The sequence below is a fragment of the Aeromonas sp. SG16 genome, assembly GCF_024436135.1.
Classification (GTDB): Bacteria; Pseudomonadota; Gammaproteobacteria; order Enterobacterales; family Aeromonadaceae; genus Aeromonas; species Aeromonas jandaei.
In genome coordinates this window covers 1-191,574 of sequence record NZ_JANFNW010000008.1, presented here as the reverse complement: position 1 = coordinate 191,574, position 191,574 = coordinate 1, and the positions used below count along the sequence as shown (strand labels likewise).

At 58.7% G+C, this 191,574-nt stretch carries 176 protein-coding genes, 3 tRNA genes and 3 pseudogenes; 70 read left to right on the top strand and 112 right to left on the bottom strand.

The features are described from left to right. From NOM67_RS17510 to NOM67_RS17500, 3 genes are all read right to left on the bottom strand, one after another. On the bottom strand, nt 1-257 hold a 257-nt coding region (locus NOM67_RS17510; RefSeq protein WP_017765121.1), incomplete at its 3' end, for a GTP-binding protein. A 173-nt stretch (nt 258-430) separates the two neighbouring features. Continuing rightward, nucleotides 431-505 (bottom strand) — tRNA-Gly (locus NOM67_RS17505). Nucleotides 506-543: 38 nt separating this feature from the next. Then, nucleotides 544-628: transfer RNA gene (locus tag NOM67_RS17500), tRNA-Tyr, on the bottom strand. Between the two features lie 264 nt (nt 629-892). Between NOM67_RS17500 and coaA the strand changes: the two genes are divergently transcribed. Continuing rightward, nucleotides 893-1,831 (top strand): type I pantothenate kinase, encoded by a 939-nt coding sequence (coaA, locus tag NOM67_RS17495; RefSeq protein WP_033114855.1) that lies wholly within the window; start codon nt 893-895, stop codon nt 1,829-1,831. Between the two features lie 100 nt (nt 1,832-1,931). Here the strand turns inward: coaA and birA are convergent, their stop codons facing one another. Beyond that, complete coding sequence (gene birA, locus NOM67_RS17490) at nt 1,932-2,897, bottom strand: bifunctional biotin--[acetyl-CoA-carboxylase] ligase/biotin operon repressor BirA (RefSeq protein WP_219276994.1); 966 nt, start codon at nt 2,895-2,897, stop codon at nt 1,932-1,934. Next, a complete protein-coding gene (gene murB / locus NOM67_RS17485; protein WP_255938949.1) occupies nt 2,894-3,931 on the bottom strand; it encodes a UDP-N-acetylmuramate dehydrogenase in 1,038 nt (345 codons plus the stop codon). Before murB ends, birA begins: the two co-directional genes overlap by 4 nt. Nucleotides 3,932-4,057: 126 nt before the next feature. Between murB and NOM67_RS17480 the strand changes: the two genes are divergently transcribed. After that, the gene (locus NOM67_RS17480) at nt 4,058-4,711 is read left to right on the top strand and encodes a TrkA family potassium uptake protein (RefSeq protein WP_041209574.1); all 654 of its coding nucleotides are present in this window, start codon (nt 4,058-4,060) and stop codon (nt 4,709-4,711) included. After that, nucleotides 4,708-6,063 carry a TrkH family potassium uptake protein gene (locus NOM67_RS17475; protein WP_255938947.1) on the top strand — a complete coding sequence of 452 codons (1,356 nt, stop codon included), beginning with the start codon at nt 4,708-4,710 and terminating at the stop codon, nt 6,061-6,063. Before NOM67_RS17480 ends, NOM67_RS17475 begins: the two co-directional genes overlap by 4 nt. 74 nt (nt 6,064-6,137) lie before the next feature. On the opposite strand, the gene NOM67_RS17470 is transcribed toward NOM67_RS17475, so the two are convergent. The 3 genes from NOM67_RS17470 to NOM67_RS17460 form a co-directional block, all read right to left on the bottom strand. After that, nucleotides 6,138-8,132, bottom strand: a complete 1,995-nt coding sequence (locus NOM67_RS17470) for a DNA topoisomerase III (RefSeq protein WP_255938946.1) — start codon at nt 8,130-8,132, stop codon at nt 6,138-6,140. 67 nt (nt 8,133-8,199) lie between these two features. After that, nucleotides 8,200-8,697 carry a response regulator gene (locus NOM67_RS17465; protein ID WP_071913853.1) on the bottom strand — a complete coding sequence of 166 codons (498 nt, stop codon included), beginning with the start codon at nt 8,695-8,697 and terminating at the stop codon, nt 8,200-8,202. A 54-nt stretch (nt 8,698-8,751) separates the two neighbouring features. Further along, nucleotides 8,752-10,716 carry an ATP-binding protein gene (locus NOM67_RS17460; protein ID WP_201909027.1) on the bottom strand — a complete coding sequence of 655 codons (1,965 nt, stop codon included), beginning with the start codon at nt 10,714-10,716 and terminating at the stop codon, nt 8,752-8,754. Between the two features lie 276 nt (nt 10,717-10,992). On the opposite strand from NOM67_RS17460, the gene NOM67_RS17455 reads away from it, so the two are divergent. Together NOM67_RS17455 and torA are read left to right on the top strand one after the other, a co-directional pair. Beyond that, nucleotides 10,993-12,123: a NapC/NirT family cytochrome c gene (locus NOM67_RS17455; protein WP_255938945.1), complete on the top strand. Its 1,131-nt coding sequence runs from the start codon at nt 10,993-10,995 to the stop codon at nt 12,121-12,123. A 21-nt stretch (nt 12,124-12,144) separates the two neighbouring features. Beyond that, nucleotides 12,145-14,625 carry a trimethylamine-N-oxide reductase TorA gene (gene torA, locus NOM67_RS17450; protein ID WP_255938944.1) on the top strand — a complete coding sequence of 827 codons (2,481 nt, stop codon included), beginning with the start codon at nt 12,145-12,147 and terminating at the stop codon, nt 14,623-14,625. Between the two features lie 376 nt (nt 14,626-15,001). Here the strand turns inward: torA and NOM67_RS17445 are convergent, their stop codons facing one another. The 4 genes from NOM67_RS17445 to NOM67_RS17430 are packed head-to-tail and all read right to left on the bottom strand — an operon-like array spanning nt 15,002 to nt 17,867. Next, nucleotides 15,002-15,463 carry a hypothetical protein gene (locus tag NOM67_RS17445; RefSeq protein WP_041209567.1) on the bottom strand — a complete coding sequence of 154 codons (462 nt, stop codon included), beginning with the start codon at nt 15,461-15,463 and terminating at the stop codon, nt 15,002-15,004. 41 nt (nt 15,464-15,504) lie between these two features. Next, a complete protein-coding gene (locus tag NOM67_RS17440; protein ID WP_042031866.1) occupies nt 15,505-16,854 on the bottom strand; it encodes a sensor histidine kinase in 1,350 nt (449 codons plus the stop codon). After that, nucleotides 16,851-17,507 (bottom strand): response regulator transcription factor, encoded by a 657-nt coding sequence (locus NOM67_RS17435; RefSeq protein WP_005339826.1) that lies wholly within the window; start codon nt 17,505-17,507, stop codon nt 16,851-16,853. The genes NOM67_RS17440 and NOM67_RS17435 overlap by 4 nt, the downstream gene beginning before the upstream one ends. A gap of 21 nt (nt 17,508-17,528) precedes the next feature. Continuing rightward, on the bottom strand, nt 17,529-17,867 hold the full coding sequence (locus NOM67_RS17430; RefSeq protein WP_033114843.1) for a PepSY domain-containing protein: 339 nt from the start codon (nt 17,865-17,867) through the stop codon (nt 17,529-17,531). 63 nt (nt 17,868-17,930) lie between these two features. On the opposite strand from NOM67_RS17430, the gene NOM67_RS17425 reads away from it, so the two are divergent. Then, nucleotides 17,931-18,179, top strand: a complete 249-nt coding sequence (locus NOM67_RS17425) for a PepSY domain-containing protein (RefSeq protein WP_041209565.1) — start codon at nt 17,931-17,933, stop codon at nt 18,177-18,179. Here the strand turns inward: NOM67_RS17425 and msrQ are convergent. Next, entirely contained in the window at nt 18,176-18,802 is a 627-nt protein-coding gene (gene msrQ, locus NOM67_RS17420) for a protein-methionine-sulfoxide reductase heme-binding subunit MsrQ (RefSeq protein ID WP_255938942.1), read from the bottom strand. The genes NOM67_RS17425 and msrQ overlap by 4 nt on opposite strands. Beyond that, complete coding sequence (gene msrP / locus NOM67_RS17415) at nt 18,793-19,797, bottom strand: protein-methionine-sulfoxide reductase catalytic subunit MsrP (RefSeq protein WP_255938941.1); 1,005 nt, start codon at nt 19,795-19,797, stop codon at nt 18,793-18,795. The genes msrQ and msrP overlap by 10 nt, the downstream gene beginning before the upstream one ends. Before the next feature lie 369 nt (nt 19,798-20,166). On the opposite strand from msrP, the gene NOM67_RS17410 reads away from it, so the two are divergent. Beyond that, nucleotides 20,167-20,649, top strand: coding sequence for a DUF1097 domain-containing protein (locus NOM67_RS17410; protein WP_041209562.1), 483 nt, complete (start codon nt 20,167-20,169; stop codon nt 20,647-20,649). Nucleotides 20,650-20,700: 51 nt separating this feature from the next. On the opposite strand, the gene NOM67_RS17405 is transcribed toward NOM67_RS17410, so the two are convergent. The 4 genes from NOM67_RS17405 to NOM67_RS17390 all read right to left on the bottom strand — a co-directional run bounded on the left by NOM67_RS17405 (nt 20,701) and on the right by NOM67_RS17390 (nt 24,098). Beyond that, nucleotides 20,701-21,981 (bottom strand): sigma 54-interacting transcriptional regulator, encoded by a 1,281-nt coding sequence (locus tag NOM67_RS17405; RefSeq protein WP_042031871.1) that lies wholly within the window; start codon nt 21,979-21,981, stop codon nt 20,701-20,703. Further along, nucleotides 21,978-22,505 carry a hypothetical protein gene (locus NOM67_RS17400; protein ID WP_370689172.1) on the bottom strand — a complete coding sequence of 176 codons (528 nt, stop codon included), beginning with the start codon at nt 22,503-22,505 and terminating at the stop codon, nt 21,978-21,980. The genes NOM67_RS17405 and NOM67_RS17400 overlap by 4 nt, the downstream gene beginning before the upstream one ends. Further along, the gene (locus NOM67_RS17395) at nt 22,502-23,902 is read right to left on the bottom strand and encodes a HAMP domain-containing sensor histidine kinase (RefSeq protein WP_041209559.1); all 1,401 of its coding nucleotides are present in this window, start codon (nt 23,900-23,902) and stop codon (nt 22,502-22,504) included. Before NOM67_RS17395 ends, NOM67_RS17400 begins: the two co-directional genes overlap by 4 nt. A gap of 103 nt (nt 23,903-24,005) precedes the next feature. Then, nucleotides 24,006-24,098 (bottom strand): YnhF family membrane protein, encoded by a 93-nt coding sequence (locus NOM67_RS17390; protein WP_005341891.1) that lies wholly within the window; start codon nt 24,096-24,098, stop codon nt 24,006-24,008. Between the two features lie 124 nt (nt 24,099-24,222). Between NOM67_RS17390 and NOM67_RS17385 the strand changes: the two genes are divergently transcribed. After that, nucleotides 24,223-24,783, top strand: a complete 561-nt coding sequence (locus NOM67_RS17385) for a 2-amino-4-hydroxy-6-hydroxymethyldihydropteridine diphosphokinase (protein WP_156854128.1) — start codon at nt 24,223-24,225, stop codon at nt 24,781-24,783. Here NOM67_RS17385 and NOM67_RS17380 read toward each other — a convergent pair. Both NOM67_RS17380 and NOM67_RS17375 read right to left on the bottom strand, forming a co-directional pair. Beyond that, nucleotides 24,709-25,413, bottom strand: a complete 705-nt coding sequence (locus NOM67_RS17380) for an SDR family oxidoreductase (protein ID WP_156854130.1) — start codon at nt 25,411-25,413, stop codon at nt 24,709-24,711. The genes NOM67_RS17385 and NOM67_RS17380 overlap by 75 nt on opposite strands. Nucleotides 25,414-25,504: 91 nt before the next feature. Then, nucleotides 25,505-26,041 carry a DUF2301 domain-containing membrane protein gene (locus NOM67_RS17375; RefSeq protein ID WP_071913830.1) on the bottom strand — a complete coding sequence of 179 codons (537 nt, stop codon included), beginning with the start codon at nt 26,039-26,041 and terminating at the stop codon, nt 25,505-25,507. 85 nt (nt 26,042-26,126) lie between these two features. On the opposite strand from NOM67_RS17375, the gene NOM67_RS17370 reads away from it, so the two are divergent. Further along, nucleotides 26,127-26,894 (top strand): ABC transporter substrate-binding protein, encoded by a 768-nt coding sequence (locus tag NOM67_RS17370; protein WP_255938940.1) that lies wholly within the window; start codon nt 26,127-26,129, stop codon nt 26,892-26,894. Nucleotides 26,895-26,902: 8 nt separating this feature from the next. On the opposite strand, the gene asnC is transcribed toward NOM67_RS17370, so the two are convergent. Then, nucleotides 26,903-27,364 carry a transcriptional regulator AsnC gene (gene asnC, locus NOM67_RS17365; protein ID WP_005339783.1) on the bottom strand — a complete coding sequence of 154 codons (462 nt, stop codon included), beginning with the start codon at nt 27,362-27,364 and terminating at the stop codon, nt 26,903-26,905. 154 nt (nt 27,365-27,518) lie between these two features. On the opposite strand from asnC, the gene asnA reads away from it, so the two are divergent. Further along, a complete protein-coding gene (asnA, locus tag NOM67_RS17360; protein WP_021231465.1) occupies nt 27,519-28,511 on the top strand; it encodes an aspartate--ammonia ligase in 993 nt (330 codons plus the stop codon). Between the two features lie 278 nt (nt 28,512-28,789). Here the strand turns inward: asnA and clpB are convergent, their stop codons facing one another. The 3 genes from clpB to rluD form a co-directional block, all read right to left on the bottom strand. Next, complete coding sequence (gene clpB / locus NOM67_RS17355) at nt 28,790-31,363, bottom strand: ATP-dependent chaperone ClpB (RefSeq protein WP_043850745.1); 2,574 nt, start codon at nt 31,361-31,363, stop codon at nt 28,790-28,792. 175 nt (nt 31,364-31,538) lie between these two features. Next, on the bottom strand, nt 31,539-32,276 hold the full coding sequence (gene pgeF / locus NOM67_RS17350) for a peptidoglycan editing factor PgeF (RefSeq protein WP_255938939.1): 738 nt from the start codon (nt 32,274-32,276) through the stop codon (nt 31,539-31,541). A gap of 146 nt (nt 32,277-32,422) precedes the next feature. After that, nucleotides 32,423-33,403: a 23S rRNA pseudouridine(1911/1915/1917) synthase RluD gene (gene rluD / locus NOM67_RS17345; protein ID WP_041209551.1), complete on the bottom strand. Its 981-nt coding sequence runs from the start codon at nt 33,401-33,403 to the stop codon at nt 32,423-32,425. A 117-nt stretch (nt 33,404-33,520) separates the two neighbouring features. Here rluD and NOM67_RS17340 point away from each other — a divergent pair, with 117 nt between their 5' ends. Beyond that, nucleotides 33,521-34,276: an outer membrane protein assembly factor BamD gene (locus NOM67_RS17340; RefSeq protein ID WP_033114826.1), complete on the top strand. Its 756-nt coding sequence runs from the start codon at nt 33,521-33,523 to the stop codon at nt 34,274-34,276. 89 nt (nt 34,277-34,365) lie between these two features. Here NOM67_RS17340 and NOM67_RS17335 read toward each other — a convergent pair whose 3' ends face one another. The 4 genes from NOM67_RS17335 to NOM67_RS17320 are packed head-to-tail and all read right to left on the bottom strand — an operon-like array spanning nt 34,366 to nt 37,967. Beyond that, entirely contained in the window at nt 34,366-34,767 is a 402-nt protein-coding gene (locus tag NOM67_RS17335; protein WP_255938936.1) for a phosphatase PAP2 family protein, read from the bottom strand. Then, the gene (locus tag NOM67_RS17330; protein WP_255938934.1) at nt 34,740-34,901 is read right to left on the bottom strand and encodes a hypothetical protein; all 162 of its coding nucleotides are present in this window, start codon (nt 34,899-34,901) and stop codon (nt 34,740-34,742) included. Before NOM67_RS17330 ends, NOM67_RS17335 begins: the two co-directional genes overlap by 28 nt. A 29-nt stretch (nt 34,902-34,930) precedes the next feature. Further along, the gene (locus NOM67_RS17325) at nt 34,931-36,613 is read right to left on the bottom strand and encodes a glycosyltransferase family 39 protein (protein WP_255938932.1); all 1,683 of its coding nucleotides are present in this window, start codon (nt 36,611-36,613) and stop codon (nt 34,931-34,933) included. Next, nucleotides 36,600-37,967: a UDP-glucose/GDP-mannose dehydrogenase family protein gene (locus tag NOM67_RS17320; RefSeq protein WP_255938930.1), complete on the bottom strand. Its 1,368-nt coding sequence runs from the start codon at nt 37,965-37,967 to the stop codon at nt 36,600-36,602. The genes NOM67_RS17325 and NOM67_RS17320 overlap by 14 nt, the downstream gene beginning before the upstream one ends. Nucleotides 37,968-38,369: 402 nt before the next feature. Here NOM67_RS17320 and arnB point away from each other — a divergent pair, with 402 nt between their 5' ends. The 7 genes from arnB to arnF are packed head-to-tail and all read left to right on the top strand — an operon-like array spanning nt 38,370 to nt 45,796. After that, nucleotides 38,370-39,506 carry a UDP-4-amino-4-deoxy-L-arabinose aminotransferase gene (gene arnB / locus NOM67_RS17315; protein ID WP_255938929.1) on the top strand — a complete coding sequence of 379 codons (1,137 nt, stop codon included), beginning with the start codon at nt 38,370-38,372 and terminating at the stop codon, nt 39,504-39,506. 6 nt (nt 39,507-39,512) lie between these two features. Continuing rightward, nucleotides 39,513-40,493, top strand: a complete 981-nt coding sequence (arnC, locus tag NOM67_RS17310; RefSeq protein ID WP_185228112.1) for an undecaprenyl-phosphate 4-deoxy-4-formamido-L-arabinose transferase — start codon at nt 39,513-39,515, stop codon at nt 40,491-40,493. Beyond that, nucleotides 40,490-42,481, top strand: coding sequence for a bifunctional UDP-4-amino-4-deoxy-L-arabinose formyltransferase/UDP-glucuronic acid oxidase ArnA (gene arnA / locus NOM67_RS17305; protein WP_255938928.1), 1,992 nt, complete (start codon nt 40,490-40,492; stop codon nt 42,479-42,481). Before arnC ends, arnA begins: the two co-directional genes overlap by 4 nt. After that, on the top strand, nt 42,474-43,373 hold the full coding sequence (arnD, locus tag NOM67_RS17300) for a 4-deoxy-4-formamido-L-arabinose-phosphoundecaprenol deformylase (RefSeq protein WP_255938927.1): 900 nt from the start codon (nt 42,474-42,476) through the stop codon (nt 43,371-43,373). Before arnA ends, arnD begins: the two co-directional genes overlap by 8 nt. 31 nt (nt 43,374-43,404) lie before the next feature. Continuing rightward, the gene (gene arnT / locus NOM67_RS17295) at nt 43,405-45,048 is read left to right on the top strand and encodes a lipid IV(A) 4-amino-4-deoxy-L-arabinosyltransferase (protein ID WP_255938926.1); all 1,644 of its coding nucleotides are present in this window, start codon (nt 43,405-43,407) and stop codon (nt 45,046-45,048) included. Continuing rightward, nucleotides 45,048-45,392 (top strand): EamA family transporter, encoded by a 345-nt coding sequence (locus tag NOM67_RS17290; RefSeq protein ID WP_255938925.1) that lies wholly within the window; start codon nt 45,048-45,050, stop codon nt 45,390-45,392. Before arnT ends, NOM67_RS17290 begins: the two co-directional genes overlap by 1 nt. Then, nucleotides 45,389-45,796, top strand: coding sequence for a 4-amino-4-deoxy-L-arabinose-phosphoundecaprenol flippase subunit ArnF (gene arnF, locus NOM67_RS17285; RefSeq protein WP_255938924.1), 408 nt, complete (start codon nt 45,389-45,391; stop codon nt 45,794-45,796). Before NOM67_RS17290 ends, arnF begins: the two co-directional genes overlap by 4 nt. Before the next feature lie 72 nt (nt 45,797-45,868). Here the strand turns inward: arnF and NOM67_RS17280 are convergent, their stop codons facing one another. The 7 genes from NOM67_RS17280 to yqhD all read right to left on the bottom strand — a co-directional run bounded on the left by NOM67_RS17280 (nt 45,869) and on the right by yqhD (nt 55,951). After that, nucleotides 45,869-47,197: a CoA-disulfide reductase gene (locus tag NOM67_RS17280; RefSeq protein WP_255938923.1), complete on the bottom strand. Its 1,329-nt coding sequence runs from the start codon at nt 47,195-47,197 to the stop codon at nt 45,869-45,871. A gap of 79 nt (nt 47,198-47,276) precedes the next feature. Further along, nucleotides 47,277-48,677, bottom strand: a complete 1,401-nt coding sequence (locus NOM67_RS17275; protein WP_042031893.1) for an L-cystine transporter — start codon at nt 48,675-48,677, stop codon at nt 47,277-47,279. A gap of 135 nt (nt 48,678-48,812) precedes the next feature. Then, on the bottom strand, nt 48,813-50,099 hold the full coding sequence (locus NOM67_RS17270; protein ID WP_255938922.1) for a serine dehydratase subunit alpha family protein: 1,287 nt from the start codon (nt 50,097-50,099) through the stop codon (nt 48,813-48,815). 280 nt (nt 50,100-50,379) lie between these two features. Then, nucleotides 50,380-51,159 carry a substrate-binding periplasmic protein gene (locus NOM67_RS17265; RefSeq protein ID WP_370689171.1) on the bottom strand — a complete coding sequence of 260 codons (780 nt, stop codon included), beginning with the start codon at nt 51,157-51,159 and terminating at the stop codon, nt 50,380-50,382. A gap of 98 nt (nt 51,160-51,257) precedes the next feature. Beyond that, a complete protein-coding gene (pntB, locus tag NOM67_RS17260; RefSeq protein WP_041209536.1) occupies nt 51,258-52,742 on the bottom strand; it encodes a Re/Si-specific NAD(P)(+) transhydrogenase subunit beta in 1,485 nt (494 codons plus the stop codon). An 11-nt stretch (nt 52,743-52,753) separates the two neighbouring features. Continuing rightward, a complete protein-coding gene (gene pntA, locus NOM67_RS17255) occupies nt 52,754-54,280 on the bottom strand; it encodes a Re/Si-specific NAD(P)(+) transhydrogenase subunit alpha (RefSeq protein ID WP_255938917.1) in 1,527 nt (508 codons plus the stop codon). Between the two features lie 507 nt (nt 54,281-54,787). After that, nucleotides 54,788-55,951 (bottom strand): alcohol dehydrogenase, encoded by a 1,164-nt coding sequence (gene yqhD, locus NOM67_RS17250; RefSeq protein WP_198505639.1) that lies wholly within the window; start codon nt 55,949-55,951, stop codon nt 54,788-54,790. Nucleotides 55,952-56,108: 157 nt separating this feature from the next. Here yqhD and NOM67_RS17245 point away from each other — a divergent pair, with 157 nt between their 5' ends. From NOM67_RS17245 to NOM67_RS17220, 6 genes are all read left to right on the top strand, one after another. Beyond that, complete coding sequence (locus NOM67_RS17245) at nt 56,109-57,011, top strand: AraC family transcriptional regulator (RefSeq protein WP_043850729.1); 903 nt, start codon at nt 56,109-56,111, stop codon at nt 57,009-57,011. Nucleotides 57,012-57,028: 17 nt separating this feature from the next. Beyond that, nucleotides 57,029-57,541, top strand: a complete 513-nt coding sequence (locus NOM67_RS17240; RefSeq protein ID WP_041209533.1) for a lipocalin family protein — start codon at nt 57,029-57,031, stop codon at nt 57,539-57,541. A 412-nt stretch (nt 57,542-57,953) separates the two neighbouring features. Further along, the gene (locus tag NOM67_RS17235; protein WP_041209532.1) at nt 57,954-58,649 is read left to right on the top strand and encodes a DUF969 domain-containing protein; all 696 of its coding nucleotides are present in this window, start codon (nt 57,954-57,956) and stop codon (nt 58,647-58,649) included. Beyond that, entirely contained in the window at nt 58,649-59,572 is a 924-nt protein-coding gene (locus NOM67_RS17230) for a DUF979 domain-containing protein (RefSeq protein WP_255938915.1), read from the top strand. The genes NOM67_RS17235 and NOM67_RS17230 overlap by 1 nt, the downstream gene beginning before the upstream one ends. A gap of 17 nt (nt 59,573-59,589) precedes the next feature. Then, nucleotides 59,590-60,234, top strand: coding sequence for a pyroglutamyl-peptidase I (pcp, locus tag NOM67_RS17225; protein ID WP_005341933.1), 645 nt, complete (start codon nt 59,590-59,592; stop codon nt 60,232-60,234). Then, nucleotides 60,231-60,695: a gamma-glutamylcyclotransferase gene (locus tag NOM67_RS17220; protein WP_255938913.1), complete on the top strand. Its 465-nt coding sequence runs from the start codon at nt 60,231-60,233 to the stop codon at nt 60,693-60,695. Before pcp ends, NOM67_RS17220 begins: the two co-directional genes overlap by 4 nt. A 69-nt stretch (nt 60,696-60,764) precedes the next feature. Here NOM67_RS17220 and NOM67_RS17215 read toward each other — a convergent pair whose 3' ends face one another. Continuing rightward, complete coding sequence (locus NOM67_RS17215; protein ID WP_255938911.1) at nt 60,765-62,657, bottom strand: methyl-accepting chemotaxis protein; 1,893 nt, start codon at nt 62,655-62,657, stop codon at nt 60,765-60,767. Between the two features lie 209 nt (nt 62,658-62,866). Further along, nucleotides 62,867-63,364, bottom strand: a complete 498-nt coding sequence (locus NOM67_RS17210) for a lactoylglutathione lyase family protein (protein WP_042031906.1) — start codon at nt 63,362-63,364, stop codon at nt 62,867-62,869. Nucleotides 63,365-63,464: 100 nt separating this feature from the next. Here NOM67_RS17210 and NOM67_RS17205 point away from each other — a divergent pair, with 100 nt between their 5' ends. After that, on the top strand, nt 63,465-64,337 hold the full coding sequence (locus NOM67_RS17205) for a LysR family transcriptional regulator (protein WP_255938908.1): 873 nt from the start codon (nt 63,465-63,467) through the stop codon (nt 64,335-64,337). A 54-nt stretch (nt 64,338-64,391) separates the two neighbouring features. On the opposite strand, the gene NOM67_RS17200 is transcribed toward NOM67_RS17205, so the two are convergent. Then, entirely contained in the window at nt 64,392-65,762 is a 1,371-nt protein-coding gene (locus NOM67_RS17200) for a phosphatidylserine decarboxylase family protein (RefSeq protein WP_104016292.1), read from the bottom strand. Nucleotides 65,763-65,986: 224 nt separating this feature from the next. Beyond that, a tRNA-Trp gene (locus NOM67_RS17195) sits at nt 65,987-66,063 on the bottom strand. Nucleotides 66,064-66,264: 201 nt separating this feature from the next. Here NOM67_RS17195 and NOM67_RS17190 point away from each other — a divergent pair. The 4 genes from NOM67_RS17190 (at nt 66,265) to NOM67_RS17175 (ending at nt 69,192) form a co-directional block, all read left to right on the top strand. Continuing rightward, a complete protein-coding gene (locus tag NOM67_RS17190; RefSeq protein ID WP_042031908.1) occupies nt 66,265-66,807 on the top strand; it encodes a hypothetical protein in 543 nt (180 codons plus the stop codon). Nucleotides 66,808-67,082: 275 nt separating this feature from the next. Continuing rightward, nucleotides 67,083-68,003: an aspartate carbamoyltransferase gene (pyrB, locus tag NOM67_RS17185; RefSeq protein ID WP_041209522.1), complete on the top strand. Its 921-nt coding sequence runs from the start codon at nt 67,083-67,085 to the stop codon at nt 68,001-68,003. A gap of 16 nt (nt 68,004-68,019) precedes the next feature. Then, nucleotides 68,020-68,484 (top strand): aspartate carbamoyltransferase regulatory subunit, encoded by a 465-nt coding sequence (gene pyrI / locus NOM67_RS17180; RefSeq protein ID WP_041209521.1) that lies wholly within the window; start codon nt 68,020-68,022, stop codon nt 68,482-68,484. A 216-nt stretch (nt 68,485-68,700) separates the two neighbouring features. Next, nucleotides 68,701-69,192 (top strand): arginine repressor, encoded by a 492-nt coding sequence (locus tag NOM67_RS17175; RefSeq protein WP_041209520.1) that lies wholly within the window; start codon nt 68,701-68,703, stop codon nt 69,190-69,192. A gap of 139 nt (nt 69,193-69,331) precedes the next feature. Here NOM67_RS17175 and NOM67_RS17170 read toward each other — a convergent pair whose 3' ends face one another. The 4 genes from NOM67_RS17170 to arcA form a co-directional block, all read right to left on the bottom strand. Beyond that, on the bottom strand, nt 69,332-70,735 hold the full coding sequence (locus NOM67_RS17170) for a YfcC family protein (RefSeq protein WP_201962626.1): 1,404 nt from the start codon (nt 70,733-70,735) through the stop codon (nt 69,332-69,334). Between the two features lie 123 nt (nt 70,736-70,858). Next, complete coding sequence (argF, locus tag NOM67_RS17165; RefSeq protein ID WP_033114793.1) at nt 70,859-71,863, bottom strand: ornithine carbamoyltransferase; 1,005 nt, start codon at nt 71,861-71,863, stop codon at nt 70,859-70,861. 77 nt (nt 71,864-71,940) lie between these two features. Continuing rightward, nucleotides 71,941-72,867 (bottom strand): carbamate kinase, encoded by a 927-nt coding sequence (gene arcC / locus NOM67_RS17160; RefSeq protein ID WP_005356275.1) that lies wholly within the window; start codon nt 72,865-72,867, stop codon nt 71,941-71,943. Between the two features lie 62 nt (nt 72,868-72,929). Beyond that, nucleotides 72,930-74,150 (bottom strand): arginine deiminase, encoded by a 1,221-nt coding sequence (arcA, locus tag NOM67_RS17155; protein WP_041209518.1) that lies wholly within the window; start codon nt 74,148-74,150, stop codon nt 72,930-72,932. A 749-nt stretch (nt 74,151-74,899) separates the two neighbouring features. Between arcA and NOM67_RS17150 the strand changes: the two genes are divergently transcribed. The 3 genes from NOM67_RS17150 (at nt 74,900) to NOM67_RS17140 (ending at nt 76,189) form a co-directional block, all read left to right on the top strand. Continuing rightward, the gene (locus tag NOM67_RS17150) at nt 74,900-75,076 is read left to right on the top strand and encodes a hypothetical protein (protein WP_165791442.1); all 177 of its coding nucleotides are present in this window, start codon (nt 74,900-74,902) and stop codon (nt 75,074-75,076) included. Nucleotides 75,077-75,171: 95 nt separating this feature from the next. After that, nucleotides 75,172-75,819 (top strand): AAA family ATPase, encoded by a 648-nt coding sequence (locus tag NOM67_RS17145; RefSeq protein WP_041209517.1) that lies wholly within the window; start codon nt 75,172-75,174, stop codon nt 75,817-75,819. Between the two features lies 1 nt (nt 75,820). After that, a complete protein-coding gene (locus NOM67_RS17140) occupies nt 75,821-76,189 on the top strand; it encodes a CopG family transcriptional regulator (RefSeq protein ID WP_255938899.1) in 369 nt (122 codons plus the stop codon). A gap of 727 nt (nt 76,190-76,916) precedes the next feature. Here NOM67_RS17140 and hemN read toward each other — a convergent pair. The 4 genes from hemN to NOM67_RS17120 form a co-directional block, all read right to left on the bottom strand. Continuing rightward, complete coding sequence (hemN, locus tag NOM67_RS17135; RefSeq protein ID WP_255938897.1) at nt 76,917-78,290, bottom strand: oxygen-independent coproporphyrinogen III oxidase; 1,374 nt, start codon at nt 78,288-78,290, stop codon at nt 76,917-76,919. A 31-nt stretch (nt 78,291-78,321) separates the two neighbouring features. Next, nucleotides 78,322-78,762: a DUF2489 domain-containing protein gene (locus NOM67_RS17130; protein ID WP_124242169.1), complete on the bottom strand. Its 441-nt coding sequence runs from the start codon at nt 78,760-78,762 to the stop codon at nt 78,322-78,324. Nucleotides 78,763-78,773: 11 nt separating this feature from the next. Further along, nucleotides 78,774-79,355 (bottom strand): Der GTPase-activating protein YihI, encoded by a 582-nt coding sequence (gene yihI / locus NOM67_RS17125; protein WP_156854172.1) that lies wholly within the window; start codon nt 79,353-79,355, stop codon nt 78,774-78,776. A gap of 841 nt (nt 79,356-80,196) precedes the next feature. Then, on the bottom strand, nt 80,197-80,814 hold the full coding sequence (locus NOM67_RS17120; protein ID WP_033114784.1) for a cytochrome c: 618 nt from the start codon (nt 80,812-80,814) through the stop codon (nt 80,197-80,199). Between the two features lie 142 nt (nt 80,815-80,956). Here NOM67_RS17120 and yihA point away from each other — a divergent pair, with 142 nt between their 5' ends. Beyond that, the gene (gene yihA / locus NOM67_RS17115) at nt 80,957-81,613 is read left to right on the top strand and encodes a ribosome biogenesis GTP-binding protein YihA/YsxC (RefSeq protein WP_042031917.1); all 657 of its coding nucleotides are present in this window, start codon (nt 80,957-80,959) and stop codon (nt 81,611-81,613) included. Between the two features lie 774 nt (nt 81,614-82,387). On the opposite strand, the gene NOM67_RS17110 is transcribed toward yihA, so the two are convergent. From NOM67_RS17110 to NOM67_RS17070, 9 genes are all read right to left on the bottom strand, one after another. Beyond that, entirely contained in the window at nt 82,388-82,648 is a 261-nt protein-coding gene (locus NOM67_RS17110; protein ID WP_203973898.1) for a DUF1488 domain-containing protein, read from the bottom strand. Further along, entirely contained in the window at nt 82,645-83,466 is an 822-nt protein-coding gene (aroE, locus tag NOM67_RS17105; RefSeq protein WP_156854176.1) for a shikimate dehydrogenase, read from the bottom strand. The genes NOM67_RS17110 and aroE overlap by 4 nt, the downstream gene beginning before the upstream one ends. 103 nt (nt 83,467-83,569) lie before the next feature. Beyond that, nucleotides 83,570-84,478, bottom strand: a complete 909-nt coding sequence (gene hemF / locus NOM67_RS17100; protein ID WP_255938892.1) for an oxygen-dependent coproporphyrinogen oxidase — start codon at nt 84,476-84,478, stop codon at nt 83,570-83,572. A gap of 102 nt (nt 84,479-84,580) precedes the next feature. Then, nucleotides 84,581-85,141: a Sua5/YciO/YrdC/YwlC family protein gene (locus tag NOM67_RS17095; RefSeq protein WP_255938891.1), complete on the bottom strand. Its 561-nt coding sequence runs from the start codon at nt 85,139-85,141 to the stop codon at nt 84,581-84,583. A 121-nt stretch (nt 85,142-85,262) separates the two neighbouring features. Further along, nucleotides 85,263-85,766 (bottom strand): 5-(carboxyamino)imidazole ribonucleotide mutase, encoded by a 504-nt coding sequence (gene purE / locus NOM67_RS17090; RefSeq protein ID WP_156854182.1) that lies wholly within the window; start codon nt 85,764-85,766, stop codon nt 85,263-85,265. A gap of 74 nt (nt 85,767-85,840) precedes the next feature. Next, nucleotides 85,841-86,398, bottom strand: a complete 558-nt coding sequence (locus NOM67_RS17085; protein ID WP_156854184.1) for a type I DNA topoisomerase — start codon at nt 86,396-86,398, stop codon at nt 85,841-85,843. A 55-nt stretch (nt 86,399-86,453) separates the two neighbouring features. Then, nucleotides 86,454-86,927 carry a DUF494 family protein gene (locus NOM67_RS17080; protein WP_041209503.1) on the bottom strand — a complete coding sequence of 158 codons (474 nt, stop codon included), beginning with the start codon at nt 86,925-86,927 and terminating at the stop codon, nt 86,454-86,456. Next, a complete protein-coding gene (gene dprA / locus NOM67_RS17075; RefSeq protein WP_255938890.1) occupies nt 86,920-88,035 on the bottom strand; it encodes a DNA-processing protein DprA in 1,116 nt (371 codons plus the stop codon). The genes NOM67_RS17080 and dprA overlap by 8 nt, the downstream gene beginning before the upstream one ends. A gap of 2 nt (nt 88,036-88,037) precedes the next feature. After that, nucleotides 88,038-89,129, bottom strand: coding sequence for a LysM peptidoglycan-binding domain-containing protein (locus tag NOM67_RS17070; protein ID WP_255938889.1), 1,092 nt, complete (start codon nt 89,127-89,129; stop codon nt 88,038-88,040). Nucleotides 89,130-89,237: 108 nt separating this feature from the next. On the opposite strand from NOM67_RS17070, the gene def reads away from it, so the two are divergent. The 5 genes from def to NOM67_RS17045 all read left to right on the top strand — a co-directional run bounded on the left by def (nt 89,238) and on the right by NOM67_RS17045 (nt 95,055). After that, nucleotides 89,238-89,750, top strand: coding sequence for a peptide deformylase (gene def / locus NOM67_RS17065; RefSeq protein ID WP_041209500.1), 513 nt, complete (start codon nt 89,238-89,240; stop codon nt 89,748-89,750). Nucleotides 89,751-89,762: 12 nt separating this feature from the next. Next, nucleotides 89,763-90,707, top strand: a complete 945-nt coding sequence (gene fmt, locus NOM67_RS17060; RefSeq protein WP_201962652.1) for a methionyl-tRNA formyltransferase — start codon at nt 89,763-89,765, stop codon at nt 90,705-90,707. 60 nt (nt 90,708-90,767) lie between these two features. Further along, nucleotides 90,768-92,060 carry a 16S rRNA (cytosine(967)-C(5))-methyltransferase RsmB gene (gene rsmB, locus NOM67_RS17055; protein WP_201908962.1) on the top strand — a complete coding sequence of 431 codons (1,293 nt, stop codon included), beginning with the start codon at nt 90,768-90,770 and terminating at the stop codon, nt 92,058-92,060. Nucleotides 92,061-92,139: 79 nt separating this feature from the next. After that, complete coding sequence (gene trkA / locus NOM67_RS17050; protein WP_033114770.1) at nt 92,140-93,516, top strand: Trk system potassium transporter TrkA; 1,377 nt, start codon at nt 92,140-92,142, stop codon at nt 93,514-93,516. 96 nt (nt 93,517-93,612) lie between these two features. Further along, a complete protein-coding gene (locus tag NOM67_RS17045; RefSeq protein ID WP_041209496.1) occupies nt 93,613-95,055 on the top strand; it encodes a TrkH family potassium uptake protein in 1,443 nt (480 codons plus the stop codon). Nucleotides 95,056-95,531: 476 nt separating this feature from the next. On the opposite strand, the gene typA is transcribed toward NOM67_RS17045, so the two are convergent. Continuing rightward, entirely contained in the window at nt 95,532-97,343 is a 1,812-nt protein-coding gene (gene typA / locus NOM67_RS17040) for a translational GTPase TypA (RefSeq protein ID WP_041209495.1), read from the bottom strand. A 351-nt stretch (nt 97,344-97,694) separates the two neighbouring features. On the opposite strand from typA, the gene glnA reads away from it, so the two are divergent. The 5 genes from glnA (at nt 97,695) to add (ending at nt 103,507) form a co-directional block, all read left to right on the top strand. Beyond that, the gene (gene glnA / locus NOM67_RS17035) at nt 97,695-99,104 is read left to right on the top strand and encodes a glutamate--ammonia ligase (protein WP_041209494.1); all 1,410 of its coding nucleotides are present in this window, start codon (nt 97,695-97,697) and stop codon (nt 99,102-99,104) included. 114 nt (nt 99,105-99,218) lie between these two features. Further along, the gene (locus NOM67_RS17030; RefSeq protein WP_201930943.1) at nt 99,219-99,800 is read left to right on the top strand and encodes a DUF4124 domain-containing protein; all 582 of its coding nucleotides are present in this window, start codon (nt 99,219-99,221) and stop codon (nt 99,798-99,800) included. Nucleotides 99,801-99,880: 80 nt separating this feature from the next. Next, a complete protein-coding gene (gene glnL, locus NOM67_RS17025) occupies nt 99,881-100,936 on the top strand; it encodes a nitrogen regulation protein NR(II) (protein ID WP_043850701.1) in 1,056 nt (351 codons plus the stop codon). A gap of 9 nt (nt 100,937-100,945) precedes the next feature. Beyond that, complete coding sequence (glnG, locus tag NOM67_RS17020; protein WP_033135371.1) at nt 100,946-102,364, top strand: nitrogen regulation protein NR(I); 1,419 nt, start codon at nt 100,946-100,948, stop codon at nt 102,362-102,364. 141 nt (nt 102,365-102,505) lie between these two features. Further along, the gene (gene add / locus NOM67_RS17015; protein ID WP_043850769.1) at nt 102,506-103,507 is read left to right on the top strand and encodes an adenosine deaminase; all 1,002 of its coding nucleotides are present in this window, start codon (nt 102,506-102,508) and stop codon (nt 103,505-103,507) included. Between the two features lie 150 nt (nt 103,508-103,657). On the opposite strand, the gene rmuC is transcribed toward add, so the two are convergent. Both rmuC and NOM67_RS17005 read right to left on the bottom strand, forming a co-directional pair. Further along, nucleotides 103,658-104,998: a DNA recombination protein RmuC gene (gene rmuC, locus NOM67_RS17010; RefSeq protein ID WP_255938884.1), complete on the bottom strand. Its 1,341-nt coding sequence runs from the start codon at nt 104,996-104,998 to the stop codon at nt 103,658-103,660. Continuing rightward, nucleotides 104,995-105,210, bottom strand: a complete 216-nt coding sequence (locus NOM67_RS17005) for a hypothetical protein (RefSeq protein ID WP_033114762.1) — start codon at nt 105,208-105,210, stop codon at nt 104,995-104,997. The genes rmuC and NOM67_RS17005 overlap by 4 nt, the downstream gene beginning before the upstream one ends. A 141-nt stretch (nt 105,211-105,351) precedes the next feature. Between NOM67_RS17005 and NOM67_RS17000 the strand changes: the two genes are divergently transcribed. Beyond that, nucleotides 105,352-105,873, top strand: coding sequence for a ferredoxin-type protein NapF (locus tag NOM67_RS17000; RefSeq protein ID WP_042031934.1), 522 nt, complete (start codon nt 105,352-105,354; stop codon nt 105,871-105,873). A gap of 53 nt (nt 105,874-105,926) precedes the next feature. Here the strand turns inward: NOM67_RS17000 and NOM67_RS16995 are convergent, their stop codons facing one another. The 6 genes from NOM67_RS16995 to NOM67_RS16970 form a co-directional block, all read right to left on the bottom strand. Then, nucleotides 105,927-106,379, bottom strand: coding sequence for an Rrf2 family transcriptional regulator (locus NOM67_RS16995; RefSeq protein ID WP_033114760.1), 453 nt, complete (start codon nt 106,377-106,379; stop codon nt 105,927-105,929). A 321-nt stretch (nt 106,380-106,700) separates the two neighbouring features. After that, the gene (locus NOM67_RS16990; RefSeq protein ID WP_019445767.1) at nt 106,701-107,540 is read right to left on the bottom strand and encodes a PfkB family carbohydrate kinase; all 840 of its coding nucleotides are present in this window, start codon (nt 107,538-107,540) and stop codon (nt 106,701-106,703) included. Nucleotides 107,541-107,646: 106 nt separating this feature from the next. Continuing rightward, nucleotides 107,647-108,618, bottom strand: a complete 972-nt coding sequence (locus NOM67_RS16985; protein WP_156854200.1) for a LysR substrate-binding domain-containing protein — start codon at nt 108,616-108,618, stop codon at nt 107,647-107,649. Nucleotides 108,619-108,773: 155 nt separating this feature from the next. Beyond that, entirely contained in the window at nt 108,774-109,502 is a 729-nt protein-coding gene (locus tag NOM67_RS16980; RefSeq protein WP_156854202.1) for a glutamine amidotransferase, read from the bottom strand. Nucleotides 109,503-109,588: 86 nt separating this feature from the next. Beyond that, nucleotides 109,589-111,085: a CoA-acylating methylmalonate-semialdehyde dehydrogenase gene (locus NOM67_RS16975; RefSeq protein WP_139395260.1), complete on the bottom strand. Its 1,497-nt coding sequence runs from the start codon at nt 111,083-111,085 to the stop codon at nt 109,589-109,591. A 91-nt stretch (nt 111,086-111,176) separates the two neighbouring features. Beyond that, on the bottom strand, nt 111,177-112,508 hold the full coding sequence (locus NOM67_RS16970) for an aspartate aminotransferase family protein (RefSeq protein ID WP_255938882.1): 1,332 nt from the start codon (nt 112,506-112,508) through the stop codon (nt 111,177-111,179). Nucleotides 112,509-112,694: 186 nt separating this feature from the next. On the opposite strand from NOM67_RS16970, the gene NOM67_RS16965 reads away from it, so the two are divergent. From NOM67_RS16965 to NOM67_RS16945, 5 genes are all read left to right on the top strand, one after another. Further along, the gene (locus tag NOM67_RS16965) at nt 112,695-113,237 is read left to right on the top strand and encodes a cupin domain-containing protein (protein ID WP_124242138.1); all 543 of its coding nucleotides are present in this window, start codon (nt 112,695-112,697) and stop codon (nt 113,235-113,237) included. A 124-nt stretch (nt 113,238-113,361) separates the two neighbouring features. Then, complete coding sequence (locus tag NOM67_RS16960) at nt 113,362-114,858, top strand: aldehyde dehydrogenase (RefSeq protein ID WP_043850693.1); 1,497 nt, start codon at nt 113,362-113,364, stop codon at nt 114,856-114,858. A 125-nt stretch (nt 114,859-114,983) separates the two neighbouring features. Continuing rightward, the gene (locus NOM67_RS16955) at nt 114,984-115,154 is read left to right on the top strand and encodes a hypothetical protein (protein WP_005341999.1); all 171 of its coding nucleotides are present in this window, start codon (nt 114,984-114,986) and stop codon (nt 115,152-115,154) included. A gap of 113 nt (nt 115,155-115,267) precedes the next feature. After that, nucleotides 115,268-116,191: an EamA family transporter RarD gene (rarD, locus tag NOM67_RS16950; protein ID WP_156854206.1), complete on the top strand. Its 924-nt coding sequence runs from the start codon at nt 115,268-115,270 to the stop codon at nt 116,189-116,191. Between the two features lie 129 nt (nt 116,192-116,320). After that, entirely contained in the window at nt 116,321-117,430 is a 1,110-nt protein-coding gene (locus NOM67_RS16945; RefSeq protein ID WP_192849751.1) for a YeeE/YedE thiosulfate transporter family protein, read from the top strand. A 129-nt stretch (nt 117,431-117,559) separates the two neighbouring features. On the opposite strand, the gene mgtA is transcribed toward NOM67_RS16945, so the two are convergent. Then, the gene (gene mgtA / locus NOM67_RS16940; RefSeq protein WP_042031942.1) at nt 117,560-120,322 is read right to left on the bottom strand and encodes a magnesium-translocating P-type ATPase; all 2,763 of its coding nucleotides are present in this window, start codon (nt 120,320-120,322) and stop codon (nt 117,560-117,562) included. A 438-nt stretch (nt 120,323-120,760) separates the two neighbouring features. On the opposite strand from mgtA, the gene NOM67_RS16935 reads away from it, so the two are divergent. Continuing rightward, nucleotides 120,761-121,063 (top strand): hypothetical protein, encoded by a 303-nt coding sequence (locus NOM67_RS16935; protein ID WP_104016265.1) that lies wholly within the window; start codon nt 120,761-120,763, stop codon nt 121,061-121,063. A 373-nt stretch (nt 121,064-121,436) separates the two neighbouring features. Here NOM67_RS16935 and ompA read toward each other — a convergent pair whose 3' ends face one another. From ompA to NOM67_RS16920, 3 genes are all read right to left on the bottom strand, one after another. After that, complete coding sequence (gene ompA, locus NOM67_RS16930; protein ID WP_255938881.1) at nt 121,437-122,528, bottom strand: porin OmpA; 1,092 nt, start codon at nt 122,526-122,528, stop codon at nt 121,437-121,439. 166 nt (nt 122,529-122,694) lie between these two features. Then, nucleotides 122,695-123,600 carry a tetratricopeptide repeat protein gene (locus NOM67_RS16925; RefSeq protein ID WP_198038023.1) on the bottom strand — a complete coding sequence of 302 codons (906 nt, stop codon included), beginning with the start codon at nt 123,598-123,600 and terminating at the stop codon, nt 122,695-122,697. After that, nucleotides 123,587-124,177 carry a hypothetical protein gene (locus tag NOM67_RS16920; protein WP_156854214.1) on the bottom strand — a complete coding sequence of 197 codons (591 nt, stop codon included), beginning with the start codon at nt 124,175-124,177 and terminating at the stop codon, nt 123,587-123,589. Before NOM67_RS16920 ends, NOM67_RS16925 begins: the two co-directional genes overlap by 14 nt. A 439-nt stretch (nt 124,178-124,616) precedes the next feature. Between NOM67_RS16920 and NOM67_RS16915 the strand changes: the two genes are divergently transcribed. Next, nucleotides 124,617-125,609 carry a YafY family protein gene (locus NOM67_RS16915; RefSeq protein ID WP_156854216.1) on the top strand — a complete coding sequence of 331 codons (993 nt, stop codon included), beginning with the start codon at nt 124,617-124,619 and terminating at the stop codon, nt 125,607-125,609. Here NOM67_RS16915 and NOM67_RS16910 read toward each other — a convergent pair. The 8 genes from NOM67_RS16910 to ilvG form a co-directional block, all read right to left on the bottom strand. Then, complete coding sequence (locus NOM67_RS16910; RefSeq protein WP_255938880.1) at nt 125,606-126,937, bottom strand: McrC family protein; 1,332 nt, start codon at nt 126,935-126,937, stop codon at nt 125,606-125,608. The two genes, NOM67_RS16915 and NOM67_RS16910, sit on opposite strands and share 4 nt — an antisense overlap. Then, nucleotides 126,934-128,466 (bottom strand): McrB family protein, encoded by a 1,533-nt coding sequence (locus NOM67_RS16905; protein ID WP_156854218.1) that lies wholly within the window; start codon nt 128,464-128,466, stop codon nt 126,934-126,936. Before NOM67_RS16905 ends, NOM67_RS16910 begins: the two co-directional genes overlap by 4 nt. A 43-nt stretch (nt 128,467-128,509) precedes the next feature. After that, the gene (locus NOM67_RS16900; protein WP_255938879.1) at nt 128,510-129,997 is read right to left on the bottom strand and encodes an McrB family protein; all 1,488 of its coding nucleotides are present in this window, start codon (nt 129,995-129,997) and stop codon (nt 128,510-128,512) included. A 273-nt stretch (nt 129,998-130,270) separates the two neighbouring features. Beyond that, complete coding sequence (gene ilvA, locus NOM67_RS16895) at nt 130,271-131,791, bottom strand: threonine ammonia-lyase, biosynthetic (RefSeq protein ID WP_011707857.1); 1,521 nt, start codon at nt 131,789-131,791, stop codon at nt 130,271-130,273. Nucleotides 131,792-131,794: 3 nt separating this feature from the next. Further along, nucleotides 131,795-133,636 (bottom strand): dihydroxy-acid dehydratase, encoded by a 1,842-nt coding sequence (ilvD, locus tag NOM67_RS16890; RefSeq protein ID WP_255938858.1) that lies wholly within the window; start codon nt 133,634-133,636, stop codon nt 131,795-131,797. A gap of 146 nt (nt 133,637-133,782) precedes the next feature. After that, nucleotides 133,783-134,727, bottom strand: a complete 945-nt coding sequence (locus NOM67_RS16885; RefSeq protein WP_255938857.1) for a branched-chain amino acid transaminase — start codon at nt 134,725-134,727, stop codon at nt 133,783-133,785. Nucleotides 134,728-134,739: 12 nt separating this feature from the next. Further along, nucleotides 134,740-135,018 carry an acetolactate synthase 2 small subunit gene (ilvM, locus tag NOM67_RS16880; RefSeq protein ID WP_005342011.1) on the bottom strand — a complete coding sequence of 93 codons (279 nt, stop codon included), beginning with the start codon at nt 135,016-135,018 and terminating at the stop codon, nt 134,740-134,742. Next, a complete protein-coding gene (ilvG, locus tag NOM67_RS16875) occupies nt 135,015-136,661 on the bottom strand; it encodes an acetolactate synthase 2 catalytic subunit (protein WP_255938841.1) in 1,647 nt (548 codons plus the stop codon). The genes ilvM and ilvG overlap by 4 nt, the downstream gene beginning before the upstream one ends. A gap of 384 nt (nt 136,662-137,045) precedes the next feature. Here ilvG and NOM67_RS16870 point away from each other — a divergent pair. The 3 genes and pseudogenes from NOM67_RS16870 to NOM67_RS16860 all read left to right on the top strand — a co-directional run. Then, nucleotides 137,046-137,897 (top strand): annotated as a pseudogene (locus NOM67_RS16870) (YifB family Mg chelatase-like AAA ATPase); the annotation flags it as partial. A 313-nt stretch (nt 137,898-138,210) separates the two neighbouring features. Further along, nucleotides 138,211-139,359, top strand: a complete 1,149-nt coding sequence (locus NOM67_RS16865) for a DNA cytosine methyltransferase (RefSeq protein ID WP_252616191.1) — start codon at nt 138,211-138,213, stop codon at nt 139,357-139,359. A gap of 22 nt (nt 139,360-139,381) precedes the next feature. Next, nucleotides 139,382-141,226, top strand: a complete 1,845-nt coding sequence (locus tag NOM67_RS16860) for an ATP-binding protein (RefSeq protein ID WP_255938839.1) — start codon at nt 139,382-139,384, stop codon at nt 141,224-141,226. A 51-nt stretch (nt 141,227-141,277) separates the two neighbouring features. On the opposite strand, the pseudogene NOM67_RS16855 reads toward NOM67_RS16860, so the two are convergent. Then, nucleotides 141,278-141,956: pseudogene (locus NOM67_RS16855) on the bottom strand (integrase core domain-containing protein); the annotation flags it as partial. A gap of 150 nt (nt 141,957-142,106) precedes the next feature. On the opposite strand from NOM67_RS16855, the gene NOM67_RS16850 reads away from it, so the two are divergent. From NOM67_RS16850 to NOM67_RS16835, 4 genes are all read left to right on the top strand, one after another. Beyond that, nucleotides 142,107-142,679, top strand: coding sequence for a hypothetical protein (locus tag NOM67_RS16850; protein ID WP_236374874.1), 573 nt, complete (start codon nt 142,107-142,109; stop codon nt 142,677-142,679). Between the two features lie 419 nt (nt 142,680-143,098). Further along, complete coding sequence (locus NOM67_RS16845) at nt 143,099-143,473, top strand: hypothetical protein (RefSeq protein ID WP_236374876.1); 375 nt, start codon at nt 143,099-143,101, stop codon at nt 143,471-143,473. 15 nt (nt 143,474-143,488) lie between these two features. Then, a complete protein-coding gene (locus NOM67_RS16840; protein ID WP_236374880.1) occupies nt 143,489-143,932 on the top strand; it encodes a hypothetical protein in 444 nt (147 codons plus the stop codon). A 97-nt stretch (nt 143,933-144,029) separates the two neighbouring features. Further along, nucleotides 144,030-144,275: a hypothetical protein gene (locus NOM67_RS16835; protein ID WP_236374883.1), complete on the top strand. Its 246-nt coding sequence runs from the start codon at nt 144,030-144,032 to the stop codon at nt 144,273-144,275. A gap of 126 nt (nt 144,276-144,401) precedes the next feature. Here the strand turns inward: NOM67_RS16835 and NOM67_RS16830 are convergent, their stop codons facing one another. The 3 genes from NOM67_RS16830 to NOM67_RS16820 are packed head-to-tail and all read right to left on the bottom strand — an operon-like array spanning nt 144,402 to nt 145,724. Further along, a complete protein-coding gene (locus NOM67_RS16830; RefSeq protein ID WP_236374885.1) occupies nt 144,402-144,830 on the bottom strand; it encodes a protein-export chaperone SecB in 429 nt (142 codons plus the stop codon). A gap of 2 nt (nt 144,831-144,832) precedes the next feature. Then, on the bottom strand, nt 144,833-145,177 hold the full coding sequence (locus tag NOM67_RS16825) for a hypothetical protein (protein ID WP_252616193.1): 345 nt from the start codon (nt 145,175-145,177) through the stop codon (nt 144,833-144,835). Further along, nucleotides 145,170-145,724: a hypothetical protein gene (locus NOM67_RS16820; protein WP_252616194.1), complete on the bottom strand. Its 555-nt coding sequence runs from the start codon at nt 145,722-145,724 to the stop codon at nt 145,170-145,172. Before NOM67_RS16820 ends, NOM67_RS16825 begins: the two co-directional genes overlap by 8 nt. Before the next feature lie 1,045 nt (nt 145,725-146,769). Between NOM67_RS16820 and abiEi the strand changes: the two genes are divergently transcribed. Both abiEi and NOM67_RS16810 read left to right on the top strand, forming a co-directional pair. Beyond that, entirely contained in the window at nt 146,770-147,318 is a 549-nt protein-coding gene (abiEi, locus tag NOM67_RS21750) for a type IV toxin-antitoxin system AbiEi family antitoxin (protein ID WP_370689170.1), read from the top strand. Between the two features lie 271 nt (nt 147,319-147,589). Then, entirely contained in the window at nt 147,590-149,170 is a 1,581-nt protein-coding gene (locus NOM67_RS16810) for a hypothetical protein (protein ID WP_255938832.1), read from the top strand. On the opposite strand, the gene NOM67_RS16805 is transcribed toward NOM67_RS16810, so the two are convergent. From NOM67_RS16805 to NOM67_RS16785, 5 genes are all read right to left on the bottom strand, one after another. After that, a complete protein-coding gene (locus NOM67_RS16805; protein ID WP_255938831.1) occupies nt 149,160-150,074 on the bottom strand; it encodes a hypothetical protein in 915 nt (304 codons plus the stop codon). The two genes, NOM67_RS16810 and NOM67_RS16805, sit on opposite strands and share 11 nt — an antisense overlap. Nucleotides 150,075-150,586: 512 nt before the next feature. After that, the gene (locus tag NOM67_RS16800; RefSeq protein WP_255938829.1) at nt 150,587-151,681 is read right to left on the bottom strand and encodes a TniQ family protein; all 1,095 of its coding nucleotides are present in this window, start codon (nt 151,679-151,681) and stop codon (nt 150,587-150,589) included. Beyond that, nucleotides 151,678-152,568, bottom strand: coding sequence for a TniB family NTP-binding protein (locus NOM67_RS16795; protein ID WP_255938827.1), 891 nt, complete (start codon nt 152,566-152,568; stop codon nt 151,678-151,680). Before NOM67_RS16795 ends, NOM67_RS16800 begins: the two co-directional genes overlap by 4 nt. Next, nucleotides 152,565-154,493 (bottom strand): Mu transposase C-terminal domain-containing protein, encoded by a 1,929-nt coding sequence (locus NOM67_RS16790; protein ID WP_255938825.1) that lies wholly within the window; start codon nt 154,491-154,493, stop codon nt 152,565-152,567. The genes NOM67_RS16795 and NOM67_RS16790 overlap by 4 nt, the downstream gene beginning before the upstream one ends. Further along, the gene (locus tag NOM67_RS16785; protein ID WP_236374904.1) at nt 154,486-155,175 is read right to left on the bottom strand and encodes a TnsA endonuclease N-terminal domain-containing protein; all 690 of its coding nucleotides are present in this window, start codon (nt 155,173-155,175) and stop codon (nt 154,486-154,488) included. Before NOM67_RS16785 ends, NOM67_RS16790 begins: the two co-directional genes overlap by 8 nt. A gap of 111 nt (nt 155,176-155,286) precedes the next feature. Between NOM67_RS16785 and NOM67_RS16780 the strand changes: the two are divergent. From NOM67_RS16780 to NOM67_RS16770, 3 genes and pseudogenes are all read left to right on the top strand, one after another. Beyond that, a pseudogene (locus NOM67_RS16780) lies at nt 155,287-155,961 on the top strand (ATP-binding protein); the annotation flags it as partial. Between the two features lie 126 nt (nt 155,962-156,087). Continuing rightward, a complete protein-coding gene (locus NOM67_RS16775; RefSeq protein WP_071913708.1) occupies nt 156,088-156,987 on the top strand; it encodes an acyltransferase in 900 nt (299 codons plus the stop codon). Nucleotides 156,988-156,993: 6 nt separating this feature from the next. Further along, complete coding sequence (locus NOM67_RS16770) at nt 156,994-157,959, top strand: acyltransferase (protein WP_255938821.1); 966 nt, start codon at nt 156,994-156,996, stop codon at nt 157,957-157,959. Here the strand turns inward: NOM67_RS16770 and NOM67_RS16765 are convergent. Together NOM67_RS16765 and NOM67_RS16760 are read right to left on the bottom strand one after the other, a co-directional pair. Continuing rightward, the gene (locus tag NOM67_RS16765; RefSeq protein ID WP_208737578.1) at nt 157,884-158,387 is read right to left on the bottom strand and encodes a DUF523 domain-containing protein; all 504 of its coding nucleotides are present in this window, start codon (nt 158,385-158,387) and stop codon (nt 157,884-157,886) included. The genes NOM67_RS16770 and NOM67_RS16765 overlap by 76 nt on opposite strands. Further along, the gene (locus NOM67_RS16760; RefSeq protein ID WP_033114740.1) at nt 158,384-159,034 is read right to left on the bottom strand and encodes a DNA mismatch repair protein MutT; all 651 of its coding nucleotides are present in this window, start codon (nt 159,032-159,034) and stop codon (nt 158,384-158,386) included. The genes NOM67_RS16765 and NOM67_RS16760 overlap by 4 nt, the downstream gene beginning before the upstream one ends. A 74-nt stretch (nt 159,035-159,108) precedes the next feature. Between NOM67_RS16760 and NOM67_RS16755 the strand changes: the two genes are divergently transcribed. Both NOM67_RS16755 and pncB read left to right on the top strand, forming a co-directional pair. Beyond that, nucleotides 159,109-159,744 (top strand): nicotinamidase, encoded by a 636-nt coding sequence (locus NOM67_RS16755; protein ID WP_156854234.1) that lies wholly within the window; start codon nt 159,109-159,111, stop codon nt 159,742-159,744. A gap of 1 nt (nt 159,745) precedes the next feature. Further along, the gene (gene pncB, locus NOM67_RS16750; RefSeq protein ID WP_255938820.1) at nt 159,746-160,924 is read left to right on the top strand and encodes a nicotinate phosphoribosyltransferase; all 1,179 of its coding nucleotides are present in this window, start codon (nt 159,746-159,748) and stop codon (nt 160,922-160,924) included. A 72-nt stretch (nt 160,925-160,996) separates the two neighbouring features. Here pncB and NOM67_RS16745 read toward each other — a convergent pair whose 3' ends face one another. The 9 genes from NOM67_RS16745 to rph form a co-directional block, all read right to left on the bottom strand. Beyond that, nucleotides 160,997-161,605 carry a thiol:disulfide interchange protein DsbA/DsbL gene (locus NOM67_RS16745; protein ID WP_041209469.1) on the bottom strand — a complete coding sequence of 203 codons (609 nt, stop codon included), beginning with the start codon at nt 161,603-161,605 and terminating at the stop codon, nt 160,997-160,999. Nucleotides 161,606-161,821: 216 nt separating this feature from the next. Next, nucleotides 161,822-162,811 (bottom strand): serine/threonine protein kinase, encoded by a 990-nt coding sequence (locus NOM67_RS16740; protein WP_208737576.1) that lies wholly within the window; start codon nt 162,809-162,811, stop codon nt 161,822-161,824. Between the two features lie 74 nt (nt 162,812-162,885). Then, nucleotides 162,886-164,337: a cytochrome c oxidase accessory protein CcoG gene (gene ccoG / locus NOM67_RS16735; protein WP_042031955.1), complete on the bottom strand. Its 1,452-nt coding sequence runs from the start codon at nt 164,335-164,337 to the stop codon at nt 162,886-162,888. Nucleotides 164,338-164,492: 155 nt separating this feature from the next. Then, nucleotides 164,493-164,756, bottom strand: a complete 264-nt coding sequence (locus tag NOM67_RS16730; protein ID WP_005339598.1) for a YihD family protein — start codon at nt 164,754-164,756, stop codon at nt 164,493-164,495. A gap of 30 nt (nt 164,757-164,786) precedes the next feature. Continuing rightward, entirely contained in the window at nt 164,787-165,941 is a 1,155-nt protein-coding gene (locus NOM67_RS16725; RefSeq protein WP_041209466.1) for a diguanylate cyclase, read from the bottom strand. An 83-nt stretch (nt 165,942-166,024) separates the two neighbouring features. Beyond that, nucleotides 166,025-166,414, bottom strand: a complete 390-nt coding sequence (cueR, locus tag NOM67_RS16720) for a Cu(I)-responsive transcriptional regulator (protein ID WP_041209465.1) — start codon at nt 166,412-166,414, stop codon at nt 166,025-166,027. A gap of 46 nt (nt 166,415-166,460) precedes the next feature. Beyond that, a complete protein-coding gene (locus NOM67_RS16715) occupies nt 166,461-168,857 on the bottom strand; it encodes a heavy metal translocating P-type ATPase (RefSeq protein ID WP_255938818.1) in 2,397 nt (798 codons plus the stop codon). Nucleotides 168,858-169,036: 179 nt separating this feature from the next. Further along, entirely contained in the window at nt 169,037-169,690 is a 654-nt protein-coding gene (gene pyrE / locus NOM67_RS16710; protein WP_139741321.1) for an orotate phosphoribosyltransferase, read from the bottom strand. Nucleotides 169,691-169,765: 75 nt separating this feature from the next. Then, the gene (gene rph, locus NOM67_RS16705; protein WP_026080315.1) at nt 169,766-170,482 is read right to left on the bottom strand and encodes a ribonuclease PH; all 717 of its coding nucleotides are present in this window, start codon (nt 170,480-170,482) and stop codon (nt 169,766-169,768) included. 146 nt (nt 170,483-170,628) lie between these two features. On the opposite strand from rph, the gene NOM67_RS16700 reads away from it, so the two are divergent. Next, on the top strand, nt 170,629-171,492 hold the full coding sequence (locus NOM67_RS16700; protein ID WP_156854242.1) for a YicC/YloC family endoribonuclease: 864 nt from the start codon (nt 170,629-170,631) through the stop codon (nt 171,490-171,492). Between the two features lie 120 nt (nt 171,493-171,612). Here the strand turns inward: NOM67_RS16700 and NOM67_RS16695 are convergent, their stop codons facing one another. Next, entirely contained in the window at nt 171,613-172,518 is a 906-nt protein-coding gene (locus NOM67_RS16695) for a LysR substrate-binding domain-containing protein (RefSeq protein ID WP_005342034.1), read from the bottom strand. Nucleotides 172,519-172,638: 120 nt separating this feature from the next. On the opposite strand from NOM67_RS16695, the gene NOM67_RS16690 reads away from it, so the two are divergent. From NOM67_RS16690 to NOM67_RS16680, 3 genes are all read left to right on the top strand, one after another. Then, complete coding sequence (locus NOM67_RS16690; RefSeq protein WP_156854244.1) at nt 172,639-173,766, top strand: S-(hydroxymethyl)glutathione dehydrogenase/class III alcohol dehydrogenase; 1,128 nt, start codon at nt 172,639-172,641, stop codon at nt 173,764-173,766. Nucleotides 173,767-173,814: 48 nt separating this feature from the next. Then, nucleotides 173,815-174,651: an S-formylglutathione hydrolase gene (gene fghA / locus NOM67_RS16685; RefSeq protein ID WP_156854246.1), complete on the top strand. Its 837-nt coding sequence runs from the start codon at nt 173,815-173,817 to the stop codon at nt 174,649-174,651. A 186-nt stretch (nt 174,652-174,837) separates the two neighbouring features. Next, nucleotides 174,838-175,767: a LysR family transcriptional regulator gene (locus NOM67_RS16680; protein ID WP_198038025.1), complete on the top strand. Its 930-nt coding sequence runs from the start codon at nt 174,838-174,840 to the stop codon at nt 175,765-175,767. Here NOM67_RS16680 and NOM67_RS16675 read toward each other — a convergent pair. The 7 genes from NOM67_RS16675 to NOM67_RS16645 all read right to left on the bottom strand — a co-directional run bounded on the left by NOM67_RS16675 (nt 175,764) and on the right by NOM67_RS16645 (nt 179,066). After that, complete coding sequence (locus NOM67_RS16675; RefSeq protein ID WP_033114723.1) at nt 175,764-175,979, bottom strand: hypothetical protein; 216 nt, start codon at nt 175,977-175,979, stop codon at nt 175,764-175,766. The genes NOM67_RS16680 and NOM67_RS16675 overlap by 4 nt on opposite strands. Nucleotides 175,980-176,049: 70 nt before the next feature. After that, nucleotides 176,050-176,379 (bottom strand): hypothetical protein, encoded by a 330-nt coding sequence (locus NOM67_RS16670; RefSeq protein ID WP_156854248.1) that lies wholly within the window; start codon nt 176,377-176,379, stop codon nt 176,050-176,052. After that, entirely contained in the window at nt 176,372-176,830 is a 459-nt protein-coding gene (locus tag NOM67_RS16665) for a DMT family transporter (protein ID WP_033114721.1), read from the bottom strand. Before NOM67_RS16665 ends, NOM67_RS16670 begins: the two co-directional genes overlap by 8 nt. Continuing rightward, complete coding sequence (locus NOM67_RS16660; protein WP_033114720.1) at nt 176,830-177,270, bottom strand: DMT family transporter; 441 nt, start codon at nt 177,268-177,270, stop codon at nt 176,830-176,832. The genes NOM67_RS16665 and NOM67_RS16660 overlap by 1 nt, the downstream gene beginning before the upstream one ends. Further along, nucleotides 177,267-177,782, bottom strand: a complete 516-nt coding sequence (locus tag NOM67_RS16655) for a VOC family protein (RefSeq protein ID WP_042079747.1) — start codon at nt 177,780-177,782, stop codon at nt 177,267-177,269. Before NOM67_RS16655 ends, NOM67_RS16660 begins: the two co-directional genes overlap by 4 nt. Beyond that, the gene (locus NOM67_RS16650) at nt 177,782-178,147 is read right to left on the bottom strand and encodes a carboxymuconolactone decarboxylase family protein (RefSeq protein WP_255938813.1); all 366 of its coding nucleotides are present in this window, start codon (nt 178,145-178,147) and stop codon (nt 177,782-177,784) included. Before NOM67_RS16650 ends, NOM67_RS16655 begins: the two co-directional genes overlap by 1 nt. 196 nt (nt 178,148-178,343) lie before the next feature. Further along, a complete protein-coding gene (locus tag NOM67_RS16645; protein WP_255938811.1) occupies nt 178,344-179,066 on the bottom strand; it encodes a head GIN domain-containing protein in 723 nt (240 codons plus the stop codon). Nucleotides 179,067-179,461: 395 nt separating this feature from the next. Between NOM67_RS16645 and ovoA the strand changes: the two genes are divergently transcribed. After that, nucleotides 179,462-181,612 carry a 5-histidylcysteine sulfoxide synthase gene (ovoA, locus tag NOM67_RS16640; protein WP_255938809.1) on the top strand — a complete coding sequence of 717 codons (2,151 nt, stop codon included), beginning with the start codon at nt 179,462-179,464 and terminating at the stop codon, nt 181,610-181,612. 79 nt (nt 181,613-181,691) lie between these two features. Here ovoA and NOM67_RS16635 read toward each other — a convergent pair whose 3' ends face one another. The 7 genes from NOM67_RS16635 to ebgR form a co-directional block, all read right to left on the bottom strand. Next, the gene (locus tag NOM67_RS16635) at nt 181,692-182,642 is read right to left on the bottom strand and encodes a bile acid:sodium symporter family protein (protein WP_016349038.1); all 951 of its coding nucleotides are present in this window, start codon (nt 182,640-182,642) and stop codon (nt 181,692-181,694) included. Between the two features lie 295 nt (nt 182,643-182,937). Beyond that, nucleotides 182,938-184,383, bottom strand: coding sequence for an amino acid permease (locus NOM67_RS16630; protein WP_255938805.1), 1,446 nt, complete (start codon nt 184,381-184,383; stop codon nt 182,938-182,940). 166 nt (nt 184,384-184,549) lie between these two features. Further along, nucleotides 184,550-184,888 carry a tRNA-binding protein gene (locus tag NOM67_RS16625; protein WP_005342042.1) on the bottom strand — a complete coding sequence of 113 codons (339 nt, stop codon included), beginning with the start codon at nt 184,886-184,888 and terminating at the stop codon, nt 184,550-184,552. A gap of 76 nt (nt 184,889-184,964) precedes the next feature. Then, entirely contained in the window at nt 184,965-186,410 is a 1,446-nt protein-coding gene (locus NOM67_RS16620; protein WP_216954730.1) for an amino acid permease, read from the bottom strand. 102 nt (nt 186,411-186,512) lie between these two features. Continuing rightward, nucleotides 186,513-186,968, bottom strand: a complete 456-nt coding sequence (locus tag NOM67_RS16615) for a beta-galactosidase subunit beta (protein WP_040067594.1) — start codon at nt 186,966-186,968, stop codon at nt 186,513-186,515. Beyond that, on the bottom strand, nt 186,965-190,039 hold the full coding sequence (gene ebgA, locus NOM67_RS16610) for a beta-galactosidase subunit alpha (protein ID WP_255938796.1): 3,075 nt from the start codon (nt 190,037-190,039) through the stop codon (nt 186,965-186,967). The genes NOM67_RS16615 and ebgA overlap by 4 nt, the downstream gene beginning before the upstream one ends. A gap of 321 nt (nt 190,040-190,360) precedes the next feature. Next, on the bottom strand, nt 190,361-191,326 hold the full coding sequence (ebgR, locus tag NOM67_RS16605; RefSeq protein WP_255938795.1) for a transcriptional regulator EbgR: 966 nt from the start codon (nt 191,324-191,326) through the stop codon (nt 190,361-190,363). Nucleotides 191,327-191,574 lie beyond the last annotated feature (248 nt).

Sequence of the window (191,574 nt, the reverse complement as noted above, 5' to 3'; positions counted from 1 at the left end):
GCGTGACCCGGGCAGTCTACGTGGGCGTAGTGACGGGTAGCGGTGTCGTATTCTACGTGGGAGGTGTTGATGGTGATGCCACGCTCACGCTCTTCCGGTGCCTTGTCGATCTGGTCGAAGGCGAAAGCTTTACCACCGAAGTGCTTGGCCAGCACGTTGGTGATAGCTGCAGTCAGGGTGGTTTTACCGTGGTCAACGTGGCCGATGGTACCCACGTTAACGTGCGGTTTATTACGCTCAAATTTTTCTTTAGACATGATCGTCCCTCTAAACTAACGCTGAGTACGCGGTGGCAAGCTAACCACAGAACAGTTTATATGATGGATTTGAATCTGGTGGGGAAGAGAGGCTGGTGCTGACAGACAGGTTCGACTGCCGACTTCACCCTGAGGGTGTAGCTCTTGGTATCGCCTGAGCCATATCAGCATCTTGGAGCGGGCAGCGGGAATCGAACCCGCATCATCAGCTTGGAAGGCTGAGGTAATAGCCATTATACGATGCCCGCATTTCTCTAACCCAAAGAACTCAAACCGCAGAGAAATATGGTGGAGGGAGAAGGATTCGAACCTTCGAAGGCAGAGCCGTCAGATTTACAGTCTGATCCCTTTGGCCGCTCGGGAACCCCTCCAGATGCCAGATTGTCACAGTGGTAATTCTGCTTGCACCCACTGTTTTTTATCGCTTTTGCCGAGCAAACAGGCGACAGACATCCAAGCGTCGCGCATTTTATTGTAAGGATTTGGGGGATGCAACCATTGCACCTTGCAAAATGTGGATTATTGCCGGGATCCGGGCAAAAAAGTGGAGGGATTCAGGCCAATCTGGATGCGTCCCTTGTCGCTCTCCACCCCTTGGTGTATGGTCGCCGTGCCAAAGAAACAGTGATGACACCATGACGACAGAGCATAACCCCTATCTGCAATTCACCCGCGAAAAATGGGCGTTATTGCGCGATTCGGTCCCCCTGACCCTGACCGAACACGATCTGCAAACCCTGCGCGGGATCAACGAAAAGGTGTCATTGAAGGAGGTAGAGGAGATCTATCTGCCCCTCTCCCGCCTGCTCAATCTCTATGTCAAAGCCAAGCAGCGCCGTAGCCGGGTACTTGAACAGTTCCTCGGCCAGTCACGCGGCAAGGGTACCTATATCATCAGCATCGCCGGCAGCGTGGCGGGAGGCAAAAGCACCACGGCTCGTATCCTGCAGGCGTTGCTGGAACGCTGGCCGGAGCACCCGCGAGTGGAGCTGGTCACCACCGACGGCTTCCTCTATCCCAACAAGGTGCTGGAGGAGCGTGGCCTGATGCGTCGCAAGGGTTTCCCGGAATCCTACGACATCCGCCATCTGGTGGAGTTTGTCGCCAATATCCGGGCTGGTCACGAGAAGGTGGAAGCGCCGGTCTACTCCCACCTTATCTATGACATCATCCCTGATGAGAAGAAGGTGGTAGAGCAGCCGGACATCCTGATCCTGGAAGGGCTCAATGTACTGCAGAGCGGCATGGATTATCCGCAGGAGCCGCACCGGGTGTTTGTCTCGGATTTCGTCGACTTCTCCATCTATGTGGATGCCGAAGCCGACCTGCTGCGCACCTGGTATATCGAGCGCTTCCTCAAATTCCGCAGTGGTGCTTTCTCGGACCCGGACTCCTACTTCCACCACTACGCCAAGCTGACCGAGAGCGAAGCGACCCAGATCGCCAACAACATCTGGCAGGATATCAACTATCTCAATCTGCAGGAGAACATCCTGCCGACCCGGGAGCGGGCCAACCTGATCCTGACCAAGGGCAACGAGCACGCCATCGAACAGATCAAGCTGCGCAAATAAGCACGGCAGTTCGCACCGCTGCGGATAGCCGGATAACAGAGAGGGGGCCCGCAGGCCCCCTCTCTTTTTTGTCGCTAACGATTATAGCCAAGCGCAACACTCAATCACCCCGACGCAGGGATAGTTCGCCACCCAGATAGAACTTGGTGCCCTCCTCCGTCTCCAGCCGCAGGGCGCCGCGATCGTCGATACCACGGGCGATACCGCGGATCTCCTGCTCCCCCATCAAGAGACGGACAGGGCGACCGGCAAAGTGGTCGAGCCGGTTCCACTGATCGACAAAACTCGCCAATCCGCTCTGCTCGAAGGTCTGCATCGCCCGCTGCAGATAGGCAATCATCCGGGCAGCGAGCTCATTGCGATCAACCAGCTCGGGATTGATGTGGCGCAGCTCGGCCCAGGCCTGATCGATCTTCTCCCCTTCGCGGGCCGGCATCGCCAGATTGAGTCCGATACCGATCACCAGATGGCAACTGGCGCCAGCGCTGCCACTCATCTCCACCAGAATGCCCGCCAGCTTGCGCCCCTGATAGTAGAGGTCGTTGGGCCACTTGAGTTCGACGCCGTGATAACCGAGAGACTCCAGCGCTTCCACTACGGCAACACCGACCGCCAGACTCAGCCCCATGGCGGCAGCCATCCCCTGCTCCAGCCGCCAGTACATGCTGAGGATCAGCTGGCACCCGAACGGCGAGACCCAGGGCTTGCCACGACGACCACGCCCGGCAGTCTGGCACTCGGCAAGGCAACTCTCGCCAGAGCGCAGTTGATTAACCCTATCCAGCAGATGCTGGTTGGTCGAACCGATCACCGGGAAGCAGTGCACCGGGGCCATCGGGGCCAGCGCCTGCAACTGCGCCTCGTCATAGAGCGCCATCGGCACCGCCAGCCGATAGCCCTTGCCGGTCAGGCTAAAGAGATCCAGCCCCAGCTCCTTGAGTGCGGCCATATGCTTGCTCACTGCCGCCCGGCTGATGCCGAGCTGCTCGCCCAGCTGTTCGCCGGAGTGAAACTGGCCGTCGCTGAGCAGGGTGATCAGGGTCTGTCTGATGGGAGTCAACGTCATGAGAGCACCTCATCGAGCCAGGTTTCACCCTGCGCGCCCATGAAGCGCACCTCGTGTTCCAGCACCACACCAAACTTCTGCTCCACGCTGTCGCGCACGTGGGCCGCCAACGCGATCAGCTCCATGGCGCTGGCGCCCCCCAGATTGACCAGTACCAGCGCCTGCTCCTGATGAACGGCGGCGCGGCCGATGGCAAATCCCTTGAGACCGCACTGATCGATGAGCCAGCCAGCCGCCAGCTTGGCTTGCCCCTCCCCGGCCGGATAACAGGGCATCTGCGGATATGTCAGTTTGAGCGAATCGGCCAGCGCGGCGGGCACCACCGGATTCTTGAAGAAGCTGCCGGCGTTGCCGAGTACGGCGGGATCCGGCAGCTTGGCCTTGCGGGTGGCGCAGACGGTGTCGAAGATGGCCTGCGCACTCGGCTGGTCGCCAAGCGCGGCCAGCGGGCCATAGCCCAGCACCGGCTGCCATGCTTTGGGTAGCTTGAGGCCGACTGCGGTGATCAGATGGGAGTCCTGATACTCGTGCTTGAAGATACTGTCGCGATAGCCGAAGCGGCACTGCTGCGCCTCGATCCGCTCGATCTCGCCGCTCTGCCAGTTGAAGGCCTCGACATAGGCACAGAAGTTCGCCAGCTCGACCCCGTAGGCACCGATGTTCTGCACCGGGGCCGCACCGACCGTGCCGGGGATGAGCGCCAGATTCTCCAGTCCGTACCAGCCCTGTTGCAGGGTATGGCAGACCAGTTGATGCCAATCCTCACCCGCTGCGACATGGAGCAGCCAGTGATCGCCCTGATCCTGAGCGGTAATACCCTTGAGACAGTTGAGCACCACCAGACCGTGGAAGTCGGTCGTAAACAGCACATTGCTGCCACCACCCAGGTTCAGACGGGGCAGCGTATTCAGTTCGGCATCACTTCGCAGGGCAGCCAGATCAGCGATCAGCTCCACCTCGGCCAACCAGAGGCAGTAAGCATCGAGGGAGAGGGTGTTGAGTTTCAACAAGGAGGCGTTGGCATTCAGTTTCATCTGTCTATCCCGGCTTGGTGCAAGGACGCAGTCTAACTCAAGTTGCCGGTGACGAAAAATCTGTGCTCTTTTCGGACGAATAACAGTGGTTTAGAGTAGTCAGCTTCAACTGTTGAGGAATAACTCATGAACAACCAGTTTGCCGTCATCGGCCTGGGCCTGTTTGGCAGCGCGCTGTGCGAAGAGCTGCAGCGGCAGGATGCCGAGGTGCTGGCTATCGATATCGACGAGAGCAAGACCCGCCAAATCGCCACCCTCTGCAACCACGTCGTCGTGGCTGATGCCACCGATGAGGCCACCGTCGCCGAGCTGGGGCTGGCCAACTTCGACATCGTCTTCGTCGCCATCGGTGACAACCTGGAAACCAGCATCCTCACCACCCTGGTGCTGAAAGAAGCGGGCGTGAAGAAGGTGTGGGTCAAGGCACGCGACAAGTTCCACGCCAAGATCCTGCAGAAAGTGGGCGCCGACAAGGTGATCAACCCCGAGTGGGACATGGGCCGCCGGGTCGCGCAGAGCATGCTCGACAACCGCCTGTTCGACTATCTCGAGCTGGGTCACGACATGGTGCTGACCGAGTTCGTCATCGGTTTGCAGCAAAATGGCAAGGCACTCAGCGACTTCCACCTGTTGCAGCAGAACGACTTCCAGCTGCTCGCCATCAAGCGCGGCGATGTGCTGCACAACGTGCTGACCGGCAAGATGGAGCTGCAACTGGGTGACATCCTCATCCTGGCAGGCAACAAACACGCGATCGACCACTGGCTGGAAACCCTATGACCCGTTGGCGCAACAGCTTTGCCTTCACCCTCAACCGGGACGATGACTCCCGCTGGAGCGAGGCCAAGCTGATCCTTGGCAGCTTTCTGATCATCCTGCTGATAGGCACCATCTTTCTGGTGCAGCCCTCCAGCCATAACGGCGAGGTGAGCTTCATCAATGCCCTGTTCACCGCCACCTCGGCCATCTGCGTGACAGGTCTTGGCGTGGTGGACACCGGCACCGCCTTCACCCTGCAGGGACAGATCTTTCTGATCATGTTGATGGAGATTGGCGGGCTGGGGCAGATGACCATGACCCTGCTGCTCATCGCCATCTTCAGCAAGCGGGTCGGCCTGCGCCAGCAGGTACTCGCCAAGGAGGCGCTGGGACAGGAGGGCTCGGTCAACATCATCCAGCTGGTGAAGCGTATCGTGCTGTTCGCCTTCATCGCCCAGCTGATCGGCACCGGCCTGATGGCCATTCGCTGGGTGCCCGAAATGGGTTGGAGTCGCGGCCTCTATGTCAGCTTCTTCCACGCTGTCTCAGCCTTCAACAACGCAGGTTTCTCGCTGTTTGCCAACAACCTGATCAGCTACCGGGATGACCCCCTCATCTGTCTGACCATCGCCGGCCTGCTGATCCTCGGCGGTATCGGCTTTACCGTTATCGTCGATCTGGTGCGCAACCGTCGCTGGCGCAAACTGAAGCTGCACAGCAAGCTGATGATCCTGATGACGCCGGCCCTGCTGCTGCTGGGGACCGTGGTCTTCTGGCTGCTGGAGCGCAACAACCCGGGCACTTTTGGCAACGCCGGTATTGGCGGCCAGCTGCTGGCGGCCTTCTTCCAGTCGGCCAGCGCCCGTACCGCGGGCTTCAACTCCATCGACATCGGCCAGATGGTGCCCGCCTCGCTGCTGTTCATGATGATGCTGATGTTTATCGGTGCCGGTGCCACCTCCACCGGTGGTGGTATCAAGGTGACCACCTTTGCCGTGGTGCTGCTGGCGACCAAGGCGTTTCTTACCAAGCGCCCTCACGTCACCGCCTTCGGCCGCACCCTGTCGCCCCAGATCGTCACCCGCTCGCTCGCCATCATCATCGTCAGCACCATGGTGCTGATGCTGGCCATGTTCCTGCTGATGATCACCGACGCCCTGCCGTTCGACAAAATCATGTTCGAAACCATCTCGGCCTTTGCCACCGTCGGTCTCTCCACCGGCATCACCCCGAGCCTGAGCGGCCCGGGCAAATTCATTCTGGTGCTGGTGATGATCTGCGGCCGTCTCGGCCCGCTCACCCTCGCCTTTATGCTGGCCCGCCCGAGTGAGACCCGCATAAAGTATCCGGAAGAGAGCGTCTACACCGGTTAATGACCGCTGGTCGTTACGCCGACAAAAAGAGGGGCCATCATGGCCCCTCTCCTTTTCCTGCCGACTCCCCATGGTCAGGCAGCCTGGCTTTTGGTCGTCCGCTTGCCCGTGCTCCTGCCTGCACTTTTGCCTGAACTCTTGCGGGGCGCTGCGCCGCCAGCAGCCGGACTCTTGCGCTTGGCAAAGCGCCGCCTGCCGGCCCCAGGCGCCTCCTTGGGCAGGGCGCTGAAGCTGGTGCCAGAGTCCTGCCGCGCCCCCTCGATCAGGCCGTGCAGCTGCTCGGTGAGCGGCCCCATAAACTGCTGATAGCTGCCGTGACGCTCGGCGATCTGGCCGAGGCTCTGCTCCCACAGCGCCGTCATATCCGGCGTGGTGGCAGTGGCAGGCAGCGCCTGCACCAGTGCCCGCCCGGTCGGTGTCGCCTTGATGCTCTTGCCCTGACGCACCAGAAAGCGGCGCTTGAACAGCAGATCGATAATGCCCGCACGGGTCGCCTCGGTGCCGAGGCCGTCGGTCTCGCGCAGGGTCTTGCGGATCTCGGGATCCTGCACATAGCGGGCGATGCCGGTCATGGCCGCCAGCAGGGTGGCATCGGTGAATGACTTGGGCGGCTGGGTCATCTTCTCCTGCAACTCGCCCCGCTCGCAGAGCAGCTGTTCGCCCTCCTTCAGCGCGGGCAGCGTGCCCGCCTTCTCTTCGTCGTCATCCTCCTCCACCCCGAGCAACGCCTTCCAGCCCGCTTTCAGAATGCGCCGCGCCTTGGCCTGAAACAGGCCACCGGCGATGCGCAGCAGCACCTTGCTGTCGTTGTATTCGAACGGGGGATAGAACTGCAGCAGGTACTGGCGGGCAATCAGGCCGTAAAGCTTCGCCTCGTCGGCCCCCAGAGTGGCGGGGTTGCCCTGCTTCTCGGTGGGGATGATGGCGTGGTGGGCATCCACCTTGCTGTCGTTCCACGCCTTGCTGCGGATCTTGCCATCAGCCTCGGCAACCGCTCTGGCCAGCGCTGGAGCAGTGGCAGCGATGGCGCCGCGCACCTGCTCGGCCCGCTTGAAGTGGTCGGTCGGCAGATAACGGCTGTCGGAGCGCGGATAGGTGATGAGCTTGTGGCGCTCGTAGAGGCTCTGGCAGATGTCGAGCACCCGCTTGGCATCCATGCCGAAGCGCTTGGCGGCATCGATCTGCAGGCTGGATAGGTTATAGGGGAGCGGGGCCGCCTGCTTGCGGGCCTGCTCCTCCACCGATTCAACCTGTGCCGGCTGGCCGTTGATCCGGCTCACCACCTTGTCGGCCAGCGCCCGGTTGAGCACCCGCCCCTCCTCGTCCTGCCATGGCAGGCAGGCTTCGGACGGCAGCCACTTGGCGGTGAAGCGCTCGTTGCTATCGGTCAGCAGATGGGCCAGCACTTCGTAGAAGGGTTTGGGGACGAAGGCCTCGATCTCGAGATCCCGCCGCACCACCAGCCCGAGCAGCGGGGTCTGCACCCGACCAACCGAGAGCAGCTCGCTGCAACCGGCCTTGCGTCCGAGCAGGGTGTAGGCGCGGGTCATGTTGATGCCGTAGAGCCAGTCGGCCCGACTGCGAGCCAGCGCCGAGACCGCCAGCGGCACGAACTCCTTGTTGTCTCTGAGCTTGTCGAGAGCACGGCGCACCGCGGGCGGGTTGAGATCGCTGATGAGGCAGCGCTGCACCGGCCTGGTTTTCGGGTAGCCGAGAAAGTCGATCACCTCGTCCACCAGCAGTTGTCCTTCCCGGTCCGGGTCACCGGCGTTGACCACGCAGTCGGCCTGCTTGATCAGCCGCTTGATGACGGTGAGCTGGGTTTTGGTCTTGGGCTTGGCCACCAGCTGCCACTGGGCGGGGACGATAGGAAGATGCTCCATCCGCCACTGCTTGAAGGCGGCGTCATAGGCATCCGGTTCTGCCTGCTCCAGCAGATGGCCGATGCACCAGGTGACCACATCCCCCTGGGCGGTCTCGATAAAACCGTCGCCCTTCTTGTGGGGCTTGGGCAGGGCATCGGCAATGGCGCGCCCCAGAGTGGGCTTCTCGGCGATAAAGAGTCGCATCGGTGACTACCTGAAACACTGTATATGCAGACAGTATACAGCGCCCACCAATAAAGCCCAACCGCGACTATTCGTCGAACGGATTGTCGTGAATGGCGGCAAACAGCCGCGCCTGATTGAGCACGGGGGCATAGTGGAAGGCGTTGTCGCCATCCTCCGCCAGCAGGTAGTCGGTCAGCTGCTCGCGCACCGCCTCCTGCAGGGTCTCCAGCTTCCACGGTTTGGCAAGGTAGTAGTGCAATCCGCCGCGATTGACCGCCTCTATGGTCGCCTCCAGCCCCGCCTGCCCGGTGAGCAGCAGCTTGCGGCTGGCCCGGGTCGCGCTACGCCGGTTCAGCTCTACCAGAAAGTCGACCCCCAAAGTTCCCGGCATGATGTGATCGCAGAGGATCAGTGCCAGCCTGCCCCCCTCCCGCTCCCACTCGTGCACCACCTCGCGCGCCTCATCGACGCTCTCGGCGCCATCCAGCTCGAAATGGCTGCGAAACGGCGCGAGGTCGTGGAGCACCGCCTCCAGCACCTCCCGCTCATCGTCCACGCACAGGATCAGATAGTGTTTGTTCATTGCTCCTCCTTGGCGGCGCACCACGGCACGCCCTCTTTTGGCAGATGCGTCCGCTCAGGCCGCATGCTCGTTGTGGCGGGGCTCTCCCCCGTAGTCGGCCATCCCGATATCCCCCAGCGGCAGGCATACCCGCATCCGGGTGTAACGCCCCGGCTCGGAGGCCACCTCGATCCGGCCGTGATGCTGCTGCACGATCTGCAGCGAGACGCTGAGGCCAATGCCGAGACCGAAGTGCCCCTCCCGCTTGGTGGTAAAGTTGAGATCGAAGATCCGCTGCCACAGCTCGGGCTCGATGCCACAGCCGCTATCCTCCACCTCCACCATCACCCAGCCGGGCTCCGGCAGGCCGGTGCGCACCGTCAATCTACCCGGCTCGCTCATGGCATCCAGACTGTTGGCGATGAGGTTGGTCCACACCTGCTGCAGGGCGGCGGGATGGCAGCGCACCAGCGGCAGCGGCTGGTACTCCTTGCAGAGCTCATGCTGCTTGAGGCGGTTCTCAAACATCAGCAGGGTATCTTCCAGCCCCTCGTGCAAGTCCACCAGCGAGGGCTCGTCCCTGTCCTGCCGGGCATACTGTTTGAGGCTCTTGACCAGATCGCCGATGCGGCGGGCACACACCTCGATATTGCGCAGGAAGCTGCCGGTCTGCTGGAACAGCTCCAGCTGCACCAGCAGTGCTTCCCGCTCACTGGCGGTGCGTCCGGCAAACCAGCGCTGCCAGCTCAGCTCGTCATCCAGATTCATCTGCACCGCCAGCCGCGCCTGCTGACGCTCGCCAAAGCGCCGTTCGGCCTGCCGGGTCTTGTCGCGGATCTCGCTGGTCGAGACCGGCTGGGAGGAGAGCGCCTGACAGAGAGTCTGATTGCCCAGCCCCTTGAGGGGGGCGGGCAGTTCGAGGTTGATGAGATCGGGGATGGCGGCGCGCAGGGTCTCGCTGCCTCGGATAATGGCCGCCACCGGGTTGTTGAGCTCGTGGGCGACACCGGCCACCAGCTGCCCCAGCATCGCCATCTTCTCGCTCTCCATCAGCTGGGCATGAGCCGCTTCGAGGGAGTCGAGGGTCTGTTGCAACCGCATCTCGGTGCGGATGCTGTTTTGCAGGCGACGGTTGAAATGGCGCAGCAGCAGGTTGGTAAAGGAGGGGAGCAGCTCGCTGCGCGCCTCCATGACGCGGGAGAACTGCAGCTTGTCGAGTTTGATCACCTCGGCGCCGGTCAGGGTCACTCCAGTGGTAAAGGCGGGTTCGCCGGTGACGAAGGACATGCCCCCCACCAGCGCGCCGGAGCGGTAATGCACCACCTCCTGATCGACTCCGTGGGCGTCGCGCTTGCGCAGCACCACCTCCCCCTTGGCGATAAACCAGAGGAAGCTGTTGGGCTCCCCCTCGCGGGTCAGCACATGGCCCGGACTGTAGTGGCGGCAGACCCGCGCCTCGTCGTTGCCTTCGAAAAACTGGTAGAGGCCGTCGATCACCACCCGCGACAACTCCTCGTCGCTGCAGCGGGTGTAATCCATAAAGCCCTGACGATACTCGGCCAACTGGCGATCGACATGGGCCCGCAGCAGTCGCTGGTTGTCGAGCACGGTTGCATAGCTCAGCAGATCCGCCTCCGGGCAGTGCAGCACGAACTGGCTCGCCTGCTCGATGACGGCGCGGCGCAGGCTGCCGTCGCGCCAGGGGCGCTGCAGGTAGTAGTCGAGGCGGCCGAGGTTGACCGCCTCGATGATCGATTTCATCTCGGGCTGGCTGCCCAGCAGGATCTTGCGGCACGCCTCGTGCTGGCTGCCGAGTCGGATCAGAAAGTCGGCCCCGCGGCCATCCCCCAGATCACTGTCGCACACCACCACGGCCGGCGGCTGCCCCTTGCGCTCCAGCTCCTCAAGCGCCAACTCGGCCGACTCCTGCCCGGTGGCGACCACCAGCGCAAAGCGGCTGAGCAGCGGGGCCAGCTCCTGTTCGAACTCGGCCAGCAGCTGGACATCGGCGGCGACACACAGCAGGGAGAAAGGGCTCATCAGCGACACTCCGTTGAGGCTCAATCCCGACTATATCAACGAATCCGTCAGGGTTTTGCGAGGGGGCTAACAGCGGCAGAAGAAAGTAAAATAATCATTAAATCGACAATTTTCAGAACTAAATTCGACAAATCAGTCAATAACAAAACATGAATCACAATGTGACGCACATCTTAAAATTCAAACCATGATTGAGGTCAACGCCCCCTGCCCCCCTGATGACTACCATGTACCTACTACTATGTTGGTATTCATCGACCACAGGACACAGCCCCCATGATTGGAAAACTGATAAGAAAACCCTGGTTCTGGCTCCTGCTGCTGGGCGCCATGCTGGGTATCGCCGCCCTCGGCGTCACCGTGACCGTGCTGCACAAGACCAGCTCCACCGAATTCTGCGTCTCCTGCCACTCCATGCAGACCCCGCTGGCCGAGTATCAGGGCAGCGTCCACTTCCAGAACACCAAGGGGATCCGCGCCGAGTGTGCCGACTGCCACATCCCGGGCGACCCTACCTCCTATCTGTGGACCAAGATCCGCGCCGTGAAGGATATCTATCACGAGGCGATCGGCACCCTCGATACCCCAGAAAAGTATGAAGCCCACAAGCTGCGGATGGCCCAGACCGTGTGGGACGAGCTGAAAGCCAATGACTCCGCTACCTGCCGCAGCTGCCACAGCTACGCAGCCATGGACATTCTGGCCCAGCGCCCCAACGCCCGCGCCGAACACCCCATCGCCATCAAGGATGGCCAGACCTGCATCGACTGCCACCGCGGCGTCGCCCACATCATGCCCGACATGAGCGGTCTGGCTGCCGCCGGTGCCAGCGAACTGGCGCAGGCCGCCGCCCAGACCCCGGCCAGCGTCACCACCCGCTACGCCATCGCCACCACCCCGCTCTATCTGGATGCCAACGCCAAGACCGATGAAGGCACCCTGATGCCCTCCACTCAGGTTGAGATGATGGGCAAGGAGAATGGCCGCGCCCGGGTGCGCATCGATGGCTGGCAGCAGGATGGCGTGAGCGAAGTGTTCTACGCCGCCCCCGGCAAACGGATCCTCAGCGTGCTGGTCGGCGATGCCGCCAAGAAAGCGCTGGTCACCGGCAAGAGCGAAACCGACAGCGCCACCAACCTCACCTGGCATCAGGTCAGCCTGACCGCCTGGGTAGACGAGAGCCAGCTCATCGGCGATCAGGGCAAGCTGTGGCAGTACGCCTCCACCCTGATGTCCAACAACTGCACCGGTTGCCACGGCCTCACCGCGCTGGATCACTTCAACGCCAACCAGTGGATCGGCGTCATCAAGGGGATGGAGTCTCGTACCTCCCTCACCCCGGAACAGGCACGCATGCTGACCCAGTATGTCCAGAAACACGCCAGCGACATGAGCGCGGCCCACTGAGGCTGGTAGAGGAGAATCCCAATGACCCGTTTTAACGACAAGAAGACCAATCTCTCCCGCCGCAACCTGCTCAAGGGGCTCGGTGCCTGCGCCGCCCTGCCCCTGCTCGGCGGCATTTTCCCGAAAAGCGCGCTGGCGCAAGCCATCAGCACCGCATTGAGCCAGTTCCCGACTCTGGTGCCCGCCCAGAAAGGCATTCTGACCGGCGCCCACTGGGGTGCCTTCGAGGCGATCGTCGAGGATGGCCGCATGGTGCGCGTCCAGCCGGTGGCCGATGATCCGGCGCCGAACGATCTCATCGACATGGCGCCGTTCCAGGTGCACGCCAAGAACCGCATCAAGTACCCCATGGTACGCAAGAGCTGGCTGGAGCACGGTCCGGGTGCCAAGCCGGAGCTGCGCGGCGCCGACGAGTGGGTACGGGTGAGCTGGGAGAAAGCCATTGCACTGGTGGCCGGCGAGATCCAGCGCGTCCAGTCTGACTTCGGCCCGCAGGCGATCCACGCCGGTTCCTACGGCTGGAAGAGTGTCGGCATGTTCCACAACAGCCGCACCCTGCTGCACCGCCTGATGAACCTCTCCGGCGGCTTCACCGGTTATGCCGGTGACTACTCCACCGGTGCGGCTCAGGTGATCATGTCCCACGTGATGGGCTCCATCGAGGTGTACGAACAGCAGACCGCCTGGCCCAACGTGGTGGAGAACGCCGAACTGGTGGTGTTGTGGGGGGTCAACGCTCAGGTCACCCTGAAGAACAGCTGGAACATGCCGGATCACGAAGGTCAGGCTGGCTTCAAGGCGCTGAAAGAGAAAGGCACCCGCGTCATCAGCATCGATCCAATCTACAACGAGACCGCCAAGCTGGTCGGCGCCGAGTGGATTGCTCCGAACGCCTACACCGACGTGGCCATGATGCTGGGGGTGGCCCACACCCTCTACAGCGAGAAGAAGCACGATCAAGCCTTCCTCGATCGCTACACCGTCGGCTTCGACAAGTTCCTGAACTACCTGCTCGGCAAGGATGACGGTCAGCCGAAGAGCGCCGAGTGGGCGAGCACTGTCTGCGGCGTCGATGCCAAGGTGATCCGCCAGCTGGCTCTCGACATGGCCGCCAAGCGCACCATGATCATGGCCGGTTGGGGCATGCAGCGTCAGCAGCACGGCGAACAGCCTAACTGGATGCTGGTCACTCTGGCCTCCATGTTGGGCCAGATCGGCCTGCCGGGCGGCGGCTACGGCTTCAGCTACCACTACTCCTCCGGTGGCAGCCCCACCGCCAAGGGCGGCATTCTGGCCGGTATCTCCGCCGGCAACGCACCGAAGAACAGCCCGGCACCGATCCCGGTGGCCCGTATCGCCGACTGTCTCGCCAACCCGGGCAAGACCATCGACTTCAACGGCCGCAAGGTGACCTATCCGGACATCAAGCTGGTCTACGTGGCGGGCGGCAACCCCTTCCACCACCATCAGGACACCAACAACCTGCTGCAGGCGTGGCGCAAGCCACAGACCGTGATCGTTCACGAACCCTACTGGACCGCCACCGCCAAGCACGCCGACATCGTGCTGCCGGTCACCACCAGCTACGAGCGCAACGATCTGGAGATGGGCGGCGACTACTCCCAGCGCTATGTGTTCCCGATGCACCAGTGCGTGCCGCCGCAGTTTGAAGCTCGCAACGACTTCGACATCTTCAGCGCCATCGCCGCCAAACTGGGTGTGCAGGAGCAGTACACCGAAGGGAAGGACGAGATGCTGTGGCTCAAGCAGATGTACGACGGCATGGCCGCGCAGGCTCGCGGCGCCCGGGTGGCGCTGCCGCCGTTCAACATGTTCTGGGAGTCCAACAACTACATCCGCTTCCCGATCCCCGAGGCCAACCGCCAGTGGATCCGTCACGCCGATTTTCGCGAGAACCCGCTGCTCAACCCGCTCGGCACCCCGTCCGGCAAGATCGAGATCTTCTCCAACACGGTGGCCGGGATGGGTTACGCCGACTGCGCCGGTCATCCCAAGTGGTATGAGCCTAGGGAGTGGGTGAAAAGTGAAGTGGCGGCGCGCTATCCGCTGTCGCTCAACACCTCCCACCCGACCCAGCGGCTGCACTCCCAGCTCGACAACACCCCGCTGCGGGACAAGTTCGCCATCGCCGACCGCGAGGCGATCATGATCCATCCCGCCGATGCCAAGGCCCGTGGCATCGCTCAGGGGGATCTGGTGCGCGCCTTCAACGAGCGCGGCCAGATTTTGGTGGGCGCCCTGCTCTCCGAAGATGTGCGTCAGGGGGTGGTGCGGATCTGCGAAGGGGCCTGGTATGACCCGGCCAAGCCGGGCGAAGCGGGCAGCATCTGCAAGAACGGCAACGTCAACTGCCTCACCTTCGACGAGGGCTCGTCCAGTCTGGCGCAAGGCAACTGCGGCCACATGGCCCAGCTGCAGATCGAGAAGTACACTGGCCCGGTGCTGGCCAACACCGCCCACGCGGTACCGGCCAACGGCTAAGGCGGTTGCTACCGGACAAAACGGCGCCATCATGGCGCCGTTTTTTTATCCCGGTTGTGGCGGGGAGATCCCCTGTCGGGATAAGTGCCAGCGCCAATAGCGAAGATCGGCAGATCCCCTCACACAGCGCTGGCGGCGCTCGCTGGCACCGTGAGGGGGCCTGATTATCCTGTATAAATTTAATTTATGACTTTTCCGATAATGACCCGATTTTTACTTATACCAATAACCAGGCGCCCCATGGCGGCCCTGCCCGGCTCTTATGCCGCCCCAGAGGGCACCACCCGATCACCATAAGGACGCACCATCCGCGCCAATAAAAACGGCGCCCGAAGGCACCGATTCTTTATCGCTGCGATGACAGGAGAGAGGGAAATCAGAACTCGCCCTCTTCCATATACTCCTGCGCGCACTCCACCAGTTGCGGCCAGAGCTCTTCCGGCACCCAGGCATCCGGGTCATCTTCGTCGCCATCGTACTGGCTCCAGAAGTAGCGGCGCAGGCCAGAGGCAAAGTCGTCGCTGATCTCGGCCAGCTCCGAGAGCGGCCCCAGCCAGGCGATGCGACGCAGGCCGGAGGCGAGATCGTTGATGGCATCCATCAGGGTGCGATCGTCGAAGCTCTGCTCCACCAGCAGGGTGAAGCGGTCACGCGCCTGCTCGGTCTGCTCCTCTTCCAGCTCGCCCACGTCGGCCAGCAGATCGACATAATCCTCCAGCAGGTAGGCAATCAGGCCATCCCGATCTTCAAACCACTGGATCTGGGCACCCTTGATCCCCAGAACCGAAGCATCGAATGAGTCGTCGAGGTGACACAGTGCCCATGGATCATCAGTCATGGTTCTCTTCCTCAGGCTAAAACAGGTGCCATATCTTATGCCTAGCTCTCCACTCTTGCCACCTTGGGCAGCGAGAGTGAAGCCGCCAGCCCGCCCAGTTCGGCGCGCCCCATGATGAAGCTGCCGCGGTAGGCTTCCGCCAGATCGGAGACGATGTTGAGGCCAAGGCCCGAGCCCGGCACCTTCTCGTCGAGCCGCACCCCGCGCAGCACCGCCTTGGCGATCTGATCCTCGCTCATGCCGGGGCCGTCATCCTCGATGCGCAAGGTGATCCAGCCCCCCAGCTCGGCGCTGGAAATGCGCAGCTCGCTGGCGGACCACTTGAAGGCGTTCTCCAGCAGGTTGCCCACCATCTCGTCGAAGTCCTGCTCCTCCACCCCGACCGCCAGTTCGGCCGGCACCTGCAGATCGACTGTCTTGCCCGGATAGAGGCGGGAGAAGGCGCGGCAGATGTACTCCACCCGTGCCCGCACCGGGGTCGAGACCCCGAGGATCTTGGCGGCGCCGGTCACCCGCGCCTTGCCGAGGTGGTAATCGATGTGGCGCTGGATCTGGTCGAGCTGCTCGCCGATGGCGGCCTGATCCTCGGGCGAGAGCTGGGCCACCTGATTGCGCATGATGCTGAGCGGCGTCTTGAGGGCGTGGGCCAGATTGCCGGTGTGAGAGCGGGCCCGCTGCAACAGTTCGCCGTAGTGGTGCAGCAGCCGGTTGATATCCTCCACCAGCGGCTGGATCTCCAGCGGATAGCGCAGCCGGAACCCCTCCTGATGGCCCTGATGGACCCGCCCCAGCTCCCGCCGCAGCAGGTTTAAGGGGCGCAGGCCGTAGACAATCTGGAACATGAAGCCGAGCACCAGACCGGTCGCGGCAAAGCCGAGGCCGAGGAACAGGCTGATGCGGGTCTTGTTGAGGGTCTGGGTCAGGGCGCTGCTGTCTTTCGCCATCACCAGGGTAAACAGCCGATCCGAGCCCGGCAGCAGCACGGCCCGGGTCATGATCAGCAGCGGCTCCTTGTTGGGCCCCTTGCCAAAGAAGAGATCGGGGTCGCCAAAGGCGGATTTGAGGCCGCGGCTCTCCAGATGGGTATCCCACAGGGAGCGGGAGCGCCCTACCACCTTGTGATCCAGCTCCAGCTGCCAGTAGTAGCCGGAGTAAGGCTGGCTGAAACGGGGATCTGACATCGGCTCGGTCACCACCGGCAGGCCGGTTTTCGCCACTTCCAGCCGGGAGAGCAGATCATAGAGCTGCAACCGCAGGCCGTCGGCTTCCGCCTCCTGCCAGTAGTTGCGCATCATGGTCTGCAGACTGAAGCCGGTGGCGAACAGAAACAGCCCGCACCACACCAGCGCGATGGCGAGCAGTCGCCCCCGCAGGGTTCTCACCAGCCTCATTCGTTGATCCGGTACCCGAGGCCGCGCACTGTCTCAATCAGATCGGGGTTGGTCTTCTTGCGGATCCGGCCGATGAACACCTCGACCGTGTTGGAGTCGCGGTCAAAATCCTGAGCGTAGATGTGGTCGATCAGCTCGCTGCGCGACACCACCTTGCCCCGGTGCTGCATCAGATAACCGAGCACCCGGAACTCGTGGGCGGTCAGCTTGATGGGGGTCCCTTCGTACCACACCTGCGATGCCGCCATGTCGAGACGCACCCCGCCGATCTCCAGAATGGAGCTGGCGTTGCCCGCCGCCCGGCGCACCAGCGCATGCACCCGCGCCACCAGCTCGGCCACCTGGAACGGCTTGGTGAGGTAGTCGTCGGCACCGGCGTTGAGCCCCTCGATCTTCTCGTGCAGCTGGCCACGGGCGGTCAGCACCAGCACCGGGGTATCGATCCCCTTGCTGCGCCACTCTTTCAGCACACTCAGGCCATCGCGACCCGGCAGACCGAGATCGAGAATGATGGCGTCGTAGGGCTCGGTCTCGCCGAGAAAACCGGCCTCGTTGCCATCGTGGCAGAGGTCGGTGACAAAGCCGGAGAGGCGCAGCTGTTCAGCCAGCTGGCCGGCCAGAATTTTTTCGTCTTCAACAATCAGAATTCGCATGAACAGGCTTCCACAAAGAGGTTACTCATCATCCTCGACCGGGGGCTTGGGTGGCTCGAACAGCCGCTCCAGATGGTGGCCCTTGGCCCACACCATCTCCAGGTTGTCGGCCCGATAGGCCACCTTGAGCACGCTGTTCTCCCGATCGATCACGCGCAGTTCATAGAGCCAGATACCATCCTCTTCCCCCAGATCGACCCGCAGAACCCGCACCGGCAATCTGGATGCCACCTCCATCATTTCGTGGAAGGGCCGAACCCGTCCCTCATGGACAGCTTGCTGCAACAGGGCTTCGTCAGGCGTCAGCGCCTGCGCCAGCACTGGCAACAACAACCCGATCAGAGGGAGCGCTCTATTCATGGATGATTCATCTCCAAAAACCTAACATAATGGCGTTTATAGTCTGCCAGCCATGAATCCGGAATGAATATGATCCCGCGCAGTTTCCTGCTGATCCTCTGCCTGCTGAGCGCCTCAAGCTGGGCTGCCCAGAGCCGCCTCGATATGGCCGGGCTGGTCAAACTGTTGCTGGCGCAAGGGTATCACGACATTCGCGAAGTGGAGCTGGAAGGGGACAAATTCGAGGTCAAAACCCTCGACCGCCAGAATGAAAAGGTACATCTCATCGTCGATGCCTACACTGGCGAGATCAAAAAACAAGAGGCCGATTAGGCCTCTTTTGCTTTCCAGCGCAGCCGCCACGGGCGCAGCAGCTTCTCCCGCCTCGGCCAGAGCAGGGCGCAGGCCAGCAGCAGGTAGATGAGCGGCTCCAGCCAACCGCTCTTGAGCGACCACCAGTAGTGCACGGGCACCAGCAGGGCCACTGCATAAACCCAGTTGTGCAGCTTCTGCCACGCCGCCCCCATCCGCCGCTGCAACGCAGGGAGCGAGGTGATGCCCAGCGCCAGCAACAGCAGCAGCGCCACCATCCCCACCACGATATAGCGGCGCTTGACCAGCTCGCCACCAATCAGCCCCCAGTCAAACTGCAGATCCAGCCCCAGCCACACCATGAAGTGGAGCAGCGCCCAGACCATGCACCAGAGCCCGAGGGGGCGGCGCAGCTTGATGAGCTGCCCCTGCCGCCAGCGTTTGGCCAGCGGCGAGACCAGCAGAGTGAGCAGCAGCAGGTTTAGCGCCCCCTTGCCGAGGTAGTGGATAAGTTCGGGCACGGGGTCGCCCCCCAGCAGACCGGCCGGCAGGGCGTACCCCAGCCAGAACAGAAAGCCGAGGGAACCCAGATGCACCAGCGCCCGCAAGCCGCTGATATGTGAGGCTTTCAGTTTCAGTACCATTGGCGCAGATCCATCCCCTGATAGAGCGAGGCGACCTCGTCACCATAGCCGTTGAACATCAGTGTCGGCTGGCGCTTGGCACCGAACAGCCCACCCTCGCCGATGAACCGCTCGCTGGCCTGACTCCAGCGCGGGTGATCCACCTGCGGGTTGACGTTGGCGTAGAAGCCATATTCGTTGGGGGCAAGCAGATTCCAGGTGGTGGGCGGCATCTCCTCCACCAAGCGGATGGAGACGATGCTCTTGATGCTCTTGAAGCCGTACTTCCACGGCACCACCAGCCGGATTGGTGCGCCGTTCTGGGCGGGCAGAGTCTTGCCGTAGAGCCCCATGGCGAGGAAGGAGAGCGGGTGCATCGCCTCGTCGATACGCAGCCCTTCCACATAGGGATACTCGATGCCGCCGCCCAGCGAGGCAGAGGCCTGACCGGGCAGCTGTTTCGGGTCGAACAGGGTCTCGAAGGCGACAAACTTGGCGCGGCTGGTCGGTTCGGCACGGCGGATGATCTCGGCCAGCGAGATGCCGTTCCACGGCAGTACCATGGACCAGGCTTCGACGCAGCGCAGCCGGTAGATACGCTCCTCCAGCTCGGTTTTGTTGATGAGATCCCACACATCCAGAGTAAAGGGTTTGGCGACCTCCCCCTCCACCTTCAACGTCCAGGGTTCAGGTTTGAGGTAATGGGCGTTACGGGCCGGATCCGTCTTGTCGGTACCGAGCTCATAGAAGTTGTTGTAACTGGTGGCCTTCTCTTCCGGTGTCAGCACCAGATCGGCTGGCCGGGTGGCCTGCTTGCTGTTGAGCGGCTTGGTGGCTAGCTGAGGCGCATCCTCTTTACCGCGCAGCAGATCGAGTACTCCCGCCTGAGTGGGGAAAGCGAGGGTGGCGGCGCCCAGACCCAGCCCCTTGAGAATGAGGCGGCGATCCTGATAGACGGCTTCCGGGGTGACATCCTGTTCGGTGAGATGATGGGGGGCACGACGTTTGATCAACATGAAAAACTCCCGGGGCAGTTAGAGGCGACAGAGATAAGACCCGCCCCGGCAGATTTTTATTTCACACCGGATTACATCAGGTGGTACAGGGGCAGCGCCTTGGCCATGGTTCCGACCAGAAACAGCACTACGAATACCAGCAGGGGAACGATCACATTTGGCACCATCAGACTCACTCCATGAGCAGGACAGGGCCTCTAACTATGGTCGAGGCTTTGGCCGGTCACCAATGAATTTTTTTCGCGAGCGCAAGCGTATTCCTGAGTTGAAAAAGGTGATGGAGATCACACACAATTCCGCCCCCGCTTGCCGCCCCGATTGCCAGGGGTAGGCTGCCCGTTTTCGTGAAGCCAACTGAAGAGTCACGCCATGAGCCCACTGATCGCCATCGCTATCACCACAGGTATTCTCTCCGCCGTATGGGGCTGGCTGGCCGTCGCGCTAGGCCTGCTCTCCTGGGTCGGCTTCCTCGGCTGCACCAGCTATTTCGCCTCCAGCGGCGGCTATAAGGCGCTGCTGCAGACCATCTTCTGCAACGCCAGTGGCATGCTGTGGGCGCTGCTGCTGATCCATGGCGGTGACCTGTGGGGGGCCGGCGTGGCGGGTTATGTGATGACGGGCGTAGTGGCGACCCTGATGTGCGTGCAGGCCAAGCAGCAGTGGCTCGGCTATATTCCCGGCACCTTCGCCGGCTGCTGCGCCACCTTCGGGGCGGCGGGTGAGTGGCGGCTGGTGCTGCCCTCGCTGGTGATAGGTGCCCTGTTCGGTTATCTGATGAAGGCGAGCGGACTCTGGCTCTCCCAAAAGACCCTGAAGCCCCGCAACGCGGATGGCGTCACCGACCCAGCCTGAGCGATATCCACGGCGAAGCGGCCCTCCCATTCAGGGCCGTTTCGCACAGAGTTACCCTTTCGATTTGAAGTTTGCCGCCTCGATGCCGTGCCGGTTCAATAGCTTGTAGAAATCGGTACGATTCCTCCCCGCCATATTGGCTGCCAGAGTCACGTTGCCCTCTGTGGTGCGCAGAAGCCGGATCAGATACTCCTTCTCGAACTCGGCCCGCGCCTCGTTGAACGAGGGGATGCCACCGCCACCACCGCTCAGGGCCGACTCCACCATGGATACCCCGATCACCGGGCTGCAGCAGAGGCTGGCCAGCTGCTCCACCACGTTGCAGAGCTGGCGCACGTTGCCGGGCCAGGCCGCCGCTGCCAGCATCGCCAGCGCCTCGGGTGAAAAGCCCATGGCGGCGCAGTCACTGTTGCGACTGCGGTAGTCATCGAGGGCCTGACGGGCCAACAGGGGGATATCCTCGCTGCGGGCGCTAAGGGATGGCAGGGTAATATTGGCGACGTTGAGACGGTAGAAGAGATCTTCGCGAAAGCGCCCCTCCTCCATCGCCCTGACCAGATCCTGATGGCTCGAGCTGAGCACCCGCACCTCCGGGGTGCCCTGACCATACTCCTCCATCACCTGCAGCAACTTGGCCTGCAGAGATTCCGACAGGCTGCCGATCTCGTCGAGAAAGAGGGTCGCCCCCTTGGCCTGCTCGAACAGACCGGAGTGACCATCCTCCCCGAACAGCTGCAGATCGAGGGCTGCCCAGGGAATGGCGGCACAGTTGATGGTGTGCAGCGGCCGCTCGCGCCGCTGGCTCGCCTGATAGAGCGCCTGTGCCATCGCCCCCTTGCCGGAACCGGACGGCCCCATGATCAGCACGGGCACCTCCATGGTGGCGATGCTGTGCGCCTGGATCAGCAGCTGCTCCAGCTGGGGATTGCGGGTCAGGATCAGCGACTGCCACTCCAGCTGCTGCTTCGGGCGGGTCAGGCTGAGGGCCTGCTCTATGGTGGCCAGCAGCTCATCCTTGTCGATGGGTTTGGTCAGAAAGCTGAATACCCCGGAACGGGTCGCCTGGATGGCATCGGGGATGGTGCCGTGGGCGGTCATGATGATGACCGGCAAGCCGAGCCACTGGGCCTGGATCCGCTCGAACAGCGCCAGCCCGTCCATGCCACCCATGCGCAAGTCACTCAGCACCAGATCGGCGCGCTGCTGCCGCAAACGGTCGAGCGCCCCCTCCGCACTGTCGGCGGTATCCACTTCATAACCCTGACTGCGCAAGCGCATGCTCATCAGTTTGAGCAGGCTGACGTCGTCATCCACCAGCAAGATCCGGCTCATGGTACTACCTCGCGATGTTCATTCAGCTTGCGCTGGTTGAGCTGCTCGTCGATGGCCGAGAGCTGCTCGATCTGGCGGCGCAGCTTCTGGATCTCCTGACTCTGGTCATCGCGCCGGCTGTCGCGGGCCAGCAGCTCCTCGCCAAGGGCGATCCAGCTGCGCAAAAACGCCTGGGCGTCGAGCCCCAGCTCCGGCAGCATCTTCTTCAGGCGCGCCAGACCGGCGCGGCGAGTGGCGACTGCCTCGGCGGGGTGGGAATCGACCATCGCCAGACTGACCCGGCTCTCGAGATCGTCAGCCCCCTTGAGGCGCTGCCGCTCCTGCACCCGCTGCTGGGGATGGCTGGCCAGCAACCAGTCGGAGTATTGCAGGCGCACCTGCATCTCCTTGTTGGCAAACTCCATTCGCTTGGCAAAAGCGATATCGGAGGACTCCTGCCGTGCCTGCGGCGGCAGCCAGGAGCAACCCGCGAGCAGCCCGGCTAGCAGGGCTGGAAATACGCGCTGTATTTTCATAGACCTCATTTCAACGTCAACCTGAAGCAGACATCTGCCTGTTCATCCTTCACCAGAACCAACTCCCCTCCCAGGCTGGAGGCAGACTCGCGAGCGATTGAAAGCCCCATGCCAGAGCCTTTCAGGACACCTTGCCGCACTGTGCTGCCCTGCTCGAAGGGTTCAAAAATGCGCTGCCGGTCTGCCTCGGGGATCTCGGGCCCCTCATTGGCGACCTCCAACCAGCTAGCCTGCTCCTCTGCTCCGGCGCGGATCCAGATATTGCCACCCTGGGCACCATAACTGACGGCGTTGGAGAAGAGGTTATCGAGGATCAACCTCAACCGGTAGGGCTCTGCCCACAAGGTAACCGGTTCGGTCGGCAAGTGTACACGGATCTGCTTGGACTCCAATGCCAGCCGATACTCGGCAGAAAGTTCTGCCAGCATGGGCAACAGGGGAACCGGCTCCAGCTCGAACGTCTCCTGCTGGGTGAGGCGGTTGAAATCGAGCAGCCGCTCGATAAGGGTCTGCAAGCGGCGACTGTTCTCATCCAGCATCTGGCAGATCTCCAGCTGATCCGGTGTCAAAGGCCCGACCAGCTGCTCGCAGAGCAGATCCGACCCCTCGCGCAGTACCGCCAGCGGGGTCTTCAGTTCGTGGGAGACATGGCGCAGGAACTGGTATTTTTGCAGCTCCAGCTCCTTGAGTTTGTCGTGCAGCCAGAGGATCCGCTCCCCCAGCAACACCAGTTCGGCGGGGCCATCCACCGGCTGTGGATCCGGCTCGACCCCCGCGCCCAAGCTCAAGATACGCGACTCAATTTGTCGTACCGGATGGGTGATCAGGTAGGTGAAGATAAAGACCAGCAGCAGGCTGATCACCGCCACCACAGCGCTGACCCACCAGAGCTCTTTGGTCAGGGCATCAATGGCCAGACGTACCCGATCCATCTGCTCGTCAACCCGGCTGCGGGTGCCCGCCTCCAGCTGCTGACTCAAGCGATTGAACTGGTCGAGGATGTCACCCGCCACCGCCTTTTTGGCCTGCCCCCCCTCCTGCAACGAGCCAAATTGCGCGAGCAGCTCATCAAGGCCGCCATAGAGCTGGGGGTCGGAGAGGGAGTTGCGATGCTCCGCCAGCAGGCGGTGATACCCCTCAAGCTGCAGCCGGTAGCTGGCCAGACTGCGGCTATCCCCCAGCACCGCAAAGCGGCGCAGGGTGCGCTCGATATCGATGGCTTGTGCAGTAAGCAAGGTGGCACGGCGGGTATCCTTGACCGCCCGCTCCATCTCGTCGCTGGTGAGCTGGCTCAGGTGGGTCAGGGCATTGGTGTTGTGCCAGATCATGCCACCGAGCGGCATCAGCACCAGCACAAACCCTATCAATACCACCTGCAGCAGGGAGCGTGGGCGAACCTTGGTCATCGTCTCTTCTCTTGCGTTCTCACCGGTGCGCCAGCATAGCCCTCAGCGCCCAAAAAACAAAACCGGCCAACAGGCCGGTTCGGATTATCTGGATTGTGGTGACTCACGCCAAAGCGACAGAAGCCAGACAGATGGTCAGGATCATCGCCAGCGCGCCCGAGGCGGTCAACAGCGCCCATTTCAGCTCAACACTCATGCAAACCTCCTTTCTGCCAATCAGTGCCGGATCACAATAGATAAGACAATGTTACGCCATAGTTAATCCGATAACCGTGAGCTGCGTATACATTTCAGATGAGCCCCAACCAAGGATGGTGAACATGTTCTATCTGTGTAGCATTGGTTCCAATCTTGACCCAAAAAGTCATGTCACCAAGGTGCTGGAGGAGCTGGCCAGCCGTTTTGGCCGTTTGCAGACCAGCTCGGTGATCAGCACCAAGCCGGTGGGGATGCGCTCCAGCCATGACTTTCTCAACTGTCTGCTGATCCTGGAGAGCGAACTGGATGCCTCCGCCCTGAAACAGGCCTTTGTGGCCATGGAAGTGGGTCATGGCCGCGACCGCAGCGATCCCCTCTGCAAGGTGCACGACCGCCCGCTGGATATCGACATTCTCGCCAGCAACCCGCACGGCGACTTTGCCGCTGAGCAGGTCGACTCCTACCTCATCGAGCTGCTGGCCGAACTCTACGGACGCGGCGAGGTGCACGATCCCAAGGTTGTGCTGCAGCTGCATCTGCCCGCCGGCTCGGGTAAAACCGTACATATCCGGTCGATAGGTCTGGAGCCAGCCACGGTTTGCATGCCATCAGAGCACAGCCAGAGCGCGCCCCCCATCCACCTTGATGCTGGCCCCGGTCATATAGCTGTTCGCCATCAGTAACTGCACCGCCTGCCAGATAGGCTCCAGCCCTCCCTCCCGCGCCAGCGGCGTTTTCGCCAACACCTGCTGGCGCCACGCCTCGTCATGCTCGTCGAGAAACAGGATGGGGCCCGGCTCTATGGTGTTGACCCGGATTGCCGGGGCCAGTTCGCGGGCAAAGCTCATGGCCAGCGAATGGGCTCCCGCCTTGGTGGCCACATAGCTGGCAAAGCGCGGGGCCGGAGCGTGGATGTAGATATCGGTGATGTGGATGATGCAGGCGTTGGCGTTGCTCGCCAGTTGCGGTGCCAGCGCCCGGTTGAGCTGGAAGGGGGCCGCCATGTGCACCCGGTAGAACTGATCAAACTGGGCCAGCTGGGCCGCGGGCTCGGCCGCCTGCGGCTCGAACGCCGAGGCGTTGTGGAGCACCAGCGCCAGATCCTGATGGGATGCCAGCACCTCGATCAACTTACCCACCTGCTCTTCACTCGCCAGATCAGCCTGCACCAGCTCGATACCCAGAGCCCGCAGCCGCGCCAGCTCGGGTCGCTCGCTGCGATAGCTGCCGGTCACCTGCCAGCCCGCCGCCACCAGCTGTTCACAGAGATAAAATCCGAGTCGACGGCCGCAGCCCGTAACCAATGCACGCATACGATCTCCTTTCCCTTTCATCCTCATCCATGAGTTGCGCCGTTAACGCAGTATCAGCCGAGTGGCACCGACGCCACTTCCGGTAACAGAACTAGATCTGGTAACGCCCCTTGTCACCAATATCAAAATGGAGGGGCATCCGCCACTTGGCCAGCGCCAGCAGGGTGAGCAGAGCCCCGCTCACCAGTGCAACCAGCGCCGCGGCCCATGCCACTTGCAACCACTCCAGCAACCACAACAGCGGCAGCAGCAATGGCACCAGCTTGATCCCGGGGATCGCAAAACAGAACTGCTCCTTGAAAGCCAGCCCGGATAGGGTGACCAGGGCGGCCCCCAGCACCAGTGCATCCGGTGCTCCGATGGACAGCAAGGCCAGTGCGGCCCATCCAGAACCCTGAAGAATCAGTCGAATCCGCTTGTCGTAGATGTGCAACGAAAAGGCGCAGATAGCGCTTGCCAGCGCCAGCAACATCAACCATTGTGCCGGTGGCAGCAGGTCACCATGACTCAGCAAGGCCGCACCGCGACAGAGTAGCAACAGCGCCGCACCGCTCAAGCCAAGGCGATACAGGAGGACGGTCAACTTGTCTATCCCGTCCAGCGGGCTTTCGATTTCAGGGTTTGCCATACACTGTCGCCTCTACCAATCAGGAGCCACCCAATATACGGGGAGCAGGCTCCAAGGTTCTTCATCCGGGTTCAGGAGGGGTAGTTTGCGCGTAACCCATCTGCTTTGGCTACTACTGTTCCCGCTCAGCCTATGCGCCAAAGAGCTGGTAGTCTGCGGCACCATGGAGCACCCGCTCAAATTTCTCGATGCCAATCAGCAACCCCGTGGCCTCGATATCGACATCGTCACCGCCATCTTTGGCAAGCTGGGGATCCCTGTCCGAATAGAACTGATCGACTCCGGCGCCCGCCTCACCCGCAATGCCGAAACCGGTCTCTGCGATATGGTTCTGACCCACTCCTACAATGCCGCACGCGAGCGCTATCTCATCTACCCCCAGCAGGCCCACGTTCGCCACAGCTGGCACTTCTTTGTACGCAAGGCAGACCTGCTGAAGATCCGTTACGAGACGCTGGCCGACCTCAGACCCTGGCGCATCGGCGTTACCAGGGATTTCTCCTATACCCCCGAGCTCACTGCGGCCATGGCCGATCCAACCTACCACTTCCAGCAAATTCCGATGAATCGGCTGCAACTGCGCAAACTGCTTGCCGGACGAATCGATACCGTGCCCATGCCGCTGGTCACCGCCTTCGCCCAGATCAGGGACGAGGGTCTGGAGGGCAGGCTCGACTACCTGCCCAAACCGCTCAAGAGCAGCCCCTACTTCAACACCTGGACCCGCGCCAAAGCGGACAAGAATACCCCGGCCCAGATGGCCGCCTACGATGCCGAACTGCTGCGCATGAAACGGGATGGCCGGCTCAAGGCACTCTACGACAAGTACGGCATTCCCTATATCGAACCCTGATCAGTTGCTCAGGGCTTCACGTCCCGCAGGATCGGATTCTGCAGCGAGATCAGGGTTTCAGTGGACTGGATCTCGTCGATGGTCTGGATCTTGTTGATCAGCACTATCTGCAGCTCGTCGATGGAGCGGGTCATCACCTTCATGAAGATGCTGTAGTGGCCGGTGGTGTAGTAAGCCTCCACCACCTCGTCCAGCGCCTGCAGCTTGGCCAGCGCCGAGGGGTAATCCTTGGCGCTCTTCAGATTGATCCCGATAAAGCAGCAGACGTCATAGCCCAGCTTCTTGGGGTTAACCTGCACCCGCGTCCCCTCGATGATCCCCGCCTGTTTCATCTTCTCCACCCGCACATGGATGGTGCCCGGGCTGACCGCCAGCTGCTTGGCCAGTTCGGCATAAGGAATACGCGCATTCTCCATCAGGGCGGTGAGGATGGCCTGATCGAGATTATCGATCCGGTAATTTTCCGGCATTTTTTTGCCCTCCCGTTAGCGATACATCATTAAAAACAGCCTTATTTTGAAGAAAAAAACACACAAAGCCTATTTCTATTATCGAATATTGAATTTAGTTGGCAATCCGTTGAAGAATCACCACATCCAACGGGGTTTGAAACAGGAATTCAGCATGAAACAGCACTACATTCGCAGCCAACAGCAGATCAGCTTCGTCAAAGAGATGTTCTCCCGCCAACTCGCCCAGCAACTGGGTCTGATGGAGGTACAAGCCCCCATCCTGAGCCGGGTCGGTGATGGCACTCAGGACAACCTCTCTGGCCACGAGAATGCAGTGCAGGTCAAGGTGAAGACCCTGCCTGAGCACAGCTACGAAGTGGTGCACTCACTGGCCAAATGGAAGCGCCAGACTCTCGGTCGCTTCGGCTTCGGCCCGGGTGAAGGGATCTACACCCACATGAAAGCGCTGCGCCCGGATGAAGACAAGCTCACCCCCATCCACTCCGTCTACGTGGATCAGTGGGACTGGGAGAAGGTGATGCCAAGCGAGCGCCGCGATCTCGCCTATCTGCAGGAGACCGTGCGCGGCATCTGGGCCGCCATCAAGGCTACCGAGCGCGCGGTCTGTGCCGAGCATGAGCTGACCCCCTTCCTGCCGGCCGAGATCCAGTTCCTGCACAGCGAAGAGCTGCTGGCCCGCTACCCGGATCTCGATGCCAAGGGGCGTGAGCGGGCCATCGCCAAGGAGCTGGGGGCCGTGTTCCTGATCGGCATCGGTGGTGCCCTCTCCCACGGTGAGCGCCACGATGTGCGCGCCCCGGACTACGACGACTGGAGCAGCCACAGCGAGCTGGGTCTGGCAGGTCTGAACGGCGACATTCTGGTGTGGAACCCGGTACTGCAGGACAGTTTCGAGATCTCCTCCATGGGGATCCGGGTCGATGCCGAGGCGCTACGCCGCCAGCTGGCCATCACCGGTGACGAGGATCGCCTGCAGTACGACTGGCATCAGGATTTGCTGGCCGCACGGATGCCGCAGACCATCGGCGGCGGCATCGGCCAATCCCGTCTGGCCATGCTGCTGCTGCAAAAAGAGCACATCGGTCAGGTGCAGGTCGGTGTCTGGCCGGCCGAGATGAAAGCTGCCGTGCAAGGCATGCTGTAACGAATGAAGGCCATGCCGGCGTCATCGCGCGGGCATGGCAACAGGCAGGTGGCCGTCGGGGTTGAGCGAGCGCATCCCGGCAGGCTGTAAGAAGCGAGGCCAGCAGTGGCCGCGCTTCGCAATCGGGGGCTTGCCCCTGCGACCCGCTCAACCCACGTCAGGTCGCTTCACTACATTCCTCTCGGCAATCTTCGGATTGCCGTTTTTTTATTTTCCATCGTCCAGATATGGCAACGCCAGCCCGAGGGCTGGCATTGCAAACATAGATATGAGACTGGTTACTGGGTCATGGTGAGGCCGTTGCTGTCGGCTCCCAGCAGCAGTTTCTTGCCGGGAACGATGCGGCCGGAGAGCAGCGCCTGCGCCAGCGGGTTCTCCACCTTCTGCTGGATCGCCCGCTTGAGGGGGCGAGCACCGTAGACGGGGTCGAACCCGGCGTGAACCAGCTTGTTGAGCAGCGCTTCGCTCACCTCCACCTCGTAACCCTGAGCCTCCAGACGGCCCATCAGGCTCTTGAGCTGGATGCGGGCGATGGACTTGATGTGCTCCTCACCGAGCGGATGGAACACCACGGTCTCGTCGATCCGGTTGATAAACTCCGGCCGGAAACTGCGGGTCAGCACATCCATCAGCATGGCCTTCATCTCGTCGTAATCCTTCTCGGAGTGGTGCTCCTGAATCAGATCCGAACCGAGGTTGGAGGTCATGATGACCACGGTGTTGCGGAAATCGACGGTACGGCCCTGACCATCGGTCAGGCGGCCATCATCCAGCACCTGCAACAGGATGTTGAACACATCGGGATGCGCCTTCTCCACTTCGTCCAGCAGGATCACCGAGTAGGGACGACGGCGTACCGCCTCGGTCAGATAACCGCCCTCTTCATAACCCACGTATCCGGGAGGCGCCCCAACCAGACGGGCCACGCTGTGTTTCTCCATGAACTCGGACATATCGATCCGCACCATGGCATCCTGGGTATCGAACAGGAACTCCGCCAGCGCCTTGCACAGCTCGGTCTTGCCCACCCCGGTGGGCCCCAGGAACAGGAAGGAGCCGATGGGGCGATTCGGATCGGAGAGACCGGCACGGGAGCGACGAATGGCGTTGGAGACTGCATCAACCGCCTCTTCCTGGCCAATCACCCGGCTGTGCAACTGCTCTTCCATCCGCAGCAGCTTGTCGCGCTCCCCTTCCAGCATGCGGGCGACCGGAATCCCGGTCCAGCGCGCCAAGACGTCTGCAATCTCCACATCTGTGACCCGGTTGCGCAGCAGACTGGTCTCCTGCATCTCGGCTTGAGTGGCGAGATCCAGCTGTTTCTCCAGCTCCGGAATGCGGCCGTACTGCAGCTCGGACATCCGGCCCAGGTCGCCTGCGCGGCGCGCCACGTCGAGATCCTGACGGGCCTGCTCCAGCGCTGCCTTGATGTGCTGGGTGCCGGCAAGGGCGGCCTTCTCGGCCTTCCACACCTCGTCCAGCTCATTGTATTCACGATCTTTTTCGCCAATCTCCTGATTGATCAGCTCCAGCCGTTTGCGGCTGGCGTCATCGTCCTCTTTCATCAGCGCCTGCTGCTCCAGCTTGAGCTGGATGATGCGCCGCTCGAGGCGATCGAGCGCCTCGGGCTTGGAGTCGATCTGCAGCCGGATGCTGGCCGCCGCCTCGTCGATGAGATCGATGGCCTTGTCCGGCAGCTGGCGATCTGCAATGTAACGGTGCGACAGCTGGGCCGCCGCCACGATGGCGGGGTCAGTGATCTGCACATGGTGGTGCAGCTCGTAACGCTCTTTCAAACCGCGCAGGATGGCGATGGTATCCTCCACGCTCGGCTCTTCTACCAGCACCTTCTGGAAACGGCGCTCCAGCGCAGCATCCTTCTCGATGAACTGGCGATACTCATCCAAAGTAGTGGCACCGACGCAGTGCAGCTCGCCCCGTGCCAGCGCAGGCTTGAGCATATTGCCCGCATCCATGGCCCCCTCGCCCTTGCCGGCACCGACCATGGTGTGCAGCTCGTCGATAAAGAGGATGACGTTGCCCTCCTCCTTGGCGAGATCGTTCAGCACGGCTTTGAGCCGCTCCTCGAACTCGCCGCGATATTTGGCACCGGCCACCAGCGCCCCCATGTCCAGCGACAGCACCCGCTTGTTCTTGAGCCCCTCCGGCACCTCGCCGTTGATGATGCGCTGGGCCAGCCCCTCGACGATGGCGGTTTTGCCGACCCCGGGAGCCCCGATCAGCACGGGGTTGTTCTTGGTACGACGTTGCAGCACCTGAATGGTGCGGCGGATCTCGTCATCCCGGCCGATCACCGGGTCGAGCTTGCCGAGTTCGGCCCGCTCGGTCAGATCGATGGTGTACTTCTCCAGCGCCTGACGGTTCTCCTCGGCGTTGGCATCCTCCACCTTCTTGCCGCCACGCACCTTGTCGATGGCCGCTTCGAGCTTCTCTTTGGTCAGCCCCTGAGCACGCAACAGCTCGCCCAGCGTGCCCTTCTCGTCGAGGGCTGCCAGCACGAACAGTTCGGAGGAGATGAACTGATCCTTGCGCTGCTGGGCCAGTTTGTCGCAGACGTTGAGCAGGCGGCCGAGGCCGTTGGAGAGCTGCACGTCCCCTTCCACACCGCTGACGCGCGGCAGGCGATCCAGCTCCTCGCCGAGGCGGGAGCGCAGGGCATTGATATCCATCCCGGTCAGAGTGAGCAACGGACGGATAGAGCCGCCATCCTGATTGACCAGTGCGGTCATCAGGTGAACGGGTTCGATGAATTGGTGGTCACGACCCAGAGCCAAAGACTGGGCATCGGAAATAGCAATCTGGAATTTGCTGGTAAGGCGATCGAGGCGCATTGCACTCCCCCTTCAAACAGGCAGACGCCGCTTGCGCGGCAAACAACATAACTTTCTGAGATGAAAGATGAGGCCCGTACGGGCTATTTCAAGGGGCGATGCTGGTTATTTTTTCTGCAAGAGGGGGGCGAGAGCAGGATCCCCGCCCTTGCCAGATGCAGGGCGGGGAGCTTCATCAGGACGCCAACCAGATGATGGAGGCCATCCGGCCGGTCTGGCCGTTGCGACGATAAGAGTAGAACTGCTCGCTGTCGCTGAAGGTGCAGTATTCGCCACCATAGACGGCGGTTACGCCGGCGCGGGCAAGGCGCAGCCGGGCCAGCTGATAGATATCCGCCAGCCATTTCCCCTCATTGGACGAAGGCACGAACGCACCTGCCGCCTCGGCCTGCTCGGCCATAAAGGCCTCGCGCACCTCGCCACCCACTTCAAATGCAGTAGGGCCAATGGCCGGGCCCAGCCAGGCCAGGATCTCGCCCGGCTCGCAGCCCATGGCGGCGATGCTTGCCTCCAGCACGCCCTCTTTCAGGCCACGCCAGCCAGCATGTGCTGCGGCCACCACTGTGCCTGCCCGATCGCAGAACAACACCGGCAGACAGTCGGCGGTCATCACTATGCAGGCCTGCTCAACCTCGTGGGCGCAGGCGGCATCGGCATCCGGCGCCTGCTCATAATGGCCGCTGACCGGATGAACGACGGTGCCGTGCACCTGATTGAGCCAGTTGAGGGGCCCCGGGATGGCGGCCACCTGCTGCAGCCGGGCCCGGTTGACCTCGACCCTAGCCGGTTCGTCCCCTACGTGGGCGCCCAGATTGAGACCGGCAAAGACCCCTTCGCTGACACCACCGTCACGGGTGGTCGAAAGAGCCCGGACGCGTGCTGGCGCCGGCCAGTCGGGTTCAATCCATTTCATTGCTCACTCCTTCACGCTCTATCGTTCAAATGGAAACGGGGCTCTTGGCTGCAACCAGTCAAGACGCCCCGTTTCAAGGTTCTGTGTGCTACGCGCTGTATCGGCGGGTTACGGCAGAAGTCGTCGCAACACGGCCAGATTTACCACTATTTCCAGACCAGCTCGTCCGGATTGGCCAAAGTATCCGCACGCAGCACTTCCATCAGATCCAGCATGTCCTGCGGCGTGGGGGAGTGCCACTGCATGACCTCACCGGTAATGGGGTGGGCCAGCTGCAGCATGGTGGCGTGCAGTGCCTGGCGACGGAAGCCCCGCAGCGCCTCGGTCAGTTCCGGCGTGGCGTTGCGCAGCGGGCGCAGACGGCCACCATAGGCCGGGTCACCCACCAGCGGATGCTTGATATGAGCCATGTGGACACGGATCTGGTGGGTACGGCCGGTTTCCAGACGCAGACGCAGACGGGTGTGGCCACGGAACTTCTCATGCACCCGGTAGTGGGTCACGGAAGGACGGCCATTGGGCACGACGGCCATATGGGTACGCTGGGTCGGGTGACGGCCGATAGGGGCATCAACGGTGCCGCCGGCAGTCATGTGACCGATGGCGATCGCTTCGTACTCACGGGTGATCTGGCGCGCCTGCAGCGCTTCTACCAGATGGGTCTGGGCCGGAACGGTCTTGGCAACCACCATCAGACCTGTAGTGTCTTTATCCAGACGGTGCACGATACCGGCACGGGGCACCTCGGCAATGCCGGGGTAGCGGTGCAGCAGGGCGTTGAGAATGGTGCCATCCGGCGTACCAGCGCCCGGGTGGACAACCAGACCGGCCGGCTTGTCGATCACCAGAATGTGTTCGTCTTCGTAAACGATGTTGAGCTCGATATCCTGCGCATCAAAGCGGGTGTCATCTTCCAGCTCTACATCCACATGCACCTGTTGCCCAGCAATCACCTTCTCGCGCGGGGTGTTGGCAACCTGACCATCCAGGGTCACTTTGTCCTGTAAAATCCACTCCTTGATGCGGGTTCGGGAGTAGTCGGGAAACAATTCGGCCAGGGCCTGGTCGAGTCGCTGCCCGAATTGGTGATCCTGGAATTCGCCTGTCAGTTCAATATGCTGGCTCATGTATGGTCTCTTGAGCGGGGGGTATCAATTCGAAATAATCCGGGTATTCTAGCTTTTCTTTTAGCCAAGCATAACGGATACTTTGCCAATTTCGTGGAAATGGACCGGATGTTGTTGATGGGAAAGAAGTCTCACCTGCTGATGTCGCTCGCCTTGGTCGCTACCTTGATCACAGGCTGTTCCAGCACCAAACCCAAGGTACCCGACGAACCGCCGGAGACCCTGTACCAGAAAGCACGCCTCAAACTGGATGTTGGCAATTACGTGCAAGCCACTGAATTGCTGGAGGCTTTGGACTCTCGCTACCCGTTCGGCGCCTACTCCAACCAAGTGCAGCTTGACCTCATCTATGCCTACTACAAGCAGGATGATACCGCTCAGGCGATCGCCAATATCGACCGTTTTATCCGCCTCAATCCGGCGCACAAGAACATCGATTACGTCTTCTACATGCGCGGCCTGACCAACATGGCGGCGGATTACAACTTCTTCCAGAGCCTCTTTGGCATCTCCCGCGATGACAAAGACCCGGCCTATGCCCGCCAGGCATTCCAGGACTTCAAGACCCTGTTGCAGAACTACCCCAACAGCGTCTATGCCGCCGATGCCCGTGCCCGCATGATTGGTCTGAAGAACCGTCTGGCCAAATATGACCTGAGCGTCGCCGAGTATTACGTGAAGCGCGATGCACTGGTCGCGGCCGCCAACCGGGCCAAGCTGATTGTCGAAACCTACCCCGACACAGCCGAAACCGAAAAAGCGCTGGAGATCATGGTCGAGTCTTACGACACCCTGAAGATGCCGGAGCTGGCCAAGCATGCTCGCGAAGTGCTGGCCAAGAACTACCCGGAAAACCGCCTCGCCCGCAGTTGAGTGCGAATAAACCGGTAACAGTAAAAAACCGATGCCTTGGCATCGGTTTTTTTATATCTGCAATCAGCCCGGCCGGGGAAAACCCGTCATCAATAGCGGTAGTGAAGCCCCACACCGCGGGCATCCCCCTGCATGGCAACCGGCGCTACCACCACATTGCGCGATAGCGGTGTCGTAAACAGATAGCTTATCCCGGTCGCGATGGCCGCTCCGGCGATGATATCGCGCCAGTAGTGCTGCTCGGCATTCTCTCTCGACCAACCCACAGCACCTGCTGCAATGTACGCCGGCAGCCCGTAGTGCCAGCCATAGCGGATCTGCAGATAGCTGGCGCCGCTGAATGCCGCCGCCGTGTGGCCGGAGGGAAAACTCTGGCCAGAGCCGGATGGTCGCTCTGCATCTATGGTGAACTTCATCCCCTGCACCAGCGCCGTGGTGGTGGCAAAAGAGTAACCGAACTGCTTCAGCCCCTCGATATCATCCTCCCCCATGAGATGAGTGCCGCCGCCACCGGAATCACGATCTGGCCGATATCGCCATAGGTTTCAAAACCACTGCCGGCGTGGCTGGCAGGAACCTTGAGCAGGAAAAGTGGAACAATTACCAAACGTACATACTGCGTCATCCGACAATCCTGAAGTGGAAATAAATAGATCAATGGCACTGCTCTGCGGCAACCAGCGTCAGCAGTTGCCCCTTGTCCGAACGAAGCGAGGTCTGTGCCAGCTGCTGATAGGGGATCCCCTCCAGCAGATTTGCCATCTCCTGCGCCGTACCGTTGACCAGCACCGCATCGAATCTGGCATCGTGACAGGCAAGCACATTCCTCACCCCCTTCCCGTCCAGATTCACTACCTGCATCTCTTCATAGACAGAGAGCAGACCGAGCTCGGTTTCCCCCAGCCGCCAGCCGGCGATGCGATCCCGCGTCTCGAGCGGTATCCCCTCCAGCAGATGGGTCATCTTGCCCGAAACCCCCTTGGCTGCATCGATCAGCGGGTAGACCAGCGCAAAAGTGAGCAGAAACATGATGGCCACCGAGCTGGTGACATGAATGGCGCCATGTACCTCCTTGCGCCGCAACAATAGCTCCAGCGCCATCACGAACAGGGTGATCGCTGGAATATACCGCCACCCCAGCTTGCTGGCTGCTTGCAGCACTTCTGCCGGAATATGGCTGGCAAACGGCAGCGGCAGACCCAGCAGAGGGAGTGCAATGATGGCGACGCAGAACAGCAGCATGAAGTAGAGCCACCCCCGACCATAACGGGCAGTCCACAGCGGCCAGCTCAGACTGACCTGACCCAGCATGATGGCAAATACCGGCAATAGCGGGAAAAGATAGAGAGTTCGCTTGGTCGAAGAGATTGTTAACAATAAAAGGGTTCCCAGCGCCCAGCACAGCAAAAATAACCGCTCACGACTCCACTCCCGCTGTTTCACCGTTTGCCAGCCCCAATAAAAAATGAATGGCAACCATGGGATGGTATATTCCACCATGCCCCACAAATAATAAAGATAGGCACCTTTCTTGATATGACCCAGTTCGGTCGAAGTGCCGGCAAGACGGCCAACCTGATTCTGCCAGAACCACTCATGCCACAAGGCATCGCCATCAGCATGATTAATTATCTCACGAACCCAAGCTGCGACTGGCAATATAAAAAACAACAACACCAGCAAGTGTTTGAATATAAAAACGGGAACACTTTTCTCGTTTACTGCTTTGCGGGCAGCAAAGAGAAAAAGGGGCAACCAGCCGAAAAACACCGTCAACGGCCCGATCGGCCCTTTTGCCATAAAACAGCCAGCCAGACCCAGCCCGGCAATAATCGCCATCAAGTTGCGATGCGCCAGATAATATTCGGCGAATGCCCAGAGGGTAAATACGACAAAGAAGGCGAGCGCACTGTCCGTCCTGATCCAGTGCGTATTGATAATGAATCCCTCCATGGTGCCCAGCGCGATGACCGACCAGAGTGCCGCCGACCTGTTGCCAAGCAGGCGATAGGCCAACAGACCGGTGAAGAGCAGCATGCCTGCCGCCCAGACCACGCCCGTCAAACGCAGGGTGTTGGTTATCCCCAGCCAGGATGCAAACCCATCAAGAAACGGCAGAGCGGCCATGTAGAAGAGCGGCGGCTTCTCGATAAAGCTGCGCCCGCCCAGGGTCGGTACCACCCAATCACCACTGCGGTACATTTCGAGCGCAATGGCCGCTTCGCGGGGTTCATCAGGCGTCCAGAGCTGATGATCAAACTGGCCAAACAGCAGCACCAGAGTCACCAGCAGCAACATCCAGCCGAGCTTGCGCCCCGAGATTTCAGGACGTGGCATGGCTCATTCCTTCTGCAGTGGTCTCCCCGCGTCCGATGGCGTAGTAGGAGAAGCCCTGGCTTTTCATCTTGTGCGGGTCATAGAGATTGCGACCGTCGATGATGAGCGGCATGGCCAGCATCTTCTTGAGCTGGGCAAAGTCAGGCGCCTTGAACTCGTTCCACTCGGTGCAGATGACCAGTGCATCGGCCCCCGCCAGCGCAGCCTCCTTGGTGCCCATCAGCGACAGCTCGGGCTGACAGCCATAGATGCGCTGCGCCTCCTTCATCGCCACCGGATCAAAGGCCTGCACCCGCGCCCCCTCCTGCCACAGCGCCTCCATCAGCACCCGACTCGGCGCTTCGCGCATGTCATCGGTATTGGGTTTGAAGGCGAGCCCCCAGATGGCGATGGTCTTGCCCGCCAGCGACTCGCCCCGCTCTTGAAAGTGAATGGACAGCGTATCGAAGAGCTTGAACTTCTGCCGCTCGTTGACCCGCTCCACCGCGCGGATGAGCGGCGTGTCGTAGTCGAGCGCCGCGGCTGTCGCCAAAAACGCCCTCACATCCTTCGGAAAACAGGAGCCGCCATAGCCGCAACCGGGATAGATAAACTGGTAGCCGATGCGCTGATCGGCACCGATCCCCTGCCGCACCAGCTCGATATCGGCACCAACCCGCTCGGCCAGCCCGGCAATCTCGTTGATAAAGCTGATCTTGGTAGCCAGCATGCAGTTGGCGGCGTACTTGGTCAGCTCGGCACTGCGCACGTCCATGAAGAGAATGCGGTCGTGATTGCGGTTGAAGGGTTCGTACAGCTCGCGCATCACGGCTCTGGAGCGCTCCTTGCCGGTGCCGATGACGATGCGATCCGGGCGCTGGCAATCACGCACAGCCGCCCCCTCTTTGAGAAATTCGGGATTGGAGACCACATCGAACTCGAACTGCTTGCCGAGCTCTGCCTGCTGCTCCCTGACCCAGTGGAATACCTTGTCTGCCGTACCGACCGGCACGGTAGATTTGTTGACGATGATCACCTCGTCGATACGATGCTGGGCAATCGACCTCGCCACCGCCCTGACGGCGCTCAGGTCGGCCGAACCATCCTCATCAGGGGGCGTACCGACGGCGATGAATTGCACCTCACCGTGGGTAACCGCCATGGATATATCCGTGGTGAATTTCAGCGAGCCATTTTGTAGCGTCTGATGCAGCAATGAATCCAGCCCGGGTTCATAAATAGGTAATTCGCCACGGGACAACCGACTTATTTTTTCTGCATCGAGATCAATACAAACAACCTGATGGCCAACATCGGCCAATACAATTGCCTGTACCAGGCCGACATAGCCACTGCCAAACACGGTGATATTCATAACGACTATTCCATAATGCGTGATGCTGGAAACTTTACATCCTTTCCTCAATTGCACCATGGGCAATTTGTAACAAGCAATTTCAATACTGAATGACATTACCACTATTCAACAATGGCCAATGACTCGAGTGACAACACTAAAAATAAATGGCTAAACACCAATTCAAAATAAAACCAAGCAATATTTTGTTACGAGATATTTCCAGATTTAGTTATCCATAAAAACTCCAGCAATTGTTACCAAGTGTTGCTGTGCGCTTGAATGAAAACTCGCTATTCAGTTACCTTCGAAAATATATCGAAGGATATAAATTTCTGCGCCATGCATATTTCCAATGAAAATCGGCAACACCGATTTTCATTGCTATTTGATCTCTTGCGACATTAAGACTGGAGTCGTATGAAAAACTTTCTGCCATTCTCGAAACCCGCCATGTGCGAGGCCGAGATCAACGCCGTCAGCGAGGTTCTGCAATCAGGGTGGATCACCACAGGCCCGAAAAATCATGAGCTGGAGCAGCGCTTCTGCGAGACCTTTGGCTGCCAGCATGCGGTAGCGCTCTGCTCCGCAACGGCCGGTATGCATGTCACCCTGATGGCACTGGGGATTGGCCCGGGTGACGAGGTGATCACCCCCTCCCAGACCTGGGTCTCCACCATCAACATCATCACCCTGCTGGGGGCCACCCCCGTCTTTGTCGATGTGGACAGGGATACCCTGATGGTCAGCGCCGGGCAGATAGCGCCGCTCATCACCCCCAACACCCGGGCCATCATCCCGGTTCACTACGCCGGGGCGCCGGTCGACCTCGACCCCATCCTCGCCCTGGGTCGCCAGCACGATATTCCGGTCATCGAAGATGCCGCCCATGCGGTCGGCACCCGCTATCGCGCCCGCTGGATCGGCGAGACCGGCACCGCCATCTTCTCCTTCCACGCCATCAAGAACCTCACCTGTGCCGAAGGGGGCATGCTGGTGACCGATGACAAGGCGCTGGCCGACAAGGCTCGGATGCTGAAATTCCACGGTCTGGGGGTCGATGCCTTCGACCGGATGACGCTGGGCCGCAAGCCGCAGGCCGAGGTGATCATGCCGGGCTTCAAGTACAACCTGGCCGACATCAACGCCGCCATCGCGCTGGTACAGCTGGCCCGCCTGCCCGAGCTCAACGCCCGGCGCGCCATCCTGGTTGCCCGCTATCGGGAGTTGCTGGAGGGGTTGCCGTTCGAGCCGCTCGCTATCCCCGATTATGCCCATCTGCACGCCTGGCACCTCTTCATGGTGCGGGTCGATCCGGCCCGTTGCGGCCTCGATCGCGATCAGCTGATGCAGGCACTGCAGGAGCGCGGCATCGGCACCGGCCTGCACTTCATGGCGGCCCATACCCAGAAGTACTACCGGGAGCGCTACCCGACGCTCTCGCTGCCCAATACCGAGTGGAACTCGTCACGGCTCTGCACCCTGCCCCTCTTCCCCGACATGACGCTCTCCGACGTGGATCGGGTCGTGGCAGCCCTGACCGACATACTGGAGTAACGACACGTGAACCATAACGATATCAAGCGGGTATCCGTCATCATCCCCGTCTACAACGAGGAGGAGAGCCTGCCCGAGCTGCTGCGGCGCGTCACCGAGTCCTGCGAGCAGCTGAGTCAGGATTACGAGGTGATCCTGATCGACGATGGCAGCCGCGACCGCTCCGCCGCCATCATCAGCGAGGCAGCGGCCCGCGAAGGAAGCAAGCTGGTTGCTGTGCTGCTCAACCGCAACTATGGCCAGCATGCCGCCATCATGGCCGGCTTCGAGACGGCCAAGGGGGATCTGGTGATCACCTTGGATGCCGACCTGCAAAACCCGCCGGAAGAGATCCCGCGGCTGGTCGCCACCGCCATGGAAGGGTACGACGTGGTCGGCACCATCCGCCGCAACCGACAGGATTCATGGTTTCGCAAGACGGCCTCGCGCTTTATCAACAAGTCGGTACAGCGGGCCACCGGCGTCCAGATGAGCGACTACGGCTGCATGCTGCGCGCCTATCGCCGCCACATCATCGATGCCATGCTCTGTTGTCAGGAGCGCAGTACCTTCATCCCCATACTGGCCAACAGCTTTGCCCGCCGCACCACCGAGCTGGAGGTGGGCCACGCCGAGCGGGCCCACGGCGAATCCAAATATGGCCTGATGCACCTCATCAACCTGATGTACGACCTGGTCACCTGCATGACCACGGCCCCGCTGCGCCTGCTCAGCATCGTTGGCAGCGTGGTGGCGGGGATCGGCTTCACCTTCTCGATCCTGCTGATCCTGCTGCGCCTGCTGATGGGCGCCGACTGGGCAGCAGACGGCGTATTCACCCTGTTTGCCATTCTCTTCACCTTTGTCGGCGTGCAGCTGATCGGGATGGGGCTGCTGGGTGAGTACATCGGCCGCATGTATACCGATGTGCGCGCCCGCCCCCGCTACTTCATTCACCAAATCGTTCGCTCCACCCCGGATGCTTCGCAACAGGAAACTCAATCATGAAAGTTGTCGTCTTTGCCTATCACGATATCGGCTGCACCGGTATCGAGTCCCTGCTTCAGGCCGGCTATCAGATCCAGGCAGTCTTCTCCCACGCCGACGATCCGGGCGAGAACCGCTTCTTCGACTCGGTCGCCCAGCTCTGCGCCGAGCACGACCTGCCAGTCTTCTCCCCCGAAGATGTGAACCATCCGCTCTGGATCGAGCGCATTCGCGAGCTGGCACCGGAGGCCATCTTCTCCTTCTACTACCGCAACATGCTCAAGCAGGAGATCCTCGATATCCCGACCGTCGGGGCCTTCAACCTGCACGGCTCCCTGCTGCCCGCCTATCGCGGTCGCGCGCCCATCAACTGGTGTCTGGTCAACGGCGAGACCGAGACCGGCATCACCCTGCACCGGATGACGGCCAAACCCGATGCGGGCGATATCGTCGCCCAGCAGGCTGTGGCCATTGCCGACGACGACACGGCGCTGACCCTGCATGGCAAGGTACGCCAAGCTGCCCATGCCCTGCTGGAAGGTGAACTGGTCAAATTCAAGCGCGGGGAGAGCCGCTTCACCCCGCAGGACGAGAGCAAGGCGAGCTACTATGGCCGCCGCACCCCGGCCGATGGCGAACTGCACTGGCACCGCCCGGCCCGCGAGCTCAACAATCTGGTACGCGCCGTCACCCAGCCCTATCCGGGGGCCTTCAGCTTTGCCGGCGATCGCAAGCTGACGGTCTGGAAATCGCAGCCGCTGGCGATCCAGAGCAACCAGCAGCCGGGCACCATTCTCTCCCACGATCCACTGCGCGTGGCTTGTGGTGAGGGCGTGCTGGAGATCCTGGCCGGTCAGGCCGAAGGGGGGCTCTATGTACGCGGCGCCCAACTGGCCCGCGAACTGGGGCTGGTCGAAGGAATGAAGATCGGCGCCAGGGCGAGCAATGCCCTGCGCAAGGCGCGCCTGACCCGGGTGCTAATCCTCGGTGTCAACGGCTTCATCGGCAACCACCTCACCGAGCGTCTGCTCAAGGATGGCGGCTACGAAGTGTATGGCCTCGACATCGGCTCCAGCGCCGTGGACCGCTTCATCGGTCACCCCAACTTCCACTTCGTGGAGGGGGACATCAGCATCCACACCGAGTGGATCGAGTATCACATCAAGAAGTGCGACGTGATCCTGCCGCTGGTAGCCATTGCCACCCCCATCGAGTACACCCGTAACCCGCTGCGGGTGTTCGAGCTCGATTTCGAGGAGAACCTCAAGATCGTCCGCTACTGCGTCAAGTACAACAAGCGCATCATCTTCCCCTCCACCTCCGAGGTGTACGGGATGTGTGACGATCACAGCTTCGACGAGGATGAATCCCGCCTCATCGTCGGCCCCATCAACAAGCAGCGCTGGATCTACTCCGTCTCCAAGCAGCTGCTGGATCGGGTCATCTGGGCCTACGGCAAGAAAGAGGGGCTCAACTTCACCCTGTTCCGCCCCTTCAACTGGATGGGGCCGCGCCTCGACAGTCTGGACTCTGCCCGCATCGGCAGCTCTCGCGCCATCACCCAGCTCATTCTCAATCTGGTGGACGGTACCCCGATCCAGCTGGTGGATGGCGGCGCCCAGAAGCGCTGCTTCACCGATATCGAGGATGGCATCGAAGCCCTGTTCCGCATCGTCGAGAACAGGGACGATCGATGCAACGGCCAGATCATCAACATCGGCAACCCTGACAACGAGGCGAGCATTCGCGAGATGGCCGAGGTGCTGCTCGCCAAGTTCGATGCCCACCCGCTGCGCGACCACTTCCCGCCGTTCGCCGGCTTCAAGCTGGTGGAGAGCAAGTCCTTCTATGGCGACGGCTATCAGGATGTCTCCCACCGTCGTCCGAGCATCCGTAATGCCCGCAAGCTGATCGACTGGGAACCGACCATCGAGATGGAAGAGACCATCGGCAAGACGCTGGACTTCTTCCTGCAAGGGGCGGTCACCACAGGAGTCGAGCATGACTGAGGTGGGTCTGCGGATCGACGTCGATACCTTCAGGGGGACCCGTGACGGGGTTCCCCGCCTGCTGCAACTGCTCGACCGGCATCAGGTGAAGGGGAGTTTTTTCTTCTCGGTCGGTCCCGACAACATGGGGCGCCACCTGTGGCGCCTGCTCAAGCCCCGCTTCCTGCTCAAGATGCTGCGTTCCAACGCAGCATCTCTGTATGGGCTCGATATCCTGCTGGCCGGCACCGCCTGGCCCGGCAAGCCAATCGGCAAAGAGCTGGGCTCCCTGATGCGCGACACAGACAGCGCCCGTCACGAGGTGGGGCTGCACGCCTGGGATCACCACGGCTGGCAGGCCAACACCGGTCGCTGGGACGAGGCCGAGCTGATCCGCCAGACCCGGCTCGGAGTCGATGCCCTGAGCGACATTCTGGGGCGCGAAGTGGATTGCTCCGCCGCCGCCGGCTGGCGGGCCGATCCGCTCACCACCCAAGCCAAGGAGCAGTTCGGCTTTCGCTACAACAGTGACTGTCGCGGCTGCGGCCTGTTCCGCCCCATTCTGGAGGATGGGCGGCCCGGCACCCCGCAGATCCCGGTCAACCTGCCCACCTTTGACGAGGTGGTGGGGCATAAGGTGACGGTCGACGGTTTCAACCACTTCCTGCTGGAGCAGCTGGCGACCCCTACGGCACAGGGCCCCCATGTCTACACCATCCACGCCGAGGTAGAGGGGATCGTCATGGCGGATCAGTTCGATGCCCTGCTCGGCGAGGCCAAAGCGCGTGGCATCCGTTTTGTCCCCCTTGGCGAGCTGCTCCCGTCCGACCCGACTCAACTACCGACCGGTCACCTGCTGCGCGGCACCCTGCCGGGACGCGAAGGGTGGCTCGGCTGCAAGGCAGCCCCATGAACCAGCTCACCAGATTGCAACCGAGGATCTCATGAAGATGACCCGATGGGCCCTGCCCCTTTTCTTTCTGCTCTTTTACCTGCTGCCGCTCAACCAGCGGATGCTGTGGAGCCCGGACGAAAACCGTTACGCCGAAATCAGCCGGGAGATGGTCACCACGGGTGACTGGGTGGTGCCCCACTTCCTCGGCCTGCGCTACTTCGAGAAACCCATCGCCGGTTACTGGTTCAACAGCCTCAGCCAGCTGATGTTCGGCGAGAGCAATTTTGCCGTCCGCTTCGCTTCGGCTGCCTCGACCGGGCTGAGCGCGTTGCTGGTCTTCTGGTTTACCCTCCAGCTCTGGCAGTGCCGGCGCAGAGCGTGGTTCGCCAGCCTCATCTATCTCTCGACCCTGATTGTTTACGGCATCGGCACCTACAGCGTGCTTGACGCCATGGTGACCCTCTGGCTCAACGCCGCCATGGTGAGCTTCTACCTCATCCGGCAGGAGGGGCCGCCCGGTCGCAGGATGGCGGGCTATCTGCTGTTTGGTCTCGCCTGCGGCATGGGTTTCCTCACCAAGGGGTTCATCGCGCTGGCGGTACCGGTAATCGTACTTGTCCCATATATGCTGACCCAGGGACGCCTGCTCGAACTGGTGCGCTTCGGGCCGCTGGCCATCCTGAGCGCCGCCATGCTGGCCGCCCCCTGGGCCATCGCCATTCATCAGCGGGAGCCGGACTACTGGCACTACTTTTTCTGGATTGAGCACATCCAGCGCTTCGCCTCGGAAGATGCCCAGCACAAGTCCCCCTTCTGGTACTACCTGCCGATGGGACTACTCGGTACCCTGCCATGGCTGGGGCTGCTGCCGGGCGCACTGAAGCAGGGGTGGCAGGAGCGCAAGGTCGGCTCGCAGACTCTCTATCTGCTGGCCTGGCTGGTACTGCCCTTTATCTTCTTCAGCATCGCCAAGGGCAAGCTGCTCACCTATATCCTGCCCTGCTTCGCCCCGCTGGCCATCCTGCTCGCCAACAGCGCGGCCAATGCCCTCAGGGAGGGGCGCGCTCAGCCATTTCGCCTCAACGCCTGGATCAACGGCCTGTTCGGTCTCGTCTGCGTAGGGGTTCTGGCGGTACTGGCCTTCTCGCCGCAACATGCGGTCTACGGCCGCTACGAGATGGGCAAGCTGGTCATTGCCATGGCGATCTTCGCCAGCTGGTCGCTGCTCGGCTTTATCCAGCTGGTGGCTCCCGTCCGCAGCTGGCAGCTGAGCGCCCTCTGCCCCATGGTGCTGGCCGTAGCCCTGCCGCTGGCGCTGCCGTTATCGCTGGTGGACTCCAAACTGCCGGAGCACTTCATCAAGGCCAACCGGGAGATCCTGATGGAATCCCACACCCTGCTGGCCAACGAGGTGGGCACCGCTTCCTCCATCGCCTGGGAGACCAAGCGCAGCGAGGTCAACCTGTTCGACAGCATGGGCGAGCTGAGATATGGCCTTGGCTATCCGCAGGGCAAGGGGCGCTATGTCACGCAAGAGGAGTTCCCGAAATGGCTGGCACAGGCTCGCCAGGAGGGGCAGGTCGCCCTGCTGCTGCGCACCGATGATGACGAGGAGATCGCTGCGCTGCCTCCGGCAGACCAGACCATCCGCAGCCACCGCTTTACCCTGCTCGTCTACCACGGGAATCGCTGATGGATATCCTGCTCCTCCTGCTGGTCAGCCTCCTCACCAGTGCGGGCCAGATGCTGCAAAAGCAGGCGGTCATCAGCTGGCAACGCGCACCGCACGGCCACTGGCAGAAGCTCACCTCTCCCTGGTTGCTGGGGAGCATTGCAGCCCTTGGCAGCGGCATGCTGCTCTGGATCTATCTGCTGCAGCGGCTGCCGCTGAGCATGGCCTACCCCATGCTCAGCCTCAATCTGGTGCTGGTGCTGCTCGGCTCGCGCCTCTTTTTCCGCGAGCCGGTGAGCAGCCGCAACTGGCTGGGGGCTGCCGCCATCATTGTCGGCGCCCTGCTGCTGGGAGGTCTGTTATGAAGGGTTATCTCTACGTGTTGGGCAGCATAGTGCTGGTGACAGTGGCGCAACTCTGCATGAAGTGGGGGGCAATCAGCCTCCCTGCGTGGCAAGCCGATCCCGCCGTGATGCTGGCTCACCCCCTGCCACTCCTCACCATAGCCATCGGCATCCTCTGCTATGTGCTGTCGTTGCTCTGCTGGCTGGCAGCGCTGCACTCGACGCCGCTCAATATCGCCTACCCGCTGCTCAGCACCAGTTACGGGCTGGTCTATCTGCTGGCGGTAAGCATGCCGGCCTTTGCCGAACCGCTGGTGGCGAGCAAGGCGGCAGGCGTTGCGCTTATCTTCTTCGGCGCCGTGCTGGTCGGCAGCAAACCGGCGACAGGCAAGCCGGAGCGGCAAGATCCCCCTGCCAATCCCTGAGGCAGCTTTAAGCAAAAAGAAGAGGCGGCCCCCTGTGCCGCCTCTTCTCATTTTCCGCCTGACCAGCGCCTGTTACCTGGCGACGTTGCCCGCCACGTTCAGGGCATCCCAGGTGCGGGAGAAGGGCGGCGCGTAGGCAAAGTCCAGCATGCCTAGCTGCTCGGTAGTCACCCCCATGGTGATGGCCACCGCCAGCGCGTCGATGCGGTGTACCGCCCCCTTGCGACCGAGGATCTGGCCGCCCAGCAGCCGCTTGCTGCCCGCCTCATAGACCAGCTTGACGTGAATGTCGGACTGACCCGGGCAGTAGTTGGTGTGGCACTTGTCCTTGATCACCACGGTGCGATAGTCGATCCCCATCGCCTTGGCTTCCTGCTCGGAGAGACCGGTACGGCCCGCCTCCAGCCCCAGCACCTTGAGCGCCGCAGAGCCGAGGGTGCCCGAGAACTCCTGCTCGGCCCCGGCCAGGTTCTCGCCCACCATGCGCCCCAGCTTGTTGGCGATGGTAGCGAGCGGCACATAGACCTGCAGCTGCTTCACGCTATGCCAGACGCTGGCGCAATCACCGGCCGACCAGACATTGGCCAGCGAGCTGCGCCCTTGGCGATCCACCTTGATGGCGCCGTTGCCGAGTCGCTCGATGCCGGTATCGGCCAGAAACTCGGTGTTTGGCTTGACCCCGGTGCAGACCACCACGATATCGGCCTCGTACTCGCCCTGGCTGGTTCGCACGCCGGTCACCCGGCCATCCCCCAGCAGCGCTTCAACCCGCTCACCCAGATGGAGGGAGACTCCCTGCTCACGCAGTTCGATTTCGATATGCTGGGTGATCTCGCCATCAAACGCATCGGGGATGACCCGATCCGCCAGCTCGATGAGACGCACCTCTTTGCCCTGATGTACCAGCGCCTCGACCACCTCCAGCCCGATAAAGCCGGAGCCGATCACCACGGCGCGGCGATTGTTCTTGTCTTGTACCGCCGCCTTCAGCGCCAGTCCGTCGGCCATCCGGCGCAGACCGAATACCCCCTCCTGCTGCAAGCCGGGGATGGGTGGCATCACTTCGCGGGCGCCGGTGGCGATCATCAGCCGATCGTAGCGATCGGTGAAGGTGTCGCCGTTGTGCTCGACCGTCAGCGTCTGCGCGGCAGCATCCAGACTCAGCACCCGGTGGCCAATCTTGACCTCGATCCCCTTGGCGGCGAACTGCTCCGGGGTGAACTCGGCCATGTAGCCGGGCTCCTGAAACTCGTCGCCGACGAAGTAGGGCAGGCCACAGGCACCGAAGGAGATCACCTCGGATGCCTCATACACCACGATTTCGGCATCGATGGCCAACCGGCGCGCCTTGGCGGCCGCACTCATACCGGCGGCTTCGCCACCGATGATCACGATTCTCATAGTTGCTCCTGTCAATGACGCAGGGAGGGCATGCCCTCCCTGTGGTTGATGGCGGGAAGGTTGCCCCTCCCGCAGCGGATCAGATGGTGGACTCTTCGCCGTCCAGACTCACTTCGTGATCGCTGTTGAATACGTTCATGTCGGTCTCCCCCAGCAGACGGCTGGTAACCGTGCCCGCGGTGATGGAGCCGGAGACGTTGAGCGCGGTACGGCCCATGTCGATCAGCGGCTCGATGGAGATGAGCAGACCGGCCAGCGCCACCGGGAAGTCCAGCGCGGAGAGCACGATCAGCGCGGCAAAGGTGGCGCCGCCGCCAATCCCGGCCACCCCGAAGGAGCTGACGGTGATGATGGCGATCAGAGTCATGATGAAGCTCGGGTCCATCGGGTTGACCCCGACAGTCGGTGCAATCATCACCGCCAGCATGGCCGGATAGATACCGGCGCAGCCGTTCTGACCGATGGTGGAACCAAAGGAGGCGGCGAAGTTGGCGATCCCCTCCGGAATACCCAGCGACTTGGTCTGGGTCTGCACGTTCATCGGGATGGAGCCCGCACTGGTACGGGAGGTGAAGGCAAAGGCCAGCACCGGCGTGATCTTCTTCAGGAAGCGGGCTGGGTTGATGCCGACCATGCCGACCAGCAGCAGGTGCACGGCGAACATGATGGCAATCGCGCCGTAAGAGGCCATCACGAAGCTGAGCAGATTGATGATGTCAGCGTAGTTGGAACCGGATACCACCTTGGTCATCAGGGCCAGCACACCGAACGGGGTCAGGCGCAGCACCAGGGTCACCATCCGCATCACGATGGCGTGGGCCACGGCGATGAAGTGGCTGAAGCTGGCGAAGATCTCCGGCTTCTTGCGGGCAATGCCGGTAGCCGACAGACCGATGAAGATGGAGAAGATCACCACAGCGATGGTGGAGGTCTTGCGACCGCCGGTCATGTCGAGGAAGGGGTTGGCCGGAATGAACTCCAGCACCATCTTGGCAAAGGACATGCTCTCGACACTGCCGAGGGTGCTCTGCAGCGCAGCTCCACGAGCGCTTTCTGCAGCACCGGCAGTGAGCCCTTCTGCGGTCAGCCCAAACAAGTTGGACATCAGGATGCCAGCCCCTGCCGCGATAGCGGTGGTGAAGATCAGCACGCCGATGGTCATGGCGCTGATCTTGCCAAGGGCGGTACCGCCGTTGAGCTTGAGGATGGCGCTGATGATGGAGACCATGATGAGCGGGATGATGATCATCTGCAGCAGCTTCACATAGCCGCTACCGACGATATCGAGATAGTCGATGGTCTGGCCAATCACCGCAGACCCCGCTCCGTAGAGCAGCTGCAGGGCAGCCCCGAACAGGATACCCAGCCCCAGACCGGCAAACACCCGGCGGGTGAAGCTCACATGTTTTTGCTGCAACCGATAGAGGAAGAACAGCAAGAAGGCCGCAATGGCCAGATTACCAATAACGCTAAGTGTCATGAGATGACCCCCCAAAAAGCGGGCAATGCCCGGGAAACAAGAGCAAGCACGACGCATGCCCTGGCAACCGTGTCGGACGGCCTGACCCGTCACGACATAAACAAGGGGGTCTGAGCCCCCTTTGTTTCTACAAACTTATGGCTTCTGCTGTTTCGCTCGCATGATGTTGATGATCTCGATATCCGTATCCAGCATCCCCTCTTTGGAGAGCCGGCCCAGATTGGCGATGGTCTGGTCCACATCGTCGGAGACGATCCCCTCACTCTGGGGTACATGCAGGTTGTTGATGGCCATCAGGGAGGATTTCACCGCCGCCGAGGTCGAGGTCGAGACCTTCATGGAGCAGGCACTGCCGGCGCCGTCACAGATGATGCCGGAGACATCGCCAATCATGTTGTTGATGCAGTGGCTGATCTGCTCGAACTGGCCGCCCAGCAGCCAGGTGATGGCCGCGCCGGAGCCCATGGCAGCGGTGCTGGCGGCGCAGAGGGCCGACAGCTTGTTCTGATAAGTCTTGATGTAGATGGCCACCAGATGGCTCATCACCAGCGCCCGGGTCAGCTGCTCGTCGCTCGCCTTAAGAAAGCGGGCCGCCGCGACCACCGGCATGGTGGCGGCAATACCCTGATTGCCGGAGCCGGAGTTGGACATGGCGGGCAGCATGGCGCCATCCATCCGCGCATCGGAAGCAGCGGAGGAGAGGCGCATCGCCAGCGTCATCAGGTCATCGGAGAGCAGCTTGCGCTCCACCTGCTCGGTGAGGATCTTGCCGATGCGCAGGCCATAACCCTGCAGCCCTTCATCTGCCAGCGCCTGATTCATGGTGGCGGCCTCGCGGATGAAGTCGATCTCCGCCAGCGGCACTTCCAATGCAAAATCGACGATCTCGCGCAGGGTCATGGTCGGTTTGGCGGATTTGGCTGGCTGGATCTGCACGCCGGGAGCGTTGTCCTGCTGCATCAGCACCTCGCCATCCTTCTCCATCAGGATGATGCGGGTGTGGTCGGTGCAGATCACCACCCGGGCGCTGTGGCCATCCACCTCGGCCAGCACCTCGGCATAGAGCACGTCCGGCACATCCTTCACATCCACCTTGATGGCGGGCAGCAGCGCCTTGGCGGCTTCCACCTGATCTGGCGTGAGAGTCTTGAGCACCTCCAGCCCGGCATCCGGATTGCCCCCTGTGATGCCGACCGCTGCAGCCACCGGCAGGCCGATCATGCCGGTACCCGGCACCCCGACCCCCATGCCATTCTTGAACAGGTTGCCGCTGACCCAGACGCTGATACGGGTCGGATCCTGCCCCAGCAGCTTGCGGCAGTTGGCCGCAGCCAGGGCGACCGACATCGGCTCGGTGCAGCCAAGGGCCGGCACCACTTCACGCTTGAGCAGGGTAATAAAGTCGGTCCATTGTGCTTTCATCTGTGCAATCTCATCTTGGTGGCGCAATGCCTGTCATCGCCACAGGCAACAGCATGGCAAAAAAGGGTGACCTGGGGTCAGCATCAATTCGGGGCGCGCCGCAACGGCGTCGCGAGAGAGGTAGCCGCCTGACGGCAGCACCATGCAAATCAACTGAATTTGATTCTAATATCAATAAAATCAAATTAAGTTGCGCAATATCGCTTTTTTTAGCGCCATTATGCCCGTCTTTTAACAAAGTGCGACAATTTGTGAGGCAACGCACAGAAGGCTGGCCCGCCTAGAGGTGATAGCGGGCCAGCAGCTGCTTGTAGGCGGGGGTCTGCTTGAACTGTTTCAGGGCGGCGGAGAAACGGATAGCCAGCTGATCGTGGCCGGGTTTGTGGGTAAATCCGAGAAAGTTGCGGCTATCGTCGGTCAACATATAGGAGCCATGGCTCACCTGATCCTGCAGCCCCTGGGTGTGCAGCAGATAGCGCCCGACCAGCTCGTTGAGCACCACCCCATCCAGCCTGCCCGCCATCATCAGGTGGAGCTGCTTGACGGCATTCCCCTCCCCCGTCATCGGCACCCGGATCACCCCGGTATCGGTCAGGAAGGATTTGCTGTAGGCATAGTCGGCCTGAATGCCGACCCGCAACCCCTTGAGGTCGGCCAGCCGGGCAACGTGGAGCGGGCGATCCACCGGATAGAAGAGCACCTCGCCACTGTAGGAGAGGGGCTCGTCGGGATAGTGGAGCCAGCTCTTGCGAGCCTCGGCATAGAAGATGTCGATCACCGCATCTCCTTCACGCAGCATCGCCTGCTGCAACACCCGCTTCCAGGGGAGCACCCTGATTTCGGTGCGATAGCCAAGCTGCTGCAGCACGGTACAAGCCAGATCGAGATCGGCTCCCACCAGTCGACCACCATCATCACGCATCACATAGGGCGGCCACAGCTCGGTCAACAACGTCAGGGTCGGCGGTTTGTCCGCCGCAGCCGCCAAACCGGCCCCAAGCAGGGAGGCCAGCAACCAACCGTAACACCCGATCCTTCGCCAACCCTGACACCACATCATGGAGATCCCTCATGGTCCGTATGGATTGAGGATATACAAGGGATGGGCAATAAAAAAGGAGGCCGAAGCCTCCTTGATATCCACTCTCTGAATGGCACTTACAGTGCTTTCAGGATTGCCTCGACACTGGCCTTGGCATCGCCAAACAGCATCTGGGTATTCTCTTTGAAGAACAGCGGGTTCTGGACACCGGCGTAGCCAGTGTTCATGGAGCGCTTGAAGCCGATGACGTTCTGCGCTTTCCACACTTCCAGCACCGGCATACCGGCGATCGGGCTGCCCGGATCTTCCATCGCGGCCGGGTTGACGGTGTCGTTGGCACCGATCACCAGCACGGTATCGGTATCGGCGAAGTCCTCGTTGATCTCGTCCATTTCCAGCACGATGTCATACGGTACTTTCGCTTCCGCCAGCAGCACGTTCATGTGGCCAGGCAGACGACCGGCAACCGGGTGGATACCGAAGCGCACCTTGACGCCGCGGTCACGCAGCTTCTGGGTGATCTCGGCAACCGGATACTGAGCCTGTGCCACCGCCATACCGTAGCCCGGGGTGATGATGACGGAGCTGGAGTTCTTCAGCAGGTCAGCCACTTCCTCGGCGCTGGTTTCGCGGTATTCGCCCATCTCCTGATCAGCCGTGGAGGCCACGCCATCGGAGCCGAAGCCACCGGCGATCACGGAGATGAAGGAGCGGTTCATCGCCTTGCACATGATGTAAGAGAGGATGGCACCGGAGGAACCCACCAGGGCACCGGTGACGATCAGCAGGTCATTGGAGAGCATGAAGCCCGCCGCTGCCGCCGCCCAACCGGAGTAGGAGTTCAGCATGGAGACCACTACCGGCATGTCGGCACCACCGATGGAGGCAACCAGATGCCAGCCAAAGGCGAAGGCGATCAGGGTCATCACCAGCAGAGCGAAGGTGGAGCCACCGGCGTTGACGAAGTAGACCATCAGCGCCAGAGACGCGACCACGGCCAGCAGGTTCAGCTTGTGGCGGTGCGGCAGCATCAGCGGCTTGGAGGAGATGAGACCACGCAGCTTGCCGAACGCCACCACGGAACCGGTGAAAGTCACGGCACCGATGAAGACGCCGAGGAAGATCTCGACCAGGTGGATGTTCAGCATGGCGCCGGTCAGGTGCTCGACCTGGGCAACGCTGGCTGCCTGCTCGAACGCCGCACGGGCGGCTGCCAGCGTTGCATCCAGGTTGGAACCGACGGAGACAACCACTTCAGCCGGTGCGGAGGGGTGCAGATCGATGAAGCTGTTGAAACCCACCAGCACCGCCGCCATACCCACGAAGCTGTGCAGCACAGCCACCAGCTCGGGCATCTCGGTCATCTCGACCTTGAGCGCCAGACGCACGCCGATGGCACCGCCGATCACCATGGCCAGAATGATCCAGTGAACGCCACTGGTCTCCGGGTTGAACACGGTCGCGATCAGGGCGATGGCCATACCCGCGATACCGAACAGGTTGCCATGTTTGGCCGTCTCTTGCTTCGACAGTCCCGCGAGACTGAGGATGAAGAGCACGGCGGCAACGATATAGGATGCTGTTACCAGTCCTTGAGACACGTTAAACCCCCTTAATCCTTACGGAACATCTTCAGCATGCGCTGAGTGACGGTGAAGCCGCCGAAGATGTTGATACTGGCAATCAGCACGGCGATGAAGGCCAATGCGGTAACCAGAGTCGACCCTTGCCCGATCTGCAGCAGGGCACCGACCACGATAATGCCGGAGATGGCATTGGTGACCGACATCAGCGGCGTGTGCAGGGCGTGAGAGACGTTCCACACCACGTAGTAACCGACCACACAGGCCAGGATGAATACGGTGAAGTGGGAGAGGAAGGCTGCCGGGGCAACGGAGGCGATCCAGCCGAAGGCGGCGATGCCGAGAGCACCGAACACGAACTTCTTGTTGGAGGGCTTGGCCTCTTCCTTCTTGGCTGCCGGTTTGGCGGCGGCTGGTTTCTGCGGGGCAGCAGAGACGGAGATGGCGGGCGGCGGGAAGGTCACTTCACCGGCCTGGATCACCGTCATGTTGCGCTGAACCACGTCTTCGAAGTCGATGGCGACGTTGCCGTCCTTCTCCTTGCACATCAGCTTCATCAGGTTGACCAGGTTGGTACCGTAGAGCTGGGAGGATTGGGCAGGCAGACGACCCGGCAGATCGGTGTAACCAATCACCTTGACGCCGTTGGCGGTGACATGCAGTTCGCCCGGCACTGTGTATTCACAGTTGCCGCCGGCCTGAGCGGCCATGTCCACGATGACGGAGCCCGGCTTCATGCTGTCGACCATCTCTTTGGTGATCAGCTTGGGAGCCGGCTTGCCCGGGATCAGGGCGGTGGTGATGATGATGTCCACCTCTTTGGCCTGCTGGGCAAACAGCTCCATCTCAGCCTTGATGAACTCTTCGCTCATCACTTTGGCGTAACCATCGGAGGAGGAACCATCCTCACCGCCGAAGTCGAGCTTGAGGAACTCGCCACCCATGGATTCGATCTGCTCGGCCACTTCCAGACGGGTATCGAAGGCACGCACGATGGCACCGAGGGAACCGGCAGTACCGATGGCAGCCAGACCGGCTACGCCGGCACCGATCACCAGTACCTTGGCAGGCGGCACTTTACCGGCTGCGGTGATTTGGCCGGTGAAGAAGCGACCGAACTGGTGCGCAGCTTCAACGACGGCACGATAGCCACCGATGTTGGCCATGGAGGAGAGGGCATCGAGGGACTGGGCACGGGAGATCCGCGGCACCATATCCATCGCCATTACATTGATGTTGCGCTCGGACAGCTTCTTGACCAGCTCGGGGTTCTGGGCAGGCCAGATGAAGCTAATCAGAGTGGCGCCATCTTTAATTTGTGCGATCTCGGCATCGGTCGGCGCATTGACCTTGAAGATAAGGTCGGCTTGCCAGACATTCGGCACCACGCTGGCACCGGCAGCCTCGAAGGCGGCATCATCGAAGCTGGCCGACAGGCCTGCGCCGGTCTCGATGGCGACCTCGAAGCCGAGCTTGTTCAGCTGCTCGACGGTAGCCGGGGTCGCTGCGACCCGGGTCTCACCGACGAGACTCTCTCTCGGTATTCCAATCTGCATGACTATTCCCTGATGGTTAATAAACAATCGCTGCCCAGTGTCTCATTTCTGGCGAAACAAGACATGACCAAAGTGCAGGTCTTGGGCTCTTTGTTATGAAAATCAGTAGGCTTTACCTCAACCTCCTGTCATGGTCAGGCCCCCGCTTTTCAGGCGCGAAGGTGATTAGTATCAAATTTTGGAGTTTTATTACAACCGCACGCCCGACAGCACGCGTACAGATTTCAGCCCATCCCCGCCGAGGATTAAAAAAAACAAACCAAATTAGAGGCTTATACCAGTAAAAACGGCTGAAAAAAGTGATCCAACCAGTCAAAAAAAATGTTTCACCGGCTCTCTATCTTAGCGTTTTTTGTTCTTACGAAATGCGCCGGAGCTCTGTACGGCTGCGGCAAAGGCCGAAAAATAACAATTTCACAACAATGACAGGGCCGCACTCCCGCCAGCTGGCTGGAGGCGGCCCTCGATATTCAATCGTTTCGCCGGTTGGCGCCCGATCCGGGGCTTTTACCAGGCAGCTTCATAAATATGCTGACTCTGCACCAGATCGATATCACCGTGCTCGCCCAGACGGCTCATGCCGTGCTCACCCAGCTTGCCGATCAGGGTATCGATACCCAGATCTTTGAGACCGTAGTCGCGCAGCCGGGTCTTGACCCCCATCCGCTCGAAGAAGTCGCGGGTCGCGGCGATGGCATCGTCGATGCGCTCCGCTTCGCTGCCGCTGCGCAGACCCCATACCCGCTCTGCGTATTGCAGCAGCTTGGCATGCTTCTGTTTGCGCTTGGCCTGCAGCAGGGCGGGCAGCACGGCCGCCAGAGTCTGGGCATGGTCGAGGCCGTGCAGAGCGGTCAGCTCGTGACCCAGCATGTGGGTGGCCCAGTCCTGCGGCACACCGGCACCGATCAGGCCGTTCAGCGCCATGGTGGCACTCCACATGATGTTGGCGCGCACCTCATAGTTGTGCGGTTCGGCCAGCGCCTTGGGGCCCTCTTCGATCAGGGTCAGCAACAAGCCTTCGGCGAAGCGATCCTGCACCTTGGCGTTGACCGGATAGGTGAGGTACTGCTCCACGATGTGGACGAAAGCATCCACCACCCCGTTTGCCACCTGACGCTCGGGCAGGGTGTAGGTGAGCACCGGATCGAGCACGGCAAAGCGCGGCATCACGAACGGCGAGAAGAAGTGCACCTTGTCGCCACTGCTGCGACGGGTGATGACGGCACCCATGTTCATTTCGGAACCGGTCGCCGGCAGGGTCAGCACCGAACCGAGCGGGATGGCGGAGCGCACTTCGCTGCCGACGGTCTCGAGAATGTGCCAGGGATCCCTGGCCGGATCGTAGTGCGCGGCAGCGGCGATAAACTTGGTGCCATCGAGCACCGAGCCGCCGCCAACGGCGAGCAGGAAATCGACCTGCTCGGCACGGGCCAGCTCCACGGCCCCCATCAGGGTCTCGTAGGCCGGGTTGGGCTCGATGCCGCCAAATTCAAACAGAGTGAAGCCAGCCAGTTCGCTGCGGATCTGCTCCAGCAGGCCGCTGCGTACCACGCTGCCGCCACCGTAGGTGATCATGACGCGGGCATCGCTCGGGAGCTGCTCGCGCAGCTGGGCGATCTGCCCCTGGCCGAACAGGATTTTGGTCGGGGTATGGAGAGTAAAGTTGTTCATCGACATTGCCTTCTTCTGATAGTCAGGGCGGCCTAGCCGCGAAATCGTGATTGCATTTTTCTCCAGAACAACCCTACCATCAAGGCAACATCCTGCTTGATTCTTGCCTATTTCTACAAAGCAGCAAAAACCGGAACAGTCGAATCAAAGAGCCCCCATGCAAAACCGTTACAGCGACCTCGCCGCCAGAGTGGCCCGCCACGTCACCACCCCCGGCATCTCCCCGTCACCGGTGAAACAGGTCAATCTCATCTACACCACCGAGTACCACGGCCGCACTCCGGTGCTCTACCAGCCGCGGATGATAGTGATCCTGCAGGGGCACAAGGTGGGCTATCTGGCGGATCAGGTATTTCGCTACGACCCCAACCACTACCTGCTGATGACCCTGCCGCTGCCCTGCGAGTGCGAGTGTTTCGCCTCCCCCGAGCAGCCCCTGATCGGTTTCTCCATCGAGATCGATCTGGTCATCCTGCAGGAGCTGTTGCTTGAGCTGGGCGATGCCCTGCCCGCCCCCGCTCCGCAAAAGAGCGGCGTCCACTCGGTCCCCCTGTCGGAGACCATGTTCTGCGCCGCCGAGCGGCTGATCGAGCTGATGGACAACCCGCTGCACGCCAAGGTGCTGGGGCCGCAGACGGTGCGGGAGATGCTGTTTCACGCCCTCACCGAGGGGGGCGGCCCGGCGTTGCAGGCGCTCGCCAACCGCCACAATCATGTGGGCCAGATTGCCCGGGTGCTGCGTATGATAGAGCAGCGCTACGCCGACAACCTCACCATGGAGGAGCTGGCGCGGGAGGTGAACATGAGCGTCTCCGCTTTTCACCACCACTTCAAGGCAGTCACTGCCACCTCGCCGCTGCAGTACATCAAGTCGTTTCGCCTGCACAAGGCGCGCCTGATGATGTTGCACGACGGCATCAAGGCGGGGGCAGCCGCCGCCAGAGTCGGTTACGAGAGCAACTCCCAGTTCAGCCGGGAGTACAAACGGTTCTTCGGCAGCACGCCGACAGATCAGGCCTCCCGCTTTCGGGATGGCCAGCTTCGCATCATAGAGGGATAACGAGAGAGGGATTACCTATGCGTTCACTGCTTTGTCTGTTTACCGTCTGGCTGCTGACGGCCTGCACCGGCCTCGCCGACGGCATCCGCCCCGTCACCGGCTTCCAGCTCGACCGCTATCTCGGCACCTGGTACGAGATTGCCCGCCTCGACCACGGTTTCGAACGCGGGCTGGAGCAGGTGAGTGCCACCTACAGCCTGCGGGACGATGGCGGCGTCAAGGTGCTCAACCGCGGCAAGCAGAGCGATGGCAGCTGGCGCGAAGCCGAAGGCAAGGCCTACTTCGTCGGCAGCCCTGACGAGGCGCGGCTCAAGGTGAGCTTCTTCGGCCCCTTCTACGGCGGCTACAACGTCATCGATCTCGATCCCGATTACCAGCTCTCGCTGGTGACCAGCTACAACCACGACTACCTCTGGATCCTCGCCCGCTCACCCAACCCGCCCAAGGCGAAGGTGGATGCGCTGGTCGCCAAGGCGAAATCGCTGGGCTTTGCCACCGACCAGCTTATCTGGGTCAAACAGAGTCATTGACCCCTGCCACCGGTGGCGAAACGCCTTCGCCACCGGCTTGTTTTTCCTTTCCAGTGAATACCCCGCCCCCACCTTCACCGCCATAAAAATACCGCTGGTTGGTTGTTGCCAATATATTGCGAAGCTGCATCAGGCCCTGCCAATAACGCAACAAATAATAGCCATATTGTCAGTTCTGCCTTGCCACACAGGCACCGACAATCATTGCCACAGCTGATTAAGGTGAAACGAAATAGCGTCAAAATAACGGGATTCACCGTTGACCAGAGAGCAATAAACCAACAGCGAAACGTAATTAAAAACCAAACGAATCCCGCCAAAGTGATTATTTGTTGCCATCCCCGGAGTCTGGTGATAAACAACTCGGCTACCAAAAATTACACATAAATATTCACTTTAACGAGGTGGCTAATTGGAATGGATTAAACTGAGCGGCATTCTTATTATTTTGTTGGGTTTTTATTTCAAACTCGACACCCTGGCTGTCGTACTGGTGGCCGCCGTCACCACCGCGCTGGTCTCCGGTCTCTCCATGACCGATTGCCTCTCCCTGCTGGGGGAAGCCTTCGTCTCCAACCGCATGGTGACGCTGTTTCTGCTGACCCTGCCGATGATCGGCATCTGTGAACGCTACGGCCTCAAACAGCAGGCAGTCACCCTGATCGAGCGGATCAAGAAGCTCACCCCGGGCAAGTTCATGACCCTCTATATGTTTATCCGCGAGCTGGCCGGTCTCTTCTCGGTGCGGGTTCAGGGTCATACCCAATTTATTCGTCCGCTGGTCAACCCCATGACTCAGGCAGCCGCCACCAAGGTACACGGCAAATTAAGCGAAGAGGACGAGGAATATATCAAGGCGCGGGTTTCCGCCACCGAAAACTACGGCAACTTCTTTGCTCAGAATACCTTCGTCGCCTCCGCCGGGGTATTGCTGATCGTCGGTACATTTGAATCTCTTGGATATAGCGTCTCTGCCGTCGATATTGCCAAGGCATCCATGCCGATCGCCATTATCGCCCTGCTGATGGTGGCGATTTCCAATATGTGGTTTGACCGTCAGATGGCCAAGACATATACCGTGAGCAGCGACAAGGAGGGGCAGCAATAATGGCGACCCTCATCCCCAACATGCTCGAATTCTTTTATGTGCTGATCGGCGTCATCCTGTTCAGCAGCGCCTGGCGCGTCCTGCGTGACCCCAGCCACCCGGCCAAGATCGGTACCGCCCTGTTCTGGACCATCCTGGGTGTGCTGTTTGCCTTCGGTAGCTATATCCCCAACGTCATCAACGGCGTGCTGATCCTCGCCATGGGGGTCATCACCCTGCTCAAGCAGGTGAAGATCGGCAAGCTGGAGCAGGCGAGCGAGGAGGAGTCCCAGCGCCACGCCAACCGCATCAGCAACCGGATCTTCCTCCCCTGCATCCTGCTGGCCGTGCTGGCGGTGGTGATCGCCCAGTTCACCCCCCTTGGCGGTCAGGTCGGTATCGGTCTGGCGGCGGTCATCGCCTTCGTCATCACGGTACTGCTGACTCGTGCCACCCCCGCTACCGTAGTGGGTGACTCGGATCGGATGATCCAGCAGGTCGGCATCACCGGCATTCTGCCGCAACTGCTGGCCGCCCTCGGGGTGATCTTCAACAAGTCCGGCGTCGGCGATGTCATCTCCCACGGCATCTCCACCGTGGTGCCGGTCGGCAGCCCCTTCGTCGGGGTGGTGGCCTACTGCCTCGGCATGATGGTCTTCACCATGATCATGGGCAACGCCTACGCCGCCTTCACCGTCATCACCGCCGGCATCGGCATCCCCTTCGTCATCGCCCAGGGCGGTGACCCGGTGGTGGCCGGTGCGCTGGCGATGACCGCCGGCTTCTGCGGCACCCTGATGACCCCCATGGCCGCCAACTTCAACGCCCTGCCCGCCGCCCTGCTGGAGATGAAGGATCTCAACAAGGTGATCAAGGTGCAGGTGCCGATGGCGCTGACGCTGGTGCTGATCCATATCGCACTCATGTATTTCTGGGCATTCTGACCATTCGGGAGAAGATGATGAAAGTACTGATTACCGGTTTTGACCCCTTCGGCGGCGAGCCCATCAACCCGGCATGGGAGGCGGTCAAACGCCTGCCAGAGACCATTCTGGACGCCACCGTGATCAAGGCGCAGATCCCCACCGTATTCGGCAAGTCAGCCACCCTGCTGGCGGAGCTGATGCGCCAGCACCAGCCTGACGTGGTGATCAACGTCGGTCAGGCAGGTGGCCGCTTCGCCATTACCCCGGAGCGCGTCGCCATCAACATCGACGATGCCCGCATCCCCGACAACGAGCAGCAGCAGCCCATCGACGAAGTGATTCAGGCCGATGGTGCACCGGCCTACTTCTCCCGTCTGCCCCTCAAGGGGATGGTGCAGCGCATCAAGGAGAACGGCATTCCGGCGGCGGTCTCCAACACTGCCGGCACCTTCGTCTGCAACCACATCATGTACCAGCTGCACTACCTGATCGAGAAAGAGTTCCCGGCGGTGCGCGGCGGCTTTATCCACGTTCCCTACATCACCGAGCAGGTAGCGGACAAGGTGAACCAGCCCTGCCTCGCCATGAGCGAGATTACCCGCGCGCTGGCGCTGGCCATCGAGGCGGTGGTGCTGCAGCAGGATGGCGATATCAAGGTCGTGGGCGGCGAGATCTCATGAGCCTTTGCCAGCCACGCCCGCTGTTCGTCTACGGCAGCCTGATGGACGGGCTGTTCAACTACCGCCGCTATCTGGCTCACCACGTGAGCCAAGCGCCACGGCGCGCCCGGGTGCGCGGCGCCCTCTATCACCTGCAGCACAAGGGCTACCCCGCCCTGCTGCAAGGGGATGACTGGGTCTATGGCGAGCTGTTTGTGCTGGACGACTTCCCTGCCGCCATCGCGGCGCTCGACGAGATGGAGAACTTCCACGGCGAGGATGATCCCCAGAGCGAATATCTGCGCCAGCTCATCGAGGTGGAGATCTTCGACCCGGCGCAGGGGCGTTATGTCGGCCAGCAGCAGGCCTACCACTACCGCTACGTGGTGCAGCACGATCCCAAATGGCAGCAGGGCAAGCACTACCTGCCCGACGGCAACTGGCGCGCCTTCCATCTGGCGCAGCTGGAGAGCGCCGCCTGACGGTCAGCGACAATAAATAACAAAGGGCAGCCCGCGGGCTGCCCTTTTTCATGGAAGATGGCCTGAGGATCAGAGCCGGAAACGGCCGATCTCCTGCTCCAGCCGCTCGGTCAGCGCCTTCAGCTCCGCCGCCTGCGCCGCCTCCTGATTGGCCTGCTCGGCCAGCTCCTGCGAGACGTGGCGGATGTTCTCGGTGTTGCGGCTGATCTCGCTGGTGACCGAGGTCTGCTCTTCCGCCGCCGCCGCGATCTGGGTCGCCATGTCGCTGATGGAGCCGATCGCCTCGTTGATCCGCGCCAGACTCTGGTTGGCGGACTCCGCATCCTCGACGCTGGTGCCCGCCAGCTGGCGACTGGTCTCCATGCCCCCCACGGCGCGGCGGGTGGTCTGCTGCAGGGTCTCGATCATCTGCTGGATCTCGTCGGTGGAGTCGTGGGTGCGGCGCGACAGCACCCGCACCTCGTCCGCCACTACCGCGAAGCCGCGCCCCTGCTCACCGGCCCGCGCCGCCTCGATGGCCGCGTTGAGCGCCAGCAGGTTGGTCTGCTCGGCAATGCCGCTGATGGTGGCCAGAATGCTGCTGATCTTCTGGGCGTGGGCATCCAGCTCGTTGATGATCTGGCTGGCATCGGCCACCTCGTCTGCGAGCCCGGTAATGCTGCGCTGGCTCTGACCGACCTGCGACTGACCGGCGACCGCCAGTTTGACCGCCTCGCCGGAGGTGGTAGCGGCAAACTCGGCGTTGCCGGCGATCTCCTGCGTAGCGGAGGCCATCTCGGTCACCGCGGTCGCTACCATCACGATCTCGTCCTGCTGCTGACGCACCCGCTGGCTGCGGGAGTGGGCACCAGCCGCCTGAGCGCGGGACTGGGCAGCCAGCTCGACGGTGACATCCCGCAGCCGGCTGACAATTCCGTGCAGCCGGGCCACGAACTGGTTGAAGTTGCGCGCCAGCTGGCCCACCTCATCCTGACTGCGGGTGTCGATATGGACGGTGAGATCCCCCTCGCCATGGGCGATGTCGTGCAGCGCACCGGCCACCCGGCCCAGATCGGCAAACAGATATTTGAACATGGCGGTGAGCAGGGCGCTGAACACCAGCATCAGCACCAGCGTCAGGCCCACCAGCTGCCACAGAAGGGAGGCGAGCGGCGCCTCCAGCACGTCGCGATACATCACCATGGCCAGCAGCCAGTCGGTGCCCGCCACCGGCTGTACCGCCAGCAGCACGTCGCGCCCGTCGAGGGTGGCTGCGTGCAGTTCGTTGTTCTCGCGGCCCCACTGCTGGAAGGTGGCCGCCGACAGATCGGGAGAGAGCTCGCCAATCTGCTTGAGCGCCAGCTCCTTGTTGGGGTGACCGACGATGAGGCCGCTGCTGTCGAGCAGCATGGCGTACCCCTCGCCCTGCACCTGCATCGCCAGCACCTCGTCGATCAGCTTGTCGAGCGCCAGGTTGGCCCCCACGGCACCGACCAGCTCGCCCTGATGGCGCACCGGCTCGGAGAGAGTGACCACCAGCTTCTGCATGGTGACGCTGACATAGGGGGCGGTGACGATGAGCTGTCCCGCCTTCACCGCATCCTGATACCAGGGGCGTTCGCGCGGGTCATAGTTGCCGGTGTTGAGGGAGGGATCCTGGCGGGTCATAACCCCCTGGGTGGAGCCAAAGTAGGTGAGGCCGAAGCCGCCCGAGGTGTAGGCCTGCTTCAGGTGCGGCACCAGCTCGGCCTGCGGGTTGTCGGCGATCAGGTTCACCAGCGCGTGCACCGTGTTCTTGCGATCCGCCATCCAGTCGCCGATGGCAACCGAGTAGGCGTGACCATAGTTGACCGCCTCGCTCTGGATGGCGCTCATGGTGCGGGATTTGAGGGTGTGAAAGGCAACGATGCCGAGCAGTGATGCCATCAGCAGCACCACCCCGAGACTGGTTGCCAGCAGCTTGCCGCGCAAAGAGAGGGTCATGACGACAGATCCTTGTTGTTGTGACGAAGCAGGGAAAGACCCTGATGTAATAGAGGCTATCGGCCACTCTCTGAACAGACTTTAGTGAATCTGTATACTTTTACATCTATCAACAACAGAAGCCGCTATCCGTGTGAGCAAGATCGCTATTCCATGCTACTGACCATCACCACAACAAAGCAGCAGGCCGCCCGAAGGCGGCCTGTCACTTACCCCTGATATGCACCGGCGGAGTAGGTCAGCTCATAGCTGTGGCTGTAGATCTCGATGATGTTGCCGAAGGGATCTTCCATGTAGACCATGCGGTAGGGCTTCTCACCCGGGTAGTACTCGCGCACCGGCATCCGCTGCTTGCCGCCCGCCGCGACGATGCGCGCCGCCAGCCCCTCGACATCCGGATCCTGCACGCTGAAGTGGAACACCCCGGTCTTCCAGAATTCGAAGTTGTTTTCGCGCTGCTCGCTGTTGGGGAACTCGAACAGCTCGATGCCGATCTTGTCGCCGGTGGAGAGGTGAGCGATGCGGAAGGAGCCCCAGCCCGGGCCAAATACGTCGTTGCACATCACGCCGATGGCGGAGTCATCCTCGCTGATGGTGGTCGCCGGCATGATGAGATACCAGCCCATCACCTTGGTATAGAACTCGACTGCCTTGTCGAGGTCAGTCACCGTGATGCCGATGTGGGAGAAGTTGCGCGGGTAAGTCATAAGTCACCTTGAAATTGTGTGTGGGAAACAGGTGACATGATAGGAAGAGGCGCCATAATGAAAAATAAGGTCAAACTAATGGAAGGCATAAATTAAATTTATGGTTAATCCACTCTGGCTCCACACCCTGGTGGTGGTGCATGAAACCGGCAGTTTTACCCGTGCCGCCGATCGGCTGGATCTCACTCAGGCCGCCGTCAGTCAGCATATCTCGCGCCTCGAGGCCGAATTTGGCCCCCTGCTGCTGCGCAAGCCCCGTCTGCTGGAGCTCACCCCGCGCGGGCTGGTGCTGCTCGACTTCGCCCGCCAGCAGGAGCAGGCCGCCGAACAGCTGCGAGCCCGTCTCTCTGACGACGATCCTCACCGCGGCGCCATCACCCTCACCACCCCCGGCAGCATCGGCCTGCTGCTCTATCCCCTGCTGCTCGACCAGCAACAGGAACACCCCGGACTCACCATCCAGCACCGCTTTGCCCCCACCCCCGACATAGTGCAGGCGGTACTGGCAGGGCGCAGCGATCTGGGACTGGTGGATCAACCGCCGGAGCACCCCAGCATCGCCGCCGAGCCCTTCGCCCGCGAGCCCCTCTGTCTGGTGGTGCCCAATGACGGCGAGGAGCAGAGCTGGCAGCACCTCTGTCAGCTCGGCTTTATCGATCACCCGGATGGCCGCAGCATGGCACAACGTCTGCTGGGACGACGCTACCCCGGCCAGCGCTTCGACGAGATCCCGCTGCGCGGCTTTACCAACCAGATCGGCCTGATCCTGGAGCCGGTCGCCCGTGGCCTTGGCTTTACCGTACTGCCCCGCTTCGCCGTCACCGCCTTTGCCCAACAGGAGAAGATCCGGGTGCTCCAGAGCCGGATCGAGGTGATCGACACCCTCTGGCTGATCTACCGCGCCGAGTGGCCGCTCCCCGCCCGCCATCAGCGGCTGGTGGAAACCCTCAAAACGCAGGTCAGCGCCAGCTGATGTGCAAATAAGAAGGCCGCCTCAAGGGCGGCCTTTTACTGTCCGGCGGCAGGGTTATTTGACCCGCGCCAGCGCCGTATTGATCCTCAGGTTGGTCGCCTCCAGCCCCGGCTGCTGGCCATAGAAATCGAACTCCAGCTCGACCCCGGGGCGGAACAGCAGGCAGTGGGTGGAGCCACCGAAGTGGAACATCCCGAGCTGTTCACCCTTCTCGATCCGCTGCCCCGGCTGCACCGTCACCTCGCAGCTCGACACTTCGGCCATCCCGACCGGCACCACGCACATCAGACCGATTTTGGGATTGTCCGCCTCGATAAAGATCAGGGCGCGGGTCGCCACCGCGGTGAGGAAGGGTTGCGACTGGTTGGGGGCGCTCGGGTCGGCGCCATCGAGGTTGCCAAAACCCTGATGGCGGTTGGCCAGGTAGTAGCTGCCGTTGACCACCTTGACCGAGCGCACTGTGCCGCTCACCGGGCTGTGCCAGCGGTGATAGCTGAGAGCGCTGAGGAAGGCCTGATAGATGGTGCCCCCCTCGAACTGGGCGGCGCGCGGGTCGAAGTCGAGCAGGTTGTCCAGCGAGTAGGGCTGCCCCTTGAGCCAGAAGGAGTCCTGCCGACGCACTCTTTTGGCCACCTGCAGCGGGGCCGATTCGCAGGCGTTGGCGATCACGTTGTCATCGTCGGGAGCAGCTACCGGCCGCACGCCGGGGCGAAAGCGGCGGGTGAAGAAGTCGTCCCAGCTGGCAAACCCTTCATATTCGGCACCCGGAGTGGAGTGGAAGATCCCCTCGAAGCTGTCCGGTGTGGGGTTGTCACCGGCACCGAGCGCCCCTTGCGCCACCTTGACCATCTCCTGTTTCGCCACGTCCCCCAACCAGGGGACGATCAGGGTCTGGCGATCAAGCGGACTGACCGACTCGGTCAGCACATAGCGTGACGCCGGGCTTTGCAGGAAATTGGCCCAGTAGCCGAGGATCTTGCGCAGCTGCTGGTTCACCAGCTCGTTGGCAAAGAAGCCGTAACCGGCGGCCGTCGCCATGGGCCAGTTGAGCAGGGCATTGATGGGAAAGCCGATGAGCCCGGCCGGTTCGTGGCTCTGCACATCCTGATAGGCTTCCGGCGCCGTGGTCATGATGCCGTTGAGCAGCAGCAGAAACTCTTCGAAGCTGCGTACCTCGACCTGACCGAGCGGGGTTCTGTGCTTGTGCTGCCACGCCTCGTCAAACATCGCCTGCGCCTGCAGATGCAGCGCCGGCTCCTGCTCGACCAACGCCTTCAGCTCGGCGATCGGTGCCACCAGCGGGCGGGGCTGACGGGTAACCGCCTGCCGCAGCCGCTGCACCCAGCGCTCCACATGCACCTGATCCCGGGGTACCCAGCCACCAGCGTGGGTGTGATTGTGACGAGTCTCCACCGCTTTGTTCATTGATCTGTCTCCTTGGATTGAAGCGCCTCAGGCCAACCGGATGCAGTACAGACGCCGGGCAACAGGGCACCATCTGACAAGAAGCAAGGTGTAGCACAGGGGTAGAGAGGCCTCAATTGACAGATGTGGCAGAGGCAAACGGCAAGAAAGAGAGCTAGCGGGGAGAGTGGCAAACGCCAGAAAGCGAAAAGCCAGCTCGATGAGCTGGCTTTTCTTGAATTAAATGGCAGGGGCGGCAGGACTCGAACCCGCAACCATCGGTTTTGGAGACCGCTGTTCTACCAATTGGAACTACGCCCCTGCAACAAACGAGGCGTAGTATACAAAGCGGGTTTCAAAGGTAAAGGCTTTTTTCACACTTTTAATGCGATTGCACAAATCCCGAACAAGTCGCGCTGATTTGTGCAGCAACGAGGGGTAACTTGCTGTATTTCCAGACTCAGCGGGGTAGGAATGGGGCATAAATGGGGGTAGGGTGAAAGCAGGTACCGGGAGGCTGCTTATGCTCAATTACCGACTGCTCCAACAACTTGCGCCCCTCAACTTCAGGGACGAACGCAAAACAGAGTCCCTGCCCGACTACCTGGCCCGGGTCGCCCCGCTGGTGCCCTTCATCCCCGAAAATGTGCTTTCCCAGTGGATTTACCGTCATTGGCGCGGTTTTGAGTCCAACTGGAGCTTTATCGATCTCGCCAGCCACCAGTTCGCATGCGAAAGCTGGCCCACCGCGCAGATTATCGAGCAGATAGACTCCCGCCATATGGAGGTGATCGAGCGCTGGGGCGAGATGCTGCGCAGCAATCGCTATGTCCGTCGCTCCTGGCTCGGCGAGAAGATGCTGAGCGAAGGGAGCTGGCCCGAACCGGTCATCGTGCTGGCGCCGGAGGCGGGGGCCAGCTACCCGAACGGCCATCCCCTGCCCCACCCCTTCTGCCTGCTGGAGGGGCACCACAGACTCGGTTATCTGCGTGCCATGGCCCGCGATGGCGAGCCGTTGCAGGCAGTGCATCAGGTGTGGGTTTGCCGTCCCGTTCGCGCCACTTAAACGTTTTTAAGGCCAAAACAGGCATGGAAAATAAAATTTTGACAATTAAAAATGCAGCCCTATAATCTGTCCGGTTTTGAACAAGGTCGGGACAGGAAGATGCCGTTTTTGATGAAAAAAACAGCTTTGCAAACGGGTGGAGCGCACCAGAGCGGCCCCGTTGTTTCCGGTTTCCGACCCGATGTTCCCCAGTTATTTTTAAAAAAAGCCCCTGTTTCCAGGGGCTTTTTTTTGTGCCCGAAAAACCTCCAATGATGTCAAAGGGAATGCAGACGATGACCAATCCACTCTACAAGAAACATGTCATCTCCATCACGGACCTGACCCGGTCTGAAATGGAACTGGTAGTCTCAACCGCACAACGGTTGAAGGCCGAACCCGACACCCGCTTGCTGAAAGACAAGCTGGTTGCCAGCTGCTTCTTCGAAGCCTCCACCCGCACCCGCCTCTCCTTCGAGACCGCGGTGCAGCGCCTCGGCGGCAACATCATCGGCTTCGCCGACGGTGGCAACACCAGCGCCAAGAAGGGCGAGACCCTGGCTGACTCCATCAAGATCATCGGCTCCTACACCGATGCGGTGGTGATGCGTCATCCGAAAGAGGGGGCTGCCCGCCTCGCCTCCGAGTTCTCCCGCGTGCCGGTCATCAACGGCGGCGACGGCTCCAACCAGCATCCGACCCAGACCCTGCTCGACCTCTTCTCCATCCGCGAGACCCAGGGCAAGCTGGACGGCCTCAACGTCGCTTTCGTCGGTGACCTCAAGTACGGCCGCACCGTGCACTCGCTGGCCCAGGCCCTCAGCCTGTTCAACTGCCGCTTCTTCTTCATCTCCCCGGAAGCGTTGGCGATGCCGGACTACATCTGCGAAGAGCTGGAAGAGAAGGGCATTCAGTTCAGCATCCACGAGACCATGGAAGAGGTGATGCCGGAGCTGGACATCCTCTACATGACCCGCGTCCAGAAAGAGCGCTTCGACGAGACCGAATACAAGCACATGGCCGCCAAGTTCATCCTGGAGCTGGCAACTCTGGAAGGGGCCAAGCCCACCATGAAGATCCTGCATCCCCTGCCCCGCGTCGACGAGATCGATGTGGCGGTCGACAAGACCCCCCACGCCTACTACTTCCAGCAGGCGGAGAACGGGGTCTATGCACGCCAGGCACTGCTGGCACTGGTACTGAACGAAACTGTCTAAGGGAAAGGGGAACAACATGTCTGACAAGAACCAACTGCAAGTCGAAGCCATCCGTCACGGCTCCGTCATCGACCACATCCCCGCCGGCCAGGGCATCAAGATCCTCAAGCTGTTCCAGCTGGTGGAGACCCAGGAGCGGATCACCGTCGGCTTCAACCTGAAATCCGGCGCGCTCGGCAAAAAGGATCTCATCAAGATTGAGAACACCCGCCTGACCGAGCAGCAGGCCAACCAGCTGGCGCTGTTCGCCCCGAAAGCGACCGTCAACATCATCGAAGACTTCAATGTGGTGAAGAAGCATCAGCTGGAGCTGCCGGAGTTCATCGCCGGGGTGTTCCACTGCCCCAACTCCAACTGCATCTCCCACAACGAACCGGTTGAGAGCTACTTCCGGGTACGCGAGGTGAAAGGCGCGGTGCGGATGAAGTGCAAATACTGCGAGAAGTCCTTCACTCAGGACATCGTCAGCGAACGCTACTGATATCCAGACTCAAAAGATATTCATGTGGGCCCCAAGGGGCCCATTTTTGAACCCTGTCACATCACCAAATTCCCAGTCGGCTATAATTTGCCATCCAATATGGTAAAGCCCGCTCATTCCCTGCCAATCACCTGATTGCCCAGATTTTCCGCTAACAAGCAGCAAATTTGGCAGATATCGAGCGCTCATTCCCGATCATCGTCAAAGGAAGTCGCCGTGGTCAAAACCCTCAGCCGTCCCGTTGCCCAAGAGCCCGATCTGGCCCAGCTGGATGCCTGTCGCCAGATCATCGGCCAGCACTGCTACAGCACTCAGGAAGAGATCCGCCGCGAGCTGTCGGAGCGGGGCTTTGCCGACATAAGCCAGTCCACCATCTCCCGCCTGCTGCGCCGTCTCGGCGTCGCCAAGGCGCAGAATGCCAACGGCAAGAAGGTCTACACCCTGGTCGACGAGCAGCTGGAGCCCGCCGGCAGCACCCGCTCCATCCACGACATGGTGCGCGAAGTGGTGCACAACCAGCAGATGGTGCTGATCCACACCACCCCGGGCGCCGCCACCGTGGTGGCCCGCCTGCTCGATCGCAACGCCAATCCCGAGATCATGGGCGCTGTGGCCGGCAACGACGTGGTGCTAGTCGCGCCGCGCCATATCAGCCGTACCCGTCAGGCCCACGCCGCCGTGGTCCGCACACTGGAGCAGGCGCGCTAGCTACTGCCACACATAGAACAAGCAAAAGGCGACCTCAGGGTCGCCTTTATGTTGGCCGCTCCTTTGTGCCCATCTCTTCTTGCCTCCATAAAAAACGGGAGCCAGCGGCTCCCGTTTTCAGCGTTATCTTGTCTCTGGATTAGAGCATGGCACCCAGGCTCAAGCAGGCCACGATCAGCACGGTCAGGATACCGAGCAGCGGAGCCACCCACTTCAGGTAGCGCACATAAGGCACCTTGGCGATGGCCAGACCGCCCATTACCACGGCGGAGGTCGGGGTCACCAGATTTACCAGACCGGAGGCAGACTGGTAAGCAGTCACCACCAGCTCACGGCCTACGTTGGCGAAGTCGGCCAGCGGCGCCATGATCGGCATGGTCAGCACGGCCAGACCGGAGGAGGACGGCACCAGGAAGGAGAGCACCACTTCCAGCACGAACATCACGTTGATGAACACCACGGTGGAGAGGCCGGTCACGATCCCTTCTGCGCTGTGCAGGATGGTGTGGGTGATCATGCCGTTGTCCATTACCACCACGATACCGCGGGCGATACCGATGATCAGGGCCACACCCAACAGGTCGCGGGCACCGTCGATGAAGTTGGAGGTCAGCTCCTCCTCGCTCATCCGGGAGATGAGGCCGACGATGATGGCGGCAGCCAGGAAGACGCCGGAGATTTGCGCCATCCACCAGCCCAGCACGGCCACACCATAGATCATCACGGCAAAGGCGGCGACGAAGATACCCAGCACGATTTTACGGGTCAGGGTGAACTCCAGCATCTGGTCGCTCTTGTTGCCGAGGAAATGGGCACGGTTTTCATCCCACTTGTCAGCCACCAGCGATTTGCTCGGGTCGTTGCGCACCATCTTGGCGTAACGCATGACGTAGGCAACGCAGATCAGCCAGCCAGCTACCAGCATGGCGACACGCAGCCAGATACCATCGGTGAAGGAGATACCGGCCGCGTTGGCAGCAATAACGGTCGCAAACGGGTTGATGGTGGAACCGAGAGTACCGATACCGGCACCCAGCAACACAGTTGCAGCAGCCACGACCGGGTCGAAGCGGGCGGCCATCATCACCGGCACCAGCAGGGTATAGAAAGGCAGCGACTCTTCGGCCATGCCGTAGATGGTGCCGCCTGCGGCGAACAGCGCCATCAGGATCGGGATCATCCACTCTTCACGGCCACGCAGACGGTCGGTCACGCGTTCGATACCGGCATCGATGGCACCGGTCTTGGTCACAATGCCAAGAAAACCACCGATGATCAGGATAAACAGGGAGACGTCGATGGCGCCTGCCTGATAGGTGTCATGGTTGTAGAGACCATCGATCGGCGCCAGCAGCACGTCGACGATCCCCTGGGGATTGCCTTCTACCAGCTTGTAGGTACCCGCCACCGGCACTTCTTTGCCGAGGGCTTCGTTCATGGTCATCTCATATTTGCCGGCCGGCACTATCCAGCTCAGGGCGGCCACTAGGGCGATCAGCACAAACAGTATCGTGTAGGCTGACGGGAACTTGAATTTGGTCATGGTCCAGCTTCCTTCTGTGGGTGTGGTATCCATGCAGGCTGCGGGTTGTAGGGTTAGAGGTATTATGCCGCTGTCACATGGTCGAAAAGCCGGGGGTCACCCCCCGGCACCACTACTGCGACCTTAGTCGCCCAGCGTAGCAACCATCACTGCCTTGATGGTGTGCATCCGGTTTTCGGCCTCGTCGAACACGATGCTGTGCTCGGATTCGAACACATCCTCGGTCACTTCCAGACCTTTCATGCCATATTTGTCAGCCACTTCCTTGCCCATGGTGGTCTCGTCGTTGTGGAACGCCGGCAGGCAGTGCATGAACTTCACATCCGGGTTCTTGGTAGCGTTGATGACATCCATGTTGACCTGATACGGAGTCATCAGTTTGACGCGCTGATCCCAGGCTTCTTTCGCTTCACCCATGGATACCCAGACGTCGGTGTAGAGGAAGTCGGTGCCCAGCACACCCTCTTTGACATCTTCGGTCAGGGTGATGCGTGCGCCGGTCTCTTCGGCGATCAGGCGGCACTTGGCAACCAGCTCCTCTTCCGGCCAGAAAGCTTTCGGAGCGACCAGACGGATATCCATACCCATTTTGGCGGCGCCGACCATCAGGGAGTTACCCATGTTGTTGCGGGCATCACCCAGATAGGCGAACTTGATTTGATCCAGACGCTTGCCCTTGCCGTGCTCCAGCATGGTCATGAAGTCAGCCAGGATCTGGGTCGGGTGGAATTCGTTGGTCAGGCCGTTCCACACCGGTACACCGGCGTAGGCACCCAGCTCTTCCACGATCTCCTGACCGTAGCCACGGTATTCGATACCGTCATACATGCGACCCAGTACCCGGGCGGTGTCCTTCATGGACTCCTTGTGACCGATCTGGGAACCGCTTGGGCCAAGGTAGGAGACTTGCGCGCCCTGGTCGAAGGCCGCCACTTCAAACGCACAACGGGTACGGGTGGAGGTCTTCTCGAAAATAAGGGCGATGTTCTTGCCAACCAGATGCTTGCGCTCGTAGCCACCGTATTTGGCTTTCTTCAGGTCGATGGCCAGATCGATCATGTATTGGATTTCGCGCGGGGTGAAGTCCAGCAGTTTCAGGAAGTTACGGTTACGCAGATTAAAAGCCATGATGAGTTCTCTCTATATTTGTTCAGACCAATTTAGGCAGTAGTGTTGACTACGCATTCTTCAGTACAGATTTGTAACTACGCATTCACGGTACGGGTGGCGACGATATTGGTACCGGCTTCACCCTTGAGGATGGCGAGACCATCTTCCAGAGAGCCGATGCCGACCATGCCTCCGGTCGCTTTGACAAATTCACAGGAGGCTTCGACTTTCGGTCCCATGGAACCTGCGTCGAACTTGACCCCGGCCAGCTCGTCCGGGCTGGTCACCCGCAGCGGACGCTGGGTCGGTTTGCCCCAATCCAGGTAGACGGCATCGGCATCGGTCAGGATCAGCAGGGCGTCGGCCTTGATCTGCTTGGCCAGATAGGCGGCAGACATGTCCTTGTCGATGACGGCTTCGATACCGGTCAGGCTCTGGCCATCCCAGGTCACCGGGATACCACCACCACCGGTACAGATGATGAGGTGGCCCTGGGCAATCAGGGTTTCGATGGCGTCGCCTTCTACGATGCGCTGGGGCAGCGGGGACGGCACTACGCGGCGGAAGAACTTGCCGTCAGCCTTGACCACCCAGTGCTTCTCTTCTGCCAGGGTGCGGGCTTCAGCCTCTTCGTAGACGGGGCCGATAAATTTGGTCGGGTTGGCGAATGCCGGATCCTTGGGGTCGACCTGCACCTGAGTCAGCAGCGCGGTGACGTTGCGGCTCGGCATCAGGTTTTTCAGCTCCTGGATCAGCATGTAGCCGATCATGCCCTGGGACTCGGCACCCAGCACATCCAGCGGATAGGGGGATACCTTGGTGTAGGCGCTATTTTGCAGAGCCAGCAGGCCGACTTGCGGGCCGTTGCCATGCACCAGCACCACGTTGTACTCCTGAGCGATCAGGGCGATGGTTTTGGCGGCGGTGGCGATGTTCTTGCGCTGGATATCCGCTTCAAGGGGCTCACCACGACGGAGCAGAGCATTGCCACCCAGAGCGACGACGACAGTTGGTTTTTTCATAGTGGTTGATCTCGAGTTTGGTTCTGTGTGGCGCCAGCTTCTGCCGGCGCCACGCCGTCTTGTTAGATGCCGTCGCGTTCCATCGGGCAGCTCATGCAGCGGGCGCCGCCGCGACCACGTCCCAGCTCTTCACCCGGGATGGGCAGCACTGTGATGCCAGCCTTGTCGTACTTCTCGTTGGTGTAGGTATTGCGCTCGTAACCCACCACCACGCCGGGGCGCACGGTCAGCACGTTGTTGGCGTCGTTCCACTGCTCGCGCTCGGCCTCGAAGGTGTCACCACCAGTGGTGATGAGCTTGAGCTGATCGACACCCAGCGCCTTCTCGATGGCGGTGACGAAGTAACCCTCTTCCTTGATGTTCATGCCGGTAGCGCCGCCCGGAGTCAGGCTCCAGCAGTTCACATCCTTGCGAATGACTTCCGGATAGACGGAGAAAGTGTCGATATCCATGTGAGTCATCACGGTATCCAGGTGCATGCAGCTGCGGTGTTTCGGCAATTGCATGGCGATAACCTGTTTGGCCTGGCCGTGTTTGAACAGGCCGCGAGCCAGATGCTCTACACCTTGCGGTGTGGTGCGCTCGGACATGCCGATCAGCACAGCACCGCGGCCGATGACCAGCACGTCGCCACCCTCGATGGTGGAGTTGTCGTAGTCGCGATCTTCATCACCGAAGTATTTGATGAAGTCCTGACCGGCGAACTGCGGGTGCCAGCGGTAGATGGCCTTCACATGGTTGGTCTCACGACGACGAGCGGCCTTGGCCATCGGGTTGATGGAAACGCCACCGTAAACCCAGCAGGAGGTATCGCGGGTAAAGAGGTGGTTGGGCAGCGGCTCGATGATGAAATCGGTCGGTGCGTGCATGCCTACTACCATGTTGACGCCGCTGTAGGGCATCTCGGAGTAGGTCAGGCCGCCGGAGAGAATGCGGGCCAGTTCGCGGTGTGGCATGTCAGCCAGGAAGCAGCGCACGTCGTTGGCAAAAGAAGAACCGAGGCGATAGTCGGAGACCTGATGTTGCAGCAGCCAGGTTTTGGCTTCCGGCACATCCAGAGTCTCGGCCAGCAGATTGGTCAGCAGGAAAACTTCGACATTCTGATCGCGCAGTACCTGAGCGAATTTGTCGTGCTCCTGACCGGCGCGTTCAACAGACAGGACGTCATCGAACAGCAGATCCTGGCAGTTGGAAGGAGTCAGACGCTTCAGACTGAGGTTGGGGCGGTGCAACATGACACGGCGCAATTGGCCAACTTCAGAACCTACATAAAATTTGCTCATGATTATATTCCGTCTAGCAGTGGTCCCTGCGAGTGATTGAATAGATTCCTTCTATTCATGCTCGTGGCTAAGGCGGGATATTCTTTATGTAGGGTACTCGGCTTGTGTTCTATCCTGCCCTTGCCTTTCGAGAGCGAGGTTAGACCTGCCAATCACTGCAAACTTAGAGATTGATCACATTCACTCAGAACTGAATAAATTCATGAAAAGATCTTTGATAGGGGTAACAGATCCCACATTCTCTTATTCACCAAGCCCGCATACATACTTAAAAAAAGCCCTTTATATTTCATATTGAAAGCCATTTCATTCATGGCTCCACTCTCAAAATGGATAGAAACAAAAAGGAAATATAATTAAATTCAATCAGTTGGGTTAAATGAAAAATATTCCATGAATTTACCATGCACTAATATGAATAATGTCACCCTCTCATCCCCCCTAACCAATAAATAAAAAGTCACCCATCCTTCTCACTCTGCATAATTCTTTTCTTGTCCCAGATCATGGCATTCACGCCAGCTTGGTCGCACAGCGGCTCATATCATTACCGCCCAGCTATCGGTTGCTCATTAATATGCACAAAGTCAGCATCTTGGCCGCCAGAGATTCAGTACCTGCCATCAGGTTTCTTTTGAGAGTTTTTTCATTGGCTGAATTTATTGGCTCTTCCTTGCGCTGGGTCGAACCTCGGCTTAACTCAAAAAGTGATCCAGATCACGTATGAATGGTGTTACCAAGGAGTTGTTATGAAAATGAAGTCCATGCTGCTGCTCGCAACCCTGTTGCTGCCTCTCGTACCCAGCCTCACGCAGGCAGAAGGAGCCCCGGCCGTGCCCATGGTGGTATGCCATGTCGACAAGGCCCCCCAGACGCTGGTACCCGACTATGTGTGCCGCTCCAGCGGCGGTAGTCAGCACTACTGATAGATTGGGCGGGAGGCAAACCACCTCCTGCCTTGTTATGAGAGCAGCCCCTCCTATACTGAAAACAGCGGTTTTCTCATGGATAGGGGAACGTCATGATCTTGTTGGTTGGCGGAGAAAAAGGAGGGAGTGGCAAGAGCTGCCTGGCGCAAAATCTGGCGGTCTACCTCAGATCCCAGTTTCAGGGGGAAGTTTTGCTGGTCGACTGCGATCCCCAGCGTACCACCTCCGACTGGATTCAGGAGCGCAATGACAATCCGGAACTGCCACAAATCAACTGCGTCCAGCTCTACGGCAATATCCGCAACGACTTGCTCAGTCTGAAAAACCGCTACGACTACGTCATCGTCGACTGTGGTGGACAAGACAACCGGGCGCTACGTTCTACCATGGCAGTCGCCACCCACGCTCTTATACCGCTGCGCCCCAAACGCAGGGATCTCAAGACCCTGCCCCATATGGAAGATCTCATCACCACCTGCAAGATGGTCAACCCGGCCCTCAATGCGGCTGTGGTGCTGACCCAGTGCCCTTCCCTGCCCAATCAGGTAAAACGGATTCTGGAAGCGAAAGAGGTTTGCTCCTCCTTTGGGGTAGATGTGCTCAATGCCATCACCTACGGACGCAACGTCTACGACGACAGCGAGGAGAAGGGGTTGTCGGTGATGGAGATCGAGCCGGATGGCAAATCCGCCGAAGAGATCCGCGCCATTGCCAAAGAGTTCCTGCAAGTGGGGGTGTGAGATGGGTCTGGCCGATCTGAAGAAGAAGCACCAGTTGCACCACCAGAAGAACTTTACCGTCGACGAGTTTATCGAAGATGCGGAGTTCTACGCCAAAGGCAAGCCCAAGGTGGTCAGTCTGGAGCTGAGCTTGCACCGGGACGAAGCCCTGACGGCACTGGCCTTCATCGAGAACGGCGAACACCTCAAGCCCAGTTACAAAAAGGCGACCTTCTCCATGAGTACCGTCGCCATCGATGAGTTGGGCAATCTGACCCAGCAGGACGGCATGAACAAATCTCTGCTGCTGCGCCTCTTTACTCACTACTTCTCATCGCTAAGTCCTGAAGAACGGCAGACCATATACGAACGCCTCAATCAGCGCTCCTGACACCGCCTTTTCTTGCTCAAGTTCCCCTTTTCCTGCTGGTGAAAGACATCACCATCAGGACGACATATTTGTTTCCAAAGCAACCATAATGCAGCGTAAGAGATCAGCCATTAAAGATGTGAGCAATAAGCTCAAAATGTTCTCGAAATAATCGGAAGATAATGTCTTAAAAACAGCAGGAGAATCCAATAACACAATGTTTTATATCAAATAAATCGAAAGCAATTGCTTTCGTTAACCATCAACACAAAAACGTTTTCCATCTTGCCATTGTCGCCTCTCGGAAAATCCTTATAGTTACTCATGCACGGACGCAATGAAGTCGGTCAGGAAGACTGGCTGCCAGGGTTGGGCAAATGGACTAGTCACAGGATGTGGCAAAGGACACCTCCCAGGACGGAGAAAGTGCGGCGGGACAGGATGACTCGTCAGGCCAAGATGGCTAAAGGACACCCCAAAGGATTGGGAAGGGGAAACCTAAAGGAAGAGGTAAAAAGTCAGGGATTGCAGGGAGCAACTTCGTTCAAGGATATGAGCGATACGACTACCGGGGGCGACGCAAGTCGCCCCCATCTTTTTATCTGCGTTTCACCGGGCAATTGCTTGCCCCACTCGCAGCGCTTTCTTGCCAAGACCTTCCAGCGTCACTGGCTCAAGCAAAAGACATGCATATGAAAGGGGCGCCACTGATGGCGCCCCTTTCTGTTTTCTGACCGGCAAGCAAAACTTATATCACGCGAGAGAACTGCTGCTGGCGAGCCTTGTTGCGCAGGTAGACGTCGAAGCACATGCAGATATTGCGGATCAACAGCTGCCCTGTGGAAGATACCTCGAGCCCCGTATCTGTCATACGCACCAACCCATCGTCGATAAAGGTCTGTAGCAGCTTGAGATCCTCGGCGAAGTACTCTTTGAAATCCAAGCCAAATGTCTGCTCAATGGTGATGAAGTTCAAACGAAAGTCACAGATAAGCCGCTTGATCACTTCACGGCGGATCAGGTCATCCTGATTGAGCGAGCACCCTTTCCATTGCGCATGCCCCAACTCCTCGACCTGAGCGTAATAGGTTTTGAGCTCTTTCTGATTCTGCGAGTAGGCATCGCCGATCATGCTGATGGAGGAGACGCCCAGCCCAAGCAGATCGCAATCCCCCTGGGTGGTATAGCCCTGGAAATTGCGATGCAGCTTGCCTTCGCGTTGTGCCACGGCCAGCTCATCATCCGGCTTGGCAAAGTGATCCATGCCGATGAACTGATAACCGCGACCGGTAAGGAACGCGATAGTCCCCTGCAACATGGCCAGCTTCTCCTGCGGAGCAGGCATATCCTCTTCCTTCAGCTTGCGCTGCGCAGCAAAGCGGCTGGGCAGATGGGCATAGTTGAAGATGGATAGGCGCACCGGATCCGTCTTGAGCACCTCTTCCAGCGTATGGTGGAAGCTCTCTTTGTTTTGATGCGGCAAACCGTAAATCAGGTCGAGATTGGTTGAGCGAAAGCCCAGCTCTCTGGCTCGTTCCAGCATGGCGCGAATGAAGTCGTTATCCTGCTCGCGATTTACGGCAACCTGCACATCCTTGTTGAAGTCCTGCACGCCCAGGCTGATACGGTTAAACCCGACTTCTCGCAACACATCCAGCATCGACAGTTCGATCTCGCGCGGATCAACCTCGATACTGAACTCGCCTTCATCGGCAAAATGGAAGTGCACGCGCAGCATGGCCATCAGACGCCGGGTCTGGCTTTCATTGAGATAGGTAGGAGTGCCACCACCCCAGTGCAGCTGGGTAACCAGCCGCTGTTTGAATAGCGGAGCCTGAGCCTTGATCTCCCGTTCGAGATAGTCGAGGTACTCGTCAGCCTTGTGCTGATGACGGGTTATGACCTTGTTGCAGCCACAGTAGTAACAGAGTTTGTGGCAGAAGGGGATGTGAACGTAGAGAGAAAGATGACGCTCGGGGTACTGCCCGGCAGCACGAACAAAATCCGGGTAACCGAAGTTCTCGTTGAACTCCAGTGCCGTGGGATAGGAGGTATATCTCGGGCCGCTGTAGTTATATTTTTCGATCAGGGCCTGATCCCACACAATCTGTCCTGCTTGCACGCTCGCTTCCTCTCTTTTTGTTATCAATGGCTTATCGGCTTAACTGAAAATCCTTCAGTTGCGCCACATCCTTGAGGATCTGGGCTTCCAGCTCGGCCTCATAACCGCTGCGCTCGAGATCCATCTTCATCACTTCATTGCGCTTGAGTGCACGCCGCGCCTCATGGGTCGGCATATCCTTCACCTTCTCGTATAACCCGTAGAGACCGGGAAATTCGCTGGCAAAAGGGCGCCCATCCTTGATCTGCAGCGCATCCAGCAGATTGGTCAGCCGAATGGCTCCTTCGGAGTAGTCGCACTGCCCCTCCTGCACCGCATGGGCAATAACCCGCACGCTCTCCAGGATTCGTTCATTGCGAGCTGCAATGGCCTGCCACTGCATCGCCTGCTGGCGTCGGAGTCTGGCCAGCAGCATACCTGCATAGATGGCCAGTCCGGACAAAATCAGGCCGCCCGACAGGGCGGCCAGCATCCATCCACTCATCACTTCTTCTTCGGCTCAGGCTTGGTCTCGGGCTGATAATCGACCTGGGTAAAGCGATCCCACAGCTCATCTTCGGAAGCCGGCTGGAACGACTCTTCATAGTCGCTCTCCTCAAAGGCTTCGTCGGTCTCTTCGTCATCGTCGTTGTCGATGATGCCAAGCTCATCCATCAGCTCCTGATAGCGGTCAACCCGCTGTTCAACCCAGGCCTGCTCGGCTGCTTCAAGGATTTCACCGGCATCGAGACGATCCAGCAAATCATTGAGACGGTCATCATTCTCGATGGATGCCAGCTCCTGCTCCGGAGTCATCACCAGCTTCTTCTCTTTTACCGCCTTGGACACGGTGGACTTGGTGCCCTTCTCTTCAACAATCAGAGCGACCGGCTTGCGTGAACCGATACGCGGATCCTTGGCCTGTTTGCCGGCTGACTTGCCTTTCTGCTGCTCGACTTGCTGGCGAGAGCCCGCTTTCAAGCCCTTGCGCTTGGCCGCACGTTTCCGCTCACGACCTTCCTGAGCACTGGCTTCTGATTCTTTGCGCTTGCCAGCAGGCTTGCGATTGGGTTGTTTGGCAGACATGAATGGATAACTCCGAAAAATAACTGGATTGAGCCCGACTCCGGGATGATCTCACCCGGCGGGATGCAATTCTGGGGAACAGTGAAACCGGAACATCAGCAGGATCCCGCATCAATCCGGCCCGTCAGGGCCACTGAACACCGCAGGATCGGTATCCTCTGGGCATATTGCTGGTATTTTGACACAGAAAGGCTGATCGGGTTAATGACCCAATAAGAAAAAAGGCAGCCGAAGCTGCCTTGATATGTCTGTGTGAGGATCATCCTGAATGGCAAAACAGCCTGTTTTGTCCCGTCCATGACGACTTGTTGCCACATCATATCTTTATATGGTCATCCTGACCTTCTTGTGGTCGTTCCTGAATGTGCGTGTGCCTGTTTGACCCGTTCCGACCGCATCCTGCCATCGTGCCGGGGAGCCTGCATCCCGCAACTCCATCCCGCTCCGGAGATGGTCACCATCCTGATCTTTCAATCCCTTGCCAGTTCTTGCGAACCCATGGCATCCCGCCATGCCAAACATCCTGTGCTCACAGCATCCCACTGTGAAACCGCTATCCATTCCGTGGATAAATCCATAGAGCTTAATGTATCAGCTCTATAAAGGCGCTCAATCTACCTGAATAGATCCCAATACCGCATAAAACCGCATCAAAGCAATAAGCCATTGATAAATAGCTTTTATTTTAAATTTTATACAAATCTATGAGCCTTGGCCTGCCGCGGGAATGGAAGATCTCTTACATGACGAGAGGATTAAACCGAGAATGATCTGGAAACCATAAAAACAACGAGGAGCCCAAGCTCCCCGTTTCTCATCAATTGCAGGTAACGCAATCAGCTTAGTGCAGTCCGGCAACATACTTGGACAACACATCGATATCCTGATCAGTCAGCTTCTTGGCAACGTCGCGCATCATGCCATTCGGGTCGTTGTCCCGGGTACCGGCACGGAAACCGGTCAGCTGCGCTTTGATATAGGCAGGGTGCTGCCCAGAGAGACTGGGATATTTGGCCTGCTCCACCCCGGAACCTCGCGGCCCGTGGCAAGCAGTACAGGCTGGCAGGCCGCGACTCATGTCGCCACCCATATAAAGCGCCTTGCCTGCAGCAACAACATCATCAGGAACGGCCACCGGAGTCACTTTCTGGCTGGAGAAGTAAGCCGCCAGGTCATCCATGTCCTGATCCGACAAAGGCAAAGCCATCGGCCCCATAACGGGCGCAACCCGACCAATTTGGCCAGAAGCGGCAGCCTTCAGTTCAACCAACTGCTTTTTGATATATGATGCGTGCTGACCAGCAATTTTGGGGTACATATCAATCAGGCTGTTTCCGTCCGGTCCATGACAAGCCGCACAAACTGCAGCCTTGGCCTGTCCCGCAGCGGCATCGCCTTTGGCTTGTGCCATCCCCGTTACGCCAACCATCAGAGCAAGAGTAATGACTAGGTTCTTCATGGCGTTCCAACTTTTAGTTATTAGGCTTCCAGATCCCATGCCGCTGAAGGCATGTTAAAATAAACGCGTTTAAGCGACGCCATTTTACACCTTTTTACAAAAAAGTAACTCTATAACCCTCTATCTCCATGGGGAATTTACGTTGGATACACAAACTCTCAATTTCAATAAGGTGCATTTTGTGACCAGCGCACCCGACATCCGCCACCTGCCAAATGATGGGGGTGTCGAGATCGCGTTTGCTGGCCGTTCCAACGCCGGTAAGTCATCTGCATTGAATACGTTAACTAAACACAAGAACCTGGCCCGAACCAGTAAAACCCCCGGCCGCACCCAGCTGATCAACCTGTTTGAGCTGGAACCGGGCAAACGTCTGGTCGACCTGCCGGGTTATGGTTATGCCCAGGTTCCACTGGAAATGAAGCTCAAGTGGCAAAAGTCACTGGCAGAATACCTGCAACGTCGTGAGTCATTGAAAGGGCTGGTAATCCTGATGGATATCCGTCATCCGCTCAAAGATACCGATATGAACATGCTGGAGTGGAGCGCTCATCGCGAACTGCCGGTTATGCTGCTGCTGACCAAGGCCGACAAGCTGAGCCCTGGCCCGCGCAACAATCAGGTGATCAAGGTGCGCCAGGCCGTCGCCAGTCTGGGTTCCCAGATCCAGGTTGAAGCCTTCTCTTCCCTCAGCAATATCGGGGTAGAAAAACTGGCCCAGACCCTGACCAACTGGTATGTCGCCGGAGCCGATGACTCTCACATCGAAACAGATGAGCAAGAACCCGCCGGGGAGTGATCCACTCCTCGCTAGTCTCGCAATTGGCGGAGTCCCCCTCCGCTGATTGAAAGACTTTCAGATCCCTACAGTCCTCACAACCCAGCCCACACACCCGATATCACTCTTGGCAAGAGCGAGTTAGTGGTTGAAATTCATATAGATAGGACATTAATTCTCGACAAGAATTAACCTTTCATGTTTTTGATATCGTTTTCATATCTGTCCCCATACCAGGGATGAAAATCACCAAAACAACAAAAAATGAAATTTAATTACATCGCAAGCAGAGAAGGGATAAAAATGAGGCCGGACGACAGTTCTGCCATCCAGCCTTAAACAATAAGTTCAAAAAATTGGGAAGAAGCTGAATCTCGAGCACCAGACGACCGGTGTACCTCAAGAATCGACCCCATTTTAGCAAACGCATCGACAAATTAAAGCTTTTACTCTAAATGCTACACATAAAAAAACACCCCGACGAGAAACTCATCGGGGCCGCTATTCAGCCACATTCAATTACGTGAAATAAAAGGTCTGAAAGATAGAACATCTTACCTCTGTACCCTACGCAGACAACTGTACAGCAAAGCAGCAAAAAGTGAAAGTAATTTATGTAATTTAGTTTCACGATTTTTGCTTTATAAAAAATACTTTCATTTCAAATAGATAAAAAAATCCCCAGTACGAATACCGGGGAGTTATAAAGGTGACTAGCTAGCACTTCCTCAACTATCAAGTTAGTCAGCAGAAAATCGATGAAGTTCCGCTGCAAAGAAAAAAAACTTTGAAAATCTACAGATAGATGGAGCCATCTTCAGCAAATGATTGTTCTTCAATGAGTTTTTCCGCAAAGTCCTCAATATCAAAACGCACGCTTTCGAACGCTCGCAGGATGTCATCCTCTCGGCTCAGAGCCAGACCAGTCATCTTCTCCAGCCGACGCAGGCTGATATAGCAGTTGATCAGAGCCCCCATCTGCTGGGCAGGAAAATGCACCCGCATCTCCTGGGCCTGCCACTCCATCAGATCAGGAAACAGAATACCCTGGTTCATATCACCCCCAAGTTACGCTTCAACTCTCTCAATACCTGTTTAGTCCCGGGACGGATTCCACGCCACACGGTAAACGCCTCGGCAGCCTGTTCGACCAGCATGCCGAGCCCATCCATGGTTTGACGGGCGCCATGTTGCTTGGCCCAACCAATGAAGGGGGTATCCGTTGCACCATACATCATGTCGTAGATAGCAATATCGGCGTGGATCAGATCGGGAGCCAGCGGCGGCAGCTCACCCTGCAGACTGGCCGATGTGGAGTTGATAACAAGATCGAAATGACCGGCCAGCTGTTCATACGTCAGGGCGCTGACACTACCCAGGTCGCGGAATTCGGCAGCCAGTTGTTCTGCCCGGGCGTGGGTACGGTTGACGATCACCACCTCGGCCGGATGTTCGGCCAGCAGTGGAGCCAGAGCACCTCGAGCGGCGCCTCCTGCCCCCAGCAGCAGGATCCGGCTGCCGGTCAACGTCACGCCATGAGCCTTGAGATCCGCCACCAGCCCGGCACCATCGGTGTTATCGCCAAGCAACACACCGTCATTGGTCAGTTTGATGGTATTGACTGCCCCCGCCCGTTTTGCCCTTGGGCTCAGCCGATCAACCAGCGCAAATGCCTGCTCCTTGAACGGCACTGTGACGTTGCAACCCTTGCCGCCCCGCGCAAAGAAGTCCCGCAGAGTGCGGGCAAATTCATCCACCGCAGGTTCGGCCAACCCGTACTCCAGCTCTTGCTGGGTCTGTCTGGCAAATAGGGTGTGAATGAAAGGGGATTTACTGTGGCGCACCGGGTGGCCAAAAACCAGATAACGATCCATCAAACAGTTCCTTTATAGGGCAATCTCCCGATTTAACGGTTTTTCCCCTGCGGGAACAAGTCGAATATCGGCCAACAAGAAGGGGCCGTTATGGCCCCTTCCTTCACAACCACTCGCGTGGCTTGAGGTAATCGGTATAGAGCAAGGCTTCTGGGCTGCCTGCTGCCGGTTGCCAGTCATACTCCCAACGAGCCAGAGGCGGCATCGACATCAGGATCGACTCGGTACGGCCACCGCTTTGCAGCCCGAACAGGGTGCCCCGATCGAACACCAGATTGAACTCCACATAACGTCCGCGACGATAGAGCTGGAACTCCCGCTCCCGCTCGCCATAGGCAAGATCTTTGCGTCGTTCGATGATCGGCAGGTAGGCATCAAGATAACCCCGACCTACCGCCTGCATAAAGGCGAAGCAGTCGGCAAAGGGCCAGCAATTCAGGTCGTCGAAGAAGAGGCCCCCGACGCCGCGTGTCTCGTCCCGATGCTTGAGGAAGAAGTAGCGATCGCACCAGGATTTGAATTCCGGATAGATATCTGCGCCAAACGGCTGACAGAGGTCGTGAGAAACCTGATGCCAGTGGCGAACATCCTCTTCGAACGGATAGAAAGGAGTCAGGTCAAAACCACCGCCAAACCACCAGATGGGCTCTTCGCCCTCTTTCTCGGCAATGAAGAAACGGACGTTGGCGTGGCTGGTCGGCACATAGGGGTTGTGCGGATGGATCACCAGAGAGACCCCCATCGCCTCGAACTTGCGACCGGCCAGTTCGGGTCGATGAGCGGTGGCAGAAGCCGGCATGGCATCCCCATAAACATGGGAGAAGTTGACCCCACCCTGCTCGATCACTGCACCATGGCGCAGCACGCGGGTACGCCCACCACCACCGCCTTCACGACTCCAGGCATCTTCCACAAAGTGTCCGCTGCCATCGGCCTGCTCCAGGCCACGGCAGATCTCGTCCTGCAACTGCAGCAGAAAGGCCTTGACCCGGGCCACATCCGGTTTGCTCATCTTGTCTCCAGCTCAGGCGGGATCTACAGAGTCCCGCTCATTTTTTATAGTGATATTACAGGCGGGCTAGCCCGCCGGCATGGCCGCAAAGCGGTCCGCCATTCAGGAAGGGCGGATAATTGTGCCGCTTCTGGCATCCTTGATTTCCGAGGGGTTGGCTTGTCCACCCACCTCACCCGGCAGGATATAGGCCAGCTTGCTTGCCAGCAGTTCGCCGATATCGGCCACGCGGCGAGCCGGCTCTTCGCCAGTCAGGTTGGCGCTGGTAGAGACCAGCGGCTTGCCAAAGGCCCGACACAACCCTTGTACCTGCGGATGCGCCGTGACCCGCACTGCCAGCGTATCGAACTGACCGGTCAACCATGAGGGAGTGTCGGGCTTGGCAGGCATGATCCAGGTAAAAGGGCCTGGCCAGCTGGCCTCAACCCGAGCCAGTTGCTCTGCGGTGAGCTGACTCAGGTCGATATAATCGAGCAATTGCCCCAGTTCGGCTGCAATCAGGATCAAGCCCTTCTCCACCGGGCGCTGCTTGATATCGAGCAGACGCTGCACGGCCAGTTCGGAGTCCGGATCACAACCCAGACCGAAGACCGCTTCGGTCGCATAGGCGATCACTCCTTCGCTCTTGAGCGCGGCAACCGCTTGTTCAAATTCGTTTTGCATCAGAAAAAATGCGGCAGTCCAGCTGCCGCCTCATCATAGGGTTGCTATCAACACAATGGCCACCGTTGCAAACCCGGCCTTCCGGAGGGAAGCGCCGTGCAACTGGCGGCCACCTAGAAACTTACTTGAGCTGCGCCTGCAGGGCAGCATCTTTCGCCATCACCTCTTCGGCGTTCTTCTGGCGTTCGGCACGCACTCTTGCGGCCAGCTCGTCATCAGCGACAGCCAACAGCTGGGCAGCCAGATATCCGGCATTCTTGGCACCCGCCTTGCCGATGGCAACGGTCGCTACCGGTACGCCGCCCGGCATCTGCACGGTAGAGAGCAGTGCATCCAGCCCTTTCAGCGGGCCACCATCGATGGGCACCCCGATCACGGGACGCGTGGTGATACCTGCAACTGCCCCTGCCAGATGGGCAGCCAGACCGGCAGCACAGATAAATACCTTGCAGCCACGGGCCTCGGCATCGGTCACATACTGGTGGGTCGCAGCCGGAGTCCGGTGGGCTGAAGTCACTTTGACTTCCACTGTGATATCAAACGACTTGAGCACTTCAAGGGTGGCTTGCATCACGGGGAAATCAGAGTCCGAGCCCATCAGTACGGCAACAAAGGGTTTCTTCATGGTGGGAATTTCCTTACTCCAAGTGGGGGGTTGAAGTTCGCCGAAAACGTTTTAGTTCCGTTATGGCGGCGCGATTATACCCGCTCACTTTGATGGCCGCATTTCTTTTGCGGACAGACCCAGCGCAGCGTTCCCCGCACCTTTTTCTCCACCATGACGCCCCAGCCACACTGCGGGCAAGGCATGGGAACCGGCTTGTCATTCACCACATATTTGCAGTGTGGATAGCCGTCGCAGGAGTAAAACTGCTTGCCGTAGCGGGAGGTGCGGCTCACCAGATGGCCCTTGCCACACTCCGGGCAGAGGATCTGGGTATCGTCGCTCTCCTGCAGGGATTCGATATGCTGGCAGGCCGGATAGTGGGTACAGCCGACAAACAGACCATAACGCCCCTTCTTGATCGCCAGCGGCTGACCGCATTCGGGACAGGCAGAGCCCTCGAGCACCTTCTCGATATCGCGGCCGGATGGCGTCAGCGAACGAATATAGTCACAGGCGGGGTAGGCAGAACAACCGAGAAAAGGGCCATGTTTGCCCTGACGGATCACCAGCTCGGCCCCGCACTGCGGGCACGGCTCGCGCTCGAAGGCATGTTCGTGGGCTGAAAAGAGGTGATGATCGATTTTTGACATGGGCCGCGCCTTTAAATCCAGATGGCCTGAATTCTACCAGCGCGGCACCGGACTGTCAGTGAATGACGCCGTCTGACTCGTCAAACACCAGCTCTTCCATCTGCTGGTAGGCATTTTCACTGCCCGGCACGTTGAACAGCACCATCATGACGACCCACTTGAGGTCATCCAGCTCGATGTCCGGTTTATCCAACTCGAGCAGGCGTTCGATGCAGATCTCGCGGGTCTCGGCGTTAAGCACCTGGGCTTGTTCCAAAAACAGCAGGAAACCGCGGCACTCGGTGCTGAGACGAGCCAGCTCTTGCGGAGCATAGATACGCATGGAGCCTTGCGCGCTGGCGGCTACATAGACCTCCCGCTCGCTGTCATGCAAATTGGCCAGCCGCTCCAGCCAGGTCAGCGCCTTGTCGATCTCTTCCTTGTCAAAGCCGGCACGGCTCAGCTCGTCGGTGAGTTCATTCTGCTCGACCATCACATCTGCATCGCTGTGGATGTAGGTCTCGAAAAGGTACATCAATACATCAAACATGATTCACCCTCCTCGCTCTGACGTATCCACCGGCGACCGCCGTGACTGCTCCGGCCAGCTCCAGCTCTACCAACCTGCCTAATACCACTTCGACAGGAAGCTGGGCCCGCTCGGCGACGGTATCCACACTTGTGGTCTCGTAATCTACGTTATCCAACAAATCTGCATAAGGCAATTCGCTATTATGCGATTGCTCAGATGATACGACCGGTTCCGGCAACCGCACTGCCCATTCGGGCAGCTCTTCCACTATATCGGCCGCACTCAACACAAGTTTGGCCCCCTGCTGAATTAATTTATTGCACCCGGTTGCCTGCCCGTTTTGCGGCGCTCCGGGCACCGCAAATACCTCGCGGCCCTGCTCAAGCGCATAGCGCGCCGTAATGAGTGAACCACTCTGCTCGGTAGCCTCAACCACCAGAGTGCCAAGGGATAAGCCACTGATGATACGGTTGCGGCGGGGAAAATGTTCAGCCAGCGGCCCTTTGTCCGGCGCCAGCTCGGAAATCAATACGCCGCCCTGCTCGAGTATTGCCGCCGCCAGCGCGTGATGACGTTTGGGATAGAGCTGATCCAGCCCTGACCCCAACACCGCCAGGGTCATGCCTCCGGCGGCCAGGGCCTGCTGATGGCAGACGCCATCGATGCCAAGTGCTAGCCCCGAGGTAATGGCCAGTCCATATTCAACCAACTCACCACAGAGACGGGACGCATTGTCTTTGCCTGCGTAGGTGGGATGGCGGGTCCCCACCATCGCCAGCTGTGGAAAAGACAACGCAGAAAGCTCGCCACGGCAGTAGATCAGCAAGGGGGCGGCGGGGATCTCCCTGAGCAAGGGAGGATAAGCGGGATGATCCTGCGGGAGCAGGGTATTGCCGGGCTGGGTCGCCCACATCAGGCTCTGCTCGACAACAGGTGATGGCCAGCGTAATTGGCGGATCTGTTCTGACGATAATCCCATCTGGTGCAACTGCGTTTCGTCACACTGAAACAGCTGGTGAATATCGCCGCCAACCCGCTCCAGCAGACGGGATGCCGTCACCGGGCCGATACCGGCGACAGCATCCAGCGCGAGCCAGAGTGAAAGGCGATCGTCAGGATAGTGCACGGTCAGAAGTGAGTTACCTGATAACCAGTACTCACCATGTCCTTGCTCTGCATGATGAGGCCGTAACTCAGCTTGTCGTACACCTTGAACAGCATGACCCGGGCAATCGCTTCGGAAGGCAGTGGCGCCTTTTTGTTGCTGCTGTAAAACACCTTGTTGTAGACCGATGAGAGCTCTTTGTACTGGACGGTACCATTCTTGGTGACCAGCGCAGCACCGGGACGGCGGATGTCGAGCACATCGCCCGCCGACAACAGATCCCGACTCCCCTTGTTGATGAGCACCACGTCGAACTTGCCACCACCTCGCGCCTTGCTTGGCAGGTCGACGACATAGCCCGGCTGGATGGCAGGTGCCACCTTGGGCATGAATACGGCAGGCATGCTCTCCTGCTCGGGTAGCGGTATCACCTTGTCACCCTGCAGCACCTCCCTTTGGTTGTGAGTCAGAGTCACTTCGGTGCGATCACCATCCAGGCGCGCCACAGCACGAACGATACCGGTGAGCACGGCCTCCTGCCCAAGCAGTTCGCCTGTATCGCGATCCTTGTAGATTGCACCTGGGTGGTACACACCATACATCTGTCCCGGGGTCAAAGCCCCCTGGACATAGAGGGTGTCCCCCTCCAGCATGCCGATATGTTTTTCATCCGACCCCAGCAGATAGGGCAGTTTTTTTCCTTCCTGAGCGTTGGCAAGAATATGGTCGGTCTGCAAAAACGGGCCAATTTCGCTGATAGGAAGGGTTGGAATGGGATTGGCTTTGCTCTCGTAGCGGTTTTTCGGGCTCAGGCGAATGACCTGCTTGCCCCCTTGCATCGCCTTGCCAAGACGGGGTTCGCCATTGACCCAGCTCAGTTGCAGCACATCACCCGGGTAGATCCAGTGCGGATTGGCAATCTGAGGGTTGATATTCCAGAGACGGGGCCAGAGCCAGGGCTCGGAGAGATATTTGCCGGAGATATCCCACAATGTGTCGCCTTTTTGCACGACATAGCTCTCGGGATAGCCAGCTTTAAGCCTCAACTGGTCGGCCAGCAGAGTCGGGCTCGCGGCAACCAGCAGACAGGCCAGGATGGTTCGCTTCAGATACATAACACTCCCTGTTACTTCTGCGCGCAAAGTGTTGCTGTTTTTTGTCGGCGTAAATGACTAGAATTACGCCAATATTGACTGCATTTATACGAAACTAAAGAAAAAACTATGGCCATTCTAGATGTATTGCGTTTTCCCGATGAGCGCTTGCGCACCGTCGCAGCCCCTGTCGAGACCTTTACACCCGAGTTACAGCAAATTGTAGATGATATGTTCGAAACCATGTACGCAGAGGAAGGCATCGGCCTGGCTGCAACACAGGTGGACATTCATCAGCGCATCATAGTGATCGATGTCTCTGAAAACCGTGAAGACCCTCTGGTATTGATCAATCCGGAAGTCATCTCCCAGTGTGGCAGCACCGGCATCGAAGAAGGTTGCCTCTCAGTGCCCGGCAGCCGTGCTCTGGTGCCGCGCGCCGAACAGATCAAGATCCGCGCTCTGGATCGCCACGGCAAGCCGTTTGAACTGGAAACGGACGACCTGCTCGCCATCTGCATCCAGCACGAGATGGATCACCTGATGGGCAAGCTGTTTGTGGATTACCTGTCCCCGCTCAAGCGCCAGCGCATTCGTCAGAAGCTGGAAAAGATGGCCCGTGAAGATCGCAAAGCCCTCTGAGGATCTGCCCCGTTGAATAAGTTGAAACTGATTTTTGCCGGTACTCCCGACTTCGCCGCCCGTCACCTGGCGGCGTTGTTGTCTTCCGACCACGAGGTCGTCGCCGTTTATACCCAGCCGGACAAGCCCGCCGGTCGCGGCCAGAAGCTCACCGCCAGCCCTGTCAAAGAGCTGGCACTGGCCCATAATCTGCCGGTCTATCAACCGGCTAGCCTGCGCAAGGAAGAGGCGCAAGCCGAGCTGGCAGCCCTTGGCGCCGATCTGATGGTCGTCGTGGCCTATGGCCTGATCCTGCCCAAAGCGGTGCTCGATACCCCGCGTCTGGGTTGCATCAACGTCCATGGCTCTCTGCTGCCGCGCTGGCGCGGTGCCGCACCGATCCAGCGCTCCATCTGGGCGGGCGATGCCGAAACCGGCGTCACCATCATGCAGATGGATGTGGGGCTGGATACCGGTGCCATGATCCGCAAAGTGACCTGCCCCATCGCCGCCGACGAGACCTCCGCCAGCCTCTATGACAAGCTGGCTGAGCTGGGCCCGCAGGCGCTGGTCGACACCATCGATGCCATGGCCGCCGGCGACACCACGGCCGAAGTGCAGGACGATGCGCTGGCCAACTACGCCGAGAAGCTCTCCAAGGAAGAGGCCCGCATCGACTGGTCGATGGACGCCGTTGCCATCGAGCGCTGCATCCGCGCCTTCAATCCCTGGCCCATTAGCTGGTTCGAAGTGGCTGACCAGACCGTCAAGGTATGGCAAGCCGCCGTCATCGACAGCGACCATGGCCAGCGCGCCGGAACCCTGCTCAAGGCTGACAAGCAGGGGATCGATATCGCCACCGGCAAAGGGGTACTGCGCCTGCTGACCCTGCAGCCGCCCGGCAAGAAGGCGATGTCCGTGACGGACCTGCTCAACTCTCGCCGCGACTGGTTTGAACCCGGCACGCAATTGAATTGAACTGGATTGAATTGACACAAGCGGGGCCCAGGCCCCGACTTGCGCATCTAAGGTAACACTATGAAAACACGCGCACAGGCTGCTCTCGTTATTCAACAGGTGCTGGATCAGGGCCAGTCCCTCTCCGCCGTTCTGCCTGCTGCCCAGGAGAAGGTTGCGCCCCGCGATCGCGCCCTCCTGCAAGAACTCTGCTATGGTACCCTGCGCTGGCTGCCCCGCCTCGACGCGGCGGTCGGCGAGATGATGGACAAGCCGCTCAAGAACAAGAGCCGCATCTTCCACTACCTCATCCTGGTCGGCCTCTACCAGCTTATCTACACCCGCATTCCGGCTCACGCCGCGGTGGCCGAGACCGTCAACGCGGTCAAGCTGCTCAAGGGCACCTCCCTGCGTGGCCTCATCAACGGCGTGCTGCGCAACTTCCAGCGCAGCGCCGAAGTGATTCTGCTGCGTATCGACCGCGTGCCGAGCGTGCGCCTCGGTCACCCCGAGTGGCTCACCAAGCGCCTGCGTCAGGCCTATCCCGACGAGTGGGAGTTCATCATGGAGGCGAACAACCAGCGCCCTCCCATGTGGATCCGCAACAACAGCCAGCGCCAGAGCCGCGAGCAGATGCTGGCCCGCATGGCCGAAGCCGGCATCAATGCGGTGGCCGGTGAAGAGGGCGAGGATTGCATCCTGCTGGAACGTCCCTGCGACGTGACCAAGCTGCCCGGCTTCGAAGTCGGTGACTGCTCGGTACAGGATGGCGCAGCACAACAGGCGGCCGCCCTGCTCGACCCGCAGCCGGGTGAGTGGGTGCTGGATGCCTGCGCCGCCCCAGGCGGCAAGACCGCCCACCTGCTGGAGCGTCAGCCCAAGCTGGCCGGCGTGGTCGCCGTCGATGCAGACGAGAACCGCCTCAAGCGGGTGCAGGAGAACCTGGATCGCATCGGCCTGACCGCTAAAGTGATCCACGGCGATGCCGCGGCACCGGAACAGTGGTGGCCGGAGGGCCAGTTCGACCGCATTCTGCTGGATGCCCCCTGCTCCGCCACCGGCGTTATCCGTCGTCACCCTGACATCAAGTGGCTGCGCCGCGATCAGGACATTCGTGAGCTGGCCGAGCTGCAGCGCCGCATTCTGAGCGCCCTCTGGGGCAAGCTGAAGAGCGGCGGCACCCTGCTCTACGCCACCTGCTCCGTCCTGCCGGAAGAGAACCGCGAACAGATCCGCGCCTTCCTTGCCGCGACCAAAGATGCCAAATTGGTACCGTTGCACGAACAGGACACCCCGGATTGCCCGGGTCGCCAGTTCCTGCCGGGTGAAGCCGAGATGGATGGCTTCTACTACGCCAAGCTGGTCAAGCTGTGACGCTGACATGCTTCTTCCGGGGCAATCGCCATGCTGGCGGCATGCCCCTTTACTGCCTCAACGTGAGTAGACGTTCCCTATGAAAATCATCATTTTGGGAGCCGGCCAGGTCGGCGGCACTCTGGCCGAGAACCTGGCCGGAGAGAACAACGACATCACCATCGTCGATACCGACAGCGAGCGCCTGCGCGAACTGCAGGACAAGTTTGACCTGCGGGTAGTCAACGGCCATGGCGCTCACCCCAAGGTGCTGCGCGAAGCGGGCGCCCAGGATGCCGACATGCTGGTCGCCGTCACCAACAGTGACGAGACCAACATGATCGCCTGTCAGGTCGCCTACTCCCTGTTCAACACCCCGAACAAGGTGGCGCGGATCCGTTCGCCCGCCTATCTGACCGAGCGGGATCGCCTGTTCCTGCCGGAATCGGTGCCGGTGGATCACCTGATCGCGCCGGAGCAGCTGGTGACCGACTATGTGCGTCGCCTGATCGAGTATCCGGGAGCCCTGCAAGTGGTTGATTTCGCAGGTGGCCGCGTCGGTCTGGTGGCGGTCAAGGCCTACTACGGCGGCCCGCTGGTTGGCAATGCGCTCTCCACCCTGCGCGAGCACATGCCCAACATCGAAACTCGCGTAGCAGCCATCTTCCGTCAGGGACGCCCGATCCGCCCGCAAGGCACCACCATCATCGAAGCGGATGACGAGGTCTTCTTCGTCGCCGCCGCGGGCCATATTCGCGCCGTGATGTCGGAGCTGCAGCGTCTCGAGAGCCCCTACCGTCGCATCATGATCGTCGGTGGCGGCAACATCGGTGCCGGTCTCGCCCGTCAGCTGGAAAAGCGTTACAGCGTCAAGCTTATCGAGCGCAACCAGAAGCGGGCGGAGCAGCTCTCCGAACTGCTGGAGAACACCATCGTCTTCTGCGGCGATGCGGCGGATCAGGAGCTGCTGGCCGAGGAGCACATCGACCAGATCGACGTCTTCATCGCCGTCACCAACGAGGATGAGGCCAACATCATGTCAGCGCTGCTCGCCAAGAAGATGGGGGCCAAGAAGACCATGGTGCTGATCCAGCGCGGCGCCTACGTCGATCTGGTGCAGGGCGGTTCCATCGATATCGCCATCTCGCCGCAGCAGGCCACCATCTCGGCCCTGCTGACCCACGTGCGCCGAGCTGATATCGCCAACGTCTACAGTCTGCGCCGCGGCGCTGCCGAGGCGATTGAGGCGATTGCCCACGGCGACGAGAACACCTCCAAGGTGGTCGGCAAGACGGTAGGCGAACTCAAGCTGCCACCGGGCACCACCATTGGTGCAGTGGTGCGCGGGGATGAGGTGCTGATCGCTCACGATCGCACCAGGATCCAGCAGGATGACCACGTGGTCATGTTCCTGGTGGACAAGAAGTACATCCCGGAAGTGGAACGGCTGTTCCAGCCCAGCCCCTTCTTCCTGTAACGGGCCCATGGCCGCTCACTGTCACGCCAGACCCGGCTCAGCCCCACCAGGGGGATGCTCCGGGTCTTTTTTCAATCACCGACCAGGTTATCGAACATGATCAAGCTGCGTCCCATCATCTTTACTCTCGGGCTGGTGCTCTCCAAGCTGGCGCTCTTCATGTGGCTGCCGACCCTGCTGGCCCTGCTGACCGGCTCCGAGGGGTTCGTCGAGTTTCTCAAATCGGTGCTCATCACCCACGGCGCCGCCCTGCTCTGCCTCCATTACGGGCGCAAGGCGGAGTTCCATCTGGGGGTGCGGGAGATGTTCCTGCTCACCACCTCGGTCTGGGTGGTGGCCTGTATCTTCGGGGCACTGCCCTTTGTCTTCATCACCCACATCAACTTTACCGATGCCTACTTCGAGACCATGTCGGGGGTGACCACCACCGGCTCTACCGTGCTCTCCGGCCTCGACAACATGGCCCACAGCATCCTGCTGTGGCGCTCCATCCTGCAGTGGCTGGGCGGGGTCGGCTTTATCGTGATGGCGGTAGCTGTGCTGCCCTACCTCAACGTCGGCGGCATGAAGCTGTTCCAGACCGAGAGCTCGGACTGGTCGGATAAAAGTGCACCACGGGCCAAGACGGTGGCCAACAACATAGTGCTGGTCTATCTGGTGCTCTCCATGCTCTGCATGATGGCCTACTGGGCCAGCGGCATGACGCTGTTCGAGGCGATCAACCACTCGATGACCACTCTCAGTACCGGCGGCTACTCCACCTCTGATCAATCCATGTCCCACTTCTCCAACTCGGCACACTGGATTGGCACCCTGTTCATGTTCCTTGGTGGCCTGCCCTTCCTGCTCTACGTGCAGAGCCTCAACCACCGGGATTACAGCCTGTTCAAGGATGCCCAGGTACGCGGCTTCTTCTGGCTGGTGGTCTGGGTCACCGCCATCATGACCTTCTACCTGTGGGAGCGGAACCTGTTCGACTTCTGGGATGCCCTGCGCATCAGCTGCTTCAACATCGTCTCGGTACTCACCACCACGGGCTTTGGCCTCGGTGACTTCGGCACCTGGGGGCCGCTCGCCAGCATCACCTTCATCGTGCTGCTGGCGCTTGGCGCCTGCTCGGGCTCGACTGCGGGCGGCCTCAAGATCTTCCGGGTACAGGTGGCGTTCGCCCTGTTCAAGAAGCAGATGCGCCAGCTGATGCACCCCTCCGGCGTATTTCCCCAGAAGTACAACGGCCGGACGGTCAACGACGCCATCATCCGCTCCATGATCTCCTTCGTGCTGGCCTACTTCGCCATCATTCTGGTGATCGCGGCGCTGCTGGCCGCCATCGGGCTCGACCCCCTCACCTCCATCTCCAGCTCCATCACCGCGGTTGCCAACGTGGGGCCGGGGATGGGGCCGGTGGTGGGCCCCAGCACCAACTTTGCCAGTCTGCCCGACTCGGCCAAGTGGCTGCTGTCGTTCGGCATGCTGCTGGGACGGCTGGAGATCCTGACGGTCGCGGTGCTGTTCTTCCCCTCGTTCTGGCGCCAGTAACGCGCAAGTAGCGACGCCCGCCACCGGTGGATAACAACCGGTGGCGGGCGTCGTTTTTTATGCCCCGGATCGGGCACCGCCCTGTAACGACCTGGTATAAGCCACAGAGTGCTTCAGGTAGCCCACTTTGCTCACATAAGGTAAAGCTGGGCCATTAAGACAAAATCCATAAATTAAATTTATAGCGATTACTTTGGCTCACCCATAAGAGCCCGCCCCTGCCAGCAGGCCCGGTAAGACCATCTTCCGATCTGCCGAGCCCTGCCTCCAGAACACGCCCTCTGCATTGAGCCATAGCAAGACAAACGCCCATTGAAAGCCTGTCACGCCCGGCCGCAGCGCTTATCCACAAAGCAAGGTGCAACCGAACCGCTCAAGCCCAACGCAGATAAAAAAAGGCCCAAACCTGAGGTTTGGGCCTTTCTATCAGCGAATCGTCAGCAACCGCGAGGGCTACCGAGACTCAGCACATGGGATTAACCACGGCCAGAGCGCTTGCGATCCAGCTCGGTCAGCAGCTTCTTACGGATACGGATGCTCTTCGGAGTCACTTCTACCAGCTCATCGTTGTCGATGAACTCGAGAGCCTGTTCCAGAGTCATGCGGATCGGCGGAGTCAGAACCTGAGCTTCGTCGGTACCGGAGGCACGCATGTTGGTCAGCTGCTTGCCTTTCAGGCAGTTAACAGTCAGGTCGTTGGAACGGGAGTGGATACCGATCACCTGGCCTTCGTACACTTCGGTCGCGTGACCGATGAACAGACGACCGCGGTCTTGCAGACCGAACAGGGCGTAAGTCAGTGCCTTACCGGTAGCGTTGGAGATCAGCACGCCGTTCTGACGCTCACCGATGCTGCCACCCTTGTGCGGACCGTAGTGGTCGAAGGTGTGGTAGAGCAGACCGGTACCGGAGGTCATGGTCATGAACTCGGTCTGGAAGCCGATCAGGCCACGGCTCGGGATCATGAAGTCCAGACGGACACGACCCTTGCCATCCGGGGTCATGTTGGTCATTTCGCCCTTACGCAGACCCAGCTGCTCCATCACGGAACCCTGGTGCGCTTCTTCAACGTCCACAGTTACGGTTTCGAACGGTTCTTGCAGTTCGCCGTCAACGGTACGCAGGATTACTTCCGGACGGGATACCGCCAGCTCGTAACCTTCGCGACGCATGTTTTCGATCAGGATGGAGAGGTGCAGTTCACCACGACCGGATACACGGAACTTGTCCGGATCGTCGGTCTCTTCCACGCGCAGGGCCACGTTGTGGACCAGCTCCTGGTTCAGACGCTCCAGAATGTTGCGGGAGGTCACGAACTTGCCCTCTTTACCGGCGAACGGTGAGGTGTTGACCTGGAAGGTCATGTTCACGGTCGGCTCGTCAACGGAGAGCGGCGGCAGCGCTTCAACAGCACCGTTGTCGCAGATGGTGTCGGAGATCTTCAGCTCGCCCAGACCGGTGATGGCGATGATGTCGCCAGCTTGCGCATCGGCAACTTCGGTACGGGACAGGCCCAGATAGCCCAGCACCTGACCGACTTTACCGTTGCGGGTCTTGCCGTCGGCACCAACGATGGTGACCTGCTGGTTGGTCTTGACGCGACCACGGGTGATACGGCCGATACCGATAACGCCCACGTAGGAGTTGTAGTCCAGCTGGGAGATCTGCATCTGGAACGCGCCTTCGGTGTCAGCTTTCGGAGCTTCCACGTTGTCGACGATAGCCTGGAACAGCGGCTCCATGTTCTCGGACTCAACGTCCTGATCCATGGTGGCCCAACCGTTCAGTGCAGAGGCGTAAACCACTTTGAAGTCCAGCTGTTCGTCAGTCGCGCCCAGGTTGTCGAACAGGTCAAATACCTGATCCATTACCCAGTCAGGACGAGCACCCGGACGGTCAACCTTGTTGATGACCACGATCGGCTTCAGACCCTGAGCGAACGCTTTCTGGGTCACGAAACGGGTTTGCGGCATCGGGCCGTCAACGGCGTCAACCAGCAGCAGCACGGAGTCAACCATGGACAGTACGCGCTCAACTTCACCACCGAAGTCGGCGTGACCCGGGGTATCAACGATGTTGATGCGGTAGTCATTCCAGCGGATCGCAGTGTTCTTGGCGAGAATGGTGATGCCACGTTCCCGTTCCAGATCATTGGAGTCCATGATCCGTTCCTGGCCTTCCGTGGAGCGGTCCAGGGTACCGGACTGCTGCAGCAGTTTGTCCACCAGCGTCGTTTTGCCGTGGTCAACGTGCGCAATAATCGCAATATTGCGTAAATTCTCTAACATTCTCGCCTCAATCACCGGGTAAAATTGGGCGCTAATTGTACTCTTGCCTTTGTGATCTGCCTAGCAGAATTGCAGTACATTCGCGCATGACAACGGATCTGGATCATAGACCTCGTCTGTAAACCCTGCTTATATGGGGTGCGACCGCATCTTGCGCACTATTTCAGTGCACCAAAACGATCCGCGGTCGCACTATTTTGATGCAACACCAGTCGAGATTGCCTGCTTTTGGGGAACCACCGAGACGGGATTGCCCTGAAATCAGGCTGTCACAAACTTGGCACGATACTGGCTTATGTGAATACGACGACGCATTCACCCAGAGAGTTTTAACACCGGAGGTTATTTAGCATGTCAGTCCAGAACGTTTTGGCCCTGATCCAGGAACACGAAGTCAAGTTTGTTGATCTGCGCTTTACCGACACCAAGGGCAAAGAGCAGCACGTATCCATCCCTGCCCATCAGGTTGATGAAGATTTCTTCGAAGACGGCAAGATGTTCGACGGCTCCTCCATCGGTGGCTGGAAAGGCATCAACGAATCCGACATGGTACTGATGCCGGATGCCGCCTCCGCCAAGCTGGATCCCTTCACCGAAGAGACCACTCTGAACATCGTGTGTGACGTGCTGGAGCCTGCCACCATGCAGGGCTACGACCGCGACCCGCGCTCCATCGCCAAGCGCGCCGAAGATTTCCTGAAGTCCAGCGGCATCGCTGACACCGTGCTGTTCGGGCCGGAGCCGGAATTCTTCATGTTCGACAACATCACCTTCTCCAACACCATGGGCCACAGCTTCGTGAAGATCGAATCCGAAGAAGCTGCATGGAACTCCGGTACTGCCTATGAGCATGGCAACAAGGGACACCGTCCGTTCGTGAAAGGCGGTTACTTCCCGGTTGCGCCGGTCGACTCCTCCCAGGACATCCGTGCCGCCATGTGTCTGGTGCTGGAAGAGATGGGCCAGGTTGTTGAAGCTCACCACCACGAAGTGGCGACTGCCGGTCAGAACGAGATCGCTACCCGCTTCAATACTCTGACCCTGAAGGCGGACGAAGTGCAGGTGCTGAAGTACGTGATCCACAACGTGGCCCACGCCTACAACAAGACTGTGACCTTCATGCCGAAACCCATGTTCGGTGACAACGGCTCCGGCATGCACTGCCACCAGTCTCTGGCCAAGAACGGCGTCAACCTGTTCGCCGGCGACCTGTATGGCGGTCTGTCCGAGATGGCGCTGCACTATATCGGCGGTATCATCAAGCACGCCAAGGCCATCAACGCCTTCGCCAACCCGACCACCAACTCCTACAAGCGTCTGGTTCCGGGTTATGAAGCACCGGTCATGCTGGCCTACTCTGCCCGCAACCGCTCTGCCTCCATCCGTATCCCGGTGGTTCCGAGCCCGAAAGCCCGTCGTATCGAAGTGCGCTTCCCGGATCCGGCAGCCAACCCGTACCTGGCCTTTGCAGCTCAGCTGATGGCCGGTCTGGACGGTATCATCAACAAGATCCATCCGGGCGATGCCATGGACAAGAACCTGTACGACCTGCCGCCGGAAGAGGCTGCAGAAGTACCGACCGTTGCCGGTTCTCTGGACGAAGCACTGGCCGCTCTGGATGCAGACCGCGAGTTCCTGACCCGTGGCGGCGTGTTCAGCGATGACTTCATCAACTCCTACCTGGAACTGAAACAGCAGGATGTTGACCGTGTGCGCATGACCCCACACCCACTGGAGTTCGAGCTGTACTACTCCGTCTAAGCCTGGAACAGCTGTCCGGTTAATCGGACCAGCTTGCCCAATCGTGACAAAACCCGCCATCTGGCGGGTTTTTTCTCTGATAGGATTAAGCAAGATACCGTCAAGGAGAGATGGATGAACAACAAGTATGGCATCGGGCTTGTCGCCCTCCTGTTGCTGACCTCGTTTGGTACACATGCAGCCAAGGTCTACTCCTGGGTCGATGGCAATGGCGTCACCCACTACACGGATGCCCCTCCTCCCGGCAAGAAGGTAAAGGAAGTCGATCTGCGCACGGCCCCCTTCCTCAGCGGAGCCCCCCGTTCGGTACAGGTGGAGAACTTCAACTCCCTGACCGGTGTCGATGCCAACAAGAAGAAAGAGGCAGCCAAGCTGGTCATCGCCCTGCTTTCACCGGAACAGGGCAGCACCCTGCGCGACAACACCGGCAATATCGTCTTTCAGGGCCAGATCAGCCCCAAGCCCCCCACCCAGTATGATGTGCGCCTGACCCTGGATGGCAAAGCGGCTCCCCTTGTCAGCAACAGCCTCTCGATCCGGATCGAAAACGTCGATCGCGGCGCCCACGAGGCCCAGCTCGAACTGCTCGCCAAAGACGGTACGATCCTTGCTAAATCGACTCCAGTCACCTTTTACCTGCATAGAGCAAGCGTGGATCCGGCTCCCAAACCCACCCCCAAAGCCAACCAGGGGTGATATAGCGCACCGATGCGGGTAAACTCAATGCACCATATCGGTGCATTGCAGGTGCACAGCACCGTTTTAGGGAGAAACCAGTGCCAACCCGCTCGGACAACGCCAAAACACTCTTGGATAATTTGCTGACCGCCGTGATCCTGATGGATGAACGGCTCTGCATCCAGTTCGTCAATCCTGCCGCCGAGCAGCTGCTCTCTCTCAGTGAACGGCGGCTGATCGGCATCGAACTGCCCCATCTGCTGGAACATATCTCCCTCGACCTGCAACGACTGAAACAGTGCCTCGTTTCGGGGCAGGGCTTTACCGATAGCGAAGTGACTCTGGTGGTAGAGGGAGAACCGCGGTTGGTAGAGCTGAGTGCGACTCCCATGGCCGACCACGAGCAGCGCCTGCTGGTCGTGGAGCTTCGCAAGATCGACCAGCAGAAAAAGATCAGTCAGGAGCAGCAGCAGCATGCCCAGCAGCTGGCAGCCAAGGAGCTGGTGCGCGGTCTCGCCCACGAAATCAAGAATCCCCTCGGTGGCCTGCGCGGCGCAGCCCAGCTGCTGCAAAAGGAGCTGCCCGACCCCGCCCTGCGCGAATATACCGGCATCATCATCGAACAGGCCGATCGGCTGCGGGTACTGGTCGATCGCTTGCTCGGCCCCCAGCGCCCCGGCCGCCACCAGATGCACAATGTCCATTCGGTGCTGGAGCAGGTACGCCGACTGGTGGAGCTGGAGCTGCCACCGACGGTGCGCATCGAGCGGGATTACGACCCCAGCATCCCCGAATTCGAGATGGAGCCGGATCAGCTGCAGCAGGCGTTTCTTAACATAGTGCGCAACGCCGCCGAAGCGCTGGGCGATCAAACCGGGCTTATCCGCATCAAGACCCGCACCGCGTTCCAGATCACCATCCACGGCCAGCGTTACCGGCTGGCGGCGGAGATCAAGATCATCGACAACGGCCCCGGTATTCCCGATGCCATCCGCGACACCCTCTTCTATCCCATGATCACCGGCAAAGAGGGCGGCACCGGGCTTGGCCTCTCCATCGCCCAGAACCTCATCGACCAGCACAAGGGGAAAATCGACTGCATCAGCTGGCCGGGCCACACCGAATTCACCATTTTTCTACCGCTTCGCAAGTAAGGGAACACCATGACAGCCAAAGTGTGGATCGTCGACGATGACAGCTCTATCCGTTGGGTGCTGGAACGCACCCTCGGCAGCGAAGGCTTCAACTGCGAGAGCTTTGCCGATGGTGAAGCCCTGCTGCATGCCCTTGAGCTGCGCTCACCCGATGTCATCCTCTCCGATATCCGGATGCCGGGCATCGACGGCCTGAGCCTGCTGGAGCAGATCCACCGCCGTCAGGCCGATCTGCCCATCATCATCATGACCGCCCACTCGGATCTCGACAGCGCGGTCAACGCCTACCAGCGCGGCGCCTTCGAGTACCTGCCCAAACCGTTCGACATCGACGAAGCAGTGACGTTGGTGCGCCGCGCCGAGAATCACCTCAAAGAGCAGCGCACCAAGCGGAAGTCTCGCCAGCAAGAGGCCACCGCCACTCCCGAAATCATCGGTGAGGCGCCGGCGATGCAGGAGGTGTTTCGCGCCATCGGTCGCCTGTCACGCTCCAGCATCTCGGTGCTGATCAACGGCCAGAGCGGCACCGGCAAGGAGCTGGTCGCCCATGCCCTGCACAAGCACAGCCCGCGCGCCCACAAAAACTTTATCGCCCTCAACATGGCGGCTATCCCGAAAGATCTCATCGAATCCGAGCTGTTCGGTCACGAGAAGGGGGCTTTCACCGGCGCCAACAACATCCGCCACGGCCGCTTCGAGCAGGCCGATGGCGGCACCCTGTTTCTCGACGAGATCGGCGACATGCCGCTTGATGTGCAAACCCGGCTGCTGCGGGTCTTGGCCGATGGCCAGTTCTATCGGGTCGGTGGCCACCAGCCGGTGCAGGTTGATGTACGGATCATAGCCGCCACCCACCAGAATCTGGAGAAGCGGGTCGCCGATGGCGAGTTTCGCGAGGATCTGTTTCACCGCCTCAACGTCATTCGCATCCATATTCCCGCCCTCAAGGAGCGCCGTGAGGATATTCCCCAGCTGGCCCGTCACTTCCTGCTGCGCGCCGCCAAGGAGTTGAACGTGGAGGCCAAGAGCCTGCACCCTGACACCCAGACCTATATCAGTCGCCTGCCCTGGCCGGGTAACGTGCGCCAGTTGGAGAACGTCTGCCGCTGGCTCACCGTGATGGCCTCCGGGCAGGAGGTGCTGGTGAGCGATCTTCCCCCCGAACTGCTTACCCCCATCACCCACAACGCCGAGCCCGGCCAACCGGCGTTGCCCGGTTGCTGGCAGCAACAGTTGCAGGAGTGGGTGGCCAGCAAGCTGGCGCTGGGAGAGACAGACATCCTGGCCGATGCCATGCCCCAGTTCGAACGGATCATGCTGGAGACGGCGCTGGAGCACACCCATGGCCACAAGCAGGAGGCGGCCCGTCTGCTTGGCTGGGGTCGCAACACCCTCACCCGCAAGCTGAAGGAACTCGATCTCTCCTGAGTCCCGGGGAAAAACGATTCCCATCACGCCTTGATAAATCACCGACCAATAAGACCCCGTTTGCCAGCAAACGGGGTATCTTTTTTGAAAGCCCCGCCTAGAATGGCAGGCTTTCAAACCCGACTCGAAGAAGGCGCCATCATGATTGACAGATCTCTCCCCCTGACCGACCTGCACCGCCATCTGGACGGCAACATCCGTCCGCAGACCATCCTCGAGCTGGGTCGCCAACACAATATCCAGCTGCCCGCCTTCGAGCTGGAGGCGCTGCGCCCCCACGTACAGATCGTCGAGAACGAGCCAAGTCTGGTCGCCTTCCTGAAGAAACTGGACTGGGGTGTTGCCGTGCTGGCCGACTATGACGCCTGCCGCCGGGTTGCCTACGAGAACGTGGAAGACCTGCTGCGCGCCGGTATCGACTATGCCGAGCTGCGCTTCAGCCCGGCCTATATGGCGATGACCCACAAGCTGCACCCGCAGGGTGTGGTGGAAGCCATCATCGACGGCGTGGCCGCGGGCAGCCGTGACTTCGGCATCAAGGCCAATCTGATCGGCATCATGAGCCGCACCTTCGGCACCGAGCAGTGCAATCAGGAGCTGGCCGCCTGTCTGGCCCACCGCGACAAGCTGGTCGCCATCGATCTGGCCGGTGACGAGCTGGGCTTCCCGGGGGAACTCTTTGTCGACCACTTCCGCAAGGTGCGCGATGCAGGCATGCGCGTCACCGTGCACGCCGGTGAGGCGGCTGGGCCCGAGAGCATGTGGCAGGCCATTCGCGAACTGGGTGCCGAACGTATCGGCCACGGTGTCAAAGCGATTCAGGATCCGGCCCTGATGGCCTATCTGGCCGAGCACCGCATCGGCATCGAATCCTGCCTCACCTCCAACGTCCAGACCACCACGGTGGCGAGCCTGACCGAACACCCGATCCGCCAGTTCCTGGCTGCCGGCGTGCTGGCCTGCCTCAACACCGACGACCCGGCGGTGGAAGGCATCGATCTGCCCCACGAATATGAAGTGGCCGCCCCAGCCGCCGGCATGACCGCGAGCGAAATCCGCACTGCCCAACAAAATGGCCTGACCCTGGCCTTCCTGAGCGATAGCGAGAAAGCCGAACTGAGCGCCCGCGCCGCCAGCCGCTGATTAACACCGGCAGTGCAAATAACAACGGCCCACTTCGGTGGGCCGTTTGCTTTGCGGATTTCTGATGATGGGTAAGCACTGGGCCAACTGACAGATAGCAAAAGACCCAAACCGTGTTTGGGACTTGGCTGATGACAGTGCAGGTAAAAACTACTCCTGCTCCTTGTCACGCTCCAGTGCCCGCTCCACCAGCGGCTCTGGCAGGCTCTTGGTCACCTCCACCCCCAGCTCGCGGAAACGCTCGACCTGCGCGATCAGGTTGCCACGGCCGTTGACCAGCCGTCCCATCGCCTTGTCGTAGCTCTCCTGCGCCTTGTGCAGGCTGCCGCCCATCTGCTGCATCTCCTCGACAAACAGCCGCAGCTTTTCGTAGAGGCGACCGGCCCGTTCGGCAATCTGGCGGGAATTCTGGTTCTGCCGCTCGTAGCGCCACAGGTTCTCGATGGTGCGCAGCGCCACCATCAGGTTGGTGGGGCTCACCAACAGGATATTGTTGTCGAGACCGTAACGCACCAGCGAGGGATCGGCCTCCATCGCGGTAAGGAAGGCGGGCTCCACCGCCACGAACATCAGCACATAGTCGAGGGTACGCACACCGGGCAACTGCTGGTAATCCTTGCGACCCAGCTCGCGGATATGGTTGCGCACCGAGGCGACGTGCTCCTTGAGTGCAACAGACTTCTCCAACTCGTCATCGGCGTTGTACCAGCGCTCGTAGGCGGTCAGCGACACCTTGGCGTCGATGATGATGTCCTTCTCCTGCGGCAGGTGGACAATGACATCGGGCTGGTAGCGCTTGCCCTTCTCCACCTCGATATTGACCTGGGTGTGGTACTCGTGACCCTCGCGCAGACCGCACTCGCTGAGGATCCGCGCCAGCACCACTTCCCCCCAGTTGCCCTGCTGCTTGCTGTCGCCCTTGAGGGCTCTGGTCAGTGCCGCAGCCTCTTCGGTCATGCGGGCATTGAGCTCGGCGAGGCGCTCCAGCTCGAACTTGAGACTGTGGCGCTGGGCCGTCTCCTGCGCGTGGGTCTCCCCCACCTGACGGCGGAAGCCCTCCAGCTGTTCCTTGAGCGGAGTGAGCAGCAGATCGAGGCTGTTCTGGTTGAGTTCACGGAAGTTGCCGGAGTTTTGCTCGAAGATCCGGTTGGCAAGGTTCTCGAACTGCTGACTGAGGCGCTGCTCCGCCTCCTGTTGCAGTTGCAGCTTCTCGGCGGCGGCCAGCCGCTCGCTGCGCAGGGTTGCTTCCGCATCCTTGAGACGGGCGGTGAGTTTGATCAGCAGGGTCTGCTGCTGATCCAGCTTCTGCTGCCCCTGTTGCCGCTCATCCTGCAGTTCGTCAAAACGCTCCTGCAGAGCCTGATAACGCTCCTGTGCCAGCAGCAGCTCCTGAGTCTGCGCCGTGCTGCTGCGCCGGCCAATCAGCCAGCCTGTGCCGAGTGCCAGCAGGGCGGCTGGCAGCAGGATGACCCAGAGCCCGGGCTCGATCATTTACGGCTCCGCTGGCGCAGGAAGAGTTCGAGATAACGGTTGGCCAGCAGCCAGAGCAGCACATAGATGAGGTAAGCGGCGAGCACCACCCACTTGTGGCTGTTGACCCCGGTATCGAGCTCGACGAACTCGATGCCCTTGATGCGGCAGTAGCCCCACATCAGCAGGGGGAAGATATAGAGCAGGGACGAACGCCAGAGAAATAACCACATATGTTTTCATTCAACCACGGAAAAGAGACCCGCCTAGCTTACACAAGGGCAACAGCCCTTGCGATCCTGACGGCTGCTATTCTCTGGCCTGCCCTCGCAAACTTCGATAAAATTAACCCCTAATAGGTATCAGGGGTGGGCATGACTCATTATTTCCTCCGTTGGCTGACACAAGGCTGGCAAGCTTCACGCAAACCCGCGGTGGTTTGCCATGAAGCGCGCCCGCCGTGGGCGATCGAGGAGTCCCAGTACCTCACCCTTTGCACCCGCTGCGGCGAGTGTTTCAAGGCCTGCCCGCGCGGTCTGCTCAAACCGGCCATGCAGGAGGAGTACGAGGGGAGCCCGATTGCCGGCACCCCGGTGCTCGATCTCGCCTGCGGCCAGTGCAGCTATTGCGGCAGCTGCGCCAGAGCCTGTCCGACCGGTGCGCTCGACTTGCAACTGGGCCGTCAGGTGCAGACCCGGGTCCAGATTGAAGAGAGTTGTCAGGCCCGTCAGGGCTTCTACTGCCTGCTCTGTGAAGATGCCTGCCCCCAGCAGGCAATCAAGGCCACTGCCGATGGCATCAACGTCAACATGGATGCCTGCAATGGCTGCGGTGCCTGTGGCCTCGCCTGTCTGCACGGCGCCATCACCCTGATCCGCCAGCCGGGTAATCGCTGACAAGCAAAAGGGGCCATCAGGCCCCTTTCTTAACTGTTCTTGTTTCCTGCCCATCAGGCCATTGCCAGAATGGACTCCTGCTCGATGCCCAGCAGATGGCAAAGACGGTTCGGATCGCGTACCGCATCGGCCAGGGTGTACTCACCCAGCACTTCGAGGAAGGCGTTCATGGCGCGGCGCAGAATGCCCTGAATGCGGCAGCCGCCGGAGAGACGGCAGTTCTCGCGCTTGCAGTCGACCGGACAGAGCACGTGCTCCATGTCCATCACCACATCGCGCAGGTTGATGGAGACCGCGGAGCGACCGAGCCGGATACCGCCATGCTTGCCACGCACCGTTTCGATGTACCCCTTGATGCCGAGCTGGTGCACTATCTTGACCACGTGGTTGCGAGAGATGCCGAAGGTATCGGCCACTTCGGTAATGGTCGACAGGCGATCGCCCGGCTGCACCGCCAGGAAGGTCAGGGTACGCAGGGCGTAGTCGGTAAATCGTGTCAGTTGCATGGTCGCACTTGCCTCTTACTACAAGCCAGGAATCAGGACGACAACATTGAGCTAAGAGGCAGGAGACAACCGGTTTGCCTCTGTCCACCAGAGGGGGGCCTGTCTCTTAATCTGAGTTGCGGAGTGACAAGGTTAAGAGCAGCACAACCGGGTGTCGATGAAGATGCACATAAATCGACACTTTCTTTGATTGATCGCAAACTTGCCGGGTTAGCCCGGCGTTTGCCTCCATTCTGGCGGCTAAATTTCCCGAAATTCCTCACCGCCGCACCCAACAGACAAGAGGGGAAATCCCCCTTCGAACAGTGAATGAACGGGGCGTCAGTGAGGCTGTTTCAGCCAGTTTTTCAGCGCGACCGAGGGGATGGAACTCTCGGAGGCGACGGCAAATGCGCCCCAGTCCACCGCACACTGCAGCGCATCCTTGATCGCCATGCCTCGTGCCAGACCATGGATCAATCCCCCTGCGAAAGCATCCCCTGCCCCCGTGGTATCAACCACCGAAACTGGCCGGGCGGCGACCCTAATCTGCTCCTCACCATGGATGGCCACTGCGCCCGCCTTACCCTCGGTCAGCACCAGCCACTCCAGCTGCTCCCCCGCCAGCTGGCGGGCATGTTGCCAGGGGTCGCTCACCTCGCCGAGATCGGAGCGGGAAGCCACCAGCACGTGGCAGGGACGGCGCGCTTGCCCCCCCTTGGGATACTGGGCCACCACGAAGCTTTTGCCGAGCATCTGGCGCATGTAGCTGATGATGGCGGTACCGGGATAGTTCACGTAGAGGCAGTCGATCCCCTCCAGCGGCAGATCGCCGGGCAGATCGGGGCGTCGTGGGCGGCGCAGTATGGTGCGCTCGCCGGTGGAGTCCACCAGAATCAGCAGCTCGCCGGTCTCGCCGCCAAAGCGCTCCACATGGCTGCAATCCAGCCCGTAACCGGCCGCCTGCTCCAGCAGCCAGTCGCCGGTCTCGTCCAGTCCGATGCGGGAGGCGATGGTCACCTCGTGACCTGCCCACACCAGCCCGATGCCGGTATTGGCAGCGCCGCCCCCAAGCCTGCGCCCCTGATCCACATATTGCAGCCGGGCCCCCGCCACCAGCGGTTCGGAGAGGGATAGCACATGATCACAGTTGAGATTGGCAAGCAGCAGAATGCGGGACATAGAGACCTCGGACGATGGAGATAGCCTAAAAGAGACAGGCTGAACCCCGAGTAGAGCCCAGCCTGACAGAAGAGACAACCGGCAGCGATCGGGAATCCGATCGGGATCAATAGATGGGCAGCTCCACCCCGGCCAACAGCTCGTCGATGCGCGCCTGGGTCGGCTGCTGCATCACGCTCTGGATCACCTCCTTGGTGAGGTGGGGAGAGAAGGAGCTGATGAAGTCATACATGTAGTTCTGCAGCAGGATGCTCTTGCTGAAGCAGATCTGGGCCGGGCAGGGCTTGAACAGGTGCTCCAGATTGATGGAGACCAGCCCGGGGCTGTCGGTGTCGTTGGCCACCAGCGAGGAGATGATGCCGATGCCAAAACCCAGCTCCACATAGCGCTTGATCACTCCGGCATCCATTACCGTCATGTAGTAGCTCGGGGTCAGCCCCGCCGCCTGAAACACCTCATCCTGCACCTGCCGACCGGTGGCACCGCTCTCGTAACTGAGGATCGGGTAGTGGCAGAGCTGCTCCAGGGTCGGCTTCTTCACCTTGGCCAGCGGGTGACCCTGCGGCACCACCAGCGAGAGGGTCCAGAGGTAGGCGGGCAGCGCTATCAGCTCCTTGTCGAAGCCAATCTCGTGGGCAACGATGGAGAAATCGGAGTAACCCTTGCTGATCTGCTCCTTGCTCGCCGACATCACCGGATGGAGGTGGAACGAGATCTTGGGGTACTTCTTGGTGAAGTAGGTAACCGATTTGGGCAGCAGATAGCGGGCAATGGTGTGAGTAGTGTGGATGTTGAGAGTGCCCACGGTCGGATCAAGATACTCGCGGGAGATCGCCTTGATCTTGCTCTCGATGTTGAGCATCGCCTCGGCACACTTGATGATCTCCTCGCCCACCGGGGTGATGCGGTGCAGATGCTTGCCACGGCGCTCGAAGATCCGCACTCCCAGCTCGCTCTCCAGCAGGCCGATCTGCTTGCTGACCCCGGGCTGGCTGGTATAGAGCGCATCGGATGCCACCGAGACGTTGAGGTTGTGGTCCCGGATCGCGATCAAGTACTTCAATTGCTGTAGTTTCAAGGCTTCACCCTCTCAAGCTGGTGCGGCGATCACGCCAGACAAACAGGCCGCCACAAAGGGCGGCCAGTGTATCATCCGATCCCGACATCGCAGCGCTTGATCCTTCATTTTGCTACAAAATCTAGCACCCGAAGGGGGTCGCTGACAAACCGGGCTCAGGCCGCGCCAGCCCGCAGCGGCAGGATCCCCAAAAACTGCAGCAACCACTGCATCATGGTGGTCGAATCCACCTCCCCCTCCAGCGAGGAGAGGCTGCTCTGGTAACGCTCGTCGGGCAACAGGCCACGGCGCCGTTCGATCAGCGCCCGGTTGTACTCCACCGAGAACTCCGGGTGCCCCTGAATGGCCACTATGTTGTCCCCCTGCAAGAACATGAAGTTGGGACAAAAATCGTTGCCCGCCAGCCGGGTTGCTCCGGGTGGCAGCAAGGCAACCTGATCCTGATGGCTCGCCAGAATGCGGATATGATCCCGCGACGGCGCCATCCAGGGGGCATCTTCCAGCATGGGGTGAACCGATACCCCCAGCCCCCACCCCTTGGTGGATTTCACCACTTCGCCCCCCAACGCCTGGGCGATCACCTGATGGCCGAAACAGATCCCGGCCAGCTTGACGTCAGCATCGTGGGCACGGCGGATCCAGCCGCGCAGTGCCTGGATCCAGGGGATATCGCTGTAGGCATCGTGGCGCGAACCTGTGATGAGCCAGGCATCGCACTCATGCAGATCCTCCGGTAATTCGCCATCGATGGCTGACCAGACCCGAAACTCCAGCTCGGGTGCCAGCGGCTGAAACCCCCTGATAAACATCTCGGAGTAGACGGGGCCAAAACGATCCGCCAGATCGGGATCCAGCCGGTCACAATCGAGAATTCCCAATCGCATCTGTTGCTCCTTTACAGAAGAGCCCCCGCAGACCAGCGATCTGCGGGGGCAAGAGAATCAAATCATGGTGGTGGGCCTTGGGCTCATCACTTCATGGTTGGCATGGAGAACTCGGCACCACTGCGCAGGCTCTGGGGCCAGCGCGCCGTCACCGTCTTCATCCGGGTATAAAAGCGAACCCCGTCCGGCCCGTGCATGTTGAGCGGCCCGAAGATGGAGCGCTTCCAGCCGCCAAAGCTGTGAAACGCCATCGGCACCGGAATGGGGACGTTCACCCCTACCATACCGACCTGCACCCTCGCCGTGAAGTCCCGCGCGGTGTCGCCATCACAGGTAAAGATGGCGGTACCGTTGCCGAACTCGTGTTCGTTGATAAGGCGCAGTGCCGTCTCGTAGTCCGGCACCCGCACGATGGAGAGCACAGGGCCGAAGATCTCCTCGCGGTAGATGCGCATCTCGGGGGTTACCTCATCAAACAGGCAGCCACCGATAAAGTAACCCTCATCGTGGCTCAGCGTACGACCATCGACCCGCAAAGCGGCTCCTTCGGCCACCCCCTGATCCACGTAGCCGCGTACCTTGGCCAGATGCTCCTTGCTGATGAGCGGCCCCATTTCGTTCTCCGGGCTCTGACCCAGCCCCGGGCCGACTCGCAGTTTTTCCACCAGCGGTGTCAATTTGGCCACCAGCGCATCGGCGGTCTCGTCACCCACCACCACGGCCACCGAGATCGCCATGCAGCGCTCACCCGCCGCCCCATAAGCAGCCCCCATCAGGGCGGAGACCGCCTGATCGAGGTCCGCATCCGGCATCACCACCATGTGATTCTTGGCGCCGCCCAACGCCTGCACCCGTTTGCCGTGGGCCGAGGCGGTGGCATAGATGTACTGGGCGATGGGGGTGGAACCGACAAACGACACGGCACCTACTCGCGGGTCGGTCAGCAGCACATCCACCACCTCCTTGTCACCGTTCACCACGTTGAGCACGCCGTCCGGCAGACCGGCCTCCTTGAGCAGCTCGGCCATCCGCAGCGAGAGGGAGGGATCCTTCTCGGAGGGTTTGAGAATAAAGGTATTGCCGCAGGCGATGGCAACCGGGAACATCCAGAGCGGCACCATGGCCGGGAAGTTGAACGGGGTGATACCGGCGCAGACCCCGACCGGCTGCATCATGGAGTAGCTGTCTACCCCGCGACCGACGTTGAGGGAGTGTTCCCCCTTGAGCAGATGGGGAATGCCGCAGGCAAACTCCACCACCTCCAGCCCGCGGGTCAACTCACCCTGCGCATCGGAGAAGACCTTGCCGTGTTCACGGCTGATGAGCTGGGCGAGCTCGTCTCTGTGCTGCTCCATCAACTCCTTGAAGCGGAAAAAGACCCGAGCCCGCACCAGCGGCGGGGTTTGTGACCAGTCGGCAAAGGCGCGCTCGGCAATGGCGATCGCCTCCTGACACTCGGCGGCGCTGGAAAGCCCCACGCTCCCCTGTTGCTTGCCACAGGCGGGATTGAAGATGGCCCCTTGCCGCTCGCTGCGACTCTCCTGCGGTTGGCCGTTGATGAAGTTGCTGACCCTGTATGTCATGTATCCTCCGTGATGACTGATATCGTGGTGGCGCAGCACTCGTCAAAACGAGGCAACGCAAGGCCCCGCCAGAGCGGGGCCACCAAATGGGTTAGGGTTGGGCCTGCAGGGCATCCTGCAGCATGGTGAAGAGATCGTCGATCTGACTGCGCTCGATAATGAGGGGTGGCGACAGGGCGATGATGTCGCCGGTCACCCGGATCAGCGCACCTTTCTCGAAGCAGCGGACAAACACCTCGTAGGCGCGCTTGCCAGGCGCATCCGGCATGGATTCCAGCTCGATGCCCGCCACCAGCCCGTAGTTGCGCACATCCTTCACATGCTTGCAGCCCTTCAGCGAATGGGCCGCCTCCTCCCAGTAGCCCGCCAGATCGGCGGCGCGGCTGAGCAGGTTCTCGTTGCGATAGATCTCGAGGGTCGCCAGACCCGCAGCCGCAGCCACCGGATGACCGGAGTAGGTGTAGCCGTGGAACAGCTCGATGGCCCCCTTGCCTGCCGCCATCATGTCGTCATAAATGTGCTTCTGCACCAGCACAGCCCCCATCGGGATAGCACCGTTGGTCAGCCCCTTGGCGCAAGTGATCATGTCGGGGATGACATCGAACTCCTGGGCGGCAAAGGGGGAGCCGAGGCGACCGAAACCGGTGATCACCTCGTCAAAAATCAACAGGATGCCGTGCTTGGTGCAGATCTCCCGCAGCCGCTTGAGGTAGCCTTTGGGCGGCATCAGCACGCCGGTACTGCCGGCGATGGGCTCGACGATCACCGCCGCGATATTGCTGGCATCGTGCAGAAAGACGATCTTCTCCAGCTCGTCGGCCAGCGCCACATCCTCCTCGGGCAGTCCTTTGGTGAAGGCATTTTTGGCGATATTGAGGGTATGGGGCAGATGATCCACCCCGGTCAGCAGGGAACCAAACCACTTGCGGTTGCCGGGAATGCCCCCCACCGAGATGCCACCGAAGCCGACCCCGTGATAGCCACGCTCGCGGCCAATCAGCCGGGTGCGAGTGCCCTGACCGCGGGCCCGCTGCCAGGCCAGCGCAATCTTGAGCGCGGTATCGACCGACTCGGAGCCGGAGTTGGTATAGAAGACGTGGCCAAAACCCTTGGGAGCAATCTCCACCAGCTTGTTGGCCAGCTCGAACGGCAGCGGGTGGCCCATCTGGAAAGTGGGGGCAAAATCGAGGTGGGAAATCTGCTGGGAGACCGCCTCGGCAATCTCGCGCCGACCATGGCCCGCGTTGCAACACCAGAGTCCGGCTGTGCCATCCAGTATCTTGCGGCCATCCTCTGAGTGATAATACATCCCCTCCGCCGACTTCAGGATGCGCGGCGCCGCCTTGAACTGCTGGTTGGCGGTGAACGGCATCCAGAAGGCGGACATGTCGGAGGGGGTATTGATGTCGCTGATCGGTTTCATGGTCACCTCATCCTTAAGGTGTTTAGCAACTATCGGCCATTGCCTATTAAATTAAACACCTGAATCCTTAAAAAAGGGCTCATTATGGCCCTATCTGATCTCACCCCAACTAGCTGTGCTGAACGGGGTGGTATAAGATATTTAACACAAATTTAATAATAGTAAACAGTCAAGGAGTGTCTATCGATGGATATCGGCCACCGCCTCAAGGCGGTTCGCACCAAAGCCGGCCTCTCCCAGCGCGAGCTGGCCAAACGCTCCGGCGTGACCAACGGATTCATCTCCCAGATCGAGAAAAATCAGGTGAGCCCGTCGGTTGCCTCCCTGCGCAAGGTGCTGGAAGGGATCCCCATGTCGCTGGCCAGCTTCTTTACCGACGAGACCGAAATGGACTCCGAAGTGGTCTTTCGCGCCGCCGATATGCCGGATCTCGGCACCCATCCCATCAGTTACCGACTGGTGGGCCACAGCCGTGCCAACCGCGCCATCGGCATGATGCAGGAGACCCTGCCAGCCGGAGCCGACACCGGTGACGACATGCTGAGCCACGAGGGTGAAGAGTGCGGCATCGTCATCAAGGGCGAGGTTGAGGTGACCGTCGGCGAGCAGATCTACCTGCTGACGCCGGGCGATGGCTACTACTTCGACAGCCGAACCCCCCACCGTTTTCGCAACGTGGGCGAGCAGGAGTGCGTGCTGATTTCAGCCAATACTCCCGCCAGTTTCTAACTGACTGGCATCGGTTAAAAACAGTCCAATGTTTAATGAATTGTTACAGAATGGATTTACAAGCGGCAGGATGTTTAGCATATTGATACGCGGATAGTGACTTTTGCCGGTTCAAGGAGTGAACATGAGTGACCTGACCCTGGCCCAGTGGCAACACAAGGCCTCCCACCTGACCCTGCCCTCGCAAGCCTTTATCGATGGCAGCTATCGGGATGCCATCAATGGCGCCACCTTCGACTGCATCAACCCGGCCAACGGCAAGCTGCTGACCAAAGTGGCCGCCTGCGACGCCGCCGATGCCGAGTTGGCGGTACAGGCCGCTCGTGCCGCATTCGATGACAAACGCTGGAGCGGCCTGCCACCGAAACAGCGCAAGCAGATCATGCAGCGCTTCGCCGAACTGATGCGCCTCAACAAACTGGAGCTGGCGCTGCTGGAGTCGCTGGACATGGGCAAACCCATCGGCGATGCCATGGGCTATGACGCTCCGGCCGCAGCCAACTGCATCGCCTGGAACGCCGAAGCGATCGACAAGATTTACGATCAGGTCGCACCGGTCGAGGAATCCGCTCTGGCGCTGGTGACCCGCGAACCACTCGGGGTGGTCGCCGCCATCGTGCCTTGGAACTTCCCGCTGGTGATGGCCTGCTGGAAGCTGGGCCCGGCGCTCGCCACCGGCAACTCGGTGATCCTCAAGCCTTCCGAAAAGTCCCCCCTGACCGCCCTGCGCATCGCGGGTCTGGCCAAGGAGGCGGGTATTCCCGACGGCGTATTCAACGTGCTGCCCGGCTTTGGCCATACCGTAGGCGAGGCGCTGGCCATGCACATGGATGTGGATTGCATCACCTTCACCGGTTCCACCAAAATCGGCAAGCATCTGGTAGAGTGCTCCGGCAAATCCAACCTCAAGCGCGCCTTTATGGAGTGCGGCGGCAAGAGCCCCAACATCATTCTGGCTGACGTGCCCGATCTGGACGCTGCCGCCAGAAGCGCCGCAGGTGCCATCTTCTACAACCAGGGCGAGGTGTGTACCGCCGCCTCCCGGCTGCTGGTGCAAAACAGCATCAAGCCGCAATTTATGGAGCGACTGCTGGCCCATGCCCGCGAGTGGATCTCGGCCAACCCGCTCGACCCCGCTACCCGCATCGGCGCCATGGTGGATCACATCCAGATGGAGCAGGTGCTGCGCTATATCGAAATTGGCAAACAGGAGGGAGCCAAGCTGCTGCTGGGGGGCAACCGCACCAACACAGTGAGCGGCGGCTTCTATATCGAACCCACTATTTTCGATGAAGTCACTCCGCAGATGCGTATCTTCCGCGAGGAGATCTTCGGCCCGGTGCTGGCAGTGACCGGCTTCGATACGCTGGAGGAGGCTATCGCGCTCGGCAACGATACTGACTACGGACTGGCCGCGGCAATCTGGACGGCGGATCTCAACAAGGCGGTCAAGGGCTCACGCGCCCTGCGCGCCGGCACCGTCTTCGTCAACAACTGGGATGGCGGCGACATGACCATGCCGTTTGGCGGCTTCAAACAGTCCGGCAACGGTCGCGACAAGTCGCTGCACGCGCTGGAGAAATATACCGAGCTGAAAAGTACCTGGATCCAGCTCGAATAAGGGGATAAACAGCCATCATCATCAGCTAGGGGGGAGAAATCCCCCCTTTTGCATTTCGGTCTTCCATCAGGCGGCACAATCGATATAATCATCAAATAAGCAAGCCATTAAATATAAAGACAAAAATGCTATTTTTTCTGGGAAGTGTCCTGTTTCTGGTGATCGGTTTGCCCCTGCTGTTCTTCGTGCTGGGGCACGGCGAGGCCTACGTGACCTGGGGCCCCTGGATCTCCGCTATCGCCCTGATGCTGTGGCTACTGATGGATGTGGACAAGATCCGCCGCGGTAAAGGCTGATCCCCCTCCTCCGCCAGACTTCGCTTTATTCGCTTCTTTCCCCGCACAAGGATCGCTACACTGATTTTTTGCGATGTTTTTCCAACATCTGCACTCCAGTGAAGGCTATCTGCATGTCGCAACAGACCCAGCGCGAGGGGATCATCTACGCCCTCAGCGCCTATACCTTATGGGGCATAGCCCCGATCTATTTCAAAACCATTGCCGCCGTGCCGGCCATCGAGATCCTCACCCACAGGGTGATTTGGTCCTGCGCCCTGCTGATGGTGCTGGTACTGCTGGGCCGCCAGTGGCACAAGGTGCAGGCGGTGCTGCGTCGGCCGAAAGTGCTGCTTACCCTCGCCTTTACCTCCTTCACGGTGGGGGGCAACTGGCTGCTCTTCATCTGGGCCATCAACAATGGCCATATGCTGGATGCCAGCCTCGGCTACTACATCAATCCGCTGTTCAACGTGCTGCTGGGCATGCTGTTTCTGAGCGAGAAGCTGCGCCGCCTGCAGTGGTGGGCGGTCGCCCTCGCCTTTATCGGGGTGGGAATCCAGCTCATCGCCTTCGGCTCCCTGCCCTGGATCGCACTGGTGCTGGCGTCGAGCTTCGCTCTATATGGTCTGGTGCGCAAAAAGCTGGCCCTCGATGCCCTTACCGGCCTGCTGCTGGAGACGCTCATCATGCTGCCTGCGGCCGCTTTCTACCTGTGGGGTATCGCCGACAGTCCAACCAGCCACATGACGGAGAACGGCTGGCAGCTCAACCTGCTGCTGATCGCCGCCGGCGCCGTTACCACCGCTCCACTGCTCTGCTTCACCGCGGCGGCCACCCGGCTCAAGCTCTCCACCCTGGGTTTCTTCCAGTACATAGGCCCCAGCATGATGTTCATCCTAGCCGTCACCCTCTACGGTGAGGCGCTGGCAATGGACAAGCTCATCACCTTCGCCTGCATCTGGAGCGCACTGGTGATCTTTACGCTGGATGGGCTGCGCAGCGGCAAGACACCTGTAGCGGCAAGCAGCATAAATCCTTCAAAATCAAACCAGTAGATAACAAAACCATCAGAAGCGAGATGCCATTTGCTCGCTTCATTCTTTGCTAAACCGGTAGCCTTGGATTCAATGAGGGAATAGGATCCGCACTCCCTATTCTCCATCCAGCTATAAGGATTAACGGTTATGAATCGAAAATGGTCGCTCCCCATCGTGGCAATCGCGGGGGGAGCGTTACTCTGGCTCGGCAACACCTTTGGTATGAAATGGGCTCTGATGGCCCTGATCGGATTCGGCTTCGGCTTCACCCTCTCCTTCAGCCGCTTCGGCATCGTGTTCGGTTGGCGCGAGATGCTGACCAAGCGCAACAGCTACTATGTGCGGGTTCACCTGCTCACCATCGCCATCGAAATTCTGCTGTTCACCACCTTCCTCTCCTTTAGTCACGCCCTGTTTGGCGATGCCATGGTGGGTAACGTGATGGCTATCGGCATTCCTTTCATCGTCGGTGCCTTCCTGTTCGGCATCGGCATGCAGCTGGCTGGCGTCTGTGCCACCGGTACTCTTTATTGCTGCGGCGAGGGGCAACCCCGCTTCTGGCTGGTGCTGATCTGCTACGGCATCGGCACCCTCATCAGCAACCAGTTCCGCCCCGAACTGGAGGCCACCTTCTCCAGCCATGTGGTGCTGGCCAAGGATTTGACCGGCAATATCTGGAGCGGCATGCTGCTCAACCTGGCGCTGGTCGCCGCGCTGTTCCTGCTGTTTCGCAACAGCGAACTCAAGCGTACCGGCGAACTCAAGCCCCTCTTCAGCGGCGGCAACCTGTTCTGGCGCGATGGCCGCTTCACCGTGCTGACCGGCGGCATCATCATCGCCATACTCAACTCCACTGTCGTCGCCCTGCACGGCTCGGCCTGGACCATCACCGGCGCCGTCTATGACATGGCGCTGCGCGGTGCCTCTCTGTTCGGCCTGTTCGAGGGCAACCCCAAGCTGGCCCAGCCGCTCTTCATCAACCCCATGGTCGGCATGTTCTGGCTCGGCATTCTGGGGGCCATGCTGGCGCGCTGCATCAGCGGTGGCGGCAACTTCGCCCCGATGCGGATCGGCAACAGTCTGGCATCCATCCTCGGCGGCCTGCTGATGGGGATGGGCGCCATGTACAGCGCCTGCAACCTCGGCGGCTTCTTCGATGGCACCGCCTCCGGCAGCCTGCACGGCTGGGTCTGGATGCTGATGGCCCTCGCTGGCAGCCTGATCGGCATCCGCCTGCGCCCGCTGTTCAAGCTCTGAGCCACAGACCGGTACTCGCCAACAAGGGTGTCGGGCCACACCAAATTAAGAGAGCCAGTCCGCTTGCGCGGGCTGGCTCTCTTTTTTCTGTCGCGCGGGGATCACTCCGGCCTTTTTGCTAGCTCTTCATCAGAACCACTGACCGTGGCGCTTGATGTATATGCTCTTGACGGTCTGGGTCAGCCCCATGTAGGCCAGCATGGTGATCACCAGCCACATGAAGTACTTGGGCCCATCCAGGGTGATGAAGCCGAAGTGCTCAGCCACAGGCGAGAAGGGCAGGTAGCAGCCGATAGCAATGGCGATCGAGGTGGAGAGCAGCACCGGCAGGGTAGCGGTACTCTGCAGGAACGGGATCTTGCGGGTACGCAGCATATGTACCACCAGCGTCTGCGACACCAGCCCCTCGATAAACCAGCCGGAGTTCATGATGGCCTGACCGTTGACCAGCGGATCCATGCTGCCGTTGGCGGTGGCATAGAGGGCACCGGCACCGAACACGAACCACATCAGGCAATAGGTGCTGATATCGAACACCGACGAGGTCGGGCCAAGCCACAGCATGAAGCGCTTGATGTTGCTCGCCTCCCACTTGCGCGGCCGCTTGAGAAACTCGGGATCCATCTTGTCCCACGGCAGCAGCATCTGGGAGACGTCATACACCAGATTCTGGATCAGCATCTGCATCGCCAGCATGGGTGCCCAGGGCAACCAGGCGGAGGCCACCAGCACCGAGAAGACGTTGCCGAAGTTGGAGCTGGCGGTCATGTTGAGGTACTTCAAGATGTTGCCAAAGGTCTCGCGTCCCTTGATCACCCCCTCCTCCAGCACCATCAGGCTTTTCTCCAGCAGGATGATGTCGGCAGTCTCCTTGGCGATGTCGGCACCGCTATCCACCGAGATCCCCACGTCCGCATCCCGCAGCGCCGGGGCATCGTTGATGCCGTCACCAAGGAAACCGACGGTATTGCCGTTGGCCTGTAGCGCCTTCACCACCCGCGACTTCTGCAGCGGGGTGAGCTTGGCGAAGATGGTGGTCTGTTTGACCGCTTCGCACAGCGCCACGTCGTCCATCCCTTCGATATCCTTACCGAGCAGCGGCACGCCGGGTTCCAACCCCACATCGCGACACACCTTGCTGGTGATGATGGGGTTGTCACCGGTCAGCACCTTGACCGCCACGCCATAGTCGTTCAGCGCGCGGATAGCTGGTGCAGCCGAATCCTTGGGCGGATCGAAGAAGGTGAGGAAGCCGCGCACCACCAGATTGACCTCGTCACTGGTGCGATAGCTCTGCTTGCGCTCGCCCGCCGGGATCTCGCGGGTTGCCACGATCAGCACCCGATACCCCTCGGCGTTGAACTCCTCGCTCTGGCGCAGCAAGGCACGGCGATCGGCGTCGGTCAGTGCACGGATCTCCTTGCCATCGGCGATATGGCCGGAGACGGCCAGCATCTCTTCCACCGCCCCCTTGGAAACCATCAGCTGCTGGCCCAGATCGTCCTGCACAATGACTGACAGGCGACGGCGCACGAAGTCGAACGGCAGCTCGTCCACCTTGCCATAGTTGGCCGGCTTGCAGCTCTCACCCAGGGCATCGGCGTGTTCGATCACCGCGATATCCATCAGGTTCTTCATGCCGCTCTGATGAAAGCTGTTGAGCCAGGCCAGCTGCAGGATCCGGTCGTCCCGGTTGCCACGCACGTCGTAGTGGTGCTCGAGGATGATCTTGTCCTGGGTCAGGGTGCCGGTCTTGTCGGTGCAGAGCACATCCATGGCACCGAAGTTCTGCACCGAGTTGAGCCGCTTCACCACCACCTTGCGTTTGGCCATCGCCACCGCGCCACGCGCCAGGTTGGCGGAGACAATCATCGGCAGCATCTCGGGGGTGAGGCCCACCGCCACTGCCAGCGCGAAGGTGAGTGCCGACATCCAGTCGCCACTGCTGATGCCGTTGAGCATGAAGACGATGGGCACCATCACCAGCATGAAGCGGATCAGCAGCCTGGTGACGCTGTTTACGCCGCGATCGAAGCTGGTCTCGATGCGCTTGTGACTCACCACATTGCGGGCCAGCGAACCAAAGTAGGTATCACTGCCGGTGGCCACCACCACGGCGCGGGCGGTACCGCTCACCACGTTGGTCCCCATAAAGCAGATGTTGGGCAGATCGAGCATCCCGCCATCGCCAGCACCGGAGCCTTCCGCCGACTTGCCGGCCACAGCGCCCAGAGTGTCGTACTTCTCGACCGGCAGTGCTTCGCCGGTCAGCACAGCCTGGCTGATGAAGAGATCACGGGATTCGATCAGCTTGATGTCGGCCGGGATCATGTCCCCCGCCTGTAGGTGCACAATGTCGCCGACCACCAACTCGGTCATCGCCACCTCCTTGCGCTGGGGGGTCGCCCCCGGCGAGGGACGGCGCTGCACGGTGGCGGTATTGCGTACCAGTGACTTGAGCGCCTCGGCCGCCTTGGCGGAGCGATACTCCTGCCAGAAACGGAGCAGGCCGCTCAGGCTGACCATCACGCCGAGGATGATCACCTTGACCCAATCCTCGTCACCCGGTTCGGCCATCAGTACATCCATGACGTAGCTGACCAGACCCAGCGCGATCAGCACCATTACAAAGGGGTTCTTGAACGCCTGCAGCAGCTGGATCAGCGCATGGGGCGGCTTGTCGTGATTCACCTCGTTGAGACCGAACTCGGCCAGCCGGTTGGCTGCCTCGGTCGCAGTCAGACCGTCGATGTTGCTGCGCACGGCGGTGAGGGTGTACTCGAGGGATTTGTCGGCCTCGTCGAGCACCCGGGAGGAGATCTTCTCTCTCTGCGTACCCGGCGCAACAAAGCCCTTCTGCTTGTGCCGGCTGGCGGTATGTTGTTGTTTCATGACTCTTTATCCTGATTTTTACGCACAGGCGGGCCCCGTCGCGGGCTTGGCCTGGCGTCAGTACTGATATCAAAGGCAGTGAACCCAACACGCTGCCGATGCGCTCAATCGCCGCACACGGGGCGGCCCGTCAGACAAATGTCTGCCGTCGCGCTAACCAGCATGGTTGGGTCAGATCAGGGGTCAGGACACCGCATCCCGTCCCCGCAGGGGGATCAGGAGTGGGGAGGCGTGGACCCCGAGGGTCGAGGTTTGGGCTCTTCGGTCATCGGTTTTCCTCCGAGTTTGCCAGGGCGCATGCTGGATACGGGTATCCGCCAGCAGTGCCAGTAAGTGATAACGAAAATCAGGATAACAATTGCGAACTACAAGATAATGGCGCGAGTCAAATAATGTCAGGCGTGTTTCATTGAGCCATTCACAGAAAAGTGACAGGCTATGGAATATATTTCAGCGAAAAATCAAAACCACCAGATATATATTTCACACAAACCAAAGATATATTTATTCGCAACCACGCCTATCGAAAACAGAGCCGTTTTCAATATGGTGGAATTCATCTTGTTCTTCGACGCCCACTCGCGCTCCGGCTGCACAACGGCCAGTCAGATGCTGCTCGACGGCAACACGGACTTGCTGCGCAACAGGGGCGACGATGAAGCGTGCGATTACATGATTCGCGAGGCGGTGCGGCTCGCAGATGAGTGGAACAATCCGGTTTGCAACGACAATCCCTGTTAAAACGGGGCCTTGGCTGTTGCGGGAGTCAGTGGTGACTCATTGAAGTGCTGCACTCTAATGCTACGTTCGAGCAATCAGAGTGAGGAGGAAAAGAGAGAATATTCGGCCTCAGCTCTGGTAAACCCGCATCGCGATTTGCAATCGGCTACAACTGTCGCAGTCCATAATATTCATCCATCTGTTGATAACACGCAGGGATTCTAACCAAAAGGCTCTGCGGGAGCAAAGTTTAAATCGATATTTTTTCATCTATTTATTTACCTCCCATATCACCGATATTTTCCATATCGAAAATATTCGCTGATTCATTGTCTTGCACGACCTGTTGTCCATAAAAAAACGGGAGGCCAGGCCTCCCGCATTTCTTGCCATCTTATTGAGCCGGATGGGAAACCCCTTCCAGATGGACTTCGACCCGGCGATCCGGCGCCAGACAGGCGATCAGCGCCTGTTTGGAGTGGCTGGTGCAGTTGCTGCCGGTTACCGGATTGGCCTTGCCACGCCCCTCGACCCGAACCTTGTCGGCATAGAGTCCCTTGGCCACCAGATAGCTGGCCACACTCTGGGCCCGCTTCTCGGAGAGGGCGAGGTTGTAATTGTCTGAGCCGATACGGTCGGTGTAGCCGATCACGGTGGCCACCCCGTCCTTCGGATTGGCGGCCACGATCTGGCTGAACAGGGCATTGAGCGCCTCGCTGGCGGCCGGCTTGAGAGTCGCCTTGTTGAACTCGAACAGCACGTCGGAGCTCAGGCTGAACTCCTTGGGTGCTACCACCACGGCCGGAGCCGGGGCGGCAACTACCGGAGCTGGAGCCGGAGCGGCCTCCCCTTGCTGGCCGAAGCGATAGAGCATGCCAAACGCCAGCAAGCCGTTGTCCAGCTCGATGCCTGAACGATCGATGGAGGTGTCGCCCAGCGGGGTGGTGTATTGGTACTCCAGCCGCGCCGCCCAGTTCTGGTCGATGGTGTACTCAGCCCCCAGCGCCCCGACAAAGGCAGCACCATGTTTCTTGCCGGTATAGCTCACGCCGCCAAAGTTGATCTTGCTATCCGTCCAGGCATAGCCACCACCCAGACGACCGTAGAGATCAAGGGTGCTGGTCGCTGGGAAGCTGATCTTCATGGTGGCCTGCACCAGCTGGCTCTTCGCCTCGCCATCGAGTGTCGTCACCCCGCTGCCGCCACTCATCTTGTACTTGCCGAGCCAGTCGTAGCCCAGTTCAAACCCGAGGTTGGGATTGAGCTGGTAACCGGCGAATGCACCCAGCCCCAGATCGTTCTTGTCCTCGCTGTTGTTGCCTACAGCATTGAAGGCACTGGCGATATCCTGGTTTTTATCTACACCGTAGTAGTTGGACCAACCGGCCTTGCCACCGGCATACCAGGTGTTGTCCTGAGCAGCCGCCTGCACGGCGCCCGCAGCCAGCAATCCGCCGACCAACACGGCAAGCATCGATTTATTCATGTTCAGCCTCTGCAATAAGTCGTTTAGGCGCCTGAATGCGCACTCTCCCTGTGTGAAGCCGTCAGGCGGCCTCGCCGCATTCAGGTTATCCCATCCACTGCCGGCCTCAAATGACCAAGCCATCAGGAGTGTGAGCTTGCCGACATTCCGGAACGCAAAATGTTAGTCAGAAGAACAATGCATCGTATGACAATGTGACTATCAGAGGACTATGATTTTCCCACTGCCAGACAGGTAGCGACGCATCCATCACTGGTCGAATTTCAGCCCAATAATCTTCAGGTAGATAGCAACGCTCTTCAGGCAATAATTCATCGGAGATCGATGACAAATCGTTGATCAGAGACTGTAAATGGGCTGTCGTCACTTCTCCTTGCAACTCTAAACGTCCCTCTGTTGCCTCTCTAACCAACCAGGCGAGTGCGGTTACATGGCGCATCGTGCATGCCATCTCTAACCATTGAATCCCTCGCTTACCCTTCTTCTGGGCTTCCAGTAAGGCAAAACGCATGACACTCGCCTTGTGCCGCAAACTGACACCTTTCTTGAGCCATTCACGAGATACCGTCTGCTCTGCCGGCGATCCGGACTCAAGCAGTCTGGCGAGGCAGTAGATAGCCCATATATGCCCTCTGATTGCCGCCCGGCGATACCAATACATCGCCAACCTCTCATCCTGACGGTACCCCCGCCCATGCTGGATGTTGAAAGCCAGAGAATACATCGCACTATCTGACCCGGATTGTGCTGCCTGCAGAAAACAGGCGTTTGCCTGCTCCCACTCTCCCGCCAGAGAGTGGATATCGCCCAGGGCACACATAGCGATTGCGCTTCCCTGTCGCGCGGCGGCCTCATACCAGTGGCGGCCCTCCATCGGGTGTTCGCTGGTGCCCGCCAACATATTCATGGCATCGGCACAGCCTTCGCTCGCCCCCTGTAGCCACAATTGGCGAGCGTGATTTTTATCGATCTGTTTACGTTCACTTGACGACCCGACCCCGTAATAGAATTCAATCCCGAGATTGCATAGTCGCGCCAATCGCCGCTTTTTAGCTTTATCAGAGCAAGACATGGCGTGGATGCCTCGACAGCAATAAGCAACTTTCCTGCGGTAAGTAGTTAAACAGGGCATTGTGTAACACCTTGGGTGCCAACAATGCTTTAAGTTGCTGATACTGGCTCTCAAAATCCTCTAACGTCATCCCCATGCATTCCTCCTCTGAAGCAATCTTCAGAGAGTAATCAATTCCTTGCAGAGACGCGGCATGGCGCGGCAAATCATTTTTCGCCAACAACCAACCATAACGATGAGACTGCAATAATGTCTGAACCTCATGACATTGGTCTGGTAGCAAACAGTCATCCGGTGCCATCCAGCCATACAACCAATTGATAAAAGTCGCTCCATCAACCCGAGGAGCATGGAGTTGTGACTGGTGTTCCGGGGTCGGAAACAGGGGGGATAACCAGATAGTAATCCTGGTGCGATTCGCCACCCATTCCAAAAAGGCGAGAGAGGGAGAAGCCAGGTCAATCACTACAGCGACAGGGGTATTGGCATCTGTATGTGCCAACTCATCAGGGGTGCGATAAAGGATGCCATCAGGCTCAACACCTATTGGCGGCGACTCGGTAATCAACATCAGCATGGGAGCATTCCGGGTTATTCGGCTGGCCATTATTGAATAACACCCTGACGTCATCTGGTGACGCGTGCCACAACCACTCAGAGTGACGCAACCCCCGGTTATAACGTTGCTCGCATCACAGCAACCAAGTTAACAGGAGTGTTCCATGGGTCATTACTTCACCATCCTCTGTCCACATTGTGGTACGACAACCACAGTTTCCACCTCCGTAGCACGTAATGGTACCGGTGTCGGCCAGTGTCGCAATTGCCGAAAATTGGTGCGTATTCAGGTCGATCATCGTGGTGGAATCGTAAGAGTTAAATGACATCAGACCTAACAACAGCTTGTTCTGACAACAAACTTGGCTCTGGTTCAGAAAATATCAACGTGTCACTTGAGTCAGACTAAAACTGGGGGCTAGTATGCCCCCTCTTCAATAGGCTCTGACTCCATTGCCATGTCCGATACCCAAACCCAACGCCATTTCGCCATCCTTAGCTATCTGCCTTACGAACCCCAATCAATTTCTACGACAGAAATCGTACTCAAACTGGAGCGCGATGGCTTTGATGTCACACTGCGCAAAGTGCAGCGCGATCTGGAGAGCCTGAGCTGCCGTCATAGCATCCTCAGCGATGAGACAGTGCGTCCGTATCGCTGGTCACGCAAACAAGGCACTAAAGGTTGGCTGGATATGACGCCCAGTACAGCCTTGGCACTTTGTATGGCCAAGCAACACCTTCAGGGGCTGTTGCCACGCCAGTTACAAGGTAATCTGGCCGACTTCTTTGCCCAAGCGGAGCAGCGGCTCGCCAATTCCCACGAAAAGCTGGCGATGTGGCCCAACTGCATTGCCTCCCATCCGGCAGGTTTTCAGTTATGTCCACCCAAAGTGAATACACTGGTGCTGGAAGGTGTCGAACAGGCGCTGCTGGAAAAACGGGTTATCGATATCGAATATACCCCCCGCCCGCCAAACGCGGCCAAGCATTATCTGGTTAATCCTCTTGCCCTGGTAACCAAGGGGTCAACCCTTTATCTCATCGCAACACTGGTAGATAACGGGGAATATCGAAACTTTGCCCTCCATAGAGCAACCCGGATCGAGATCATTGATAAGCCAGTCACCACGCCCCCAGGATTTAGTCTTACCGACTATCTGGCCAAGGGGAACCTGGCCTTCGCCCGCCATCGCAGCATTGAGCTGGCATTGCGAGTGGATTATATCAAGGGGTATCACCTGCAAGAGAGCTGGCTAAGTGAAAACCAGCGCATCGAACCAGACGGTTCATACCATTTCATCCTTCATGCCACTGTCAATGATACGGAAGAGCTGCGTTGGTGGCTGATGTCTATTGCCGATATCAGCGAGGTGTTATCCCCTCCTGATTTACGCGACATCATCATGGCCAGCCTGCGTAAAGGACTGGCCAATTATGCTGTCCGCTAGCTGGCCACGGGCTGCCGTGACGACCAACTTATCTCATCGGGAAGGTGCATCTGCCCGGACTCCAGGTCAAACGGCACGGCCCAAAGACGCAAAGGCTGCCTGGCCGCATTGGCCAACAAGAATGGCCCAATGACCCGATCCAGCCCTCGCCATTTTGGGTAGATCAGACACATGTCCCCTGCACCGCCCTGATAAGTCTGCCCGTACGCCAACATCTGATAAAAATCTTGCTGGCTGAGCCCAAACTTGTCTTGGCGGTTTTCCTGCTCGAGTCGTTTCCACTTGGTATCCATGACCCGCAGGCTGGCATGACCTTCCAGCAGCAAGTCCGGCTTGAGCTGGAACATAGCCCCCTCAGCAAGACCCGCTTGACCATAGTGGCAGAGATACTCAGCTCTCGATTGGGTGGCCAGGCCAAGACCAGATGGGAGCCGGCGCCTCAGTTGGTGAGCCACATAAGCCTCAAATAGCCGTTCCATGGGATAAAGCAGGCTGAGCCCTCGCCACTGGCCATGGAGGGCCATCGGCATATGCCGCTGCAGAATCAATTCGCACCAGGGTTTGATGGCTTGATAACGAGCCATCAAACGGTCGGTGCGCCAGGCTCGCAGGTCTCGCTCAATCTCGCGGGACGGAGTCAGCTCATGGAGCATGCCCTGTAACTCGTGAGAGAGACGCCAGTTATGCGCAGTGCGAGTCGACGTGCAGACCAGATCGAGCGCACGGCGGATCAATCTATGCTCTGCGCTCTCGGGTTGGAACAGGTCGTGGCGGATCCGGAATTTATGCTGCCGCCCGGCGGGTTGGCGCATTTGCCTCGCCATATCCAGCTGTCCACGCAGAAATGGCGCCTCCTCTTCGACTTGCATATAGTCAAAGCGCAACCCGTGCCTGACCAGATGCTCCAGCTCAGAGAGGAATCGCCCCATCACCCACTCGCTCAAGGAACCTTCACCCAGCTCAAGGCCCGCCTCTTCTGCCTCGCGCAGAGGAAGATCCATCGCGCTGGCCAGCATCTTCTTGAGCATGCGCCGACTGCGACTTACCTCGCTCGCCATATTTTCATCCGGCGCCGCATCATGAGTCTTGGGCAGGATCTCGATGATCTGGCCACAGGGCGACTCCAACACGCCCACATAGCTGTCGAGACGAAGCCACTGGCGCCCATCCAGATGCAGCATGGACGCCCCCTGCTTGCTAAATTGTCCCGCCAGCTCGCACAGCCACATAAACGCCGAGCGGCTGATACGGGCTCGATCCAGCGAAGGGCAATCAAGGGGCTCGAAGGTTAGGCGAGCGTACTCGCGAACGATGACATGCCCTTTCACTGCACAGTCCCCGCCTCTACCCGTTGTTCGACCTTGCGCCCCTTGTGGCCAATGATGCCCATATAGGCACTTGCTTGAGTCCACGCGGCATCCCCTTCCGGCTTAATCTTCCAGCCGGTGGGCAAGTTGCCTAATTCGGCCTCCTCACCGAATAGCTTCTGCAGATCGAGATCCTCATCCTGAGTCACAAAACGGTCACCCCTGGACTTGCGATGGTCGTTCAGTACCAAGGCTATCTTCTGCCAATCCTCGAAGAAGTACTCCTGCAGCAAGGGCAGCACCTGTTTTTGGAAAATCCGCCCTAGGTGTGGCAGGTTGGGATCCTTTTGCAGGGGCATAAAGAGGGCATGCCCCAGACAATAGTCACGGCCCAGCAAGGCAGTAATGCGACGGTTGATGGTCCGCAGCAATTCACCGATCTGGATCCCCTCCACATACAGAGTGTCGAGCAAGTCGGGACGGGGCGGCATCTCTTTAAAGAAGAAGCGGCGACGCAACGCCAAATCCAGGCCAGCCAGCGAGCGATCTGCCGTATTCATGGTACCGATCAGATAGAGGTTGTTGGGCACACCAAAAGGCTTCTTCGAGTAGGGGAGAACTACTTTAAGCTCCTCTTCGGCACCCAGGCGCTTGGACGGCTCCAGCAGAGTGATCAACTCACCAAATATACGGGAAATATTGCCCCGGTTGATCTCGTCGATAATCAGCACATAGGGATTTTCGGGATCCGCTTCAGCCCGCTGGCAGATCTGTTTGAACAGACCATCAACCACCCGATAGTGCAGTACACCATCCTGACTCTCCGCCTTGATACCTTCGATAAAATCTTCGTAACTGAAACTTTGGTGGAAGGTGACAAATTGGATGCGCTGCTCAGCTACCAATTCACCAAATCGGTCCTGCAATTCATCGCGGTCATCAATGTTATGCTCAACAATCCCTGGCTCAATAATATCGAGCGCTTCTGCCACTGTGTTATAGGTTTTACCTGTCCCTGGAGGACCAAACAGGATCTGATTTATAGCTTGTGTTACACCACTTATTCCTTGAGGTGCAATGTTCACATCATCATCAGGATCTTCACTTTTCTGATAGTCGGATGGCACATATCCTTTGCGACCTGACGGGAAAATAAAATCTGTCGTTTGACACAGCTGGCGAAGAAATGCTGAAACATTTTCCAACGTGCTTTCGTCACTGATAGCATCAACCATTAACTTTCCATTCACTTCTCTCATCTGTTCGAAGCTGGGAGTAAAAGATGAACATACGTTTTTATTTACTTTTATACCAAAGGTGCGGCTTTTAAATAAAACCCGAACCAAGACTTTTCCTTTGTGGTTTAGACTCGGCTCTTTCACCCCAAATCGGAGAGGGGTCGAGGGACTATTCACAACAAAAGCATCATAGATCGGAAAAATATCGTTAAAGATATCAATAAACTTTGAAAATAGTTTTTTGGTAACCTCTGGCCATTGCAGATATAGCTTTTCCAATCTGTTATTGGTTAAAATATCTTCAACTTTCATATGAATTCTCTGTGTATAAAATAGCAACAGGTTCTTACTATGATTATATTATTCCGGCGTATGCTGGAGCGAGTGACCAGACGGCATCCCCTTCCGGTTTAATCTTCCAGCCGGTGGGCAAGTTGCCTAATTCGGCCTCCTCACCGAATAGCTTCTGCAGATCGAGATCCTCATCCTGAGTCACAAAACGGTCACCCCTGGACTTGCGATGGTCGTTCAGTACCAAGGCTATCTTCTGCCAATCCTCGAAGAAGTACTCCTGCAGCAAGGGCAGCACCTGTTTTTGGAAAATCCGCCCTAGGTGTGGCAGGTTGGGATCCTTTTGCAGGGGCATAAAGAGGGCATGCCCCAGACAATAGTCACGGCCCAGCAAGGCAGTAATGCGACGGTTGATGGTCCGCAGCAATTCACCGATCTGGATCCCCTCCACAAACAGAGTGTCGAGCAAGTCGGGACGGGGCGGCATCTCTTTAAAGAAGAAGCGGCGACGCAACGCCAAATCCAGGCCAGCCAGCGAGCGATCTGCCGTATTCATGGTACCGATCAGATAGAGGTTGTTGGGCACACCAAAAGGCTTCTTCGAGTAGGGGAGAACTACTTTAAGCTCCTCTTCGGCACCCAGGCGCTTGGACGGCTCCAGCAGAGTGATCAACTCACCAAATATACGGGAAATATTGCCCCGGTTGATCTCGTCGATAATCAGCACATAGGGATTTTCGGGATCCGCTTCAGCCCGCTGGCAGATCTGTTTGAACAGACCATCAACCACCCGATAGTGCAGTACACCATCCTGACTCTCCGCCTTGATGCCTTCGATAAAATCTTCGTAACTGAAACTTTGGTGGAAGGTGACAAATTGGATGCGCTGCTCAGCTACCAATTCACCAAATCGGTCCTGCAATTCATCGCGGTCATCAATGTTATGCTCAACAATCCCTGGCTCAATAATATCGAGCGCTTCTGCTACTGTGTTATAGGTTTTGCCTGTCCCAGGAGGACCAAATAGTATTTGATTCTTGGTTGTCAACTTATGATCAGCATCACGGCCTGATGATTTATTGCCCTCCCCGTCAGACAATAGCATGCTGGGGTGGTGGTTTATAATTTCACTATGTATTTCAAATGCATGCTTGATATCTTCTGCACTAGTCGTTTTGAATTCATAGTACCCACCTTTCTTTGATTGTCCAAAGGGGACTTTCATGGGAAACTTATCCAATCCAGGAAATTTAGTTATTATTTTATTTCTTATAGAAAAAATGGCGTTGAATTTGCCTGATTGCAAAAACTCAAGCAAAAACAACCAATCGCCATCCACATAAAATTTAACCTTTGCACTATCTCCATTTTCTGTTTTCACACTCACATCATGAGTTTGTGATAGTTTGGAAAGGTTAGGAATTATGCTCTCATTGAGACAACTTAAGAAATCATCATTTAAACCATTTGTTTTATTGTAAAGCTCGGTGGATACTTCAACACCATGGTCATTGTTTAAAAAACACCCTATCGACTTCAATTTATCAAACATTCTTGTCCTATTTATGATGCAGTTACATTTACCACGCGATGATTCACACAACCTTTCCGATTGTTAGACCCAGAGTGGTCGTCTAGTCTGAGCAAGAGAGTCAAAATAACGACATCTTAGGAAATAGGTGGAAAGGTATTATAGGGGAATTATATATAACCAAGCGTCATTCCATGACGCTTGGTTGTTTTGATAAAAACATTACTTGTTGGTTATTTTAAAAACAAGGGAGGTATAGCGCCTCCCTTTAGATTTGTTGTTGAACAATCTCGCTCAACTGGCCAGAAACAGTCGGTAGGCGGGGTCATCGCTCACCTCTTTCCAGCCGTAGCCAATCTCGTGCAGGTAGTCGTGGAAGGCGGCTACGTCCTCGTCCGGCAGCTCGAAGGCGCAGAGCACCCGACCGTAGTCGGCACCGTGGTTGCGGTAGTGGAACAGGCTGATGTTCCAGCGACAGCCGAGGGTCTCGAGAAAGCGCATCAAAGCGCCAGGCTGCTCCGGAAACTTGAAGCTATAGAGCCGTTCACCGAGGGGCCGGGCCGGGCGGCCGCCAATCATGTAGCGCACGTGGTTCTTGGCCAGCTCGCTCTCGGTCATATTGACTACCGGGTAGCCGTTGCCACCGAGCTGATCGATGATCTGCCCGAGCTCCTCGTCACCGCCGGTGAGGCGCACCGAGACGAACAGCGACGCCTGCTCGGCATCGGCGTAGCGATAGTTGAACTCGGTCACCATGCGCGGCCCGAGCTGACGGCAGAAGTCGAGGAAGGCCCCTTTGCGCTCGGGGATGGTCACCGCCAGCATGCCCTCGCGCTTCTCGCCAATCTCGCAGCGCTCCGACACGTAGCGCAGGCTGTGGAAGTTGACGTTGGCGCCGGAGAGAATGGCCGCCATCCGCCCCCCTTTGACCTGCTCCCGCTCGCTGTAGGCCTTGAGGCCCGCCAGCGACAGGGCGCCCGACGGCTCGGCAATGGCGCGGCAGTCGTCGAAGATGTCTTTCAGCGCGGCGCAGATCTGGTCGTTGGAGACGGTCACCACCTCGTCCAGATACTGGTTGCACAGGCGGAAGGTCTCCTCGCCGATGCGCTTGACCGCCACCCCATCCGCAAACAGCGAGACCCGCTCCAGATTGACCGGCTCGCCGGCCGCCAGCGCGGCCTTGAGGCAGGCGGAGCCCTCCGCCTCCACCCCGATCACCTTCACATCCGGCAGCAGCTGTTTGATGTAGACCGCCACCCCGGCGGCCAGCCCGCCACCGCCCACCGGCACGAAGACGTGAGTGAGGTGGGTATCCTGCTCCAGCAGCTCCTTGCCGATGGTGCCCTGCCCGGCGATCACCTCGACGTCGTCAAACGGCGGGATCAGGGTGTACCCCTCCAGTTCCGCAAGGCGGCGACTCTCGCCATAGGCCTCGTCGAAACTGTTGCCAAACAGCATGACGTTTCCGCCCTGACGACGTACCGCGTCGATCTTGATGTCCGGCGTGGTCTTGGGCATCACGATGATCGCCTTGATGCCGAGCTTGGCGGCCGACAGGGCGACCCCCTGAGCGTGGTTGCCGGCAGAGGCGGCTATGACGCCGCGCGCCTTCTGCTCCTCGGTGAGGGTGGCGATCTTGTGGTAGGCGCCGCGCAGCTTGAAGGAGTGGACCGGTTGCAGATCCTCCCGCTTCAGGCTGACATGGTTGCCGAGTCGCTCGGAGAGTTTCTTCAGGGTTTGCAAGGGGGTGACCCGCGCCGCCTCGTAGACAGGAGAGAGCAACACCTTGCGTAGATAATCAGCCGCAGAGACCATGATTTATTCCCCCAACAGGGTGCGATCGCGCACCGCACCCTTGTCGGCGCTGGTGGCGAACATGGCGTAGGCGCGCAGGGCAAAGGAGACCTGACGCTGACGATCGAGCGGCTTCCAGCCCCGAGCCTCTACGGCGATACGGCGGGCGGCCAGCACGCTGTCGGCCACCTCCAGCACCATGCTGCGGGCCGGGATGTTGATACTGATGATGTCGCCATCCTCCACCAGACCTATGGTGCCGCCGGAAGCGGCCTCCGGCGAGACGTGGCCAATGGAGAGACCCGAGGTGCCGCCGGAGAAGCGGCCGTCGGTAATCAGGGCACACGCCTTGCCCAATCCCATGGATTTCAAATAGGTAGTGGGGTAGAGCATCTCCTGCATGCCCGGGCCCCCTTTCGGCCCTTCGTAGCGGATCACCACCACCTCGCCCGCTTTCACGGTACCGTCGAGGATGCCGTTCACCGCGCTCTCCTGACTCTCGAACACCCGGGCAGGGCCACGGAAGGTGAGGTTCTCCTCATCCACCCCGGCAGTCTTGACGATGGCGCCATTGACCGCGAGGTTGCCGGAAAGCACGGCGAGGCCGCCCTCCTGGCTGTAGGCGTTATCCAGCGAGCGGATGCACCCTTCGGCTCTGTCCAGATCCAGCTCCGGCCAGCGGCAATCCTGGCTGAACGCCTTGGTGGTGCGGATGCCGGCCGGGCCAGCGCGATAGAAGTCCACCACCTCCTGACTCGGCTGTCGGCTAACGTCATATTCATTGAGCTGTTCGACGAGGGAGCAACCCAGCACGGTACGGGTATCCCCATGCACCAGACCCGCTTTCTCCAGCTGACCCAGAATGGCGACCACGCCACCGGCGCGGTGCACATCTTCCATGTGGTATTTCTGGGTGGAGGGCGCCACCTTGCAGAGCTGCGGCACCTTGCGGGACATGCGGTCGATATCAGCCATGGTGAAGTCGACGCCCGCCTCCTGCGCCGCCGCCAGCAGGTGCAGCACGGTATTGGTGGAGCCGCCCATGGCGATATCGAGCGCCATGGCGTTCTCGAATGCCGCCTTGGTGGCGATGTTGCGCGGCAGTGCCGAAGCATCGTCCTGCTCATACCAGCGCTTGGCCAGAGTCACGATGCGCTGACCCGCCAGCTTGAACAGCTGCTCGCGGTCGCTGTGGGTAGCCAGCATGGAGCCGTTGCCCGGCTGGGAGAGGCCGAGCGCCTCGGTCAGGCAGTTCATGGAGTTGGCAGTGAACATGCCGGAACAGGAGCCGCAGGTGGGGCAGGCGCTGCGCTCCACCTGTTCGCTCTGGGCGTCCGAGACCTTGGGATCGGCCCCCTGGATCATGGCATCCACCAGATCCAGCTTGATGATCTGGTCGGAGAGCTTGGTCTTGCCCGCTTCCATCGGGCCGCCGGAGACGAAGATCACCGGGATATTGATGCGCAGGGCGGCCATCAGCATCCCCGGGGTGATCTTGTCGCAGTTGGAGATACAGACCATGGCGTCGGCGCAGTGGGCGTTGACCATATACTCCACCGAATCAGCAATCAGCTCGCGCGACGGCAGGGAGTAGAGCATGCCGCCGTGGCCCATGGCGATGCCGTCATCCACGGCGATGGTGTTGAACTCTTTGGCGACGCCGCCCGCAGCTTCGATCTCGCGCGCCACCAGCTGGCCCAGATCCTTGAGGTGGACGTGGCCCGGCACGAACTGGGTGAAGGAGTTGACCACGGCGATGATGGGCTTGCCGAAATCCTGATCGGTCATTCCGGTGGCACGCCACAGGGCGCGGGCCCCGGCCATGTTACGTCCGTGGGTGGTGGTGGCGGATCTCAACTTCGGCATTGTCTCTACTCCCTGAATGCCCAGCGGGCTCATTATCTTTGGAAATGAAAAAGTGACTCTCGGATCGGGAATCGATCCTGGTGAGGGCTCCGCGCAGTGCCCTGACCGGAAGCGACTCGGGGAGGCATGACGCCTCCCCTCTCTCATCAGTCGTTGACGGGCGTCAGCCAGCCCCACTTGTCTTCGGTCTGGCCATTGAACAGGCCGAAGAAGGCGTTTTGCAGCTGCTCGGTTACCGGGCCGCGGCAGCCAGCACCCACCTTCATCCGATCGACGGAACGCACCGGGGTCACCTCGGCGGCGGTGCCGGTCATGAAGATCTCGTCCGCCACATAGAGCGCCTCACGGGGCAACGCCTGCTCGCGCACCTCATAACCCAGATCGCGGGCCAGCGTCATGATGGTGTCGCGAGTGATCCCGGGCAGGATGGCTGCGGTAGCGGGCGGGGTAAACAGCACGCCGTTCTTCACCAGAAACAGGTTCTCCCCCGCCCCTTCGCTCAGGTAGCCGTTCACATCCAGCGCCAGCCCCTCGGCAAAGCCGTTGCGCTTGGCCTCGCGGCTGATCAGCTGGGATGACAAATAGTTGCCGCCCGCCTTGGCGCCAGTGGGAATGGTGTTGGGAGCGAGCCGGTTCCATGAGGTGACGCAGACATCCACCCCGTTTTTCAGTCCCTCTTCCCCCAGATAGGCGCCCCATGGCAGAGCAGCCACCATCAGGTCAGCCTTGGCATCCAGCGGCGGATGCAGCCCCAGCCCCACGTTGCCGACAAAGGCCAGCGGGCGCAGGTAGCCGCTCTTCAGGCCGTTCTCGCGCACCACGGTGCGGCAGGCTTCATTTACGTCGGCCTCGCTGTAGGGGACGTCCATCCAGTAGATCTTGGCGGAGTCGAACAGGCGGCGGGTGTGCTCCTGCAGACGGAAGATGCAGGTGCCCTTGGGGGTGTCGTAGGCGCGCACACCCTCAAACACCGAGGAGCCGTAGTGCAGGGCGTGGCTCATCACGTGCACCTTGGCATCCTGCCAAGGCACCAGTTTGCCGTTGAACCAGATGTATTGGGGGTGAGTGATGGATTGGGAAGGCTGTGACATTGGCTTGGCTCCTTAAGCTCTGATCCGGGGTTGCTGTTCCAGTGCATCGACCCGGGAAACGTCCACCAACTTCACCAGCTGGCTCCACAACTGCTGGATGGGACGCACCGACTCGACAGTAACCGTGATCCGCAGCTGTTGGCAATCCTGCTCCATATTCAAGGCGCAGAGATTGAAGCCGCGGTGGCGCACCACCCGCAGTACCCGCTCCATCACTTCGGGTCTGGGCTGGGCGTGGATATGCAGGGTGTGTTGTGCAAATGCTGGCTGGGCAAGGGTGTGCGGGTTCATGGGCGTTGCTCCATCATCTGGTGGTTGGCGACTCCCGGTGGAACCAGGGGCCAGACGTTTTCTTCCTCTGAAATAGCCACATGCAGCAGGTAGGCACTCTCGCTTGCCAGCAGGCGATCGAGGGCTCCGGCTATCTGCTCCTTGCATGTGATGGTCTCACCCGGAATGCCGAAAGCGGCAGCCAGGGCGACGAAATCGGGGTTGTCGGAGAGGATGGTCTCGCTGTAGCGGCCGTCGAAGAACAGCTCCTGCCACTGGCGCACCATGCCGAGGCGCTGGTTATCCAGCAGCACCATCTTCACCTTGAGCTGGGCGCGGCGGATGGTGCCGAGCTCCTGCACGTTCATCATGAAAGAGCCGTCGCCGCTCACCAGTACCACTTCATCCTCCGGGCGCGACATCTTGGCCCCGATGGCGGCGGGCAGACCAAACCCCATGGTACCGAGACCGGCGCTGGAGAGGTGGTTGCGCGGGCTGGTGAAGCGCATGTGCTGGGCCACCCACATCTGGTGCTGACCCACGTCGCAGGCGACCACGCAGCTCTCCGGCAACCTGGCGGAGAGCTGCTTGAGCAGGGCTGGAGCGTAGATGGCCTGACCCGGGTGGTCGTAGCGAAACACATATGCGCGAGCCATGGCGGCGCAGTGTTCACGCCAGGGGGCGATGTCGAGAGTCATGGCGAGGCGCGGCAGCACCTGTTTGAGATCCGTGGTGATCCCCACCTCGGCGGCGCGGCGCTTGCCAAACTCTGCGGCGTCCACATCGAGATGGATCACCTTGGCTTCGGGGGCAAACTCCTCCAGCTTGCCTGTCACCCGATCATCGAAACGGGCACCCACCACCAGCAGCAGATCGCACTGCTGCACCGCGTAGTTGGCGGCCTTGGTGCCATGCATGCCGAGCATGCCGAGATAAACGGGACTGTCGGGATCGAGCGCACCGATCCCCTTGAGAGTGGTGACCGCAGGCATGCCGGTTGCGGCAGCAAAGTCACGCAACTGCTGCTCGGCATTGGCCATGCCCACTCCGCCACCGACGTAAAGCACCGGACGCTCGGCGGCAGCCAGCAGGGTGCGGGCTGCGGTCAGCTCCGAGGGGTTGACCCCTTCCGGCTCCTCCACCGCAAACAACGGGCTCTGGGGCGGCACGGCGGCCAGCTGCACATCCTTGGGGAGATCAATCAGCACAGGGCCGGGGCGCCCTTCGGTGGCGATGGCGAAAGCTTCTGCCAGCACCCGCCCCAGATCGGCGGCATCGGTCACCATAAAGGAGTGCTTGGTGCAGGAGAGGGACATGCCGAGCACGTCGACCTCCTGAAACGCATCGGTGCCGATGGCGGAACAAGGCACCTGTCCACTGATGGCCACCAGAGGCACCGAATCGAGCAGCGCCTCCGCCAGACCGGTCACCAGATTGGTGGCGCCGGGGCCGGAGGTGGCAATGCAGACTCCCACCTGACCGGAGGCGCGGGCATAACCGACCGCCGCCATGGCGGCGCCCTGCTCGTGGCGACAGAGCTGATGGGCCAGACCACCGTCATACAGAGCATCGTAGACCGGCATGATGGCCCCGCCCGGGTAACCAAACACCTGGGTCACACCCTGTTTTTTGAGAGCCTGTACCAAAAACTGCGCGCCGTTCATGTGGAAAATCCTGTCCTTTGGTCGAAAAAAAACCCCCGAGCTGTGAGGCTCGGGGGTCGCTTGTTTCGTTCTGTCCGGTGGTGGGTCTATCCCTTGTTCCGTGCAGCTAAACGAGCCCCGAGCGGTGAGATAATAATCACCACTAGGACCACAATAATGCTGACGAAACGGGAGGCCATGTTCATAGTTACAACCGGAAATCCTGTGAAATTGGGGCGGTTTTTACCGCGAATGGCTATTAGAACTAGCACGGTGATTTTTATTGGGCAAGCCTTTTTTCTGTGACAACCCACTGATTTTGGCCATTCCTCAGCCGGAACTCTGGAATAAAAAACCAACAACAAGCAGTTAGTCAGAACATATATCAACTCAAGGACGGGATTTATGTCATTAGCTGTGGTTTATAGCCGTGCCAGCCTCGGGATCGCGGCCCCGCAAGTTACAGTGGAAGTTCACCTCTCCAACGGCCTGCCCGCCTTCAACATGGTCGGCCTGCCGGAAACCTCGGTGAAAGAGTCGCGGGATCGGGTGCGCAGCGCCCTGCTCAACGGCAACTTCGAGTTCCCGAGCAAACACATCACGGTCAATCTGGCCCCCGCCGATCTGCCCAAGGAGGGGGGCCGTTTCGATCTGGCCATCGCTATCGGTATTCTCGCCGCGTCCAAGCAGATACCGGCAAAATACCTGCTCGATCATGAATTTTTGGGGGAATTGGCTCTGACCGGCGAAATTCGCCCCGTGCTCGGGGTGCTGCCCGCAGTGCTCGCCTGCCGCGATGCGGGACGCACCCTGCTGGTACCGCGGGAGAACGGCCCCGAAGCGTCCCTCATTCAGGATGCCGAGGTGCGCACCGCTCACCAACTGCTGGCCGTCACCGCCTGGCTGGCCGGCCAGTACGAGCTACCACTGCCGGATCAACAAAGCGCGGAGAGCCTGCCCGATGTACCGGATCTGCAGGATGTGATCGGCCAGTCACAGGCCAAGCGGGCGCTGGAGATCGCCGCCGCCGGCAGCCACAACCTGCTGTTCATCGGCCCGCCCGGCACCGGCAAGAGCATGCTGGCCAGCCGTCTGCCCGGCATTCTGCCACCGCTGAGCGAGCAGGAGGCGCAGCAGACCGCCGCCATCCACTCCATCGGTGGCCTCATACCGCGCGCCGGTCACTGGCACCACAGACCCTATCGCACGCCCCACCACAGCGCCTCGGCGGTGGCGCTGGTTGGCGGTGGCTGTCATTTATTGAAATAGATGAGACTTTTTGGAAAAAAATGAGACTAACTCACACGTTGTGCAATTGTCATTGCAGTTCGCTCCGTAAACAACGACATGGCCAAGAACTCAATATGACCAAGATAAACATACCCCTCGAAAAGTCTCTGCAAGTACCAATACTGGGAGGCACTTTAAAGAGTGCCCAACAAGCAAGAACCACCTGACGCCCACCACCAAATGTGCATATAAATCAAGTGGTTGCAATCACTTTAGTTAACGGTCGCTTAAACATGCAAAGTTTGCGATAATGTGCGTATGAAAGAATGTTGGAAACATAATGATGACTGAAAAACCATCGATAGTTGATCTATTTAGCGGATGTGGCGGTTTTGGGTTAGGTGCAGAGTTAGCTGGTTTTAAAACGGTTGCAGCTGTTGATATCGATCCCACACTTCAGTCTTCATATAGACGAAATTTTCCCCATGCCCATGTCATTAACGGCGATCTGTCCCAAATGACCAAAGAAACATGGCAAATGATTCTTAACGGCATCAAAGTTGATGGTGTGATTGGAGGTCCCCCGTGCCAAGGGTATAGCCGTATGGGAAAATCAGATAAAGATGACCCACGGCGTTCTCTACTGGGACATTTTTTTAGAAATATTAATATCATCCAACCAAAGTTCTTCATTATGGAAAATGTTGAAGGCCTAATGGATGAAAGGAATTTGTATGAATTAGAAAATGCAATACAGATTCTTGATAAAAGATATACCGTACTTGAACCAATGATTATTGATGCCTCTTTATATGGTATTCCGACAAAACGAAGACGTGTCATTTTAGTAGGTTATAACCCTGAACACATAGCTCAGCTGACCACTGATGACTTTAAACCCATTGATACTATGGGTGTAACTGTTCATGATGCTATATCAGATTTAGCCGCCCCAATACCGCAAACAAAAGATAATGATGATTTTGGATGGGGTGGTTACATCAAGGAGCACGAGCTATCAGCTTACGCAAAAAGGATGCGTGAAAAACCAATGGATGGATTAGGGTGGAATGAAGCCTTGAAAAGACAAATTGATGGCCAAATAAGTGGTTTTTTCGATACAAAACATACAGTTGCAGTAACTATGCGATACGCAATGACCGAGCCAGGCACCGTCGATAAAACAAGTAGAGCCAAAAGATTGGCATGGGACGGTTTGTGCCCAACACTACGAGCAGGTACAGGGGCTGATAAAGGTAGCCATCAAGCTGTCCGTCCTCTACATCCTGATCAGCCAAGGGTGATTACGGTTAGAGAAGCAGCAAGACTTCAAGGCTTTCCCGACTGGTTCGTATTTCATCCAACAAAATGGCATAGTTTCAGAATGATTGGTAACAGTGTATCACCGTTACTTTCAGAAGCTATTTTGGGTAGAATCAAGCAGAAACTCGATGCAAACGGGATAAAAACATCGAGAAAAATAATGTAGACAGCAATAGCAGCGAGGTTTTATGTCACTAATGGAAACAGTAAGCGATGTAACTATCAATACAGGTATTGAGCCTTCATTTTTAGTTGAGACGCTTACAACAGATATTGAACTTACAGATGCATTATTTGACCTCATCGATAACTCTATTGATGCAGCTAGAGATATGATACTGTCAGATAAGCATGTAAAATATGATGACTATGGCCTCCCTGCTGATTACTCTGGCTACCAGATAATCTTGAGGTTTACAGATGATAGTATCACCGTAAAAGATAATTGCTCCGGTTTCGATGAGCATACCTTAACCAATGCGGCCTTTATAACCGGTAAAAGATCAAGTCATGAATTTGGTATAGGCCATTATGGATTAGGACTAAAAAGAGCTCTCCTTAAAGCTGGCCAAAATTTTGGATTAGTTACAGATAACGGGGTCTCTAGATATAGAGCCCTGTTTGACTCAACATTCTTTTCCGCAAATGAAAAGAATAAAATTCCGGCAAAAAAATATCCATCTAAGAATAACTCTTATACTGTTTTCACAGTCTCAGGTCTATTCAAAGATATAAAGCATCAGATTAAAGATAACGCTTGGTTTAATTATGCTATCGAAAAATTATCTGTAAGATATGGTATTTTTATACAGAAAGGACTGTCAATCACTGTCATAAAGAGCATATCTGGAAGCTGCTCAACTAGAAAAATACAAAGTGCGATACCTAGCCTGAGACTGGGGACGCCTCTTCCTCCATTTTCTGACAGACTTAGTGCCTATGATGGGCTAGATGTTTTCTTTGATGTCGGAGTTCATCATGGCTACAGGTTTTCAGGTGAGGCAGACCATGACACCAAACAAAATGGATTAATCAGTGAAACTTATGGTCTATATTTCATCAGTAATGATCGAGTTATTGTTGATGCAAGTATTGATAAAAAACACGGATTTACAACATCTTGGCATAATGAATACAGTGGTTTCATTTGCCTAGTAAGGATGGTTGGTAATAACCCAGGGAAGTTACCATGGAATACAGCCAAAACTGAATTGAAATTAGGCTCGACTATTTTCTTAGGTATCAAAGATAAAGTTGAGGTTTTGGCTAAAAAGTACCGCTCCAATGCGAAATTCATTATTAAAACATGGAAAGAAATCAAGCAAGATTCATCCATATCTGCTGAGAATAAAAAATTAAAATTTGCAGAGCTCACTGGCATTAGCCCTTCTAAGGGGGCAGAAATTGATGCATCAATTCATAGTAATAATGTAAAGACTAAAGACACTACAGACCAAAAGAATGAACAAGGGAAAAATGATGAGAATACAAGAAAGACTGCTTATGATGCTAAGGTTCATGAAAAACGAGCAGAGCTGAACAAAAACAAACACACACAAAATTGGTTAACACTACTCCCTCCCGAGTTCCCAATATCTGACGATAATAAAGTTTTAGATAATCTAATCCTTGAGTCTATAGAACTTAAAATAAAAGTTGCACCCCATGCAAGCTCCATGCTATACCGCTCCCTGATAGAAACAGCGGCTAAAAGATATGTGAAGAAAATGAAACTTCACCCTGTAATAAAGGAATATTACTATTCAAGAGGTGAAGGTAAAAATAAAGGCCACTCAGAAGAATACAAACAACACCAAGGCCTTGACCTCAGCATGATTGCTGATTGGTTAGTTGTTCAAACTGATATATATCCTATCGACGCACGAAATGAACTAAAGGTGTCAGCAAAAAAATTGAAGGAACATGTGAAAAGTCTGAATGGTGTTGTTCATGGAATACAAATCACCAATGAACCTCAGCTTTCAATTATTAGAAATGATACTATAGCAATTCTTCATTTTTTTGTAAGTTGATATTTACATATCTAGTTATCACAAGACACCGGTCTTAAACCGGTGTCTTGTTTACACAAATTTAGTACGCACTTCCTTCGGCATCAATTTCAGGCCCCTTCTTGAACATGCTGCAGGGGGTCTGTCCCTCCATCATCCTGCCTTGATGTAGTCGTTGATCATTGCAGTGCTCTAAGTGGCTCTCTTTGTCCGTCTTCATCTGCTCCACTGACTCATACCAAGTCGTTCTCCCCATGATGCGGAAGTGTTCATCTAGCAAGGTGCAAGCGTTCAATAAAGCCATTGCTCTGCGGCCTGCGCTCCTTGATTGTCCGGTGTTCAATCCCTTTTAGTTACAGGAGCCGCTCGTAGGGATGATTGTCTGGGTATCCGCAGAACTCGCGCTCGTGTCCGACAGAATCCGTGCCTCGTGGGCTTCAAAGAACGTCAGGACCGTTTCATTGAGCACATGAAACGAGGTCACCGACAGCTTGCTGGTGTAGATCCACCTCCAAACGTGGCGGCTGTCGCAGCCCAGTACGGTTTGCAGGTACACCTTGCCCACTCCCTTGAGTGCGCCGACGAATAAGGTGTCGACCATCACCAGTTCTCCGGTGTAGTGGACTTCTATCTGACGTTCGCGAAACTCGTGGCGGAAGCGCTCGAGCAGGCGAATTTGCTCGTCATTTAGCTCAATCATCTCCTCCCGGTGAGTTTGCTCGAGGTGCAACAAACGGTCATGTTTGGAGATTTGCGCCTCAAGGTGAAGCAGGATAATCTCGAGGAAGACACCTAAAAATGGCCAACCCAAGTTATGCTGAATAGACTCGTTCATCTACGTCCCAAGAGCACGAACAAACTTGCCTGCGATGGTGAGAACGCTCAACTGTACCTGGATGTAATGAAAAGCGCTCCGGTTGAGTTGGGGAATCAGATTGGATGCCAGTTGCCTCCCAACATACAACTCGTCAGATTCGAGCAGCTAAAAACTACTGCGGATGTTGGTGGGCAGACTTTCGAGCTTGCTTTAGTAGATCATTACGCAAAACGAGTTCTCTACTACTGTCAATTGATCGTTCTTTTGAACGAACCTGTACTCGGGTCAAAACCTGTCACTCAGTTGTTGGTTTGGCGTACTCCCGACCCTGCGTACAAGTCGGTAATCAGTGGTGTTACGGATCGTGTTTTCACGGATTACCTGCTTGAGAACTATCTGGTCGCCATGTCGGATAACTTGCAAACCGGCCAAGGACCACAGTTCTGGGAGCAGCACATCCTGATTGCTTTGAGCCACCAACTACATGTCTACTGCTATCAATTGATGGATAGAGCACAGCGGTACATCCCTGACAAAAAATCACTCGAGCAATTACAAGATACTGTCTGGAAAAATACTTGTGACCATGACCCTATCCTCGCCATTATTTCAAAAGATCCCCTTGCTGCAGATCTAGTTGTCATCAGCCCACAGTGAGGACTCACAAAAAGACGCCCAAAGCTCGCTGACAGCCCGTGAGAGCGAACATGCATCGTTGTAACTGGACGTAATAGGCAGCCTCAGAAGTAGTGGCCACTAATGCCGAGCTTGAAGGATATATTTGACCACTACAATTGGGTATCTATGAAGGACTGAAATGAAAGGGATCAGAGCTTGGCATATCGTGGCTTTTCTGGCGGTAATTCTAGTCATCAGGGCCGTTCTTTGCTGGTCTAACGGGCTACTCTTCACGCTGTTTGGGCTGAACGATGTATACAGTTATGCGGCCCCCATGTGGCTAGGGGCAGCCAGCTGGGCAGGTGCGTTCGCAGTGCTGCTCCGTTGGGCTCGACCATAACAAGTTGGCTTACCAAATCAAGCGCCAACGTCATAACGAATTTAATGGTAAACAGACCGTGAGCAAATCACTCCCTAAAGGACTCACTTTTCAGGCATCAAAAGGTCTGTGGATGGCACAGAACAAGGGCCATAGAGTCACATACAGCACGGCCCGTTATGGAGATATGGCTAAGGAACTGGCCAGTAGGGCACTAGAAAGGATGCAGACCGGGACTTTTGATCCAGTAACAGATGACCTCGTATTCAAACAATCATGGAAAATGGATGATGCTGCTAGGCAGCTTGGCTTGTCTTTGACGCAGCTCCGGCAGTGGATGGTGACTGGGACAGTTAACGGCAAGGAGATCCAGCCCCCTAAGCGTGATGTTCGAGGGGTCGACCGGATAACAGGGCATGAACTGATTATGGCACAAGTGCGGCTTGCTACTTGAAGGATAGGAACAATTATGTCTGAAGGTATTGGGTATGCTGTTTACAGCAAGATAGAAGGTGGGTATCTGGTCACTGCATCACCGAGCAATTATCACTGGGATCCTGCTGCAGCACTGATGTATGAGACTACGGCTAAGGCTTGGGCATCAGCAAAACGTCGGGGACCAGGGTACGCAATTGCTGTTGTCATCAGCCGTGGCGAAGATGGTTCTTTGCATCATGAGGAGTTATCCCCTCCAATGAAAGCTGTTTCAGGCAGTTGGATTGTGCGAATCGAGGATGCGGGACTGCCAATAAGCCCCCTATATGTCTCAAGCCTTAGTCGCGATGGAAAAAGTCGTGCATCTACAGAAATTTGTGATGCCAGAGGGTTTAGTCATCAGCAAGCAGTTGAGCTAGCCGCCAAATTCCAAGGCAGGCCGAATTGTACCGCTCAAATCGAACAAGTATCGGATTGAATTGATTCGCTATGCCGGTTGTGTCAATTATCTTGATTCTCATATGAACCAAGTAAGTGGGTAAGGTTGCATGCATAGCAAATGGAGATGGCCAGCATTGAAGGTCGCCAGATGGGGGCTGCAACATGGTGACTTCTTCGATCTTTACGATGTCGCCTATCAGTTTGGGATACCGATTCACGAGGCGGGTAAAATTATGCTCTACCTTAGATCGTTACGCTATGTGGAAAAGCAGGCCGAAACACGGCATTGCAAGCCGGAACCTGGGAGAATGGCTGCTCGACGGATTTTTATCAAGGTACTGGCCATTCATCCAGAATCAATAAAAATGGATAAACTCTGACAAGTGAAACTTAATGCATCATTATATTTCATAATACATGCGCACTATAAAAAATGTAAAAAAATGGGAGCTCTCGGCTCCCATGGTACATCTTAATAAGAATCGTCTATTACTATAATGTATAGCTTACTTCTGAATTTTAAATGTCGGCACTACAAATAAGGGAAGTAATAACCCCTCAAAACCAGCTTTTGACGTTAATGCGTGAACGTGTTCACGTAAATAGGGGTACAGTACTAATGGAGCATTCTTTGATGACCAATCTTCAATATATTCGATGTTAAACTCTGATTGATCTACATCAAATACCCCCATTAGCTCAACCTTTAAGTCAAACGGCGAATGATCCTCTTTACTTTCAATAGAAACACCAACTTTCACACCAATCTGACTAGCATCATGATTGAAATCAGAATGCCCATGATAAAGACGAAATGCGCCAGAATCTGGCAACTGGCGCTGATCATTTTCTGGGTTTACAACTATAGAAAGAACTAATACCTTCAAATCAATAAGCTGAATTGCATGTTTTTTAAATTTATCAATGTTACTCATTTTTAAGCAGCCATTAAATAATGTTCATCATTAGCAGCCTCGGCTGCCTCAATAAAAACGTCACTAATCCTAGAAATAATTTTCCCATGTTTAATGAGCATTTCTTGATCGACTGATGCTGTTTTATAGAATAATGATACATCATCAAATGATACATCGTAATTTGATGAAAAAAACTCACTCCACAATGGTATATCTAATTGATGATGACAAATTTGCTGTCCATCCATTACCATCGAACTAATTAGTCCACCCTTAGCAGATTCAAATTTTTTCTGTAATTGTTCATCACTAAGTGAGTCGAGCTCAACGATGATGCTATCAAGTATTTGTAATAATTTACTCATCATTTACCTCCTCAAACTTGTCTATGGTGGTGATACACGACAAATCTTTAACAACATAACAAGATGGTTGACCGGTAATATCTAAAGAAAGATGCTTTGGTGTATTTGGTGGTTGTTGCACTTTAACGTGAATTATTCTGAATTCTTTTTCTAACTTATCTTCCGCCTCATTAATAAACATATCATAGAGTCTAGATGTGATATCAGACTCTTCACCAGTTAAACGAGGCTTAGTTTTTAATGCGAATTCAAAAAAGCGATCTCTTATCGCTTGATTTTCAAAATCAAGAATATCATCCTCACCCGCCTCTAACGTAGCATATACGACACAGCATCGGGGATTTTGATCGTCTTTGTAAGAATGTTTTTTCGTGTGCGCAAAACGCCACCACGATATAGCCAAATTTCTAACATAATCTTGAAGCGCATCCCTAGTGTAGCCCCAAAAATATGTACCAGAGCCACGCAACCCATTTTCACTTTTTTTGAACCCGCTTATTTTTATTGCGTTTGCTCTGGATACACAAGTCCCGTGCGTTCCTTTCATCATATATATCTATGACCAGATCTTTTGATTTAATTTTTATTTGAAACAAATACATTACACAACAAAAAAATATCAAACATGACGAATGTCGATATTTTTTGCACTTGTATATGAATCAGAAATAATTGATGATTATTTAATACTGAAGTAAAAAAGGAGGAAATATAGATGAAACTCTCACAAGCAAACTTTGAAATTCATTGGCTACCGCCCCTAAGTTCCAGCCCCTAGTTTGCTGCTTTTAACCAATGATGTTGTCGATGAATGAACCCAGAGGCTGCCTTTTGTCTGATGTTCAGTTACCGTATGGCTATCATAGACGAATGTGAATCAGAAGTAAGCAAAAAAAACAAGAGTTTTGATCCTAATCAGAGCCTTTGTACTGGCCTCTATAGCCTTCGTCCTCTGGCCAACCACATCCAGCGCAACTGACTGTCGCGTGGACGTAGGGCGTAGGGCGTAGGGCGTAGGGCGTAGGGCGTAGGGCGTAGGATTTTGAACCTCGCTCGGATGATACAGAGACACGGTGTTTTGAACCGGGAAGGATACCGACAACACAAACGAACAAAGCTGACACGGCGCACGATGCCAGACGCGATCATTACCGCTGCCAGCAATAGATTAGGATGATGTGGTGCTGTAGCGATTATGGAAAAGTACGAGATGGTGCTGACTAACAACGAATCGGAACGTGCGTCGTCCGGGCAACGCTATGCAGCAGCTAGTGGTCATATTGGGTAGAGTTGTTTCGCCAACACATTGATGATGATCAAAATCAGTCTGCGAACATGTAACGTTCAGATAGAAGAAGTGATGGCGTATACTGGCGCAATAAACAAACTGCCCCCCTTGATCTGCCTAGTCAGAACCCCTTGGATGTAGCTGTCACCAGGGGCAGGGAAAGTCATAACTTACTGGTTTATTTGGGCAATAAGCATCGACATGAACAACGGGGATGCATCACCAGATACGTGAGAATGCCTGCTAGTTTGGGCTTTTCGTAATAAAGAAAACAATACATAAAATAATCATTTTTGGTTATGATATGTACATGAAGACCTCTCAACTGATCAAACAGTTACGATACTTTGACTGCCAACACGATTACTGGCTCTACTCTCTGCACGAATTAGCCCTGATCTTCCCAGATGAAGAGCCGCAACAACTGAAAAACTCTCTCGTGAGACAATGTAAGGCAGGCAATCTATTGAAAGTTGGTGGAGGACTGTACGCATGGCCTGATGCCCGATCGACTCCCATGTACCGTTTAGAACACCTGATCAATCGACTACGTCCTCGTGAGCTATCGTACATAAGTCTGGAATCTGCTCTCAGTATGCATGGTTGGATATCCCAGCTCCCAATGGCGGTGTTAACCGTGATGACCACGGGACGTTCATACCTTCAACAGACAGCCTATGGATTAATAGAATGGATCCACACAGATCAATCTGATAGGACAATTTTAAACACTACTACATGGGATCCCATGCGAGGATGCCTTATTGCAAAGGCATCTCTGGCGTATCGAGACCTCAAGCGGGTTAGCCGCAACCTTGAACTTGTTACGCCACGATCCGATGAAGCTATGTAAATGAAATATCATAGTTAGTTTATTCAGAGCTACTCTCTTCGCAGAGTTCTCTTATCTAGTACTCACCACTATTACAACAGGTAAACACCATCTTACTGACTGCAGTAAGAATATGTCTTAGATAAACACCGACCTGATTAACACTCCTTATTACATCTGTAGGAATTCCATAATGTGCTCAGCTTCCAGTACAAGCCTAGGTAATAGATATCATGCTGAGTAACGGTATTCAACACTCTACAACTCTGGCTTTGAGGTCATTTTAGATAGAATGAAGGCTCCATTCTCGATTGAAAAACTATCAGCACTAGAAGGAGCCTGGAGAATCGATTGGCTTGGGGATATTGCTTACCCAGATCTCAGTAAACGGCAATCCCAACCTTCCGTCGCTGTTCAGTTTTCTCAGAATCTCAGTTCCTCTGGTGAAATTAGCAAACGAGAAGAATGGCTACCTATCGGATTACTGCCATTCCTGAAAGTTGGCGGCTTATGGCTACATGGCCAACCCACTGGTGAAAATACCGCCCCCTCAAAAGAGACTTTCAGCCAACTTGCTATTAACCGTGACTCGACTCAGTTCTATAAAGCAGGGGGAAAGCCGGATCCCAAGACACATGGCTTATTAGGCTCAATTCACTACTGGCTTCCTCTTGATCAACATCCATGGCATAGAGAGCATACTCATGCTAATTGCGTGGTCATCACAGTCAGTCGAGTGCTACAGATTTTGATCCCTTGCATGGAGCTTATCCGTTTTTACTTTGGCTCATCCAGCTCACTTCTTTCCACACTTTTCAGACCGATGTTGAGCCGAACTAACCTGGCAAGGCAGTACATAAAACGGACCGACGACTCTGTTTTCCTTCGTCTTGCGGAAGGTATATCTGGCGCTTCTGCCGCAGACATTGCACGGCTCATCTATTCTCCAGCGGCTTGGCAAGCTGCATCATTGATAGGTAAAAGTGCACTTCAATGCTCCAGTTTAGGTGAACGCATATACCCCAAATGTGCTTTCCCATTTGAAGGAATAACTGACTTAAATGTTACAGGACAGTGGATAACGCATGATGGCTCAACAAGAAAAATATTTGTTGTCTATGAAATTATTTCTTGCACTCATGAGTTCCCATTTAAATCTATTCGATATGTGACTACTGGGAACAGTAGCAAGTTCAAAGCATCAGGTTCGAGAAATAGAGCTAGTTCGCAAAAAAATAAATATTATGAAGATAATACTATTTTATTAAAAGATTCCGATCCTGACGAGAAGAGACAGGCCAGGCATGTACAGTTCATCTCTGCTAGTTCCAGATTCCCGGATCTCGAAACTAAAACCATTTTTAGAAACCCAAGTTTTTCGATTCCAAAAGATCAGCCTTACTCCGCAGCACCTCCTGGAGCATTCAGTGTTGGGGCTACAGGTCAGGGTAAGGGTATTACCCCCGTAGAAATTGAAAGCGGCATCCTCCCTCAACACTTTGATATTACAGAGTTACCTGAGTTTTTCCAGGCTGGGCTAGCAACATTGCAGCATGCTCTGAGCTTTACACTAATGACCCCTTACACCCATGCTACATATACTCTACTGGTACCGCTCATCCGTGACGCCAGCAACAGCCTGTATAGCAATTGCTTTACTCATGATGGCGATGGGCGACCAAAGCGCCGCTTAATGGGATGCGTACAAGTTGATTATGCAGACCATGTTGAAGGCACTCTCATTCTTGAGCCTATCAACGGCGATATGCCAGAGATTGTTTCGTTTGAGCTCTCTGAGGAATTTTTTGATCTTAATTTGGTGAAAAAGCAGCTCTGTGTTTATTGGGAAAAGCAGACTGAACTTACAACTTGATTGAACATTTGGGGATCCAATAGGTCAGCCCTTCATAATGGAAAGTCAGCCCGTCACCATCCTCTTCGAGCCCCTCTTTCGCAATCTGCTGCCTGATACTGACATTCGACAACCCATGAAAGTATGCCAGAGCAGTGATAGCCCACATATTTTGAAATGCCTTATCAGACCTAGCCATCTGAACCATTTCTGCAAGCCTCTTCTCCAGCACAGCTTTAGCCTGATTTTTATGCTTCTTTTGATGGTTCTGCCTCACATCCAGCGCGGCATGCTGCTCCCGGTTCAGGTACGTAATGAAGCCATACACAGCAGCCTTTTGCCCTGGGTATTGGGAGATATACGCACACAAGTCCTTTTGGTCAGGGATAGAGCGCCCCGCTTTGAGACTTTGCCCCAGTAATTTCTTGGCCGGAGTCAACGCTAGCCGCACAGATCTCAGCGATAGTCCCCCTTGCTGATGCTTGGTACGCAGATATTGGTAGTAGCCCACCAACAATCGGTTGGCCAGTGGATCTGAAACGCCGAGAAGAAGTCGCTCAATACCCCTGACCTCTGAGTCTTCAAGCCTAGAATTGCCATCCTCAGCCCATCCATGGCGCTCAATCAACCAGCGAACAGCTAAACGATGACGTCTCAGCATGTCAGCACCAAATTGCTTCACCAACTGCTGATAACTCATTGATTCACTTATATACAGGTGCTGTATGGATTCGAAGAATGCCAAATATCGAGCAAGCAAACTCGATGCTCGGTGGGCACCACAATGCCCAAGAAGCCAGCGCGAAAAAGCTTGATACAACTCCCGCACTGGAGGATGCAGCACTCCCTGATTGAAATGAAGCCGCTGCTCAAAAACCTGCTGCCAGTGGCAATTTGTGCATGTATCCCCCAGCCCTGCTGGCATGGGGCCACCGCATTTTGAACAGGGTAAAGATCCTAACGCCAAACACCTCGAGCACAGCTTTTGTCCATTAGGTGCATCCTGCAATCGCCGAGACCGGCCACAAGCCTGGCAGCAAGCATGGTCAGCTCTAGCGCATCGAGGACAGACGGGTTCATCAAAACCAAGGCGTTGTACCCGAGAAAGGTGGCGTGAAACTGAGCCACACCGGCTACACGCCTTCTCTTCAGAAAAGTACCTGGCGCATGCCATGCATACAGGCCCATATTCACTCATTAGCCCGAGTCGATACCCCTCCCTGCCGCAGCGAACACAGGGTTTACGCTTTTCGCAGCTCGAACAGATTGCGTTAGGATGCCTCTCTGGCAACCGAGCCATCTCACCGCATTGAGGACATGGTTTGCGCTTAAATTCACGCGCATAGCATGTTCCACAATAGGACTCTTTCTTGAAGATCCGGTGTGCTCGCTCCATCAGTCGACCGCAGCCGAAACACTCTCGGGTAGGGATATCGTTCATCGCAGCAGGCCATGGCGGCGTAACAATCTGGCCCATTCACGGCGAACAACCTCTTTGGCTTTAGGCCTCCGGATCTGAATGGGATTAGTTCTGATGCGTTGAATGCTGTTTGCCGGTAGATCATCGAGCCAATCCATCACAACCTCTGATGGCCAACTAAGTTCATTCATCAACGTATTGCGTGAGATCCCGTATTCCTTGAGTAAATGGAGCAGTAGATCGCGCTCAAGGGATAGCATCTGAGCCACCGCTGCCAGGAGGGGTTTTCTTTGCTCGATCGGTAAAAGCTCTATTGGTAACTGTGTTGGCGGCAACGGGAGTGAGTGCAAATCAATTCCAGTGGCCTGGATACAATCCCCTAAATGCGAGGGTGCCTTTTGTTCTCTGAATGCCGCGCGTCGGATGAGATTGAGTAAAAGTTTGGCCAATAAAAACCAGTCTAGGGATGATATCTGCCTGTCTCCCCAGTCTGCTGCCCCTGTGCCAAAGACATTGGACGCAAGTTTCTGGAAATCCGTCTGCATCGCCTCAACACGAGCAGAGACCGCCGAGCTGAGGTCATAGCCACAGTGGAAGCAAATCCCTATGTGAGGTGTCTGTGCTGAAACTCGGTGATACTGAACCGGCATATTGCAAGAAGGGCAGCACTCAATCAGCTCATGATGATGTAGAGGACAGTAGGTATGCCATGCCAAGCGCCATTGCCACCGAAAATAGGGCTCATCCATTCGCAAGCAACCTGGGCAATAGGGCACGCCCATCTTGTGCTGACGATTACGACTCCCCATTGCGATCACCCAAGGCAAATTGGAAGGCCTTTTCCCGATTAAAAGGATTTTCCCATCCAGATGATGAAACAGGGTCATGCTACGCAGCTCATCAATACTCAAGCCTGATGAGCCGCACAGGCTCTGTAATCTTGTGTCATCAAGGGTACGATCAATATCGACTGTCCAGGCTCTCCATGTTGGCCATACAGCGGATGTGAGAGACATTGGATCACACCCATGAGCCAAGGATGCTCTGACGAGCCAAGAGGACAACAGCTCGTCCTTGAGAGGGGATATCTGTACAGGCCAGATAAGGCTCACCTCATGGTTTCTCTCAGGCCGTTTGTGGGACGAAGCCACATGTGCTGTGCAATCAGGTCACGGCTGACTTGCTCCGAACCATCCTTGATTGCTGCGATGGCACATGTGGAAAGTAATCGCTGCAGATTGCCCAGATTACCTCCTGAGATCGCATGGAGAAGCTGGATGCACTCTGCTGTGCGCAATGACGATGGCCGCTTTAGCGGCAAGATACGCTCGAAACTTAGCACCAACTTTGCGAACTCGTTGTCCAGCTTCCAAGCTGGCAGGGTTTTGACATCAAAGCGACTGGCATGTTGGGGATCTGTGTGCAGAACACGAACAGCCTCTGTCGTCCCCACCGCCACAATAGGGATCATTAGTTCATTACATAGCAGTTTAATGGCATTCATGAGCTCCCGCTGTTTGATTGCAGATCCAGCCAGCAGCGAGTGAAACTCATCGATAATCAGCATCTTCACCTTACATACCCGGCAGAGGTGAATGACCTGGTAGCGCAGTTTTACAGTTGGATCAGATATTCGGTAGGGCGTGAAAAATCGCTCCAGTATCGATACATATAACCCTTTCTCATCAGCCGTTGGCGGTGATTCCGCGAGGATGATGGGCTTGAATCCTTCTGGGTGTTCATCCTCAGTAGCCTTGTAATACTGCTCATGGAAATGACGCACAATTGTAGTCTTGCCGTTGTTGGGTTCACCAACCAGTAGCAAATTCAACATCCTGGGTTTCTTGGGCTGTTCAACGAGCTCATTGAGAGCTGCCAGTATCTGGTTGGCCGCAGTGTAACCAATCCACCTCGGCTGGTTTATGAAGGCCATTCGCTCTTGGTCCGACAGCTTCATCACATGTCGGAAGTCGGGATGAAGGTGCGCGAGATCATTCATGCTATATCTCCATCGTCGTAAGGCTCTATCTCGCTGAAATCTAACGCTGATGGCTCAGGTATCGGAGATATGGGTGTGCCTGGGACCGGCAAGGGGGTTGCAGGACTAATACCTTTCTCATGTTCACGTCTGCGTTGTGACTGTCGACGTGCTTTTTTGGTCGAGCTTTTGGACTCTTCGACGATCTCACGCAGTTGAGTGATGGTATTGAGGATCTGGGGTTCAGTCGGGGACACGTATCCCTGCTCTTTCAATCGCTTCCTAGCCTGCTGATACTCCCACATGCTCATTGATGGTAGTGACTGATCTGCCAACGGGACCTTGAAGTATTGCTCTAGCTCTGGGTCAAAGAACCAGATGTAGGAGATATCTCTTGGGTCCCGACGAAAAATGAACTGTCTTTTTGTCCCGGTATCCGGATCTGTGGCGTTGAGCCAGAAGCGCAGCGTGTCCGCAAAGTAGGTGAGCCCCTCAATGGTGACACCGAATACCTGCACGGTTCGTCTGAATGACGGCAGGAAGTCGAGTAGGATCGTCATCCTATCTGCAGGTCTTGGTGGGTAGCCAATCCCGTCAACTTCACTATTTCCATTGATGCCAATATCCCACTTGGCCAGAGGGCTCATGCCAATGCCATTGTGGTAGCGTTGGTGATAGATATTGCAGATAAACGTCACCAGCCACTTCTCGAGCTCGTCCTTGGTCATAACGGCCCGCTTGTCGGAGTCGTAGTCTTTACGGTCCCGGATATTCGAAAATGTGGTTCCAGGCAAGTCATGCAGCTCTTTGACCAGAGTACCGAGGATCCGCTCTATGTGTCCGCCATACCGGGGCTGTTTGACCGGTCTGAAACTGAGATTGATGCCGTACATCTGACAGGATTTGCTGAAGTTGATAGATCGGAAGTCAGCGCCATTATCAACATGGATCGTTTTAGGGATGCCCCATACAGGCCAACTACTTTCCACATGGTGCAATGTCATCCACTCCTCCTTGGGAAGGATGGAATGAGCAACACACATGGCGACAGATGTTTCGGAAGGTGGATCGAAAGAGAGGTAATACCCGGTCACCATCCGGCTATAGACATCCATTGCCAATGTAATCCACGGGCGGCCGATGGGTTTACGATGGATGTCGTCGACCAGGATGATGTCGGCTGGCGTGTGGTCAATCTGGATGACAGAGAGAGGGTAGTCTGCGCCAGGGAAACTACCGGGAGCAGCAGTAAATTTGTTCTTCGCCTTCTCCCTAAAGCCTCGCCTCCTCAGCTGCTCTCGCTCTGATATCTGCTCTACTCTTGCCCTGATAGCCGAAGCCCCAGGAGGTGGAATGTTTTGCTTCTCGCATTGGAGAAAAACTTCATTAACAACCTTTTGAATAGAAGAACGCTGAACGGTCAAGTAAATGGATTCAATGGTCTCGTTGATGAGCTGTTCTTGCTGTGGGGTCAATCGGGTTCGGCCACCTCGCCAACCACGGCTCATCGGTATGAGAGCCGACAATGTCTCTACTGCCTGATATCTGGATAGCCAGCGATACAAGGTCGCAGAACTGACACCGACCTCGAGAGCACGCTTATTAACCTCTTCTCGTCCAATACTGGGAGCTTGGTCGAGCAGGGGTTTTATGGCTTCGAATCGTTCATTCGCAGCGCGCCAATCTTTATCCTCGATACCATCGAGGTCAATGCGGGGATCCAGTTTGGCGACCTGCGGATTTGGTGGGGATGAGAGCTCATTAATAGGGAGTAGTTTTTTGCGGCCTGTGATTACGTCACTACCAAGCAGACTGTTGAAGTCGATTTGCTGCACGATTCGGTATGTCAGCCCTTCATGCTGAACAAACTGACCAACGTCCAGAGCCAGCCGCTGGCGGATGGGGACGATGCCACCTTGCGCCCTTGTTGGCTTGTCATTATCCATTTTGATGTGTCCAAAGTATGGTCGAGCCATCAAGCTGTAATGTGATGTCACAGTCGATTCTACGGGTTGCCAGGAGATACCAAATGGCAACAGCCCAGGGGCGTTCATCTCCTGCTATTACCCCACAGTGAGCGAACAGAGCATCACGGCTCAACGGCCCTATTTGATACAGGGCATGCAGTAACGTATCTGTGTGTCTTGGTTCTTGGGCAAAACGTTGGTAGCGTTCAAGGAACTTGATGTTTTCAAGCGCACGGTCGCGGATCCGCGACTCGTCATAGATCTTGAATGACCATCCTTGATTGCGTGCAAAACGTCTTGCGGCCTTCCACTTGGATGACCATGCCCGCCAGTTTTCCATCCATAGATCCCGGGGTTTTACTTCCACCAGGACATGTTGCGTGGCTTCACCATCGAGGCGCCGTAAGGACATCAGAAAATCAGGGGTATAGGTGTAGGCCCTACCGTTGTCACCGATGAATGGGATTTCAACGGGCTGAGGAGTGATCGAGACAATATTGGGGAAAAATTCGTGGCGAATGAGGAAGTCGCGCTCCAGCGTGGATTCATACTGGATCGCCTCTTTTCCACGAAACGAATAGCTACCAGAGACACTTCGGCGGGTAGGGCCTATCTTACGAACTTGATGCACCTTCACCTTGTCGCAGCTATTTCCACTCAAAGTAGACCTCGTCTCATCTATTGACAAAAAATCGTCTCATTTATTTGAGTAAAAATAGCCCTAAATCATTGATCTATGGTTTGACCTGTCTCACTAATTTCGAAAAATGACAGTGGCAGCCACCCGCGGCCCGGCGAAATATCGCTGGCCCACAACGGGGTGCTGTTTCTCGACGAGCTGCCCGAGTTCGAGCGCAAGGTGCTCGACTCCCTGCGCGAGCCGCTGGAGACCGGCCACATCACCATCAGCCGGGCCGCCCGTCAGGTGGATTTCCCCGCCCGCTTCCAGCTGGTGGGCGCCATGAATCCCAGCCCCTGTGGCCACTATGGCGATGGCCAAACCCGCTCCAGCCCGGATCAGATCCTGCGCTACCTCGGCAAGCTCTCCGGCCCCTTTCTCGACCGCTTCGACCTGACGGTGGAGGTGCCGCTGCTGCCCAAGGGGAGTCTGACCGGCAAGGCGGAGCGGGGGGAGTCGAGCCAGCAGATCCGTGATCGGGTGCTGGCGGCACGGGAGCGGATGCTGAGCCGCAACGGCAAGCTCAACAACCTGCTTGATAGCCGCGAGATAGAGGATATTTGCCGACTATCACCGCAAGATGCCGAATTTTTGGAAGGAGCCATCCAGAAGCTGGGGCTCAGCATCAGGGCCTGGCACCGCATCCTGCGGGTGTCACGAACCATCGCCGATCTGGCCGGGCAACCGGCTATCGGCAAGGAGCATCTTATCGAGGCGCTCGGCTACCGGGCCATGGATCGGCTGCTGTCGCGACTGCGCAGCAGCTGACAGAAGGGAAAGGGTGAGTCCAACCCCGTAACGGCTCTGAATGGTCTCACGGGCCATCGGCTGATATTATTGCCACAGATCTGACCACTTGATGGCCCTTTATCGACAGCAAGACGGACCCGACTCATGCCCAACAAGCTGATAGAGCGACTGCGCGGCAGCCTCTCCACCCTGCTCTATTTTTTCAACACCCTCTTCTGGTTTGTTCCCATCTTCTCGCTGGGTCTGCTCAAACTTCTGCTCCCCATCAAGGGGTGGCGTACCCTCTGCAACTGGCTGCTGGATGGCTGTGCCAGCTGCTGGATCGGTTTCAACAATCTGATCCAGAAAACCATCATCAGAACCCCTTTCGATGTGGTCGGAGTGGACAAAGGGCGCCGGAATGAGTGGTATATGGTGATTGCCAACCATCAATCCTGGGTCGACATACTGGTACTGCAGCGGGTTTTTAACCAAAAAATTCCCTTCCTGAAGTTTTTCCTCAAGAAAGAGCTGATTTGGGTACCTTTTCTCGGTCTGGCATGGTGGGCGCTCGACTTCCCCTTCATGCGGCGATATTCCAGGAAATTTCTGGAAAAGCATCCCCATCTGAAGGGAAAAGACATAGAGACAACCCGTAAAGCCTGTGCCCGGTTCCGCCACATTCCAGTGAGTGTGATGAACTTCGTCGAAGGCACCCGCTTCACCAAGGGCAAACATCAGAAGCAGGGTTCGCCCTATCGTCACCTGCTCCATCCGCGCGCAGGCGGCATCGCCTTTACTCTGGCCGCCATGGGTGACCAGTTGCATCAACTGGTGGATGTCACCATCGCCTACCCGGACGGCATTCCCAGCTACTGGGATTTCATGTGCGGCCGGGTCGGGCAAATCAAGGTTCAGATCCGCTATTTGCCGATCGACCGCAAACTGGTGGGGGATTACTTCAATGACCCCGAGTTCCAACAAGAGTTTCAGCAGTGGCTGAACGGGATCTGGCACGAAAAAGACCAGACCCTGAACCAGCTGCTGGCAACCAAGGCGCAGTAAACACTCATGTTATCCATGCTTCCCGGCCCACTGGTGCTCCTCATCAGCGCCGGCCTGACCATTCTCTTTACCGCCTTGTGCGCCAGCCTGATCCTGCTGGTTTCGCTGGCCAAACTGCTGCTGCCGGTGCCAGCCTTTGGTCGCGCCTGCAGCCGCCTCAACAACCGCTTCATGCGCCTGTGGCTCGGTTGCAACGCGCTGGTGATCCGCCTCACCACCCGCATCGACTGGCAGGTGGAAGACAGCACCCGGCTGCGCAAGGATGGCTGGTATCTCATCATCAGCAACCACATGAGCTGGACCGACATCGTGGTGCTCGGCCACTTGTTTCGCGACCGGCTGCCGGTGCCCAAGTTCTTCATGAAGCACGAGCTGATCTACATCCCGCTGCTGGGGCTCGCCTGCTGGGGGCTTGATATGCCATTTATGCGCCGCTATTCACGGGAATTCCTGCTGCGCAACCCGCACCTGCGCGGCAAGGATATCGAGACCACCCGCAATGCCTGCGAGAAGTTTCGCCATATCCCCACTACCGTCATCAATTTCGTGGAAGGGACCCGCTTCACCGAGCAGAAACGGGATGCTGCCCGCTCCCGCTATCGCCACCTGATGCCGCCCAAAGCGGCAGGACTGGCCTTTACGCTGGCCGCCATGGGCGAGCAGTTCGACAGCCTGATCAACGTCACCATCCGCTATCCGGACAACGCCGAGACCCCGTTCAAGGACTTCCTGATGGGACGGGTAAAACGCATTCAGGTGCGGATCGAGGAGCTGCCGGTGGATGAGGCCCTCATAGGGGATTACTTCAACGACAAGCAGTTCAAACGCGGTTTTCAGGAGTGGCTAAACCAGCGCTGGCAGGAGAAAGACGAGGTGCTGGAGGGGTGGCAGAGCGGTCAGGCGCCGCTGCCGGTGGCCGCCAAATCCGGGGATGCATCCAAAGAGAGCGCCGAGGCCAACTCGGCCAATTGATCCTCCGAGAACACTGCAATACCGTGGCGGCGCAGCAGGGCGGCGGTCTTGCCCTCGCCCGCCACAGAAACACCTTCGAAGCGGCCGTTATAGATACGGCCGCTGCCACATGAGGGGCTCCCCTCTTTCAGCAGGGCGAAGCGAATACCCTGCGCCTGACAGATTTCCAGCGCCAGTTCGGCACCGCGGTCAAACTCGGCAGTCACATCCAGTCCACTCGCCGTCACTACCCGCTCGCCCTGCCGCTCGGCAGGAGGGCGCGGGGTCGGCAGACCGCCCGCCACTTCGGGGCAAAAGGCCAAGACCCGCCCCTCGGCACCCAGCTCACTTAGCAAGTCGCTGACGATCCCCTTGCTCTGACCATCGTAGCGCACAGGCTGACCGAGCAGACACGCGCTGACCAGCACACGAACAGGGGATGCGCTCATGCTTCCGCTCCGTGCATCACCTGATCGAACATCACACAGCAGGGGCTTTCCATCCGGTAGAGAATGGCGGGGCGCTGTTTGCCGGTACGCTTGCGGCCGGTATCCACCAGAATGTCGGCGCGATGGATCCGCTTGCGAAAGGCGGCCGTATTCATCGGCGTCTGCAGGATGATCTCGAAGGCGCGCTGCACCTCGGAGAGGGTGAACTCGGTGCCAAGCAGTTGCAACGGCAGGGTGCTGTAGCGGCTCTTGATGCGCAGTCGCTCCAGCCCCTTGGCGATGAGCTGGAGATGGTCGAAGGCGAGGCTCATGCCCGGCAGGGTAGAGACTGGATGCCAGCAACCATGGCGGATCTCCACTTCAGGCGCCACCAGACAGAGGTAAACCAGGGTGGTGGACCAGCCACGAGGATCCCGCTCCAGATTGCCGAGGGTGCAGACCTGCTCGCTGTAGCAGTCACCCAGCCCCCACTCCGCCAGCAGGCGGCGCTGGGCGGCGTCCAGATCCCGGTCCAGCGTCTCGTCGATGCGCAGGGCAGGCAGTTGCCAGCAGTTGGCAAAAGGGGGGCGATCGCGGGTCTCGAGCAGCAATTCGAGCCGCTCCTCATGCAACCGCAGCACCACCATATCCAGACTCATTCTCAGCATCCCGATCGCCCTGCTCGCCTTCCATTAATGTTTGGTAGATAATATCACACGAATAGTATGTGCAGGAGCCAATCATGGGAACCGTCGCCAGTCTGGATATTGATGCGCAGAAGGGCTTTACCCCTCTCTGCCCGAACGAACTGCCCGTCGCGGGCGGGGATGATATTGTGGCGGCCCTCAACGCTCAGGCCACCCTCGCCAGCCTGCGTATCGGCAGCAAGGATGCCCACCCCGCCAATGCAGTCTGGGTGGCCAGCGAGCCTGCGACCATGCTGCAACCGCTTGATCTTCCTAACGCCGATCTCACCTGGCCGGTACACTGCGTCCCCGGCAGCAAGGGGTTCGAGCTGCTCGACGGCCTGCCCGCTCCCATCGATTACGACTTCTTCATCTGGAAGGGAGTCGAGCCTGACCTGCACCCCTATGGCACCTGTTTCCACGATCTGGCCGAGCGCCGCAGTACCGGCCTCATCGAATTCCTGCAAGCCCGTGGTGTCACCACTGTGCTGGTCGGCGGCCTCGCCACCGACTACTGCGTCAAGACCAGCGTGCTGCAACTGCGCCGCGCCGGTTTCCGGGTGATCGTCCACCTCGATGCCTGCCGTGGTATCGCGCCCGAGACGATTGCCAGCGCCCACACCCAGATGATCGAGGCTGGCGCCGAACTGGCCCAGACCCTGACCGATGTTCAACGCCTGCTGGACGCCTGATATGCCCCCTATCCTAACCAGCCTGCTCGACACCGACGCCTACAAGCTGCATATGCAACAAGCGGTGTTTCATCGCTATCCGGATGCCGAGGTGGTGGCTGAATTCCACAGCCGCAACGAAGAGGACCTGCTGCCCATGATGGGGCAGATCGAGGAGCAACTGCGCCTCGCCGGCTCCCTGCGGCTGACCAAATCCGAGCACCACTTTCTGGCCGAGCGCCCCTTCTTCACTCCCGACTACCTCGACCATCTGCGCCGCAAGCCGCTCGACGCCTCCCTGCTGAAGGTGTTCGAACAGGATGGCCGCATCAATGTGCGGGTCGAGGGGCCGTGGCAGGATGTGATCCTGTGGGAGATCCCGGTGCTCGCCATCATCAGCGAGATGCGCAACCGCTTCCGCTACCCCCAGTTTGGCGTCAGCCACGCGCTGGAGCGGCTCGATCAGAAGCTCGACAAGCTGGAGCGGGAGCTGAGTCGCGACGAGATGAGCGAGTTCAACCTCATCGACTTCGGCACCCGCCGCCGCTTCTCACACGCGGTACAGGATGCCGTGGTGGGTCGCCTCAAGGAGCGGCTGCCGGCGTTTCGCGGCACCAGCAACTACATGTTGGCCCAGAAGTACCAGCTGCCAGCCGTCGGCACCCAGGCCCACGAGTGGTTCCAGGCTCACCAGCAGCTCGGCTTCCCGCTCGAACACAGCCAGCGCGCCGCCCTCACCAGCTGGCTGGACGAGTTCACCGACCATCTCGGCATCGCCCTGACCGACTGCATCACCATGGATGCCTTCCTGCGCGACTTCGACTTCGAGCTGGCCAGCCGCTATCAGGGCTTGCGCCACGACTCCGGCGATCCCGTGGTATGGGGCGAGAAGGCGATCAGCCACTATCAGCGCCTCGGTATCGACCCTGCCGAGAAGACCCTGGTCTTCTCCGACGGCCTCAATCTCGACAAGGCGGTCGAACTGTTCCGCCACTTCCGCGGCCGCATCAACACCAGCTTCGGCATCGGCACCAAGCTCACCTGCGACCTGCCCAGCGTCAGCCCGATGAACATCGTGTTCAAGCTGATCGAGTGCAATGGCGGCCCGGTTGCCAAGATCTCCGACAGCCCGGGCAAGACCCTCTGCCGGGATGCGGAGTTTATCCGCAACCTCAAGCAGGCGTTCCACGTCGGGGTCTGACCTGCCAGATTGCCAGAAAACAAAAAGCCCGCCGGTTTGCACCGGCGGGCTTTTTTATCAATTCAAGAGTGATCAGTCTTTCTTGGCCAGCAGGAATTTCACCAGCTGGTTGAACTGCTCCTGAGAGGAGATGGATTCAATCTTGATCATGTACTTGCCGTTCACCAGGAAGGCCGGTACGCCACGGATGTTGTAGCTCTCCATGTTGCGATCGAACTGGGAGACCATGCCGGACACGGCGAAGCTGTCAACGGCGCCGTCAAACTCTTCGGCCGGTACACCGTTAGCGACGAAGAGCTGCTTCACGTCATCGCGGCTCATCGGCGGCTGACGCTGAACATGGATCTTGTTGAAGATGGCCGGGGTCAGTTTGGCTTCGGCGTTGAGCAGGCTGGCAACGGCGTAGGCACGCTGCATCTCCGGGCCCATTTCACGGCCGAGGAAACCGACCGGGTTCTTCTTCAGGGTGACACCCTTGGGCAGCTCGGCTTTCATCTGCTCGACGATCGGTTCAAAGGTGGCGCAGTGCGGGCAGTAGTAGGAGAAGAACTCCATCACTTCCGGCTGGGCAGTACCAGTCTGTTTCACCACATCGTAGTTGACGCCTTCCTTGAACTCGGGGGCGGCGTGAACCATGGGGATCATCAGCATGGCAGCAAGGAAAAATAGGATTTTTTTCATGATGTTTCCTGTTAAGGGATCACTGTGAGGCACGCCCGGCGAACCGAAGCAGTGCCAAGCCTATTGCGTCACCTCTGCCCAGTCAATGGCCAGAACAGGAGATTGAGTCCCTCTTGCCGCTCATCTCCTCCCTTCGCTGCCGACCGGTGATCAGGAGCGGCGACAGCCCGCGCATAACCTCTGCTGACTCATCCCCTGCCACTCCGGCCAGCTGGCTCACCAGCCGGGTGTCAGGGTGAGCGGCGGAGCCTTGAGCGCCTCCAGCTGGTCGTGCAGGGTCGCTATCTGCTGGCGCCAGTAGTGATCGGTGTTGAACCAGGGGAAGTGACGGGGGAAGGCCGGGTCTTCCCAGCGCCGTGCCAACCAGGCCATGTAGTGGACGATGCGCATCGCCCGCAGCGGCTCGATGAGCGCCAGCTCGCGCGTGTCGAACTCCATGAACTCCTCGTAGCCAGCCAGCAGGGTGTCGAGCTGGATCAGCTGCTCGTTGCGCTCGCCATTCAGCATCATCCAGAGATCCTGTACGGCAGGGCCGGTGCGGCAATCATCGAGGTCGACAAACATGGGGCCATCGCGCCAGAGGATGTTGCCCGGGTGGCAGTCACCATGCAGGGAGATCTGCGCCACATCGAGGGTCATGGCGTCGCTGACATGCTTGATCAGCTCATCCAGCACCCCGAAGAACTGCTTGGCCAGCCCGCTTGGCAGCCACTCGCCAGACGCCAACAGCTGACGCGGCTCGTGCAGCATGCTATCCACGTCGAGACGAACCCGATGGTGGAACGGCTTGCTGGCTCCGAGTTGATGGATGCGGCCAAGATAGCGCCCCACCCACTCCAACTGGTCGAGGTTGTCCACCTCGAACTGGCGTCCCCCGACGCTCTGCCAGATGGCAAACGGGTAGCCCTCATGCTCCAACAGGGTCTCGCCGGCAAAGGCGAGCGGCGCGGCGACCGGGATCTCCGCCTCACAGAGGCGGGCGGCAAACTCGTGCTCTTCGAGGATCTGGGCCCGGCTCCAGCGGCCGGGTCGGTAGAACTTCACCACATAGCGGCGACGATCCTCATCCTGAAACTGGTAGACCCGGTTTTCGTAGCTGTTGAGCTCGATAAGACCGGAGTCGAGCCGCAGACCGCTGAGATCCAGCGCATCCATGATGAGGTCGGGAGTGAGATCGGAATAGTTGAAACGCATGTCATCCACCATAAGAAAGGGGCGCCGTTGCGCCCCATTCTATCACTACTGCCCGCCATTGCCGTGCATGGCGGTAGGCCAGACCGTTACAACCGGCCGATAAACTTGCTGCCCTGACGCAGGTTACCCTTGCTGTCATCAGGCGCCGCCCCCTCCCGTTTCAGCACGAACTGGATATCCAGCGTCGGCCGCTTCAGGTTGTAGGGATCCACCGCCAGACTGACCGGCAGGGTGTAGATCTCGCCTGCCTTCAGGGTCACTTCACGGGGGCCGAACCACTGATACTCGGGCAGCCCCTCCACATCCAGCTGGTAGGTCTGGGGTTGCAGGGTCTTGTTGAGGATCTTGAGGGTATAGGTGTTCTCGATAAGCCCGTCGTTGTTCTCGCGGAACAGCTGGTTGCGATCCCGCAGGATATCGAGCCCCATCGGCATGATGGACATGGCGTTGTAGGCAAACACCCCCAGCATGGTGGCCATCACCAGGCCATAACCAATCAGCTTGGGCCGCGCCACATGGGTAGAGTCGTTGGCCAGCTTGTGCTCGGTGGTGTAGCTGATGAGCCCCTTCGGATAACCCATCCGCTCCATGGTCTGGTCACAGGCGTCGACGCAGGCGCCGCAGTTGATGCACTCGTACTGCAGGCCGTCGCGGATATCGATACCGGTCGGGCAGACCTGCACGCAGAGGTCACAGTCGATGCAATCACCCAGTCCCAGCGCCTTGTAATCGGCTTTGCGCGAGCGGGCTCCGCGGGTCTCGCCCCGCTTGGGGTCATAGCCGACGATGAAGGTATCCTTATCGAACATGGCGGACTGGAAGCGGGCATAGGGGCACATGTGGATACACATGATGGCGCGCATCCAGCCGGCGTTGCCGTAGGTGATGATGGTGAAAAAACTCACCCAGAACAGCACCCAACCGCTCGCCTTGAGGGTCAGCACATCCGGCACCAGCCGGGTCACATCCTGGAAGTAGGCGACAAAGGTCAGGCCGGTGACCAGCGAGATGAGCAGCCAGGCCAGATGCTTGGCCCCCTTGCGAGCCAGCTTCTCGCCGCTCCAGGGTGCTTCGTCCAGCTTGCGCCGCTTGTTGGCCGGCCCTTCCAGCTTCTCTTCGAACCAGATGAACATGAAGGTCCAGACCGTCTGCGGGCAGAGATAGCCACACCAGACCCGACCGAGGAAGGTGGTAATAAAGAAGAGCCCGAAGGCGGCGATCATGAAGAGCCAGGCGAGCAGGGTCAGATCCTGCGGCCAGATGGTGGCACCAAAGACATGGAACTGCTGATGGCCGAGGTCGAACAGCACCGCCTGTCGCCCTTCGTAGCGCAGCCAGGGCAGCAGCACGAAGAGGGCAACGAAGAACCAGCCCATCCCTTTGCGCACCCGCTGCCAGTAACCGGTCTGGGCCCGGACGTAGATACGGTTGCCGGGGTTGAATCTGTCATCGCTGGCTTTGAACGTATTGGGGTTGAAAGTCCCGGTTACGCTCTTGTCGGTGACATCCTTGATATCGATTTTCTCGTGATCGGCCATTGCAAGACATCGCTCCCTTATTTGTTATGGAGCGGATTATATCTTAAACAACCTGCTAATTGTGTGGATTAGATGTATCTAATATTGGGGTTGGATCGCAAATTTCGGCAACAAAAAAGCACATCACCTTGCGGTGATGTGCTTCTGTTCAAGATTCACTTGATTCCGCGTGCCTTGAGCAGTGCCTCTTTGAAATCGGGCACGTGATCCTTGGCCAGACCCGGGATCATCGCCTGCTTGTCGGATTCCCGCATCTTGAGGTGATAGATCAGCATGTCGTCGGTCAGCTCGGACAGGGGACCTTCAAAACCCGCTTCTTGGGCCAGTTTGGCAACAAACTGCACCAGGCTGAGATCCTGTTCCTTGATCCAGGCAGGCTGCAGCAACTCCAGCAGCTCTTCGATACGATGACATTGCATAGACAACCTCTTTAATCTGTCTGTATTAACTCAGGCAACCTTACCCATCAAGGCTACTTCGATTCGATCCCGCCCATTATGCTTGGCCTGATAGAGGGCCGCATCCGCTTTTTGGATCAAATCGGCGATTTTCATGCTGTTGTCCGGTATCAGAGTGGCAACACCAAAGCTACATGTGACCCGACCGGAGACCAGTGATTTCTGGTGCGGGATAGCCAGCTCCTTGAGGGATTGCCGCACATTGTCCGCCACCTGCAACGCCCCCTGCATGCCGGTGCAGGGCAGCAGCAACGCAAACTCCTCGCCACCGTAACGGGCCGCCAGATCGTCCTCGCGCCGCTCCACCTCGGCCAGCAAACCAGCCACCTGTTGCAGACAGTCATCCCCCAGCTGGTGACCATAGAGATCGTTGAACTGCTTGAAGTAATCCACATCCACCAGCACCAGCGACAGCGGTGCCCGGGCCCGGTGGCAGCGGCGCCAGGCACGCTCCAGACAGTCGTCGAGATGGGCACGGTTGGCGATGCCGGTCAGGCCGTCGAGACGGGAGGTGAGGCGCAGATGTTCGGAAACCGCTTTCAGCTCAGCCACCAGTTCAGCGTTGGAGAAGCGGTGGTGGAGCGAGGCGATCTGATCCCGCCGCAGACGACGCAGCAGGGTCGGCAAAAAGACGAAGAGGTAGCCCGCCAGCATGCAGGAGACGATCCGCTCCTGCTCGTTGCCCGCCCCCAGCTCGAACAGCATGGCGCACCCGAGCGGCAACACGGCACCGTAGAGCGAGCGGCGACTGCCAAACAGCATTATGGCGCTGCCGGTGAGGATCAGGCTGGTGAGCATCATCATGGCCGCGCGATAAGTATCGGGCAGCTTGTCCATATAGAGCAGCACACCCAGCGCCCAGCTGATGGAGGTGATGGTCACCCCGATAAAGAGCTCCCGCTCCAGCAGGGGCAGCGGCGTCTGGTGCAATCTGGGCTGGCGCCAGCGCAGATGCCAGCCGCGGCACAGCAGCAACAGCAACACCCCGACCAGCCACCCGAGCGCTTCACTGGCGGGCAGGTAGTCGTGAAAAAGCAGACTCCAGCCAAACGCCAGCAAGCCCAGACAGGGCAGACTGAACGAAGCATGGGTGTAGAGCTGGACCATGATGGCCTGCCTGACCTGGCGTGTCACACTCTGGGTCAACTGAGTACTCCTGTACAAGAGCCAAGCAGTCTACCACTACCCCTCATTGAGCAACAATAAAGCGTTTTTTATTAAGCAGTTACTCAACCGCGCTCCAGCTCGTCGAGGATCGGGCACTCGGGGTTTTCATCCCCGTGACAGCAGCAGACCAGCCCCTCCAGCGAGCTGAGCATCGCCTGCAGCCCGGCGATGCGAGCGCGCAGATCGACGATCTTCTCCTGAGCCAGCTTCTTCACCTGGGCGCTGGTTCTGTGCTCGTCACGGTAGAGCGCCAGCAGCTCCTGACACTCCTCCAGATTGAAGCCGGTCTCCCGCGCCCGCTTGACGAAACGCAGCTCGCGCAGGGCCGATTCGGTGTAGCTGCGGTAGCCGTTGTCGCTGCGCACCGGCGCCGAGATGAGGCCGATGCTCTCGTAGTAACGGATGGTTTTGGCGGTCAGTCCCGTGGCCTTGGCTACCTTGCTGATGTTCATGGATGACTCCTTAACGGTTCGATTCAGTGCTGACATTGTGGCTGACCTAGGCAATTGCCCGCGGCTGCCAGCGTTTCAGTAACAGGGAATTGCTCAAAACTGTGATGCTGCTCAGGGCCATGGCCGCCCCCGCCAGCTCGGGGCTCAGGTAGCCCAGTGCCGCCAGCGGAATGCCGATGATATTGAACACGAAGGCCCAGAACAGATTCTGCTGGATAGTGCGCCAGGTCGCCGCCGAGATATCGATGGCATCGGCCACCAACCGCGGGTCAGACCGCATCAGGGTAATGGAAGCGGTCTCCATCGCCACATCGGAGCCGGAGCCCATGGCGATGCCGACATCCGCCGCCGCCAGCGCCGGGGCGTCGTTCACCCCGTCCCCCACCATGGCCACCAGCCCGCGGGTTTGTGCCCGCAGCGCCGCGACCTTCTCCACCTTGCCGGCCGGCAGGACTGAGTCGAAGGCCCCGTCCAGCCCCAGCTTGGCGGCGATATGGGCCACCGGCGCCGGTGCATCGCCGCTCACCAGCCAGCTGGCGATGCCGCGCTGGCGCAGGGTGGCGATGGCTTCAGGACTCTCGGGGCGCAGGGTATCCGCCAAGGCAGCTATGCCAGCCACCACACCATCGATGGCCACCCAGACCCGGGTCGCCCCATCGGCGGGTTGCTCATCCTGTTGCGGCGGCTCAATACCGAGCTGGGCCAGCAGGGAGCCATTGCCGATGGCGACCCTGTGGCCCGCCACCTGTCCGACAATACCGGCACCGACCCGCACCTCGACAGCTTCCGGCTGGGGCAGCACCGCCTCTTTGCCGACCGCCTCGCGCATGGCCAGCGCCAGCGGGTGTTCGCTCGCCTGCTGCAGAGCGGCGGCGAGGCGCAGCTGCTCGTCATTGCCGCTCCAGCTGGCCAGCACCGGCTTGCCTTGGGTGAGTGTGCCGGTTTTGTCGAAGATGAGCGCCTTGATGGCGTGGGCCTTCTGCAGGGTATCCACATCCTTGATCAGAATGCCGTGACGCGCCGCGACGCCGGTACCGGTGACGATGGCCGCAGGGGTCGCCAGCCCCAGCGCACAGGGGCAGGCGATCACCAGCACCGCCACCGCTGCCAGCAGCGCCTGAGCAAAGTCGTTGCTGATGGCGTACCACACCAGCAGGGTGAACAGGGCGATGGCCATCACCACCGGCACGAACACGGCGGAGACCTTGTCCACCAGCTGTTGCAGCGGGGCCTTGCCCATCTGGGCGCTCTCCACCAGTGCGATGATCTTGCTGAGGCTGGAGTCCTCCCCCACCGTAGTGGCTTCAATTTCCAGCACGCCGGAGCGGTTGATGGCACCGCCCAGCACCTTATCGCCCGCACTGCGCGGCACCGGCAGGCTCTCGCCGGTGAGGATCGACTCATCCAGCTCGCTGGCGCCGCTCACGATTTTGCCGTCCACCGGCACCCGCTCTCCCACCAGCACCCGCAGCCGATCGCCGCACAGCACCTCGTCAATGGCGACGCTCTGCCAGCTCTCGCCACGCCAGACGGTGGCGGTTTCCGGCCGCAGCGCCATCAGTTCGCGAATGGCAGACTGGGTGCTGCGTCTGGCCCGAGCTTCCAGCAGTTTCCCCAACGAAATCAGGGTAATGATGATGGCGCTCGCCTCGAAATAGAGCTTGCCGCTGGCCGCCATCCCCAGCGTCAGCAACAGATAGATACTGTAGAAGTAGGCCGCACTGGTACCGGTCGCCACCAGCACATCCATATTGGCTGCGCGGTTCTTGATGGCGAGCCAGGCGCCGCGATAGAAACGGGCCCCGATCCAGAACTGCACTGGGGTGGCGAGCAGCAGCTCCAGCCAGGCGGGTAGATGCCAGGGGAACAACCCGGCCATGGCCAGCATCCCCACCAGCAGCGGCAGCGTCAGCAAAGCCGAGACGATGACCCGGGTTTGCGCCTGACGGGCAGTGGCGGCCTCTTGCTCTTCTCGCTCCAGCAACTGCTGGCGGCGGCCACTGGCCGAGCCTTGTGCCAGCTGGGCGCCGAAGCCGAGCGCTTCGATCTGCTCGCGCAAAGCGGCCGGGGTCTGCATCCCGGGTACCAGCACGATGCGGGCCTGTTCTATGGAAAAGTTGACCTCGGCCGAGATAACGCCAGGCAGCGCGGCCAGCATCTTGTTCAGTCGAGCCGAACAACCGGCACAAGTCATACCGGTAATTTGAAACAAAAAGGTCTCGCTGCCGTAGTCGTAACCCTGACTCTTGATGCTGTCGAGCACCGCAGGCAAACGATCGGGGCTGGCCAACTCGATGGCCGCCTGTTCCAGCGCGAAGTTGACGGTGGCCGATACCCCGTCGAGTTTGTTGAGGCTGGTCGCGATGCGGCCTGCGCAGTTGGCGCAGCTCATGCCGCTGAGCGGCAACTGCAGATGAATGGGTGATTGAAGATGAGTGCTCATGTTGTTCCTCCCCGGAACCCGTCGGCACCACAAAACGCCGACTGGCAAACCCTAACCTTTACTGTAAGGGCAAGCTCAAGCCACATGATCCACTTTTTGCAGATGAAAAAACGGCGCCCGTTTGCTGCCAGAGAACAAACGGGCGCCGCATTCAGCTATTGCGCGGTGTGAGCGGCGACTCAGATACCGTACTGGGCGCGATAAGCCTTCATGGCCGCCAATTGCGCTGCCAGCTCCGGCTGCTCGACCTGCTTCTCTTCCAGATAGGCAATCAGGTCGCTCATCTGGATGATGGCGATAATGTGGGCGCCGTAGTCACGCTCCACCTCCTGAATGGCGGAGAGCTCGCCCTTGCCCTTCTCCTGACGGTCCAGCGCGATCAGCACGCCCGCCAGCGAGGCGCCGTTGGCCTGGATCAGATCCATGGATTCACGGATGGCGGTACCGGCGGTGATAACGTCGTCCACCAGCATGATCCGCCCCTTGAGCGGGCTGCCCACCAGATTGCCACCCTCGCCGTGATCCTTGGCCTCCTTGCGGTTGAAGCACCAGGGTACGTCCACATCGTGCTGCTCCACCAGCTGCACGGCGGTGGCGGAGGCGATGGGGATCCCCTTGTAGGCCGGGCCAAACAGCACATCGAACTCGATGCCGGCATCCATCAGGGCGGCGGCATAGAAGCGGCCGAGACGGGCCAGATCGCGGCCGCTGTTGAACAGACCGGCGTTGAAGAAGTAGGGGCTTTTACGACCGGATTTCAGGGTAAATTCACCGAATTTGAGGACCTGTTTCTCCAGGGCGAACTCGATAAATTGACGCTGGTAGGCTTTCATTCTGGCTCCTTGCTTGGCTTGTCGTTGTCTTGTGTGGGGGTATAAAAAAACGCGGTCAATGCCGCGTTTTTAAAATCAGGAGAGCGACTGCTTCTGCAGCGCAATGATGTCGGCGATGCCGCCCTTGGCGAGCGCCAGCATCTCCAGCAGTTCTTCATGGGTGAAGGGCTCGGCCTCCGCAGTGCCCTGCACTTCGATGATGCGACCATCTTCGGTCATCACCACGTTCATGTCGGTCTCGGCGGCGGAGTCTTCGATGTACTCCAGATCGCAGATGGCTTCGCCCTGATACATGCCGACGGAGACGGCGGCGATCATCTGCTTGAGCGGGCTCTGCTTGATCATGCCCTTCTCGACCATCCAGTTCAGCGCATCCACCAGCGCCACGCAGGCACCGGTAATGGAGGCGGTGCGGGTGCCACCATCGGCTTGCAGCACATCGCAATCAACTGTGATGGAGTGCTCGCCCAACGCAGTCAGGTCTACCGCCGCGCGCAGGGAGCGGGCGATCAGACGAGAGATCTCCAGAGTGCGGCCACTCTGCTTGCCGGAGGCCGCTTCGCGGTTCATCCGGGAGTGGGTGGAGCGCGGCAGCATGCCGTACTCGGCGGTGACCCAGCCCTGATTCTTCCCTTTCAGGAAGCGCGGCACGCTGGTGTCGACGCTGGCGGTGCAGAGCACGCGGGTGTTGCCGAATTCCACCAGCACGGACCCTTCAGCATGCTTGGTGAAGTGGCGGGTAATGGTGACCGGACGAAGCTGCGCGGCAGTGCGATCGCTTGGACGTGACATGGGACGGACCTCTGGGCTGGCTGAATTGGCGCAGGAGTATAAGCCATCGCGGCCCAAATATCAGCCGCTAAAACCAACACTTCGGCTGACGCACCGGCCCCCGCTGGGTATAATCCCGCCACACTTCATCAAGCCCGGAACAATCAATGATTCACAGCATGACCGCCTACGCCCGCAAGGAACTCAAGGGCGACTGGGGCACAGCCGTTTGGGAAATTCGTTCGGTCAACCAGCGTTATCTGGAGACCTACATTCGCCTGCCGGAGCAACTGCGCAGCCTGGAGCCGGTTCTGCGTGAGCGTTTCCGCGCCAAACTGCAGCGCGGCAAGGTGGAGTGCAACCTGCGCTTCGAGGCCGCTCAGGCCGCAGCCAGCCAGCTCCATATCAATGAAGAGCTGGCCAAGCTCATCATCGACAGCGCCAGCTGGGTAATGAAAGAGGCGGGTCAGGGTCAGCTCAATCCGGTCGATGTACTGCGCTGGCCGGGTGTCATGGCTGCCGCCGAACAGGACATGGACGCGGTTGCCACCGAACTGCTCGGCGGTTTTGACCAGACCATGGAAGATTTCCTCGCCTCCCGCGCCAGTGAAGGGGCCAACCTCAAGGCGCTGATCGAACAGCGTCTGGCTGGCATTCAGGTGGAAGTGAAGAAGGTGCGCGTCCACCTGCCGCAGATCATCGAATGGCAGCGCCAGAAGCTCACCGACCGTCTGGCCGAAGCCAAGGTGGAGCTGGATCCGGCCCGCATCGAGCAGGAGATCGTCATGCTGGCCCAGAAGATCGACGTGGCCGAAGAGCTGGATCGTCTGGAGATGCACATCAGCGAGACCAACAAGATCATGAAGAAGGGTGGCGCCTGTGGCCGTCGTCTCGACTTTATGATGCAGGAGTTCAACCGCGAGTCGAACACGCTTGGCTCCAAGTCCATCAACGCCGAAGTGACCCAGTCCGCCGTCGAGCTGAAAGTCCTTATCGAGCAGATGCGCGAGCAGATCCAGAACATCGAGTGATGGATCATTGACCATCCGGTTGTTACCTGCAAAAGAGCCCTTGATTCCTCAAGGGCTCTTTTATTTTCAGGCCATTGCACCTGTCGCCCACCGCCGGTAAGTCAGCGGCTGGGAAGCGCCCTAACCTATCGGCATCACCAGCGCCGGTTGGTGCGGGTCGCTCAGCCGCTCGGCGAGGTAGTCCACCAGCAATCGAACCTTGGGGGAGAGGTGGCGGTTATGGGGATAGAGGGCCCAGATCCCCTCCGCCGGTGCCCGCAGCTCCGGCAGCAGCTCGATCAATTCGCCACGGGCCAGATGGTCACTCACGTAGTAGTCCGGCAGCTGGATGATGCCGATCCCCTTGAGCGCCGCATCCAGCAGGGCGTGGCCGCTGTTGCACTGCAACAGGCCGCGCACCCGCACGCTGTGGGGACGACCATCCAGAGTGAAGTGCCACTCGTCGCTGTTGCCCACCAGACAGGTGTGGCGAGTCAGCTCGGAGAGGCTGTTGGGTATACCGTGGCGGGCGGTGTAGGCCGGGGAGGCGCAGACATAGGGCACCCGCTGCGCCAGCTTACGCGCCACCAGCGTCGAATCCTTGAGATGGCCGAGCCGCAGCGCCAGATCGTAGCCTTCGTGCACCAGATCCAGCAGCTGGTTGGTGAGGTTGAGGGTCACCTCCAGCTGGGGGAAGCGCACCATGAAGTCGTTCACCAGCGGGGCGATGCGGCTCTCGCCGTAGGAGACGGGGGCCGTGATGCGCAGGGTGCCTTGCGGCACCGCCTGATGACGCCCCACCGCCAGCTCCGCCTCGTAGAGGTTGTCGAGCAGCTGACGGCAGTGGCGATAGTAGATCTCGCCAAGCTCGGTGAGCCGCACCTGACGGGTGGTGCGCAGCAGCAGCTTGGCCTGCAGCCGATCCTCCAGCTGTGCCACCTGACGGCTGACTTGCGCCACCGACACTCCCAGCTTGCGCGCCGCCGGGGTAAAGCCCCCCTGCTCCGCCACGCTGACAAATTCACAGATCCCTTCCCAGCCGAACATTATTACCTGTGTGTAAAAGTGATTTGAGATTCGCCCTCATTATCACCAAATCGGCGGGAAACTACACTGAATGCCCGAACTCATCTCTGTTCACCCCGCTCAACAAGAAGGATGTCATTCATGGCACAGGTTCAAAGCATCAAGTGTAAAGCCGCCATCGCCTGGGGCCCGGGTCAGCCCCTCTCCATCGAAGAGGTGGAAGTCATGCCGCCGCAAGCGGGCGAAGTGCGGGTGCGCATCGTCGCGACCGGCGTCTGCCACACCGATGCCTTCACCCTCTCCGGTGAGGATCCGGAAGGGGTCTTCCCCTGTATTCTCGGCCACGAGGGCGGCGGCATCGTCGAATCGGTCGGCGAAGGCGTCACCAGCGTCAAGGTGGGCGATCACGTGATCCCGCTCTACACCCCCGAGTGCGGCGAGTGCAAATTCTGCAAATCCGGCAAGACCAACCTCTGCCAGAAGATCCGCGCCACCCAGGGCAAGGGGCTGATGCCGGACGGCACCACCCGCTTCTCGAAAGATGGCCAGCCCATCTATCACTACATGGGCACCTCCACCTTCAGCGAATACACGGTACTGCCGGAGATCTCCATCGCCAAGGTGGACCCGGCCGCCCCGCTGGAAGAGGTCTGCCTGCTCGGTTGCGGCGTCACCACCGGCATCGGCGCCGTGATGAACACCGCCAAGGTGAAAGAGGGTGAGAGTGTCGCCATCTTCGGGCTGGGGGGCATCGGCCTCTCCGCAGTGATCGGTGCTCGTCTGGCCAAGGCCGGTCGCATCATCGCCATCGACATCAACGAGAGCAAATTCGAACTGGCCCACAAGCTGGGCGCCACCGACTGCATCAACCCGAACGATTACGACAAACCGATTCAGGAGGTGATCGTCGAGCTGACCGACGGCGGCGTCGACTTCTCCTTCGAGTGCATCGGCAACGTCAAGGTGATGCGTGCGGCGCTGGAGTGCTGTCATAAGGGCTGGGGCGAGTCGGTCATCATCGGCGTGGCCGGAGCGGGTCAGGAGATCAGCACCCGTCCGTTCCAACTGGTGACAGGTCGGGTCTGGCGCGGCAGCGCCTTCGGCGGGGTTCGCGGTCGCAGCGAACTGCCGAGCTATGTGCAGCGCTACATGCAGGGTGAGTTCCGCCTCGATGACTTCATCACCCACACCATGCCGCTGGAACAGATCAACGAGGCGTTCGATCTGATGCACCAAGGCAAGAGCATCCGCACCGTCATCCACTACTGAGCATGATCACCCCGCCCGCCATTGTGGGCGGGGTGCAGGAGTCCTTCGATGAATCTGGAGATTATCAGCAGCAACAAGAGCTTCGGCGGCTGGCACAAGCGCTATCGCCACCACGCCAGCGTGCTCGGCTGCGAGATGAATTTTGCCATCTATCTGCCGCCCCAGGCCCTCACCGGCCAGAAGGTGCCCGTGCTCTACTGGCTCAGCGGCCTCACCTGCACCGATGAGAACTTCATGCAGAAGGCGGGTGCCCAGCGTATCGCCGCCGAGCTGGGCATAGCACTGGTGGCGCCGGACACCAGCCCCCGCGGCGACGGCGTGGCCGACGATCCCGGTTATGACCTCGGCATGGGAGCAGGCTTTTACGTCAATGCCAGCCAGAGCCCCTGGCAGGCGCACTACCAGATGTATGACTACGTCACCCGCGAGCTACCTGACTTGATAGAGACCCACTTCCCGGTCTCGACCCACCGCGCCATCAGTGGCCACTCCATGGGCGGTCACGGTGCGCTGATCGCCGCGTTGCGGGAGCCCGGTCGCTACCGCTCGGTCTCGGCGTTCAGCCCGATCTGTCACCCGAGCCGCTGCCCCTGGGGCCAGAAGGCGCTCGGGGCGTATCTCGGCAGCAATCCTCTGCTGTGGCAGGAGTGGGATGCCTGCCAGCTGCTGCGCCACCAGCCGGTCACACCGCTGCCAACCTTGGTGGATGTGGGGCTGGATGATCCCTTCCTCGCCGAGCAGCTGCATATCGACGCGCTGGCCGAGGTGGCGGCCAGCAAGGGGTGGCCGCTGGAGCTCAACCGCCACGAGGGCTATGACCACAGCTACTACTTCGTGGCGAGCTTTATCGAGGCGCACCTGCGCTTTCACGCCCGCCACCTCTGATCAACACAGGCCCGTAACGGGCCTGTTTCAGTTGGTGTTGTGGTGATCGGACAAGATCAGCCTTGCTGCTCGTGGTAACGGCATGCCAGAGCAGAGTATCAGTGGCAGCAGCCTCCGCATGATACCGGCTTGCCCTGGCCAAGGTCAGCCGATTACCCTTGAGGATTGCGATGGAGGAGGTATCCCGTGAACTACGACGTTTCGTTGTTGGAGATAAAGCTGTTTCTGATGACCACCCGGTTTGGCAGCTTTTCAGATGTGGCGCGTCGGCAGGATATGACCCCTTCGTCCGTCTCGCGCAAGATGGCGCAGCTGGAGGAGAAGGTGGGTTCCAAGCTGCTGCACCGCCATACTCGCTCCATCTCCCTCACCGAGGAGGGGGTCGCTTTTGCCAAACAGTGCGCCGAGATCCTCCAGCAGTATGAGCGGGTGGTTGGCCAGATCGAGCAACGGGCGGATACCCCGAGAGGCACCATCCGGATCAGCGCGCCGGTCGTCTTTGGCCGGCTGCACATTGCCCCCTATCTGGCCGAGCTGCTGGAGCGCTACCCCCTGCTCAAGGTCGAGTTGCAGCAGACGGATCACTATGTCGATCCGGCGGCCGAGTCGATCGACCTGCTGATCCGCATCGGGATCTCGCAAGACTCCTCCCTGCGGATGAAACAGTTTGGCCAGCAGCACTACGTGATGGCGGCCAGCCCCGACTACCTCAATCGCCATGGCGAACCGGCCAGTCCGGATGAGCTGGTGCAGCACAACTGTCTGGTCTTCAAGGGGAGCTATGGCCTGCAACGCTGGTTCATCGGCCAGGAGCAGCTGCAACCCTATGAGGTGAGCGGCACCCTCTACAGCAACAATGCCGATACCCTGGTTGCCGGCGCGGTGGCGGGTGCCGGGATTGTAGTGTTCCCCACCTGGCTCATCGGCGAGGAGCTGAAAACCGGGCGGCTCAAGCCGATCATGACCCGGTTCACCGTCTCCACCAGCATGGAGCAGCAGGTGATCAGCGCGCTCTATCTGGAGACCGACCAACTCGCCGCCAAGGTGAGGGTGGTGATCGATTTTCTGGCGGGAAAATATGGCACTCCCTGCTACTGGGATACCAGACTGGTTTAGCCAGACAGCCTGCCGGTCAGCTTGTGCAGCGCCGGCAGCAAGACAAAGACGGCGCAGGCCACGATCACGCTGTCGATGAGCAACACTGCGACTGGTGCGGCGGGGTCGAGCTGCCATCTCGCCAGCAGCGGCGCCATCCAGCGCGGGATCAGCAGCGTCAGCGGAAAGATGATGGCCAGCACGTGCAGGTATTCGCCAAGCTGTTTTTTCATAAAGCCTCTGATGTTGTTGCAGCCAAGCCAGTGGCAAGAGCGGTATCCCCTTCACCACTGGCGAGCCCAGCTACAGCGTTGTGATGTCCCGGGTGCAGATAAAGTGGGCATCCGTGACAAAGGTTTCGAATTGACGGATCACCTGCTGCATCTGCGCACTCTGGATCTCCTGCAGAAATTGCGTCTCCGACTCGATGCGGATCACTTCGAAGTAGTCCCACGGTGACGCACTCTGCTGCCCCAGCATCTTCAGCCCCTTGAACACCTCGAACGAGGTGACGCTGTTGAGCCGGTTCACTGTGGGCAGATCGACCTCCCGTGCCCACGCCAGATAATCCGCCTCGTTCGTCCCCGGTTTGAGGTTGAAAAAGACCATCAGGGTTGTTGCCTGTTCACTCATTCACTTGTTCCTGTTGTCGGTTCGCCAGATAGATGCAGAGCAGCGCCGCAGCGACTGCCATCATGGCGGCAAGGCGCCAGTAGTTGAGGGGGATGGGGGCATTGCCCAGCCAACCCATGGTATCGATCACCAGACTCATCACCATCTGGCCCAGAATGGTGGCCACAGTAGCGATGGCGACCCCTACCCGTGGAATGGCCGCGACCATCACCACCATGTAGACAATGCCGAACAGGGCACCGGCCAGCTGCCACTTCGGCACGCTGAGCAGGGTCGCCTGATAGGGCGGCTCAAAGAAGAAGATCAGCAAGGCGGTCACCACAGTGCCCATAGTGAAGGTGAGCAGCGAACTCTGCACCACGCCGACCCGCGATCCCAACTGACCATTGATCGCCGCCTGGGCGCTGAGCGCCATGCCGGAGACGATGGCCAACACGATAATCAGCACCATCAGTTTGCTCCCAGATAGGTAAACAGCAACGCCAGCGCGATGCAGCCGAGCGCCACCAGCCGCAGAGGACGGGTTGCCCGTTTCGGCATGCCAAACCAGCCGAAGTAGTCGATGGCAAAGCTCTTGGTCACCTGCCCCAGCAGGACGCAGATCATCGTCATCGCTACCCCCAGCATGGGGGTCGAGAGAGTGAGCGCCACCACATAGACGGGGCCGAGCAAGCCACCGATCAGCTGCCATTTCGGCACCCCATGCCACCCTGTGGATGGCCCCCGCACCGTGAAGAAGCGGATCAGCCAGAGCAGTGCAGCCCCCACGCCGAAGATGCTCAGGGTCGCCCACAGATGGCCCACCTGTTCACCCAGCGGGCCCAGCAGGCCCGCTTCGAAGGAGAGGCCCATGCCGGCCATCACGATTAGCAAAACCGGGAGCGCGTTCATCGTGGATCAAACAGGGCGACGGGTGATTGACGGCTATAGGCCTTGCCCTGCGGATAGGAAACCAGCTCCAGCTGCATGCCCCATGGCGCAAGAAAATAGACCCAGGACTCCCCTGCTGTCGGCCCCTCCGTCATGCAGGTCGGCTCGCCCAGCACGGCGATCCCCTGCTCCTTCAGATAAGCCACTGCCGCCGCCATGTCATCCACATAGAAGGCGAGATGGTGGCCACCGATATCGGCGTTGTTGGGAGCCTTGAGGTTGCGCTCGATATTGCTGGCGTACTCGAAGATCTCCAGATTGATCCCTTTGGCATTCATCACTGCAATGCGGGTGATCTCGGCGCGGGCATGCACGTTGAGGTGCTCAGCCATCCAGTTGTCGCTCGCCACAAAGGGCCCGAACTCATAGGCGAGCTCGAAATCGAAGTGGTCGCGAAAGAAGGCGAGCGCCTCTGCCAGATTGGGCACGGTAAAGCCGATATGATCGGGCTTTTTCAGTCCTGGAATGGCCATCAGATATCCCCCCGCTCGTGGCGCAATTTGTTGAGCGCCCCCATGGTGGTCGCCCCCTTGTTGAAGCCGGTATAGACGGATGCGAAGACGATCAGCTCTTCAAGCTCCTGCCAGGTAGCCCCCTGCTTGAGTGCCATATCGACATGGGCTGCGAAGGGGTTGCCTTCACCGCTGACGTTGAGGGCCATCTGGTCGATGGCGATGGTGATGAACGCCTTGCTCTTCTGGTCGAGCAGCGGCATACCCCAGGCTTCGCCGGCCACGCGGACCGTCATGTCGCCCCAGGTCGGGTGGATGGATTTGAGCCCGCTGACCAGAGCCTGATCATCGAACACGGCATTTGCAAAAGGTAATGATGTAGTCATCAGTGACGCCTCAGTAGTTGATAAGTTCGCCGTAGCGGATGAGGCGCATTATAGGGAGCGGGATATATTGAAAAACCGGCGGGCCGGAACATCACTTATGCAGGATCTGCACAAATGGCACGGGGAGTCGCGCCATGTTGGAAAAAGCAAAACAGGCCCGTTGCGGGCCTGTTTCAGTTGTGGTGATCGGTTGATATCAGCTGCCGGCGCGGGTCACCCCGCCGGAGCCCACGATCTGCTGCTCCACCTCGGGGTCACCCCAGTAGGTGATGTTGCCAGTGCCTGCGATGCCGATCTTGAGCGTTTTCTGGGCCCGCACCTCCACATCACCGCTGCCGGCGATATTGACCTCGACCTCGTTGCCACACATCTCGCTGCCCAGCACATCACCAGCACCGGCAATGTTCAGCTCGATGCTGGCGGCAGAGCCACTCCCCAGATCCAGGCTACCTGCACCAGCGATATTGCCTTTCAATCGCTGTACCTCCAGCTGGCTGGCGACGATACCACCTGTTCCCGCCACTGACAGCTCCAGCGCCTCCCCCTTGAAGCCGCTCAGATCGCCGTTGCCGGTACCTGCCAACGCCATTTCACTGAGCTCTGGCAGAGTGATGGTGATCTCCAGCGGTTCGGTAGGCCGCAGTCGGTAACCATCCTTCACCTCGATCTCCAGCTTGCTGCCGCGCTCGGTCAGCTCCAGATACGGCAAGAGATTTGCCTGCCCCTTGATCAGGATGCCGCGCTGCTCGCCCGCCACCAAATGGAGGGTAGCTGGAGTTCCCGCCAGCACCCGGGTCACCCGCTCGCCCAGTGCCTGCTGGCGCTCGACCGGGACACCTTCCCCCTTGATCTCGGTGTCGGCAAAGACGTTGCAACCTCCCATCACCAACGCCACCAAGACGCCAATCATCCACCGCATAACTGTTCTCCTTTTTATTTATTGATAAGCCACCTGACAGGCCCGGTTCGAAACCACAAAAATAGAGGCCGTATGAAACCACAGATAGCAATGGCCATGCCAGAAGCTAACCATATGATTTTCAATAAAAATAAAATCAACAGTAAGAAGTGGTACGCATTTAAAAGAGCCATTTAGACCACCATTTGGCGAATCTGACCATCCCCTAACAGGCAGGTGGAGAGCTGGCTGGCGAGCCGTTCGCGAGGTCGCTACGCTGACAAACCGTGGAAGTTTTGGATTGCCCTGCCGGTCTGTTGAGCCAATAGTGGTACTTCGTGCGTACCAAGCTCTCCATTGCGGTAATGTCATTACCACTGTCTTGTCAGTCTTCACTGCCAACAAGGAGTCAGAGCGTGACCCAAGCCACTCTTCTCTATTCCACCACCACCGGCCTGCCGGAGCCGACTCGCACCCCGCTGCTGACCGGCAGCGATCCCGAGCAGAAGCGGCGCGAGCTGCTCGCCTACTTCTGCCAGACCTTCGATCTCTACGACTCGCTGTTCGACTGTCTGGCCGATGAGCGCGCCTGGTTCAACAAGGCGATCCCGCTGCGCCACCCGCTCATCTTCTACTACGGCCACACGGCCGCCTTCTTTATCAACAAGCTGCTGGCGGCGCGCCTGATCGACCAGCGGCTGGATGCTCGCATCGAGGCTATGGTCGCCATCGGGGTGGACGAGATGAGCTGGGACGATCTGGACGAGACCCACTACGACTGGCCCAAAGTTAGCGAGCTGCGCAGCTATCGGGCCAAAGTCCGTTCGCTGGTGTGCGATTTTATTCGCCAGATGCCGCTCACTCTGCCCATCGACTGGCAGAGCCCGGCCTGGGTGATCCTGATGGGGATAGAGCACGAGCGCATCCACCTCGAGACCTCCAGCGTGCTGATCCGCCAGTTGCCACTCGCCTGGGTGCGGCCACAGCCTTATTGGCCCGCCTGTACCGAAGCCCGCCACCGAATTGATCAGGTGCCCGCCAACAGCCTGCTGCCGGTGGCCGGCGGCAAGGTGCGCCTTGGTAAGCAGGACGCCACCTACGGCTGGGACAACGAATATGGCGAGCGCCAGATCGAGCTGGCCCCGTTTCAGGCCAGCCGCATGCTGGTGAGCAATGCCGAGTACCTCGCCTTCGTTCAGGCGGGCGGCTATGGCCAGCAACAGTGGTGGGATGAGGAGGGATGGGGTTGGTGTCAGTACGCCAAGGCGCAGATGCCCACCTTCTGGGTGGGTGACCCCGCCGAGCCCGAACAAGTGCAACTGCGGCTGATGACCGGGCAGATCGCCATGCCCTGGGACTGGCCGGTCGAGGTGAATCAGCTGGAGGCGGCTGCCTTCTGCCGCTGGAAGGCGGCCCTGACCGGACTCCCCATCCAGCTGCCGAGCGAGGCGGAATGGATGCTGCTACGTGAGCAGGTACCCGGCGATCAGCCGGACTGGACGGAGGCCCCCGGCAATATCAATCTGGCCCATTTCGCCTCCTCCTGCCCGGTGGATGCCTGCCCGCAAGGGGAGTTCTTCGATCTGGTGGGCAATGTCTGGCAGTGGACCAGCACCGCCATCGACGGCTTCGACGGCTTTAAAATCCACCCGCTCTACGACGACTTCTCCACCCCCACCTTTGATGGCAAGCACACCCTGATCAAGGGCGGCAGCTGGATCAGCACGGGTAACGAAGCGCTCAAATCATCCCGTTACGCCTTCCGGCGTCACTTCTTCCAGCATGCGGGTTTCCGCTATCTGGTCTCCCGTTATCAGGAACCCGTTATCGTGAATCCCTATGAAACCGACACGCTGGTCGCTCAGTACCTCGACTTCCAGTACGGCCCGAGCCACTTCGGGGTAGCCAACTACGCCAAGACGCTTGCTGATCTTGCTGGCGAGCTGTGCAGCAACCACCAGCGGGCGCTGGATATCGGCTGTGCCACCGGCCGCGCCAGCTTCGAACTGGCCCGCCACTTCCAGCATGTGGACGGGGTGGACTACTCGGCCCGCTTCATCGATGTGGCGCTGGCCCTCGCCAGTCAGGACAGTTTCCGCTACGCCATTCCGCTGGAGGGTGAACTGGTGGAGTATTGCGAGGCACGCCTGTCGAGCCACGGGCTGGGGGCAAGTCAGGCTGAGCGCATCCACTTCAGTCAGGGGGATGCCTGCAACCTCAAGCCCAAATATGACCACTACGATCTGGTGCTCGCCTCCAACCTGATCGACCGGCTGCGGGAGCCCGCCCGCTTCCTGCGGGATATCGCCCCGCGGCTGCGCAGCGGTGGCCTGCTGGTGCTCACCAGCCCCTATACCTGGCTGGCGGAATATACCCCGCCCGCCAACTGGCTCGGCGGCATTCGCGAAAACGGCGAGGCGCTCACCACCTATCAGGCGCTGCAACGGCTGCTGGCGGCTGAGTTCGAGGAGCACTGCCCGCCGCGGGATGTGCCCTTCGTCATCCGCGAGACCGCCCGCAAATACCAGCACACGGTTGCGCAGCTCACCGTCTGGCGCAAACGCTAATCCGCCGGTCGGCATACAGATGAGAAGAGGGAGGCCAACGGACCTCCCTCTTGTTATGGCAGCAAAAATGGCGCGAGTATCAATGCCCCTGCTCGTGATAGCGGCGCGCCAGCACGGCGCAGACCATCAGCTGGATCTGGTGGAAGATCATCAGCGGCAAGACCATGACACCGACGCTGGCGGCCGGGAACATGACGTTGGCCATCGGCACCCCGTTGGCGAGGCTCTTCTTGGAGCCGCAGAAGACGATGGTGATCTCGTCCGCCTTGTCGAAGCCGAGGCGACGGCTGATCCAGACGTTCCAGCAGAGCACCAGCGCCAGCAAGACGCAGCTCAGCAGCACGATACTGGCCAGATCGTACCAGCCGACCTGGTGCCAAATCCCCTGCACCACCGCCTCGCTGAAGGCGACGTAGACCACCAGCAGGATGGAGCTCTGATCCAGCTTGCCGATGAGCGGACGGTGGCTATCGACCCAGCGGCCGATGAGCGGACGCGACAGGTGGCCGACCACGAACGGCAGCATCAGCTGCATCATGATGGACTGGATGGAGTGCCAGGTGTCGATCCCCTCCCCCTGTACGTGGATCATCATCCCCACCAGCACCGGCGAGAGGAAGATGCCGAGGATGCTGGAGGCCGAGGCGCTGCACACCGCCGCCGACACATTGCCCCCCGCCATCGAGGTGAAGGCGATGGCCGACTGCACGGTGGCAGGCAGAGCGCAGAGATAGAGGAAGCCGAGGTAGATGGCCGGGCTCAGCCAGCCCGGTACCAGCGGGGTGAGCAGCAGCCCGAGCAGCGGAAATAGCACGAAGGTGCTGAGCATCACCACCAGATGGAGCCGCCAGTGGCCGAGGCCCGCCAGCAGGTTCTGGCGCGACAGCTTGGCGCCATGCATGAAGAACAGGAGCGCCACCGCCAGCTTGGTCAGCAGACCGAACCAGACAGCCACCTGCCCCTCGCAGGGAAAGAGGGAGGCCAGGGTGACCACCGCAATCAGCACAACAGTAAAGGGATCCAGACGCACGAAAGGTCTCCATCAGAAGGGCATCCTGCAGCCATGGCGACAGTCAGGATTGGGGAGGACAAGAAACAGAGCGGGAGATGTCTGGCACCTCCCGCTAAAACGAACCTCCAGCTTACCCCGATAACGGAGAGGCGCAAAGTTGAGCGGCGAATAATTGTTCATCAATGCTTAACGCCTTCGCTATATCGAGTAGCAAAAGTTGACGATAAACCGGCCCTGACAGCTCCCAAACGGCTAAAAATGGATAAAAAAACGGGCGACCAAGGCCGCCCGTTCCGCTTTTTCACCCAGCCGATCAGCGCTGGCTGGCCAGCTTGCCGTTGCCGCTTTTCTTCTCATTGCCGGCGAGCTTGCGGGCCTGCCGCTTCTCGAAGCGGGAGATCCACCAGTAGGCCAGCGCCGAGAAGACCGCGGTCATAAAGACGTTGATGAAGAAGGCGCGCACCAGATCCACCCCGGCCGGGAAGGCGGAGGCGCTCATGCTCACCACGAAGATGGCGATCAGCACCGATACCACGCCCATCCCGAACTTGCGCGACCCCATGCGGAAGTCGCGGGGGGTGTCGTCATGTTTCCAGCGGAACACGAAGTAGGCCACCATGATGAAGATCGGCGGCAGCATGGCGGTACCGGCGGTGAGGTTGATGGCGGTGTTCATCATCTGCTGCACCGACTCGGAACCGAAGCCGTTGACCACCAGCATCACGAACACAAAGGCAAACTGCCACCAGGCGGCGCGCACCGGCACCCCGTGCTCGTTGAGCTGGGTGGTCTTCTCGCCGTAAACCCCCTGCGGGATCTCGGAGAAGTGGATCTTCACCGGCGCCGAGGTCCACATCATCATGGAGCCGAACATGGCGATAAACAGCACCACGCCGACGAAGCGGCCCACCAGCGCCTCGGAGAGCCCGAAATACTGCGCCATGCCGGTGAAGATCTCCACCATGCCGCCGGCATAGGTGAGGCTCTCGCGCGGCACGAACACGTTCACCAGCAGGGAGCCGACCGCATACATGGCACCGATGACGATACCGGCGCTGATGATCACCTTGATGAAGGACTTCTGGCCCCCCTTCACGTCATTGAGGTAGGCCGCTGCCGTCTCGGCACCGCCCGCCGCCTGGAAGATCCAGCACATGATGCCGAGGGTCGCCCAGTTGACGGTAGGGGTCATCGCCTCCAGCGTGATGGGCTGGGCCGGCACATGATCGCCACTCAAGGCCATGAGGGCGCCCAGCACATAGATGGCGAACAAGGCAAACACCCCGTAGGCCACTATTTCGGCAATCTTGCCAAGCCAGCTCGCCCCCTTGGTGGAGATATGGGTCGCCGCCGCAAACAGCACGATGGAGATGATCGAGGTGACCATGGGGGAGAAGCTGTACTCATAGCCCAGCATGGCGTAAGAGGCATAGGCGATGACGTTGGGCAGCAGGGAGACGAACCAGAACAGGTTCACGAACCAGTAGAGAAACGAGCCCAGATAGGCCATCCGGGTGCCGAGCGGTTTTTTAAGCCAGTCGTACATCCCCGACTCGGAGTTTTTATTGGCCGAGACGAACTCGGCGATGATGAAAACAAACGGGATGAAGTAGACGATGGTCGCCAGCAGGAAGATGGGGGCGGAGCTGAGCCCCAGCTCTATGTTGTTGTTGACGATATTGCGCACGTTGAACACGGCGGCAAAGGTCATCGACAACAGGGCAAACTTGCCTATGGTGCCGCGTACGGATTCAGACATGGTGTCCTCCAGTGGACTTGCGCTCCCGGCGGGTAACGCTGTGACTCTGTGATGTGTTCGGCAAGGGTCTGTCGGCCCCGCACTTTACTCTCTTGTTATGATCGGGCCGCGTGGACGGCCTCGTTGCTGAACCGGTGCCGTCTCCCGCACCGGCTCGCAATACCATTCAGACGATCGGAGTGCCCGGCGCCATCGGCACCCGCGGTTGCAACAGCACGCTCTGGCTCTCGTCCGGGGTCTCGGCGCAGAGCAACATGCACTCGGATCGCTCGCCGCGCATCTTGGTGGGCTTGAGGTTGGTCAGTACCACCACCTCGCTGCCCATCAGCTCCTCTTCGCTGTAGTAGGGCACCAGACTGGTGACAGTCTGCAGCGGCCGCTCGCCACCCACGTCGATCTGGACGATGTAGAGTTTGTCGGCACCGGGGTGGCGCACCACCTCCAGCACCTTGCCCACCTTCATCTCGACCCGTTTGAATTCGGCAAACTCGATCGTCTCGCTCATGCTCTTTTCCTTTTCTGGTTCAACGGTTTGCGGGTGGCCAACGGCCACCCGGTTTGATTGGGATTCAATGCCGTGCCTATGGCGTCTGCATGGCAACCTGCGCTGTCGGCTGGGCCTCTTTGGCACGCGCTTCGGCGCTGAGGGAAGCTTCGTAGCGGTTGTACTTCCACCAGGCGAAGCCGAGGAAAATCACGATCCCGCCAACGTTGTAGAAGATGATGGTCATGATGTCGGCGCCGGTCGGGAAGGTGGAGGCGAGGAAGCCCACCGAGAAGATGGCGATCAGCACCGAGACCACGGCGATGCCGGTGGTGCGCGACCCCATTCTGAAATCCCGCGGCAGGTGGTCGAGCTTCAGACGCAGATTGAGGTAGGCCAGCATGATGAACAGCGGCGGCAACATGGAGGCGGCAGCGGTCATGTTGATGACGGTGTTCATCAGATCCTGCGCGGTGTTGGAGCCCAGAGTCGGGATCACCATCAGCGGCAGCACGATGAGGTACTGGAGCCAGGCTGCACGGGCGGGCACGCCGTTCTCGTTCAGCTCGACGGTTTTCTTGCCAAAGATGCCGGCCGGGATCTCGGAGAAGAAGATCTTCACCGGGGTCGCGGTCCACATCAGCAGAGAGCCGAACATGGCGGTGAAGGAGACCAGCCCGACGAAGCGGTTCATCAGGATCTCCGGCAGGCCGAAGTAGGCCGCCAGCCCTTCAAACACCTGCACCGAGCCGCCGGTATATTTCAGGGTGTCGCTGTGGACGAAGACGTTGATCAAAAGCGATGCGATGGAGTAGAGCACCCCGATAAAGATCCCGGCGACGATGATCACCTTCACGAAGGATTTGGAGCCCCCTTTCACGTCATTGACGTAGACCGCCACTGACTCGGCGCCACCGGCTGCCATAAAGATCCAGGTAGTGATGCCCAGGAAGGCCCAGCTGAAATCGGGGACCATGGCCTCTACCGTGATGGGGTCAGCCGGTTGTACGCCGCCCACCAGTGCCGCACCCGCCAGCAGGATGTAGGAGAGGGTCAGCAGCAGCATCAGGGACGAGGTCACCGAGGTGATGGGGCCGAGCATCTTGGCGCCGTTGGTGGAGACGTAGGTGGCAAAGGCAAACAGCACCATGCTCAATGCCGTGGTCGCCACCGGGGTGAGAATGTACTCATAGCCGAGGAAGGCATAGGAGGCGTAGGCGATGACCCGCGGCAGCAAGGAGGTGAAGAAGAAGAGGTTCACGAACCAGTAGGTGTAGGCGGAGATAAAGGCCCAGCGACCGCCGAGGGAGCTCTTCACCCAGGCATACACCCCCGCTTCGGAGTTCTTATTCAGTGACACAAATTCCGCAATGATCAGGCAGAACGGAATGAAGTAGAAAATGGTGGCCAGAAAGAACATCGGGGCCGAGGCCAGACCGATCTCGATGTTGTTGTTGATGACGTTGTTGAAGCTGAATACCGCCGCGAAGGTGAGCGACAGCAGACCAAACTTGCCTATCGTATTGCGTTTGGAATCAGACATGGTGCATCTCCAGACCTGTAGTTATCTAGCGAAAGAACGGGGCATGATTTGTAGGGTGAGCCCCGCCCTTCCGGCTTTTATCAGTGCAGAACCGGCGGCTTGTTATTTGTTTTTGAAGTAGCCGCCTTCGACGGTGACCTTGATGATCACCTTGCGCACCGGCGCATCGCCGACGAAGCGGTAGGCCTCGTCGTTCTCGAAGATCACCACCTGCCCATTGCCGACCTGCTGGCGCTCACGCACCTCACCGGCCAGCCACTCGCGGTCGGTGGTATCGTCATAGGCCTGCTCGACCGCCAGCTCGCTCTTGGCAGCCCACTCCACCGTCTCTTCCCCTTCCAGGTAGTAATGAACGTCGAAGTAGCGGCGCTGCCCCTCGAACAGTGAGGTGGCAGGGCTGGCCCCCTCCTGCAAGCGGTAGGTGAGGGAGTCTCCGATGGAGTGGCAGATGCCGGGCTTGAGGTTCGGCAGGTTGTTGATGGCCTCCACGCAGCGGCCCCACTTCTTGCCCTCCCGGTAGATGTTTTTGAACAGGGTCAGGTTGTCCAGGGTGATCATGCGAGGTTCCTCCCGCCGTTGATGGTGAGATCGAGCCCGGCCAGCGCAGCCGGATTGAGGTTGCCACGGGCGATGGGCAGCAGGGTCAGGCCGAAGCTGAATGGCTCGAAGCGCACCCGCCAGGAGTCCAGCACCTCGGAGCCCCAGGAGTTGGAGCCGAGCCCCAGCACCTTGTGATCCAGATTGAGGGTGAGATAACCGCTCGGTTCCAGCTCGTTGATGTGCTGCGCCGCGTGGATATGCTCCCAGCTGTAGGGCCAGACGCTCAGGTTGATGGGGGCATCTGGCCGCACGTAGAGACCGGCGCCGTGGCGGTTGGTCAGGGTCGCCCAGCGCACCTGCTGGCGGTTGCCGTTGTCCTGCGGGAAGGGGTAGTGCTCCCACATCTCGCTCACCGTGCTCTGGAAGCTGTCGATCCAGTTGCTCTGGCAGCTGTCCTGATAGTTTTCGCCCGGGCCCATGCCGTAGTAGTGCACCCGGTCGAGATCCTGACGAATGCCCAGCTCGAAGCCGATCTTGGGGATGATGTCGTCATAACCGCCGTAGGGCTGACCGGACAGTGCCACGTGCAGCTGACCGTTCGGGCTCAGGGTGTAGACGTAGCGGCAGCGCATACCGAAGTCGAACACCGGCGGCGCGATCAGGCTCTCCACCGTCACCTCGACCGCCTCACCCAGCTGGCGCCAGCTCAGGGTGCGGAAGTGCTCCTGCATGATCTGCAGGTGGTTCGGGTGCCACAGGCTCTCGTACTCCTGCTTGTGGTTGTCGATCATCGGCTTGAAGAAGGTGAGGCGTGGGGCTCGCTCGATGAGCTCGATACCATCCTGCTGCCAGCTCACCAGCTTGCCGTCGAGGCGTGAGAAACGCAGGGCAAAGCCGCTACCGCTCAAGGTCAACGCGAGGCGCTCGTCGGCAATCTGCAGCGCAGTAGCGTTGGGATTGGCAAAGGGTCGCAGCTGGCGAGTCGATGCCTTCAGCTGGAACTGGTACTGGCCCAGCTCGTGCTCCGCCGCGCTGTAGCGGGTGGCGGTGGCCTTGATGACCCGCAGCTGGACGAAGGTTTCTCGCCCATCGAGGGATGGCAGTTCGAGTTGCAGCTCAGTGGTGGCACCGGGAGCCACCCCTTCCAGCCGGATCTGCTGGCTGGCCAGCAGTTCGCCCTCGGCCTTCACTTCGACCAGCAGACGGATGTCGTCGAGATTGGAGAACCAGTAACGGTTTTCCACTTCCAGCTTGCCGCTGGCCAGATCCAGAGCGCGCACCTTGACCGGGCAGATCACCTGTTTGTATTCGCGCAGGCCCGGCCCCGGGGTCTGATCCGGATAGATAAGGCCATCCATGCAGAAGTTGTAGTTGTTGGGGTAGTCGCCGTAGTCGCCGCCGTACTTGTAAACGGGGCGTCCCTGCTCGTCCTGATCCAAAATACCGTGATCGCACCACTCCCAGATGTAGTGACCCTGAATGTGGGGATGGCGGTCGAACACCTGCTGGTATTCGCTCAGGCCACCCGGGCCGTTGCCCATGGCGTGGGCGTATTCACAGAGGATGCGCGGCTTCGCCATCGGGAACTCGCCAAAGCAGTTCATCTGGGAGACGCGGGAATACATGGTACTGACCACGTCCACCACCTCGGCATCGCGATCCTCTTCGTAGTGCACCAGCCGGGTCGGGTCGATCGCCTTGCAGCGCTGGTACATGGCTCTGATGTTGCAGCCGTAGCCGGACTCGTTGCCCAGCGACCAGATGATGATGGAGGGGTGGTTCTTCTGGGCGTGCACGTGGCGCTCGATGCGATCCACGAACACCGGCTCCCAGAAGGGGTCGTCGGTGATGCGGCTGAGATCGCCAACGTTGGCAAAACCGTGGGTCTCCACGTCGGTCTCCGCCATCACGAACAAACCGTACTGGTCGCACAGCTCATAGAAGCGCGGGTCGTTCGGGTAGTGGGCGGTGCGCACCGAGTTGAGGTTGTGCTGCTTCATCAGCACGATATCGCGTTCAACACGATCCATGCCGACCGCGCGGCTCTTGAGGTGGTCGTTGTCGTGGCGGTTCACCCCGTGCAGCTTGAGGTAGTGGCCGTTGACGTAGAAGAGGCCATCTTTGACCTTGATTTCACGCACCCCGACCCGCTGCGGGATCACTTCCAGCAGCTCGCCCTGACCGTTGTAGAGGGAGAGTTGCAGCTGATAGAGGTAAGGATCTTCGGCGCTCCACAGATGGGGGTTGGCCAGATCCAGCGTGAAGCGGCAGTCACACTTGCCATTGATGGCGAGATGGTCGAGCGAGCCGCTGGCGATCTCGCGGCCCTGATCCAGCAGCGACCAGACCAGACGGTGATCACGGGCAGCCGACCCCAGATTTTCCAGCTGGATATCGCAGCTCAGGGTAGCGCTCTGGTTGTCATCAGCCAGCGCAGTGCGGATAAAGAAGTCCTGCACATGGGCAGCCGGTTTGCCCACCAGATAGACGTCGCGGAAGATCCCCGCCATCCACCACATGTCCTGATCTTCGATATAGGTGGAGTCGGCCCACTGCATCACCCGCACCGACAGCAGGTTCTCGCCGATGTTGGCGTAGGCACTGATATCGAACTCGGCGGTGAGACGGCTCCCCTTGCTGAAGCCGACGTAGTGGCCGTTCACATAAACCTCGAAGTAGGTCTCCACCCCGTCAAACTTGATGATCACCTGCTCGCCGTCCCAGGCCGGGCTCAGCGTGAAGCTGCGCTGATAGGCGCCGGTGGGGTTGTTGGTCGGCACGAAGGGCACATCGATGGGGAAGGGAAAACCTTCGTCGGTGTACTGCAGCTGACCATGTCCTTCCATCTGCCACATGTTGGGCACGGTGATCTGGCCCCACTCGCTCATGGGGCTGTGATAGAAGGCCTCCGGCACCTGCAGGGGGTGGTCGAAGTAGTGGAACTGCCACTGGCCGCCAAGGCTCAGAAAACGGCGGCTCAGCTCGCGCTGCATGGTGGCCGCCAGCGCGTGGTCGGCATAAGAGAAGAAGTAGGCGCGCGGGGCCAGCCTGTTTTCACCAACGAATTGGACGTTTTCCCAGTTATTCACATGTCCTCCCGGAACAAGGCAACTTTGACTGGGTAAACTCTAGATAAACATTTACTAAATATCAGCTTTGGATTGGTAAAGTTTTAACCTGATCACAATGAACAGATGGTTTTGTGAGCGAGATCAGAAGCGGGAGATAAAGGAGGGCAAGATATGGATGAGTGGCATGGATGTTGATAGTAGCTAGCTGATTTGCAATAAAATCAACTATAAAACAATATGATATGAAGTTGTTGGATGATATGGGAAAGAGGTTTGCTTGGGAGAGGTGTCGCACCACCGCATGATGGCGCGACTAAAAAGCAGAATATTTTACTAAAATCAGCGGGTGGTGCCGCGCAGGGTCAACTTGCTCGGTACCAGCACCCGGAGTGGAATATCCCGCTCGTCTCGCAGCCGTTCGACCAGCAGATTGACCCCCTGGGAGCCCATCAACTCGGAGTGGATCCGCACCGTGGAGAGTGGCGGGAAGGTGAACTTGGCGGTCGGAATATCGTTGACGCTGATAAGCTCGATCTGCTGGGGAATCGCCAGTCCCTTCTCGTGAATGGCACGCAGCACACCAATGGCGATGGAGTCGGAGGCGACGAACAGCGCCTTGGGCCAGTCGCCGGTCAGCATCTCCTTCGCCAGCTGGTAGCCGGAAGCGCTGGAGAAGTCCCCACGATAGAGATCGCTCTCCTGCACCACCCCCAGCCGCTGGCCATAATCGCGGAAGGCCAGTTCGCGCAGGTCCGGATTCTCATCCTGGCCACCGATATAGCCGATGCGCTGGTGCCCCTGCGCAATAAAGTAGTCGACGACCTGCTGGCTGATCAGGGCGAGATCCACATCGACCGAGTCGAACTCTCCCTGTGAACGGCAGTCGACAAACACCAGCTGGCTGGAACAAGCCCTTAGCTGGACGAGACGCTCGGCTGTGAGGGTACCGACCACCAGAATGCCATCCACAGTGCTCAGTTCGCGCCCTTCACCGCAGTTGTAGAGATGGGTCAGTTCGATATTGAGGCGGGCACTCTGGGTTTCGATGCCATAACGGATAGCGAGATAGTAGGGATCGTTGACCTCGGCACTCTGGGGATAGGCATAGACCACCAGAAAGTGCAGCTTGCTCTTGTGTACCCCCTTGCGGGCGCTGCTGGTCTTATACTCCAGCCGTTCGGCAATCTCGAAGATCCGCTGCTTGGTCTCTTCCTTGACGCTCAGGCTGGGATCCTCGTTCAGTACCCGGGATACCGTGGCGAGAGAAACCCCCGCTTCCTGTGCAATTTCCTTCAACGTAGCCATCAATACCTCGCTGGCAGCATCACGTGTTAATCGGTAACGGCTAAAGAGTAACGGGCAATCCCTTGATAGCCCAGCACTTTTACTAAAATGCCGGCGGCGGTGCAGATTTTTGGAAGGCAGAAATGCAAAAAGGCCTCCCGAATGGGAGGCCTCTTCTAAATAGGTGCCTGACAGTGTCCTACTCTCGCATGGCGAATGCCACACTACCATCGGCGCTACCGCGTTTCACTTCTGAGTTCGGCATGGGA

What these genes read in the sequence shown, in the direction of transcription:
- coaA (WP_033114855.1), top strand. Translation starts at nt 893, where the DNA reads ATGACGACAGAGCATAACCCCTATCTGCAATTCACCCGCGAAAAATGG.
- birA (WP_219276994.1), bottom strand. Translation starts at nt 2,897, where the DNA reads ATGACGTTGACTCCCATCAGACAGACCCTGATCACCCTGCTCAGCGAC.
- murB (WP_255938949.1), bottom strand. Translation starts at nt 3,931, where the DNA reads ATGAAACTGAATGCCAACGCCTCCTTGTTGAAACTCAACACCCTCTCC.
- NOM67_RS17480 (WP_041209574.1), top strand. Translation starts at nt 4,058, where the DNA reads ATGAACAACCAGTTTGCCGTCATCGGCCTGGGCCTGTTTGGCAGCGCG.
- NOM67_RS17475 (WP_255938947.1), top strand. Translation starts at nt 4,708, where the DNA reads ATGACCCGTTGGCGCAACAGCTTTGCCTTCACCCTCAACCGGGACGAT.
- NOM67_RS17470 (WP_255938946.1), bottom strand. Translation starts at nt 8,132, where the DNA reads ATGCGACTCTTTATCGCCGAGAAGCCCACTCTGGGGCGCGCCATTGCC.
- NOM67_RS17465 (WP_071913853.1), bottom strand. Translation starts at nt 8,697, where the DNA reads ATGAACAAACACTATCTGATCCTGTGCGTGGACGATGAGCGGGAGGTG.
- NOM67_RS17460 (WP_201909027.1), bottom strand. Translation starts at nt 10,716, where the DNA reads ATGAGCCCTTTCTCCCTGCTGTGTGTCGCCGCCGATGTCCAGCTGCTG.
- NOM67_RS17455 (WP_255938945.1), top strand. Translation starts at nt 10,993, where the DNA reads ATGATTGGAAAACTGATAAGAAAACCCTGGTTCTGGCTCCTGCTGCTG.
- torA (WP_255938944.1), top strand. Translation starts at nt 12,145, where the DNA reads ATGACCCGTTTTAACGACAAGAAGACCAATCTCTCCCGCCGCAACCTG.
- NOM67_RS17445 (WP_041209567.1), bottom strand. Translation starts at nt 15,463, where the DNA reads ATGACTGATGATCCATGGGCACTGTGTCACCTCGACGACTCATTCGAT.
- NOM67_RS17440 (WP_042031866.1), bottom strand. Translation starts at nt 16,854, where the DNA reads ATGAGGCTGGTGAGAACCCTGCGGGGGCGACTGCTCGCCATCGCGCTG.
- NOM67_RS17435 (WP_005339826.1), bottom strand. Translation starts at nt 17,507, where the DNA reads ATGCGAATTCTGATTGTTGAAGACGAAAAAATTCTGGCCGGCCAGCTG.
- NOM67_RS17430 (WP_033114843.1), bottom strand. Translation starts at nt 17,867, where the DNA reads ATGAATAGAGCGCTCCCTCTGATCGGGTTGTTGTTGCCAGTGCTGGCG.
- NOM67_RS17425 (WP_041209565.1), top strand. Translation starts at nt 17,931, where the DNA reads ATGAATATGATCCCGCGCAGTTTCCTGCTGATCCTCTGCCTGCTGAGC.
- msrQ (WP_255938942.1), bottom strand. Translation starts at nt 18,802, where the DNA reads ATGGTACTGAAACTGAAAGCCTCACATATCAGCGGCTTGCGGGCGCTG.
- msrP (WP_255938941.1), bottom strand. Translation starts at nt 19,797, where the DNA reads ATGTTGATCAAACGTCGTGCCCCCCATCATCTCACCGAACAGGATGTC.
- NOM67_RS17410 (WP_041209562.1), top strand. Translation starts at nt 20,167, where the DNA reads ATGAGCCCACTGATCGCCATCGCTATCACCACAGGTATTCTCTCCGCC.
- NOM67_RS17405 (WP_042031871.1), bottom strand. Translation starts at nt 21,981, where the DNA reads ATGAGCCGGATCTTGCTGGTGGATGACGACGTCAGCCTGCTCAAACTG.
- NOM67_RS17400 (WP_370689172.1), bottom strand. Translation starts at nt 22,505, where the DNA reads ATGAGGTCTATGAAAATACAGCGCGTATTTCCAGCCCTGCTAGCCGGG.
- NOM67_RS17395 (WP_041209559.1), bottom strand. Translation starts at nt 23,902, where the DNA reads ATGACCAAGGTTCGCCCACGCTCCCTGCTGCAGGTGGTATTGATAGGG.
- NOM67_RS17390 (WP_005341891.1), bottom strand. Translation starts at nt 24,098, where the DNA reads ATGAGTGTTGAGCTGAAATGGGCGCTGTTGACCGCCTCGGGCGCGCTG.
- NOM67_RS17385 (WP_156854128.1), top strand. Translation starts at nt 24,223, where the DNA reads ATGTTCTATCTGTGTAGCATTGGTTCCAATCTTGACCCAAAAAGTCAT.
- NOM67_RS17380 (WP_156854130.1), bottom strand. Translation starts at nt 25,413, where the DNA reads ATGCGTGCATTGGTTACGGGCTGCGGCCGTCGACTCGGATTTTATCTC.
- NOM67_RS17375 (WP_071913830.1), bottom strand. Translation starts at nt 26,041, where the DNA reads ATGGCAAACCCTGAAATCGAAAGCCCGCTGGACGGGATAGACAAGTTG.
- asnC (WP_005339783.1), bottom strand. Translation starts at nt 27,364, where the DNA reads ATGCCGGAAAATTACCGGATCGATAATCTCGATCAGGCCATCCTCACC.
- asnA (WP_021231465.1), top strand. Translation starts at nt 27,519, where the DNA reads ATGAAACAGCACTACATTCGCAGCCAACAGCAGATCAGCTTCGTCAAA.
- clpB (WP_043850745.1), bottom strand. Translation starts at nt 31,363, where the DNA reads ATGCGCCTCGATCGCCTTACCAGCAAATTCCAGATTGCTATTTCCGAT.
- pgeF (WP_255938939.1), bottom strand. Translation starts at nt 32,276, where the DNA reads ATGAAATGGATTGAACCCGACTGGCCGGCGCCAGCACGCGTCCGGGCT.
- rluD (WP_041209551.1), bottom strand. Translation starts at nt 33,403, where the DNA reads ATGAGCCAGCATATTGAACTGACAGGCGAATTCCAGGATCACCAATTC.
- NOM67_RS17340 (WP_033114826.1), top strand. Translation starts at nt 33,521, where the DNA reads ATGGGAAAGAAGTCTCACCTGCTGATGTCGCTCGCCTTGGTCGCTACC.
- NOM67_RS17335 (WP_255938936.1), bottom strand. Translation starts at nt 34,767, where the DNA reads ATGGGGGAGGATGATATCGAGGGGCTGAAGCAGTTCGGTTACTCTTTT.
- NOM67_RS17330 (WP_255938934.1), bottom strand. Translation starts at nt 34,901, where the DNA reads ATGACGCAGTATGTACGTTTGGTAATTGTTCCACTTTTCCTGCTCAAG.
- NOM67_RS17325 (WP_255938932.1), bottom strand. Translation starts at nt 36,613, where the DNA reads ATGCCACGTCCTGAAATCTCGGGGCGCAAGCTCGGCTGGATGTTGCTG.
- NOM67_RS17320 (WP_255938930.1), bottom strand. Translation starts at nt 37,967, where the DNA reads ATGAATATCACCGTGTTTGGCAGTGGCTATGTCGGCCTGGTACAGGCA.
- arnB (WP_255938929.1), top strand. Translation starts at nt 38,370, where the DNA reads ATGAAAAACTTTCTGCCATTCTCGAAACCCGCCATGTGCGAGGCCGAG.
- arnA (WP_255938928.1), top strand. Translation starts at nt 40,490, where the DNA reads ATGAAAGTTGTCGTCTTTGCCTATCACGATATCGGCTGCACCGGTATC.
- arnD (WP_255938927.1), top strand. Translation starts at nt 42,474, where the DNA reads ATGACTGAGGTGGGTCTGCGGATCGACGTCGATACCTTCAGGGGGACC.
- arnT (WP_255938926.1), top strand. Translation starts at nt 43,405, where the DNA reads ATGAAGATGACCCGATGGGCCCTGCCCCTTTTCTTTCTGCTCTTTTAC.
- NOM67_RS17290 (WP_255938925.1), top strand. Translation starts at nt 45,048, where the DNA reads ATGGATATCCTGCTCCTCCTGCTGGTCAGCCTCCTCACCAGTGCGGGC.
- arnF (WP_255938924.1), top strand. Translation starts at nt 45,389, where the DNA reads ATGAAGGGTTATCTCTACGTGTTGGGCAGCATAGTGCTGGTGACAGTG.
- NOM67_RS17280 (WP_255938923.1), bottom strand. Translation starts at nt 47,197, where the DNA reads ATGAGAATCGTGATCATCGGTGGCGAAGCCGCCGGTATGAGTGCGGCC.
- NOM67_RS17275 (WP_042031893.1), bottom strand. Translation starts at nt 48,677, where the DNA reads ATGACACTTAGCGTTATTGGTAATCTGGCCATTGCGGCCTTCTTGCTG.
- NOM67_RS17270 (WP_255938922.1), bottom strand. Translation starts at nt 50,099, where the DNA reads ATGAAAGCACAATGGACCGACTTTATTACCCTGCTCAAGCGTGAAGTG.
- NOM67_RS17265 (WP_370689171.1), bottom strand. Translation starts at nt 51,159, where the DNA reads ATGATGTGGTGTCAGGGTTGGCGAAGGATCGGGTGTTACGGTTGGTTG.
- pntA (WP_255938917.1), bottom strand. Translation starts at nt 54,280, where the DNA reads ATGCAGATTGGAATACCGAGAGAGAGTCTCGTCGGTGAGACCCGGGTC.
- yqhD (WP_198505639.1), bottom strand. Translation starts at nt 55,951, where the DNA reads ATGAACAACTTTACTCTCCATACCCCGACCAAAATCCTGTTCGGCCAG.
- NOM67_RS17245 (WP_043850729.1), top strand. Translation starts at nt 56,109, where the DNA reads ATGCAAAACCGTTACAGCGACCTCGCCGCCAGAGTGGCCCGCCACGTC.
- NOM67_RS17240 (WP_041209533.1), top strand. Translation starts at nt 57,029, where the DNA reads ATGCGTTCACTGCTTTGTCTGTTTACCGTCTGGCTGCTGACGGCCTGC.
- NOM67_RS17230 (WP_255938915.1), top strand. Translation starts at nt 58,649, where the DNA reads ATGGCGACCCTCATCCCCAACATGCTCGAATTCTTTTATGTGCTGATC.
- pcp (WP_005341933.1), top strand. Translation starts at nt 59,590, where the DNA reads ATGAAAGTACTGATTACCGGTTTTGACCCCTTCGGCGGCGAGCCCATC.
- NOM67_RS17220 (WP_255938913.1), top strand. Translation starts at nt 60,231, where the DNA reads ATGAGCCTTTGCCAGCCACGCCCGCTGTTCGTCTACGGCAGCCTGATG.
- NOM67_RS17215 (WP_255938911.1), bottom strand. Translation starts at nt 62,657, where the DNA reads ATGACCCTCTCTTTGCGCGGCAAGCTGCTGGCAACCAGTCTCGGGGTG.
- NOM67_RS17210 (WP_042031906.1), bottom strand. Translation starts at nt 63,364, where the DNA reads ATGACTTACCCGCGCAACTTCTCCCACATCGGCATCACGGTGACTGAC.
- NOM67_RS17205 (WP_255938908.1), top strand. Translation starts at nt 63,465, where the DNA reads ATGGTTAATCCACTCTGGCTCCACACCCTGGTGGTGGTGCATGAAACC.
- NOM67_RS17200 (WP_104016292.1), bottom strand. Translation starts at nt 65,762, where the DNA reads ATGAACAAAGCGGTGGAGACTCGTCACAATCACACCCACGCTGGTGGC.
- NOM67_RS17190 (WP_042031908.1), top strand. Translation starts at nt 66,265, where the DNA reads ATGCTCAATTACCGACTGCTCCAACAACTTGCGCCCCTCAACTTCAGG.
- pyrB (WP_041209522.1), top strand. Translation starts at nt 67,083, where the DNA reads ATGACCAATCCACTCTACAAGAAACATGTCATCTCCATCACGGACCTG.
- pyrI (WP_041209521.1), top strand. Translation starts at nt 68,020, where the DNA reads ATGTCTGACAAGAACCAACTGCAAGTCGAAGCCATCCGTCACGGCTCC.
- NOM67_RS17170 (WP_201962626.1), bottom strand. Translation starts at nt 70,735, where the DNA reads ATGACCAAATTCAAGTTCCCGTCAGCCTACACGATACTGTTTGTGCTG.
- argF (WP_033114793.1), bottom strand. Translation starts at nt 71,863, where the DNA reads ATGGCTTTTAATCTGCGTAACCGTAACTTCCTGAAACTGCTGGACTTC.
- arcC (WP_005356275.1), bottom strand. Translation starts at nt 72,867, where the DNA reads ATGAAAAAACCAACTGTCGTCGTCGCTCTGGGTGGCAATGCTCTGCTC.
- arcA (WP_041209518.1), bottom strand. Translation starts at nt 74,150, where the DNA reads ATGAGCAAATTTTATGTAGGTTCTGAAGTTGGCCAATTGCGCCGTGTC.
- NOM67_RS17150 (WP_165791442.1), top strand. Translation starts at nt 74,900, where the DNA reads ATGAAAATGAAGTCCATGCTGCTGCTCGCAACCCTGTTGCTGCCTCTC.
- NOM67_RS17145 (WP_041209517.1), top strand. Translation starts at nt 75,172, where the DNA reads ATGATCTTGTTGGTTGGCGGAGAAAAAGGAGGGAGTGGCAAGAGCTGC.
- NOM67_RS17140 (WP_255938899.1), top strand. Translation starts at nt 75,821, where the DNA reads ATGGGTCTGGCCGATCTGAAGAAGAAGCACCAGTTGCACCACCAGAAG.
- NOM67_RS17130 (WP_124242169.1), bottom strand. Translation starts at nt 78,762, where the DNA reads ATGCTGGCCGCCCTGTCGGGCGGCCTGATTTTGTCCGGACTGGCCATC.
- yihI (WP_156854172.1), bottom strand. Translation starts at nt 79,355, where the DNA reads ATGTCTGCCAAACAACCCAATCGCAAGCCTGCTGGCAAGCGCAAAGAA.
- NOM67_RS17120 (WP_033114784.1), bottom strand. Translation starts at nt 80,814, where the DNA reads ATGAAGAACCTAGTCATTACTCTTGCTCTGATGGTTGGCGTAACGGGG.
- NOM67_RS17110 (WP_203973898.1), bottom strand. Translation starts at nt 82,648, where the DNA reads ATGAACCAGGGTATTCTGTTTCCTGATCTGATGGAGTGGCAGGCCCAG.
- aroE (WP_156854176.1), bottom strand. Translation starts at nt 83,466, where the DNA reads ATGGATCGTTATCTGGTTTTTGGCCACCCGGTGCGCCACAGTAAATCC.
- hemF (WP_255938892.1), bottom strand. Translation starts at nt 84,478, where the DNA reads ATGAGCAAACCGGATGTGGCCCGGGTCAAGGCCTTTCTGCTGCAGTTG.
- NOM67_RS17095 (WP_255938891.1), bottom strand. Translation starts at nt 85,141, where the DNA reads ATGCAAAACGAATTTGAACAAGCGGTTGCCGCGCTCAAGAGCGAAGGA.
- purE (WP_156854182.1), bottom strand. Translation starts at nt 85,766, where the DNA reads ATGAAGAAACCCTTTGTTGCCGTACTGATGGGCTCGGACTCTGATTTC.
- NOM67_RS17085 (WP_156854184.1), bottom strand. Translation starts at nt 86,398, where the DNA reads ATGTCAAAAATCGATCATCACCTCTTTTCAGCCCACGAACATGCCTTC.
- NOM67_RS17080 (WP_041209503.1), bottom strand. Translation starts at nt 86,927, where the DNA reads ATGTTTGATGTATTGATGTACCTTTTCGAGACCTACATCCACAGCGAT.
- NOM67_RS17070 (WP_255938889.1), bottom strand. Translation starts at nt 89,129, where the DNA reads ATGTATCTGAAGCGAACCATCCTGGCCTGTCTGCTGGTTGCCGCGAGC.
- def (WP_041209500.1), top strand. Translation starts at nt 89,238, where the DNA reads ATGGCCATTCTAGATGTATTGCGTTTTCCCGATGAGCGCTTGCGCACC.
- rsmB (WP_201908962.1), top strand. Translation starts at nt 90,768, where the DNA reads ATGAAAACACGCGCACAGGCTGCTCTCGTTATTCAACAGGTGCTGGAT.
- trkA (WP_033114770.1), top strand. Translation starts at nt 92,140, where the DNA reads ATGAAAATCATCATTTTGGGAGCCGGCCAGGTCGGCGGCACTCTGGCC.
- NOM67_RS17045 (WP_041209496.1), top strand. Translation starts at nt 93,613, where the DNA reads ATGATCAAGCTGCGTCCCATCATCTTTACTCTCGGGCTGGTGCTCTCC.
- typA (WP_041209495.1), bottom strand. Translation starts at nt 97,343, where the DNA reads ATGTTAGAGAATTTACGCAATATTGCGATTATTGCGCACGTTGACCAC.
- glnA (WP_041209494.1), top strand. Translation starts at nt 97,695, where the DNA reads ATGTCAGTCCAGAACGTTTTGGCCCTGATCCAGGAACACGAAGTCAAG.
- NOM67_RS17030 (WP_201930943.1), top strand. Translation starts at nt 99,219, where the DNA reads ATGAACAACAAGTATGGCATCGGGCTTGTCGCCCTCCTGTTGCTGACC.
- glnG (WP_033135371.1), top strand. Translation starts at nt 100,946, where the DNA reads ATGACAGCCAAAGTGTGGATCGTCGACGATGACAGCTCTATCCGTTGG.
- add (WP_043850769.1), top strand. Translation starts at nt 102,506, where the DNA reads ATGATTGACAGATCTCTCCCCCTGACCGACCTGCACCGCCATCTGGAC.
- rmuC (WP_255938884.1), bottom strand. Translation starts at nt 104,998, where the DNA reads ATGATCGAGCCCGGGCTCTGGGTCATCCTGCTGCCAGCCGCCCTGCTG.
- NOM67_RS17005 (WP_033114762.1), bottom strand. Translation starts at nt 105,210, where the DNA reads ATGTGGTTATTTCTCTGGCGTTCGTCCCTGCTCTATATCTTCCCCCTG.
- NOM67_RS17000 (WP_042031934.1), top strand. Translation starts at nt 105,352, where the DNA reads ATGACTCATTATTTCCTCCGTTGGCTGACACAAGGCTGGCAAGCTTCA.
- NOM67_RS16995 (WP_033114760.1), bottom strand. Translation starts at nt 106,379, where the DNA reads ATGCAACTGACACGATTTACCGACTACGCCCTGCGTACCCTGACCTTC.
- NOM67_RS16990 (WP_019445767.1), bottom strand. Translation starts at nt 107,540, where the DNA reads ATGTCCCGCATTCTGCTGCTTGCCAATCTCAACTGTGATCATGTGCTA.
- NOM67_RS16980 (WP_156854202.1), bottom strand. Translation starts at nt 109,502, where the DNA reads ATGCGATTGGGAATTCTCGATTGTGACCGGCTGGATCCCGATCTGGCG.
- NOM67_RS16975 (WP_139395260.1), bottom strand. Translation starts at nt 111,085, where the DNA reads ATGACATACAGGGTCAGCAACTTCATCAACGGCCAACCGCAGGAGAGT.
- NOM67_RS16970 (WP_255938882.1), bottom strand. Translation starts at nt 112,508, where the DNA reads ATGAAACCGATCAGCGACATCAATACCCCCTCCGACATGTCCGCCTTC.
- NOM67_RS16965 (WP_124242138.1), top strand. Translation starts at nt 112,695, where the DNA reads ATGGATATCGGCCACCGCCTCAAGGCGGTTCGCACCAAAGCCGGCCTC.
- NOM67_RS16960 (WP_043850693.1), top strand. Translation starts at nt 113,362, where the DNA reads ATGAGTGACCTGACCCTGGCCCAGTGGCAACACAAGGCCTCCCACCTG.
- NOM67_RS16955 (WP_005341999.1), top strand. Translation starts at nt 114,984, where the DNA reads ATGCTATTTTTTCTGGGAAGTGTCCTGTTTCTGGTGATCGGTTTGCCC.
- rarD (WP_156854206.1), top strand. Translation starts at nt 115,268, where the DNA reads ATGTCGCAACAGACCCAGCGCGAGGGGATCATCTACGCCCTCAGCGCC.
- NOM67_RS16945 (WP_192849751.1), top strand. Translation starts at nt 116,321, where the DNA reads ATGAATCGAAAATGGTCGCTCCCCATCGTGGCAATCGCGGGGGGAGCG.
- mgtA (WP_042031942.1), bottom strand. Translation starts at nt 120,322, where the DNA reads ATGAAACAACAACATACCGCCAGCCGGCACAAGCAGAAGGGCTTTGTT.
- NOM67_RS16935 (WP_104016265.1), top strand. Translation starts at nt 120,761, where the DNA reads ATGGAATATATTTCAGCGAAAAATCAAAACCACCAGATATATATTTCA.
- ompA (WP_255938881.1), bottom strand. Translation starts at nt 122,528, where the DNA reads ATGAATAAATCGATGCTTGCCGTGTTGGTCGGCGGATTGCTGGCTGCG.
- NOM67_RS16925 (WP_198038023.1), bottom strand. Translation starts at nt 123,600, where the DNA reads ATGTCTTGCTCTGATAAAGCTAAAAAGCGGCGATTGGCGCGACTATGC.
- NOM67_RS16920 (WP_156854214.1), bottom strand. Translation starts at nt 124,177, where the DNA reads ATGCTGATGTTGATTACCGAGTCGCCGCCAATAGGTGTTGAGCCTGAT.
- NOM67_RS16915 (WP_156854216.1), top strand. Translation starts at nt 124,617, where the DNA reads ATGTCCGATACCCAAACCCAACGCCATTTCGCCATCCTTAGCTATCTG.
- NOM67_RS16905 (WP_156854218.1), bottom strand. Translation starts at nt 128,466, where the DNA reads ATGAAAGTTGAAGATATTTTAACCAATAACAGATTGGAAAAGCTATAT.
- NOM67_RS16900 (WP_255938879.1), bottom strand. Translation starts at nt 129,997, where the DNA reads ATGTTTGATAAATTGAAGTCGATAGGGTGTTTTTTAAACAATGACCAT.
- ilvA (WP_011707857.1), bottom strand. Translation starts at nt 131,791, where the DNA reads ATGGTCTCTGCGGCTGATTATCTACGCAAGGTGTTGCTCTCTCCTGTC.
- ilvD (WP_255938858.1), bottom strand. Translation starts at nt 133,636, where the DNA reads ATGCCGAAGTTGAGATCCGCCACCACCACCCACGGACGTAACATGGCC.
- NOM67_RS16885 (WP_255938857.1), bottom strand. Translation starts at nt 134,727, where the DNA reads ATGTCACAGCCTTCCCAATCCATCACTCACCCCCAATACATCTGGTTC.
- ilvM (WP_005342011.1), bottom strand. Translation starts at nt 135,018, where the DNA reads ATGAACCCGCACACCCTTGCCCAGCCAGCATTTGCACAACACACCCTG.
- ilvG (WP_255938841.1), bottom strand. Translation starts at nt 136,661, where the DNA reads ATGAACGGCGCGCAGTTTTTGGTACAGGCTCTCAAAAAACAGGGTGTG.
- NOM67_RS16865 (WP_252616191.1), top strand. Translation starts at nt 138,211, where the DNA reads ATGATGACTGAAAAACCATCGATAGTTGATCTATTTAGCGGATGTGGC.
- NOM67_RS16860 (WP_255938839.1), top strand. Translation starts at nt 139,382, where the DNA reads ATGTCACTAATGGAAACAGTAAGCGATGTAACTATCAATACAGGTATT.
- NOM67_RS16850 (WP_236374874.1), top strand. Translation starts at nt 142,107, where the DNA reads ATGAAAAGCGCTCCGGTTGAGTTGGGGAATCAGATTGGATGCCAGTTG.
- NOM67_RS16840 (WP_236374880.1), top strand. Translation starts at nt 143,489, where the DNA reads ATGTCTGAAGGTATTGGGTATGCTGTTTACAGCAAGATAGAAGGTGGG.
- NOM67_RS16830 (WP_236374885.1), bottom strand. Translation starts at nt 144,830, where the DNA reads ATGAGTAACATTGATAAATTTAAAAAACATGCAATTCAGCTTATTGAT.
- NOM67_RS16825 (WP_252616193.1), bottom strand. Translation starts at nt 145,177, where the DNA reads ATGAGTAAATTATTACAAATACTTGATAGCATCATCGTTGAGCTCGAC.
- NOM67_RS16820 (WP_252616194.1), bottom strand. Translation starts at nt 145,724, where the DNA reads ATGAAAGGAACGCACGGGACTTGTGTATCCAGAGCAAACGCAATAAAA.
- abiEi (WP_370689170.1), top strand. Translation starts at nt 146,770, where the DNA reads ATGTACATGAAGACCTCTCAACTGATCAAACAGTTACGATACTTTGAC.
- NOM67_RS16810 (WP_255938832.1), top strand. Translation starts at nt 147,590, where the DNA reads ATGAAGGCTCCATTCTCGATTGAAAAACTATCAGCACTAGAAGGAGCC.
- NOM67_RS16805 (WP_255938831.1), bottom strand. Translation starts at nt 150,074, where the DNA reads ATGCCAGCAGGGCTGGGGGATACATGCACAAATTGCCACTGGCAGCAG.
- NOM67_RS16795 (WP_255938827.1), bottom strand. Translation starts at nt 152,568, where the DNA reads ATGAATGATCTCGCGCACCTTCATCCCGACTTCCGACATGTGATGAAG.
- NOM67_RS16790 (WP_255938825.1), bottom strand. Translation starts at nt 154,493, where the DNA reads ATGGATAATGACAAGCCAACAAGGGCGCAAGGTGGCATCGTCCCCATC.
- NOM67_RS16775 (WP_071913708.1), top strand. Translation starts at nt 156,088, where the DNA reads ATGCCCAACAAGCTGATAGAGCGACTGCGCGGCAGCCTCTCCACCCTG.
- NOM67_RS16770 (WP_255938821.1), top strand. Translation starts at nt 156,994, where the DNA reads ATGTTATCCATGCTTCCCGGCCCACTGGTGCTCCTCATCAGCGCCGGC.
- NOM67_RS16765 (WP_208737578.1), bottom strand. Translation starts at nt 158,387, where the DNA reads ATGAGCGCATCCCCTGTTCGTGTGCTGGTCAGCGCGTGTCTGCTCGGT.
- NOM67_RS16760 (WP_033114740.1), bottom strand. Translation starts at nt 159,034, where the DNA reads ATGCTGAGAATGAGTCTGGATATGGTGGTGCTGCGGTTGCATGAGGAG.
- NOM67_RS16755 (WP_156854234.1), top strand. Translation starts at nt 159,109, where the DNA reads ATGGGAACCGTCGCCAGTCTGGATATTGATGCGCAGAAGGGCTTTACC.
- pncB (WP_255938820.1), top strand. Translation starts at nt 159,746, where the DNA reads ATGCCCCCTATCCTAACCAGCCTGCTCGACACCGACGCCTACAAGCTG.
- NOM67_RS16745 (WP_041209469.1), bottom strand. Translation starts at nt 161,605, where the DNA reads ATGAAAAAAATCCTATTTTTCCTTGCTGCCATGCTGATGATCCCCATG.
- NOM67_RS16740 (WP_208737576.1), bottom strand. Translation starts at nt 162,811, where the DNA reads ATGGTGGATGACATGCGTTTCAACTATTCCGATCTCACTCCCGACCTC.
- ccoG (WP_042031955.1), bottom strand. Translation starts at nt 164,337, where the DNA reads ATGGCCGATCACGAGAAAATCGATATCAAGGATGTCACCGACAAGAGC.
- NOM67_RS16730 (WP_005339598.1), bottom strand. Translation starts at nt 164,756, where the DNA reads ATGCAATGTCATCGTATCGAAGAGCTGCTGGAGTTGCTGCAGCCTGCC.
- cueR (WP_041209465.1), bottom strand. Translation starts at nt 166,414, where the DNA reads ATGAACATCAGCAAGGTAGCCAAGGCCACGGGACTGACCGCCAAAACC.
- NOM67_RS16715 (WP_255938818.1), bottom strand. Translation starts at nt 168,857, where the DNA reads ATGAGCACTCATCTTCAATCACCCATTCATCTGCAGTTGCCGCTCAGC.
- pyrE (WP_139741321.1), bottom strand. Translation starts at nt 169,690, where the DNA reads ATGAAAGCCTACCAGCGTCAATTTATCGAGTTCGCCCTGGAGAAACAG.
- rph (WP_026080315.1), bottom strand. Translation starts at nt 170,482, where the DNA reads ATGTCACGTCCAAGCGATCGCACTGCCGCGCAGCTTCGTCCGGTCACC.
- NOM67_RS16700 (WP_156854242.1), top strand. Translation starts at nt 170,629, where the DNA reads ATGATTCACAGCATGACCGCCTACGCCCGCAAGGAACTCAAGGGCGAC.
- NOM67_RS16695 (WP_005342034.1), bottom strand. Translation starts at nt 172,518, where the DNA reads ATGTTCGGCTGGGAAGGGATCTGTGAATTTGTCAGCGTGGCGGAGCAG.
- NOM67_RS16690 (WP_156854244.1), top strand. Translation starts at nt 172,639, where the DNA reads ATGGCACAGGTTCAAAGCATCAAGTGTAAAGCCGCCATCGCCTGGGGC.
- fghA (WP_156854246.1), top strand. Translation starts at nt 173,815, where the DNA reads ATGAATCTGGAGATTATCAGCAGCAACAAGAGCTTCGGCGGCTGGCAC.
- NOM67_RS16675 (WP_033114723.1), bottom strand. Translation starts at nt 175,979, where the DNA reads ATGAAAAAACAGCTTGGCGAATACCTGCACGTGCTGGCCATCATCTTT.
- NOM67_RS16670 (WP_156854248.1), bottom strand. Translation starts at nt 176,379, where the DNA reads ATGAGTGAACAGGCAACAACCCTGATGGTCTTTTTCAACCTCAAACCG.
- NOM67_RS16665 (WP_033114721.1), bottom strand. Translation starts at nt 176,830, where the DNA reads ATGGTGCTGATTATCGTGTTGGCCATCGTCTCCGGCATGGCGCTCAGC.
- NOM67_RS16660 (WP_033114720.1), bottom strand. Translation starts at nt 177,270, where the DNA reads ATGAACGCGCTCCCGGTTTTGCTAATCGTGATGGCCGGCATGGGCCTC.
- NOM67_RS16655 (WP_042079747.1), bottom strand. Translation starts at nt 177,782, where the DNA reads ATGGCCATTCCAGGACTGAAAAAGCCCGATCATATCGGCTTTACCGTG.
- NOM67_RS16650 (WP_255938813.1), bottom strand. Translation starts at nt 178,147, where the DNA reads ATGACTACATCATTACCTTTTGCAAATGCCGTGTTCGATGATCAGGCT.
- NOM67_RS16645 (WP_255938811.1), bottom strand. Translation starts at nt 179,066, where the DNA reads ATGCGGTGGATGATTGGCGTCTTGGTGGCGTTGGTGATGGGAGGTTGC.
- NOM67_RS16630 (WP_255938805.1), bottom strand. Translation starts at nt 184,383, where the DNA reads ATGTCTGAATCCGTACGCGGCACCATAGGCAAGTTTGCCCTGTTGTCG.
- NOM67_RS16625 (WP_005342042.1), bottom strand. Translation starts at nt 184,888, where the DNA reads ATGAGCGAGACGATCGAGTTTGCCGAATTCAAACGGGTCGAGATGAAG.
- NOM67_RS16620 (WP_216954730.1), bottom strand. Translation starts at nt 186,410, where the DNA reads ATGTCTGATTCCAAACGCAATACGATAGGCAAGTTTGGTCTGCTGTCG.
- NOM67_RS16615 (WP_040067594.1), bottom strand. Translation starts at nt 186,968, where the DNA reads ATGATCACCCTGGACAACCTGACCCTGTTCAAAAACATCTACCGGGAG.
- ebgR (WP_255938795.1), bottom strand. Translation starts at nt 191,326, where the DNA reads ATGGCTACGTTGAAGGAAATTGCACAGGAAGCGGGGGTTTCTCTCGCC.